This window comes from Capnocytophaga sp. oral taxon 878 (assembly GCF_002999135.1).
Lineage (GTDB): Bacteria > Bacteroidota > Bacteroidia > Flavobacteriales > Flavobacteriaceae > Capnocytophaga.
Genome location: NZ_CP027229.1, coordinates 922,744 through 1,153,429, shown reverse-complemented (window position 1 = coordinate 1,153,429; position 230,686 = coordinate 922,744). Strand labels below are relative to the sequence as shown.

Here is a 230,686-nt window from a genome sequence, read left to right as displayed (position 1 = left end):
GCTACCCAAAGGGTAGTGCAATACGCCTTTGAGCAACAGCATTTTAGTAGATTATGGGCAGGTGCATACAAGGAGAATGTAGCCTCACAGCGAGTACTTGAAAAATGCGGTTTTGATTATCAATGTACTATTGAGGACTTTTTGATGCCACTTACAGGAGAGAGGCATACGATATTGGTATATACATTAAAAAACAATTAATTGCATTGATATGCAAAGTATGTGAAAGGGTTATAGCCTTTTTGAGACTGTTGCCTAATGAGTGAAATGACTGTGAAGAGCCTATTAAAGAGATAGAACAGTTAAATAATTACCAGAGTTGGTGATTTAGTTAGTAATTAGAGAAGCCTGAAAAGCATTAATTATTGCTTTTCGGGCTTTTTTGTTATAGGAGGTATGTAGCTTTAGGGGAGTTTTTTTTAGAGAGTTATGTTTGAGAGGGAATGTTGTGGTAAAAATGCAATGTTTTGCGGGATTTGTTGCGAAAAAAATAATAATGTATTTGTGCGTGAAATGGCTGATAATCAGAAGGATGATGTTTATCCTTCGTTTATAGTTCGTTTATAGTTCGTTCTTCGTTCGTTTGAGATTTGTGGTAGTTGGGGTGAATGCAATTGATTATTAGGGGATTATGATATTGTAAGTGAAGAAAGTGTAGGTTGAAGAATTATTAATGAAAGGGGAAAAAGATTGCGTTTTTGGCAATGGGATAAAGGGTGTGGAAAAGGGGAATAAGGACAAAAAATAGTACTTAATTTGTTAGTTTGGTAAATAGGTTGTACTTTTGTGCGTTCAAAAGAAGAGATATAAATGCACGAGACACAAAATATAGAATACAAAAGCTCTTGGCGTGATGAATATTTGAAGTGGATTTGTGGATTTGCCAATGCTAATGGGGTACTATCTTTATTGGTAAAAATGATAATGGGGAAACGGTAGGAGTGCCTGATGCGAAGAAACTATTAGAGGATATTCCTAATAAGGTAAGGGATGTATTGGGTATTTTGGTTGATGTGAATATGCACGAAACTCCGCAAGGAGCTTATCTTGAAGTAGAGGTTGAACCGTATCCTAATCCGGTGAATTATAAAGGGCAATATCATTACCGCAGTGGTGCTACCAAGCAAGAATTAAAAGGAGTGGCATTGGATAAATTTTTGTTGCAAAAGCAAGGGAAACGTTGGGATAGTGTACCTATTCCTAAAGTGAAAATTAGTGATTTGAAACAAGAAACCTTAATGTTTTTCCGTGAGAGAGGTATTAGAAGCAAGCGTTTGCCAGATAGTATTTTGCCTGAAAATGCTGAACAGCTTTTAGAAAACTTAAATCTTATAGAAGAAGGCTATTTAAAACGTGCTGCAGTATTGTTATTTCACCCTAATCCGGAGAAGTTTGTTACTGGAGCTTATGTTAAAATAGGCTACTTTCAGCGAGAAGCTGAGCTGGCGTTTCAAGATGAGGTACATGGCAATCTTATTGAACAAGTAGAGAAAACAGTTGAATTGCTTTTTACGAAATATATAAAGGCTTTTATCAGTTATGAAGGTATTCATAGGGTGGAAACTTATGAGTATCCTAAAGAAGCTGTGAGAGAGGCACTGCTTAATGCTATAGCACATAAAGATTATTCAGGCTTAACCCCTATACAAATAAGAGTATATCGTGACAAATTAATGATTTGGAATGAAGGTACTTTACCTGAGAATTGGACATTAGAAAAACTTTTGGAGCCGCATTCTTCACGTCCGTACAATCCAGATATTGCGAATGCTTTTTTTAGGTGTGGTTATGTAGAATCTTGGGGGAGAGGCATCAGTATAATGGCAGAACTTTGTGAAGCAGAAGGGCTTTTGCGTCCTTCTTATACAGTAGAAGGTTCGGACTTTTGGATTGAGTTTAAAGACCTTTTTAATGAGGTCGAATTGAAGCAAAGAGGACTGAATGAAAGGCAGATAAAGGCATTGTTCTTTGTAAAAGACAATGGCAAAATTACAAATAAAGGGTATATGGAGCTCAATAAAATATCTAACAGGACAGCTACTTATGAACTGAAAGAGATGGTTGAGAAATATAATATTTTTAAAATATTAGGAGCAAGTGTGAGTAGGCATTATGTTCTAAAATAATCCTAAAAAGCCCGCAGAAAAAAGGTTATTGCCCGCAAAAAGCCCGCAAAACCTATTAAAAGCCCGCAAAAATATTTTTTATATAATGAAAAAACTTTTATTAATTACAGCTTTTGCCTTGGTAGCTACGGCTTGCCAGCAACCTAAAACAGCCGAAGGAGATAGTACACTTCAGCTTACTTATTCAAACTTGGTAGATGCACCTACCCAACAACAAGTGCGAGAAGCCCTTGTGGAGGCAGGGGTATCGGCAACTAATGTTGATGCTTTTTTGGAGAGCGTAAATCTTTTTAACCAAACTGTGGGTAATAAGGCGGGTTTGGCACCCAAAGGCTTTACTACTATTAATGGTTTGCAGCCTAAATATGATGAGGTAGCCATACAAAAAAAATGGATGGATAAGTATCAAACTTTTCAGGGGTATAATTGTAGGCTAACTTCTTTTACTTTATTACGTGATTTGGTTGGCTTTAATGCTGATACAAAGCTTAATAAAGAAGAAGATGAGGTGCTTTTTATAGATAGAGAGTCTTTAAATAATGCTCCTAAAAAGTATTTTACAGCGCAAGAAGAAAATAATTTCTTTACTCTTTTTACAGAAGTGCCTACCACTAACACTAAAGAAATGGAAGCGCACTTGCAAAGGTTACAACAGGTGTGGAAAGAGCGAGGCATAGAGTTTCGTTATAAAGGAGACCCTGCTAAAGCATCGCTTATTTCGGTAGTTTTTCACTCACAGCTTTCCCCAGAAGAAAACTTCCTTTTTGTAGGCCACGTAGGGGTATTGGTGCCCTTTGAGGGTAAGTTGCTTTTTGTTGAAAAATTAGCTTTCCAAGAGCCTTATCAAGCAATAATATTTGCCAATCGGACTGAACTTAGTGATTACTTAATGAACCGCTATGATGTGGAGTGGAATCAGCCAACGGCTATTCCGTTCATTATGGAAAATGATGCTCTGCTAGAGGGGTATAGACCTAATCCGTACAAAGAAAAAAGTAATTAAATTTTTTAGTCTGCTTTTTTTGCCGTACCTTTGCCTTGATTTTCTAACCTATTATCCTTTAACTAAGGGCTATAGTATGCTGATACCTAATACTTTTAATATAAAAGCAGAAGCTGATACCTATCTTGCTATCCGCTCGGAAAGAGAGTTGATAGAGGCTTTGAAACAGTACTCTAATCCGTTTGTGTTGGGTGGAGGAAGTAATATGCTGCTTACCACAGATGTGACACAGCCTGTTTTTCATATACTACTGAAAGGGATTACCATTGTTAAAGAAACAGATGATGAAGTATGGCTTAAGGCACAAGCTGGGGAGAATTGGCACTCTTTTGTAATGCATAGTTTAGAACAGGGGTATGGAGGATTGGAGAATTTGGCTCTTATTTACGGTAATGTGGGCACCGCACCTGTGCAGAATATAGGAGCTTATGGGGTAGAGATTAAAGATGTTATGTATAGCTGTGAGGCAATAAATGTACATACCCAAGAGAAGCGTATATTTACTACGGGTGAATGTGATTTTGCTTATCGTGAATCTGTTTTTAAAGGTAAAGAAAAGGGGAATTACATTATTACAGCAGTCACTTTTAAATTAAGCAAACATAATCACCACTTGCATACCCAATACGGTGCTATACAAGAAAAACTTGCAGAGAGAGGGATTACACAACCAACTCCTAAACAAGTGGCTGAGGTAGTGATAAGTATAAGAGAAAGCAAATTACCTAATCCTGCTGAATTAGGGAATAGTGGTAGTTTCTTTAAAAATCCTATTATACTTACAGATGAATACCAGAAGCTACAACAGCAGTACCCAGATATGCCCTCATATACTGTAGATGTTACTCATACTAAAGTGCCTGCAGGTTGGCTTATAGACCGCTGTGGCCTTAAGGGGTATAGACAAGGAGATGCAGGTGTACATACCCACCAAGCCTTGGTGCTGGTAAATTATGGTAAGGCTACAGGACAAGAAGTTTTGGCTCTTGCCTACTATGTTAAGGAAGAGGTAGCTAAAAAGTTTGGTATTACTTTAGAATTTGAAGTGAATATCTTTTAACCTCTTATTTCTTATCTGAAAAGAAGATGAATATATCAATCGTTATACCCCTGCTGAATGAACAAGAATCACTGCCAGAGCTTTATGCGTGGATAGTGAGGGTGCTAGGTGCACACCAATATTCATACGAAATTATTTTTGTAGATGATGGAAGTACTGATGGCTCATGGCAGGTAATTAGAGAGCTTGCTATAAAAGACAATAAGATACAAGGAATACGATTTTTGCGCAATTACGGCAAATCGCAAGCCTTACACGCAGGTTTTAAGCAAGCACAAGGGGATGTGGTAATAACTATGGATGCAGACTTGCAAGACAGTCCTGAAGAAATACCTGCCCTTTACCAAATGATAACTGAAGAGGGATATGATCTTGTATCGGGGTGGAAGAAGAAGCGCTATGATTCTGTTTTAGCAAAGAATTTGCCTTCAAAATTATTTAATTGGGCAGCTCGCAAAACTTCTGGACTTACTTTACATGATTTTAATTGTGGGCTTAAGGCTTATCGAAATGAGGTGGTAAAGAATATAGAAGTATCGGGGGAGATGCATCGTTATATTCCTGTACTGGCAAAGAATGCTGGATTTGGAAGGATAACAGAAAAAGTAGTGCAGCACCAAGCAAGAAAATATGGGGTAACGAAGTTTGGTATGAATAGGTTTGTTAATGGTTTTTTAGACCTTATTACTATTAGTTTCTTATCGCATTTTGGGAAGCGACCTATGCATTTTTTTGGGGCATTGGGAGTGCTGATGTTCTTTATAGGATTTTTGTTTGCTGCTTATTTGGGTATTGACAAGTTATTTATCAATCCGAATGGTAGGCTTATAGCTAATCGGCCTCAGTTTTATATTGCACTTACCACAATGGTAATAGGTACACAACTTTTTATAGCAGGCTTTTTGGGTGAGATCATTTTAAAGACAAAAAGTAATGAGGAGCGCTATAAAGTACGAGAAAGAATAGGAGATGAAGTATTGTAATTACATACAATATAATAGAGAATAGATAGTTTTCAGTTATAGTTGAAGCAAAATATAAATATAATGAATCAATTAAAGATATTTAATTCATTAACCGGAGAGAAAGAAATTTTTAAGCCTTTACACGAAAATAATGTAGGGATGTATGTATGTGGACCTACTGTGTACAGCAATGTACATTTGGGCAATGTACGTACATTTATGTCGTTTGATTTTGTATATCGTACGCTGAAATTCTTAGGGTATAAAGTGCGCTATGTGCGCAATATTACAGATGCGGGGCACCTGACTGATGATGGCGATGTGAATAATGACCGCTTTGTAAAGCAATCGCGATTGGAGAAACTTGAACCTATGGAAATAGTACAAAAATATACTGTGGATTTTCATAAGGTATTACAGATATTTAATCTTTTGCCTCCTACTATAGAGCCTACTGCAACTGGGCATATATTGGAACAGATACAGCTTACTGAAAAACTACTTGCTGATGGTTTTGCCTATGAAAGTAATGGTTCGGTATATTTTGATGTATTAGAATATAATAAACGCGGGCTTAATTACGGTGAGCTTTCGCGTAGGAATATAGAAGAACTTTTTGCTAATACCCGTGATTTGGACGGGCAAGGAGAGAAGCGTAACCCTCAGGACTTTGCACTATGGAAGAAGGCATCGCCTGCACATATTATGCGCTGGGCATCGCCTTGGGGAGATGGGTTCCCTGGTTGGCACTTAGAATGTACAGTGATGAGCACGAAGTACTTGGGCAACCAGTTTGATATTCACGGAGGTGGTATGGACTTGAAGTTTCCGCACCACGAATGTGAAATAGCACAAGGAAAGGCAGGACATGGGGAGAGCCCTGTGCGCTACTGGATGCATGCTAATATGCTTACGATGAATGGGCAACGTATGAGTAAATCGACGGGGAATTATATACTGCCTATGCAACTTATAAGCGGGGAAAATACTTTCTTTGAGAAACCTTTTGCCCCAGCTGTAATACGTTTTTGCTTTATGCAGGCTCACTATCGTAGTGTGCTTGACATTTCGAATGAGGCTATGCTTGCTGCTGAAAAAGGTTTTAATAGGCTTATGGAAGCTGTAAAAACATTGAATGAAATGTCTACTGATTTAGAGCACCCAGGTCCCCTTTCGTATGAAATTGATCAATGGAAACAAAAATGTTATGATGCCCTTTTAGACGATTTTAATTCACCTATCCTCATAGCTCATCTTTTTGAAATGGTAAAATGGATAAATAGTGATGAGAAGATTTCGGTAGGAGAGTTACGTGAATTAAAGGACTTGATGAATGCCTTTGTGTATGATGTGCTTGGCTTGCAAAATGAGCAGCAAACAAGTAATAGCAATGATAAGCTGGATGGAGTGCTGCAACTACTTATCAATATGAGGATGGAGGCTAGGGCTAATAGAGACTGGGCTTTGTCGGATAAGATTAGGGATGAGCTTTTGGCTTTGGGCATACAGCTTAAAGATGGTAAAGAAGGAACAAGCTATACAGTTAGTTAGTAAATAAGTAGATTTTTAATTGTCAATTATAATTGTTTAAGATAATGAGTAAAGGACCTATTTCTCAGTTTATTGAGAAGAATTTTTTGCACTTTAATGCAGCGGCTTTGGTAGATGCTGCTAAAGGGTATGAAACCCATATTACTGAAGGTGGGAAAATGTTAGTAGCCTTAGCGGGTGCTATGAGTACTGCCGAGTTAGGGATATCACTTGCAGAGATGATTCGTGCGGGTAAGGTAGATATCATTTCATGTACAGGGGCTAACCTTGAAGAAGATGTGATGAACCTTGTTGCACACTCACACTACAAACGTGTACCACACTACCGTGACCTTACCCCTGAACAGGAAAAAGAACTATTGGACGGACACTATAACCGTGTAACTGATACTTGTATTCCTGAAGAGGAGGCTTTTCGCCGTTTGCAAAAACACTTAGAAGAGGTGTGGCATAGGGCTGAAAGTAAAGGAGAGCGCTATTTTCCTCATGAATATTTATACCAAGTGGTGAAATCGGGGGTATTGGAGCAATATTATGAAATTGATCCTAAAAACTCTTGGATATTGGCAGCTGCTGAAAGAAATCTGCCTATAGTGTGTCCGGGATGGGAAGACTCCACTACTGGTAATATTTTTGCTTCAAACGTGATTAAGGGTAACTTAAAAGCTTCGACTGTAAAGAGTGGTATTGAGTATATGATTTATCTTACTGAGTGGTATAGAGCTAACTCGGGAGGTAAAGGAGTTGGTTTCTTCCAAATAGGAGGTGGTATAGCTGGTGATTTCCCTATTTGTGTGGTGCCTATGATGTATCAGGATTTGGAGTGGGAAGATGTGCCTTTCTGGTCATATTTCTGTCAGATTTCTGACTCGACTACTAGTTACGGATCTTATTCGGGAGCTGTGCCTAATGAGAAGATTACGTGGGGTAAACTAGATGTAGATACTCCTAAATTTATAGTAGAATCGGATGCTACAATAGTGGCTCCGCTGATTTTTGCGTATCTTTTAGATAAGTAAGCTTTTAGATAGTAGATAAAAAAGGAGGTAAAACACTTGGTGTTTTACCTCCTTTTTTTGTTTCTACCTTATGAAGAAGGCTTGCTTGGGTTGTTCTTTTCGGATAAAAATATAGCCTTGATGATAGACGCTGATATGGGCGGTTACTTTGCTGCTGGAAATAAGCTGTTGCCATAACTTTTTATTTGTCCCTTCTTGATGAATGTTGTTGATAATGAGTATGCTATCATTGTGCATATAGCTGAGGTAGGTGGTGGCTTGCTGAGTAGGGTGATTGATGAATAATAGCTGAGGTAAGGGAGTGGTAGAGAGATGGGGTGTGAGGGTGCAGTGATCCTTCGGTGGTATGAGTTTGCTTAGTGTAGGATCATCGGTAAAGATGGTTTTTATGCTAAAATAGCGGATTATTTTTAGCAGTAGTAGTTGTTGTTTTGTGGATAGGGTAGGGGTAGGGGCTATGAGCTCCTTTTTTGTTGCTAACTGCTTGTTATAAAGGCATTGGGTGACAAAAAGATATACAAAAGGAGAGTGCACGCCGTGCTGATTAGTTGATTTTAATAAGAATTGTAAATAGCTTTTGAATGACATTTTTTATTAGCAGATGAGCGGGTTATGAGTGCAAAGGTAATAAAAAATTAGGGAATTGGCAAATTTGTAAATTGGGATATAAACAGACCTACTATCCTTCGTTTATAGTTCGTTTATCCTTCGTTATTCGTTCGTTCAGGATAGGGGGAGGGTAAGGGGATGTTGGGGGGAATATTTTTTTTGTGAGAATTAAAAATAATTCGTACATTTGCCTGCTATGAACGAGATACTTGCTAAATATTTACCCGAGAACGCAGTGGCTCCTTGTTTTGAACTTATAAAAGCAAATAACATTTATTTGAGGATTGTGAATGAGCGAAAGACAAGGCATGGTGATTATCGGCAACTTCCCAATGGGCAACATCTCATCACGATGAATGCTACGGCTAATAAATATAGGTTTTTGATTACTTTTATTCACGAGGTGGCACATTTGGTGGCTTTTGAACGTTATGGGAGACTTATTAAGCCCCACGGTAATGAATGGAAATATACTTTTAGGCAGATGATGTTGCCTTTTATTGTGCCTGAGGTGTTTCCGCAACAGTTATTGGGGGTGTTACAGCGACATTTTATGAACCCAATGTCCAGCAGTGATATTGACCCTGTGCTGGCAATTGCTTTGAAGCAATACGATGCTGTTGGTAATGTGAGTTTTATATATGAAATTCCGATAGGGAGTACTTTTCGGATTAAGGATGGGCGTGTGTTCCGGAAGGGGCAAAGGCGGGTGAAGTGTTATGACTGTACGGAGCTAAGTACGGGAAAGAAATATATTTTTCAGCCTCATGCTGAGGTGGAGATTATAAAAGAGATGGTGTAGGGTAGGCGGTGAGGATACTGCTGCTGGGGAGAAGGATAACTTTTTTGTAATAAAAAAGAGCTTTATTCAAAAAAAAGGCATTATCTTTGCAGTCTCAAAAAAAATCATACTCAAAATGTACAAAATTATATTTTCGGATATTGATGGGACGCTTCTTAATGGGGAGCGGGCTTTATCTGAAAGAACTATTGAACAAGTAGGGGCCTTGAAAGAGCCTTTTATATTGGTATCGTCACGGATGCCGCGACAGATGTATCATCTACAAAAGGATTTGGGAGTGATGGGTTTGCCTCTTATTGCCTATAATGGAGGTTTGGTACTTAATGGAGATAAGGTGTTGCATTCGGCTGCTATTCCGCTTTCAATATTGGAGGAAGTGGTGGCTTTAAATGAGCAATTATTTGGTGGTGAGATACATATCAGTTTTTATTACAGAGATGAATGGTATGTGCCCCAATATGACCAATGGGCTAAGCGTGAGGAACGCAATACATTGGTATCGCCTGAAGTGCTTGCTAACGGTGAGGTGCTAACGAAATGGAAGGAGGCAGGACATGGAGCTCATAAACTGATGCTAATGGGTGAAGAGGCTCTTATTGAGCGGATGTTTGGCTTACTGAATGAGAAATACGCCAATGTGATGCAGATTTATAGGGCAAAAGAGACATATATTGAGGTATCGGACATTAGTGTATCAAAACTTACAGGAGTAAAGATAGTGCTGGATGAGATTTATCATCTTTCATTGAAAGAAGCGATAGCTTTTGGTGATAACTATAATGACCTAGAGATGCTAGAGGGTGTGGGATGTGGTGTAGCAGTAGATAATGCACGCGAAGAAGTGAAGGCTGTGGCCAACCATATAACACTGCACCATAGTAAGGATGGGGTAGCAGAGTTTTTGAGACAGATAAAGGGTGACAAACTTTAATCATTAGACTATGGTATATTTATATATTTTAATTATTGCACAGCTCATTAATGGGCTATTTTTTTGGAAAGGTTATGAGAAGGCAGGCTATAAGGCTTGGCAAGCTTTTGTGCCTTTTTATAATACAGTTATCTTTTTGCGTATCATTTCACGTCCTTGGTGGTGGGTATTTTTGTTATATCTGCCTGTAATAGGGAATATTATGATAATAGTGATGACTTATGAGTGGTTACATGTATTTAACTATCGGAAGAAGCGTTATACACTTTTATCGGTTGTTACCTTGGGCTTATTTACAGCTTATGTGATGTATTTACCTAAGACTGTATATGTGGGTAAAGATGCGGATGTTATAAGGAAAAATGTATCGTCATGGGTGAGTGCTGTGCTGTTTGCCGTAGTAGCAGCATCGGGTATTCATACCTATTTTATTCAGCCTTATATGATACCAACATCGTCATTGGAAAAGACTTTATTAGTGGGGGATTTTCTTTTTGTGAGTAAGTTTCACTATGGAGTACGTGTGCCTATGACGCCACTATCACTACCTATGGTACATGATTCTATTCCAATAATAGGAACTAAATCATACATTAAGACGCCCCAATTACCTTACTTGCGCTTACCATCATTGCAGAAAGTAGAACGCAATGATATTACAGTGTTTAACTGGCCTACGGATACAGTGCGTTTTTTCAGGGATAATTCGGGTATACACGTAGATAAACCTATTGATAAAAAATCAAACTATGTAAAGCGTACAGTGGCTATACCAGGGGACGTGTTTGAGATAAAAGATGGTGATGTGTGGATTAATGGTAAGAAAGAGATTTACCCTGTGAGAGCAAAGCTACAAACTTCGTATATAGTGATTACTAAACCAAATATATTTAGTAGCACAGAAGAGTTTAGTGCGACAATGTATCATCAGTTTGGAGTTACAGACCCTTCGTATCAAGTAGCTAAAGATACTTATATTTTTACTTCGCTTACCAATGATGTAGCTAATGCGCTGGCAGCGAATAGTAGTATAGTTTCGGTAAGCAGGAATGTAAACAATAAAGGGTATAATCCTGCGATATTTCCGCATAGTCCTGCTTTTGCTTGGAATGAGGATAATTATGGACCTATTACTATCCCGGCAAAAGGTAAGGCAGTAGATTTAACAATTGAAAACTTGCCTTTGTACAAAAGTATTATAACTACTTATGAGCATAATATGCTGGAAGTGAAAGGAACAGATATTTATATTAATGGGCAGAAAGTTACGAGCTATACATTTGCTCAGGATTATTATTGGATGATGGGTGATAATAGACATAATTCGGAAGATAGTAGGTTCTGGGGATTTGTGCCTGAAGATCATATAGTAGGTAAGCCAGTATTGGTGTGGATGAGTATAGATAAATACCAGTCCGGTTTCAATAAAATACGTTGGAAGCGATTATTTACTACCGTGAATGGAGAAGGAGAGCCTGTGTCATACGGTTGGGTAGTGTTAGTACTTTTAGGTGGCTGGGGTGTCTATAGTTTGGTGAAGAAGAAGAAAGATAATAAAGCGACTTAAAGATGATAGAACAAGTGTTATTACATCCTACCTATTTTCCTTCAATAGCCCAATTTCATTTGTTATTGAGCAATCCTTGTATATTAGAGGTATCAGATAACTACCAGAAGCAGACATTGCGTAATCGCACTTATATTTATGGTGCAAATGGCAAACAAGCCTTGAACTTGCCTATCAAACATGTAGGAGGAGATACTGGTAGGCAGTTATTTAAAGATGTGAAAGTAGAAAATCACTTTGGGTGGCAGCGACTACATTGGAAGAGTTTAGAGACAGCTTATCGTACTTCGCCTTATTTTGAGTATTATGAGGATGATTTGGTACGTGTTTTTGAGAAATCATATACTTACCTATTGGATGTGAATATAGATACTATAGAGACAGTTTTAGCTTGTATGTTGGTACATATCAATTTTGATAGAACTACTACTTATGAAGCTGAACCAAAGTGTAAGGACTATCGTTACCTTAGTAGTGCTAAGAAAGAGTATCTAGTAAGTATGCCTGCTTATCACCAAATATTTTCAGATAAGTATGGGTTTATTCCTAACTTATCTGTTTTAGATCTTCTTTTTCATGAAGGACCTGATGCAGCATCATATCTGAAACAAGTGAGTTTATAGAGTATGTGTATAAAATAAAACTGTATAAAAACACATGATAGAATGTGTTTTTATACAGTTTTATTTATGTGTTTAGTATCCTAATGTTGTAGATATATTCAAAATAGATGTTGATTTATAGTGTTTTAAAGAATACTATATCTTGAAATAGAAGTTTGGCACGATATTTTCCTTATAATAGTTGAGGAGATGTTAATAAAGAACACATTCTTAATAAATCTCTTTTAATATTGGAGTTAGTAGTAGTATTTATATGCATTGTGAAAAAGGCTCTCTAAGGAATTAGAGAGCTTTTTTATTTAATACTCAACTATCGCAAATTGGTATTTGAAAGGATCAAGGTTTGCTACTAATTCAGAAATAAGGTTATTTCCTTTTGTTAAATAGAAGTCAGAAAAGTTTGCAAATCTTTCTTGTAAAGTTCCATTAGGAAACAGTTCTGTTTGCAAGGTAGTGATACGTTCTAGTTCATTGGAGTATTTGCGTTTTTGAGCTTTTAAAAGGCGCTTTTCTAATATATCTAACCCCTTTAGCTGGCGTACTTCTTGTGCTTTTACTGCATTTAGGAAAGTAATATCAGTATGGAAAGCTAACTCATGCAAAGCAGTAAACTGTTGTTGTAACACTTCCCTTTGAGGAGAAAAATCAATAGGAAATTCACTTAGTTGTTGGGCTTTCTTATTTTTTAAATCATTAGGTGTTAAGAATAAATCATGTGTAGAGAGTTGTAATTTTTGTAATTTATCAGCTTGTAATTTTGATATAAGCATAGCTGAGTTTCGCAGCATTAACATAGGGAAAGGTACTTTTTCTGCTTTGAAAAAGCTTTTTAACTCCAACCAATAGGCTATTTCTCCTCCCCCCCCAATATAAGCTAAGTTAGGTAATATTATTTCTTGATAAAGAGGTCGTAATAATACATTAGGAGAAAATCTTTCAGGATATGTATGTAATTCTTCTAAAATACTTTCTTTTGAAAAACGAATAGTAGTGTCATGTACCTCAAAGCTATTGTCAGTACGTACTATTCGGTGTCGCCCATCTTTGGTAAGGTAAAATATATTTATCTCACGAGGATTTACTTGGATAGGGTAGTTTTTATCAATAATTTGCAGTTTATTTATTGTTTTAGTAACTTCTTTATGAGCTATACTATGTAGTAAATCATCTTCTATGTAAGAAATGAACTGTTGTTTCAAAGTTTTATCATTTCCATCAATTATTACTACTCCATATTCCTCAAAAAGAGCATTTACCAAGTAGCGAGTAGCTTCAGCTAAGTTGTTATTTTTTAGATAGCTATCATTAAAAAGAGTACGTAGGGCATCGGCATTCTTCCCTAATCCTATTGCTTTATCAAAGGTTTGGAATACAGCTTCAAGAGTATTGGTGGAAAAATTACCTATTGCTCCTTTTTGTTCACTATGCCAGCTAATTGTGCGATTACTAAGGTGGAAATGGTTAATTTCTTCAAAATCGTGATCTTCTGTAGCCATCCAATATACAGGAACAAAGTGGTAATCAGTATAGAAATCCGATAACTGTTTAGCAGTGTTAATTACTGATATAATCTTGTAAATAAAATAAAGATGACCAGTAAACAAACTTAACTGATGTCCTGTTGTAATAGTAAAGGTATTTTCCTTAGATAAAAGCTCTATGTTCTTTAACACTTTAGGTGTTGTTTTTACCTCAGCATACTGTCTTTTAAGACTTGCTACTAATGTATTGCGTTTTTGATCTGAAAAATCATATTCTTTCTCATTAATTTGCTTTTTGAATTGCAATAAGGAAGGAAAATTATTGTAAAAAGGGCACAATTTCTCCTCCTCATTTACATAATCAGTAATGAGTTTCGAGAAAAAGCGAATCTCTTTATAGGGTATATAGGTAGCAGTCATACTCCTTAATCTTCATCAATTGATGAGTCGTCAGGAATATCCAATCCTCCCACGCCTATATCATCATTTTCGTTATTCATAAAGTCATCGTCTTCGTCAAAGTTTTCCATAGTGTCTGCCAAGCGAGTACTTACTTTTACTAAATAGATAGTGTCATCAGTGCGTACTTCTAAGGCATCAACAGTTTCATTCTTTGCATTCTTAAAACGAATCACATCTGCATCAGTATACCCATCAGGGTATTTTTCAACCAGCATTGCAAGGATTTCATTGGTTAATTTGTTGTAATCAACTATAATACGCTTCATATTAATTAGTTTGTTTTTCGGCGGCTAATGTAAGGCAAATTTTATAATTACAAAATAAAAAACGTATTTTTTTTTATTTTGTACTATCTTTGCACCCCAATAACGCTTATTATACTTAAGGAAATTGATTATGAGTATACAATTATTTTATGCCGAAAACATTAGTGAAAATGCTTCAAATTACCTTTTTGGTAAAGAAGAAAGTCAGCATATTGCAAAGGTATTGCGCAAAAAAGAAGGTGATATTTTACATATCACCAATGGTAAAGGGCTTGTATTTATAGGGCAACTTTCCTTTGCTTCTCCTAAGCAATGTGAGGTTACAATTCTCAGTAATGAGTCTCTGCTACCACCTTCACCATATATACATTTAGTGGTAGCCCCTACTAAAATGAATGAACGTTATGAATGGTTTTTAGAAAAAGCTACCGAAATTGGTATCAATGAGGTAACCCCTATTATTTGTGAACATTCCGAACGTACTATTATTAAAACCGAACGTTTTGAGAAGATTATCCTTTCGGCTATGAAGCAATCGCTCCAATATTATTTACCTAAGCTAAATGCGCCTATTAACTCTAATATTTTTTTTAAGCAAATAGAAGATTCTTCTACAGCCAAGTATATTGCTCATTGTCAAGAGAACCAAAAAGTATTATTCTCACAAGCTATTAAACCTTCTCAGCAGCATATTACTGTACTTATTGGTCCGGAAGGTGATTTTTCTAGTAACGAAATAGAAAAAGCCTTATCTCTCGGATTTCAACCTATATCATTAGGAGATACCCGCTTGCGTACAGAAACAGCTGCAGTTGTAGCCTGTCATACCATTAGGGTTGTAAGTACAATGTTTTCTCCTGATAATCAATAATAGCTTTACATTGCAATAATATATCAGCGCCTATAATACCCTGTACTTCTGTAACTCCTATTTCAGCAAAAGCATTATTAATATGGCTCATATCTATCAAAAGTAAGGGGAGGTGATTAAAACCTACCTCCCCTACTTTTAAATAATTATCTTCCGAAATATGTGTATCTAAATGATTGGCACCTGCTCCTATAGCCTTTATTTCTGTTGTTTGAGTCTGTAATCTAAAATAAGATTCAAATTCTTTTCCTATACAAGTCTGTGAGGCTCCAGTATCTACAATAAACCTTCCTTTCACTTTATTTAACTTTACATCAGCTATTAAGTGTTGTGTAAGGGTAACTTCTAGTGGAATTAATTTATACCCCGCATTTTTAAGTAAGGCTCTTAATGCAGTCCCCATTTGCTTTTTACCTCGTTTACTATTTCTTTAATATTTTGTTCTTTAGCTTTAGGATAAATCAAGAGCACATCATCTCTATCCACAACAATGTAGTTCTTTAAGCCATCAATTACTACACATTTGTCTCCTTCAGTGCGAATAATGTTATTTTCAGCATCTTTTAACAGTACTCTAGCATTGATAACAGCATTTTGAAGCTCATCTTTAGGAGTTTTTTCATGCAAAGAGCCCCATGATCCTAAGTCGTTCCAATCAAAATTAGCAGGAAGTACATAAATATTGGTTGAAGGCTCTAAAATAGCATAGTCTACAGATATGTTTTCTGCTTGTGGATAAGCCTTCGCAATAAAATCTACTTCATTTTCGGTGTTATAGGTCTCATCTCCTCTTTCAAATAGCTCATACATTACCGGTTGATAGTTCTTGTAAGCTGTAAGCACAGTTTGCGTACTCCATACAAAAATACCTGCATTCCACAAAAAGTTCCCTTGTTTTAAAAACTCTTTAGCGGTAGGATAATCAGGCTTTTCACGAAACTGACTTACTTTCTTTATATCAGCTGTATTCTCTTTTTCGTACTGAATATAACCATAACCTGTGTTAGGAAATGTCGGAACAATACCCAAAGTGAGAATATTATCAGCTTTCTGTGCGGCATTAAAACAAGCAATCACATTATGCATAAATGCTTTTTCATCTTCAATCCACGCATCACTTGGGGCTACAATCATTACTGCATTAGGGTTCCGTTTGTTAATCTTCATTGCAGCGTATAGTATGCAGGGTGCAGTATTGCGCATACAAGGCTCTAAAACCAAGTTTTTCGGTAATATATTAGGAATTTGTTCTTCTACAAGATCTTTATACCGCTCGTTAGTAAGTATTAAGATATTTTCTTGCGGAATGAACTTTTGTAGGCGCGAATAAGTGCGTTGCAATAAAGTCTGTCCTGTACCTAGCATATCGTGAAATTGCTTAGGGTATTCAGTTGTACTTACAGGCCAAAAACGAGAGCCTACACCGCCTGCCATAATCACAGCAAAATAATTATTTACCATACTTGTTATATTTTATTAGTTTCTAATTTCTGTCAAAAATCAATTACATTTAAAAGACTTTTTGTCTTAATTTCTTTCTTTGCTGCTACTAGTTTGTTTTTGTTATCTATAAGCCTCTTTTCAATAGCAACAATTACAAACTTAAAAGTCTTATAAGGTTATTTATCTCTTATTAATTCCGAATTATACTTCAATTCCTTAGGATTTTCAGGATCATCAGTTACATCAAATAGCTGGTAAGTATTGCTATCCAATAGTAGCCAAGCAACAGTAGCATTCACTATTTGTGGTTGGTCAGGGTTGTCCGATACATCATTCTTTCTGTAAAGATGTATATATAGTCAAAAAGAAATGGTTTGCGAATTTATCAAACGGAAATTGAGAGTTAGAAGTGACTCTAACTCCTTTTTATAAGTATGTATATTATCAAAGAAATTCCTTATAGCATCTCGGAATTCTGTCTTGTTCCGATAGAAACCCGTATTGATTACTTTTTTTCGTAAGAATTTCCACAAGCGCTCTATTAAATTGAGGTTCGGAGAGTATGGAGGCAAGAAAATTTGCTTGATTCTATTATCTTCTACCCAGTTTTGAAGTTCTTTATTGTGATAGTAGCGAGCATTATCGGATATAATATAAATATTTTTAGCGTTTGGATGCTTTTTAAGAGCTAATTCGTAAAGTTCTTTTGTTGATTCTGCATTAACGCATTCACAATCAAGAGCTATTACATCTGTAACATCATAAGCATTAAGTAAACCATTAATATTCACTCTATCACGCCCACTAACTGTTGGTTGTTGAAACTCTTTACCTTTCTCTATCCAAGCATAAGTGGAACGGCTGTTGTGCGTAGGATGAACACCATCGGCAAAATACACCACATCCCCTTCTTCCTTTTCTTGAAGAATTTTAGAGAGTGCTTCAGCAAATAGTTTTTGTTTTAAAGGATCCGCTTCACAAGGCACTTCGGTTGTTTTCTTGTAGGAAAAACCAATTCTGTTAAGTAAATCAGCCATTCCTTGTGGAGTATAGGTAACTTCAAAAGTGTCTTTAACCCATTGAGATACTTGTTTTGCATCTGTATAAAGATGTGTGCGTAACTCTTGTTTTAAGGATTCTATTTGAAAAATATTAAGCAGACCTTGATAACCTCTATAACGATTCTCAAGGAGTTTATCTAGTCCTCCTTCAAGATATAAGGAACGATAACGATAAACAGTAGAAATGTCTATACCCAAGCAATCAGCAACAAAAATAGGAGTATTGCCCATAGAAAGCATCAAAATGCAGGTAACTCGGGCATAATCCGAGCGACCTTGCAAGTTGCGTTGGAGCTTTCTAAGTTCCTCTATTTCTGTTGGTGACACTGTTAGTTCCATAGACAATGCAAAGATAATAAATCTTTTATTTATTCGCAATCTAAATTTGTTTGACTATAAATCCCCTTCTCGTCTTTGTGATCTACTGCTATTAAAATATTATCTTTATCAATCTTATATAACGGACTATCCACTATCTCCGATGATTTTACTATCTTTTTTAACACATCCAGCTGCTCTATAAGTTGTTCTTTAGGCTTATTTTCGTCAGCTTCTACTTCTTTATAGTCAGAAATAGCAATTATTTCTCCCGATACAGCATCTAAAATCCGAATATCATCAGCATCCATCTTATTTACATACAAAGTATGATAAGTCTCAAACCTAATAGGCGACATATATCCTATCTGTATCTCATAGAACGATTTATTGTCAATAGTAAAATCATTAGTAAGCAGGCTAATACCTCTCTTCCCTCCCGAAAAGTTCGATATATACCTCTCCGCTTTTTGTGTAACCGATAAAGCTAATATCTTTTGTTCTGCCACTTCCAAGCTAATAGGCTCAGAGGCTTTCTCTTCATTATTTTGCGTAGAGAAGAAGTTACATCCACAAAGCAGTAGTCCACTTACAATTACTATTTCTTTTATAATATTCATTCTTTTACAGAATCTTTACCTTTGCTTCTTGCCCTCTATATTTTATTTAATATCAAGCACATCCTTCATACCGAATACTCCTTCTTTCCCTATAATCCATTCAGCAGCAAGCACGGCGCCAAGAGCAAACCCATTACGATTGTGCGCTGTATGTTTTATCTCAAGAGTATCTACTTCACTGTTATAGGTAATGATGTGTGTACCAGGCGTATTGCCTATCCTTTTAGCCTCAATAGGTATCTCATTTGCAGGTGCATTGCCTAGTTGCCACCCTGTGTAGTCTGTCTCAGCTATAATACCTTCTGCCAAAGTAATAGCTGTCCCACTGGGCGCATCCAATTTTTGTGTATGATGAATTTCCTCAATCCCTACCTTGTAATTATTGAATCTGCTCATCAGCTTAGCCAAAGCACTATTTAAAGCAAAAAACACATTCACTCCTATGCTAAAGTTCGATGCATATAAAAAAGCCGTTTTATGTGCCTTACAGATAGCTACAGCCTCCTCATATTGTGCCAACCAACCCGTAGTACCCGCAATTACAGGCACTTGGTGTGTAAGTGCATTACTGATATTCGCAAAAGCACTATGGGGCGTACTAAACTCTATCGCTACATCAGCCACCCTAATGTCATAAGGTGTTTGGGCATCATCTACTTTTAGTACAATCTCGTGCCCGCGTTCTGTAGCAATTTGTTCAATAATCTTGCCCATTTTCCCATATCCAAGTAAAGCAATCTTCATATAATCAATAGTTTACAATTAGTTATTAATATATTTTAGTCTAGAAGAAGTATATCCCAATCACCTCACCAGCATTTAAGTTAGCAGCTTTTTGTTTTTGTCCAATCCAGCTATAAGATAGCCAATTTCTCTTGCCTAGTTTCCCTTTTTTAGGGCGAAACCTACAAAGGCAAACCATCTCAGCACCCTCTTATTTCTTTATTTTCTTCAGTAGTCTTAGCTGATGCGTGTAGTTTCTTAGTTCATTGTTAAAAATTCCAATATGGTCAAGCCTATCAATCCTTACCTTCCCAAATGAGTGAATTATCTTATTATCCCCCAATAGTATTCCTACGTGAATAATATTCCCCTCCTCATCATCAAAAAAAGCCAAATCTCCCGCTTCACTTTCTTCCAAAAAACTCAATGCGGTACCACAAGCAGCCTGTTTTTCAGCAGTACGTGGCAAGTGTATACCATTCAGCTTAAAAACCATTTGCACCAAGCCTGCAGCATCAATGCCAAAAGGTGTTTTGCCTCCAGCTAAAAACGGAACATTTAAGTATTCTAAGGCAGTCGCTACCACCCCCAGGCTTGTAGGGCGTTGGGTCGATTGCGAAGTATGCAACAGATGGTTGTGCGAAAAGGTCGCGCCCTTCGGAATATGCAAAAAAACACCAGCCTCTGTCTTTAAACGAAGCTTCGTAAGCTGCCTATGCGCATACTTCTCCTTCTTTTTAAGGGTTTTTCGGTAGTCCTTATCCGATATTTCTGTAAACTGATTGTTTGAAATCCAGCCCTCAGTATTGTCAAAAAGCAGACGTACATAACTCCAATTCTCCTCTTTATCAATAACTTGAAGCAGTTCACCAAACAGTAACTGCGTATGCATCTCTGCACCTTCGTGGGGCTCTAATCGTACCGGGACAATGCTTAAGTGGCATATCCCATAAGGGGTATATAATATCTTCATAGTCATCACGCCCGCAAAAGTAATAAATAATTGGTAATTAGCAAATAATAATATAACATTTTTTCTTTTTCGGTCGAACTTTTTAAAACCGACTATTAATCTCCCATACTCGCAACCTCAAAGCCCATACCTCTCTCCCTCCAATCACCCCTTAATCACTCCCCATCTACCAAAAAACAATCCTACAACTTCACTATAAGATGAACGAACGAATAACGAAGGATAAACGAACTATAAACGAAGGATAGTCATCAAGCTGGTACAGCCAAGTACCTGATGCAAAATCAGCACGTCAGCTACAACACTATTCCACCACGTATGATACCCTAATAGGTCTGTAATTACTAATACTCTGAAAACTGATTTCTGTACGCTTAATCTGCTGTTTTACAGTATGCATACTAATGTGCGAAGGAGAAATTTTAACAAGTATCTCTTTAATATACTCATTCCTGATACGTGAAATAAGAGGAAACTCAGGACCCAAAACTACCACATTATTTTGAGTACTGAACAGTTCACGCAAAGCCCCAGCCAGCCAATCAGCTCCCTCATTAACTCTGTTAAATTCAGGGTGTTTTAAGCTGATTCTAATCATCTGTACAAAAGGAGGATATAAGAAGTTACGCCGCTCCTCAATTTGGTATTGGTACATCTGTTTGAAGTCATTTTTCAGTACCTGTTGTATTACCAAATGCTCTGGGTTATAAGTCTGTATAAGCACTTTCCCTTGTTTAGCACTACGCCCCGCACGCCCTGCTATCTGTAATAGTAGCTGGAAACTCCGCTCATAAGCCCTATAATCTGGAAAGTGGATAGAAGCATCAGCATTCATCACCCCTACCAAGCCCACATTAGAAAAATCCAACCCCTTAGTAATCATTTGGGTACCTACTAATATTTGAGTTTCTTGTTGCTCAAATTTAGCCAATATTTTCTCATAACCATACTTGCCATTGGTAGTATCTTGATCCATACGGTCAGTAACAGCTTGCGGCAATAACTCAGCCAGCTCCTTACTTATTTGCTCCGTACCAAAGCCCTTAGTCTTCAAATCCACACTACCACAGGCAATACAAGTTTTAGGCATAGGCGTCGTATAGCCACAGTAATGACAACGCAGCTGGTTACTACCTTGGTGAAAGGTCAAACTCACATCACAATGCGGACATTGGGGTACTGTTCCACAATGCATACACTGCACCACAGGAGCATAACCTCGCCGGTTTTGAAACAGCAATACCTGCCGCCCACTCTCCAAGGTATTGTTTATTTCCTGAATAAGCACATCCGAGAAATGCCCACTCATACGTTTCCGATGCTGCTTGTCTTTAATATCAATAATTTCAATAATAGGAAGCTGATAGTTAGCATAACGCTGCGAAAGATACACAAAACCATACTTGTCCAATTTCACATTATGCATACTTTCCAAAGAAGGAGTAGCCGAGCCTAATAAGGTTTTAGCTTTGAAGAAATTCGCAAGCATAATAGCAGTATCACGCGCTTGCAAGCGTGGTGCAGGGTCAAATTGGCGGTATGAGCTATCGTGTTCTTCATCTACTATTACCAATCCCAACTCCCTAAAAGGCAAATAAACCGATGATCGCACACCTACCACCAATTGTGCTTTTTCATTATTAGCAAGCACATTGTTCCACACCTCCACCCGTTCGTTGGTAGTATATCTGGAGTGATATACCGATAGTTGCTTGCCAAAACGCTTTTTAAGTCTATTAATAAGATGTATTGTAATACCTATTTCGGGCAATAAGTACAGCACTTGTTTGCCCTTTTTAAGGTATTCATCTATAAGTTCTATATAAATTTCAGTTTTCCCCGATGCAGTAACCCCTTGCAGGAGTACAGTATTTTTATCCTCAAACTCCTTTTTAATATCGGCAAATGCTTCTCTTTGTGCCTCACTTAGCACATTCTTATCATCAGTAGTGTTTTCGGCAAAACTCACACGGTCTTTTTGCAGGTAATATTCTTCCAATACACCTTTCTCTACCACTGCTTTTAGTACCCCTACCGATACTTTAGCATCTTCTATTAATTTATCGCTTTTTAAAGGAGATTTATCTCGGTTAAAATGGTTAAAATACGCCATTAGCAGCTGTTTTTGCTTAACAGCTTTTTCCAGCAAGGCAAAGGCTTCTTTCAGTCCAGTTTCTGTTTGGTATTGTGGTGCCAAGCGCACATATTTAATTAGCTTAGGCACATACTTCTCAAACATCTTCTCCGATACCCTTACGGCACCTTTTTCTACCAAGCTTTTTATTATTTTCAGGCTTTTCTTTTTTGGTATTATCTTGCCTACCTCACTACCTTTTAATGATGTTTTGTACTGCAAAGCCTCATACACCTGCCACTCATCATCTGTCAATAGAGCCATATCTATATTCTTTTCGGCTATCTCTATTACAGTTTCACTTTCTATCAAAAAAGCCGCAGGTAGTGCGGCTTTAAGCACTTCACCCAATGAACACATATAAAAATCTGCTATCCATTGCCAATGAGCTAATTGTGTAGAGGTAATAATAGGAGTTTCATCCAGTATATAAGCTATATCTTTGGTATCATAAGTAGGCTTATTTTCATGTACCTTATCTACTAAGCCTGTGTATACCTTAGCCTTACCAAACGGAACAGCTACGCGCATCCCTACTTGTAAAAAGTGGGCTTCTTCTTCATTAATGTTGTAAGTAAAAGGTTTGGGTAGGGGTAAAGGAAGGATAACATCTACAAAATACATCAGTCCTGCTTTTTAAGTTTTAATAACGAGGCATTTAGCTCAAACCCGAGCAGAAGAATATTCGCATTGAGCCATATATAAAGCAAAAAGATAAGTAATGCCCCTATAGAACCGTATAATTGGTTGTATTGTGAGAAGTTTTCAATGTAAATACCAAAAAAATAGGTTGTTAAACCAAAAAGTAGCACTGTAAGGAGAGAGCCAGCCGAAAAGAATTTACTTTCTCTCCCTTCCACTGTACCAAAATAGAATAATACACCCGTGCCAAAGTACGTAATCAAGGCTACAAATACAATTTTTGATATTTTAATAAGCGTTTCGTAATCAGTAATAAAATTGATTTTGTCAAGGTAAGGCACTAAGTATACTTCATAGTAGATGAAGCTAATTACCGAAAATAGTACTAATAACGACAAGATGATAGCAACCATTAGCGCATAGAGATATTGCTTAATATAAGTACGTGTAATTTGTCGGTGATATGAAAACTCAAATCCCCCAAAGATTGCCATAATACCATTAGTCATCAAAAATATGGATAGAAAAAATACTGATGATAACAATCCCCCACGCTTTTTTTCAGCAATATCAAAAAAGATATCAGAAAAGAAATCATGAGTGCCAGGGGGTAGCATATCATCAATAAAGCTCCAAAAATCTACTTGGAAATTTTCAATAGGAATATATGGGATAAGGTTCAGAATAAATAGTAAGAAAGGAAAAATAGCTAAAAAAAAACTATATGATATAGCACTCGCACGATAAGTGAGAGTGCCTTTCATAATCCCTACAATGTACAATTCCAAAAGGTCATATAATGAGAATGAATTCTTAGCTAAAGGGATTTTCTTTAAAAATCCTACGAATTGCTTGATAAAGAGGAGGTTCTGTATTCTTTCTTTAAATGTCATCTGTAGTTAGTTTTGAGAGGAAAATACCTCTGTGCTAGTTGATTTTCTTTCTTTGAATCGCTCTTTTATTTCCCCTATCAACCAATAAGGGAGTACCAAACACAAAAAGCATAATAGCCAAAACCCTATAAGGAAAATGACTACAAAAAGGAGAAAACCCAAAAATTGCTCAATGCCGAATGATAGATAATAAACGCTCATAACTTTTTTATATATTTACCAAAGTTACTATTTCAATAATATACTAAAAAAATGTTCTAAAAATGCTTGAAAATTATTGGCATATAGATGATCTTCACCTGTCATATAATCCCGAATATAAACAGGATATTCATTAGTTTCACCAGCTTCTTCAATTTTAAAGAAATAGGTCTCTTCGTCCATCTCTAAAAAAGCTAATTCATCTTTTTGGAATAGATTATTTTCCAAATTTACTTGATAAGTATAATAAATATCAATATCAGCATCCTCTTGATATTCAGGAGGAGCAATAGTTTTAAAATCAACCCCCCAAATAGTAATAAACTCATAGTTTAATAACATCTCTTTATAACTATTGGGTAAAGCAAAACCTAATTTCTTTTCTGTTTGCTCAATCCAAGTTATATTTATGAAGTCTTTAGTTCCTACAGTTATTCTGTCTTTATACTTTTCAATGATGGATTGTATCATTTTTTATAATATTATTGCCTTATTATATTTTTAATACTATCTAATTACCAGTTTATAGCTCTCTTTCCTACAGAAGTAAGATAAGCATTTGCTTTGCTGAAATGTTTATTGCCAAACCAATGGCCTTTATTAGCACTTAAAGGCGAGGGGTGTCCACTGCTAAGTATGCAGTGCTTGCTGCTATCTATCAGGCTAGCTTTTTTCTTAGCATAACCTCCCCAAAGCATAAATACTACTTGGTTACAATGCTCTGAAATAGCCTTAATTACCGCATCAGTAAAAGTTTCCCAACCCTGCCCCTGATGACTGCCAGCTTGTCCAGCATTAACAGTAAGAGTAGCGTTTAGTAACAAAACTCCTTGTGATGCCCAACGCTCCAAATTACCACTCATAGGGTAAGGAATGCCTAAATCTTGTTCTATTTCTTTAAAAATATTCACTAATGAAGGCGGGTGTATTATTCCATCATGTACCGAAAAGCATAAGCCATTAGCTTGACCAGCTCCATGGTAGGGATCTTGCCCTATAATAACTACTTTTACTTCACTTAAAGGGCAATAATCAAAAGCTGCAAATATTTCTTTCCCTTTAGGGTAACAAGTTCCTTGTGCGTATTGCTGCTTTACAAACTGAGTAAGAGCTCCAAAATAGGGCTTTTCAAACTCTTCTTTCAATATACCTTTCCAGCTGGGGTGAATGGCTACTTCCATATTAAAAATCGTTTTTTATGAGTTGTATTAACTCATCATTATTGTTGTGTTTTACAAAATTACCGTTCTTAAAGTACGATATATGTCCTGTCTCTTCCGATACTACCAAAGCAGTAGCATCTGTCTTTTCAGTAATCGATACTGCTGCACGGTGGCGCAGCCCATAGCGTTTTGGTAAGGTGTCTTCGGCAGCTACTGGTAGTATAACTCGTGTAGCAACAATAGTATTCCCTCTAATAACAATAGCACCATCATGTAACGGACTGTTTTTATAAAAAATACTTTCTATAATAGGCTCCGAAAATTCTAAGTTCATCTTATCGCCAGTAGCTGTTACAAAGTCTAATGGCATATTGTGTTCTAGCACTATCAAAGCCCCTGTATTACTACTGCCTAATTTCTCACACACACTTACCAAGCTCTCAATATTCAGTAAGATTTCTTTTTGTTTAAAAAAATGAAATACACGGTGTAGTTTATTGCGTGCTGTAATATTAGTTGATCCAATAGTAAGTAAAAACCGACGTATTTCCTGTTGAAAAACTACTATCAATGCAAAGACTCCCACACCTATAAACTGACCCAAAATACTGCTTAACAACTGCATTTGTAGGGCTTCTGTAACTTTCCATATTAGGTATATCATTACTATCCCCATAAATATATTGATAGCTACTGTTCCCCTAATAAGTCGGTACAAATAGTACAATAGGGCTGCAAATAACAGTATATCAATAGCATCAGTAATGGTAAAGTCTAAGATATCAAATAGTTTCATCGTATTTTATTATAAATAGCTATACATTCTTTAGCTTCCTTTACGTCGTGTACTCGTAAAATATGAGCTCCTTTTATCAAGGCTACTGTATGAACAGCAGTGGTAGCATTTAATGCTTCTGCCGGACTGCTATCTAGCAATTTGTATAACATCGATTTACGAGATACTCCTACCAATAGCGGGCACCCAAAAGTATGAAATAGTTCTAAGTGTTTTAGCACCTCATAATTTTGGTCTAATGTTTTTGAAAAACCAAAGCCTACATCCACTATAAAATCGTTTATACCTAATGCCAAAGCCTTAGCCTTACGCTCCGAAAAGTAGTAACGTATATCGGCAATAATATCCTTGTATTGCGTATGCTGTTGCATTGTTTGGGGGGTGCCTACTAAGTGCATCGCTATATAGGGTACTTGGTATTGTGCTACTGTGGGCAGCATTTGTTCATCTAATAGCCCTGCCGAAATATCATTAATCATACAAGCCCCCTCATCAAGTGTTTGGCGGGCTACCTCAGCTCTAAATGTATCTACTGAAATGCGTATCTCTGGGAATGTCTTTACTAAACTACGTACTACAGGTAGCACTCTATTTAGTTCTTCTTTTTCTGTTACTTCTGGTGCATTAGGCCTAGTGCTATAACCTCCCACATCAATAAAATCAGCTCCTTGCACAAGCATCTGTTCTGCACGTTGTAATACACTTGTTTCAGTAACTCTACTTCCTTCGTAAAATGAATCAGGAGTGTGATTTAGTATACCCATTACTCGAGGAGTCTCCATACTCACTAGCTCCCCTTTACAATTAATTGTCATATTTTTCTTTTCGCTTATCTAAGTTAGCAGTCAGCAATATTTACAGCTACCGCTAGCCCTCCTTCCGAGGTTTCTTTGTACTTAGAATTCATATCTTTAGCTGTCTGCCACATTGTATTGATAACCTTATCCAATGGTACTTTAGCGTTCTTAGGATCTGTTTCAATAGCCAATTCAGCAGCATTGATAGCTTTTACTGCTCCCATAGCATTGCGTTCTATACAAGGTATTTGTACCAAGCCTCCTATGGGGTCACAAGTAAGTCCCAAGTGGTGTTCCATAGCTATTTCTGCAGCTACTAACACTTGCTCTGGCGAACCTCCTAATAGCTCACATAAAGCCCCTGCAGCCATTGCCGATGATACTCCTATTTCTGCTTGGCACCCTCCCATAGCAGCCGATATTGTAGCCCCTTTTTTAAATAAGCTGCCTATTTCACCTGCTACTAATAAAAACTGCTGAATTTCTGCTTCAGTAGCTTCTTGGTTCTCAATAGTAAGGTAGTATAATAATACTGCAGGTATTACTCCTGCACTTCCATTAGTAGGGGCTGTTACTACCCGTCCTAATGAGGCATTAACCTCATTTACGGCCAATGAAAAGCAGCTTACCCATTTCAGTATCTCTCTAAACTTGATATTAGTTTTCTTGATAGAGTTTAACCAGCTGGTAGGGTTATTATAGGTTACCACTCCTATTAGGTTTTTGTGAATATCATAAGCCCTTCTACGCACGTGTAGTCCACCAGGTAATACGCCTTCAGTATGGCAGCCAATGTAAGTGCATTCCAGCATAGTATTCCATACTCGCATCAGCTCCTTCTTTATTTCATCTTCACTGCGTAAGGCTTTTTCATTTTCATATACTATTTCTGATATTTTCTTACCCTCTTTACAGCAATATCTTATCAGCTCTTCTGCCTTATCTATTGGGAAAGGGAATTTTTTAGTTTTATCATCTGTTTTTTCTTGTTTTTCTTCATTCTCCTTTACAATAAATCCACCGCCTACCGAGTAGAAGGTCGATGAGTAACTAAAATCACTTCCTTCAGCAGTAAAGGTTAGTCCATTGGCATGAAAAGGTAAAAAGTTCTTATTGAAAATAATATCCTCTTTAGGGCTAAACTTCACAATCAGTTCATTGCCCAAATACAGTTCTTGGTTGTTAGTAATAGCAGTAATAATAACGTCTAAGCTCTCAATAGGCACATATTCAGGGTCAGCACCACTAAGCCCTAACATTACTGCCAAATCAGTAGCGTGTCCCTTACCTGTAAGTGAAAGAGAACCATATAAATCAACGCGTATTTTAGTAGTTTTTTCTAAGTAATTGTACTGGCGTAGTTCTTTTACAAAAGCCTCAGCAGCTCGCCACGGTCCTAGTGTATGTGAACTAGAAGGCCCTACGCCTATTTTTAGCATATCAAAAACGCTTATTTGCTCCATTATATCTTATAACTTCAATTCAGAATTCAAAGTGCAAAAATACAAAATTATTATCAAATATACAAAAAAAATTAGCTAATAAGCATTCTACCTATTAGCTAATTTTTATTTCTTATCTATCTGCCTCCTTGTGTTGGCATAGCCATAGTGTCTAAAATTTCAATATCAAAAATAAGATCACTATTAGGCGGTATAACATCTGCAGCTCCTGCTTCACCATAACCTAAAGCCGAAGGGATAAATACTCGTATTTTATCACCTACTTTCATTGTAAGTAAGGCTTCCTTAAATCCTGGTATAAGCTGTGCCGATGGAGTGTAAGGGAAAGGTATAGGTTGATAGCCATTCTGGCGGTCACGCATAGAGTTGTATTTGTTAAATTTCTTCTCTACTTCTTTGATGTTAGAGTCAAATAAGTTACCATTACGCAAGTATCCAGCATAGTTTACCATAACAAACTCAGTATGGTTAGGTTTTTTACCAGTACCATTAGTTACTTTAAGTATTTTTACTCCTGAAGGCAAAGCTTCCGCTTTTGCTTCTTGGGCTACTATTTCTTGGGCAAGGCTTGCTACAGCAGCTTTAGCTTTTTCACCACGGCTTTCTACTTCTGTAAAATAGTCATTAAAAACCTTTACAGCATCAAATTTCTCAGCCTCTTTGCCATTAGCTATTATGGTTACTTTATTTATCTTAACTTCTTTAATAGGGCGATTTCCTGGTTGTTTTGTTTCAACAGCAGCAATAGCATCAATAACTTCCAATCCTTTCACTACCTCACCAAATACAGTGTGTTTACCGTCTAAATGTTCAGTTGGCACGTGTGTAATGAAAAACTGACTGCCATTGGTGTCAGGGCCTGAGTTCGCCATTGAAAGGATACCCTTTTTGCTGTGTTTAAGGCTCGCTACTATCTCATCTTCAAAACGATAGCCTGGGTCTCCCATACCAGTGCCGGTAGGGTCTCCTCCTTGTATCATAAAGTTTTTGATAACTCGGTGAAAGATAATGCCATTATAAAAAGGTTTGCCTTTGTATTCGGCTTTTACATAAGGGTTCTTGCCTTCAGCCAAACTCACAAAGCTCGCAACAGTTACAGGCGTCTCTTTGTAATTCAGTTTTACAACTAGGTTCCCTTTGGTAGTTTCAATATCAGCAAAAAGCCCATCTCCTAAGTCTTTATAGGCTTTCTTTTGCGAACTGCAACTAAAAAACACAAGCATTGCCGATAGCAATGCAATGAAATTCATACGTTTCATATATTCTTATTTAATTTGATACTTATTCAGGGCGCGGTAGTACTTTTTCAGGATTCTTTTCTATACCAAATACCTCTATCCTTGCTATAATAGGCTGATTGTAACCTATCTTGTCTTTATCCCCCCGATAACCGTATGCCACACTCGAAGGAAAAAAGAATACCCCACTCTCTTTCTCTTTTAGCAGTTTTAATGCCGACCGTAATCCTTGGAATACCTCTTCCTTGTCTACGTAGTATTTGTATTCTCCATTAGCTTTTTCTTGGTACAGTTCCTTCCCATTTAGGTCTTGTATGCTATAGTCGTAAGTTACTATATCGCCAAACTGTGCAGTGTAAGTAGCTTCGGGGTTTTGGTTTATGTAATAGAACTTGAATCCGTGTTGTGAGTCAATAAAAGTATGCACTGTATCTTTTTCTATAAGGGCATCAATTTCTGCCTGCTCATTAGCCAGTAACGCCTTATTTTTCTCAGCCGATTCTTTTAAAAAAGTACTAGTTTTTTTAGTAACAGGATGTCGCGCCTGTCTATCAGCGCAAGATGCCAAAACTATGCCAATAACAGTTATAAAGGCTATTTTTTTAAGTATATTCATAATGTTATAATAGTATTATCTGTCGAATTTTTTACCGAGATTTTACTCTCATTATAGTCTGCCTACCTTCCCAATTCACTATTCAGGTAAGTTCAGCCCATATCATTACCCATTTGCCCCCAAGTAGCTTCCGTTTGTCTGTTAGTTTGCTAATTAAAAAGAGTCGGTAACACTTCTCTAAAGTAGGCTACAGCCTCCTCTACGGTACCGTCATACCTACCTCCAGCAGCATTAATATGCCCCCCTCCGTTAAAGTGAGCTCGGGCTATCTGGTTCACATCTACATCCCCTTTTGAGCGTAACGACATCTTTACAAAATCTCCTTCCTCAATAAAGATAATAGCCAATTGGGCATCTTTAATCATAAGCCCGTAATTTACAAAGCCCTCGGTATCACCCTTCTGGTGGTTATGTGCTTGTAGTTCTTCTCCTGTAAGGGTAATATAAGCCGTATGGTATTGGGGCAGATACACCATATTGCGCAAGGCAATACTCAGCAGCTGCGATTTGTTGTATGACCACGTATCAAATGTATTGCTGTTAATCAAGCTATTCTCAGCTCCTTTGTCTATAAGTGCCGCTCCTATCCTAAGGGTATTGCTTGTCGTTGTTGGGTATTTAAAGTTCCCAGTATCAGTCATCAATCCAGTGTAAAGGCACGTAGCAATATCTTTATTAATAAGACTCTCTTTGCCCATAGCCTCAATCAATCTATACACCATCGCACAGGTCGAACTCGCCTTAGGGTCCGATATAGTAACCCTCGCATAATTGTCAGGTGCTTGGTGGTGGTCAATCATCACAAAAGTAGCCCCCGATGCTTCCAACAAAGGCGCAAGGCTATCCGCACGTTTCAGTGCGTTAAAATCCAAAGTGAAAATAAGCCCCGATTTCTCAAGCCTTTCCTTAGCTGCTTCAGGCGTATTGTCATAAATCAAAATATCCTTTGCCGATGGTAACCATTTCAAAAAATCAGGAAAATCATTAGCCGATACTACCTCCACATCGTAATCTAGTTGTTTTAAAAACAAGTAAAGCCCCAAGCAACTCCCAATAGCATCTCCATCAGGATTTTTATGCGGTATAATACTTATAATAGGCTGCTTCTCCAGCAGTAATTTAACAGTTTCTATATCATATATATTCATAACGCGGCAAAGGTACAAAATAATTATCAATTAGCAAGTTTTACCACTACCTCTTATTTCATACCTCTTACCTCCACCCACTCTATCCCCTATCTCCTAACTCCTCTCCCCTGATTTTTCACCCAAATCCCATTTTCCTTGCCAATCTTTCAAAATCACCTCCACCCACTCTATCCCCTATCTCCTAACTCCTCTCCCCTAATAATCAACCTATTACACCTCCACCCTCTTACCTCTTATCTCTTATCTTTTACCTACTTTAAACGAACCTATAACGAAGGATAAACGAACTATAAACGAAGGATAGCTGTTACTTCATTGATAATCAGCCGCAGCATCCCTAAATTCTACTTTTGCCAAATTCACAACCAAATCCCCAAAACATTACATTATTCTCATCGCTCTTATCTCTCGCCACCCCAACTGCATAATACTATATTTTGCCAAAAAGTACAGATAAATTGTCAATTATTAATTCTCAGTTAAAAAATATTTTGTATCTTTGCCCAGTAAATAGTCAACAAAAAAGAAGCAATAATCCTAACGAACTATGGCAAACATGGTCATAAAAGGTATGGAAAAAATAATGAAACACCACTTCTACACAAAGATTTTCTATGTATATAAGTGATAAAGGGAAATATGCTGTTATTAAAGGTGTTGATGGGAAAAGACAAGGAATTGCTATACATAGATTTTCGCCTGCTGACGCTGTTGGCTGTTTAACAACAGTAAGCAAAGACCCTAAGACAGAAGAAGTTTTATTGAAATCTATAAAATACTGGAATAATGTAAAAATAATTCTTGAAGAAAGAGAAGTGGAAGAATCTAATTGGAATGACAAAAATATAGGAGAAACAAAATGGACTGGAAAATTATAATACTTTTTTTAATAGTAACTTTTAATAGCTATAGTCAAAAGATGGAAGATTATACAATTTTTAAAGACGGAGAAGTTTATATTAACTTCCGTAGATACATACAAAGAATGATGCCTCAGATAGTTGCTGAATTAGAAAAATACAATTATAAAAAACCTACTGAGGAGCACTATAAGAAAGTAATACACTCTTTTATCAATAAAGAATTGCTACCGCAAAATATAGTGGTGCTGAATGATGATCTCAATCCATATATTGCTATTCAAGATAAGGGAATTATATATACAGATGGACATGAAGCAAAAATAGATGGGCTTATGTTATTTCATTTCAATCAGTATCTCTTCTATAAAGATCTAAAGTCCTTAGAATGGCTAAAAGATAATTATGAAGATATGTTATCAGATTTTGTAGTTACTTTTGGTATTTATAGAGATAAAACACTCCTAAAATGGTATCTTGATAGAAAAATTAATAATGAAACTGCTATACAATCGTTATTTTATTATGAGAAGAATATGCGCCAATTTATAAGAAAAGAGATGGTGTTAGCGGTCGATAAAATGTTACGAGGGACTCCTAACGAACACGATTTTGCTATTAATGCGGCGAAATACTATGTTCAAAGATATTCTCACGACTTCGATAACCCCAAGGAAATAATTGATTTCCTATTTAATTCTTCAAGAGGTTATTATATAGAAGACCCTGATGGTTACTCCAATATAAGGGCGGATAAGAGTACTTCTTCTAAAATTTTAAGTAGAATAAAATCAGGCGAAAAAATAGATGTATTAGATGATACAAGCAATTGGTATCTGATAAAAACTAAAGAAGGATTAAAAGGATATGTACACAAAAGCAGAATAAAAATTAAATAATTTATCCTAAAAACCCTTACCTTTGCAAAATAAAATATAAAACAATATATGAAATTATTACTTATTAGTTTATTTTTAATAGGGACAGTGAGTTCTTGTGAAAATGTTGTTAATAATAACACTGAAAAAGATCCACTAAATGAATCATTAAGTATCGAATCTGGTACCAAAATAAACAATCCACTAGTGAACAAAAAGTTTTATTATTTAGATAAAGAGGAGAATGGAGAATTGACGCTCTCAATATTCCCATATCTTGAAGACGATTATGATATGGCTAAAATTATTTTTACTGACTCAATGCTTATTGATGGTTGGAATATTATGGAACCCTATGAGTGGAAAATAGAAAGGGTTTCCCAACAAGATTCTCTTTTAATCTATCACTTACAAATGATGGAAAATCCAGAAACTCAAAAAACTTATAATTTTAATTATAATGAAAAAAAAGGTATTTTATATAGAAAGGATAGAGATACGACTTATATTTTAATAGATTCTTTAAAGAGTAATAGTGTGAGAAAAGTAAAAGCAGAGTGGATACTATGATTTATATCTCAGTTATGTTCTAAAAAAAATAGAATCTACATTTCTATAAAAAACCTTACCTTTACAACAAAATCAAAAAGATAGTACGGGATGTGCAAGAACTTCAAAAGCGATAATTAATGGAACAATAATTAGAGAATCCAAGGATAAAGAAGAATTAACAAATAAACTAACATTATATAAACCTGAAGGCGGAGGAGAGTATAAAGCTAAAAGTGCGCATTGTTTCTATCAATTAGCATTAGAAAAAAACGTATCAGAAGGGAAAAGAACTGAATTAGACTTTTTTGAGGATAAAATAAAAGAAGGATTAATAATATTAGATAAACTAAAGAAACTATGAAAAGAATTATAATACTATTTGTTGCAATCTCAATAATATCTTGTAAAAACAGAGTAAATTATGATAGTTCAACTTACTTAACAGAAGAAGATACAATAAGAGAACCATATAAAAGTCCTATACCTCAAAAAACTAAGTATAACCTCACAAAGTTATATTATCGTGTTCTCTTTAATGAAGATTGTAGAAGTTTTGAAATAGATACTCTTACTTATGTAGAGATTAAAGATAGTCTTTTAATAGATAAAATATCTATGGATTGGTTTCTTTTAAAAATTAATAAAATAGATACAGTTTCAGGAGTAATAAATATATACATAGGAGAAGAATCTGATTATGAAGATGACCCTATACTATATAAATTTGGTAAGATATATAGTAATAGACATATTTATTATATCAAAAGAAAAGGCAAGTATTTATCTATAACAAATGATGCAATACCAGATAATTCAGATGTTTATATTGAAAAAGAAAAAGTAAAAGATTCAGGATTAAAGTATTATACCTATGAAGATCAAGTAGATTAAAAAGAAGATTCAGAAACACAAAATTATTACATAAAAGCAGAAGCCTACGCAGGCAAGAAAGAAACGAATACTTTTGAACTTAGTTTTGAAAGTAAGCAAATTGAAGTGAGTAAAAGCCCTGTAAAAGTAGAGGTTGGAGAAAAGAATTGTAGAACGTTCTCCCGTTTCCCAAAGTCAATTAGTATGTAGCTAAATAGATACCTCAAAAAAAATATTCAGATGGTAAAGATTTATTATTTTATTTCAGCGTGTTTATTGTTGTTTTCTTGCAATAATAACAATACCCAAGTATCATCTTCTGATGATATTAGAGATACTATTTCCTCTATCAAAAGAGATACCATAGTAGAAAAAGATACAATTGCACCAATTCAAGTTCCTAAAGAAGAAACTGATGAAGCTACAAAGATGATTTTGGAATTTTATGATAAGTACATCAGGCAACGAGATAAAATACCGTGCTCTGATTTATATGAAGAAGAAAAAAAATGTGAAGATGAATTGATAAGAATTAAGAAAAATTATTTATCAAATAAATTGATAAAAAAAATAAAACCTACTGAAGATAGAGATATGGATTTTATTCTAAATGCCCAAGATATCAACCTAAAATGGTTAGACTCTCTTAAAGTAAAGAAAATAAGTTCAGAAAGATATAATGTTTATATTTTTGATTTCTTTTTTAATAGATATGATAGCGTACAATTAAAAGTAGCTAAGAAGAAGGATAAGTATATTATTGATGATATTATATTTTAAAATATTCAGATGGTAAAGATTTATTATTTTATTTCAGCGTGTTTATTGTTATTTTCTTGTAACAATAACAATACCCAAGTATCATCTTCTGATGATATTAGAGATACTATTTCCTCTATCAAAAGAGATACAATAGTAAATAAGGATACAATTGCACCAATTCAAGCTCCTAAAGAAGAAACTGATGAAGCTACAAAAATGATTTTAGAATTTTATGATAAGTACATCAGGCAACAAGATAAAATGCCTTGTCTTGATAACAGGGAGTTTTGCGAAGAAGAATTAAGGAAAATAGAAAGGGAGTTTCTATCAAGTAAATTAATACGGAAAGTAAATTCAGATGAATTAAGTGCAGATCCTATTGTAAAAGCCCAAGATGTTTTCATAGAATGGTTGGACTCTATTAAGGTAAAGAAGATAAATTCAAAAAGATATAATGTGTATCTTTTTAACTTTTATGATAACAGATATGATAGCATACAATTAAAAGTTGCTAAAAAGAAAGACAGGTACATCATTGATGATATTATATTTTAAAATATTCAGATGGTAAAGATTTATTATTTTATTTCAGTGTATTTATTGTTGTTTGCTTGTAACAATAACAACACCCAAGAAAACAACTATATTGAAAATGATATAGATACCATTGAGAAAGCAGATTATGTACAAGAAATAACCGATGAGAGGATTACAAGGGAAATAAAGGATAAGAATTATGTTATCTTTGTGGAACCAACCTTATTTTACCTTGATAGCCTAAAGAATGTGTCAAAAGATGATGATTTCTATACAACGGTAGACGATGCTACTTTTTATATGACAATGGCAAGCGATCTTGCATTAGAAAAAAGAATAGATACAATAAACATAAAAATAGGCGAAATCCTAAAAATAGGGGAAAAAATAATTCAGGTATCCAAAGACAATCCTTGGACATTGATTTTATACAAACAGGGCGGAAAGACAAAAGAGTTATATCCTATAGAAATACAAATAGATGATAAAATTATTGACATTTTTTTCAATGAATAAGTCCGTATATCCTAACACTTTAACAATCTAATAAAAAGATTGATTGAAAGAAAACCTATTTTTCCAATCTCTGTTAATATGCCATTAACTTGACACCTCAATTTATTATATTGCTACAGATTATGAAGAAGAAAAAAATATAGTATATCCTATGCACATTATAGGAAAACGTAAGCGAATAGAAAATGGAAAAACAATATTGTCAGAAGGATATCTTGAAATTAAAAACACAACAATTCTTACAAATATTTTCGTTGATAAGGAAGGGAATATCAAAGGATGGGGAAAAGGAGGAGTACAAACTATTCCATTAGAATTAATAGAATATGAATAATAAAGAAATAATATATACATTAGGAAGAGGAGGTCTAGCGTTGATTTTATTCCTTTTCACAAGTTTTTTTATAACATTTTTATTTCCTACCAAAGAAAGTTTATATCAGATAACAATGGGATTTCCATTCATCATTTTCTATTATTCACCATCATTAAAAGAATGTAGTAGTATCATTTGGGGGTGGAGAGGAGAAGCCCTATTATTGAATATATTTATTTTTTGGATAAGTTATTTTGTTATTAGTTACATAGTGAAGATATATATATCCTTGAAAGCACAGAAGATATTTAAAAAAATACTTAATATATTTATCTTACCCATATCTTTATTTTGTACAATCTCTTTATTTACATTTTTCCCTTTCCCACTACAGAACACAGTATATAATATATATATAGGATTTCCATATATATATTATAAAAATGTCTATATAGGAGAGAACTGTGGAACCCTTATAAGAGAGTGGAATTATGTAATGTTAGTAATTGATTATATACTTTTTTCAATTCTGTATTATTGTGTCTTTTTTATAGTAAATAGATTCAGAAATAACGAAAAATGAAAAAAAACAGCAAAGCCACCTGTCCCATAGGTGGTAAGGATTGCATCAACATTATCAACCACGGGCAGGTCTCTGAGATAACAAACCGCCATAACCATATCAAAACAAAAAACGGCTACAACCTTTTCTAACTTCTTTTTTGCCTCTTATCTCTTACCTAATATTTATACAAAAAAAGCTGTCTGAAAAAATCCAGACAGCCTCTTATCTCTTACTTTTTATCTCTTACCTAATTTGATAGTTTGCTAATTAGTTTAGGTATTATCTCAAAAGCATCACCTACTACCCCATAATCAGCAGCTTTAAAGAAAGGAGCTTCAGGGTCAGTATTAATAACCAACTTTACTTTAGAGGCATTTACCCCAGCCAAGTGCTGTATTGCCCCGGATATACCTAAGGCAATATATAAGTTAGGTGCTACTACTTTACCAGTTTGCCCTACGTGTTCGCTATGAGGTCTCCATCCCATATCAGCCACAGGTTTAGAGCAAGCTGTAGCAGCTCCAAGGGTATCAGCCAGTTGTTCTACTATGCCCCAATGTTCAGCGCCTTTTAGTCCTCTTCCTCCCGAAACTATAATATTAGCATCGTCCAATGATACCTTACCACTCACTTTCTCCCGTGATACAACTTGCAAATCAAAATCACTGTCGGGTAGGGTAGGGGTGAAGCTAATAACTTCAGCAGTAGTAGGGGCTTCTTTACTACCAAAAGCATTAGGAGCAATACTTAGCACCTTGTTAGCACTGTTTATCTGTTGCAGTGCAAAGGCTTTTCCCGAAAATACATTAGTTTTTACAATGAAATTATCAGCACTTTCAGGTAATGAAATCACATTAGGCACATACCCAGCTTGTAACCCTATAGCCAATAAAGGAGCTATATTCTTAGCTTCGGCTGAACCACTTAGTACTACAGTACTTGCTTGTTGCTCAATAGCCGCTTCCGCCAATAAGTGTGCTACTGCTTTTGCCGAAAAGCTTTGTAATCGCTCATCAGTTACATTTAGCACTCTATCTACTCCATAAGTACCCAATGTTTCACTATTTTCAGTATTAATAGCTACAGCTATCACCTTTCCTTTTTGTTGTTCAGCAAGGGCTTTAGCATAACTAGCCACTTCCCACGCCGATTTCTTTATAGTTCCGTTTTCAGTATCAATATATATAAGGATATTCATCTTTTCTTAATAATTAATTTGCTAATTTACTAATTACCGAAGCCAAAGTATCTAAATCATTGGCATCTATCATTTTTACAGGTTGTTTAGGAGGAAGTTTCTCAAAACCAACAATCGTGCTGTGTTGTGCACTTTCTGTAGGAGGTAGTATTGTAATAGCTTTTGTACGGGCAGCCATTAGGTTTCGCATATTGGGTATGCGTAGGTCTTTCTCTTGGGTAAGTCCTTTTTGTCCTCCTATTACCAAAGGCAAGGTTGCTGTAACGGTTTCTTTACCACCATCAATCTCACGTTCAGCAGTAACAGCATTTCCATTAATGTTTAAGGCAATACATTTGTTTATAAAAGGCAAGTTTACCAATGCCGATAAGTAGCCTCCTACCATACCTCCATTATAGTCTATAGATTCTTTCCCGCAAATAATAAGGTCATACCCTCCCTCACGTACCACTTGTGCTAGCTGGGTAGCTACAAATAGGGCATCAGTAGGTTGTGCATTAATACGGATAATTTCGTCAGCTCCTATAGCGTAAGCCTTCCGCAGTATGGGTTCAGTTTCGGCAGTACCTACATTCACAAGGGTGATAGTAGCTCCTAGCTGCTCTTTTAGCAATATAGCTTTGGTAAGGCAAAACTCATCATTAGGATTAATAATGAACTGTACCCCCGTAGGGTTAAAAGCTTTTAAGTCGTCCGTAAAATTTATTTTGGAAGTAGTGTCTGGCACACTGCTGATACATACTAATATTTTCATATTAAATAGATTATATATTAATTTTGAACCGGTAAAAGTAATATAAATTGAATTACTATGCAAACTATTTACTAAAAAAGTTATATCTTTGCGGCGTAACTATCTGAAAATCTATATATAAAGAAATGAATCCTCCTGTTGAAAATATGTCTCTTTTGGGTGAATTATTGCGCTGTCCCACAGGCGAAAAATCCATAGCTGTAGGTAATTATATGTTTGAGCAAAACTTTGAAATGATACAACAAACGCTCTCTAGCCTGTCTCTTTCTTCTCATAGTCATATCTTAGAAATTGGCTTTGGTAATGGCAAGCACTTACCCTATTTATTTGCACAAGCAGAGCATTTGCAGTATGTAGGCTTAGAAACTTCTGCAGCTATGCTTTCCGAAGCCTCTACTTATAATGCTGTAAGAGTACAATTGCAACAAGCATCTTTTCTCCAAGTAACCGCTGATAAGCTTCCTTCCTTTACCCATCTTTTTGATGTCTGTTTTATGGTAAATACCATTTATTTCATTACGAATTTGCAACAGTATCTCACACATCTGCGCTCTTTTCTTGCTCCTCAAGCTACTCTTGCCCTTACTTTTATTGATCAGGCTATCGGTCTCAAATTACCTTTTGCGCAACAAGTCTTTCACTTCTACCATCCCGATGAGGTAGTTTTATTACTCAATCAAATAGGTTTTACTTCAGTTACAGCCCAGCCTTTTCAGCAAGAAATGTGCACTGCCAAAGGCAAAAAAATAACCCGCTACTACTGGGTAGTAACGGGCGTAAATTCTATCTCATCTTCTGCACTAGCTCCAGCTCTTCCAAAGCAACCGAAGTAGTAAAAGCTCCATAGTTGATAACAGCTTTGCCTTTTTCTATTTTATCTATGCTACCTACACTACGGCTGTCTTTTATCCGTACACGGTCACCTATAGCAAGGGTACGTTGTAGTTTCTCTTTTTCGGCGCGTTCTTGTGCTATGCGCTCTTTCTTTTCTTCTTTGCGCTGCTGCCGTATTGTTTCTATTTGTTTATGTACTTCCTCTACAGTAGCTTTTTTCTCTTCTTTCTGTTTGGTGCGTTCTTCTTTAGTTACTTGCTTGCGTTTGGCATTCTCAGTTTCTATAAGTCTTAAGATTTCAGCTATAAGAGGCCTGCGTTTCCCATCATAAAAGTAACGTTCTGCCAGTTGGTCTACTCTTGTACCCAAGGTAATCATGCGTTGGCTCTGGTCATATAGCTCTTGGTAGTTTACCAGTTTACTCTTTACTTTATCATTTAGTTCTTCCAATCGCTTAGCTTCTTCACGGGCTTTTACTTCTTTATCTTTAAGGGTTTCAGCAGTCTTTTCCATACGTGACCGTTCCTTCTGTAATTTAGCAATAGTAGCATCAAAACGTACTTTACCCTTCTCTATCTTCTTTTTTGCCCTATTAATAAGGCTAAATGGTATACCATTTTTCTGTGCTACTTCAAAGGTAAATGAACTTCCTGCCTCTCCTATAATAAGCTTGTAAATAGGTTCTAAGGTCTTATCATTAAATAGCATATTGGCATTAGTGGCGTGAGGCAACTCATCGGCTAGCATTTTTAAGTTAGTGTAATGGGTTGTAATAACCCCAAACGCTTTCCTATGATAAAACTCTTCTAAAAATATTTCTGCCAAAGCTCCTCCTAATTCAGGGTCACTACCTGTACCAAACTCATCTATCAAAAACAGTGTATGGGCATTGCACTTCCGCAAAAAATAATTCATATTCTTTAGCCGGTAGCTATAAGTACTTAGGTGGTTCTCTATTGATTGGTTATCCCCTATATCTGTCAAAATACGTTCAAACAAACACATCTTTGAGCGGTGATGCACAGGCACCAGCATCCCACTCTGTAGCATTAGTTGTAGTAGTCCTATAGTTTTTAGGGTAATACTTTTTCCTCCAGCATTAGGTCCCGAAATTACAATAATGCGCTTTTCATCATTCAGTTCTATAGTCTGTGGGTAAGTAGTAACCCCTTTTTTATTGTTATTCAGCAGTAATAATGGGTGATAAGCATCACGCAATAGCAGCACCCGTTCTTCTCCTATTTCAGGAAGCAGAGCGTTCATAAGGTAAGCATACTTAGCTTTAGCGTAGATAATATCAATAGCTGTAATATACCTTTGGTAATCTTTCAATAATTCTACAAACTGACTGATAAAAGCTGTAAGTTCTCGCAGTATGCGTTGTATTTCTTCCTTCTCGTCGTACAGTAAGTTAGTAAGTTCACGGGTGTATAGCTCAGTCTGTCGCGGCTCTATATATACAATGCTACCAGTTTTAGAGCTACCCAATACTGTCCCTTGTACTTTCCTGCGATACATAGCTTTTACCGCTAGTACACGCCTATTTTCCACTACTGTTTCTCGTATATCATCCAAAAGGTCAGCAGTGTTGTATTCAGCCAAAGCACGGTTAAAACTTTCGTTTATCTTCCCCTTCAAAGCACTTATCTCCCTACGTATATTCGCCAAGGTAGCCGAAGCCTCACTCTTAATCTCACCGTATTTATCCAATACCTTGTCAATAGCATTCACCACCTCATTAGTGTATGTAATGCTATCAGCAGTTTCAAAAAGGGTAGGGTAGAGGTCTTTAAATTTCCTGAAGAAAAGAATATGTGTATTAGTAACCTCCGATATCCGGTGTATTTTCCTAATACTGCCTATCTCAAGCAAAGCATTTTCAATAGCCAATAGCTTAATTTCGTGGCTTATATTCTCGCAAAAATGTGAAGGAATAACATTATTGTTATCAAATGAAGAATTATACTCATTTGTTTGGCGCAAAGCCAATAACAAATTCTCTTTATTTTTAAAAGGCTCAATACGCAAAGCATATTTCTTGCCTAGCTCCGTAAGGCAGAGGTCTGATAGCTGAGTAAGTACCGTATAAAACTCTAAGTCTTCCAGTGTCTTTGTGTTCATTTATTCTTTTGGGAAAATCTTTTTGTGGTATATAATCATCAGCCCCACTGCAATGCATATAGCCGAGTCTGCCACGTTAAAAATAGGTTCAAAAAAACGAAAACGTTCCCCTCCCCATATAGGAACCCAGCTCGGTAAAGTAGTGTCTATAAGAGGAAAATAAAACATATCCACTACCATCCCGTGTAACAGCGTACCATACGGATTATCCGAGAAAAGAGTAGCAACATTACCAAAACTATGATCAAAAATAACACCGTAAAACACCGAGTCTATAATGTTCCCCAAAGCACCAGCCAAAATAAGCGATATACAAATAATCAATATCTTAGATTGTTGCTTCTTAACTGCCGATACCAACCAATATCCTATCCCTATCACAGCCCCAATACGGAACAATGTCAAAATAAGTTTACCGTATTTACCAGGTATTTTAGTCCCCCAAGCAGCCCCCTCATTTTCTACAAAGTGAATGTGAAACCAGCTAAAAACCTTAATAGTCTCATCGTGAATAAAGTGTGTTTTTATATATATTTTACTCCATTGGTCAATAATCAATACCAATAGGATAATGAAGGTCGCATATCTTAATTTCATAATATTTTTCTTAGTGAGCGGCTGCAAAATTACAAACTTTTTTCCAATTAACAAAAAACTATGCATTCTTTACATTTTAACCTCCCTTTCCCTCCACCCCCAAGCACCACATACCCCAACATCAATACATAATCCCACCACCCATCAACTAACCACCCCATTGAACGAATGAACCCTGAACGAACGAATAACGAAGGATAAACGAACTATAAACGAAGGATAGTCTGCAACTACAACCCTCTCCCTCCAATACCCAACTTGCCCATCTACTTATTATTTTGTACCTTTGTCCCATATTTATCCCAAACACATAACCACTTTCATAAAACAAAGAAACCCTCCCCAACATTAATAAATAACTCTTACGCTAGAATTTATGAGCCTAAGTATAAAACAACGTATTGTAGAAAAAAGAAAGCAACTCACCCAAAAAGCCACACTTGATTATTATCAAAACCTACCCTCCTGCGAAGTATTACAGTTAGTAAAATCTCAGGAGCTAACTCCCTTTTATGATTTTCTACGCAATTCTATACGATATGAACAAGCTACCCCCTATACCGATAGATTCCTATTAACCGAAAACGAAACTCATTCACACAAAAAGGACTGGATACTCACCAAAATACAAGCCATAACATCCCCACCCGATATCATTTTACTTCCTCTCCTTGATTTTGGTATAAGATTGCGTTTAACCGATGTAACATCATTTTTTAGTGCCGAAATAGCCCAATCTCAAACGCAACACTTAGGTTTTGATATAGGCTATATAAATGAAACCAAACACTACTACCACTATTTTTCCGATGAAGAACACTATCTATTTGAATATGCTCAAACTTGGTAAAATATAACGTACAAAAAAAATCCTGACCAAGTGCCTTTTAAGCCACTCAGTCAGGATTTTACTATAATCCTCATTATCATTAAAATCCTCTCAATATCTAAAAGCTCTTCACAGCCTCCACAAAGGCAATAGCATTTTCCACAGGCACATTAGGTAAAATACCATGTCCTAAGTTAGCTATATAATGCTCTTTGCCAAAAGCAGTAATCATCTCCTTTACTTTCTTCTTAATTTCAGCACGAGGAGCCAAAAGCCGTGAAGGGTCAAAGTTCCCTTGTAATACCTTTTTGTGTCCAGTAAGCTCACGAGCTATTTCAGGAGCACACGTCCAGTCTACTCCTAGCGCAGCAGCTTTGCTTGCAGCCATTTCAGGTAAGCCAAACCAGCAACCTTTAGCAAATACAATCACCCTAGTAAGAGGGGCCAAGGCTTCCACTATTTGGTTCAAATACTGCCACGAGAAGTTGCGGTAATCATCCGCCGATAGTACACCACCCCAGCTATCAAACAGCTGTACAGCATCTACACCTGCTTTTACTTTTTCTTTCAGATAAAGTATAGTCGTATCAGTAATCTTTTGCAATAGCTGGTGCGCAAGCTCTGGCTGTGTAAAGCAAAACTCTTTAGCAGTGGTATAATCACGTGATCCCGAGCCTTCCACTGTATAACATAGTATAGTCCACGGCGAACCCGCAAACCCTATAAGCGGCACACGGTTGTTAAGCATCTCTTTAGTGAGTTTTATAGCTTCCATCACATAACCCAAGCGTTCTTCTATATTAGGCACTATTACTTGTGCCACATCATTAGCAGTACGTACAGGTTTTTCTAGCCAAGGCCCTACTCCTTTTTTCATCTCAAAAGGAATATTCATAGCCTGTGGCACTACCAGTATATCCGAAAATAAGATAGCAGCATCTACACCTACTATATCCACTGGCTGCACAGTAATTTCAGCAGCCAACTCAGGCGTCTGGCAACGGGTAAAGAAGTCGTACTTATCGCGTAACGCTCTAAATTCCGGTAGGTAACGCCCTGCTTGGCGCATCATCCACACTGGCGGACGCTCAGTCACCTCACCATCAAGTACTCTTAGTAATAAATCGTTTTGTAACATCTGTTTTTGTAAAAAAGAAAGGGTGTCCAAAAAGTGACTTTCCGGACACCCTTTATTGTAAAATCAATCAAAAATTAAATACTCTTGATAATGCTTACAAAGTCCTCTGCTTTAAGGGCTGCACCCCCTATAAGTCCGCCATCTACATCTTCCTTAGCGAAGATTTCTTTTGCATTATCAGGTTTTACACTACCTCCGTACAAGATAGATACTTTATCAGCTACCTCTTTGCCGTATTTCTCAGCAATAGTCTTGCGAATAAAGTGGTGAATTTCTTGTGCTTGTTCAGGGGTAGCTGTTTCACCAGTACCTATAGCCCATACAGGCTCATAAGCTAGCACTACGTGTTGCCAAGCCTCAGCTGGTAAGTGGAATAATCCTTTCTTTATTTGGCTACCTACTACATCAAAGTGCTTGTTAGCTTTGCGCTCTGCCAATTCTTCTCCTATACAGAATACCACACGCATATTGTGTTTTAAGGCAGTATCTACTTTCTTAGCTAGGCTCTCATCTGTTTCGTTAAAATAAGCACGACGTTCAGAGTGTCCTAAGATAGTAGTCTTTACACCTATACTACCCAACATTTCAGCCGAAATTTCTCCAGTATAAGCACCATTTTCAGCAAAGTGCATATTTTGGGCAATTACTTCAATGTGGCTACCTTTTACAGCTTCTACTGCTGGTATAAGGTTTACAAAAGTAGGGGCTATCATTACTTCAGCCTCAGTTTGAGGTACTTTTTTCAAAAGGTCAGAAATAAGAGCCAACGATTTGTTAAGGTCGTTGTTCATTTTCCAGTTTCCTGCTACAATTTTTTTTCTCATATAATGATTTTTTTATATTTTTCTTGGTATTTATGGTGCAGATACAACAATAATTTAATCAACACGCTTATTTAGTTTGTTTCTAACTGATTCTCGCCGTACCTTTGCCCCGCAATTAAGGTTTTGTCTTAAATTGCTTCATGATTATTTAATTTAGAATTATTTTTCGGTAAGCGATGGGAATTGTCTTACCGATTTTTTTTTATACATTGAAACGGAAATGCATAATATCACCGTCTTTCACTATGTATTCTTTACCTTCTACACGCATTTTACCAGCTTCTTTTACTTTGGTTTCGCTGCCAAATGTTATAAAGTCATCATAAGCAATTACTTCAGCACGTATAAAACCTTTTTCAAAGTCGGTATGAATAACACCTGCAGCTTGCGGAGCTGTATCGCCCTTATGTATTGTCCAAGCACGTACTTCTTTTACTCCTGCAGTAAAATAAGTTTGTAAGTTTAGTAAGTGATAAGCAGCACGTATTAGTTTAGAAGCTCCTGGCTCATCTAGGCCTATATCTTCCAAAAACATTTGGCGCTCTTCATAGCTCTCTAACTCTGTAATATCAGCCTCAGTAGCTACAGCTAGTACAATTACTTCTGCTTCTTCATCTTTTACAGCTTCTCTCACTTGTTCTACATAAGTATTACCATTTTTAGCCGATTTTTCATCTACATTGCATACGTATAGTACAGGTTTAGTAGTAAGTAACTGGAAGCTCTCCAATAGTTCCTTTTCTTCTTCATTTACTTGTATAGCACGTGCCGATACACCAGTAAGTAGGGCATCTTTTACACGGTTTAGTAAGTCCATTTCCTTAGCAGCCTTCTTGTCGCCTGCTTTGGCAGCACGAGTTACTTTCTCTAATCGTTTTTCTACAGTTTCAAGGTCTTTTAGTTGTAGTTCTATGTCTATAGTTTCCTTATCACGTATCGGGTTCACACTCCCATCCACGTGTACGATATTGTCATTCTCAAAACAGCGTAATACGTGTATAATAGCATTACATTCACGTATATTACCCAAAAATTGGTTTCCTAAGCCTTCTCCTTTACTTGCCCCTTTTACCAATCCAGCAATATCTACAATCTCTACAGTAGCTGGTAGTACACGTTCAGGTTTCACAAGGGTTTCAAGTTTTTCCAAACGAGGGTCAGGTACATTCACTACCCCTAAGTTTGGCTCAATAGTACAAAAAGGAAAGTTTGCACTTTGTGCTTTCGCATTTGATAAACAATTAAATAAAGTCGACTTACCTACATTTGGTAGTCCTACTATTCCTGCTTTCATATATGTTTATTTCTTATTGTCTTAAAAATTAAAGTTTCACATTCATTCATAATTTGCCAATTTGCTAATTTACTAATTTGCCAATTTGCTAATTATCTTTATGTCTATTTGCTATCAGGCGTAAGCTAATCCGGTTAAACCTATATAGCAAGCACACTGCTGCTGCAGTAAGTCCTATAAGTAACCCAATCCAAATACCCATAGTCCCCAACGATGTATGAATACCTAATATGTATAGTATCGGGAAAGCTATCAGCCAATAGGATACAAAGGTTATATACATAGGCACTTTGGCATCTTGTACTCCACGCAAAGCCCCCAAAGCCGTTACCTGTAGCCCATCTGATATTTGGAAAATAGCAGCTATTAACAACAGTTTTGCTGCTTCATTTATCACTAAGGTATTTTCAGCAATTTTTTCTATATCAGTAGTATTCATATCCAGATATAAGGAAGGCACCCAATTGCGCAGCACAGCTAGCAGAATTGCAAAAAATACTTGCGTACAAAGCACTAAAAGGAATACCGAAATTGCCACCCTACGTAGGTTAGCGTAATTCCTAGCCCCTAACTGATTGCCAATACGTATCATAGCTGTAATACCCAAGCCATTAGCAACCATAAAAGTTAAGCTTGATAGGTTTAACGCTATTTGGTTAGCCGATAAGTCTTCCTTGCTAAGGGCACCACTTATCCAGATAGCTGCCGTAAAAATACCAGTCTCAAATATCATCTGCATACCCGTAGGCAAACCTATATTACTAATTTTCTTAAACATTGATTTCTGCAGATTCTTAAAGCTGATATTCATCACATATTCACGTGATTTCTGCAGGTTCTTCATCATAAAAAACAGCATTATAGGCATTATTATCCGTGATACTAAGGTGCCTATTCCAGCTCCCATTACACCTAATTTAGGGCAGCCCCAATTCCCATAGATAAATAGATAGTTTAAAAAAATGTTTACCAAGTTCGCCAATAAGGTAACATACATAGCCTGCTTAGTCATTGATAGGCCATCAGCAAATTGCTTAAAAGTACTAAATACTCCCAGCGGGATTAATGAAAAAGCTACTAAGTGGGTGTAAGGTACAGCCAAAGCTATAACATCTTCTTTCTGTCCAGTAGCACGCATTACAGGTTCTACAGTGAACATTAGTAAAAATAACACCACTCCCAGAACAGAGTTTAATACCATTCCGTGATTCATTACCTGTTGGGCGGTAGCTTTATCGCCAGCTTCGTCAGCCATTGCTACCAATGAAGTACTTGCTACCGAGAAACCTATTGCAAACGACATGGCAATAAATATAGCCGTATTACCCAAAGCCGCAGCACCCAGTTCAGTAGTACCTACTTTCCCTACCATTAGGTTGTCAATCACTCCTACAAGGGTATGCCCTAACATCCCCAGTATTATAGGGTAAGCAATTTTAAGGTTATATCTAAATTCTTTTGTATAACTTGATAAAAACATTCTTTAGTAGTTAGTAATTAGTCATATCAGTTAGTAATTAGTCGTCAGTAGTTAGTTCATTACTAACTACTGACGACTAATGGCTATAACTGTTACTGCATTACTTCTATTTCTTCAATAATATTCTTTGCTCCAGCATAAATATCTATTACCCAAAGCACATAACGAATATCCACATTAATAGTGCGTTGCAGTTGTTTATCAAAGATAACATCCCCTGCCATAGCTTCAATATTACCGTCAAAAGCAAGCCCTATAAGCTCTCCTTTGCCATTCATTACTGGCGAGCCCGAGTTACCCCCTGTAATATCATTGTTGCTCAAGAAGTTTACACGCATAGAGCCGTCTTTATCCGCATATCTACCATACTCTTTCTTTTGGTAAAGGTCAAGCATACGTTGCGGCATATCAAATTCAGCATCTCCTTTCTTGTATTTTGCTATCAAAGTATTGAAAGTAGTATAGAAATTCTTCTTAGCATCAGGGTTGCGCTTGTCTGCTTTTAATGGTTTTACAGTACCGTATGTCAAGCGTAAAGTAGAGTTAGCATCAGGATAGAGTATGTTACTTGCTTTAGAGTTACGCATACCTTGTACAAATTTCCTATAAGCCTTGCCATAAGCATCTTCTAACTTAATTTGCTCTTCCGAAGGGTTACGATAATTAGCAAAAAGAGGAATAGAAAGTGCCAAAATAGGGTCACTTGCCAAAGTTGCAATCATCTCTTCTTCAGTTTGATAGATATTGTTTTTAGGGAAAACAGCCTCTTTAGCAGTTTCTTTGCTGCGGTACATACTTTTTGCAAAAATATCTTCTACAAACTTATTGAAATCACCATTGTATTGTGCTTTAATAGCTTTTAATTCCGAAGGAACATCAGTACCTTTGTTAGCATACAGTTTTAGCATATCGGCAAGGATAGCCTTTTCTACATCCAAGTTTACTTTGTCGTATTCTGTAAGTAGGTTATCCACTCTTTTCTCTAATTCGTCATTACGCATACCACCTCTTTTAGCATCTGTTACTAAATTTACATAGCGTGTAGGTATTTTTATAAAGAAAGAAGCACGCCACAGTATACCCAAATAGTTCTCATCTGCCGATTGGGTATTAGTTTTCTCAAAGTAAGTAGCCAAAGTGTTAAGCACATCGCCATATTCAGCTTTATTCTCAGCTTTCTTTGCCCATTTAGCAAATTTTGCTTCAGCTTTACGCTTCTTATTAGCTGTTTTATGAGCGCTAAGGGCATCAATCATCCCTTGGCGGTTCTTCCAATAATTAGCAATACTTGAGTATTGTGAAGCGTATAGTAAGCGTACAGCATCATCTTTATCCATAAAACGTTTCATAGCATCCATAGCTGTTTTAGAGGCTTCTACCCACGCCGGATAAGCATACTTAACGTTTTGATCTACCCAATATGAACTTTCCCAGCGGTTAGTACGTCCTGGGTAACCCATAATCATAGCAAAATCCTTATCTTGTACGCCCTTTAGACTCACTTTTAGATAGCGTTTTGCTTTTAGCGGAATATTATTTGGAGAGTAAGACGCTGCATTCCCATCTTTGTCAGTATATACACGGAAAAGAGAAAAATCACCTGTTTGGCGGGGCCATTCCCAGTTATCAGTATCACCGCCAAATTTACCAATACTTTCAGGAGGAGTACCTACTAGGCGCACATCTTTAAAGTCTTGATATACAAAGTAATAATATTCATTTCCTTGAAAGAAAGGGCGTACCGATACTACATATTTCCCTCCCTCACTATTTTCTTTTTCTATCTTAGCCATTTCTTTATTCAAAGCCACTTCGCGTTCTTTTTCGCTCATCGTAGGGTTCACTACCGATAGCATACGCTCTGTCACATTATCCATACGCACAAAAAAGCGTACAAACGATTGTTTTGGCGATAACTCTTCAGCGTGCGAACGCGCCCAAAAACCATCTCGTAGGTGATTGTTCTCAGGAGTCGATAGCTGTGCTATGTTCCCATAACCGCAGTGGTGGTTGGTAAGTACTAAACCATCTTTTGAGATAATACTTGCTGTACAGCCTCCATTAAATTGTACTATCGCATCTTTTAAGCTATTGTTATTGATGCTATAGATTTCCTGAGCCGTAAGCTGCAAGCCCAATTTCTGCATATCCCTCTGGTTTAGGCGTTCAATGAACATCAAAAACCACATCCCTTCATTGGCTCTTGCCATAGGGACAAGCAGCAACAGAGCCAATACTGTCATACTGATTTTCTTCATAAAAAAGTGATATAATGATTTATCAAGCCGCAAAGGTACAAATAATTTACTAATTAGCAAATTTTCTTCTCCTTGTTCCTCCCTGCTTTTCCTTTATAAAAGTACTGATATTTTTCTTGCCAAATTGTAATATTAAATACGCAAATACCCCATTTCTATCCTCCAACTCCTAAAAACTAAAAATTCCTCATCCATTTTCTATTTTTATTGCCAATATTTCAAAAAATACTACCCCCAATCTTGTGGTGGCTGAAAAATACAATCCCTTAATAATCAGCCCATTTTTCTACCAACCACACCCCAACCACCTTAAAGCTATCCCTTAGGATGAACGAACCTATAACGAAGGATAAACGAACTATAAACGAAGGATAAGCATTATTTGGCTGAAAATCAATCGTTCTAATACCGATGTTTCTTTTTGCCAAAATCGCAACAAAATCCTAAAAACACTGCGTTTTTCTCAGTGCCTTAAACTGTCTGTTAGCAGCTTTTATGCTATTATTTAGGACTATAAACCCCAAAAATAGGGTCATCTATTACCATTTGGGTATAACAATCTATCCCCAACAAAAAAGCAACGGTAATTACATCAAAAAAGGAACTACTATTTTTGCACGAAAAATGCAATTCTAAGCACCTTTCTTCTTTCTTAAAGTGCCTAAATCTCCAATTTTTGTTCTTAATTCTATGTATGAAAATATCATAGGTTTGCAAGTAATCATTTCCCCATATTTCTTCCTCTGTTAATGATTTTAACCGCTCTTCCAGCCATTTAGGCAGCTTTTCAGTCTCTATAGTCTCTATAGTTTCTATCAGTTTAGAGGCTATTTCTTGTGGTATGTTACTAATTCGTATTACAACAGGTAAACAAAGAAAATCATTAATTAACTCTTCTCTCCCTTGAATAATCATATCTTCTGTATAGGTCGCCTTTGAATGATTTTTTATCAAGAACTCCTTTCCTTTTTCTGTGATAAATATTTTTTCAAAAGTGTCAGAATTCTCATACCTCCCTTCGTGACCGATGAGTCCTTCTGTTTCCATAGCTTCCAAAAGCTTAGAAATCCCCAAAAACGAGAAACAAAAATAGCATACTTCTCTCAGGAAGGACCCCCTCGTATCTCTCTTTTTAAATAAAATAGAGAGGATAAATATTCTGTAAAAAAGTTCTTCTTGGCTCATTTCTTCTTCTTCCAGTTCTTGCCATACACAGCATAATACATCGCCTCTTGGTAGTAATCCTCTTTATCTTTCAAAAAATCGTCAAGCAGCGCCTTGTTTTCAGCATTTTGCATTGTCTCTATAAGTGGTTTGAATACCACATCATCTTGCGAAGAAATCACCCCTTCATATATCACAGGCAAGGTCTCTGCGCTAAACCCATACAGCTCTATCAGCGCACTCACAAAATGCTTGTGTACCATCTGGTGCTCATCATCTACTAACTTAAAGTATTCTATCACCAGCGCGAAGTACTTCTTGTTGGTAAGTCCCAAGCCAAATACAGCATAGCTTCCTGGCATACAGCTCTTTTCACCCTCTTCCACATCGGTATACCATTCAAATTCTTTCATAGCTACCTTGGTGTATTCCTCTAATTTAGGATGCAATGCCTCATATTGCAATGCTTGTGCAAAAAAGCGATGCGTGCTTGATTTAGCAAGGCCTTTTATATCCAAAAAGAGCTTAGGAGCTTTTGAACTCAGCTTGATTTGATAACTATGAGCGAATCCTCCTTTAAGTAGCGCAATGATAAAATCCAATGCTTTGCCATAAGCCTCAGCGGTCTCTTGCTTGATTTTAAGGCTAATGGTAGCAAATACATCATTGGCATCAGCTTCCAAGCCGCTATCTTTGTAATGAATAAGGTCATCAGGTAGCTCGCCCGTACCTTTTTTAAGGTATTGCTTAGCTTTCTCCGAGCCTAGTTCATTAGCAGCTCGTTCCAAGTCTTCACAAGCAAACTTCACATCCCAACTGTATTGTTTGTATTTGATTTTCCAAAGAGCCTGCTGTACAAATAGTTTTAATTTCTCCGCATCAACTTTTTCAGGGGCAATTTCTGCCTTCAGAATGTATTCTTTATTCCATTTTTCATTCCCTTTCACTTGGTAATAAAGTGGCATAAACACCGCCTTTTTCCACTTTCCAGCCCGATGAATCAATGAACTCCGATACTCTTTAAGATACTTTTTATTCCCCATAGCCTCTATACTTTTCATATACTTTTCAGCTACTTCTATAATTTGGCTTTCAGTGTATTGAGTAAGATTTGTGTCGAATAACTTGTCTAAAAAACTAATCCATTCATTTTCTATCACCTTCCTACTACCATCAATAGTAGTTTCCTGCACATACCTATCAAAGCGCTCTTTCAGTTCTACCTTTCTAGGCTCATTCACCAAATAAAACTCCTTACTAGCGTGTCTAAAGTTTAGTACCGTCGTCAATTCGTACTGAAACTTCCCAAAATGCACCTCATCAAAGAACATTTCAGTAATTTTCTCTTGTACAATACTGAGAATTTCCTCTATTTCCTCCCCCGAGAGCCTTTCTATACCTTCTATTTTAGTAGTTACACTACCAAAACCATCTCTGTCCAAAGCCACTTCAATTCTATTATTGCTTTGCTTCACAACAATATAATCAGCCAGCCCTTCATCAAGATACCACTTCTGATAAGGAGGTTTCACAATATATTTACCAAACCCTTTTACTATCCCTTGTAGGATTTCTTCAGCATATTTTTCTGTTGTATTCATTTCTTTTATTTTAGCAAATGTACATTCTTATAAAGTTTCCTAATCTCATCTCTCACTTCCATCAGGGCAAATCCCAAAAGGTTTTGACCGCGCCACATAGCTACATTCTTCGCTTTCTCATTCTCTTTGCCTAAGCCTATCCCCCAAATAGCATCCACCGGACTTGCTTCTACCAGTATTTTATCGCCTGTAGAAAGCAAAAAGTCCATCATTTCCTTATTCTGAGTGAATTTGTAGTAATTCCCATTCAGCACAATACTATATTTAGCTTTGTCCCACACCTGAGGGTCAAAGTTGCGCACTTTCCTTCCCAAGGCTTTCATCATCTTAGGGTCAGAAGTGTTCATAATCTCCTCTCTCACCTCTTCATCTTCAAACAAACGCGCCTTTTCAGCCATCATATACTGCTCAGCGCAAGAATATTTATCACCATCTACACTAAAAGGCGAGGGCTGCCACTGCCCCAAACAAGACTCATCTATAACATTAGCATTAGGCTTCCAAAAGAAAATAAACTTCAGTTTCTTTGCCGAATTGATAAAAGTTTTTTTGGAGTATTTATAAGCACCTTTGGGCTGCCAAAGCGCAACTCCCTCGTAATAATAGTCTTCTTCATCATCTATATCCTGCTCATTCTCCTCCCATCTATTGTAATGCCAAAAACAAGGATACGGAAACAGAGCTTGGTATTCCTGCTGTTTAGCAGGGGTAAGACCCTCATACCAGTCCCAAAACTTGGATTTATAATCTTCGCCAGCGCCCATACGCCAGCCTATCGTAAATTCAGTATAAGCAGGAAATTTAATCCAAGGAGGTGTCATCATAACAATAAATAATTTATAAAATAATACGCCGCAAAATTACAAAATATTTGCTAAGTATCAAAATATCAGTTAAATATGCCATAGTCATTGTCACTTTAGTCCACTCTCACTTTAAATAACTAATTTCTAGCCTAAATATTACAATATAGCTCTTTTTCTTCCAAAAGTCACAAAAGTATTCTAACCTTATATACTTCTGATTTTCAGTTGTTTTTATTCTTCTAATACAAATTCTAACAAATAGTGATAAAAAATATATAACCAACCATTTGGTTAATACAAACGTTTAACTTACCTTTGCCCCCGAAATCAAACAACAATGAGTAACACTAAAGACACATCCACTGAAGATCGCATCAAAGCTGCTGCCCGTAAAGTCTTTCACCAGAAGGGCTATGCAGGCACTCGCACCCGTGATATTGCTGAGGAAGCAGGTATCAATCACGCAATGCTCAACTATTATTTCCGCAGCAAAGAAAAACTCTTTGGCATTGTGATGATGGAAACAATGGCACAATTCTTTAAGGGTGTTTCCGATATTTTAAACAACAAAAACACTTCTTTAGAGCAGAAAATAGAGCTAATAGTCAATAATTACACTGATTTACTCCTAGAAGAACCCGAGCTCCCTACCTTTATGTTCAACGAGGTGCGTGCTAACCCCGAGACTTTTGTTGCCAATACCCCTATCCTTCAAGCGTTAGAGCACTCAGTCTTAGCCCGCCAATACGCCGAGGCAGTAGCGCAAGGACGAATCACCGAACCCAACCTTATGCACTCCGTGCTCAACGTGATCAGTTTAGTGATATTCCCCTTCATCGCCCAGCCTATCTTTACCGCCCTGAGCAGAACCGACAAAGAGGCGTATAAATCCCTAATGCTCCAGCGAAAAACCCTTATCCCTCAATGGATTAAAGCGATATTGTTCCTCCCCTAACCCCTCCCAAGAAGGAGAATGGGGGTAAACAATATATTTTTTATCTATACCCTAACCAAATGGTTAAACACACTGTATAACGTAAACAACATCTATATATGAGATTTATAGCATTACTTTTACTCTTCCCCATCATAGGTATCGCACAAGAAACGATTACCTTGGAGGATTGTTATCACTTGGCGCGAGAGAATTATCCTACCGTCAAAAAGCTCGATTTGGTAGCCAAAACCGAAGGCTATACCCTTGCCAATGCCAATCGTGCTTACCTCCCGCAGGTCTCTATCTTGGGGCAAGCCACTTACCAGTCTGAAGTAACCGACCTCTCTAAAACCATCGCAGGGACACTCCCGTTGCCTCCTAACGTCTCTTTGCCTACGATTGACAAAGAGCAATACAAGGTCGTGGGCGAGGTAAGCCAACTGCTCTATGGAGGTGGTGCTATTCACAGTCAGAAGGCAGTCGCCAAAGCCCAGAGTGCTGTACAAGCGCAAGCTGTTGAAACACAGTTATACACCCTGAAACAACGCGTAAGCAACCTATATTTTGGGGTGTTACTTATCGATGCCCAATTATCGCAAAACCGCCTCAATATCGAAACAATAGAGTCGCAACTCCGCAAAGCAGAAGTAGCCCTGCAGAACGGAACTACCCTCCCCAGCAATGTCAATGAGCTCAAAGCCGAAATCCTCCGCGTAGCAATGCAAACCACCGAGTATGAAGCCGCCCAAGCTACCTACTTGCAAATGCTGTCTACCTTTATAGGCAAAGAGCTCACCAGCGCTTCCCAGCTCACACAGCCTGCGCCTCAATCGCAGTCTCAAAGCGTAAGTACCGATATTTTTCGCCCTGAGCTCAAAGGGTTTCAGCTACAGGAATCGTTGCTCAAAGCCCAAGAAAAACAGCTCAACAGCGAATATATGCCCAAGCTCAGTGCGTTTTTCCAAGGCGGTTACGGGCGTCCCACGCTCAATATACTCAACAACCAAGCGGATTTCTACTACATCACAGGGCTTCGTTTGCAGTGGAATCTCAGTCCACTATACAACCTGTCGAGTAAGAGACACATCTTGCGCCTCAATCGCGAAAGTATCGCAACCGACCGTCAAGCCTTTTTACTCAACACAAAACTCGAACTTACTCAGCAGTCCGAGCAGCTCAAAAAGCTACAAAAGCTGATAGAACAAGACGAAACATCGGTAACCCTGCGCCATTCCGTCGCCAAAGCAGCCGAAGTACAGTTGGACAATGGGGTCATCACCACCCACGAATACCTGCAGAAAGTCAATGCTTGGCATCTTGCACAACAAACGCTATCGCTTCACAAAATACAACTCTTGCAAGCTCAAGAGCAACAACAATTAATCATAGGAAAATGAAAAAGATAACACTCATCACCGCCCTTGCAGCCCTTATCGCCTGCAACAACAAACCTCAGTTCGATGCTTCTGGCAACTTCACTGCCGATGAAGTAATTGTTTCCGCCCAGCAAACAGGGCAACTCATCGCCTACGAGGTAGAAGAAGGCAAGACCCTCACCGAAGGACAAAAGGTGGGGCAAATAAATGTCGAAGTCCTCAAGCTCCAAAAAGAGCAGGTCGAGGCTACCATTTCTTCCCTCAAAGAGAAGACCCTAAACCCTGCCAACCAAGTAGCACTCATTCGTAGCCAATACGAGGTACAGAAAGTACAACTCGAACAGCAGGAGCGCGAGCTTACCCGTGTGCGACGACTCGTGGCGGGAGGCGCTGCTACCCAAAAGCAATTGGATGACCTCACCGCTTTAGTCGACCAGCTCCGCAAGCAACTTGCCGTCACTCAAAACCAACTCAAGGTCAGTCTCACCAATATCAACACCCAGAACCGCAATGTGCTCAGCCAAGAAGCTCCCTTGCAAAAGAATGCTCAGGCTGTTCAAGAGCAAATCAACCAAGGAGAAATCATCAACCCCATAGCAGGAACAGTACTCGTCAATTACGCCCTCAAAGGGGAAATGCAGACTTTTGGAAAGCCTCTCTATAAAATCGCTAATACCGATATCCTGACCCTAAAAGCCTACATCACTGGCGACCAGCTGACCCAAATCAAGTTAGGACAGCAAGTTACCGTGCGCACCGATGCCGGCAAAGGCGAATATCGCACCTATCAAGGTGAAATCACACACATATCCAATAAAGCTGAGTTTACCCCTAAAACCATACAAACCAAATCCGAACGTGCCAACCTCGTTTATACTATCAAGGTTAAAGTAAAAAACGACGGCTATCTCAAAATAGGAATGTACGGTGAAGTGGTGTTCAAATAACCTTTAATCACGGACACAAACTACAAATTCCCTTACTAAAAATAGCTAAAATTACATTTTTCGCAACGTTTTATAAAGAACATTACGAATATTTCAGTAAGTACTATGTGGGAGATTAGTGGGAGGAACGTGGGAGGAATGTGGGAGCTACAAAACAAAAAATCAAATATCAAATTCGCAATAAAAACTTAAAAACATTGACAATAACGCAAAACAATATATAAAAAGTTAATAAAGATAATAGTCTCTATCAATTTTATATTCCTTAAAATATCCAATGTATAGTTTTGAGTCTTATACTTTAGTTGCCAAATATTAAAATTTTTATGATTTTTTCTTGTTTGTTAATAAATAATTTGTACTTTTGTCTCGAATATATATCCATATTCAAAATAAAATAAACCAAAATAATTAATTAAACAATTAAAATTGAAAGTTATGGCACAAGTAAAAGACAATGACCTAACAGAAGGATTATCAGGTAAATTCGGAAAGAAAATCGTATTCCGTCAAGTAAATGGAGTAACCATTGCTGCGCAAGCTCCTAAGCAAAAAGCAAAGTTCACTGAAAAGCAAGAAAACCAAAACAAACGCTTTTCCGAAGCTTCTACCTATGCTAAAAATGCACTTTTAGACCCTACGTTAAAAGCCTTTTATGAAGCTGAAGCCAGAAAGAAAAAAGGTGTAAGCTCTCGAAATGTAGCTATGTCCGACTATCTCAAACCGCCTACTATCGAAAGTATAGACGCTTCAGCCTATACAGGAAGAGAATCTGGCGAGAAAATTATCATCGTGGCAGATGATAAATTTAAAATCAACAGCCTGAAGGTAAGAATTACTAGCAGTGATGAAAACACAATTGAGGAAGGCACCGCCTCCTTAGCACAAGGCAAGTGGGTATACCAAACCACCGCCACCAATGCAAGTCTTACTGGCGATAAAATAACCGTCATCGCCACCGACCGACCTGGTAACATCACTACTAAAGAGATTACCTTGTAATAATCAAAAAGGCTGTTTAAGGATTTTACCCCCTAAACAGCCTTTGTTATCTAAAAAATATCCTAATGAAAAAACGACTTTTATACCTAAGTATTGCGTTTTTATGTACCGCCATACTCGCACTTATTATAGTAGCAATGCGCTCACTATACCCCGATTATTGCCTCTCAGCCCTTGGAATAATCCTATCCCAAGTCGTTTTTATCATAACTTATATCATATTTCCGCTATTTTTCATCTATTTAATAATAGCCGAAACCAACCTTAATTTTATGTACCAACACAGCCTTAGAAAGAGGCAACGTAAGCGCACAAACAGCTTCAACCTATCGCTCATCACCTTAGCACTCGTGCTCCTCAGCCTTCTCGCCCGCCTCTTCCTCTAAGATTAATAACACATAAATCGAATTAGTAACAATTATAAAAAAAATATGATACGTAATTATTTTTACCTTGTAGTGGGAGTACTTTGCTTACTCTCTGCCGTTACTCACGAAATGAACGGCTTCACAACCCTTTTCCCTGCCTTGTCAAACACCAACATCGATGCTGAAAGCAAGGTAACATTCAATTATCTTTGGCATATCATAGCTACCGAAAACGTGGTAATGGGTATTGCTTTAGTGTTAATGGCACTGCGCAAAAACGACAATGCAGGCAAGTATATTACTCAGTTTGTAATGGCTTTATTAGCAGTGCGTTGGGCAAGTATTGCTTTTAGTACCCTAACAAGCGATGGAGGTAACCTTACCAAAATACTTCCTGAAAGTGTTATAATGTGGCTACTTATATTCCTATTGTGGTTAGGTACAAGAAGAAAAGAGAAAAAATAAAGGGAAAATCAGTGTCCATTTGCCTTTGAAAAGAGGTTAATCACAACCACCCCAGCGATGATAAGCAGGGAACCCAATACAAAAGGCAGGTCTATTTTGTTCTTAAAAACAAGAATACTCACAATAGCTGTCAGTACAATCCCCACCCCCGACCAGATAGCGTAGGCTACCCCCAGCGGAATATTCTTGAGGGCTAAGGATAAAAAATAAAAACAAACACCATAAGACAACAGCGATCCTACGGCAAACAACCACTTGGTAAACCCTTCCGATTTACCTAAAAGAGCGGTGGCTAAGACCTCTAAAACAATCGCTAATGTGAGGTATAGGTAATGCATATAAGTATAGTATCTAATTCTGTGGCAAAAATATAACAATTTTACTGAAAATGAAATTAAAACTCATAGAAGACATAAAGCTCACTAAAGAGCTCGTAGACCGAGAACACTTTTTCTCTGTGGGCTATTGCGAAGCAATCGAAACCCATTTGATGAAAGTACTTGTAAGTTGGGTAGCAGGCTATGAACGCTATTACCGGATAAGTGCCGAAGATTACGCTTTGTTCGAAAAAGACCGTCCTGCATTCTACGAATTGTACAAAAACGAGCTCGGTGAGGATAACGAATGCTTTACTCAGAAGTTTATGGGGGCGCAAGCTCTACGCGATTATGACGGTCGTAAGAACTTTCAGATGTGTTACCCCTCAAAGGAAATGAACCCTTTTGGGCATTATGCCTATTGCAACGGAGTACTATATGCTCAAATTCTTTGGGACAAAGGCACTGTATATGTACCCCCTTATCAGAAAGTAAAAACCGCCAACGGCGAGTGGGACTATCCCTTGAGAAAAGATTGTTATATAGAAAAAGACCCCGAAGGCAAAGACCTCTGCTTTTGCCTTGATATAGAAAACCGAAAGTAACCTCATAATTAGTAAATATGTTTGATATAGAAGAATGTAGAATAACCCTTCTCACAGAGTACACATACGAAGTAGCTTACTTAGGAGGGCGTATGTTGTTAAGATATGAAACACAGCCTCCACACGGAGATGAGATTTGCTCAGTATATTTCCCTGAGTCAAACAACGAATTACCCTATTGGTGCTATCTGAGAAATATCAAGCAAATAAGTATAGATAAATCGACCGAAAGTTTCTTTATATCAATAGAAGCCGTGAAACCTCATCAATGGTCAGGCGTTGTAACCCTAATTATTGATCCTAAACACAGTAGATTTGCTTGTTTAGATGACTGGTATCCTTCTGTCAAAGCGGAAGAAAATAAGATTTGTTTTTATAATAGTTACACAGGAAAAGAATATATTTTAGATGATTTCCAACTGCTTAAATGGCAATCATTTTAAGAAAATAACCCCTGCTGGCGCGAGCCTGTGGCTCGTGCCTATCAAAAAAAGAGCTTGTAGCTCATTGGCAAAATCGACAAATTGACAAATCAGAAAAATGAATAATATTACCCAGCAATTGGGCTAGCTGTACTAAAATACTTCCTGAAAGTATTATAATGTGGGTACTTATACTTCTATTGTGGTTAGGTACAAGAAGAAAAGAGAAAAATAAAACCTTTATACTATGATTTACATTGAACAATTTCAAACCCTTACTTCTATTCCTGAAAAACTCAACAGTGGGGATAAACTTATGACTCTTACCGAGGAAGGACTCTCGGTAAAGAACACAAAAACAGGTAAAGAATACTTTATCAAAGGGGATGTGCTCCATTACGAAGAATCTCTAAATCACACCTACCTATGGTGTGCCTTATACAATGAGAATGAGACTTTTACTCTTATGGCTATTGATGAAAATGGCAAAACTATAGCCTCATTGGGATGGAAGACCCTTTTGGTGCAGCGAGTTTATGGCTTACCCATCTGCCTAAAGAAAATGAAGTAACTATTTCCTTATTAGATGGTGCAGGTTGGTCAGAAAGTTACTATATTGCTTTAGAAGGTAATCAACTGAAAATCTATCAAAAACTGCCTGATAGCTACATATATATGTTTCCTCTTGGCAATCGTTCCCTTCTTACTAACTTTGATGACAGACTGATGTTAGCTTCCTATCCCGATTTTGAGATACTAAAAGAAAAACAACTCTCTGATACTGACGGTGAGGGTATACTTAATATATGGCAAGTAGACGAGCATTTTGGTATTTTCTCCAGTACACAAGGAATATGGTATGCCTTTAGTTTAGATACCCTTGAGATTATTAGTGAATGCGTGATAAAAGGTTATGAGCCTATTATAGAGGGAGAATACTATTACTCACACATTGCAGCTCTTATTCCAACACCTGATAAGTTCCTTTTCGAGCATTGGAGTTACCAAGATAAAAAAGAAGAAAGCCAATGGTTTGCTGTGGATAAAGCTTATTTATCTACCCTTATCCAAAAATACCTAAACTAATTGCTAGCGCGAGCTTGTGGCTCGTGCCTACTCCCTGCTGGAGCGAGCCTATGACTCCCTTGCTAGCGCGAGCTTGTAGCTCGTGCCTACCAAGAATAGAGCTTGTAGCTCATAACCAAATTGGAAAATCAGAAAAATGACAAGTATAAATATCCATAACCTCAGCAAGTCCTACGGCGATACCTACGCCGTGCAACACCTTTCCTTAGAAGTCAAAAAAGGTGAACTCTTTGGACTCATCGGTCCCGATGGGGCAGGCAAAACCACCGTCTTTCGGATGCTCACCACCCTCCTCTTGCCTGATGAGGGCACTGCAAGCATCGAGGGTTGGGATATCGTTAAGGATTATAAAGAAATCCGTAAGCACGTGGGCTATATGCCTGGGCGCTTCTCTCTGTACCAAGATCTTACTGTTGAGGAAAACCTCTCCTTCTTCGCTACCGTTTTTGGTACGACTATTTCTGAGAATTACGACCTTATCAAGGATATTTACGATCAGATAAAGCCGTTTAGCAACCGTCGCGCGGGCAAGCTCTCAGGCGGAATGAAGCAGAAATTAGCCCTATGTTGCGCCCTCATTCACAAGCCCAAAGTCCTTTTGTTAGACGAGCCCACCACGGGGGTAGATGTGGTTTCGCGCAAAGAGTTCTGGGAGATGCTGAAGAAACTAAAGGAGCAAGGCATCAGCATACTCGTTTCTACCCCTTATATGGACGAAGCCAGCTTGTGCGACCGCATAGCCTTAATACAATCAGGCAAGGTGCTTTCCACCAGCACCCCCGAGCAAATCATAGCCCAGTACCCCACTGCACTCTATGCTATCAAGGCTCCCGACCTGTACGCACTGCTGAAGCACCTGCGTGAGCACCCCAACATTGATAGCTATTACCCCTTTGGTGAGTACCTACACGTTACTCTCAAAGAAAACACCCACATTCCCATATTCGAGCAACAGCTGAAAACTACCTTCCCCCACCTCGAATGGAAAGCCATTACCCCCACCATCGAGGATAGTTTTATTCGCCTAATGGAAGAAAATTAAAGTATAATAATTCAATAAATAAACACCCCTAAGAAGTAATTCAAATCGCTTTTGCGGTATGTGCTTCCCTCTCCTTGGGAGAGGGGGCAGGGGGAGAGGAACACTATGAACGCAATCCACTGTCATAACCTTACCAAACAATTCGGTGATTTCAAAGCCGTGAACAACATTTCCCTTACCGTTGAAAAAGGCGAAATCTTCGGCTTCCTCGGTGCCAACGGCGCGGGGAAAACCACCGCTATACGCATCTTCTGCGGACTCTCCTACCCTACTTCGGGCGAGGCTACCGTAGCAGGCTTCGATGTCTATCGAGAGCAAGAGCAGATAAAAAAGCACATCGGCTATATGAGTCAGAAGTTTTCGTTGTATGACAACCTCACCGTGCAGGAAAACATCACCTTCTACGGAGGCGTTTATGGCTTGAGTCGCAAGGAAATCAAAACCCGCAGTACCGACCTTATCACCAAGCTTGGCTTGGAGGCAGAAGCCAACAAACTCGTAGGTTCGCTACCACTGGGCTGGAAGCAGAAACTTGCTTTCTCGGTAGCTATCTTCCACCATCCCGAAATTGTCTTCCTCGACGAGCCTACTGGTGGTGTAGACCCGATAACGCGCCGTCAGTTTTGGGATATGATATACGAAGCCTCCGCGCAGGGCATCACTGTATTCGTTACCACCCACTATATGGATGAAGCCGAGTATTGCCACCGCATCAGCATAATGGTAGACGGCAAAGTGGAAGCAATGGATACACCCACCAACCTTAAATCACAGTTTAACACCCATTCAATGGACGAGGTGTTCTACCAACTCGCCCGTAAAGCAAAACGTTCAGCAGACTAAACAATGAAACAGCTCATCGCCTTTATACGCAAGGAATTCTATCACGTATTCCGCGACCGTCGTACACTACTCATACTCTTTGGTATCCCCATAGCGCAGATTATCCTTTTCGGTCAAGCCCTCAGCAGCGAGGTCAAGAATATTGGTATCGCTGTATTAGATGAGGCTAACAATACCTATAGCCAAGAAATTACACACCGCTTGCAGGCAAGTCCGTATTTTAAGCTAAAAGACCCTCTGTTCCATTACAATCAAGTAGAAGACCAATTCAAGCGTGGCACCATAAAAGCGGCGCTCATCTTCCCTCCCGATTTCGGCAAAGACCTCTACACCCCCAGTGGTACCTCGCTACAACTCATCACCGATGGCAGCGACCCCAATACGGCTAAAACGGTGCAAAACTACTTCTCGGCTATGGTAGCGAGCTACCAGCAAGAGCTGAACCCTGCTGTGCAACTACCTTACCAGATAACCGTTGAAAACCGAATGCTGTACAACAAGGAGCAGAATGGCTCTATGAACTTCGTTCCTGGGGTGATTGCACTCGTCTTTATGATAGTGAGCACTGCCCTCACCTCGGTAGCGGTGGTGCGCGAAAAAGAGTTAGGCACTATGGAAATCCTCTTGGTATCGCCTTTCAAACCTATAATGATACTCATTGCCAAAGCCGTGCCTTACCTTATTCTCTCGCTCATCAACTTCACCGTGATACTCCTGCTATCGGTCTATATGCTCGATGTCCCGATACGTGGCAATTTGCTGTTGCTGTACGCCGAAAGCACTTTGTTTATCATCATCTGTTTGTCGTTGGGGCTACTCATATCCACCGTTACTGCTTCACAGCAAACGGCTATGCTCATCGCTATGATGGGAATGATGCTCCCTACGGCTTTCTTTACCGGCTTTATGTTCCCCATAGAGAATATGCCTCTTATCTTTCAGGGAATATCCAAAGTCTTCCCCTCAAGTTACTACTACGCTATCGTGAAGAAAGTAATGCTCAAGGGATTAGATTTCACTTACGTATGGAAAGAAACGCTGATATTAATAGCAATGGCGGTAATTTTCTTAAGCCTTGCAATGAAGAAGTTTAAGATTAGATTACAATAAAGAAGAAATGAAAACCTTATCATTTATACTCCAAAAAGAATTTAAGCAGATATTCCGAGATAAGACGATCTTGGCAATGATGCTTGTGGCACCTATGATGCAACTGATTATACTGCCTTTGGTTGCCAATTTCGACGTGAAGAATATCAACCTTGTGTATATCGACCACGACCAGAGTCCATATTCGCACGAGCTCATACAGAAGATTACTGCGTCAGGGTACTTTAAGCTCGTAGACGCTCCTTTCTCTTATAACGAAGGTATCGCCCTGATAGAAGACGGCAAAGCTGATGTAGTTTTGGAAGTCCCCGAAGGTTTTGAGCGCAACCTCGTACGCGAAGGAAAGCAACCTCTCGGTGTCTCTATCGATGCCATTAACGGGAGTAAGTCGTCGTTAGGAGGGGCGTATTTGCTTTCGGTGATACGCGACTTCAACACTCAGCTCGATATAAATGTAAAAGCACCCCAACGCATAGGCAATGTAGCCAAACTCAACGTGGAGAGTACCCATTGGTACAATCCCTATATGCAATACACGCGCTATATTGTTCCAGGCATTTTAGCTATATTACTCACCATTATCGGGGGCTTTCTTTCAGCTCTCAATGTAGTTAAAGAAAAGGAAATAGGCACTATCGAGCAGATTAATGTAACGCCTATTAAGAAGTGGCAGTTTATATTGGGCAAGCTCATACCCTTTTTGGTAGTAGGGATCATTCTTTTTACCTTGGGACTCACCGTGATGTATATAGTATACGGCATCTTCCCCGCAGGGAATCTACTCACCTTATACGCCTTTGCGATAATGTACCTCATCGCAATTCTCGGCTTCGGACTGCTCGTCTCCACTTATGCTAATTCGCAGTTGCAGGCTATGTTTATCGCCTATTTCTTTATAATGATCTTCCTACTGATGAGCGGTTTTCTCACCAGCGTAGATAGTATGCCTGCGTGGAGTAAGCAGGTGAGTAATGCCATTCCGATAACCCATTTTGTGAATGCGATGCGCCTTATTGTGCTGAAAGGCAGTAGTTTTGGACAATTACATATAGAGTTCTTGTATTTGGTAGGCTTTGCAATACTGCTGAACAGCTGGGCAATTTGGAACTATAAGAAAACGAGTTAGTATACACTTATTAATCATTTAGTGATTGAAAAAGAGAGAGGCTGCCTGATAAGGCAGCCTCTTTGTTATTGTTATGTAATAGGATGATAGTTATCCGCTATTTCTTTTTGATGATAAATACAGGACAGATTCCATAGGAAAGGATTTTATTTGGTGCAAAGAGAGCATATTCTAACTGTGGATGGGTATATACATCGTATTCGCCACAATTTTCTAAGATACCTCCGTACATACGAAAGTAGCTGGTTTTATCTTTCATTATATTTTCATCATCATATATACTTTCTTCGTTCTTAAGACCAAAAGTTTTTCCGTTTACTTGTAGTTTGAAGAATAAAATTCCTTTTTCCCAAGTACTAAGATGAGATATGGAACCGCCCCCTATGGTAGAACCTCTATGACTACCTCTTTCTTCTACTTTAAAATATTCAGGGATAAACTTATCACGTTTTTTACTTTCCTCTTTAGGTATAAACTCCCGTTCTCTTCGTAAAAAGATACCTATACTTTTTCCTTCTTGTATTTTCTTTTCAGAATACTTCTCGCTTATTCCATATTTTAACTCTTTCCAATCAAAATAGTCGACTTTTGTAGGAAAGTAGCTCCACTTATTATCTTTGAAGAAGAAAAATGTATTATTTATGATATTATAATAAGGGGATTGGTCTTTTATCTCTTCTAAGTAAAAGTTTTCTTGAGTTTCGATATTCCACTGCTCGGAATGAGGAACTAATTCCATTTCTTTAAAAGATTTATCACCATCTATTGCCCAAGAGGAATAACGTTTTCCTTTGAAATCTATCAGATAATCGCCGTAAAACTTGTCTAAAGGATGTTCTGTACCGTCTAATTGCTTGGTTTCGATTTTATCAATAACATTTCCTTTTTGGTCATATTTTAAGTAGCCTATAGGGTTATCATCTTCTATAATAAGTTCATTTTTCTGATTGATAAAAGCATATTCTATCTTTTTATTTTTTCCTTCGGGAAGCATTACCATTGTATTCCCTTGGTAGGAAATAGGATTTTGATTGATATCTACATATTTTTGATACTTAGAGGGTGAGGTTTTATCGGGAGTATTTTTATCAACAGCATTGTTAGTAGAACATCCTATTAGGGAATGGGATGCCAAAAGTGCTATAAATATACCCTTAACAATTAAAAAGCCTATTTTTGACATAATTTTTACTTTTTAGGTTTTGAAATTACTCATTCCACTTTCTAGCATTGATGCTATCCAGTAACGGTTGGAAAGCATCGGCAAGGTCGAACTGAGTGCCTATGGCATCAAAAATGGCATCTTGGGTGAGTACCCATTGCGGTACCTCGTCTGGAATTTTGCCGTCATTGCTATCGAAATAGTCTTCACGCCATTGAGGGCTGTCGTAATATGCTTCCAGAGCCTCATACTCGGGTTGTATGGCTTTCCATTCTTCTAAAAGGGTTTCGGCATTGGTAAGGATTGCCTCTAATCGTAAGAGGATATCGTTCATTTTGTGGATGTTTTCGTATCGGGTATTCATTTGAAATATTTTTTATTAGAGAGCAAAGGTAAGAAATAATTTGTGATTTGCAAGTTAGTTGTTAGGTTTTTGGGGGTGCGGAATAGGAGGGGAGAGGAAGGGGAAGTTTATCAACTATCCTTCGTTTATAGTTCGTTTATCCTTCGTTATTCGTTCGTTCAGGGTAGGGGGTGGAGTAGGGGAGGGTGTGTTTTTGTTTTGGGGCGGATGGAAGGATGATAGAGATAGGGGAAGCTGGGGGTAAAAAATGTAGGAAGGGTATTGTTATTTTGAAAAAAAATTGTACCTTTGCAGCACTTATGAATTAAAATTATGAATGATAATTTTTCGGCTCGTGTGAAGCGAGTTATCACATATAGCAAAGAAGAAGCTGTTAGGTTGGGGCAATCGACAGTGGGGACTGAGCATTTCATTTTGGCGATCATTCAGGAGAATGAGGGGAAGGCTATTGAAATTTTGCAAAGTTTGAACACTGATATGGATAGGCTAAGGCAGCATATTCATACACTGACATCGGCGCGAGGGCTGAATCCGCCTAACTTTAATACGATTCATTTTACGGTGCAGGCAGAAAGGGCTTTGCAGGCTACTTATCTTGAGGCGAAACGTACCCAAACCAATACTATTAATACGGGGCATTTGTTGCTGAGTATCCTCAGGAATGAGAATGATCCTACTACAAAGGTTTTTGCTAAATTGGGGGTGAATTATGAGTTGGTAAAGAGTAAGTTTGACATAGAAAAAGGGGATACCCTTAGCATTACCGTGCCTAATGGAGATGGTACGGTTACTATGCCTCCTAAAGCTGAGGAAGAGTACACACGAGATTACCGCTTGCCACACGAAACGCGTACTTATAGAAACCCACAGAATAACCCTACGGCACCTAAGAAACTGACGGTATTGGAGAGTTTTGGTCGTGATTTGACGACTTTGGCTGAAGAAGGAAAACTTGACCCTGTGATAGGGAGAGAGAAGGAAATAGAGCGAGTATCGCAGATATTGGGAAGAAGGAAGAAGAATAACCCGCTGCTGATAGGAGAGCCAGGGGTAGGGAAGAGTGCTATAGCAGAAGGATTGGCTTTGCGCATTATAAAGAGAAAAGTGGCACGGGGTTTGTTCAACAAACGTGTTATCTCACTTGATTTGGCATCATTGGTGGCAGGTACGAAATATAGAGGTCAGTTTGAAGAACGGCTAAAGGCAATAATGAATGAACTTGAAAAGAATAGAGATATTATTCTTTTTATAGATGAAATACACACATTGGTAGGAGCAGGAGGAGGTACCGGTAGCTTGGATGCATCGAATATGTTTAAACCAGCCTTGGCAAGGGGAGAGATACAATGCATAGGGGCTACGACACTTGACGAATACCGCCAATCGATAGAAAAAGATGGTGCTTTGGAACGCAGGTTCCAGAAGGTGTTGGTAGAGCCCACGAATGTGGAAGAGACAATTCAGATTTTGCGTAATATAAAAGGGAAATATGAGCAGCATCACAATGTTATTTATACCGATGAAGCTATAGAGGCTTGTGTAAAGCTTACTAATAGATATCTTACAGATAGATATTTGCCTGATAAAGCGATAGATGCATTAGATGAAGCAGGCTCACGCATTCATATTACTGAGGTGAAGGTGCCTAAGTATATTACTGAAGTGGAAGAACGCTTAGACAAGGCGATGCAAGCTAAAAACGAAGCAGTATCAAAGCATTTTTTTGAAGATGCTGCGAGTTATAGAAATAACCAAAAACTGATAGAGAACTCACTTATTGAACTGAATAAACGTTGGGAAGAAGAAACTAAGAACAGCCGCTGTACAGTTACAGAAGCTCATATAGCTGATGTGGTATCGATGATGAGTGGAGTACCTATGAATAGGATAGCCCAAACAGAGATGAATAAACTCTCAAACCTATCGGATACGATGAAAGCAAAAATCATTGGTCAGGATGAGGCAGTAGAGAAAGTAGTGAAGGCTATAAAGCGTAATAGAACGGGGCTAAAAGACCCTAATAAGCCTATAGGCTCATTCATATTTCTAGGTCCTACAGGGGTAGGAAAAACCCAACTGGCAAAGATACTTTCTAAAGAGTTGTTTGACTCTGAAGATACGATGGTACGCATAGATATGAGTGAGTATATGGAGAAATTCTCTACAACTAGGCTAATAGGGGCACCTCCGGGTTATATAGGTTACGAAGAAGGAGGGCAGCTTACTGAGAAAGTGCGTAGGAAGCCTTATTCGGTAGTGCTTTTGGATGAGATAGAGAAGGCGCACCCTGATGTGTTCAATATGCTATTACAAGTACTAGATGATGGTTTTTTGACCGATAGTTTAGGAAGGAAGATAGATTTTAGAAATACTATTATCATTATGACTTCCAATATTGGAGCACGACAAGTGAAGGAGTTTGGACAGGGTGTAGGCTTTGGAACATCGGCACGTATGGCGCAGACAGAATCTAATGAGAAATCAATCGTAGAGAATGCACTTAAGAAAGTATTTGCACCGGAGTTTTTGAATCGTATAGATGATGTGATAACCTTTAATTCACTTAGTAAAGAGAATATATTTAAGATTATTGATTTGGAACTAAGCAAGCTTTATTCACGTGTGAATGATTTGGGGTATGGATTGCAATTAAGCCAAAAAGCTAAAGATTTTCTAGCAGAAAAAGGTTATGACAAGCAATATGGAGCCCGCCCACTGAAACGAGCTATACAGAAGTATGTGGAAGACATACTAGCTGAAGAAATAGTATCAGACCAAGTACACCAAGGAGATAACATAGAGTTTGAACTAGATGAACGCTCAGAGCGATTGTTCATAAAAGAAAAAGAAAGAATATTTATTTAATCCTATAATTTATGTATGTAATAAGATTTTTAAGCCTGTTTGCATTATTATTTTGCTTTACGGCTTTTGCGCAGCAACCCACAACAAGTAAAAAGAAAGCCAAGACGGCTACTGAAAAAATAGTATCTAATAAATCAACTGCTAAAAAAACATACGCACCACCTAAGAAAAAGAAGACTGTAGCATCGGCAAGCAAGAAGAAAACAGTTACACCTTCAAAAAAACGCAAGGTAGCTACACATCGCCCATACGCTAAGAAGAGAACAGTAGCATCAGCTAAAAAAAGAAATAAGAAAACTACTAAAGCCCCAGTACAATATGCTGAGAATACAGCTACAACAGCTGAAGATTTAGAAGAAGATTTGGAAGATGATGACTTGATGGAAGAGCCAGAAGCTTTAGATGCAGAGGCAGATATAGCTATTACAACCTTATCGGAAGCTAAAGAAGCTACAACACAGCAAAAACTATTGTTAGACACAGCATTTTCGTATTTAGGAACTCCATATCGTCATGGAGGTGTTACGCGCAAAGGAATGGATTGTTCAGGCTTTGTAAGTACTGCATTTAAATCAATTGATATACCTCTTTCACGTTCATCACAAGAGATGGTAACCCAAGGGAAGAAGATAAAGTTAGAGAACGTAAAAGTAGGTGATTTGTTATTTTTTAAGACCTTACGCAATAAGAAACGCATTTCACACGTAGGTATGGTAGTAGATGTAGAAGGAGGGGAAGTGAAGTTTATCCACGCTTCATCAAAGCGTGGAGTAGTAATATCATCAATGAGTGATGCGTATTACAAGAAAGCTTTCCGCATAGCTAAGCGCGTGATGTGAGATATGTAAATTTACCCATATTAACAATTTTAGTTGGAATTATAGGAGGTATCGCTATTACAAATATAGCGATGCTTCCTTTTGTTTTTATTTTAGCTATATGTGGAGGACTGTTGTTGAGCTTGGCATTACACCAATGGATGTTTCATAACAGATATAGCTTTAGGTATGGATTGCTGCTGCATAGTTTTTTAGCTTCGGTAGCTATAGGAATGCTTTTGGTAGCAGTGCACACACCTGCTAATGCCCCACAACACTATACCCATCAACTTACAACTAAACAAAGCTATGTGTTACAAGGGCGTGTGTTAAAACAAGTTTCTAAAACTTCATTTGGGGATACATTTAGAGTACAATTACTTGCTGCTGATAATAAAAAAGTGAGTGGAGATATATTATGTTTTTTTCCACGAAGTAAGGATAGTGTAAAAGTAAATAGCTTACACTATAAGGATGAAATTTTCTTTCTAGGCGAAGTGAAGCCTATAGCTCCTCCACAACCTTATCAGTTTGACTATAAACAGTATATGGAACGACAAGGTGTGTATGGTCGTACTGTAGCTAAAGGATTTATTATTAGAAAGAAAGGAGAGGGAAAGGGGTATGTTCAGCAAATACGAGGGTATTTTAGTAAACTTATTGAGGCTAATTTTGAAAAAGAAACATCTCAATTATTACAAACCTTATTACTAAGTAAACGCACTGATTTGAGTAACGAACTCCTACAAAGTTATATAGATGCTGGAGCAGTTCATATTTTAGCTATATCAGGCTTACATGTGGGAATTATTACGATGATATTACTATTTCTTATTCAAAGGTTGCCTAACAGTAGTAAAGGTTACCAATGGTTGAGATATATCATTTTGCTTGTAGGTTTGTGGAGTTTTACCCTAATAGCAGGTAGTACACCTTCGGTATTGCGAGCGACAGTTATGTTTAGCTTTATAGGTTTGTACTTTTTGTCACGTAACCCACAAGGGAGATTTGACGCTCTTATTGTATCTATGCTTGTATTACTGCTTATCAATCCATTTTATTTGTATGAAGTAGGATTTCAGCTTAGTTATGCAGCAGTATTTTCAATATTGACTTTTTACCCAGCTATTATGAAGTGGTGGTATCCAGAGAATAAATTTTTGCGGTGGGTATGGCAACTGTTAGTAGTAGGTTTTACAGCTCAGATAGCTGTAGTACCTATTAGCTTGTACTATTTTCATCAGTTTTCAGGTTTATTTTTTGTGTCTAACTTATTAGTAGTACCTTTATTGCAGCCAGTACTTATTCTTAGTATTATAGCTTTGTTATTAGGAGCTTTATTAGGTTATGTACCTTCTTTATTAGTTATGATAATCAGAGATTTTGTAGCTATAATGAATACTTTGATAAGGAGTATAGCAGGGCAGGAAGATTTTATTTTGCGAAATATACCTTTTAATACACTTTTATTGTTAGCAAGTTTACTACTAGTTGCAGCTCTTGTGTATTGGAGACATTTTCGTAGTTATAGGTCAGTAGTATTGATATTGCTTAGTATATTGCTACTACAAGGAGTGTTGTTCTATAATAAATACCAGTTAACTACTACTGATGAGATGCTCATATTTACTAGGTTTAATGAAAAAACAATAGTGATTAGACAAGGTAACAGGTTAGATGTATTTCAATCAGATACTTTAGAATTGAATTCTATGGTTCAGAATTATATTAAAAAGATAGGGGTAAATGATATTAGGATAAAGAAGTTTCCTAATGTATTATGTTATAACAAAAAAAATTACTTGCTTATAGATAGTTTGGGAATATACCCAATCTCAAAGCAAGTAGTGATTGATAGTGTTATTTTCTTACAACAGACGCCTAAAATCAATTTAGATAGAATGAAGCAGAATTTATCGCTGCGGTATTAATGATAGCCCAATATACAATAAAATAATTAGAGGAATAGCTATGAACTTACATATAATTATTAGTACTATACTAAGAGCTAAGAAAATATATTTTAAGACGTTATTCTTAAAACTATAATCTTTAAATTTTAGGGCAAATAAAGGTAAATTTGCATTCAGCATATAAGTACTGAGTAAGGTAATACTTAATAAAAACCACTTATTGTACAAAACAGTATTGAGCCACTCGTTAGGTTGGTAATATAAAATAAGTGGAATAGAAAGTATAAGAAGCGTATTAGCGGGAGTAGGCAACCCTATAAAACCAGAAGTTTGACGGGTATCTATATTGAAGTTAGCTAATCTATACCCAGAACTTAAAGTGATAAGAAAGCCAGCATAAGGCAAGAGAGTAGTCCATTGAGCTTCAATATTTATAACACTTCCTTTAAGTAACTGGTACATCACAATACCAGGTACTACGCCTGAGGTTACCATATCAGCAAGAGAATCCAATTGTAAACCAATATCTGATTTTACATTTAGTAATCGGGCAAAAAATCCGTCAAAAAAATCAAAAAAAATGCCTATAGCTACCCATAAGGCAGCTATAGTTGGATAATCCTGTACTGCATATACTATTGCTATACAGCCACAAAAAAGATTGCCTAAGGTAATAATATTAGGTATATATTTCTTCATAATTATTTACAATCAGCGTCTAAATAGTCTGGAAGGTAGGTGTTATCTTTTTTAGCATCACAATCAGGGTAGGAGATGATACCATATTGGTCACGTTCAATTTCATTGATAGAAGGTTTACCATCATGGTCGTGATCAGCACGTTTTGTTGAGATTAGGTTTACAGTAAAAATAAGTGGAGAATAAGCAGGAATTTTGCTTTGTACATTGTTAAAATAACCTAACCCTGAAGGTATAAAAAAGACACCTATACCACCATCTGTAGGTATTGTATAGGTACCATCATTATTAGGGATTAGTTGGTTACTTGATGATGATTTAAGCAGAGCAATTCCTTCACGAAAACCTTTGATAACTCCTGCTTGTCTTGAGTTGGTAATATTACCAATAAGATCAAACCAATAACCTGTAGTTTGAGTAGAACTTTTATCAAAAACACTTAAATCCAATAGCTGACCTTTGTAATTCACATATACTGAGTCTGCTATAGTAGTGGTAGTGCCTGTACCTTCTTGCAAAATCATATAATATAAAGTATGCCGTACTCGCTTATTGTTAGCATCATACACATCCAATTCCATTTGTTTTAAGTTAGAATTTGCAAATATTGATTCAGTTGTATTGCTAGTAGTAGCAAATGTAACAGTTTCTGAAATTGTAGTTGTAGGTGTAAAAGTGTAGGTATGTGTTTTAAGAAAGTTTTCAATAGCTACTTTGTTTTCATTCCATACCTCAGTTACATCACGAGGAGGGGTTGTAGTACTATTATTATCATTTTTCTTACATGAGGTTGCAAGTAGTAAGGTTATTGCACCAATAATGAATATGGTTTTCTTCATTGTTTATAATATTGTTTTTGTTTTAAATTTTGCAAAATTGCAATTAATTGTTAATTTTGCGCTTATTACTCTTGTTTTAAATGCTAAAGTTATGCGAATTGATAAATATTTATGGTGTGTGCGCTATTTCAAAACACGCAATTTGGCTACCGAAGCCTGTAAAAAAGGACATATTAAAGTAAATGGTGAGGCTGTGAAACCTTCCCGTGAGGTATACAAAACAGATACCATTATTGTTCGTAAGAACCAAATTAATTACGAACTTTTAGTACTTGATATTCCTGAAAGTCGTGTAGGAGCTAAATTAGTAGATCTTTATAGACAAGATAAAACTCCTGCTGAGGCTTTTGAACAAGCTGAACTACAAAGATTAGCACAAGATTATTACCGAGAAAAAGGTGAAGGCCGACCTACTAAAAAAGACCGTCGTGCTATTGATAATCTCCTTAACGACTTTCAGGAAGACACCCCTGACGAACTGCTATAAGGGGTCTTTTCCCTTATAACAATGCGGGATATTTACTAGGGTTTACTTCGTGCATAATGCTATATATCTTCTCAATAATACTATCAGCATTAGGTTTTGAAAAATAATCACCATCAGTAGCATAGGCAGGTCGGTGGTTACCTGCTGCCAATGTTTGTGGAGCACTATCCAAATACTGATAAGCATTTTGTTCTTCTACTATCTTCTGCAAAATATATGCCGAAGTTGCTCCTGGCATATCTTCATCTACTACCAAAAGTCTATTTGTTTTAGCTATACTCTTCACAATGTCATGATTAACATCAAAAGGAGCTAAACTTTGAGCATCAATAATTTCAATATCAATACCTAAAGCAGCCAATTCGTCTGCTACTTCACATACAATACGCAATGTCGATCCGTATGATACCACAGTTATATCTTTCCCTTCACGCAAAGTTTCTACCACTCCTATTGGTGTTTTGAATTCGGTAAGGTTTGTAGGCATAGTCTCTTTTAACCTATAACCATTCAAGCATTCAACCACTACAGCTGGTTGGTCACTTTCCAAAAGGGTGTTGTAAAAACCTGCTGCTTTGGTCATATTTCGCGGAGTAAGAATACAAATACCTCTTAAGGAGTGTAATAATACCCCCATAGGAGAGCCTGCATGCCATATTCCTTCCAAACGATGTCCACGAGTTCTTACTATCAGAGGGGCTGATTGTCGCCCAAAAGTCCGATAATGCAAGGTAGCCAAATCATCACTAAGGGTTTGTAAGCCGTAAAGGATATAGTCTAAATATTGTATTTCAGCTATAGGTCGCAAGCCACGCATTGCCATACCAATACCTTGTCCTATGATAGTAGTTTCTCTGATACCAGTATCTGATACTTTAGTAACTCCGTATTTTTTCTGTAAGCCTTCTAAGCCTTGATTTACATCCCCTATATTTCCTACATCTTCTCCAAAAATAAGCACATTAGGATATTTACCAAGTAGGGCATCAAAGTTTTCTCTCAGTACTACTCGCCCATCTACTTGTTCTGCTTCAGCAGCATATTCAGGAAGAACTTCTTTAATATGCATTGGGCTGTGAGCACTTTCTGTATACACATATTTGCTGTATTTAGGCTCATTTACTTTCAGATAGTCAGTTACCCAAGTACGTAAGGCTTCTACGTTATATCCTTCTTTCAAAAAGCTGCGTAAGGCTTTACGTGCTACATTCATTATTGCTTTCCGTGATAGGGTGGCTATAGCTGCTATTTCATCAGCAAAACCACTGTTAGGAACAATACTATTTAGCATATTTATTAGCTCAGAACGTTCATTTTCAAAAGGCCTCATATAGGCTTCCCACGCTTTTTTCTTACCATCGCGTACGCGTTTTTTAGCAGCTTCATCTATTGCCGAAAGTTCTTCCTCAGTAGCATAACCTTCTCCTATAATCCACTCACGCATTTTAGCTATACAATCAAAGTCGTGTTCCCATTGTAATCGCTCAGGACTTTTATATCGTTCGTGTGAGCCCGATGTAGAGTGCCCTTGAGGTTGGGTAAGTTCAGTAACGTGTACCAATACAGGCACGTGTTCCTCACGGGCTATTTTAGCTGCTTTTTGATATACCTTGTATAAGGCAGGGTAATCCCAACCTTTTACCACAAATATCTCAAAGCCTTTATGTTTTGCATCACGCTGAAAGCCTTTCATCACTTCCGAAATGCTTTCTTTGGTAGTATGATACTCTTTAGGTACCGAAATACCATACTCATCATCCCAAACCGACATTACCATTGGTACTTGTAACACACCAGCAGCGTTTAAGGTTTCAAAAAAGTGTCCTTCACTGGTACTAGCATTACCTATAGTACCCCAAGCTACTTCATTGCCGTGGTTTGAAAATCCTTCTGCTTGAGCATTAGGTAGTTCTCTGTATACTTTTGAGGCTTGTGCCAATCCTAAAAGGCGAGGCATTTGTCCTGCGGTACATGATATATCACTACTGCTGTTTTTTTGTTTCAGCAAGTCTTTCCATTCGCCGTTTTCATCTAAGCTATGGGTGGAAAAGTGTCCGCCCATTTGTCTACCAGCACTAGTTGGATCTGCTTCTATATCAGCGTGTGCGTATAATCCAGCAAAAAAATTCTCTACCGTATGTACTCCCAGCGCCATCATCAGCGTTTGGTCACGGTAATAACCACTACGGAAGTCACCATCAGCAAAAGCCCTTGCCATAGCTACTTGTGGCACTTCTTTGCCATCGCCAAAAATACCAAATTTAGCTTTACCAGTAAGCACTTCACGCCTACCCATCAAACTACATTCTCTACTTTCTACCGAAATCCGGTAATCGTTTAAAATATCTTCTTTTTTCATCAGTATACAACTTTTGTTGGTTGATAAATAACACGGCAAATATACAACATTTTTTATAACCAGCCAACATTATTCCATTTTATTTTTTACTTTTGCTTTCTGAATCAAAAAATATCACATAATGAAGCTCATTTGTATAGGCAAAAATTATGCCACTAAAAAAGAAGAAACAACGCAAAAACCAGCTAATTTCGTCGTTTTTACCAAACCTGATACCGCTATTCACAACCCCGAATTACCGTATTATATACCAGAGTTCACCCGTGAATTGTCCTATGAAGCCGAACTTATCATAAAAATTAACCAAAATGCTAAATGTGTTGCCGAAAAATTTGCTCATAAGTATTATGATGAAATAGGCTTAGGTATCGATTTTACTGCTTGTGATTTACAGCAACAGCTCATAGCCAAAGGTTTGTCATGGGAACTTTCTAAAGCCTTTGATGGCTCTGCCGTTGTAGGGAAATTCTTGAAGAAGGAAACCTTGGGTGATTTGCATTCTCTGTCTTTTCATCTGCAAAATAATGATCAAACAGTACAACAAGGTAACAGCTCTCTTATGTATTGGCATTTTGATGCTATCATTGCCGAAGTAACTAAGTATTTCACACTGCGCAAAGGCGACCTTATTTTTACCGGTTCCCCTGTAGCAGCCGTTCCCGCTGCACCCAACGATGTTTTAGAAGGATTTTTAGGTAATGAAAGTTGTTTTAAGCTGAAAATTAAGTAACCTTACAACTTGTATAAAACAAAAATCTCACACAGTTTAATGTAAATTGTGTGAGATTTTTGTTTGTAATATTTTAAAATATTAAATGAGCATATTTCTTCCAGCTTTCTGCCCTCCGGTAGTTTTCAGCACATCCAAAAGGTACATATATTACTTGTATTCTATCGTCATTATACCCAAAATCACCCTCTAATACTGGGGGAGTACTGCCTTTGAAAACAAGTTTCATAGGGCAATTTTTGCCAAAAATATATTCACCTATAAATTGTAACTTCTCAGGGAAAGCAAAATCTTTTAATGAGTCACAGCCATCAAATGCATATTTGCCAATAGTATCAAGGTTTTCAGCAAACTCTATCCTGCTCAGTTTGTTACAGTCATAAAACACGTCTTTACCTATACTTGTAATTTTGGTTAGCACAGGGTCCGAAGGCATATCAATTATAGTTGCTTCAGTATTAAACCATTTCATAAGTGTTTTTCCATCAGGACTCACTACATAATATTGTGATGCTGTAGCCGATTGGTTTGAGAACGAAGTGTTTGTAGCCTTATCCCTAGCTGATTCCGAAGTATAACTCTCTTTATTTTCAGTGGTTTCTTGTTCAGTTTTAGTCTTTTCAGCAGTAGGAGCAGCAAAAGGATCCTTGTTAAATACAGACGAACCAAAAGGTGCTACTTTCTTAGGATTTTCACCATATTTATTATCCCCCACAGTACCTTCTACAAAAATCAGTACAATAGGATTGTAAATAGGAATCAGAGCCATCCAACCAGGTTGGTCCATATCATGGCATCGCTTTGCTCCTTGCAAGATTATAATTATTAAAATAAATATGTTTAGAGCAGAGTTTGTAAGGAACGAAAAAAAATAAAAAAACTCAGTAAAAAAATGCATGCTAATAAAGCAAAAGTAGCATATTAGCAAAGTAAGCCCATATTCAAAGCGCCTAATACGTCCTTGTGGTGAAAAAACATTCTTGAACATACCTAAGGTTTCATTTTTTCCAATAATTCACAAGCTCTCTTATTAAAGTTTTTGCACGCTTTTTCTACCCAAAAAGTAGCACGAGCAAATGATTTATCTACTCCTTTACCTTGCTGATAGCAAAGTCCTAACAGTAGTTGGGCTTCTTTATCTCCTTGGTTAGCAGCCTTTTCGTACCACACCACAGCCTTTTCGTATGATTGTGATACCCCTTTACCTTGGAAGTAACAAGTAGCCAAGTCGCGTTGTGCATCTATATCTCCTTGTGCAGCAGCCTTTTCAAACCACATTACAGCATCATTGTCCGATTGTGTAACCCCCTGTCCACGCCAGTACGCATACCCTAAAAGGCTTTGCGCTTCCGCATGTTGTTGGTCTGCAGCCTTTTGCCACCATTCCACAGCTTTACTATCCGATTGCGGAACTCCTTGTCCTTTGTAGTAGCAGATGCCCATTTTAGTTTGACCTTCTGCAAATCCTTGGTTGGCTGCGCGTTCAAACCACTCGGCGGCTTTCTTATATGATTGTTCAGCTCCTTGGCCTTTATAATAAAAAATTCCCAATCTCGTTTGTGAGCGCGGGTCACCTTGGTTAGCAGCCTTCTCATACCAATATACAGCCTTTTGGTATGATTGAGCTACACCTGTGCCTCGTTCGTAATTGATTGCCAAAAGCTGTTGCGATATAACATCGCCTTTACTCGCCTTCACAACCAATGATTGTATATCGTCTCGTTGAGCATAACCCAAAACGCACGATAAAAAGCACAAAAGTAATGTAAATTTCTTCATTTTATAAAAGCTAATAACTATCTAACTAGCAATTTATAAAGCATAAATTACTATAAATATTGAGTTGTTATTGTTGTAGGGGGCAAAGATATAACAAATATTTATAATACACAAGAAAAAAATGATATTTTTAATTATTCGCCATTATTCCTGCATTATTCATTACTCACTCACCCCCCTCCACCTCATAACTACTAATGCCTATCCCAAAAAAACTAATTTCTCCTAGCTAAAATAATCTTTTTTCTCATTTTTATTGCCAATATTTCAAAAATTGTTAGCCCTGTATCACTTTTTTCATAAAATTACAAACTATTGATAATCAGATTTTTTTATTTCCATCCTCACCCTAGCCACCTCCCAGCTATTCCTTAGTTTGAACGAACCTATAACGAAGGATAAACGAACTATAAACGAAGGATACTCCTTACTTCACTGATAACCAGCTCTATTAGTATAAAACAACGTTTTTGAAAACAATAAACATATTGTATGTAAATTAAATGTTAAATAATTGCTAAAACAGTAGATTTTTAACATTTTAAGACATTAGGGTAGTACGATGTCTAAAAAACTTTTGTTTTACAATAGTTTTAAAGTTAAATTTTTGTTAAATATATTTTTAGATATTGTTTGTTTAAAATATTTTTTATTACCTTTGCGGTGTGATAAAGAAATAAAAAGAAATTTATTACCTATTTAAACAAACAAAAATTAAAACGTTATGAAGAACCAATTTAAAACACTATTATTGGCAGTAGCAGTCCTTGCTTTTACCCACTGCCAGCGTGAGGAGCTAACTGAACCTCTTGCCCCCCGAAACAACTGCTTCAACCAATGAGCCTGTGAGCTTTACCGAAGCCAAGACCCTTTTTGAAGCAACCCAAGCCCAAAGCCACAAAGGCAGTGCTGCTGCACGAGGCATAACCCCTGAGCTTAGTTTGCAGCCCCATTGGGAGTATTTTAAGCAGACCCAAACACCCGACCGAGAGGCATACTCTAAAGTACCTGTTACTGTTGGCAGTGGTGAGTTAGATACTCAGATGTTGTTCATCAATAAAGTAGGGTATACTGAGCACTACCTCTTCATTACCCAAGTAGATAGCCTAACCCCTGATAGGCGTATTGTAGATGCTGACTTCTATTTGTTAAGTCCTACAGGTATTTTTATAAGTGCTTATCGTATGAAAGATGGACGTATTACACACCAGTTAGTACCTAAAGAAAGAGGATTTTACCAATTAGTGATAGAAGAGCATCGGGCGTTTCATAGGAAGAAAAAGCCCGTATTGTTTTTAAAGATAGATGATGGAGGTTGGGGCTGTACAGAATGTAGTGATGATGACGAAAAAGAAGTGAGATTAGGTGTGATAAATACTGATAAAAACAATGTTGGTAAAGAGAAAGGAGGCTTCCGTAATGATTTTGAATTAGAAGAAGTTGTAGTAACAGGAAAAAGAGAGCGTAAAACAGAATATCCTTATTATCAAGACCCCTATAAAAGTTTTCATAAATACGATAACTCCAATTCCAATTATAATGAATATGATAATGGAGATTTAGGGATTGCCATTACAGGAGGAGAGAATAATTCGCCTAAGCCTGAAGAGAAAATAAAAGATACTCTTACAAACCCTTGTGCCCTCGCTGTATTAGATGAGATTCGTATTACTTTAAATGATGATATAGCACATTTGATTAGAGATGTTTTTGGTAGTAGTGAAGGTTTTAATATTATAGTTTATAATAAGCCTTTTGCTGGTACAGAACATGAAAAAGAAACTGCTTATTCAAAAACTCCTAGTGCTAGTAAATACCATCTAAAAGGGGAAATATATTTAAGTGATGAGATGTTAGCTACAGCTACAAAAGAGTATATTTTAGCAACTCTCTATCACGAAATGTTGCATATTTATCTTAATTCTCAAAAACAATTATTAGGTGAAGCTGAATTTTACCGTCAGTACCCTTCAGTGAAAAAGAAATATTTGTCTATAGGAAATGGACAGCAGTTTAAAGTATATAATTTTATACAAACAGATAATCACGATAGATTTGTAACATTTGTGGAAAAGTTAGCACAAACAATTACTAATTATAATCCTAACATTCCGTTAGCTACTGCACGAGCTATGGCGAAAGTAGGTATAGTGGAGGAGTCTTCTCTTTCTAATGATGAAAAGCTTCTTGATCAAGGACAAAGATTAGGAACTGATAAAACGGGAAATAGTTGCAAACCAAAACCATAACAACAAATGAAACACCTACTTTACATCTTACTTTTCTGTTCTTGTGTCCTCAAAGCACAAGAACAGAAATATATACTATTAGATAGTATTACGGCATATTACAAAGTAAAGCAGTACACTTTAGATACTTCGCCTTATGGAGTGAAAAGCACTATTGAGATATATAATGTATTTTCAAAATTCTATGGAAAAGAAGCAGGATTAGATTATATAGTGCTCATCTCAGTTACTCCTGATTTTGATAATGGAACTAACTGGGAAGAAGTGAATCTTGAAAAGTTTGAAAATAGTTTATTCAATGCTAAAGATTTATTTAAAGATATTCATAATCTTGTTTTAGATGGTAGCACCCGTAAAATACCCAGCAATATTAATGCTTGGAAAGTATATCCAAAATTGGTAAAGAAGGAAGGTAATAAGTATTATGCAGCTAAAAATACTTGGATAGAGTCTTTTTATTGTATGGAAGCTCCTCAAGAAATTGTCGCATCAGGAGGTTATGTTATAAATACACAACAACCTATTTTGTCAGCCGAAAAACTAAAAAAACTCTATGAAAAGAATTTTTCTACTAATGGGCTGTCTCCATTTGAGTTATTAGGTAGGTGTGAGATGAGTGTAGTGCCATTGTATTTAGAACATATTTACCTTACAAATGTAGAAGAAAAAGGGAAAGATACTATTTACAGTTTTTATCAGTTAACAGGACACGAGAATAGACATATTTATCGCTTTGCTTATATCAAAAATAAAGGTATTGTAGCTGGTGGTTATGATGATTTTTTTCACCGCCAAAGGTATTATGGCAAATGGGGAGCTAAAGAATACACTCCGCTAAAACTTAATGAGCTTCTTTGGGCTGAAGAACTGAAAAAAGAATGGGAAACAAAAACTGATAAACAATAAATTTAAGTAGGACTGTAAATTCGTATTATCTGTTTAATATTTTATCTACTGATTATCAAATATTAAAGAAAGTTACTAAAAACTTTTTTTGAAAAAAGTGTCAAAAAAATTTGCAGGTTTCAAAAAAAGCAGTACCTTTGCACCCGATTTCAAAAGTAAGGGTTCTTAGCTCAGCTGGTTCAGAGCATCTGCCTTACAAGCAGAGGGTCACTGGTTCGAATCCAGTAGGACCCACTTACTAAACAAAACTTATTGGGGTTCTTAGCTCAGCTGGTTCAGAGCATCTGCCTTACAAGCAGAGGGTCACTGGTTCGAATCCAGTAGAGCCCACTTAATTTTGGATTTTATTGTTGTTTTCATAATTGAAAGGATTCTTAGCTCAGCTGGTTCAGAGCATCTGCCTTACAAGCAGAGGGTCACTGGTTCGAATCCAGTAGAGTCCACTCCCTAAAGGCTATTTGTCAGTAATGATAAATAGCCTTTTCCCTTTTTGTACCCCAATTCACCAGCCTCTCCCTCTTCCTAATAACCCCTAAAATAACCTCCTCACTCTCCCTAATTCTCCATCTAAGCCTAAAGCAAATACTATTATTAAAATCCTCATTATCAGTCTAAAATGAATAACATTATTTTTTTTTAAACATTCTTCATTGCTATTTAATAATTATTGTGTACTTTTGCGAGATTTTTATTGATAAACAAAAATATTATGTTAGGATTACAAACTTCTATGGGTATTGCTACCAGTACAGCCGATACCACCCCCTTAGTACAAGAAAAAACTCTTTCTGTAATGGATATGATTATCAATGGGGGTACAGGTAACATTATTATTATAGGCGTCCTATTTCTGATGCTCGCCGTTGCCCTATTCATCTACTTTGAACGCCTCTTCGCTATCAAAGCCGCTTCACACGTCGATAAAACTTTTATGTATAAAATACGCGATAGTATCGCTTCGGGTAAATTAGATGCTGCCAAAATGCTTTGCCTACAAACCAATTCTCCCGTAGCTCGACTTATCGAAAAAGGCGTTTCTCGCATAGGCAAACCCCTCGAAGATATCAATAAAGCCATTGAAAATGCAGGAACTTTGGAAGTTTATAAACTCGAAAAAAATACAGCTATCCTAGCCACCATAGCAGGTGCCGGACCTATGATCGGATTTTTAGGCACGGTTGTTGGTATGATTATGTCGTTCCACGAAATGGCTTCAGCAGGTGGCCAAGCCGAAATGGGCGCACTCGCAGGTGGTATCTATACCGCTATGGCTACTACCGTTGCAGGGCTTATAGTCGGCATCGTTGCCTACGTAGGCTATAACCACTTAGTAGTTAAAACCGATAAAATCGTACACCTAATGGAAGCCAATGCTGTCGAGTTCCTCGACCTTTTGAACGAACCCCTATAACACCTTAATCACAAATAACTATGAAATTAAAAGGAAGAAATAAGGTGAATCCGGAGTTCAGTATGTCGTCAATGACCGATATAGTGTTCCTGTTGCTCGTTTTCTTTATGATAACCTCCAACAGCCCCAATGCACTCGATTTGATTTTGCCCAAAGCAAAAGGCAAATCTACCAATACCCAAAATGTATCGGTAAGCATAGATAAAAACTTGAATTTCTTTATCGACAAACGACCCATACAAATAGATAACCTAGATGCCGAACTCAAAGCCGCTCTCACAGGAGTCGAAAACCCCACAATAATTCTCCGTGTCGAAGAGAGCGTCCCTATTGAAAATGCCGTAACCGTAATGGATGTCGCTAACCAAAACCACTATAAAGTCATCCTAGCCGTACGTCCTAAATAAAAAAACTAATGAGCTTATTTGATACTGTATACGAACGAAAATCATTAGCACTCACCACCGTAGTGATGTGCCTAATCGTATTCTTGATGTTTCTTGCCGGAATGAAATACCTCGATCCTATGCCCGAAAGTGGGGTAGAGGTAGCCTATGGCGTCGATATGGTAGGTATGGGCGAACGTACCACTCCCCCCTCAGCAGCACAACAAACACAAGAAACACCACCACAACAGGAATCAACCCCCGAACAAAGCACTTCCCCCGATGTCAAAGATAACCTCTTAGCTCAAGATAACGACGAAGAGGTAGCAGTCCCCGAAGTACCTAAAAAAGAAGAAAAAAAGAAAGAAACTCCTAAAAAAGAAACCTCAAAACCCGCTCCTAAACCTTCTCAAGAAACCTTAGGCGCCCTAGATAATATTTTTGGGGCTGCCAAAGCAGGAGGTACCAATACAGCAGGCCAAGGTGATGGCAATACCCCTGGTTACCAAGGGCAAATCGATGGTAGCCAGTACGCCAATAACTATTACGGATCAGGCGGCGGAGGTAACTCTGGTAAAGGATGGGGCTTAAGCGGTCGCAGTATTGCTACACAAGGTAGGGTCTTCCAAGATTGTAATGAAGAAGGACTCGTAGTGGTGCAAATAGAAGTCGATCGCAGTGGTAAAGTTGTCAAAGCTACCCCTGGTGTTAAAGGTACTACCAACTCCGCTCAGTGCTTGCTCGATGCAGCACGCAAAACAGCCTACAAATACAGCTGGAACCCCGATGATAATGCTCCTGTACGCCAAATAGGTTTTATTATTGTTAACTTTAAGTTAGGAGAAAAAGATAAATAATGAACTATCAAGAAACTGTTGCGTGGATGTTTGCCCAATTGCCTATGTTCCAAACTCAAGGCAGAAGCGCACTGAACAATAAATTAGATAAAACAATAGCCTTTGCCCAGCATTTGGGTAACCCCGAACAAAAAATAAGAACAGTACACATAGCTGGTACCAATGGCAAAGGTTCTTCCAGCAGTATGATAGCCTCTGTATTACAAGAGGCTGGTTATAAGGTAGGTCTCTATACTTCACCACACCTCAAAGACTTCCGTGAGCGTATCAAAATCAATGGAGAACAGATTCCCCAAAGTTATGTCGTGAACTTTATCGCCCATAACCAATCTTTCCTACAAGCTCACCAACTCTCATTCTTCGAGATGACTGTAGGTATGGCTTTCTCCTATTTCTTTGATGAAAAAGTTGATATCGCAGTAATCGAAGTTGGTTTAGGAGGCCGTTTTGATTCTACCAATATCATTATTCCCGAAGTATCACTCATCACCAATATTTCTAAAGACCATACCGATATTTTAGGCGATACCCTTGCCAAAATAGCTTTTGAAAAAGCAGGAATTATCAAGCACCAAGTACCAGTGGTAATTAGTGAATACAATCCCGAAACAGCTCCAGTATTCACCCAGCGTGCCAAAGAAGAGCAAGCCCCTATTATCTTTGCCAATACTATCGAAACAGATTTAACTACTGATTTGCAAGGTATTTACCAAAAAAAGAACATCAAGGGGGTTATAGCTGTCTTAGAGTTGCTTATTCATAAAGGTTGGGACATTTCTCCCGAAAATATCACTAATGGGTTACAACACGTAGTGCGCAATACCCATCTTGAAGGGCGTTGGCAAACCCTCAGTACCCAGCCTACAGTAGTATGTGATACAGGCCATAATGTAGGCGGACTTACCTATGTAATGCAACAGCTCGCCAAGCAAAACTATACTCATCTACATATAGTAGTAGGTTTTGTTAAAGAAAAAGATGTCAATGGAGTGTTAGAACTCTTCCCCAAAGAGGCTACTTACTATTTCTGTAGCCCTCATATAGCACGTGGGCTCAGCGTCGATACTCTTAAAGAAATAGCCACTGCCAAAGGACTTAAAGGTGAGGCTTATCCCTCCGTGCAGCAAGCCTTACAAGCTGCCAAGGCTCAAGCCCTCCCTACCGATTTTATTTTTGTAGGAGGTAGTACCTTCGTAGTTGCCGAAGTGGTATAATCAAAAAGTTTAAATTTTGCGGCGTAAGCCGCTTTTTTTGTTATGATTCCATTATTGTTTGAAAATTTAAGTATTGAAAACCAACCCGTCTCAATGCCCCTACCCAATGGCATCACCCTTACTATTAAGCGTGAGGATAAGAACCACCGCTTCGTATCGGGTAACAAATTACGCAAACTTAAGTATAACATTGCACAAGCCTTAACCGAGGGTAAAGATACCATACTTACTTTTGGCGGAGCCTACTCCAACCATATCGCAGCTACAGCTGCAGCAGGTCAAGCTATGGGGTTAAAAACCATAGGAGTGATTCGTGGCGACGAATTAGCTACAAAAATCGATGTTAATCCCACGTTAAAGTTTGCTAAAATGTGCGGAATGGACTTTTTATTCGTTTCACGCTCCGATTACAGATATAAGCATACCCCTGAGTTTTTAGAAGATTTGCAAAAACGTTATGGTTCAAGTGTTTATATAGCTCCAGAGGGGGGTACCAATACCTTAGCAGTAAAGGGTTGTGAAGAGATTCTTACCCCCAATGATGCTGTTTTTGATGTCATCTGTACCGCCGTGGGTACGGGAGGTACCATCTCAGGTCTTATCAATGCCAGTGCTCCTCACCAAACTGTAATCGGTTTTCCAGCACTTAAGGGGGAGTTTCTTAACAAAGTTATTAACAACTATACCAATAAAACCAATTGGCACCTTGTTCACGACTATCATTTTGGTGGATATGCTAAAGTAAATGAGGATTTAGTGACTTTTTTAAATGTTTTTAACAAAAACACTCATATACCGTTGGATCCTATATACGTTGGTAAGATGATTTTTGCTATCTTTGCACTCGCTAACAAAGGATATTTTGAGCCTAATACCAAAATATTAGCCATCCATACCGGAGGGCTACAAGGTATAGAAGGCTTTAACAAGGAACGAATTAAAAAACATAAAAGTATATTGGATTATGAAGAGAAGATTTAGTTTACTATTACTATATCTCCTTATTTTATCGTCTTGCTCAGACAAGTACTATAAAAACGCTAAAAACCCTCACACTGTAGTTCATAAGGGGCAACGTACTATTGTCGAAACACATAAACCATCTCATGCTGAGCTAGCCCAGCGTACCAAAGCGCTGTTGGAGGCCAAAATGAATCAAAAAGATTTCACCGAGGACGATTTTCACGAAATACCTCCTGCCAAGCAGGTAACCACAGCTGTAACCCAAAAGTATATTGAGGATTACAAGGATATTGCTATGGTTGAAATGCAACGCTATAACATCCCTGCAAGTATCACTTTAGCACAAGGTATCTTGGAAAGTGGTTCGGGGCAAGGTAGGTTGGCTCGTTATGGTAATAACCACTTTGGTATCAAATGCCACGCTACTTGGAATGGCAAAACTATCACTCATGATGATGATGAGAAAAGTGAGTGCTTCCGTCGCTATAAGTATGCTTACGAATCTTTTGAAGATCATTCACAATTTCTTACCAAGCGTGGTAGGTATAGTTCTTTGTTTGAACTTGACCCTACCGACTATGAAAGTTGGGCTCATGGACTTAAAAAAGCTGGCTACGCTACCGATCCTGCTTACGCCAAAAAGTTAATAGCGCTTATCAAAAAATTCAACCTACATCAGTATGACAATCAGGTTATTGCTATGAAAGGCAATACTATTGATATGCCTATGGGTACCGATATTATATCTACTCCTGTACCTAAAAAAGAAACTACTCCAGTAGTAGCCGAAAATCAGTCAGCTGTTGTTAAGGAAAAAGTAACAATTAAAGAAACTCCCAAAAAAGAAACTTCTAAAACAGTAGCAGTTGCCAAAAAGGAAACACCTAAACCTGCTGCTAAAAAGGTAGAAACTCCTGCTGTTGTTAAGGAATCTCCTATTAAAAAGGAAGCTGTAGCCGAGTATTATCAAGTGCAAACAGGTGATACACTTTATAAAATAGCTCGTGAGCAACAAGTGTCTGTACAGCAACTTATGAAGCTCAATAATTTTGATGATATTAGCAGTAGTAGTTTGCGTGTGGGGCAACAAATACGTGTAAATTAATGAGCTTTGCCGAACTTAAAACCTATATACATCAGCAGCTCAGCACATTGTATGAAAGTACTGAGATACAGTCTTTTTACTTTATGTTGCTGGAACATTATGGGCATTACAGTAAGGCAACAGTATTAGTACAACCTGAAAATAACCTGCCTGAAGAGGTAGAACAAAATATTACAAAATCGATAAGTGCATTACAATCGGATTTGCCTATACAATACTTGTTGGGCGAGACCGAGTTCTGTACTTATCGTTTTTTTGTAGATGAAAATGTACTTATTCCCCGTCCTGAAACTGAAGAATTAGTTGATTGGGTTTATAATGAGTACAAAACACATCATAATAGTCTGAAAATATTGGATATAGGCACAGGTAGTGGGGCTATCGCTATTACACTTAAAAAGCTTTTACCTCAAGCTGAAGTCACTGCTATTGATGTCTCAGCAGGAGCTCTTGCTATAGCCCAACGTAATGCTAAGGCTAATGAAGCTGAGGTTAATTTTCTTCAGCAAGATATATTAACCACATCTTCTCTTACCCAAAAATACGATGTTATAATCTCCAATCCTCCCTATGTACGTTTCACCGAAAAAGCCGAAATGCATCCTAATGTATTGCGTTATGAGCCTCATTTAGCTTTGTTTGTTCCCGATGAAAACCCTCTGCTTTTCTACCGTAAAATAACCGAATTAGCTGCTACTTCTCTTGTACATAATGGTAACCTTTTTTTTGAAATTAATCAGTATCTTGCAAAAGAAACAGAAACCTTAGTACGCCAAGAAGGTTTTACTCAGGTTATTTTAAAACAGGATCTTTCAGGTAACGATAGGATGTTGTGTTGTAAAAAGTAATCTGCTTATTACAAACTTTAAGGTGTCATTTTGCTTACTATCTTCATATTTTATTAGGATCAGTTTATAGCCTGTTTTATTTTATCTTCTATATTTTTACTCAAAAAAATATTTCTTCATAAAATATTGTTTATCAGTATTTTATATATTTTGTAAAAGAAATATTTTTTTTAATATTTTGTCAGTTCAAAAAAAAATCGTAACATTGCGCCAATTTTTAAGAGTATAGGGCGTTCAGTATTAATAAGTTTCATCCTTCCCAATAAAAACACTCTACAAAAAACGTCCTTTGTTTTGGTTGGGAATACAAATTTTAACATCAGCAAATGGCTGAAAACACACAAACACAAGAAGAGTTCCTTAAAAATTTTGATTGGAACAAATACCAAGAAGGTATTGACAGCGTACAAGAAGACCAATTAAAAAACTTCGAAGAATTGGTTAAAAACAATTTCGTTGATACTCAAGACAACGAAGTAGTAGAAGGAGTAGTAACTCGCATTACCGACAGAGAAGCTATTATTGACATTAACGCCAAATCAGAAGGTGTTATCTCTCTTAACGAGTTTCGTTACAATCCAAACCTTAAAGTAGGTGACAAAGTTGAAGTACTTATCGACATCCGTGAAGATAAAAACGGTCAATTAGTACTTTCTCACCGCAAAGCACGTACGCTTAAAGCATGGGATCGTATTAATTTGGCTCACGAAAATGGTGAAATCGTAAATGGTTTCGTAAAAAGTCGTACCAAAGGCGGTATGATTGTAGATGTATTTGGAATTGAAGCATTCTTACCAGGTTCTCAAATAGATGTGAAACCTATTCGTGATTACGAACAATTTGTGAACAAAACTATGGAGTTCAAGATTGTGAAAGTGAACCACGAGTTCAAAAACGTTGTAGTTTCACACAAAGCTCTTATCGAGGCTGATATCGAAGAACAGAAAAAAGAAATTATCAGTCAGCTTGAAAAAGGACAAGTACTTGAAGGAGTTGTTAAAAACATCACTTCTTATGGAGTATTTGTTGATCTTGGCGGCGTAGATGGATTGATTCATATTACCGACCTTTCTTGGGCTCGTATTAACCACCCGGGAGAAGTAGTTTCTGTAGATCAAAAATTGAATGTAGTTATTCTTGATTTTGATGATAACAAATCACGTATTCAATTAGGTTTAAAACAACTTAGCAAACATCCTTGGGAAGCTCTTGCTGGCGACCTTAAAGTTGGTGATAAAGTAAAAGGTAAAGTAGTAGTTATTGCTGATTACGGTGCTTTTGTTGAAATCGCTGATGGCGTAGAAGGTCTTATCCACGTTTCTGAAATGTCTTGGAGTACTCACTTGCGTTCAGCTCAAGACTTTGTTAAGTTAGGTGACGAAGTAGAGGCTGTAGTTCTAACCCTTGATCGCAATGACCGTAAGATGTCATTAGGTATCAAACAACTTACTCCAGACCCTTGGATTAACATCACTGAAAAATACCCTGTAGGTTCTAAACACACAGGTACTGTTCGTAACTTTACTAACTTTGGTGTATTTGTTGAACTTGAAGAAGGTATTGATGGACTTATCCACATTACCGACCTTTCTTGGACTAAGAAGATTAAACACCCATCAGAGTTTGTAAATACTGGTGATAAGATTGAAGTAGTAGTTCTTGAGCTAGATGCTGAAGGACACAAGTTATCATTAGGTCACAAACAAACTACCCCTAACCCTTGGGATAAATACGAAGCCGAATTCGCTGTAGGAACTGTTCACACAGCTACTATTGCTAAGATGGTAGATAAAGGAGCTACAGTACCTTTCAATGAAGATATTTTAGCATTTGTTCCTACTCGCCACTTAGAGAAAGAAGATGGTAAAAAATTAGGTAAGGGTGATACTGCCGAGTTTAAAGTGATTGAATTCAATAAAGAATTCAAACGTGTTGTAGCTTCTCACACAGCTATTTTTAAAGAAGAAGAAGAAAAAATAGCTAAAGAAGCTGCTACAAGTACAGCTACTCCTGCAGTAGAAAAATCAACTCTTGGTGATCTTGAAGTATTACAAGAGTTGAAAGACAAAATGGAAAAATAGAAGTAATTTAGTTTTTTTCATAATTTTTTGTTTTAATGAGGAAAAGTCGTTGCTGGGAAGTAACGACTTTTTTCTTATTAATTAATTTGGATTAATCAGAGGCGTAATAATTTTCAATTTCAAGATAGAAAGATATACTTTTGTAATAAGTTTTATTCAGCAACATCTTGCACAAGATAAATCTTAGAATCTCCTACCGAAAAAAGTCTAAAAAAATCCTTTTAAAACTATTTATTTTTGATTGTTACATTATGAAAACTTCATTGATTTGGTAGGTGATATTTTTGTTATTACGTAAGTCGGGATAAGCAGCATTAACAAGCAAAGCAGAAGTACGCAAATGTTCAGTAATACTATCCACAAAGGGTTAAAGGCTATGGGTACTTCAGTTACGTAATAGGTAGCAGGGTCTAATTTTATAAGACTGTATTGCTGTTGTAACCAAAGCAGTAGAAAACCAAGAGCATTACCCCATAAAAGACCTAAACCTATGATGTAAGTAGCATTGTAAAGAAATATTTTTCGTATACTGCGGTCAGAAGCTCCTAAGCTCTTAAGAGTACCTATTAGCGGTGTTTTTTCTAATATAAGTACAAGTATAGCAGTAATCATATTGAATCCTCCTACTATTATCATTATACCTATAATGAGGTAAATATTAAAATCAAACATACTTAACCATTCAAAAATAAAAGGAAATTTTTGAATAATAGTTTGTGAATCAAGAAATGACCCCACTTGGCTATATACTTGTTTACCTACTTCTTCTATTTGGTTAAAATCCTTGATAAATAGCTCAAAGTTACCTACTTCATTAGGTTGCCACTTGTTAATCTTCTGTATGTGACGGATGTCTGTAAAAATGTATGAAGCATCAAACTCTTGAAAACCGCTGTTATAAAGTCCTACTATTTTAAAACTACGTTGGTTAGGGGCTTGAGCTGCTTCATCTTTTAAAAATATTGCCTGACATCGGTCGCCAAGTTTAAGATGTAGTCTATTAGCTAAGTAAGTAGACATTAATATCTCATCTGTAACCTCATCACTTGTAACATTAGGGGTACGCCCTTGGGTAATAAAATCTAGGAAAGGAGCCCAATTATAGTCCTTACCAACCCCTTTAGCAAGGATAGACTCATAAGTATTTTCAGTACGTATGATACCGCCTTTAGTAGCTACAGCTTGTATGTGAGTTACCTCTGGGACTGCCTTAAAGGAAGGGTAAAAATCCTGCTCAGTAGAAACAGGCAATGTAGCTACTTCTGAGATATTACTATCAAAACTGTAGATTTGTGCATGTCCGTGAAACACTACTAGCTTCTCACGAATTTTTTGTTGCAGCCCAGTCCCAGTTGCTATGGCAATAAGCATCATTACCATTCCTATCGCAATAGCAGCTATAGCCATTTTGATAATTGGTGAAGAAATCGTACCTTTGTCCCCTTTACTAAAGATAACTCTTTTCGCTATGAAATATTCAACATTCAAAACATTTAATCCTTTTAGAGGTGCCAAAGTTACACTTTTTTTCTTATGTACCCTCATTTCTTGTAAAAATAATGGCCAAACCCTTACTAATGATCCTGTACAAAACGCTGATAAACAGCTTAAAGAGCTGATAGTGGGAGCAAACAGGATGTATGCTTACATTGATGATTTGCATGGAAAAAATATAGGAATTGTTACTAACCAAACTGGAATAGTAAAAACAGCTAAACATACTTATGTACATTTGGTAGATACCTTACTTAGTCGAAAAATAAAGGTTACTAAAGTATTTGCCCCTGAGCATGGCTTTAGAGGGCAGGCCGATGCAGGAGAAGTTGTGAAAGATGGAAAAGATCCAAAAACAGGCTTACCTATTATATCTCTTTATGGTAAAAATAAAAAACCTACGCCCGAACAGCTCAAAGGGCTTGATCTTGTTCTTTTTGATTTGCAAGATGTAGGAGCTCGTTTTTACACCTATATTTCTACCTTGCACTATGTAATGGAAGCTTGTGCTGAGGAGAATATTCCTATTATTGTGCTAGATAGACCCAACCCCAATGCTCATTATATCGATGGCCCAGTATTACAGCCTGCCTTTAAGAGTTTTATAGGTATGCATCCTGTACCAGTAGTATATGGTATGACTATAGGTGAGTATGCCCAGATGATTAATGGTGAAAAATGGCTGCAAGCAGGTATTACAGCCTCTCTTAAAGTAGTTAAACTTGCTTATTATACCCACCAGACCCCTTATAGTTTGCCAGTTAAGCCTTCTCCCAATCTGCCTAATGATATATCGGTGAATTTGTATCCTAGTATGTGCTTTTTTGAAGGAACAAATGTTAGTATGGGGCGTGGTACCGAGAAACAGTTCCAAGTGTATGGAGCTCCATATTTTAACAAAACAACATTTAGTTTTACCCCACACCCTAATGCTGGAGATAAGAATCCTAAGTTTAATGGAAAGCTTTGTTACGGTGAAGATCTTACCAAAACGCCACGTCTTTCACAGCTTAACCTCAGTTGGTTACAAAAAGCATTTGAACAAAGTAAAGCTGTGAAAACAGCCTTTTTCACTTCTTCATTCAATAAAATAGCCGGTAATGATATACTAAAAAAGCAAATTACCACTGGAAAATCAGAAGCCGAAATAAGGCAAAGTTGGCAGAAAGATCTTGATAAGTTTAAAGAAATAAGAAAGAAATACCTATTGTATCCTTAACCCTTGTCCATTTGCACAATGTGTGGCTGGAAAGAACCTATCATATCTATCAAATTTAGAGTGTCAATTAGAAGTAATAGATTCTTTTGTAAGCTGCCTTACAAAATACATTTTAAAAGAAGTTTGATTATCAATGAAATAAACGCCTTCTACCGAAAATCTTTCTCACTATCCACCGCAACCCTATATATAGGGCAGTAATGGGCGAGAATATCCAAGCGAGTATAGTGCGAATATGTATTTTCTCGTCCATCCTATCAAAAAAGCGGATAAACAATATGAAAATGAAAAACAGCGGAAGCAACAAAACATATAGCATATCCTTTATGTGAGAGGAAAATTTCTTTTTCATACAGAAGTGAATATTTTGATGACAAAAATAATATGAGATTAGAAAATTAGCAAATTTGTGAATTAGAAAATGAGTAAACTTGTTGTGAGAGGTTGCTGTATGACTTATAAAAAAGCTGCTAAGCGCGATGCTTAGCAGCTTTTTTAGTATCATTTATTGATAAATTGGCTCATTGCCAAATTGCCAAATTGATTACTTGTCCATTCGCACGATGCGTGGCTGGAAAGTACCGATGATATCTACTAAATCGCTTTGGGAAGCCATTACGGTTTCTATGTTTTTATACGCCATAGGAGCTTCTTCGGCATTACCCCCGATGAGGGTGATATCCTTGGCTTTGAGGGCTTTTTTGATATCAGAGTTGGTAAAGCGGTTCTTGCTCTCATTGCGCGAGAAAGCGCGTCCTGCCCCGTGTGAAGCTGAATCGAAACTCTCGGTATTGCCTTTGCCTCGCACGATGTAACCGGCATCGGTCATCGAGGCAGGGATAATACCCAATACCCCTTCTCCTGCTGGGGTCGCTCCTTTGCGGTGTACTACTACCTCCTTGCCATCGTGAATTTCTTTCCACGCAAAATTGTGGTGGTTCTCGATGCGCGCCCTCAATCGTCCGCCTACAGCCTTTATCAATCGGCGGTGGATATCGTCGTGGCAGGCAGATGCGTAATCACCTGCGAGGTTCATAGCCGTCCAATACTCTAACCCTAAGTGGGTCGAGAGGTCAAGCCACGCAAATTGTTGGGCTTCCTTCGGGAGCGGACACTGTTCGGCTGCCACACGCACATAATACTGGGCAATTTCAGCACCAAAGCCACGCGAACCGCTATGCGAAAGTATACCGAGATATTTTCCTTTGGGTAGCCCTATTTGAGGGTCGTCTGCCAAGAGTTCTACCTCGCCAAATTCTACAAAGTGATTGCCACTGCCCGAAGTACCCATCTGCTTGATTGCCTTATCCTTCAATCGCTTGAGGATAGGAATTAGCGAAAAAGTATCGCGGTCAAAAATCTCGTGGTCTACGTGTGACTTGTGGGTTTCGTACATACCAAACTTCGTATGCTCCACAAGGGCTTTTTCGTACTTATCACGTGCGCCCGAAAGGTAGGATACAGGGATATCCAAGATACTGAGGCACATACGGCAACCGATGTCCAAACCCACTCCATAAGGAATGACTGCATTCTCCACTGCTAGTACGCCCCCTATGGGCAAACCATAGCCACTATGGGCATCAGGCATCAGCGCACCCCCTACCGAAATAGGAAGTTTGAGAGCCGTATAGAGTTGCGTTTTTGCCTCTTCGGTGATATCGTCGCCAAAGATATGATAAGGCGCACGGGTAGCGTTGAGCTGTCGTTTTTCGGTTTTAGTAGACGAAAGCAGCACTTCGGCTATCTGACCAAAAGTAAGATGACCTTCGTACTGCGCAGGATTTTTTAATATATCTTCGAGTACGGATTTTACATACGCCAAGTTTTTAGTAGCGTAATTGCGTTTCATCACTTCCAACGCTACATTAATAGATTGATTATTCGGGAAACCTAACTTGAGGAGGTCTTTCCCTTTGAGTTTTAAATTTGCCATTTTTGTTTAGGTGTTAGGTTTTCACAATTGAAAACTGTATTGCAATACCTTCGTTTCATCGGTGAAAGGTGTTTTTCTATAGAAAGCAATAGCATCTTCATTGTCATCTTGTTCTGTACCAACAAAGATGTCCTGAAAATCGTTTTGCTTTGCATAGGCCATCAAATAGTTGATTAGCTGTTTGCCTATGCCTTGATTTTGGAAACACGCTTTCACTCCTAAATCGTGAAGGTATAGAGAAGGCTTTTCTACTTCATAACTATCAAGTATATAAGCTGTTAAACCTCCTACTACTTGATTTTCTATTTTGGCTACTACTGCCAAAAAGTTTGTGTTTTTCAATAAATGATGTAGCTTCTCGTCCGTAGGATAACGATAGTCTACCCACTGAAAAACTTCTTCAAAAACATCTAAAAGACCTTTGAAATCATTGATGTTAGTGGTAACGAGCTGTATGTTTACATTTTTTGTGTTCATTTTTACTAATTAGATAGATAAGGAAGCACGATTTGCTGAATATCACTCAAAAAGGCTTCTCTATTCTCTTTAAATTTTTGTTTTCGTTTAAAAATATCGACGATAGTGCCAGAAAACTCATACCAAATATCACCATTGCCTTTGATATCACCTATACGCTGGGTATTATCATCAGGATAGAAAGAGATAGGTTCCTTATAAGAGGCTTTTTTGATATTTGCTGTGAAATAAATTTCATCAGCGCTGCCATAAGCACCTTTTTGAATAGAAATCATTTGCAGGTTTTGTTCCACTACTCGGTAAAAATGTAGTGCTTTTTTCTTAAAGCCTAAGGGTTTTAGTATTTGATAGAGTTCTTTTACCATCTCGTCGAACTCAATTTGTGTAGCTGTTTTTTCTTTCATAGTAGATTTGTTAAAGGTGAGTGTTGCACTCATTGGCTAATTTTCAAATTTATTGATCGCTTCTTCAAGGGTGTCAAATTCTGTGATTACGCCCCACAGATTTGCCCTTTCATCGGTGTGATACACTTGGTATTTGCCATTATCTGTGCACTTGATAACGGTTTCATAAGGAGCATCGGGGTGATCGCTAAACCAATTGACTTTAAGATTGAAAGCACTCCACAAAAAGAAACTAGCAAAACTATACTTTGTTTGTTGATAAGAGGTTCTTTGGAGTGTATTATCCCAATAATAGACCTTATCGGCAAATTCGTTTTCATTCTTTACAAAGCCATAAAAGCCACCAGTCCCATCATTAGCGATAGGAAAAAAATCATTAGGACATAGAGGTTCTTGAAAGACATAATACTCACTTTTAGGTGATATAGCATAGAGTTCGGCATAACCAAAAGTACCTCCCCCGAACTTCTGTTGAAATTCCTTAAAAACAATAGGCAGCGTGGCAGCTATGTGTTTTTCTATCACTTCTATCTCTTGAAAAGTTGCCAAGGGTTCTTCTTCACGAAATAGAAAAAAGTTAGGCTTTTTAGCCATTTGCAACTGTAAAAAATATATCAAGGCTCTTGCACTCATTGTACTAATTTTAATTTTTCTTTTCTTTCTCTCCATTTTGGATAATCAAAGACAAAAGTGTATTGCTCTCCCACTTCTTTCTCTAAAAGTTCTGCCGAGGTGAGTACGCGGTTTACGAAAATATACTCACTTATGGTATCTTTGAAATCGGATTCAGGAGGGTAATTATCATTGAAAATCTCTTGATACAAGTGGTTGAGTTCCTCTAACTCTTCCTTTAGATACGGATTGATATCCAAATCCGCAATCTCCACATTGCGAGGAGTAGGATTCTTCACGTTTTCCTCTATCCAAATAGGGGAACAAAAGAACTCAAATTTGTATTTAAATTCAAACTTTTTCATAGAATTATAGTCAAACAAATTTAGATTGCGAATAAATAAAAGATTTATTATCTTTGCATTGTCTATGGAACTAACAGTGTCACCAACAGAAATAGAGGAACTTAGAAAGCTCCAACGCAACTTGCAAGGTCGCTCGGATTATGCCCGAGTTACCTGCATTTTGATGCTTTCTATGGGCAATACTCCTATTTTTGTTGCTGATTGCTTGGGTATAGACATTTCTACTGTTTATCGTTATCGTTCCTTATATCTTGAAGGAGGACTAGATAAACTCCTTGAGAATCGTTATAGAGGTTATCAAGGTCTGCTTAATATTTTTCAAATAGAATCCTTAAAACAAGAGTTACGCACACATCTTTATACAGATGCAAAACAAGTATCTCAATGGGTTAAAGACACTTTTGAAGTTACCTATACTCCACAAGGAATGGCTGATTTACTTAACAGAATTGGTTTTTCCTACAAGAAAACAACCGAAGTGCCTTGTGAAGCGGATCCTTTAAAACAAAAACTATTTGCTGAAGCACTCTCTAAAATTCTTCAAGAAAAGGAAGAAGGGGATGTGGTGTATTTTGCCGATGGTGTTCATCCTACGCACAACAGCCGTTCCACTTATGCTTGGATAGAGAAAGGTAAAGAGTTTCAACAACCAACAGTTAGTGGGCGTGATAGAGTGAATATTAATGGTTTACTTAATGCTTATGATGTTACAGATGTAATAGCTCTTGATTGTGAATGCGTTAATGCAGAATCAACAAAAGAACTTTACGAATTAGCTCTTAAAAAGCATCCAAACGCTAAAAATATTTATATTATATCCGATAATGCTCGCTACTATCACAATAAAGAACTTCAAAACTGGGTAGAAGATAATAGAATCAAGCAAATTTTCTTGCCTCCATACTCTCCGAACCTCAATTTAATAGAGCGCTTGTGGAAATTCTTACGAAAAAAAGTAATCAATACGGGTTTCTATCGGAACAAGACAGAATTCCGAGATGCTATAAGGAATTTCTTTGATAATATACATACTTATAAAAAGGAGTTAGAGTCACTTCTAACTCTCAATTTCCGTTTGATAAATTCGCAAACCATTTCTTTTTGACTATAATTTGTCAATTTACTAAATTACCAATCGGCAACGACTGACTTGAACTTCTTTCTTTTCCTTTTATCGGGGATACCCGTATCGCTGTTCCATCGCTGTACGAATTTCTCAAAAGAATCGTAGGCTATTATATAGGGCGAAGGCTCTGGTAGGGATTCCTTAGGAATGGCAGTACCTATCCGCTCCAAGCGTTCGGCAAAGAGCAACAAGGCTTTATGACTCACCCTACGCACATCACTGAGCACTTCCTTCTCACCATCTCCCATCAGCTGAAGGCGCGCCTCCATTAGCGATTCCATCGTTGGCTTTTCAGTACTTTTATATAATAGTTCCACGAAAGTATAATGTCCGTCGCCCTCATAGTTATCAGTCCTCAATAGCCATACCGCACCATACTGACCTCCCAACAAGGGTACGCTCAGCACTTCATAAGGCACAAAAAGGAAATCGGTTACCTTTTGCCAATGTTCGCGTGCAGGCACTGCTGTATTGGCAGTGGCAAGGCGAGAGAGCAGTCGTACTACTTGCTGTTGTCGCTTTGCATAGCTCATCTGGGGGGTATCAGTACCAAACTGCTGTAGCCACTTTTTAGAAACTCCTTTTTGGACTAACTGTTGCAGGGGAGCTACCTCCTCGGGGCGCAACCACCCATACTGCCACAAAATAGCAAGGCGAAGGGTCAAAAATATTTCCTTCTCCAAGGTAGTGCGCACAGCTTCCTTGCGAAAAGTGTCTATAAGGGAGCGTATTTCAGCTTCTGTAGCGCCGTAGTGATAAGCATCTTCTACTATGCTATCCAACTCATTAGCGAGATCGCTTTCAAAAATATGAACGCCGTGAATAAGGTTGTTTTTCATTGCGAATTAATTTGTCAATTGATAATGAGACAAGCAGTGCATTATCTTAGCGATGTTATAAGCATCGTCTTTGCCGCGGTGGTGGGTTCCTACAAGGGGTAGCTTGAGATAGTTCAGTGCCTGATGCATTCCCAATCGCTTGGGGTGCTGGGTTACCTCTTGGAAAAGTTCCTTTACATTGATATGCTCACTGCGCATTGGGTAAGGCAGTTTTCTAAGTGCACATTGCTTTTGGAGCATATTTTTGTCGTAATTGCCATAACTCGCCCAAGTGTACTGATAGGCTTGGTATTCCTTTTTAAGGATTTGCAAGGCTTCTTCAAAACTTACGCCTTCCCGCGCCACCAGTTCGGGGGTAAGGGTGGTAAGTTGGGTACAAAAAGGACTTATTTTGGAATGTGTAGGTTTTACCAAAATGCCTCTGTTATCGCTGATCTCACCTGTAAGGGTATCGAGCAGGCAAATGCCAATTTCTATAATTTCACTGACTTCTCCTTTGGGGGGTATTCCCTCCCAACAAGTCGCTTCTAAGTCTATAATAATGATTTTGTTTGTCATTCTTTTAATTTTTTAATGAAACTCATACTATATCACTTTCAAAAATACGAATACCGTGAATATTTCTTTTTATGATAGAATGAATGTATTAATTGATAATACCCTTTACATATTTTTTCCATTGCTCTGGGTTATGTACCTTTTGTAGCAATTGTTTTACATAAGGCTGAATTTGTTGTTGAGCTTTCTCGCCTGCTTCTTCTGAAATCTCTTCTTTAGTAGATTGATAATACAACAGTGGCCAGAGAAGTTGTTCAGCAGTTTCATCATAACCGTGCAAACGATGCGTAAAATAACCTTCGGCATCCCCTGCTTCATACAGTTGTATTAAAGTCTTAAAACCTTCATCTATGCCCCACGCACAAAGCAATTTGGCAGCACAAAGCTCAATAAAGACATCTTCGTGAGTAAGCAATTTCTTAAGACCTTCAATGCGTTCTTGTGAAATATCCTCAGGTTCGAGATCTTCAGGAATGGTAGTATAAGTAACTCCTTGAGGGATACTACATAAAAGTTCTTGTATCTGTTCTTCCATAACTTTATTTTTTAATGTGGAAAAATATAATTGCCGTGGAGTTCATCTATCCACATGACTTCTCCTTCTTCAAAACAAATTTCTACCTCCAAAGGAAATTCACTATCCTCTCTATCCCAATTAGTAAAAGCTCCTACATAAACAATGTTTTTAGAGGTCTTACACTGACTGGGGATAGCTACAAATTCAAAATCAAGCTCAAAATGGTGTGTATTCTTTCGCTCCAGCTCTCCTTCGTTAACCAACTCTTCGTAAAAGTTCCGCAATTGCTCTTTCAGTTGTTCCCGATAGGAATTGTGATAAAAGAACTGTTCAAAGGCAACTTCTTGCTTAGGCGAAAAGAAACCTGCTTCTCCTGTTTCATTATATATCCATATAGGCAGTGTTGCACCCAAACTCGGAATCAATATATCACTAATTGTAGAGGATATACCCTCTTCTTTTTCAAAAATAATTGTTCTGATCATATTGCTTTTAGTTTTTACTCAATTTCGCCAAATTGACTCATCACCTCATTGACTCATCACCTCATTGTCCTTAATGAAACAGCTCTTATCTTCTGTGGGGCAATAGTAGAGCAGGAGCTTTTCGCCTTCTTCCAAAAGAAAGGTAATCTCACTATTTCCAGCTACTTCTTGGGCAAAAATAGCGCTAATGTGTTTGCCTTTGAGTTGCCAAACCTCAGTAAGGTCATCAAAACGATAATCATCATCGTCCTCATCTACTTCATACTCATTCCAACACTCACAAAAAGAAATGCCCACATCTAAAAAGAAATGAAAAATAGGTTGTCCTTCTGCTTTTAAATAGACGATTAAAACACCTCCATCATCAGGATTTATACATACCTTGAGTTGCTCTATGGGCAAACCATTGAGTATGCTAAGGTTGAAATGGGTATCTTGGTACATTCTTCCTGGTGCCCAAAAAATATGTTCATCTTCAGGGTTATATCCACTGAAAAAATGTTCAAAATATCCCTTTGTTCTTCCCTCTGCATATAGTTGTATCAATGCTTTATCCCCCTCTTCTACTGCCCACGCAGAGAGTAATTTAGCAGTAGATAGCTGTATAAAGGCATCTTTGTGAGTAAGTAACTTACGCAAGCCGTCAATGCGCTCTTGTGGCACATCTTCAAGGTGAAGTTCTTTAGGAACGGTAGTATAAGTAACCTCTTGAGGGATACTATATAAGAGTTCTTGTATGTATTCTTCCATTGTTAATTGTCTATTATCAATTTATTCATTTCCCTCTTTGCTTCTGCACGTTCCTTTTTATAGCTTTTTTCTACATAAGTGCTTTTAAAATCGGTACCTTTGAAAGTGCGTACAGGGTTGCCACGCTGCACTTGGGTGTGGTTACTCCAATGACTCTGTGCTTGCTCCGCGAGTTGCTGAAGCTCCATTTCGGCAAGTTTTTCTTTAAGGCGGGCAAGGGCGAGTTTCTTATTGTCGAGTTGCGAACGCGAGTCCTGTGCCAATACGCTGATACCCGTAGGCAGGTGGGTGGCGCGCACTGCCGAATTTACCTTGTTCACATTCTGTCCGCCATTGCCTTGCGAACGAGTGGTTTGGAACTGTACATCGCGCTCCGAGAAAGACTGGCGTTGCAGTTGGTCGAGCTCAAAAACGCCTATATACCAATTGCTGCGCTGGTGAAACTTGCGAAAAGTGCTCTTGCCTACCCAGCAGACTGTACCGAGCCAAGTTTTCAAAAACGATGCTAACTCCTTGCCTTTGAGTTGCAGGGTAACTGATTTTACAGTGAGATTGGCATCGCCTTCCTCACGACTGAGAATGGTATAGCTGATGCCTGCTTGGGTAGCTTCTTGCAGGAAAGTCTTGAGTACTTTCGCCACTACCCATTGGCATTCTAAGGGACCGCGTCCTGCGGTGATTTGTATGATTTTTTCTTGCATTTTTTTCTTTGGTTTTTTGTAAATCGGACGAGTCGGACGGGGCGGACTGGTCGGATTGGGATTAAAGATTGACCTCCAAAAGCATATCTGCGATTTCCATTGCTGAGGTTTGATACTTAAGGGCTGTGATTTCTTTCAGCGGGGTGCGCTTGTACTTTTCCTTAGGCATATAGCGCTTTTGGTATTGCCTCCACGAATAATTGCGTCCATAGATTTTGCTATGGATAATCCCCCAGTTCTTATAGTCATCTATGATTTTATCAAGCTCGGCGAGTTCTCGTTCTATAGCTATATCTACCGGACGGTAGTGGGTGATCATATTAGGCTTTACGCGCAGCTCAAAACGCCACGCCTCGGTAAACTCGTAATGGATTTCAAAACGGTCTTTTTGCCGATTGAAACACTCTATTTTTGCAAAATAGGCGCGTTCTTTTTGGGTGAACTTCCCCCTTTCAAGGGCTCTTTCCCATTCCCATTGATTAAAAGAGTATAATTCCTGTTTGCGAGCTATGTAAACACGCTTGCCACGGCGCTTTTTCTTCTTCTGGAACTTACGTGTATCGGCGTATTGATAGGTGTTGATTTTCTCCAAAAGTGTCGCGAAAAATTCAGCTTGCTTGCCTTGTCGCACATCTTCCCTTAGTACAAAGAAACGCACATAGCCCTTTTGGTAAGGTTTTTCAAGTGGTACAAGCGGCAGTTCACGGCGTTGTTTAAAAAGTGCTTTTTGGCGTTTGATACACGTGCGCAAAAACTTCTCGTGGTCTTCTCGAGCAATGTGCTTGCGAGAACGCAAATTGCGGAGGCGAGAAACGCCTTCGGGGGTAATATATAGATTTCCCATTTCAATTTTTTATTAATAATTTATAAATTGCTTCGGGAAAATCCTCATAACATATATTTTTTAAGCCTTGTACTCTATGTGTTAAGATAGCAGTATAGCAAATAAAAAAAGCCCGAAGCATTTCGCTTCGGGCTTTCTAATATTTATACACCTATACTATGATATATCAAGCTAAAACGCCGCGAAGCGTTACCTTTTGCAACAAAGGTAATACAATTGCGATATGTAACTTGATGTAGGTCATTTTTTTTCTCTGTATTAAATATTTTTTGTTAAACAATTAAACTTGAACTTGTTTTCAAAAATACTGAAAACAATATACCAACTCTATTTTCGGGGGCAAAATTACAACTATTTTTTTAATCTGCAAATTTTTACTACAAAAAATTAAAATCTTACCCCAACACCCAACTGTATCTGTTGAGTTGTAGCCTTCTCGGTTAGAGCACTGTTAATATCAGTATACCCCCAAACATACCTGCCGTATGCAAATAGTGGCCCTAAATTAACTTCAGCCCCCGCTAAAAGAGAAAAATCAGTCCCTTTGAATAACTTTTTACCATTCTCCCAAGTACTGTCTTCACTGTTAGCTAAAAAACTAAACTGCGGACCTGCGTGTAGTGAAATGAAACCACCAGGGTTATATTTTAATAATACCGGAACACTCACATAATTCAGTGTTTTTTTCTTATTAAACTTCTCTTTCCAAACAGCCTGATAATTGTCTTTTAATTCAGTATTTGTCTGGCTGAAAAGCACTTCACCTTGCACACCCCAACGATCACTAAAATCAAATTCAGCAAAACCACCTAACTGGTATCCTAATTTGAATCCTTGATTATAGGCAGCACCATCTATCTTGCCCAAGTTAGCTCCAGCCTTTGCTCCTAAGTGAAACTCCTGAGCTTTTGCAGAGGTAGTAAATAGTATTAATGCACCAAACGCTAATGTAATTAAAGTCTTTTTCATACGATATTTGTTTAAATTAATTACCTTAAGTATCCCAAATAGCGTGCCACTTTTTTTCTTTCAAGAATTTAGAAGTTAAAAAATCAAATAGAAAACAACTCATATTTCCTAAAAATAACCAGCCTCCTAATTAATGAAAAAAAGCGACAATTTTAGTTTAATATATAACCTACAATCAGTGTAAGATCAGTGTAGAAAAGTCAGTTTTCTGGCGCAGCTGAATATGTGATGTAGGATAAATCTAGCTAGCATAAGTTACCTCTTCTTATCTCTTATCTGTCTCTATCTTTTAATCAGAGTAGCTGTATAGCCAATGAACTGTTACAATTAAAAGTGTAACGAAAATAGACATATTAGCCTCTTTATACTTAATTATTATCGCTACTACATCCGTTAAAAACCAAAAAAATATTGTTAATTATCAATTATTTTGTAATTTTGTACCGTAATCAATTAAATTAACACACCAATGATTATACACCATTTAGGCGAAGAGCCCTCCGTATTAAACCGATTTATTGCCGAATTGCGAGATGTAAATATCCAAAAAGATAGAATGCGATTCCGCAAAAACTTAGAACGCATAGGCGAAGTATTATGCTATGAAATGAGTAAGTTTCTGCATTACAAAACAGAAATAATTACTACCCCTTTAGGCGAAAAAAAAGTACAACTTCCTAAAGATGAAATTGTTATATGTTCCATCCTAAGGGCAGGATTAGCACTCCATCAAGGACTGATAAACTTTTTTGACGGTGCAGATAATGCCTTTATTTCCGCTTATCGTAAGCACACCTCTGAAACTGATTTTGATATAATGGTAGAGTACCTTGCTTCACCTTCCTTAGAAGGCAAAATCCTTTTTCTAGCAGACCCTATGTTGGCTACAGGGCGTTCATTTGCCAATGTATATAACGCCTTGGCTCCACTTGGTAAGCCTAAAGAAATACACCTATTTGCAGTGATTGGAGCCCAACAAGGTATTGAATATTTAGAAGATAAATTTCCAGAAACTACACACCTTTGGATTGCTACTATTGATCCTCATCTTAATGAGTATGGCTATATTGTACCTGGATTGGGCGATGCAGGTGATTTAGCTTTTGGTGATAAAATGTAGCCCTAAAACTACAGCAGGTAAAGCTAACAATACCCAAAGTATAGTCTCTTTTAGCCACCATATTCGTATTTTTTCGGCATAAAGCGCAAATAAGATAGCAATAGGGGCAAAACAGTAGATAATTTCTTTAGAAAAAAATACAACAATTACACTTACCCATAAAAACTGTACCACTACCAGTGAACTGATGCTGTGGTACTTACTCCTAAAATAATACACTGCTAGTGATACCACCAATAACAGCCCAAAGCTGATAAGTGATACAAGAAAAGGTAAAGAGTAGGAGGGAAGGGTAAGTAGCCTACTAATGTCTAAAACAAAAGTGCTATAATAATTATAGTAGGGAAATGGAAGGGCTAATAATAGCAAAACAGCCCCCAGTAGTATAGCTATTATTAAAATAGCCAATATAGGGATGAACCAAAACCTTCGCTTTTGGGCACCATAAAAAAGAAGAGAAATCCAGATATTTAGTAAAAAAACAAGCGCCCAAGGGTGCAATAATCCCGCACAAACTATTAGTAAGGAGGTATCGAACAGTTTCTGAGCGATACCTTCTCCTGTTTTAAGAGTAAGAGCACGCCAGATAGCAGCAATAATAAACAAATTAGCCCCTACCACCTGCATCTGGTGAAAAAGAGAAGGAAATAGTACTATAAAAATACTAAAAAAAGCAATGGAATAGCAGTTTTTAGTTTCAGTAAGCTCATTCCACCTATCTATTTGATGCAGGAATAACAGAGATAGACATAGTAATACAAATGTAATGATCCAATCAGTAAAAGGGAGTCCTACACCCAATGTAATTGGTATATTATCATACAGATATAAATATAACCCATCACCTATCAGCAGTGCCATGAGCACGATGATAAAAGTGATGGGTTTTGTATTTTCAAAACGTTCTGAAAGCATTAGTTGCTGATGGTTAAAATATTTCCTGATACTGATACACTGTAGTTAAGCAAAGGGTATACATTGGGCAAAGAAGTGCTGATGGCAGCCCCATTTACTAAGTTATAAACAGTATGGTCACAAGGGCATTGCACAAAAATATAATCATGAGTGTAAGGGTCTTGGCAAGCTTCAAAGGTGTTATTATTTCTTTTAGCACAGCTCAAACGTTGGCAGGTATTAACTGCGTGATTGGGGCAAGCAGCTTCCCAAGCGTAGTAAGTACTACCCGTGTAGGTAACAAAGAAGCCTTTAATACCTCCGTAGGGTACAAACACCGTATTCATAGGTATTTTGAGTGAGTTATAGGCAGCCAAATTCATATTGATAGCATAAGTGAATCGTAATTCACCTAAATTAGGGTTGCGCAATACTTGATCTTTTTCACAAGCTAATAACCCTATTAAGATTATATATATGAAAAGTTTCTTCAATGACTTATTATTTTCTACCTAAAAGATGTATCCTACTCCTACTGAAATAGTTCTGTTTTTAAAATCGTAATCGGTGCTGAAATGGGTGTTATATAATGACGAATCACTCTCAAAAATACTGGTAAGCCCTTGTAGGTAACGCAGTTCAAATACCCAGCCAGAATCGGTAGTGTAGCCTATACCTGCCGTCATTCCTAAATCGACCATATCTAAAGCATCGGGCTTCACACGGGTTACAGGATCGGTACCATCAAAATAGAAGTTAGGCTTATCAATGCGATATTCCAACTGAGGGCCTACGTGTAGGTTTATACCTCTGCCCACATTGAAGCGAGCCAACACAGGAGCAGACAAATAATCAAGTGAGAGCTTTGCCTTTCCGTAGGTGTTAGATTGTATATTAGCCCCACGGCGGTTATAGATGCCTTCTATTTGTAAGGAGAATAGCTTTGAGAGAGGGAATTCCAACGTTATCCCTGCGTAATAGCCGTGGTAAGGCCTAATACTAGCATCGCTGCTCATTTCTCCTTTTAGGTTGGCGTAATTATACCCAGCTTTTAGGCCGATGTACTGCGCTTTGGCGTTGCAAAATGCCAATAGGCACATTGTTAATAATACTATTTTCTTCATTGTTTTATATTTTCTTAGTACTAATAATCTTCACGGGGCAGGCTTTTTGAGCTTTCTCACAATCGTCAAAAATGCTATCATCATAGCTTTTAAGGGTAAAGAAGCCTTTCTTTTCGGTAGATTTGAGCAGTACGCTCTTACCGTCTTTTTTTGACATTTGGAATTGTTCTGGAGCCATCTCGACACAATAATTACAGCCTATACACTTTTCTCTTTGTAATGTTACAATTACCATAAGTTCCTCAGTTAATAATTTAAGCTAACTCTAAGGCTGCTATTTCTGTTTTCTCTCCATTGGTTGTTTCACAAACTATAGAGATATAATCAAAGCCATTTCTTTTTACTTCTTCCCAAGTGATAGTATTGCCATTGATAAGAGTTACATTATCATTGGCATCTACATAGTCTTCCTTTTCTTCTTCATAATCAATAGAGTAACCGAATTTTATATGAACTTTGCAAGGAGCTATATTATATTTGGTGAGGGTGCGTGCTTGTACATCTTCCGGGTTGAACTCATCACAAAACATACCATTATAACCGTGCTGATAACCATCGAAAAGTAATATTTCTTCGGCAGAAGCGATGTCCTTAGCTACTATTTTGCAAGGAATACAAGTGTCTTCTTGGGTGTAATTATCTACAATGAAAGGTTGTTTTTTACCCTCTAATTCATACAAATCGCCGTAGTAATATATTTCAAAAAGGGTATTGCCTTGTTTTGATTTTATATCGACAGATAAATAATCGTCATTTTTTACATTATAAACGTTCTGTGTTAAATAAGTAGGTAACTTTTCCATTGTGAATTATTTAGTTGTTCTTTACTATTTTATAAAGCTTATCGGATAGGCGTACCCTGAAATCGGTTTTGATGGTACAAGAATCACCTTTTTTAGCACGCTCGGCAGGTACATCATTTACCATCATATTTGTTAGTTCAAGCTCTTGTACTCCTGTAGAAGGTCCTGTAATGAGCAATTTATCACCTACTTTGATATCAAAAGCCTCAATAGCAAACTCGGCTATACCAGTTTTGGGGAAATAATGTTTTCCTTGCCCTATGTAAACCTTTTTTTGAGTGGCATTGGAGCCAGGATTCTCACTCCATTCGCCTAACTTTTGTCCTAAGTAATAGCCACCCCAGAAGCCACGGTTGTAGACTGTTTTGAGGGTTTCCATCCACTGCTCTACCTTATCTTTGGAATAGGTGCCTTCATAATAAGCATCGATGGCTTGGCGGTAGGTACGTATTACTGTAGCTACGTACTCGGGAGCGCGCCCACGTCCTTCTATTTTTAGCACTTTGGCTCCTGTATCAATTACTTGATCAAGGAAATCGATAGTGCAGAGGTCTTTGGGCGACATCATATATTCGTTATCAATTTCTATTTCAAAACCGCTTTCTTGGTCGATTACGGTGTATTTTTTACGGCAGTTTTGCTTGCAAGCGCCTCTGTTGGCTGAGGAGTTATGAGAGTGCAAGCTGAGGTAGCATTTGCCAGATACTGCCATACAGAGGGCTCCGTGCCCGAATATTTCTATTTCGACTAAGTTACCAGAAGGTCCTTTAATCTGTTCTTTTTCAATTTGTTCGCAAATCTTTTTTATTTGTCGCAAACTAAGTTCGCGGCTCATTACCATTGTATCGGCAAACATAGCGTAGAAGCGTACAGTTTCGATATTAGTAATGTTGATTTGGGTAGAGATATGCACTTCCATTCCTATTTGACGGGCGTAGGCTATTACAGCCTGATCCATAGCTATCACAGCTGTAAGACCTGCTTTTTTGGCGGCATCTAACAATGTTTTGATGATAGAAAGGTCGTGGTCGTAAATAATAGTATTAAGAGTGAGGTAGGTGCGTATGCCTTTGGGTGCGCAGCGGCGTGCTATTTCATCGAGGTCGGCAATGGTAAAGTTGATACTTGCCCTAGCGCGCATATTAAGCTGATCGACACCGAAATATACTGAATCGGCACCATTATCTATTGCCGCTTGTAGCGACTCAAAATTACCTGCTGGTGCCATTAGTTCGATTTTTCCTGAATGCGTCATTATATATAGTGATTAAGGGCGCAAAGGTACAAATAATTTGCTAATTAGCAAAATTGTTGGTTAGTACTGGGCTTATCTAACTCCGAAATAGTATTCCAATACTTTGATTTTAAAAATGTAATTGTATTTGGCTTTTACATAGTCGTTTTGGGCGTTTTCATACTGGTATTTGGCTTGGCTAAAATCAAAGGTATTCATAAGGCCTACATTATGGCGCTCTTGGGCGTAGGAGAAGGCTTGTTGCTTGGCTTGGGCTGTTTTTTCGGTAGCCTCATAGAGTTTTTTGGCGTTGGCGGCATCGTTATAGGCCTGATAAATATTTTTTTGAGTGGTAAGTTCGGTTTGTTCTTTAGCAAATTCGGCTTTCATCACGTTTAGGCGTTGGGTTTTTACCTCATTGGAGATAGCAAAGCCGTTAAAGATAGGGATGTTAAGAGAAAAACCAGCATTCATACCCTTATTGTCGTTGATTTGTTGCCAAAAATCGGTTGTGGATTGTAAGAAATTGTTGTTGTTATTTTTGCTCCACCGTGAGTTGTAGCCCCATTGGAAAGATAGGCGAGGTGAATAGGATGATTGTGCTATTTTTAATGCGTTTTTAGCTAAAAGCACTGTATTTTCGGCTATTTTCACGTCGCTCATTGTTTCTTTGGCGCGCTGATAGATGGTTTCGGGGGTTTCGGTGAGTATTTTGTCTGAAGGTTGTTCAAATTGAGCATCGTCAATATCAAAATCTTCGTAGTTTTTTAGCAAAAGTATTTGGGCTAATCCCATTCGTGCTATAAAAAGGGCGCTTTCGGTAGCGATAATTTGCTGTTCTTGGGTGAGCAGTTGTGATTCGGCTTCATAAATATCGCCTTTGGGGAGTGAGCCGCTGGCAATAAGCTCGCGGGTGCGTTCTAAATTTTCTTTTGATATTTGTAGTTGGGTTTTTAGGTTTTTTATTTGCTCTTTATTGCTCAGTACATCGCCGTAGGCTTTGATAATCATCAAGATGATGTCGTCTTTCATCTTATCGAGCTTGTAGTGAGAAGCGATGACGTTGAGTTCGGCTTGTTTTAGTTTGCGCCAGTTTTGTAGTCCTTCAAAGAGAGAGACGCTGGCACCTATGCCTCCTGAGGCAGATTGGAAGATGGTGTTTTCATACTGGTTGGTTACGGGGTTGATGTTTTTACCTGTGTTGAAATTATAGGCTACGTTACCATTAACAGAGGGCAAAAAGTTCATTTTAGCCTTTATTTTGTTGATATTGGCAGCTTGTAGGTCGATTTCAGACTCTTTGATAGACAGGTTGTTGGCCTTAGCGTACTGGATACAGTCGTTAAGAGTCCATAATTTTTGCCCGATAGCAGTAAGAGGGGCGAGGCATAGTAAAAGGAATAGTTTTTTCATCATTTTATATATTCGATAGGTTTAGCTTTTTTGCAGACAATTACAGCTGTATGCTCATTATTATCATCATCTTTTCCTATGAACAATAGGGTGAGAATGTTATCTTCGATTACGAAAGTGTTGTTCAAGTCGCTTTCTTCTTTGCGGATAATGTGGTTGTCTTTTACGGTGTAAAAATCTTTATTGGTGTTGAGTATCACGCAGTTACCATTGTACATTTTGTAGTAATTTTCAATGATTTCATTTTCGGTAAAGATGAAAGTACTTTGCTTATCACAATCGGATAGTTCAATTTCTAAACTGTCCAATCGTTGAGAAATTATTGTCCACGTTCCGATAAGATCGGTATGGCGAGTACTTTTGGTTTTTTCTTGCGAAAAAATGTTTATAGTATTGAAAAACAGCAGTATATACAATATGAGTTTGCGCATAGTGTATTGTATTAGTTGAATTGTGAATGCAAAGGTACAAAATAATTATAAAAAAACAAGTTTTTTTAGCTAAGATCTAAGAGAAAAAAGTTGAAAGAGGAATGAGAAAAATGTAATGTTTGGGGGATTTTGTTGCGAATTTGGCAAAAAGAAATTAGGGGGAGAAAGAGACTGATAGCCAGTAAACTAACGCTTATCCTTCGTTTATAGTTCGTTTATCCTTCGTTCATCCTAGGCTATATCTCTATGGTAGTTGGTGTAAGGCTGGAAGCTGATAAGTGCTGATTATCAGGTAAAAGATAAGGGATAAGGAGTGAGATGATGGAGGTGAGAGATTTTGAAAGATTCGTAATAAAAATGGAAAAATGATGCGGATTATGTATTTTATGTGTGAGGAAGGAGGGTAGGGGAGTGGGAGTGAGGTGATAGTTAATTTTAGGCTGTTCATTGTTAATTGAAAAAACTTTTGTACCTTTGCCGCATAATTTATTATTCTGAGAAGAAGATGAAAGTAGCCGTTGTGATGGGTAGCAAGAGTGACTTACCTGTGATGCAAGAAGCGATAGATTTCCTCAAAGCGCTTGATATTGAGGTTTTTGTAGATATAGTATCGGCACACCGTACGCCTGAAAAGCTGATGGATTTTGGGCAGAATGCCCATAAGCGAGGGATAGCAGTTATAGTAGCAGGAGCTGGTGGGGCAGCCCATCTGCCAGGGATGCTTGCGGCTATGACGCCTCTGCCAGTGATAGGGGTGCCTGTAAAGAGTCGCAACTCGATAGATGGGTGGGACTCTATACTCTCAATTTTGCAGATGCCAAGTGGGGTACCGGTGGCTACTGTAGCCCTAAATGGGGGTAAGAATGCGGGTATTTTGGCGGCGCAGATTTTGGGTAGCTATGATGCTTCGGTTCAGCAAAAAATTATTGATTATAAAGAGAATTTAAAACAAGCGGTGCTTACAGCTGCCGCAACCCTAAATACCAATGAATAACAACCCTAACGAAGGCTCACGCCTATTGATATTAGATTTTGGGTCGCAGTACACCCAACTTATAGCACGCCGAGTGCGAGAACTGAATGTATATTGCGAAATACACCCCTATAACCACTTGCCAGCAGACCTTGAGAGCTTTCAGGCAGTAATTTTGTCGGGCTCACCTTATTCGGTACGTAGTGAAGAGGCTTTGCATCCTGATTTATCGGCTATTAAAGGCAAGAAGCCGCTTTTGGCAGTGTGCTATGGAGCGCAGTATTTGGCGCATTTTGGAGGTGGTGAAGTAGCGCCTTCTAACATACGAGAGTACGGGCGGGCACATTTATCATACATCAACCCAGAAAATGACCCCTTATTTGAAGGGATAGAAGAGGGAAGCCAAGTGTGGATGAGCCATAGTGATACTATAAAACAATTGCCTACAGGAGGAGTTTGCTTGGCAAGTACCCACGATGTAGCTAATGCAGCTTATAGGATAGCGGGAGAAGAAACGTATGCTATTCAGTTTCACCCAGAAGTATATCACTCTACCGATGGTACGAAACTTTTGGCAAACTTTTTGTTTAAGATAGCACGTATCAGTGCCAATTGGACGCCTGATAACTTTGTAGAACAAACGATAGTACAGCTACGTGAGCAGGTAGGCAAAGAAAAGGTGATATTAGGCTTATCGGGAGGGGTAGACTCGACGGTGGCAGCCGTATTACTGCACAGAGCTATAGGCAAGCAACTGCACTGCATATTTGTAAATAACGGTTTACTACGCAAAAACGAGTTTGTGAGTGTGTTACAGCAGTATGAAGGTATGGGACTGAATGTGAAGGGTGTGGATGCATCGGAACGCTTTCTGACAGCCTTGGCAGGAAAAACAGACCCTGAGGATAAACGCAAGACTATAGGACGTGTGTTTGTAGAAGTATTTGACGATGAATCACACAAGGTAACCGATGCTAAGTGGTTGGCACAAGGGACTATTTATCCTGATGTGATAGAATCATTATCGGTAAAAGGGCCTTCGGCAACCATTAAATCACATCATAATGTGGGAGGACTGCCCGATTATATGAAACTGAAAGTTGTAGAGCCTTTGCGAATGCTGTTTAAAGACGAGGTGCGTAGGGTAGGAAAAAGCCTTGGTATTAGTGATGAACTATTAGGAAGGCACCCATTCCCAGGTCCGGGTTTGGCTATCCGTATTTTGGGTGATGTGACAGCAGAGAAAGTAGCGGTATTACAAGAGGTAGATGCTATCTTCATCAATGCATTGAAAGAACATAACCTATACAATAAAGTATGGCAAGCAGGAGCTATTTTGTTGCCTATTAATAGTGTAGGAGTAATGGGAGATGAGCGTACTTATGAACGAGTAGTAGCCTTGCGCGCTGTAGAAAGTGTAGATGGTATGACTGCTGACTGGGTGGATTTGCCTTATAAATTTCTGCAAAAAGTATCAAATGATATAATCAATAAAGTGAAAGGGGTGAACCGCGTGGTGTATGACATCAGTAGTAAACCGCCAGCCACTATTGAATGGGAATAAAACACAACTAACAAATAACGATAAATAATTAACATAATTCATCATTAGCTTATATGAAACGTTTTTTAACACTAACCTTCCTGCTATCACTAACCATTGCTGCTGCACAACAAAAACATACAGCGAGCAATTATGAAAGTATTGAGAGTATTGCTAAAACTTATAGGTTTTCGCCAGCTGATATTATAAAAGTGAACCCAGGATTAAAAGAAGGGATACAGAAAGGAGTAACCATTAATATTCCGGTGAGCAAGGTGAAACACTACAGCACACAACGTCCTGTAGGATTTACCTCACATGTGGTACAGCCTAAGGAAACCTTTTTTGGGTTGGCACAAAAGTATAGCATATCAATAGATGACTTGAAGCGTTATAACTTAGAACTTTATACCAGAGAGCTGCAAGAGAATGAGCGGGTTACAATTCCGTTATTCAATAAAACGCCTGATATGGTACAAAAAGGCATTCAAGGACAAAAACGCTATGTGGTAAAACCCCAAGAAACCCTTTGGAAAATAGCTAAGAACCACAATGTAAGTGTAGAAGAGTTGGAGCGTATGAATAAAAAAGAAAAAGGCTTTAACCCTAATAACTTGAAAGAGGGTCAGGAGATATGGATACCAGCTAATGCTGTGGATACTACTGAACCACAAGTACAAGAGCCTGAACGCCCTAATACTAATAAAGATTTGGTGCTTTATTTTGTAGAAAAAGGAGAAGGATTTTATAGTTTGGAGCGCAAGTTTGGCTTATCGGAAGCTGAAATAGTAAAGCTAAACCCAGCAATGAAAGATGGCTTAAAAACAGATGCCCAAATATGGATACCTAAGGAGAATTATGATAGATATAGAAATTCGGCTTTTGCTAATGTAAGTCATAGCTTTGAGAACTCGAATAATTCATTACGCACAGCTTCATCACCTACTAATGTGAGGGAAATATCGTATATTTTACCTTTTAAAGTAGCTGATATTACAGGGAATGATAAAATGGCAGCCCTTCGTACCCGACTTACTGATAATAAAATAACCCCTGTGGCTACTGATTTTTATTCAGGAGCGTTGATAGCTTTAGATTCACTACAAAAAATGGGGTATAAGTTTAAAGTAAATGTATTTGATAGTGAAGGAGACTTGAAGAAGATAGCTGCAAACCCAGCAGTACAGAGCTCACAAGTAGTAATAGGACCTTTTGCTAATAAGGCTTTTAATACTTTAGCCCCAATGCTAAACAGCAATACAGCTATTTTGGCACCACTATCTAACAAAAACATATCACTGAACCCTAATGTGTACCAAACACTTCCTACAGATGAGGTACAACAAGCACAGATGATAGCTTATCTTACTCGTAACTATGGTGATGCTAATGTACTTATTTTGGCAGATAGCAAAAATGCTTCATTGAGAGAGCGTTTAGAACGAGTGCTTCCTAATGCAAAAGTAGTAACAGAAATGTCGGCTACAGGCTTTTCTAATGCTTTGACTTATGGTAAGGAAAATGTGGTGATATTGCAATCAAATGATATTAGTTATGTATCATTGGCAGTACGCTTATTGCATAATGCACTGAAAGTGAAGAAGAATAACACAACTCCTAAAATTACACTTACTACTGTAGAGAGAGGTACGGTTTTTGATTCAAATAGCTTGTCTAACAACCAGCTTTCAGATTTGCGTTTTACTTATCCTACCATAAACAAATACTCTAACGGTAATGATACTTTTTCAAGCAGATATTTGAAAACATACGGTATTTTGCCTAATAAGTACGCTATTCGTGGTTTTGACCTTACAATGGATACTATATTACGCTTAGGAGTAGCTGGTAATTTGGATAGTGCTAATAGTAAAATAGGTGAGACCTCTTTTTTAGAAAATAAGTTTGCTTACTTAAAGAATTCATATAAGGGTGGTGGCTATGAAAACCAAGGGGTGTATATAGTGCAATACGACAATATGGAGATTAAAACACTTGATAATTAGTAATTACTCTGTTAAAGATAAAAGAGTTTTGGTTTTATAGTTGATAGTGTTTTAGGAATATTTGCAATGTAAACTAACTATTGAAGAGCTATAAAGTATTTTGAGAGATTTTTTGAGGGTTAGTGTATATAAACTTATCCTAATAGAAGAAGTCTTGATAGAAAAAGGGCTGTTATAAAAATAATTAGATAGTGAATAAAGAAGAATTAAAAGAGAAACAGAAATATTTAGACCTTATCAGTCATTACCAATTTGAAAAAACAGATGAGGATGAAGAGTTTTTGTATTACTTAGAAGAACTGCTTCCTGAGGAAGTAGATACTGATTATTTAGAGCCTTTATTCAGTTTGTTGGGCAACAATCCTGATATTAATTTTGGCAGTCCGGGTAATATAGTACACTATTTAGAGAAATTTGAAGAGGATATTTATATTCCTTTATTGTATAAGACCTTAGATGAACACCCTACACAGCACCTTGTATGGATGCTAAATCGTTATTTAAATGCTGTAGAAGGTGAAAAATGGGAGGAGGGTATTATTTGCTTGAGAAAACTATCAGCAAGATCTGAGGTAAATAGTCCGCTGAAAGAGGTTGTGGATCACTTTTTGGCATATCAGACAGAGGAGCAGTTAAATTAAGAGTATTTATTTGGGAGTGTTATTATAGACTGATATGTTATTTCACTAACTATCTTTTGTTCATCTGCTAAGCTCTTTTGAAGATATGTAAAAGAGATGTGAAAATTGTTCAGACAATGAAAAAAAAGTCTGTGTATCTTATATAGTATTTCTTGTTGATTTGGTTAGATAAAAGTTATATTTTAGGTGACTGAATCAACAATTAAAAAAAAATATTTTCCTGATAACTATGAAAAATAATCTTTTAATATTATTCTTATTAATAGCTACTACTGCTGCGGCTCAAGAAATGTTGCCTCTTTCACTACGCCAGAAAGAGGAATTAAAGAGCAATTCATGGGTGAGAGAAACGCCTTTTGAGCAAGTAATAGTAAAAGAGGTAGGGAACCGCATTAGTGCTTTTAGCGTGAACCCTAAGAATAGCAATGAGTTTATGGTAGCCCCTCAAAATGGAGGCTTGTGGCTAACTCAAAATGGAGGAGAGACTTATGAACAGCTATGTGTTATCTTGCCTACCCAAAGTATAACGGCTTTGGCAGCTGATTGGCAATCAGGCACAATAGCTGTTGGGACTTCTTATGGTGTATTTATATCTAATGACAAGGGTAAGACAACTGAGTTTAGAGGTCTAACAAATATGCAAGGTATTAATAGTTTGTATATCAACCCTTCCAACCCGCAGGAACTTGTAGCAGGGGTATTAGGTAACCCGTATAAAGCAGATGAAAAACGTGGTGTTTTTAGAACATCAGATGGGGGAAAGAGTTGGCAACAAAAACAGTTTATAAGTACCCGTACTGGTATTGCACAACTTGTAGCCTCACCTGATCATAGTGTACTTTTGGCAGTAGCTTGGGAAGTGAATAGCACATTGTGGAATAGTGAACCTTATGGCAGTAATAGCGCTATTTATAAAAGTACAGATAAGGGTAATACTTGGACAAAAATTAGTACTAATGGCTTCTTACGAGGAAATATAGGACGTATAGGTATTACTGTTTTTGATGCTAAAACTTATTATGCAGTAGTGGATAACCGCAATACTAAAAGGAAAGAGACTAGTAATAGTCCGCTAAAAACCTCTCGTATTCATCTTTCAGCTCAAGATTTTGATAATATGAGCAAAAGTGATTTTTTAGCATTGGACAACAATCGGCTTGATATATTTTTGCATAATATAGGACAAGATGAGAAATATACAGCTCAAAACCTCAAAGATATGATAGTGGCAGAGGTAACTTCGCCGGCGAAATTACTTAGCTATTTAGGAGCAAGTACCCAAGAGGTAGTAGGAGCTGAGGTATATTTAACTACCGATGGTGGTAATACTTGGCAGAAAACGAATGCACAGCCTCTAAATGATGTGTATTACCAGAATGGCGAGCGTTTTGGAGGAATTAGTGTAGACCCTACAAATAAAAGTCACTTATTTGTGGCAGGTTATCCTTTGTTGGAATCACAAGATGGAGGTAAAACTTGGCATAGCAAGCAACCAGTCTCGTTACAAAGTGGCTATGAACAGCTTTATCAGCAACAAAGAACACTTTTTTGTACTACTTTAAATGGGCTGCAACTCTCTTATGATAATGGTAGGAGTTTTGCTCTTAAAAATGTGCCTCAAGCAATGGCCTTTAGTCAACTAGCATACGATAGCTCTCATAAAATTCCTTATTATGTGAGTGAGCAAGCAGTGTTAGCACAGAGAAATAGTCATTGGAATACTTTTAAAAAGTCAATACACTCTCTTTCATTTGGTAACGACAGCTACGCAGCTACTTCTTATGGTAGTTTCTTTACTTTTTTACCTGATAGAGACCAACTTTTTCCTTTAGGGAGTGTATATTATAGTGAGAACAAAGCTCCTTTACGTTTTGGTGAGAAGGCTCCTCTGCTTATTTCTCCTCAAAACAAAGATATTATCTATATAGGTAGTAATAAGCTACATATCTCTATGGATAAAGGACGCAATTGGCGTACTATTTCTGATGATGTAACCAATGGAAATAAACAAGGTAATAAGGCCTATGGTACCATTTCCGCTATAGCTGAGTCGCCATTTATGTTTGGCTTGCTCTATACAGGTAGTGATGATGGTATGGTATATACTACCGATAACGGAGGTGTATCATGGAAGCAAATATACAACGCCTTCCCTAGGGCTCTTAAGGTCAATAATTTAATCGCTTCCAAACACAAACGCAACCGCGTATTTACAACCCTTGTTAATACTGATAATACTACTAATGAACCGTTTGCTTTTGTAAGTAATGATAATGGTAAAAGCTGGACAGATATACGCTCTAACCTGCCTGATACCAATGTAAATGTACTCCGTGAAGATCCTAAAAACGACCAATTATTGTATATAGGTACAGATAGTGGGCTCTATATTTCTTTTAACTTAGGAGAGAGTTGGCAACCTTTTAGTAAAGGATTACCTGAAACAAGTATAGCAGATATTACAATTGATGAAGCAACAGGAGATATGACCATAGCTACCTCGGGTAGAGGTATCTATCGCACTTCAGTAAAGATGATGCAAGAGTTGCGCGCCGCTATTACTACACAGGCTTTTTATCCACTTGAAACGCCTATTACGATGCCTTATTCATCACAATGGGGTAATGCCGCCAATGAATGGGAAGCTCCTTTAAAACCTAATGTATATTTTTATGCTTTCGCTTCCGAAGAAGGTACCGAAATTCCAGTAAAAATAATGAAAGGCAAAGTAACCTTACAAAGTTTTACCTACAAAACTAATAAAGGTTTTAATTACATTCCTTATGATTTAACTGTATCAGCCGAAGGTAAAGTAGCCTATGAAAAGAGTCTGCAAAAGATATTCTTACCCACAGCTACTGATGGTAATATCTATCTCCCTAAAGGCAAATATATCGTAATATTCACAATGCCCGATGGCTTTGAAGAAGAAAGAACTCTTGATATTTATTAAAAATAGAAATTACAAAACTAAAAACTTTGCTAAACCTTTTTCAGGTTTAGCAAAGTTTTTTTATGCTCAAATTCAATGATAAGAAGGCTACACATTGAACGAACGAATAACGAAGGATAAACGAACTATAAACGAAGGATAGTTGGTAATCAGTATGACAGCAAAAACACATCCTCTAAAAAAATAATTATTCATTGCTAATTAAAAAATGTTTTGTACTTTTGTCCCATCAATCAAAAAAATAAGCAAAACAATGAGAAAAACAGTAAAAAACACACTGCTATTTTCCTCCGTACTGCTAATGGTATCCTGCGGTGGAAATAACAAAAAACCAGAAAATACAATGACAGAAAATGCCAATGCCGACAAAGGGATCGTACTTGCCGATATGGATACAACCGTACGCCCACAAGATGATTTCTATAACTACGTAAATGGTTCTTGGGTTAAAACAGCCAAAATCCCAGCCGATAAACCTACTTGGGGGTCTTTCCATATCCTACGTGAGCAAACCGACGAAAACTGCTTACTCATCTTGGATAACCTCCTCAAAGAAAGCTTCGCACAAGGTAGTGAAGGACAAAAAATAAAAGACCTCTACGAATCTTTTATCGATTGGAAAAAACGCGATGCCGAAGGTCTTAAACCTATTGAAAACTACCTTACCAAAATAGAAGCCATCAAAAACCTCACCGATCTTCAAAAATACTTGGAAGAAGCCACCACTCAAGGTGAAAACCCTATCTGCGGATGGGGCGTATATGCCGATATGAAAGATTCTAATATGAACACCGTTTACCTCGGTAACTTCAGTATCGGTATGGGGCGCGATTACTACCAAAAAGATAGCAAAGAAAATACCGAAGCATTGAACAAATACCAACAGTACGTAGCAGCTATCTTCAAAATACTTAAAGATGAAAAAGCTGAAGAAAAAGCTCAGCAAATAGTTGATTTTGAGCGAAAAGTAGCTAAATTAATGCTCACCAATGAAGAAGATCGCGACCCTAATCTTAGCTATAACCCTCAAACAATGACCGAGCTTAGCAAGTTAGTGAAAAACCTAAACTTGCCACAGTTCCTTAAAAATGTAGGTGTTAATACCGATAAAGTAGTCATTTCCGAAATCCGCTTATATAAGCAATATGACCAGCTCATTACCGAAAAAACCTTGCCTCTTATCAAAGATTACCTACGTTACCAGTTAGTAGCCGATAACGCTAGCAATCTTACTAAAGAATTAGACGAACTATCTTTTAACTTCTATAGCAAAGAGTTGCAAGGACAACAAGAGCAACGCCCAATGAACAAACGCGCCCTAAGCGTTATTAATGGTATTTTAGGCGAAGCATTCGGTAAGTTATATGTAGAAAAATACTTTCCAGCCAAAGCTAAGGAAGAAATGGTCACTTTAGTAGATTATCTCAAAAAAAGCTTCGCACAACACATCAAAGAAGTAGCTTGGATGTCCGATGTTACTAAAGAAAAAGCCCTAGCCAAACTCAACAAATTTACCGTAAAAGTAGGCTACCCCGATAAATGGGAAGACTATTCTAAACTTACTATCGAACCAGCAGCCCAATCTGTATACTTTGCCAACTTGCAACGTGTAAGCCAGTGGGCTTATCAAAAAAGTTTAGAAAAAGTAGGCAAACCTGTTGATAAAACCAAATGGGGTATGTCACCTCAAACAGTGAATGCATATTACAATCCACTATACAATGAAATCGTATTCCCTGCAGCTATTTTGCAGCCTCCTTTCTTTAACTTCGAAGCCGACCCAGCAGTGAACTTTGGGGGTATTGGAGCTGTAATAGGACACGAAATGACTCACGGATTTGATGATAGCGGAGCTGAGTTTGACGGCGATGGAAACTTGCAAAATTGGTGGACTCCAGCCGATAAAGAGAACTTCCAAAAAGCTACAAAAGCCCTTGCCGAACAATATGATAAGTATGAGCCTGTAAAAGGTATCTTCGTAAATGGAACTTTTACCAGTGGCGAAAACATAGCCGACCTTGGTGGTGTGAACATCGCTTTCGATGCTTTACAAATGTACCTTAAGGACAAAGGTAATGTAGATAAGATAAGCGGCTTTACTCAAGACCAACGTTTCTTTATCTCTTGGGGTACTGTATGGCGCACACTTTCCAGAGAGCAATATCTCACCAATCAAGTAAAAACAGACCCTCACAGCCCAGGATATTTCCGTTCATTTGGGCCACTTGTCAATGTTGATGCTTGGTACAAAGCCTTTGATGTAAAAGAAGGTGATAAACTTTATAAAAAACCTGAAGATCGCATTAAGATTTGGTAAGTAAGCACTGCACTAATGGTAACTCCTACTAGTCCGTGCATACCAACACTTTGCCCAGTAACATATAAATTCTTAATGTGAGTTTGTGGCATAAAAACGCTTTCCATTATATGGTTAGCGTTTTTTTTGTAGCCATACAACGCCCCCGTAGGGCTACCTATATAATCCCGATAGGTAAGCGGGGTTGAAGTGTAGTAATCAGTAATACAGCTTTTCAAGGAAGGGAACTGCTGGGCTACAACATCCAGCAAATCCATAGCGCGCTGCCTTTTGAAGAGTTCATAATGCGAGCCCCTGCCATTACCTTCTGTATTGGTAGTAAAACTATCTTGCCAGCGATGTAGTTCATCAACATTCATATAGGTAAGCAGCGTAATGTTATCAGTATAAACTCCTCCATCTTTAGGCGGATTCATAGATAACATATATGATAATGGAAAATCATTAGTAGGGTACCATCCCGATTGATATACACTTTGGTTATCCTTAAACCAATATATATTATAAGGCAGATAAGCAAATTTGTTAGGTTTTAGTATTAGGTGTAATGAAAAGGGAGCTACTGTAGGTTGTAGTTTCTGCACGCGTTTATAAAAAGAAGGCTTAAAAGGTGCTTTTCCTGTAATGTTTAGCAGTTGTTTTATATCTATAGCCGAAATGATTTGTTTTGCCTTAAAAACGCCTCCTTGTTTGCTAATTACAGTGTTTATTGTATTTCCATCAGTGTATTCAAAAGCAGCTACTTCTGTTTGGTTGAAGAGGTCTGCACCGTATTGGCGGAGTTTTTCAATGAGCAAGTCAGTAATTTGGCTACCCCCTTGTGTAAGTCGCCACGCACTTTCTATATACGAATTAACAGTGAGGGCATGTACGTATAAAGGTGTCTGTTCGTCAGTACCTCCATATAGGAAGTTAGAGCCTAATAGCACTGCTTTGAGTCGTTCATTATTGGTAATACTGTTAAGGAAGTCTAATAGTTTTAAGGAGAGTGTATGTACATCGTAATTGGCTACAGCTTGTTTATGACGGTAAAGTGGAAACTTATCACAAATAGATTGCATTGTGTGTGCATATTCTTCTAAGGCTTTCTTTTCATTAGGGAAATAGGTGAGGAGTTGTTGTACAAAGTTCTCATACCCCTGAGCGTGAGGATACATTACATTAGGAGTATCGCCAAAACAAATACGGTCATAACCATTTATATCAAGACGTTCTACCGAAAGACAATCAGCAATACCTACATCTTTAAAATACTCATATAGTACCTCTCCTTCTGCTAGGCTTCCTATGTAATGCACTCCTGTATCAAACAGCGTATTTTTACGTATAAAAGTCTGCAAATTACCTCCGTATTGTTGGTTTTTCTCCAATACACATACGCTCTTTCCTGCTTTTGCCAATAGCAAAGCCGAAAAGAGCCCCGAGAGTCCGCTACCTATTACAAGAACGTCGTATTCCTTCATTGTTTATATTCCAAAACTCATCAAAAACTTATCAATATACAGTTCCTTCTCTTTTGATTTGTATTGCTGTATAAAGCGAGGATGTTCTAACACTACCATTTCACCAAATAAACCAGCTTCTTTATTTAATTTCTGCAAAAAAGTAGCATTCTTTTTACCTAATACAAATACCTTTTGGCTATCTACTCCTAAGGCAATATGCTTCTTTAAGGTCTCTATCATATAGTCTTTTACACACCTAAAGAGTGCCTCATCATCGTAATAATTAGCATTAACCCATTTGCCATCTTTGCTTTTGCGTACTATAGCCAAAGGAAAAGGAGAGTTGATATAAAAATCACTGTAGAATTTACCTACCCCACCATATTGCTGTATCATATCATACATAAATACTGATGATACCTCGTGCGTATATGCCGACTTCATTCCAATACCACACTCACTTTCCAATCGCTTAGTATCAGTAAAAGGAACCCCTGTAACCCCAGCACCATGTCTGCTAGGGTTGATGCCTATAATAAATTTCCGCTCGCAATTATCGTTGTAGAATTTGTGATAAAAAGCCTTCATCACCTCCATTGTTTCAGGATTATCCATATAAGGATTAAGCACATCAAAATCTTTAGGCAAGGATTTGTTGTACTCTAAATCGGTATTAAATTGGATAATTCTATCAGCAAAAGTATTATTCATTAGGCTTGTTTCACGAATTTTACTGCCACCCATTTATTGCGTTCCAAGTTTTCTATATATTGCAACCCGTATGCTTCTGCTTTTTCACGAATAAGAGGTATGTCTTCCTTGTAAAAACCACTCAATAGCAGCTTACCTCCTGCTTTAAGGGCAGGCACATACTGAGGTATATCGTTCAGCAAAATATTACGATTGATATTAGCAATAATAACATCAAACTCTTTTTCATTAGCCAATGAATCTGCATTGCCTAATTGTACCCTAATGTGTTCACAGCCATTGCGTTGTACGTTTTCAGTTGAGTTTTCTACACACCATTCATCCACATCAATAGCAAGCACTTCCTTAGCCCCACGTTTGGCTGCCATAATAGCAAGCACACTTGTACCACAACCCATATCAAGTACTTTCTTGCCTTTAAGTTCTTCTTTTAACAGAAATTGCAACATCATATAAGTCGTTTCGTGATGCCCAGTCCCGAAACTCATTTTAGGGTCTATAACTATTTCGTAAGGCGTATGTGCCTCAGGGTGGAAGGTAGCCCGCACGGTACATTCATTTTCTATTGTAATAGGCTCAAAATGTTTTTCCCATTCCTCATTCCAATTCACCTGTTCAATCGTTTGGTGCGTATAAGTAATCACGAACTCATCGCTCTTAAGTATCTGTATGTCAGAGAGTATATTAGCATTCCAAAGGGGTTCTTGTATGTAGGCTTGTAGTCCGTTGTCTGTATCTACAAAGCTCTCAAAACCTACTTCAGCAAGTTCTGCTACCAATATTTCAGAAGCTACGCCCATAGGCGCAATCGTAAAAGTATATTCTATATAATTCATAAAAAACAGTTTATTCGAGCGCAAAAGTACAAATAATTTGTCAAGTTAGCAAATCAACAAAATACTAACACACCATTCGATTTTTACCCCCAAACACTACATATCTTCTTATCAAACTATCATAATCAACACACCAAAACCAAATACTATTCCACCTACTCACTAAAAAATAAAAAAATATCATCTTTTTCTCATTTTTATTGCTAATATTTCAAAAATACCCAACCCCCAACCTTCCCTCCCTCTAAAAATATAATACCTTAATAATCATTCTATTACAGTTTCACCCTTACCCCAAGAAGCTTATAGCTATCCCTTAGGATGAACGAACCTATAACGAAGGATAAACGAACTATAAACGAAGGATAAACATTACTTTTCTGATAATCAGCCTCTTCCTTCCTCAACCTTCTTTTTGCGAAATTCGCAACAAAATCTCCCAAACACTACATTTTCTTCAAAACTCCTATATCCCCCAAAAATCCCCCAAACCCATTTCCTCTCCAATCTCCAACAACAAACACTAATTCCTAAAACTTGATATTTGATAATAAATTCGTACATTTGCGCCCTAAATAATTCACTATGACGGAACACGAATTGCTAAAAGCACGCTGGGATCAGGTCGTACAACGCCTCTCTAAGCAGTTTGCCGAAGGCGAAACCTTAGGGGTAGATGCAATCATATATCTCGTTGGCGTTCAGGAGTTAGGACAGTTAGGTCGCTCCTATGCCAAAGATGAAAAAGTCGATCTTATGCATATTGGCATCTGCAAATTATTGGAGCCTTTTGGCTATTACCAATATCAGTTCACCGACCCCGACGGATGGCCTCACTACCGCTTGGTGCAAGAACTTCCCGACCTAAAACCTGGTGAACAAACCATACTGATGAAAAAAGCTATTGTGCAATATTTCTTGGAAAGAGATTTCTTTTCTAACATTTAACGCTTAATACCTAACACCTAAAAATGAAAAAAGTAGCATTTTATACCTTGGGGTGCAAACTCAACTTTTCCGAAACCTCTACCATTGCACGTAGCTTCGAAGAAGAAGGCTACCAGCGTGTAGATTTTGACGACCCCGCCGATATATATGTAATCAACACTTGCTCCGTAACCGAAAATGCCGATAAGCAATTTAAGCAAATCGTACGCAAAGCACTGAAAACTAACCCTAAAGCATTCTTAGCTGCTGTTGGATGTTATGCCCAGCTCAAGCCCGAAGAGCTCGCCTCTGTTGATGGAGTCGATTTAGTATTAGGAGCCAAAGAAAAGTTCAATATCACCCAGTATATCGATGATCTTACCAAAAATAACGAAGGCGTAGTACACTCCTGCGAGATTTCCGAAACCGATTTCTATGTAGGTAGCTACTCTATTGGCGATCGCACACGCGCTTTCCTAAAAGTGCAAGACGGCTGTGATTATAAGTGCACCTACTGCACTATCCCAATGGCTCGCGGTATTTCACGCAGTGATACTATTGAAAATATATTAAATAACGCCAAAAAAATCTCAGATAAAGGCATCAAAGAAATAGTACTTACAGGCGTAAATATAGGCGATTACGGCAAAGGTGAATTCGGCAACAAAAAGCACGAACACACCTTTCTAGAACTCGTACAAGCACTCGATAAGGTCGAAGGCATAGAACGCCTCCGCATCTCATCTATTGAGCCCAACCTTATTAAGGACGAAACAATCGACTTTATAGCACAATCCAAAACCTTTGTACCCCACTTTCATATCCCCCTACAGAGTGGTAGCAATGAAATCCTTAAAAAGATGAAACGCCGCTACCTGCGCGAGCTCTATGTCAGTAGGGTAGCCAAAATACGTGAAGTAATGCCCGATGCCTGCATAGGGGTCGATGTCATTGTAGGTTTCCCTGGCGAAACCGATGAGCATTTCCTCGAAACCTATTACTTCCTCAATGATTTGGATATCTCATACCTACACGTATTTACCTATTCCGAGCGTGATAATACCGAGGCAGTACTTATGGAAGGGGTAGTCCCCGATGCTGTCCGAGCCAAACGCAGCAAAATGCTACGCGGACTCTCAGCCAAAAAGCGCAACGCCTTTTATACCAGTCAGCTCGACAAAGAAAAAACCGTACTTTTTGAAAGTGATAACAAGCAAGGATACATACACGGCTTTACCGAGAACTATGTAAAAGTAAAAGCCCCTTGGGATCCTGCTTTAGTAAATACCCTCCACAAAGTAAAACTCACCAAAATAGATGTAGACGGAATGGTACGCTTTGAGTTTGTATAAGTAGAACAAAGAAACTTAAAAATATATAACAATAATGATACACTATAAAACAGAATTAATGTTAGAATTTCCTGGGTTTGTACTCTTTGATCCAGTAGTACTACAAGAGTTCCTACTCGAAAAAGGTATAGAAGATGACGATTTACTGAAATACTTCATCAATAACCCTGCAATAGGTGACGAAAGTATCCAACGAGGAATATTACTACCTATCTATAATATAGAACCTTTGGATTATGAAATACTTATAAATACAACTACTAAAAGTGAAATCCCTACCGAATGGGTAGTTTTTAAAAATGAAGTCTCATTACCTCTACAAGTAAAAAGCGGAAGGTTAGCTGTAGAAGATATCTATATGATAATGAGTTGGGATTACGAAAGTAATTATTCCGATTTTGCTACAGGAAAAAGTCTAAATCCTCAACCTAATGTAGAAGGAGAAGAACTAAATGCAGATACAGGAGATAGATTTGATATTCCAGCAGGTAATTACGGGGTAAAAGTATTAGGCTTTTTAGATGTAAATGAGCCTGATATTTTTGAGAGTAAGTGTGGCTATGAATTGTTTTTTGAAAAGATGGATACTTTACCTATAATTCCTGAAAATATAGATGTAGATAAGTTGGATTATAAAGTAAAAGTAATATCTGAAAGATGAAAATCCTTTTAACAATTACCCTATTTCTACTCCTTTTTTCTTGTGATAATTCTGTTATTAGCTTTAAAAAGGCTTGTAATGCCGATACTGCAAAGCAAACAGTAACCCAGTTGGAAGAAGTAAAGGCTAAAATAGAACAAATACAAAGCATAGCAGGTGAAAATCGCACTTATTGGGTGCAAGATAGTATCCAAAAGGACAATAAAACGTATTATCGCTGCCAGCTACTCAGCCGTTTGCCCTATACCGATGTGCATATCTACACTTTTGTAATCCCTAAAGAAGATTGTAAGCAGGTATTTGTACAGCAAAAAGACGGTAACTGGAAACCCTACACCGAGATAGAACAACAAACAAAACAGCTAAAAGCTGCCCAAAAACAATTTCCTACTTTTTTTAAGCAGTTCACAGCCAATATGGCATTCAGGCAACAACACATAGATGAGCCTCTACTGCGTTTTTCAGTAGAAAAAGACGGCAGTGTATTACTTACCGAAGAAGAAATCATAACAGATGATATTCATAATCTACAGACCTATACATTCACTTATTACCCTCATAACGTGTGTTGTAAGAACACCGAAAGCGGCGTTGTTTATGTATTTGTGCCAGTAGCCGATAGTTGGAAACTTACAGAAATTTGGAAATAAAAATAAAAACTTAAAAATGGAAGATTTTATCAAAGTATTATCAGAGATTGACCAAATTTACCTTTGGGACTTAATAGGTACAGCAGTATTTGGCGTTTCAGGCGTATTAGTAGGCTTAGAACGCCGTATGGATGTATTCGGTATGCTCATTTTAGCCTTCGTAACAGGAGTAGGAGGGGGCACCCTACGTGATATTATGATAGGCAGCATACCCGTATTTTGGATGAATAACCTTACCTACATCTTGATGATAGTCATCAGTGTAGTAATAACCGTTATCTTCAAAAAACAATTCACCGAGCATTGGAGCAAATCACTAATACTCTTTGATACCATTGGGTTAGGAGTATTCACCATCATAGGGATTGAAAAAGCCCTACGCTTTGGCTTGTCACCTACCATAGCCATAATTTTAGGCACTATGACAGGTAGCTTCGGAGGCGTAATTCGTGATATATTGGCTAACAAGTTGCCCGCCGTTTTCCATAAAGAAATTTACGCAACAGCTTGTATTGCTGGCGGAACCGTTTACTTTCTAATTAATAGCTTTGTCGAGCATAACTTAGTGATATTCATTACTATAATGGTAGTAATAGCAGTCCGATTGCTATCCCTTAAATATCGTTGGGAACTGCCCAAATTTTAAATCAGGTAATTGTAAATTAAAAAATAATTTGTACTTTTGCCCCCTGAAAAGAACTGAAATTACACCGTGAAAACCTCCTATTTTAAACAAGCATTTATCATCATAATATTAGCAACTCTTTTATTTGTAGCATTCAAAGAGTATTTGCCTCCACGCATTTTTCCAGAAAGCGCTCCCACAACCAATGTGGTTATGGATAGCTTAATGATAGAAGCCATAGGAGGTGCTAAAATCGACTCAGTTTTACATCAAGCCAATGATTCATTAGTCGATATTAAGAAACCAAAGAAAACAGAACAGTATCTGTTAGGGTTCTTTAAAAAACTAAAAAACTTAGAAACTACTCAAAAAGGAAAAATACGCATAGGTTACTATGGCGATTCAATGACCGATGGCGACCTTATAGTACAAGATTTAAGAGCCCTATTCCAACAGGCTTATGGCGGTAACGGTATTGGCTTTTTGCCTATAGCGTCCGAGTCTGCCAAGTCCAGAGGTAGCGTAACACATACCTATTCCAACACTTGGCGTACCCAGTCCTACGTGAATGTAAAACGCCCCAAACGCCCTTTTGGCGTTAGCGGACAGGTGTTCTTTACACAAGGTAATGGTACTTGGTTGCAGTACAAATCATCACAACAGGCACATATTAATGAGCTTTATGCTCCTGCTTTATATTATGGTAAATCAGGTAATAAGGAAGCTACTGTTGAAATCAGTTACGATACTGTAAAAGTAGTAAAAACCCTCAATACCGATAAGCTCCTTAATGTATTGCCTCTCACCGATGGTCAAACTACCAAATCAGTACGCCTTACCTTTTACAATACCGATTCTATCCCTTTTTATGGGGTTAGTTCAACCCAAAAAGAAGGTGTATACGTCGATAACTTTTCTAGTAGAGGTAATTCTGGCTTACCCTTATCACTTTTCAATGCCGAGCTAATGAACCACTTTGATGAGTCTTTAGGCGGGTATGATCTTATTGTACTACACTTTGGGGCAAATGTATTGAACTATGGCACGTTAGATTATTCTTGGTATGAGCGTGGTATGAGCCGTGTAGTGAATCAGTTAAGAGCTTGTTTCCCTAATACCTCTATACTCATTATCTCAACAGCCGATAAATCAACTAAGGTTGATATGGAAATGAAAACCGATAAAGCAGTAGTACCTTTGGCAAATGCACAACAGCGTTATGCCAGCAGTACCCATTCTGGCTTTATCAATCTTTACGAGTTGATGGGTGGGCAAGGTAGTATGAAACAATGGGTAGAAGCCAATCCATCTTTAGCTAGTAAGGATTATACCCACTTTAATGCACGTGGTGCTAAGAAAGTAGCTCACCTAATTTACAACAAACTAATGAAAGAATACGAACACTATAAACAACAATAACAATGAAAAGTTTTTTTATAACAAGAAGAATGATAGCGGTTATGCTGTTTATGCTTACGCTCTCGGTATATTTTAGCGTGAACTACACTACTGCTATAAATATGCCTAAGACTTCAGCAGCTAAAGCCAATAAAAGAGTTCCACTTGAATATAACAACTTTTACAATGCCTCAGCTCTTAATCCTTTCTTTGAAAAACTGGTAGCTTTAGATACCTTTCACGACCGCAAAATTAACATAGTACACATTGGCGACTCCCATATCCAAGCCGATGTAATGACAAATGTAATGAGGGTACGCCTCCAAGAAGTATTTGGTAATGCTGGTTTGGGGTTAGTGTTCCCTTATTCACTTATCAAAACTAACGGAGGTAAGAATGTAAGTTTCACTTCCAATATTGCTTGGAATGGTGAAAAGAACTCCGATTTATCAGGTATTAGTGGTTATGCACTTTCTACTAATAAGAAGAATTTTGTAATAGAGCTGAATCTGAAAAATAAAGATTACGCTTTCAATACCCTTAAAATTATTACCCCCGATAACCAACGTCTTTTTGAGCTGGCTACCAATGTAGGAAAGATAACTACACTCACTCCTTCCGCTCCTAAAAGTATTTCACATAAGGTAACGAAAGGCGAAACCCTATATGCCATATCTCGGAAATATCATATTACTGTAGCCCAAGTACAAAAAGCAAATGGCTTAAGGTCAAATAATATACGTATAGGGCAGGTGCTGCATATCCCAACTAAAGGAAAAACCACACCTCCCGATACTAAAGTAGATATGAGCAACGCAACTATCTTAAATGGCAACTCCCTTTATAGCTATTACGCTTATGATAGTTTAGATGTATCTGATAAAATATACCTTACTCCCAATGCCCAAAGTACCTCATTTACTTTGAATGGTATAGTGTTGGAAAACAATCATAATGGAATTATTTATCACACCATAGGTGTTAATGGTGCTCATTTTTCCGATTATAATAAGTCATCTCGTTTCTTTGAGCAGATAAAAGCCTTATCTCCCGATTTGATAGTTATTTCATTAGGTACTAACGAAACCTTTGGCAGAATGTCAGCAGAGCGTTATGATGCCGAAGTTACTAAGTTCATTGAGACTATTCGCAGTAGCTATGGTCAATGCCCTATACTGCTTACTACCCCGCCACCTTCACTCTATAAAAAGAAAAATCCAAACCCTTTGTGTATGGAGTATGCCAATACCCTTATTGATAATTCTGTAAAGGCTAATTATGGAGTATTTGATTTATATAGGGCTTTAGGTGGCAATGAAGCTATGACTCGTTTCATTCAAGAAAAACTCATTGCAGATGATCGTGTACACTACACCCGCGATGGCTATTTAGAGCAAGGCTCTCTTTTTTACGATGCTTTAATGAGCAACTATAAGAATTATAAACAACAAATCAAATTTCCTTTAAAACCTTACTTAAATTGAACACATCAGCCTTAGTACAGTGGATTACTGATAACTTCACTTTTAACCCCCAACACCCGATGCTATTTAATAGCAGTCTGTTTTTGTCGTTATTTTTAGCTTTTTATTTTGTATATATATTTACCCGTAACCACGCTACTTTTCGTACCGTATATGTTACATTATTTTCACTATTTTTCTACTATAAGGCAGGTGGTAATTACTTTGTACTGCTTATTATATCTTCATTATTAGATTATTACTTTGCCAACCGAATATATAAAAGTCAAAACCAAGGTTGGCGTAAGTTTTTCTTAGCCGTAAGTATGGTTACCAATCTAGGTATATTAGGCTATTTTAAGTACACCAACTTTCTTATTGATAGCTTTAATGCTATTTTGCAAAGTAACTTTGCCCTACAGGATATCTTCTTACCGGTAGGTATTTCATTCTATACCTTCCAAACAATGAGCTATACTATAGATATATACCGCCGTGAGATAGAACCTGCTAAAAGCTTTTTAGATTTCACTTTCTTTGTCTGCTTCTTCCCTCAGTTGGTAGCAGGGCCTATTGTACGAGCTAAAGACTTTATCCCGCAGATATATAAAAAAATAACCCTTACTAAAGAGGATGCCTCAATGGCTTTATTTCTCATTATTGGCGGACTACTTAAAAAGGCTGTTATTTCCGATTACATATCACTTAATTTTGTAGATAGGGTATTTGATGCTCCTAATAGTTATAGTGCTTTTGAGAACCTAATGGCGGTATATGGCTATACCCTGCAAATATATTGTGACTTTTCTGGCTATTCCGATATGGCAATAGGTTTAGCCTTACTAATGGGCTTTACCCTGCCTATTAACTTCCGTACACCTTACCAATCACAGAATATTACTGAGTTTTGGCGCAGGTGGCACATCTCACTTTCTACTTGGCTGAAAGATTACCTATACATATCAGTAGGGGGAAATAGGAAAGGTACTTTTTGGGGTTATTTTTTTCCTGTTGTATTCTTTGCAGCAACTTTATTTTGGGGATACAAAATGTATGCTACCACACCTTTACCACTATATATTAGTTTAGGAGCCTTAGTAGTGTTTGTACTCTCTATAATTGTTGCTAAGAATAAAGTAAAGTCATTGAGAAGTGGCTTTAATCAAATGACTACTATGCTATTAGGAGGATTGTGGCATGGGGCAAATCTTCGCTTTATTGTTTGGGGAGCTTTACACGGGCTGGCACTCGCTGTACATAAAACCTTTGTAGAACTTTTCCCTACTAAAGACCCTGAGAAGAAAACGATTTGGCGCAGTATTGGCAGTTTGGTGGCAATACTTATTACTTTTCATTTTGTGGCTTTCTGCTGGATATTCTTCCGCTCGCGTGATTTTGATATAGCTCTAAATATAATCAATAATATTTATGAGCTTACTTTTAATTTTGAACAATGGAAAACTATTATTGAAGGGTATCGTAATGTATTTATACTAATAGCTATTGGTTATATATGGCACTTCTTCCCTAAAAATATGAATGAGCAACTCAAAAACTTGTTTGATAGTATGCCAATAGTGTTCAAGGCTACAATTATAGCTCTTACTTTTTGGGTGGTATACGCTACGGCTTCTAGTGATGCCCAGCCATTTATATATTTCCAATTCTAATATGAATCTTATTACCCTACAAACTATAGATTCGACTAATAGATATCTTAAAGATCTTATTCGCACTGAGCGCTCTTTACCTAATTATCTTACTGTATTTACTCCACAGCAAACGGCAGGTGTAGGGCAATATGGAGCTAAGTGGCAAAGTGAGCCTTATATGAACCTCACTTTTAGTACGCTTTTTATACCCTCTAATCTAACTGTAGATAGGGCTTTTTTGCTAAATATGTTAGTGCCTATTACTGTGCTTAAAACTTTAAAATCTTATCAAGATACGGCTGATATACATATTAAATGGCCTAATGATATTCTTGTTGCTAATAAAAAAGTAGGGGGTATTCTTATTGAAAATGTATTGCAAGGGCAACAGCTTTTAAAAAGTGTAATAGGTATAGGTTTAAATGTGAACCAAACAAACTTTGAAGGGTTACCCAAAGCTTCATCACTTAAAGTGTTATGGAATAAAGAGATTGAGGTAGAACAGCTTCTTAAGGCTATCGTACTGAACTTAGAGAAAGAGTTATCTACGTTATCTACAACTTCGTTTGAGGCTATATATCCTATTTACAAAGAAAATTTATACAGAATAGAAAAAGTATCTACTTTTCGTTTGCCTAATGGTACTCTTTTTATGGGGATTATTAAGGGGGTAACTTCCTATGGTGAACTTGTAGTAGAAACTGAAAGTAGTACCCAGCAGTTTTCAGTTAAAGAGGTAGAATTGTTGTATTAATCATAAATAAACAAGTTTCAGGGGGCAGGTAGTAAAACTTACTACTTGCCCCCTGAAACTTTTAATATTTTAAGCCTAATTTATAGTGTCATACTCAATGATAAAAACTTCTTCATTATCATGTTTTAGGTTATAAACTTCACGTCCTAATTTTTCTTTGCCTTCTTCAGTATAAAGAGCTTCCAACTCTTTTTTATCTTTTTCAATTTCACGTTGTAAGAACTGTCGTTGTTTATTAAGCTTGTCTCTTTCCTTGTTTAGCTCGTAATGAGTTAATAGAGAAGTTGAATCAAAAAAGGACATCCATATTACAAAAAGAGCTAGGATAGCTAAGTATAACTTATAGCCTTTTAGTACTGAAAGATATGCAAGTAATTTCTTCATTATCGGTGAAAAATACGGTTGTGAACAAGGGTTTTGAGTATATCAATAGCTACGGTATTGCGGCGGTTATTGGGGATAATAATATCAGCGAACTCTTTAGTAGGTTCAATAAACTGAAGGTGCATAGGTTTGAGTGTATTCTGGTAGCGGTTTAGTACTTCTTCTATATCTCTGCCGCGTTCAGTGATATCGCGTTTGATACGGCGTATGAGTCTTTCGTCGGAATCGGCGTGAACGAATATTTTAATATCAAAAAGCTCACGTATATCGGGATGTGAGAAGATAAGAATCCCTTCGACAATTACTACCTTAGTGGGTTTTAGGCGTATGGTTTCGGCAGTGCGATTATGCTCTACAAATGAGTAAGTAGGGCTATCAATTTCATTACCTGCTTTGAGTGCCAATAGATGACTTTTTAATAGGTCGAAATCAATAGAGTTTGGATGGTCAAAATTAATTTTTGTACGTTGTTCAAAGCTGAGGTGACTCAAGTCTTTGTAATATGAATCTTGTGAAATAACGGTTACCTCTTCGCCCGAAAGCTCTTTAATAATCTGATTTACAACAGTGGTTTTACCACAGCCTGTTCCTCCTGTAATTCCTATGATAAGCATTTTTTATCTAATTTTCGGCAAAGGTACAAATAATTGGGGAATAAGCAAACAGACGGACTTATTTCGTGATAGGTTAATTTTTAAAATTGCTAACTGCTAAAGGGCTTACTGCACTATCTAAAACTATATCTGTATTATGTGTGATAGCTGCAAAACTTTCGGGATGTGGTGGGAAGAAAGAGAGTCCTATTTTGAGTGTTGTGGGCTTGCATTGTGCTAAAAAGCGGTCGTAATAGCCACCGCCATAGCCTATGCGGTTACCTGTGCTATCATAAGCTAATAGGGGGACAAAAATAACGTCTATTTTCTCATCGGGAATAATTACCTCTTCGCTAGGTTCGGGTACTCCCCAAGTGTTGGTTTGCAGCTTACTATCACTGGTGAGTAGTACCGAAGTAAGGCTTTTACTTTCGGGGTGCATTACAGGTACTACTATCGTTTTGTGTTGCTCTTTTAATGCTGCTATAAGGTGATGAGTATTAATTTCGTGTAGTTTTTCAATAGGTAGGAAGATGTGATAAGTGCTGTATTCCCAGATAGGTAACTGTTGTAGGTTATCGACTATTTTTTTGCTCATAGCCTCGCGCTCTTGTTCGGAAAGAGCAGAGCGCAGCTGCTTGTAGTAGTTTCTGAGTTCTTTTTTGGTCATTTTAGCAAGCATTCATTTAGTTGGACTATATTTCCGTTGAAAATGTTAAGGTCAATCTTTACTTTAGCCCCTGCGGTAATACCATTTTCGGTGAATTGCCACATTTGCCACTTAAAAACTGATGTAGGGGCTGATACATTATTGTAGTTGGCTACCCAAAGTGGGTATTGCTTAAAGGTAGGATATAAATAATCTTCATAGAAGCTGATATAAGTGTAGAGTATGGGCTTGCGTTTGTAGTGTTTTTCTACTATATCTAACCATTTTTGTATATCGGCAATGAATTGTTCTTTACTTTTGGTTTTGGGCAGTTGTTCTACATCTATGATAGGGACAAGGTCGCCTTTTTCTAACTTAGCGTTCTTCAGGTATGAATTGGCTTGAAGTATAGGGTCTTCGTCGGGGCGGTAGTAATGGTAAGCCCCGCGTACTAATTGGTGGTTTTTGGCTTCTTCAAAAAAGTGAGCAAAATTCTTATCGGTAGCTTCATTGCCCATTGTGGCACGAAAGACTGCAAATTGGATAGGGTAACGTGCGTTTTTATGGCGTATATAGAGGCTATCCCATAGTATTTCTTCGCGTTCTTGGTAGTGAGAGAGGTCTATTCCAAATATTTTGTCGTAATGTAGGCCTATAATGCGCTCGATGCGCTGATTTTCGTAAGTAGAATTGGTTTTTACTCTTAGTTTGTTCAGTATTTTTTGGTAAATAGCAGGGTAGTATGTTCTGATATACACACCACCGCTTATTCCTCCTACTATTAGGAGTAGGAAGAGCACTATAAAGAAGTTCCTGACAGGATGTTTTTTCTTTGTATTGTTATTGTGAATGGTAGTATTTTTTCTTCTTCTTTTTCTCAATTTCGGTGTTAGTTTTTAGGAATCTGACGTGTTTTTCTGTCAAATGTTTCGTACAGATTACACTGATAACACGGGGTTTATAACAGAGAGTATTGTGTTATCAGTGTTATCTGTGAAAGGTTCTTTATTTTATAGGGGTTGTAGGTAAGGTTACTTCACCTGGTTCTTTCCATAGGCCGTCTTTAATAGCACGTTTTTTAGCTGCTTCGGCACGCTTATCGCTATCGGGGTGTGAACTCATCATTTTTTGGAAGTTACTTTGTTTTTCGCCAGATGAAAGCAGCGCCAACTTTTTAAATGCGGTATATACAGCTACTACATCATAGCCGTGTTTTTTCATAAAGTTGTATGAGTATTCATCGGCTTGAGATTCTTGTTTTTTGCTGTGTTTAGCATCGAGCATTGCGTTGGCCATTTCGCCCAATTCAGTTTCGCTAAGCTTGCGTACGACGCCTGAGGCTGCTGCTCCGGCTTCTTGTACAGCGGCACGAGTGTAAGCAGCTTTGATAGCATCTTTAGTATCCTCATTCTTTACGTGTCCTATTTCGTGACCTATGATAGCGAGCAATTCATTATCGGTCATTAAGTCCATAAGAGATGAAAATACACGTACGCTACCATCGGCACAAGCGAAGGCGTTAATATCGACTACTTCGTACACTTTGTAGTTTAGTTCCATACCGTCCTCATTCTTGTGTTTATCGAACAAGCGATGTAGGCGTTTGGTATAGGCACTTTTTTTATCGGCAACAGGGTTATGCGCATCCATCCAGTCCACAGACTCTTTAGAGAGTTTTTTAGCGTCTTCATTGCTAAAAGTGAGGGCTTGAGCGCCTTTGGATACAGCATTGACAGCCTTACCTAAGTTGATTTTTTGTGCTTGTACAGCACCCAATGTAGCTACACTAAGTGCAGCTGTTAAGATGATTTTTTTCATTTGAAATCCTTTTATTTTAATGCTGCAAAGGTACGAATTAATTATAAAATAACAAGTACAATGTATATTTTTTTGGCTTGCCAGAGTGACAAAAGGCAATTGAGAATTGAAGCTTATATTTCTATTTGGGAAGGAGATTGATGAAAATGCAATGTTTTGCGGGAATCATTGCTAAATGTTTAAAATGCAGCATAAGGAGAAAACGACTGATTATCAGCTATGTTATGCTTATGGTTCGTTTATAGTTCGTTTATCCTTCGTTATTAGTTCGTTTATCCTGTATGGTTTCTTAGGGTAGAGTTGGGTGATGATAAATTAGAAATATATTGATTATAAGGAGATTGTAAAATTTGAATTGAAAAGAGATAGAAGTTGCAAAAATTAAAGATTTATTGTTAAAAAGGGGAAAAGGTTGTATTTTTTGCAATATCAAATAAAGAGAAATAGAATAAGCAGGAAGGAGATAGGCTGGAGAGCGGTTGTGAAAGCCTTTAAAAAATGTTAATTATTAATTGTTAATTGTAAATTATTTTGTACTTTTGCCGTCGGAATAAAAGTGTAATAGAACTCATTATGAATATACTCCTCAAATCAGCGCAAATTATTGATAATGAAAGTGTTTATCATAACACTGTGAAAGATATTCTGATTTCCGACGGGAAAATAACCCAAATAGCCGATACCTTAACCGCCCAAAATACTGATAAGGTTATTGAAAAAGCTTATGTATCACAAGGGTGGACGGATAGCAGTGTTTGCTTTGGCGAACCAGGGTATGAGGAACGCGAAACCCTTGCCAACGGAATGCGTACCGCCCAGCATAGCGGCTTTACTCACGTGCTTATCAATCCTCTTACTCACCCTGTGAACGATACTAAGGCAGGGGTACAGTACTTGCAGGAAGCTACACGCCATTTTGCTGCTACAGCACACCCGATAGGCGCACTTACCGAAGGAGGCAAAGGAGAACATCTTGCAGAACTATATGATATGCAGCAGGGTGGGGCTGTAGCTTTTGGTGATTATAAAAAGCCAATAGGCAATAGTAATTTGCTTAAAATAGCCTTGCAATACACACAGCCTTTTGGTGGGATTGTTCTTTCTTTCCCTAATGATACCAAAATTATGGGTAAAGGCGTAGTAAATGAACATACCGAAGGTACCCGCTTGGGCTTGAAAGGTATCCCAGCCCTTGCAGAAGAACTTATCGTAGCGCGTGATTTGGCGATATTGGAGTATACAGGGGGTAAATTGCACATTCCTACTATTTCTACGGCACAATCGGTAGCCCTAATAGCTGAGGCCAAAGCCAAAGGCTTGGATGTAACTTGTAGTGTAGCTATAGCTAACTTGCATTTTACCGATGAGGTGCTCGAAACTTTTAATACCAACTATAAAGTATTGCCTCCGCTACGCGATACCGATAATGTGTTGGCACTACGCCAAGCCTTAGAGGGAGGAATTATTGATTTTGTTACTTCTGATCATAATCCGCTAGATATAGAGCTTAAATTCAAAGAGTTTGACTTGGCTGATTTTGGTACTATAGGATTGGAAAACGTTTGGGGCGTATTGAGCCAGTATGTTTCGACAGAAAAAGCAGTACAGTTGCTCACAGGAGCCCGTAAGCGTTTTGGTATTCCTACTCATCCTATAGCAGAAGGAGCTATAGCCGATCTTACCCTTTTCAGCCCAGAAGGTAGCTTTCTATTTAAGGAAACCGATATTCTTTCGTCCTCAAAAAATAGTGCTTTTATAGGAGCAACAATGAAAGGTAAAGTAATAGGTGTAATAGCCAATAAACAACTGATTTTAAATAATTAAGAATAAAGATTATGAATGCCAACAAAAAACTACCTTTAGAGTATGTTATTAGGTATCCCGAATTGAGAAATAAGCGATCACCCGTAATATTTATGATACATGGCTATGGCAGTAATGAAGAGGATCTGTTCTCTTTTGCCGATGCTTTACCCAGTGAGTACACTATCATATCATTTCGGGCGCCTTATCATCTTGCCTCATTTGGATATGCGTGGTATATGATTAATTTTGATACCAATACCCCTGTTAGTGATAATGAGCAAGCTATAGCAGCCCGTGATTTGATAATGCAAAGCATAGATGAGGCTTGTACCTTGTATGATTTGGATACTAAAAACATTACGATTTTAGGCTTTAGTCAGGGTAGTATACTTGGTATGGCAGTTGCCTTGTCCTATCCTAAAAAAATACGTAATGTAATAGCCCTTAGCGGTTATCTAAATAAGGATATACTAAAAGAAGGTTATGAGAGAGAAAACCATACTTTTACTCATTTTTATGTGTCACACGGTGCAAGTGACCAAGTAATACCTGTAGAATGGGCGCGCCAAACCCCTAATTTTCTAAAAGCATTAGGCGTAAAATACAAGTATGAAGAGTTTCCTGTAGGACACGGGGTATCACCACAAAACTTTTATTCATTCCGTGATTGGCTTACTAAATAAATTAAAAAACATAGATAAAGAGCGCTTAAAAAACCAATATGAAGTTTTTAAGAAGAAAGCTTATATCATTATTTATGGCACCAATACTCCTTTAGGGAAGTTGTTTGATATTATCTTGTTACAGCTAATAATTATTAGCGTACTAATGGTAATGTTAGAGACGGTAGAGGGGGTGAATCAGCGTATTCACGGGTTACTTGTATTTATGGAGTGGGTAATAACCATTTTCTTTACAATGGAATACATACTCCGGATTATTACCAACAGGCATCCTTATCGCTACATCTTCAGCCTATATGGTATTATCGATTTGATAGCTTTATTACCTATGTACTTATCCTTTATAACTCCTAGTACAAAAGCTATCTCGGTAGTGCGAGCATTACGATTGTTACGAGTGTTCCGGATATTGGATTTGGTTAGCTTTATGAACCAAGGTAAGGAGCTAAAAAATGCTTTGTATAACAGTCGGAATAAAATTATTATTTTTACCTACTTTGTATTGGTAATATGCGTTTTATTAGGTTCGGTGATGTATGTAGTAGAAAGCAGTGAAAGCGGTTTTACCAGTATACCGCGCAGTATTTATTGGTGTATTGTAACAATGACTACAGTAGGTTATGGTGATATAGCCCCCCAAACGGCATTAGGACAGATAATATCTGCATTTATTATGATATTGGGTTACGGAATTATAGCAGTACCTACAGGTATTGTAACAGCTGAATATACACGAATGAAAACACAACGCCGCATCTGTAGGCATTGTAACTACCAAAATCAGCCTGAATCGAGATACTGTAGCCAGTGTGGTAATGAACTGAAAGAACCGATAACTAATGCAAGTGAAAAGTAAGAAAACCCTTATTACAGTGGTGGGACCTACAGCCATAGGAAAGACCCGAATGGCAATAGATTTGGCTCGGCACTTTGGTACAGAAATCATTTCATGTGACTCACGCCAGTTTTACAAAGAAATGACTATAGGAACGGCAGTGCCTACTCCTACAGAGCTTGCAATGGCAAAACATCATTTTATTCAGCATAAATCGGTTACAGAAGTTTATACAGTAGGTGATTTTGAACGAGATGCTTTGCTATTACTTAATAAGCTTTTTACTCAACAAGATGTGGTAGTAATGGTGGGGGGGAGTGGTTTATATGTTAATGCTGTATTGTATGGTTTGGATGATTTTCCTGAAGTGCCAGAGGCAATACGCCAGCAGCTAAACGCAGAGTATGAAACCGAAGGAATAGTTTCTTTACAAGCAAAGTTACAACAGTTAGACCCACAGCAATACGCCCAAATGGATATTAATAACCCTCAGCGTATGATACGCGCTCTGGAAGTGTGTTTGGCTAGCGGACAGCCTTATTCTTCTTTTCTTAAGAAAAAGGATATAAACCGAGATTTCAATAGCATTATAATTGGGCTTACAGCCGATCGTGAGGTTGTGTACCAGCGCATCAATGATAGGGTAGAGCAGATGCTGGAAAGCGGCTTACTGATAGAAGCACAAAACCTTTTTCCATATCGCGATCTGAATGCCTTACAAACAGTAGGTTATCAAGAATTATTTGCCTTTTTTGAGAGGAAAATGAGCCTTGCAGAGGCTGTAGAAGAGATTAAGAAAAATACTCGTAGATTTGCCAAGCGACAGTATACTTGGTTTAATAAAAATAAAGAAATACAATGGTTTAGCTACACTACTGAGGTAGCCCAACTATTAAAAAATAGTACTATTTATGGAAAGCATTTTTAAACATTGTCCAAATTGTACCTCTACAAATATTGAGTTCCCCAATAATGTGCGTTTTTTATGTCACGATTGTGGTTTTACTTATTTTCATAATATAGCAGCCGCAGTAGCTGTAGTATTTCGTTATCAGGATAAGATACTTTTTACAGTCCGTAATATGGAACCCGATAAAGGTAAACTTGATCTTCCAGGGGGCTTTATTGATCCTGAAGAAACAGCACAGGAAGCGGCCTGCCGTGAAGTAAAAGAAGAGATGGGTATGGATATTAAGCCTGATCAGTTGCGCTTTATTACTACCTATCCTAATAACTATTTGTACAAAAATGTACCTTATCGCACTATGGATATTTTCTTTGAGTGTGAGCTGCAAGAAGAACAAGTACATATAGTAGCCCCTGATGAAATTAAGGCACTACAATGGTATCCTTTGTGTGAAATACCTCAAGAAAGAATAGGGTTTGTATCGGTACGAACAGTGATAAGGCAGTTAAAACAAAAATAAAATGTATTCAACAGAGCATTACAGAGAGGCGTTTTTAGAGTTTTTAAACGCTGAAATAAACGTGAAAGAACCTCGTAATTTATACGAACCTATACAATATATATTGCAGATAGGAGGCAAACGCTTACGCCCTATCCTTACCCTGATAGCTGCAGATCTTTTTAGTGGTGATTATCATAAGGCTTTAAATGCAGCTGCTGCGGTAGAGGTATTTCATAACTTTTCACTTATTCATGATGATATTATGGATAAAGCCCCACTAAGGCGAGGAAAAGCTACTGTACACCAAAAATGGAACTTAAATATAGGCATTCTCTCTGGAGATGCAATGTTAGTAAAAGCCTATCAGCTGTTGGATAGCTATCCTGCCGAAATATTTACACCTCTTACCCAACTTCTTTCTCGTACTGCTCTGCAAGTATGTGAGGGACAACAGTGGGATATGGATTTTGAAACTGAAACAGAGGTGCCTATAGATACTTATCTTCAAATGATACGTTACAAAACAGCTGTATTAGTAGGAGCTGCTTTGCAAATGGGAGCTATAGTAGTAGGAGCTTCACGTAATGACCAAGAGTTATTGTACAATTTTGGTGAAAAAATAGGCTTAGCTTTTCAGTTGCAAGATGATTATTTAGATACTTTTGGCGATTATACTTTTGGAAAGCGTATAGGAGGCGATATTATTGAGAATAAGAAAACTATACTCTACTTAAAAGCCTTAGCCTTAGCCAATACACAACAGCACCAAGCACTTAAACAGTATTACACTACTACTGAAGATAACGAAATAAAAATAGCATCTGTTAAAGCTCTTTTTGAGGCTACAGGAGCTGCTCAATCAGTACGAAAAGAAATAGAAAAAATTACTGATGAAGCGCTTGAACTATTATCCAAACTTACTATTACTGAAGAAAAACATCAGTATTTAAGAGATTTTGCAGTAGGACTAATGGGAAGAAAAGTATAGTAGTGTAATAGCTATAGTCTATTTAAATTAGCAGCTTGTTGCTTAAGCTAAATACGTTACTATAGTGAAAAAAACTGTACAAAAATTTGCAAATCAAAAATATTTTGTATCTTTGCCCCCACATTTCAGTATCTCATTGATAACCAAACTTTCATCTTAACACATCTTTATTACAGAGAAACAACTACCTCCTTTACTGAAATAAAACATTTTACTTTAACAACTATTTTCACAAAATGTCCACCTTTACAGACTTAAAATCTAAAAAACTTCCTGAGCTTCAGGAAATTGCTAAACAGCTGAATATACCCAAGTACCGCTATCTTAAAAAACCAGATCTTATTACTCAAATTCTTGATTTGCAAGAAAAAAAGAGTAGTGAAACTCTTCAAAAAGGAGTGGTAATTTCTACAAAAACCAAAACTGAAGTAAAAGTAAAATCAAAACCAAATCCTAAAACAGAAAATACTGCTGAGCCTAAAAAGAGAGAACGTAAAAAGAAAACAGAAATAGTATCTAAAAAAGTAGGTAGTTCAGCTCACGAAAGTCTTCCTAAAACAGAGGTACTACCTACTACAACTTCTCCTCAAGAAGATATTAAAACAGAGACTAAATCATCTTTTCAGAAGAAAAATAATTCTCAATCTACCCCTTTTAATCCTTCTAATAATAATGGACCTAAGAATAATAACAATTCTTATAGTAACTATGTAATTGATCCTGATAACTTTGATAAAGAAAAGAAAAATCGTTATCGTGCTCCTGACTTTGAATTTGATAGTGTAGTTGATTGTGAAGGGGTACTTGATATTTCTGCTGAAGGTTATGGCTTTTTGCGTTCATCTGATTATAATTATTTAGCCTCCCCTGATGATATATACGTATCTCCGTCACAAATCCGTTTGTTTGGCTTGCAAACAGGTGATACAGTACACGGTGAAGTACGCCCCCCTAAGGAAGGCGAAAAATACTATCCATTGCTAAAAGTTATCAAAATTAATGGGCTTGATCCTCAAGTGGTGCGTGATAGGGTATTGTTTGAACATCTTACTCCTATTTTTCCTAATGAAAAGTTTAAATTAGCCGAAAAAGGTTGTACTATTTCTACTCGTCTTATTGATCTTTTTGCTCCTATAGGTAAAGGGCAACGTGCTATGATAGTAGCACAACCCAAAACAGGTAAAACTACTCTCTTAAAAGAAGTAGCCAATGCTATTAGCAAAAACCACCCCGAAGTATACTTAATGGTACTGCTTATTGATGAGCGTCCAGAAGAGGTTACAGATATGCAACGCAGTGTGCGAGGGGAAATTATTTCATCTACTTTTGATAAAGAAGCAGCAGAACATGTTAAAATAGCCAATATAGTATTGGAAAAAGCCAAACGTTTGGTAGAATGTGGTCATGATGTAGTCATTTTGCTAGATTCTATTACTCGCTTAGCTCGAGCTTATAATACAGTACAACCTACATCAGGTAAGATACTTACAGGTGGGGTAGATGCTAATGCTTTGCATCGTCCTAAGCGCTTTTTTGGAGCAGCACGTAACATAGAAAACGGAGGCTCTCTCTCCATTATAGCAACAGCTTTAACTGAAACAGGTTCAAAAATGGATGAGGTGATTTTTGAAGAGTTTAAAGGTACTGGTAACATGGAGTTACAGTTAGACCGTCGTATTTCTAACCGCCGTATTTTCCCTGCTATTGATCTAATGGCATCTTCTACCCGTCGTGACGACCTTCTTTTAGATGAAAATACACTCAATCGCACTTGGGTATTACGTAAGTATTTAGCTGAAATGAATCCTATTGAGGCTATGGAATTTATGGAAAAACAGATAAAACAAACTCGTGATAACGAAGAGTTTTTAGCAACAATGAATAATTAGACTTTGCTGAAAAACAGTTGTTTATATATTTTACAGAAAAATATTTAAAAAAAAGTTTGCAAAAAATTTGCAGATAATAAAAATAGTTGTACTTTTGCAACCGCAATACTGAAATAAATAATAGTATAGCACTTGGAGAGATGGCAGAGCGGTTTAATGCGGCGGTCTTGAAAACCGTTGAGGGTAACACCTCCGGGGGTTCGAATCCCTCTCTCTCCGCAAAATAAGAGGACTAAAATAGAAATTATCTATTTTAGTCCTTTTTTTGTTTCTTTAATTCTTTTTACTACCTTTGCAACTTAAAAGAAAGTGCACTATGTTGGAACATACATTTTCATATTATAAAAAAGGAGATAATAAAAATAAAGCAATAGTTTTTCTACATGGCTTTTTGGAAGATGCTACTATTTGGGAGTCTATAACCAAAGTTTTAGCAACTCATTATTATTGCTTAGCAATAGACCTTTTAGGTCATGGCAAAACACCTTGTATAGCGAAAGTGCATACTATGGAGCTTATGGCTTCACAACTAATGATAATTTTACAAAAAGAAGATATATCACATTGTACTCTTATAGGTCACTCAATGGGAGGTTATGTAGCTTTGGCTTTTGCTGAGCAACATCCTGAAATGGTAGATGGATTGGTATTGATGAACTCAACTCCTTTACCCGATTCTGAAGAAAAGAAAACCAATAGAGACCGAGTGCTAAAGGTAATTGATAAGGACAAAGAGCTTTTTGTTCGTACTGCAGTAACCAATTTATTTGCAGAAAAGAATAGAATACTTTTTAAAGAAGCTCTTGAAAAACTGATTACAATAGGTATTACAACCCTTAACGAAGGAATTAAAGCAGCTGCTATGGGAATGAAAGGACGTCCTGATCGCACTGCTATATTTGAGAAATTATTAGCTAAAAAACATATTATTATTGGAGAAAATGATGCTCTTATCAGTCCTGATTATTTAATTAATTTAGCCAATAGGGTAGGGGGTACATATACACTCCTTTCAGGTGGACACTTATCTTACATTGAGAATGAACAAGCAACTATTGATGCTTTAGAGCAGTTTATGGAACAAATATGAAACATTTATTAATTATTTCTTTATTATTTATTATAGCTTGTAACAACTCTAATAAGCAGGAATCTACTCAAAAAACTACTGCTACTATTACAACTACTACAGTTGTTGATACTGCGAAAACGGTACAGAAAGATACAGTACTTGATACAGATATACCTGGTGAAAGACTTACTACTGATACAGCTATCCCATTTCTTTTTGAGTATGAAAAGCGTCATAAAGAACGCTTTGTGCGCATTATTACTGAATATGGTAATATTGATATAGAACTTTTTAAAGAAACTCCTTATCATAGAGCTAATTTTATTTTCCTTGCCAAACAACATTATTTTGATGGTACTATCTTTCATCGTGTAGTGAAAGACTTTGTGATACAGGGGGGTAATTCTGATACTTGGGAAGTGAGTAAAAGGCGTGGCCGTATAGGTACTTATCTATTACCTCCCGATACTAAAAAAGGATTTAAACACCATCGTGGTATAGTTTCTATGCCTAGTAGTGATATTGATAATCCATACCAATTTGCATCTCCTTATGAATTTTTTATAGTAGTACAAAAACCAGGAGCTTATCATTTAGATGGGGGCTATACAGCTTTTGGTAAAGTGATAGCAGGGATGGAGGTTGCCGATAAAATAAACCAAGTGGAAACTGAAGGCAAAGATGATTGGCCTAAGAAAGATATTAAAATGAAAGTAGTAATTCTTGATAAATAACCTATGAAATATTATATTATAGCTGGTGAAGCTTCTGGTGATTTACACGCTTCTAACCTAATGAAAGCTTTAAAAGAAAAAGACCCACAAGCTATTTTTCGCTTTTGGGGTGGTGACCAAATGCAAGCAGTAGGAGGTACACTAGTAAAACATTACCGTGATCTTGCTTTTATGGGGTTTTGGGAAGTGCTTACTAATTTGCGTACTATACTAAAAAACATTAGCTTTTGCAAGAAAGATATTACTGCTTTTCAGCCTGATTTGATTGTTTTTATTGATTATCCAGGGTTTAATATGCGTATAGCTCAATGGGCTAAAAAACAAGGTTTTGCTACCCATTATTATATATCACCACAAATATGGGCGTGGAAAGAAAACCGGATCAAAGCTATTAAGCGTGATGTAGATGCAATGTATGTAATCCTTCCATTTGAAAAGGATTTTTATGAGAAAAAGCATCATTATAAAGTCCATTTCGTAGGGCACCCCTTGCTAGACGCTATAGCCCAGCGTAAAGAGGTAAATGAAGCTGCCTTTAGGACTGAAAATAACTTAGATAATCGTCCTATTATAGCGTTATTACCAGGTAGCCGTAAGCAGGAAATTAGCAAAATGTTAAAAATAATGCTATCAATAGTTAATGATTATCATCAATATCAATTTGTAATTGCAGGAGCTCCTTCTATTGAATTTGATTTTTATCAGAAGTTTATCAAAGATGAAAATGTACATTTTGTAAGTAACAAAACCTATGACTTGTTATCGGTAGCTTATGCAGCCTTAGTAACTAGTGGTACAGCAACCCTTGAAACAGCCTTGCTGAATGTACCCGAAGTAGTATGTTATAAAGGGAATTGGATTTCATATCATATAGCTAAAAGCATTATTAAACTTAAATATATTTCATTAGTGAACCTTATAATGGATAAGCCAGTAGTGAAAGAGCTTATACAAGGAGAACTCACCAAAGCAAATTTAGAAAAAGAATTGAATAAAATTTCAACATATGCACATCGCTATGAAGTTTTTAAAGATTATGTGTTTTTGCGTGAAAAATTGGGTGGAGAAGGAGCAAGTAACAGAACTGCAGAACTTATATTGAAAAAATGAAATTAAAGGAATACTTGCAAGAAATGAAGGCTTCTGATAAATTGATACTGCTTACCTTATTACTATTTGTATTCACAAAATTACTTGTTTATACGGGAAATGTGCAAGAGCAACAACTCAATCAGTGGTTATGTGTGCCTTCTAACATATATATGTTATGGCAACGTCCTTGGGTGCTTTTCTCATATGCTTTTTATCATATAAGTTTTGAGCACTTATTAGGTAATATGCTTTTTCTATTTCTTATAGGACGCATTTTTTTTCGTATTTACAAATTGAAAGACTTTTTATTAGTCTATTTTTTAGGGCTATTAGTAGGAGCTTTTACTTTTTTACTAATAAGTTATCTTTTTCCAGAATGGGTTAATAATACAATGCTTTTAGGAGCTTCGGCTGCTATAATGGCTCTCTTTTCCTTTCTAGTAACTTTAATGCCTAACTATGGGGTATATTTATTTACTTATAGAGTAAAAATTTTATATGTGTTGTTGTTTGTTTTTTTGATTGATTTGATTAATTTTTCATCTAATTCAGGAGGTAAAATAGCACATTTAGGAGGGGTATCAACAGGTGTTATTGTAGGTTTATTGTATAAGTATTTATTTGCATTTCAAAAAAGAAAAAAACAGGATTCAAATGTGATTCCAAAAGACTCTCAATCTCATTTTGAAGAAGAACAAAGGATAAAACAACATAAAGTTAAACAGCTGTTAGATAAAATATCTGCAAGTGGCTACGCAAGTCTTACAGATGTAGAAAAGAAGTATCTTTTTGAAGTTAGTAAGGAAATTTAACACTTAGCAAGGGTAAAGGGTTAAATTTTTGTTAATATTGTGTTTTGATAAATAATTAATTTGTACTAATAAAATGTTTTTGTACCTTTGCACTAAGTTGAATGAAAATGATTGAATGATGAAAAGAAGACTATCCTTTTTTGTGATTTTGATAATCACAGCTATTTCTTGTAAAGAGAAAGGAACTGATGCTACTATTTTAAGAGGTTTTTTTCCTAATGCTCAGGATGCATCAGTTGTTCTATATCTAAATGATACTCCTATTGATACCACTTATTTAAATAAAGATAAAAACTTTATTTTTCATTTAGACATAACTGAAAGTAAGCTTTTTAACTTTGAAACAGAAGGTAAATTTCAATATGTATTCTTAGAGCCTAATGATAGCTTAGTAGTATATGCTAATGCTTTTAGGTTTGACCAAAGTATCTCTTTTTCGGGTAAAGGTTCAGCTATTAACAACTTTGTAGTAGCACAGGCTAATGATAGTAATGAAGATATTATGAAAGCTTATTTTTTATTGCCACCCTCACGTTATAAACAAAAAATGGACTCAATTTATAATGAACGAAAAAATGAGTATGATACTTTTCTAAAAAGAAATCCTAACCTATCGGAAAAAGCCAAGAAGCTAGCCTTGGTAAGTATTACATTCCCTATATACAAGGAAATGGAAATTTACCCTTTTGTATACCAAGGTAAAGGGACTACTCCTATTACAGAGCAATTACCTCCTGATTTTTATGATTATCGGAATAATATCAATTATAATGATGCTTTTTTAGAGTATTTTCGTCCTTATTACCAATATATGGTAATGTATATTAATAATTTAGCTTTTACAAAATATACTTATGATAAGCATACACTTGTAGATGTTAGCAGAGAGTTAGGATTTCACCTTGAGAAAATAAAGATTATCGATAGTCTATTTACTAAAGGTAGCTTGCGTGATAATTTGTATCGCAATGCAGCTTATGCTTATATATTTAATATTCAGGAGCATATTGATTATAAAGACTACTTTGATAAGTTTGCTAAATACAATAAAAATAATGAGCATAAAACTGAGCTTGATAGGGTATTTAATAATGTGATAGCCTTGCAAGCAGGTAAAGTACCACCTGATTTTGATCTTATTAATGCCAAAGGCGAGTTTACTAAATTCTCTCAAATACAAAAGCATGAAGTAACTATATATTATTTTTGGTCTGTGAATCAAAGAGAAATTTCTAACCTTATTTTTGACAGGATAACACAGCTAAAATCGTTATATCCCAATGTAAAATTTGTAGGTATTGATATTGGACAAGATAAAAATGAATGGCGTAAAAAAATATCTGAAATTCAATCAACAGATCAATATCACTCTATTAATTTTATGGATTTATCACAAAAATTTCTAATTAATAATATTAATAAATCATTAATTATAGATAAAAATGGTCGTATTATTTCAGCTTTTGAAGATATTTTCAGTCCTAATTTAGAAAAATTATTACTTTTAAAAGAATCATAACAAATCTATGTCAGATCAAATTACAACTCTTATTATGTATTGTATTCCTGCTCTTATTGTAGGATCAGTAGCCTTTTATTTTTTTAAGATACACATACAAAATGAAGATCGCAAGCGTCTTTTCCTCCTTCATAAAGAAAACCAGAAGTTTTCTTTACCTATACGTTTGCAAGCTTACGAACGTATGACTCTCTTTTTGGAACGTATTACTCCTCAACAACTTTTTTTACGTATACCACCACGTAATTTAAGTAAAAAAGAATATGAAATGGTATTAGTCAATTCTATTGATGAAGAATTTGAGCATAATTTAGCACAACAAATATATTTAACACCTAAATTATGGAATATTATACGTACAGCTAAGGCAGCAACTATACAAATGATACGTAAAGTAGCCTATAATGATGAGGTCAAAGATGCTGAAGGAATGGCTCAAGCTATATTTACAGAGTTTGTTGATAAATCAACACCTACTGCCAATGCTTTAAGCCACTTAAAAGATGAAGTACGACAAATATTAGCATAAACAGTTTTCATATAATAGCACATTAACAAGTTTTTGTAAATTTGTTAATGTGCTAATTTTTTGTACCTTTGCCCAAAATTAATAGATACCAAGAAAAATGGATGTAGAAAATTTCGCTATAATATCAACAAGTAATGAAGAACCTTCTATTGACCGAAAACCTCAATGGATACGTGTAAAACTACCAACAGGCAAAAAATATACAGAACTACGAAATGTAGTTGATAGATATAACCTTCATACTATTTGCACTTCAGGAAGTTGCCCTAATATGGGAGAATGTTGGGGGGAAGGAACGGCTACTTTTATGATTTTAGGCAATATTTGTACTCGATCTTGCGGATTTTGTGGTGTTAAAACAGGCCGCCCAGACTCTCTTGATTGGGAAGAACCGGAAAAAGTAGCTCGCTCTATTAAACTAATGGGTATCAAACATGCTGTACTTACTTCTGTAGATCGTGATGACCTTAAAGATATGGGGAGTATTATTTGGGCTGAAACAGTTCGTGCTGTAAGGCGTATGAATCCACAAACTACAATGGAAACTCTTATACCTGACTTTCAAGGGGTAGAACGTAATCTTAATAGACTGCTACAAGCAGCTCCTGAAATTATATCACATAATATGGAAACAGTACGCCGTCTTACTCGTGAGGTACGTATACAAGCCAAATATGATCGTAGCTTGCAGGTTTTGAAGTTTTTAAAAGAGAATGGAGCTAATCGTACTAAATCAGGGATAATGTTGGGTTTAGGAGAAACTGAAGAAGAGGTGATTGAAACCTTACATGACTTAAAAGAAGCCAAAGTAGATATAGTAACTATAGGTCAATATTTACAACCTACTAAACAACACCTACCAGTAAAGAAGTTTATTACTCCTGAACAATTCAATAAGTATAAAGAAATAGGAATGGAAATTGGTTTTCGTCATGTAGAAAGTGGAGCTTTAGTAAGATCTTCATACCGAGCGCAAAAGCACCTATTATAGTCATTTAAAATCAATAAAAAAAAGCTACCTAAATAAAGATAGCTTTTTTATTTATTGATATTATTTTTTAATTATAATTCATTTCTGTAAATAGCATGTTTTAATAAGAACTCTAACAATAATAATATAGCAGTTATAATAACTAAGTTTCTAAATTTTTCATCAATTTCTGTGTATTTAAACTCTTCAATTTTACTGGTTTCTAATTTATTAATTTCATTATAAATCTGTTCTAACTTTTGATTGTTAGTAGCCCTAAAATAACGTCCTTTGGTAGTTTGGGCAATTTTCTTCATTAGGGGTTCATCAATTTCTACTTGTTGCATACGATACATTATGCTACCATCTGCATTAAGGGCATAAGGAGAAAGCGCCATGCCATTACTACCAATACCTACAGTATATACCTTAATACCATACTCTGCTGCTAATTCAGCAGCTGTTTGAGGGTCTACAAAGCCTGTGTTATTAACACCATCAGTAAGGAGAATAATAACACGGCTTTTAGCTTTACTTTCCTTTAATCTATTTACAGCTGTAGTTAGTCCCATACCAATAGCAGTTCCATCTTCTATTTGTCCATAATTAAGTTCTGAAAGACTGTTTAGGATAATGCTTTTATCGCTAGTTACAGGTGTTTTTGTATAACTTTCTCCAGCATAAATTACTAAACCAATACGATCATTAGACCGGTCTTTTACAAATTGTGATGCTACTTTTTTAAGAGCTTCAAACCTATTAGGTTTCAAATCCTGAGATAACATACTTGCTGATACATCAATAGCCATTACAATATCAATTCCTTCAGTTACCTTAGTTTTAGCATTTTCCGAATGTGTTTGTGGTCTTGCTAAAGCTATTATCAGTAAGGTAACAGCTATTATTCTTAAAGTGAATAGTGTGTGATATAAATAATCCATCCATGAGCTACTATTTTTAAAGGCTATGGTTGATGAAAATATAGTATTAGGCATTGATTTCTTATTCCAATAGATATACCATATTATCATAAAAGGGATAAGCAATAATAACCAAAAGAACTCCGGATTAGCAAAAGTAATATCTTTAAACATCTGGCTGAATAGATTTAACAATTAATGATTAATTTTTGAAAGTAATGGAGTTTACTATTCTTTTTGTAAGCTCATCAGCATTTATATCGTTAATATGAGTAATAAGTAGCTGTTGCAGTGCATTATTCTCAGTAAAGCTATATAACTCGTATGAGGCATTCATAGGTCTTCCTACTTCATCAGGAATAGTCATTTTTCCATATACCTTTATACCTTTTATTCCTGAAGGGGTAGTGTATTCCTCTTGTAAGGTAGTAATATTCTTAGCACCTGCTTTATCTAACTCACTAAGCATTATTTCATTTACTTTTTGTGGGTCTAATAGTAGCTCATTCTGATTATCATCCATACCTGCTCTAAATGAAAAAATATTGGTAAGTATATATAGTTCCGAGTTCAAACTACCCATATAGAAACTATATTGGTTATTTATTAATGATTTATATTCAGCAATATCTACAATTTGTCTACGGGTGAGTGCTTTAGGTGTAGTAAGTTCAGTAATAGGATAGCCATAATCACTAGTAATCCACTTACCTTCATTTAGTTCTGATATATATGGGTTAAATAACCAGTTTTTTAAAGAACGATAACCAAAATATAATCCAACACCTGATAAGAATATGAAAAGTCCTACTCCAGCAGCTATCCGTATTAATAACCGTTTACGTTTTTGACGTTTTAGTCTTATTTGTTGCAAATAAGCCTGTTCATCAAGTTGTTGTTCAGATGGTATCTCAGGAATAGCTTCTTTTGTTTTTATTACTACATTCTCAATAGTTTCTCGGTCATATTCTGCATTATTGTCCGATGGTTTATTTTTGGCAAACTTAACCAAGTCAGCATTTTGGAGTACCCTTTTTAAGTTATTGATGGTTTCTTCCGTAAGGTTTAGCTTTCCTTCTTCTTGTAGCACATTAATTTTGTCTAATAACTCATCAGTAGTACTTTCTTTAGCCAAGATATGTACTTCATCTTCTAAATAAACTTTTACGATGTCAGTAAGTCGTGTGTAATACTCTTTATGTTGTGATTGGATAAGATATTTAGAGTTTTGAAGGTCTTTTAAATCTTGGATAGCTCTATCAAAAGGAGGTAGTTGTTTGCGTTGCCAAGGGAAAGTAATTTTCTTTTTCCGAATCACTAAAAAGTAAAAAAGAAAAGCAGCTAAGATGAATAGCCAAATACCTATACCTAGCCATACCCAAAAGTAAGACTTTGCAGGGGCAGGAACTTCTTGTATAGGTTTAATGTCATACAGAGGTTGTTTTAGGGTATCGATAGCGATGTTATGTACTTCTATATGGAGCGAATCAGTAAAATAGTCCTGGTTACCAATTCGTATTTTTTGAGGAGGTATAGCATATTTACCTTCATCAAACTGAGTTAGGTAGTACTCTTTTACTAATTCATAACTAGCAGAAGCATTAAGAGTATCAGCAGGGCGTGTTTTTACCATTTCCAATGCTCCAAAGGTTTGTCCTTCAGGAAATTGCACAGCAGCATCAGCAGGAGCTTTTACCGCTATTTTATACTGTATTTGCTCGCCTATTTTGATGTTATTAGTATTTGCCTCTACTTTTACCTCTTGGCCATAAAGACTAGGAAATACTAATAAAGATATATAGTATAATATTCGTTTCATCTTATTTTTACCTATTCTTAAAGTATCCCAATAATTTTTGGGTATAGCTTTCATCACTTCTACAACTCACTACACCTGCTCCCGATTTTTTCCACAAAGTCTCAAAGTACCCTACTGTTTCTTGATATTGTTTTGAATATTCTTTGCGCACTGTTGCCGATGTTGTATTTACCCGCATTAAAGAACCTGTTTCTGCATCTTTTACTATTATATAGCCCAAGTTAGGTAACTCAGTTTCTTTCCGATCATAAATGCGGATGCCCGTAATATCATGTTTTTTAGCAGCTATCTGTATAGGCTTTTCATACCCTTTATCCATAAAATCCGATAGCATAAAAACAATAGCTTTTTTCTTCATTACACGGCTGAGAAATTCAAAAGCCTCACCTATATTTGTCTTGAAACTCTTGGGCTGAAACTCAATTAGCTCTCTAATAATACGCAATACGTGTGATTTCCCTTTTTTAGGAGGAATATAAAGCTCTATTTGATCAGAAAAGAGTATTAATCCTGTCTTATCATTATTCTGTAGGGCAGCAAAAGCTAAAGTAGCTGCTATTTCTGTAATTACTTCACTTTTAAACTGCTGATTGGTACCAAAAAGCTCACTACCACTTACATCAATCATTAGTATAAGAGTAAGTTCGCGCTCTTCTTCAAATACTTTTACAAAAGGTTCGTTATAGCGTGCTGTTACATTCCAGTCAATATTGCGAATATCATCGCCAAATTGGTACGGACGCACCTCACTAAAGGTCATCCCACGTCCTTTAAAAGTAGAGTGATACTCCCCTCCAAAAATATTATCGGAAAGTTTACGTGTTTTAATCTCTATCTTGCGTACTTTTTTAAGTAATTCCTTAGTATCCAATTTAACAATAAGTAATTAAAATTAATAATGAGCAGTAAGCTATTGTTTTATGATTTTCAATGTGTTCAAAGTAATTCATAAATACACTAGCACAATCATTCCCTTAAGTGCTTAAAGAGTCAGATTTAGGTTTGCTCACTTTTAGCACTTTTAGTATTGCTTGGTAACTCCAAATACCACAATCTTCGGGCAGAGTTCATTATGGTACTTCAATAGTATTTACTATTTTCTGAATCATCTCTACAGAAGTTATATTCTCTGCCTCAGCTTCATAGGTAATACCTATACGATGGCGCAATACATCATAAACTACAGCACGTACATCTTCAGGAATTACATAACCTCTACGTTTAATAAAGGCATAACACTTAGCAGCCATAGCCAAGTTAATACTACCACGAGGTGAAGCTCCAAAGTTTATAAGTGGTTTCAAATCAGCCAAGTTGTACTTTTCAGGATAACGAGTTGCAAAAATAATATCCAATATATATTTTTCAATCTTTTCATCCATATATACTTCACGTACAGCCTCTTGTGCTCTAAGTATTTGCTCCAAACTTACTGTTTGGTTCACTACTGCATAGCTATTGCTAAGGTTATCCCGCATAATACGTTGTTCTTCATCTAGTTTAGGATAATCAATAACAGTTTTTAGCATAAAGCGGTCTACTTGTGCTTCAGGTAGGGGGTAGGTGCCCTCTTGCTCTACGGGGTTCTGGGTAGCCATTACCATAAAAGGAGCATCAAGTTTAAAGGTCGAGTCACCAATGGTTACTTGTCGCTCTTGCATAGCCTCCAATAAAGCCGATTGCACTTTAGCTGGCGCACGGTTTATCTCATCGGCCAAAACAAAGTTAGCAAAGATAGGTCCTTTTTTTATAGAAAACTCATTTTGCTTGATGTTATACGTCATAGTACCTATCACATCAGCAGGCAGTAGGTCTGGTGTAAACTGAATCCTACTGAATGAACCGTGTACCGATTTGGCAAGGGTGTTGATAGAAAGTGTTTTTGCCAAACCTGGTACTCCTTCCAAAAGAATGTGCCCTTTGCCTAGCAATCCTATCAATAGGGCGTTCACCATATGTTTTTGCCCTACAATTACTTTGTTCATTTCAGATGTAAGAGCATCAATAAAAATACTCTCCCGCTCTATTTTTTCGTTTATCTGACTGATATCCACAGAAGTTCTTTGTTCCATATATTATAAATTATTAGCGTTAATACTTTGTACAAATACTGTGCCGTTATGGGGGCAAAGTTACAGCTTTTTTTACTGTTTCTCAAATTTTTTATAAGGGCTATCTGTTATTATTTATATTTGAGCTCACCATCAGCGTTATTTAGGTCATAACTTTGGTTGGTGATAGTAACACAACACGTTTCTCTTATGATATGTTTTTTTAGATTGTTTTACTAGCAGGCATATCCTGATTGTTATCTTTAAAGTTTGTGGTATAAAACAAAATAACGCAGAGCTTTTACCCTGCGTTATTCCGAACATAAATTTTAATACAAAATGAAACAAATTCTCGTGATCACGACAGGATTCGAACCTGTGACCGTCTGCTTAGAAGGCAGATGCTCTATCCAGCTGAGCTACGTGACCATTCCCCAAAAAAAATATTTCAGAAATGCCTCATACTTAGGAGCATTTATGAAATATCTTTTTATCTTGTCGGGGCGGCAGGATTCGAACCTGCGACCTCCTGGTCCCAAACCAGGCGCGATGACCGGACTACGCTACGCCCCGAATTATCAGTTATTCAATGCTGCGGAGAGACTGGGACTCGAACCCAGGCGACGGTTACCCGCCGACAGATTAGCAATCTGCTCCGTTACCACTCCGGCACCTCTCCTTAGTATTTTAGCAAACTCCTTATCTTCTCATTTGCGGGTGCAAAGGTATAGCAACTTTTTCAATCTTCCAAATTTTTTACTAACTTTTTTATATTTTTTTTTAATGTTTTTATTAACTCATTGAAAATCAATAACCTTAAAAATTCAATTTTTCTTCAATTTCTCTTGATATAGTCTTAGCTAATGAAATTATTTGCTTATCGTATGTATTTCCATCTTCCAAAATCCGACTTAAATGATATCTTAATTTCATCAAAACCTCACTACCCGTAGCACTACACTCTACACTTTCTTGTAGCATTATCGATGCCTCAATGTCTCCTTTGTGCCTCAAAATTTCTATAAGGTTAGCTACTTCTTTATATAAGCTCATCACTATTTTTAAAATCTCTTTTCTCTCTTTAATTCTTCCAAATCAATAAATCAAAAAAACAAATCAAACAAATTATTTGCTTGATTTGTTTTTTCTATTCTGATGATTTTTTACAGCTTAACATTAGTCAGCTACCTGTCAATCTCTTATTTATTAGGAATATTCTTTAGTATTGCTAATAAAAACTTCCAGAATTTTTGTACTGAAGCAATATTTACCCTTTCAGCAGGTGAGTGTGCTCCTTTAATTGTAGGCCCAAAGCTCACCATTTCCATTTTAGGATAATGAGTACCTAATAAGCCGCACTCTAAGCCTGCGTGGCATGCTACTACATTAGGGGTACTGCCAAACAGCTCCTCGTATTGTCCCTTTACAATAGCCAATATCTCAGCATCTACCTTAGGCTCCCATCCTGGGTAACTACCTGTATATTCCACTTCAAAACCTGCCAATTCAAATGCCGCTCTAAGGGTATTAGCCAAATCAAATTTAGATGTTTCCGAAGCCGAGCGGGTAAGGCAATATACGCTCACCTCTCCGTCTTTTAGCTGTACACGGGCTACGTTATTGCTCGTCTCTACAAGGTCTTCCATAGTCTGGCTCATTTTGTATACCCCATTGTAAGCCGCATACAAAGCGCGTAGTATATCAGCTTGCTCCTCTTCTTCCATCACCATTTCAGGTACAGGTGTTGTTTCTAACAGCACTGTAAGGCTTGGTTCAGTTCCAGCAAATTCGTGTTTTAAATGTTTTGTAAGGGTAGCTATCTCTGCTTTAAAAGCAGCTTCATCACCTTTGCCTACGGTAACTACAGCCACACTCTCTCGGGGTATTGCATTGCGCAATCCGCCTCCATCTATTTGTGCTATATGCAAACCGAATTTCTCAGTACAAGCAAACAGTAATCTGTTCATCAGTTTATTAGCATTGGCATAGCCTTTATGTATGTCGGTACCACTATGTCCTCCGTGCAACCCTTTTATGGTAAGAGTAAAAGCTACCGAATCTTTTGGCGTAGGCACAAGGTCATATTCTCTAAAAGCCGATACATCCACACCCCCAGCACATCCTATATCTATTTCATCATCTTCTTCGGTATCCAAGTTCAGTAGGTAAGCCCCAGTAAGTAAGCCTCCTTTTAGTTCTTTAGCACCGGTCATTCCTGTTTCTTCATCTATCGTGAAAAGGGCTTCAATAGCTGGGTGTGGTATATCTTTACTTTGCAAGAGGCTCATTATGGCCGCGACCCCTATACCGTTATCAGCTCCAAGAGTCGTGCCATCAGCACATACCCACTCGCCATCTACTAGCATTTTAATACCTTCAGTAGCAAAGTCAAACACCGTATCATTATTTTTTTGGTGTACCATATCCAAATGCGACTGTAATACTACCGTTTTCCGACTTTCCATCCCTGCCGAAGCCGGTTTCTTAATAATTACATTGCCCGCTTCGTCTTGATAGGTATCAAGACCCAAACTTTTCCCAAAGTTCACCATAAAGGCAATTACTTTCTCTTCTTTCTTTGAGGGGCGAGGCACGGCATTAAGGCTCGCAAAGTTCGCCCATAACTGTTTTGGTTCTAATTCTGATATTTTCATTATATATAACTTTTAGTTGTTAGCTTTTTCTCATCAGCTTTTTTCAGGCACAAAGGTATTAAAAAAATATCAATTAGCAAGTAACTATTAACAATTTTCTATCCCTGCTCTCCCTCTCTTTAGCAAAGAATATAAGCATCCCCCACCCAATACCTCCCAAATAATAAGCCTCTTAAATACCAATTCTCTTTTTTGCCGAAAACAACTTTTTTTCCAATTTTTATTACCAATCTTTCAAAAATTGATACCCCTTATCTCACTTTTAGCATAAAAATATAATCCATTAGTAATCAGTTTTTTTGACAACCAACATACCTCACTCTCTTACCTCTTACCTCTTATCTTTTACCTACTTTAAACGAACTTATAACGAAGGATAAACGAACTCTAAACGAACTGTAAACCTATATTACTGAATTTCAGCCTCTTTCTTCCCAACTCTTTTTTTGCATAATTCGCAACAAAATATCCAAAACACTAAAAATAAAGTAAAAAACTTCTTTGCCCCCATAGCAGCTATCCAAAATAATATCTACGCCCACCCATTAGCATTTCCTTTGGTAGTTTTGCCAGTACAAAAGAAATGAAAAGGGCTGAATCTTACAAATGATTCAGCCCTAATTTTATACCCAATTTTTTATACGTAAAAATACACTTTTAAATTTTAAGAACAATTCGCCATCCTACATAGCTACCACATCCCCCCTTTATCCACTATTTTGGCTACAGTTATCACATCCTCAAATAACCCTATAAAATACCATCTTCTACTTGTTCCAATATATAGCTCCACCAAGTATTTTCAAGCAAACACTCTTTGTCTATTTTTAAAAAATGATTTCTTATCACCTTCATTTTTTCAGATCGCAAAGCATCACTATACTCTTCCTCAAAACTGAAAGTTTCATTAAAAAATAATAAGCAATCAATAAATTGTTTTAAGGAAGAATTTATAAAAAGAATAGAGTCCGAAAGGGAGTAAACAGAATTGTTTTTACAGCTAATACCCACTTTATCCTCGTAATCAAGTCCTATAATATAAAAATCATTTTCTATATGAATAGGAAGTTCAAAGCAGAAACCTATAAATGTAAGGTCTAAAAAATCCTTTACAGTATTTTCTATCTCTACAATATTCATTTTAATCAGTATTTAGTATCTTCGGTGTATAAAAGGATATTCAAAATTATTACTGTCTGGTAAAAATCAAAAAATCATAAAAGGTACTGCTCAATCCCTGAAAACACAAGTAAAAGGTTTTTGTCCTTCCCTAAACTTCACGTTATAACGGCAGTTAGCACAGATATCATCTAAACCTTTTTCAAACTTCATATCTAAATGCTCAATGTTTTCAGGCGTATATTTCTTAGGGTTTTTCTTAAAGGTGGATAACAAATGCTGTGTGCCTTCACGCATAGCGGCATTGCTACTTAAAGCACCTTTTTCTATTTTTCGGAAAAAGTTGATAAAGTTAGAAAGTGCAGTATTTGCCCACTATTTTATAAATTAAAAACATACTTAAGCAAGCTAAATATTGGTACTGTTAATACTAATACAATAAAAATATAAATAAAGTAAAAATTATTTTTATTAAACTGTTTCCGCATATAGTATTTTAAAAGATAAAATAATAAAAGATTAATAACTATAAAAACTATAAAAAATCCTATTATCCTCATAATCCCATCAGTAGTATAAAAATACTCTTGGAATTCATCGGGATTTAGAAAAAAATCTTTTATAAAGTTACTATTAAACATTATAGATCGAATAAGAATCAACCAAAACCTTATGCAAAATTTTGTTAGAAATATAACAAATAATATGTTTTTTAAAAATTTCATTTTAATATGATTTTTTCATCAAAGCAGAACTCAGTAGCAAAAGGTTTATATCCATAAAAATGCTGTAATATGAACCAGTCAAGAAAAAACTGTTGCCTATGTTCAAAAATATCATTAGCATCCAATCCAAAGTGATCATAAAGATAGTATCGAAGTGTGAGTTCTCCTGTATCCTTATTATAATCTTGAATATATATTTTATATGTCCAAACGGTGTGCATTAATAAGGTTAATGCAGTATTACTTGTTCCAAATGTAATAACTTTTACTTCATATTGCCCTTTAGCACTTTTAAATATATCATAAAGAGGTCCTGATATATCATCAGATATTCTATAACTATTTATATCTGTATTAGCTTTTTCTTTTGTGATGTAATTCCTTATGTGATGTTTTGTTGTTTTTATAAATTCTTTTAGGTTATCTTGTTCTTTAGCTTTTTTTAATAACCCATCAGGAAGTTTTATAATTTCATATTTTTCATTGTTAATAGAAAAAGTTTTATGAGAAATCTCTCTGTTTTTTAGAAATAAATCAGGACGGTTTCTAAAAGTATAGGCTGCTTCTATATAGTTCTCGAGTATCTCATTCTTATCATCTATAAATTTAGAGCCTTCGGAGAATGCTTTAGTAAGTATGTTGTTTGTTTTTTTAGAGAGGTCTTCAGCAAGGTTTGCTATTTGTTTTCCAGTTTTTCCTAAGTTATCTAACTGAGTGTTTATAGAATGGAGGTCTAACTGTTTTTTAGTTTCAATAAAAAAGGCTTTGGTTTTGTTAGCATCAGGAATAACAGCTACTAAGTGCTCATCAGAAGCTACATTGTCTAATTTTTTTTCTAAATATTTTATCTCACCATCATCTGCCTTTTTAGATACAACTCCTATCCCCTAATCTCTATCTCCTATCCCCTAATCTCTATCCCCTATCTCCTAACTCCTACTCCCTAACTCCTATCCCCTAACTCCTAACTCCTACTCTCTATCCTCTATCTCCTAACTCCTATTCCCTAATCTCTATCTCCTATCCCCTAATTAGAACCAATAACCAATATTCAGCAGCCATACCGCTTGCCTAATTTCAGGTGAATAGGTACATTTCAACTCTACAGGCCCCACAATACTATCAATACAGTAGCCTATACCATACCCCGAATAGTCAGGATACTTATGCCATTTAAAACTCTCAAAAAGATTGTTGTCAGCTTTTGCTATATTAGCCAATAGTAACAGGTGTTGTTTCTTAAAAGTGTTTATATCAACCACCAATTCCGATTTCAGATAGTTTTTAGCACCAAAACTAAGGAAGTCATACCCGTAAAAACTACTGTAGTTATCAAAAATGTTCTTGTTATATCCCCCAAAGAAAAAGTCAAGTGAATTAACATCCGAGTGTCCTATTGTTACCCCTCCTTCCAGCCCTACACGTGCCGATATTCTATCGTGAAGCGGAAAGGCGAAAGCCAATTCAGTTTTACCAGTAATAAACTTGTTCAGATTATAGCCAGAGGCAAAGGCATAAAGGTTAAAATGTGATTTTAGCAGCATACCACGTGTCGGGTAGAAAGAGTTGTCAAAACTATCGTACTTAATGTAAGAATACAAACTCCCAAAGTGGGTGTTTTCTTTGTAGGATACCAGGCTGTTAGGCGCACTATACACTTGTTCAGCTTCAAAGCGTATCTTCCTGTGTTCTAAGCCCAAACCAAACACAAAACCATTGCCCAAAAGGGTTTGTAAGTAAGCTTGGTTCACAAGGTCGTAAGCATCCACATCCATACGGTTCAAAGCCGAGCCCTCAATAGTGTTGTAAGCAAGCCTACGAGTATTCAGCTTCCTACTGAACTGCATAAAGCGTGAAGTAAATCCATAACTAATATAAAAACCCTTATCTACAAAATAATCAAAACGGTACCGCGGGTTGTCGCCAATAATAACGTCCAATGAAAGAAAGTCACTATTTTGCAAAAAGTAATTACGGGTATAGTTCATCATAAAACTTGTTTTAAGCAAGTTATCGTAATGCACCCCGAATTTTAGGTAAGTGCGTTGTGGGTTCTCCCTCAAGAAAAAGTCAATATGCTCACCCTCATCAGTATGGCGTATTTGGTGGTTTATAGAGTGGAAGTTGTTGGTAGCCATTAGGTTTGCAAGCCCCTCATTCAGCTGGTCGAATGATATTTTACGGTCAAGATATTTTAAGTGTAACTTACCGCGTAAGTAACTGCGCGTAAAGTGTTCATTCCCGTGAAAATGCACATCTTTTAGGTAAATAGAGTCTATTTTTTCTACCTTCTCGTGTCTTTCAGTTTGCTTTTGCTGGGCAGCAATAGCTCTTAGCCGAGGCAAAAATAATGAAGCAGCAACCCTCCCGTTATTAATTATTGTCTCACCTTTGTCAAATGAAATAACGTTAAAACCATCAATATTTGGTTTGATATAAATATCCGTATCTTTTATCTTGCGTGGCATATTATCTGCCATAGGAAAGGTAGTAATTTGCGAAAAAATACTCAATACCGAACTGATGTCTTCTTTCTTCGATAACGGACTCTGTACATCTACCCCAATAATAATATCCATTCCTTTCTTTTTAATCTCATCTATGGGGTAGTTATCAGCTATCCCCCCATCAGTAAGGAATTTTCCGTCTATTTCTACTAGGTCAAATAAAGAAGGGAATGAACCACTAGCCTGAATGGCTTGGGGCAAAAAGCCACTGTCCAGTACTACTCCCTTTCCCGTTTCAATATCTGTAGCTACACAAAGAAAAGGAATAGGAAGTTGTGAGAAGTAATAAGTTTCACTTACAGGGTATAATAGCTTAACAAATTCGTTATACACATTTTGCCCTTTAGAAACGGCACGGGGTAACCCCACTTTAAAATCATTAAAAGGCAGGGCTATGGCATAGCGGTCGTACAAATATCGTTCGTGTAATGATTTGGCACTCCTAGAAGTTTTATCTTGTAGTAGTTTGTCAAAGTCCATTTGCCTGAATATGGAGTCCAGTTCATTAGCCGAATAGCCCGCGGCATACATAGCTCCTACCATAGCTCCCATACTCGTACCGCCAATATAGTCTATACGTACGCCAGCCTCTTCCAATACTTTAAGCACTCCTATGTGTGCCAAGCCTTTAGCGCCACCTCCGCTCAGTACCAAGCCTACTTTAATGTCATCTTTCGTAGCACTATTAGTTTGGGCTATACTGCTCAATCCAAAGCCAATAACTAATAAAAAAGTTGTGAATAATCGCATAAATAAAGAATTAAGAATTAAGAATTAAGAATTAGTAAAAAGGATCTATAGTATTGCAAATAAGAGTGTTGGCAAGTAAAAGTTGGTTTTCTGGGCTAATGAGGTGTCTCTCACTTTCATCAGCTATAAGCTCATCCGTTTGGGCTATAAGGGCATACAAATACTCTCCAAACGAGTGAATATAACAGCAAATTCGAAGCTGTGTGTTCTGGGTTAGCCTACCCGAAATAGCACGTAAGTTACGTAACAGGGCTATGATGCCAAAAGTGTCAGAGGTACAGCTTACTAAAATACGTAGCCGTTCATCTGGTACAAACTTACTTATAAATTCTTCTTTTGAAATCTCGTCCAAAAGCACTTCAGCAGCTATGTAAATAGGCTCTGTATGGCTAAGTTGCAGTGCTTCTAGCATAGCCTCTGTAGTTTTTACCACTATAAGCTTCTCATCAGCATCTATAAGGCGTAATAGGGGTATTTGCTCTAAATACCCTATGGGCTTATAGCCACGTTCATAAGGCGATATGCCTGCTATAGGTTCATTAGTCTCTTTCATAATGAGGAGTTTAGCAATAAATAGTTTAACAACTATGTTTCACTACGGAACAACTATTTGTATACTTTATCAAAACACCTCACCTTTGCAGCGGGAATTTCCAATAGTTCGTTCTTTGATATATTGTTTTATTTTTCAGGCTCCCATAGGTTGCGCGGGGGTAGTTGGTCTTTATGATTGCCAAAAGGAAAAAAGTCCCACTCTTTACGAGTGTATTGCTCTGGCAAAGTCTCTTGTAACAGATAGCTATGATATAGTTTGTTAAAATGTTCTTGTTCCTTTTGGGCTTTCTCAGCTATTTGCCTTTGTAAGTTGCGGTTTTTTAGCATTGTTTTTAAGCCTCCTTGTTTTTGTACTTGTTCCAGTAGTATGAGGGCTTTTTTATATAGCTCATAGCTAAGGGTTTCAATGGCATACACTCCATTCATAGCACTTGCCTTACGGGTAGCAGCCAGCTGCCTTATAGTGTTTACCTGTTCTTTTTCTGTAGTAAGATTATTCTTCTTGAAAAAAAGAGGTTGTTTGGGTAGCAAATAGTCTGCTCCTCCCAATATAGCTGCCTCATATCCTAACTGTACATAGTGTTCATTATAAGTAGATTTAAATAAGGATAGCCCTCTGTTAGATATCTCTGCTATCAAGTAGAAGGGTAGGGCAGGAGTTTGTTCTGCCAGTAGCCTACGTAAGGCACGTAGTTTGGCTATCTCCAAAAGAAGTGTACTGCCTATACCTACTTTCAGTGTTATAGGTTTTGTAGTAAGGCTATTTTCTTGTAGTTTAGCTATCCCAAAAGCCAGTTGTTGTACTACAGAGGCTCCTGCATTTTGATAGTTTGTAGTATCAACAGTAAGGGTATCTGCCAATAAGTAGGGTAGGGAAGAGGGAAGCCATTGAAGTACCGTTTCTTTGGTCAGATTAGGGTGTAGGGTAAGTACAAAAAAGCGCACCGAGAGGCTTTGCCACCACTCAATGCGCTTTAAGGTTTGCTCCTTATCCGATACAAAAAGAGATACAGCTACCTCAGTAGTAGTTGTTATAGTATAAGGACTTTTAACATTCTCTTCTGTGTAAAAAGGGAGGATAGGAATATCACCTGCTAAGGTTATTAATGATTCGTAGTCTTTACCTTGCAGCTGAAATTGTAGTTGTTGTTTCCATTGTTTTGCAGCTATATCCATTATCTTTTTACTCAGGCTTAGGCTCTTCTCTCCTAGTTAATAATTATCCTTTTGCTTTTTCGTTAGGGCGTAGTATCATACGGTATGACTGGTCCTTACTGATGTAATACCCCACCCAGTTATACAAAGCTCTCATCTTATTACGGAAGTTCACTAACGACATAATATGAACAAAAGCCCATATAGCCCATGCTATAAATCCTTTAAGAAAAATATTTTTAGGCAAATCAGCAACAGCTTGGTTGCGTCCAATAATTGCCATTGATCCTTTATCTACATAACTAAAAGGCGTAGGGTTTATAAAATCTTTATTGAAATTCTTCCCTAAGTTGCTAGCCTGTTGTATAGCTACCTGTGCAAGCTGAGGGTGTCCTTCAGGAAAATGTGGGTCAGTAGTCATAATACTTGAGTCCCCAATAGCGTAGATGTTATCAAAACCTTCTGTCTTGTTATAAGCATCTGTTTTCATACGTCTACCACGCCCTAAGTGCTGTTTGTCATCAATACCTTTAAAAGTTTTAGCCGAAATACCAGCAGCCCATATTAGGTTTCTAGCATCAAGTATAGTCCCATCCGATAGGTGTACCTCATCATTAACAAAGTCAGTTACCAATACACCTAATTTGAGTTTTACACCTTTTTTAAGCAAAGATTTTTCAGTATAAGCTTGTGTTTTTTTACTCATAGGGCTTAGTACAGCTTCTTGTCCATCTATCAGGTAAATATCTCCCAAATCTTCATAAGTAAGTTCAGGATAATCTTTGCGCATAATGTTCTGTTTCATTTCAGCAAATATTCCCGATAACTCTACCCCAGTAGGCCCTGCACCTGCAATAGCAAAAGATAGTAACTTGCGGCGTAATTCTTTATCTTGAGTCCGAGTAGCACGCTCTAAGCGCGTATATACTAAGTTTCTCAGCATAAGGGCATCACCTACAGTTTTCATAGGCATAGCTTTCTCTTCTACATTCTTGTTACCAAAAAAATTAGATTCAGCTCCTGTAGCCATTACCAATATGTCGTACTCTAATTCTCCATTGCTTAAAATGAGCTTGTTTTCAGCAGGTATTACTTCTTGTAAGGTAGCCATTCTAAAACGTGCATTTTTATACTTACGGAACAAACGCCTAAATGGGTATGAAATAGACGAAGGCTCCATAAAACCTGCTGCTAGCTGGTATAGTAACGGTGGAAAGAAATTATAGTTATTCATATCCACCAGTGTAATTTGGTATTTTCCATAGCGGTTCAATTCTTTTACTAGCTCTAGGCCAGCAAAGCCACCACCTACAATTACAATGTGTTTTTTGTTTTTCATAATGATTATTTTATTAGCAAAGTCTATTATTTGCTAATGAATAGAGTGATTATAGAGTTTTATTTTCTTTATCAGTAGTTTCTTCTTCTGTAGGGAAAATGGTTAGTTTAGGTTCTTTAAAAGTATCTTTGTTAGATAAGCTACGTTCTAATGATAATAATAGGCTTGGTAAAAGTAATAAGTTAGTCATCATAGCAAAAAGCAAGGTAGCCGATATAAGCCCTCCAAGTGCTTTCGTGCCTCCAAAGCTGGATAATAGGAATACCGAGAAACCACATAAAAGAACAATAGAGGTATAGAACATACTTACACCTGTTTCCCGCAAAGCAGCATATACCGATTTGCTTATTTTCCAGTTACGTGCTACTAGTTCCATACGGTACTTAGCCAAGAAATGAATAGTATCATCAACCGAAATACCAAAAGCTATACTAAATACAAGTATCGTTGAAGGTTTCAGCGGAATACCAAAATACCCCATTAGCCCTGCTGTAATAAGTAGTGGTAATAAGTTAGGTATAAGTGACACTACTATCATCTTGAATGAACGGAACATATAAGCCATAATAATTGCAATAAGTAAAATAGCCAAAGCTAATGACCAAATGAGGTTGGTAGCTAAATAATTAGTACCTTTAGTGAACAAATAGGCTTTACCGGTAATCTTTACTTCATATTTATCACTGGGGAATAGCTTCTGAGCCTTGTTATAGATATTTTCTTCTATCTGTTGCATCTTCTCTGTGCCTATGTCTTTCATAAAGGTAGTAATACGTGCTGTTTGTCCTAATGAATCTACATAAGCAGATAGCATATTAGCATTGCCTTTAGAGTTTTTTACGTATGAAAGTATGAAGTTCTGTTCTTGCGTAGTCGGTAAAGCGTAGTACTGCGGATTTCCGTTGTAATACGCTTGTTTAGCGTATTTTACTAAATTTACTAATGATAAAGGTTTAGATATTTCAGGTATTTCTTCAATATGCGTACAGAGTTCATCAATACGCTTCAAGTTAGCTAATTTGGTAACGCCATTCTTTTGCTTTGTGTTAATGGTAATTTCTAAAGGCATAATACCTCCATAATTCTTCTCAAAGAAGGTAATGTCGTCAAAAAAAGCTGCCGATTTAGGCATATCTTCAATTAAGCTACCCGAAATTTTTATTTGATAAATACCTATGATGCTTGCTATAAGTAATGCAATAGCAGTACAGAAAACTGCTATACGATGGTGTTTTACAGTATTCTCAATGAATTTGATAAGTCCGCCCATCCAGTTACGCTTCAAGTGTCTTAGGTGTTTTTCCTGTGGTATGTGCATATAACTGTAGATGATAGGAATCACCAACAGTGAGATGAAGAAGATAGAAACCACATTTATAGAGGCTATCACCCCAAACTGTTTAAGTAAAGTGCTTTCTGTGAAGATAAAAGTAGCAAAACCAATAGCTGTAGTAAGGTTAGTAAGTAGGGTAACATTACCTACGTTGCGTATAACCCTAATCAGTGATTTAGCTTGATTTCCGTGCTTGTTAATTTCTTGTTGGTATTTATTGATTAGGAATACACAGTTCGGTATCCCAATTACAATCACCAAAGGAGGAATAAGCCCTGTAAGTATAGTAATTTCGTAACCAAAAAGTCCCAAAAAGCCAAATACCCACATTACCGCAATAGATACTACACCTATTGAGATAAACATAGCCCTAAAGGAACGGAAAAAGAAAAAGAAAATAGCCGAGGTAGAAAGTAAAGCTGCTAAGATGAATAACCCTATTTCATCCATTATATTTTGAGCACTTAGCGTACGAATATAAGGCATTCCAGAGGTATGGACTTTTAGTCCTGTTTCAGTTTCAAACTTATTAATTATAGGAATGAAATCATTCAGTATAAAATCCTTCCGAGCTTGTGTATTTACAATTTTTTTGTTCATATACACAGCTGTTTGCAAGGTGTGGTTTTGCTTGTTATAAATAAGTCCTTCGTAAAAAGGTAGTTTACCCGATAGTATTTGTTTAAGGCTATCAGCTTGAGCTTGATTTCTTACTTCTCCTTCAATAAATTTGTGGGTAATAAAGCGTTGCTCAGTAGTGTCTTTCACCAAAATAGGAAGGTTATTGATAGAGATAACTGCATCTATTTGTTTGTATTGCTTAAGTTCATCACTAAGTGCAATCCATTTATTTAGTATTTGAGGAGTGTATATTTTAGGGTCATCCAATGCCATTAAGATAAGGTTCCCTTCTTCACCAAATTTAGTAAGGAAGTGTTTGTATTCTATATTTACAGGATGGTCATCGGGCAGCATATTTGCTTCAGTGAAGGTAAAATGCACATTTTTCCATTGGGTAGCCAAGCCACCAGTAATAGCTACTATAAGTAGTAAAAAAGTAATTCGGTTTCTCAAAAGTAAGCCAGCAATTGTACCCCAAAAGTTAGCTTTTATCCATTTAAACATCTTCTGTATTCTTCTTTTTTGAATTAATGTTGCAAAAGTAGTAAATAATTACAAATTAACAATTAGGAATTAACAATTTTAACAAGAAATAGAAAGAGTTTTATACTTAGAAGTTATAAGTAATAGCAGTGTTTATATTACCAAGCGTTTTCTACAAAAATAATCGAAATCTATCGTAACTATCAATTTAGAAACTATACTTTTTATAGATTTTTTTGAAACAAAAACGACTTCCTTCATATAAATAATAGAAAATATAACAATTACACTTGTACAGTATTAGTATTTAAATTCAAAAACAGCTGTTATAAAATAGTTAATTGCTAATAACCAATTTGCTAATTTGCTAATTATTACTACCTTTGCGCCCTTAATAATTAAAAAATAAATCATTAATGAAAAAGATTTTTATCACTATTTCCTTGGCAATAAGCTCATTAATGGCTATAGCTCAGGATGCAACACCCAATCGGTACACCGCTCATAACAAAGGGAAGTTTTTCTTTTATTGGGGAGGGAACAGAGGTTACTACTCTAACTCTGATATCACTTTTACTGGTGATAATTACAACTTCACTATTAAGGATGTAGCTGCGATAGACCGTCCTAAAGGTTGGCATATCGACTATATCAACCCTTTGCGTATGACTATCCCACAAACTAACTGTCACGTAGGGTATTACATTTCTGACCATTATACTATTTCAGCTGGAGTAGACCACATGAAATATATTATGAAAAATAACCAAACAGTGAAAATGAATGGTTATATCAATAACTCAGGGACATCTCATGATGGTATTTACAATGATGTTGATAAAGTTCTTACTGAAGACTTCCTTACTTTTGAACATACCGATGGACTGAACTATGTAGTAGTTGAAGGAGCTCGCGTTGATGATGTTTCTCGTTTTTTAGGTATTCGTAATACCGATGTATTACAAGTAAATCTTACTGAAGGACTTGGTTTTGGAGTGCTCTATCCAAGATCTAACACTAAACTAATGAATAAAGAACGTTATGATGAGTTTCACATAGCAGGTATAGGAGTAAATGCAAAAGCAGGTTTACATCTCACTCTCTTCAAGTATTTTCTTATCATAGGTGAACTTAAAGGAGGGTACATCAATATGTATGATGTACGTACTACTTATGATATAGCCGATAAGGCCAAACATGATTTCTTCTTCTTTGAAACTGTATTAGGTATTGGTGGAACATTTAGGTTTTAATTCCAACTAATAAAATAAAAAAAGCTGACTGAGATTCATTTCTCAGTCAGCTTTTTTATTTACTTCTTTCCCTAATTAAGCGTAGAACAACTGTGTTAGCACCGAGTTGGCAAGAATAATTACAATACTTGTCCATACAAACGATACTGTACTAGCTTTTCCTACATCTAGTGCGCCCCCTTTCATATAATAACCATGATAAGAAGGTATAGTAGCTAAGAAAAATGCAAATACAGCTGTCTTAGTAAAAGCATATACCATACTATAAGGTTTAAAATCGTACTGAACTCCTTGTACAAACTCACTTGAGGTTGTATAACCACTCATAACAGCCGATGCCCACCCCCCTAATACACCTAAATACATTCCTAAGGCAATTAAAAAAGGCATTAGCATTAAGGCAACTATTTTTGGAAATACTAAGTAGTTCACCGAGTTTACCCCCATAATATCAAGAGCATCAATCTGTTCAGTTACACGCATAGTCCCTATGCTTGAGGTAATAAACGACCCTATTTTTCCCGCTAAAATAATAGCTGTAAAGGTAGGAGCAAACTCCAATACTATCGATTGGCGTGTAGCAAAACCTATCAGGTATTTAGGTATAAAAGGGTTATCAATATTCAAGGCCGTTTGTACAGCTACTACCCCCCCTACAAAAAAGGATATAAAAGCTACAATACCTATTGATCCAAAAATAAGGTCATCTATCTCACGCAAAATTAGGTCTTTGGTTATTGACCATCGTGTACGCTTACGAAAGATGTCATAAAGCATTATAAAATAGCCTCCTACGGCTGCAACGTGTTTCATAGGCTCAAAAAAGAGTTTAATTAGTGTTTAAAGTGGCGTACCCCAGTGAATACCATTCCCATTTGGTGTGCATCACAATAGTCAATGCTAGCTTGGTCTTTGATAGAGCCCCCTGGCTGTATTACCGAGCGGATACCTTCATTATGAGCAATCTCCACACAATCAGGGAAAGGGAAGAAAGCATCACTTGCCATAACAGCATCATTTAGGTCAAAGTGAAATTCTTTAGCCTTTTCAATAGCTTGTTTTAAAGCATCTACACGGCTAGTTTGTCCTGTGCCACTTGCTATAAGTTGCTTGTTTTTAGCCAATACAATAGTGTTTGATTTTGTGCTCTTACATATTTTAGAAGCAAAGAAAAGGTCTTCTAACGCTTCAGCCGATGGTCTTACCGATGTTACATATTGCACATCAGCAAGACTATCTGTTTTCAAGTCTTTTTCTTGTAACAGATAACCATTTAGGCATGAACGAACACTAACAGCTGGCATTTGGGCTTTCTTCTGTACTAAAATAATCCTATTTTTCTTCTGTTCTAGTATTTTTAAAGCCTCATCGCTGTATGAAGGTGCAATAATTACCTCAAAAAATAAAGGATGAATAGTTTCTGCTGTAGCCGAATCTATTTTAGTATTAGAAATAAGTATACCACCAAAAGCCGATACAGGATCTCCAGCAAGAGCATCTTTATATGCCTCAAGTATTGTTTTTCTAGTGGCTACTCCACAAGCATTGTTATGTTTCAGTATGGCAAAAGTAGGGTCATCATTAGCAAATTCAGCCATAAGGTTCACTGCTGCATCTACATCCAGTAAGTTGTTATATGATAGCTCTTTACCGTGTAATTTGTCAAAAAGAGCCTCAAAATCACCATAGAACTCGCCTTTCTGGTGAGGGTTTTCACCATAACGTAAAACTTGCCCATTACGCTCATTAATAGCCAATGAAGCAATAGATTCCGCTTGGTTAAAATAGTTAAAGATAGCTGTATCATAGTGTGATGATACTTGAAAAGCTTTAGCAGCAAAAGTACGGCGTTCTTCTACTGTACTACTACCGTGTTGTTCGTTTAAAATATGAAGTAGGTCAGCATACTGGTCTACTGATGCCACACAAAGCACATCTTTAAAGTTTTTAGCAGCTGCACGAATAAGAGAAATTCCTCCAATATCTATTTTTTCTATAATATCTTGCTCAGGAGCCCCACTAGCAACAGTTTTTTCAAAAGGATATAAATCCACAATCACAATATCTATTTGCGGAATACCGTATTGCTTCATTTCTGTTATATCCTGTGCATTGTCTTGGCGGTTCAAAATACCACCAAAAATCTTAGGGTGTAAGGTCTTTACTCTACCACCAAAAATAGAAGGATAGTCAGTAATCGTTTCTACCGGAATAACTTCCACTCCTAATTTTTTGATAAAATTCTCAGTACCACCAGTAGAGTAGATAGTGATACCCAAAGTTTTCATTCGGTGAATGATAGGTTCTAGTCCTGTTTTGTCAAAAACAGAAATTAAGGCTGATTTGGCTTGTTTTGAAGTACTCATTTCTTGAAATGATGATAATTTAAATTTTTCGGCAAAATTACGAATAAAAAGCAAAACTACAAAAAATAATGTAATTAGCTCATACAAAGAGGATTAATTTTTTGACAGGAAGATAAGAGAAGACAGAGTCTTAGATGTTTTAGATAGGTTTTTTCAAAATTAGGTTTCTAAATCGTTACCTACCATACTGAAAAATATTTTTTATTAATAGGTTATATTTCAGTGTTTTACACCTTTTTTCATATTGTACAGTAACTTGATAAAAAGTACTTTCGCAAATTAAAAAATTAGAGTATGAAAAAAGTAAAACGCTCAACCTTTAAGGTATTGTTTTGCCTTAAAAAGAATGCCCCAAAGAAGAACGGTAAGGTTGCTATTATGGGGCGTATTACCATTGACAATCAGGTAGCTCAGTTTAGTACCAAACTTGAAATCCTTCCACAGAAATGGGATTTGAAGTACGGAAGGGTAACAGGTAAAACAGAAGAAGCTACCCAACTTAATCGCAAGCTGGAAGAGATTCGCTCACGTATTATTACTCATTACAAGGAACTGATGAAGTACGAGGGAGTGGTTACTGCTCAGAAGCTAAAAGCTACTTTTCTAGGCATAGGAGTAATGGAAGATTCCTTGCTAAAAGTCTATGAGAATTTCAAAGAAGGCTTTGCCTTGATGGTAGAAAAAGGTGTTAGAAGTTACAGCACTCTTAACAAATATGAGAATGTATATACTCATTTGAGCGAGTTTATCCAGTATAAATACCGCAGAAGTGATATTTCTTTCAAAGAGCTTACAGAAGACTTTATCAACGATTTTGATTTCTATCTTAGAGTTAATAAAAGTCTTACTCACAACACAATATGGGTTTATATGATGCCCCTTTGTAAAATGGTAGAAATAGCCATAGACAAAGGAATTATCTATCGCAATCCTTTTAAGAATTATATAAGTTCTATGGAGGAGAAAGATAGAGGCTATTTGCTTAGAGAGGAAGTAGAAACTCTTTTACAATATCACCCTAAGAGTGCTTCTGCTGAATTAGTACGAGACCTATTTGTTTTTAGTTGCTTTACAGGCTTCTCTTATATTGATATCAAACAACTTAAAAGAAGCCACTTACAATCGTTCTTTGACGGCAACAAATGGCTTATCAAACGCCGTCAGAAATCTGATGTGCCCTGTAATGTACGTCTGTTGGATATAGCCGAGAAAATTATTGAAAAATATGAAGGTACGACTCGTACAGAGGCATTGTTTCCTACACCCTCCAACACTAATTGCAATCTCTTAATCAGAAAGATGATGAAAGATTGTAACATCATTCGTGAAAAACCCATTTCATTTCACTGGGCACGCCATACCTTTGGTACTCTGTTCTTAACAGAAGGGGTTCCCTTGGAAAGTGTTAGCAAGATGATGGGACATAAGAATATCAAAACTACCCAGATTTATGCTAAAATCACCAATGAGAAAATCAGCAAGGATATGGAAATTGCTGCCGAACGATTAAAGAATTTAAAGATAGGATAGCTTCTCAGTGTCTTTTAAAAATTAGAAATCCATTGATAATATTTCAAAAAGAGATGTGTCAATGGATTTTTTTGTTGCCTTACAAAAAGCTATCTCACAAAGATAAGAGTGTTATTAAGACTTACCTATTTTCCCTGTTTTAAACACTTAAGGCACGTAATGGCGGTTCGTTGTTCGAGTGCAAAGGTATTTCTGTGTTCTTAACGCTTCTTGCAAGGTCAAGCCCGATGGGTTTTCAAAAAATCTCCAGCCCTTGTCCGTTGTCCTGCGGGTAGTATTTTTTTTGAAAAACCTTGTAGAAGCTAAACACAGACCTTTTATGGCACTCGAAACGAAACCAGCTCATTCCGACCTTTAAGCGAATAAAAAAAATGTCAAATATGAGAAAAATGCCGCTTCTTACAGATTGTTTTTTGAAACGAATACCGCTTTTCCTCCCATTGTCGAATAAAAATTTCAAACTATGTAGCTACCTAATTACGTTTTTACCTTCGTACATACTTGCTTGCTTTGATGCGTGAATGCAAAGTAATGTACAAATATACATATAGCTTTACATAGAATTGTAAATAACTCTGTAAGTAAGTGATTAAATATATTGCTAATATGCCCTAAATCACTTTATGAGCTTGTAGTATTTATCTTCTTTTCTTATGGTTAATTAAAATTTGACCTTTAGGGAGAATCTTCTGTTCACCGGAACAGAGCAAGTTGTGTTTTGAGGCACGCATTAGGCGTGTAGGCACCTCAAAACCACTTGCCCTTGCAGGGAGCTTAAAACACACTCCGAAGTCGTGGTTTTTTACTTTTATATTTTTATTGTATTTCTAATGTAATAAAATTTTAATAATATATCCGATACATTACCAATTCTAATCACTATCTTTTTCAGCATTTACTAAGGTTGCGTTGATAAAGAATGCTCCTTTGGTAGCAATAGTCTGTTCGGGGGCTATAGGTTTTACAGGGGCAATGGCAGTATACCCACTTTCGGAAGCTCCTTTTACTACCTCCACTTTCTCAAAAGAGGTTTCTTTATCCGAAGTTTGGGTTACCAGAAAAATGTAGGATTTACCAGCATCCTCTACGATAGCCTCGTTAGGTACAGCAGGGGTCGTTTGTTTGTCAAGACTGATAACCCCTGTTACATTCATTCCATTGATGAGCCCTTGTTTGTCACCCTCTACGTGGCAATGTACAATGATACTTTTGCTTTCGTTTTCAAACGAAGCCGCAATGTTATACACTTGGGCATCATATTCGCGAGAGGTGTTATTGGTAGGGTTGAAGTGCACTTGTTGTCCTACCTTAATGTAAGGCAAGTCTCGCTCATACACTTGCAAGTGCAGGTGCAGCGAACTGTTGTCGATGATTTCCACAATAGGGGTGGAGGCATCTACATAAGCCCCTTTGTTAGTATATACCGCACTGATATTCCCACTAATAGGAGCCACTATCGCCAAAGTAGATTGCATTCCCTTATCGGTGAGTGTTTGAGGGTTTAAGCCCATTAGGCGTATTTGTTCTTCAAGTGAAGCTTTTTCGGTACGGAGGGTGCGTAGCTGAGTAGTAGCGGCTTGTAGGTTCTTACCAGTACCAGCATTACCTTCATAGAGGGTTTGCTGACGGTCAAGTTCTTGTTTAGCAAGTTCTATCTGACTATTAACGGTGAGCAAGCGCTGTTGTTGTTGCAAGAATTCTGGGTTAGAAACAGTAGCGATTACTTGCCCTTTTTGCACATAACTGCCTATCTCTACCTTTACGCTCTTGATAATCCCCGCATATACAGTCGATACCTTCGCCTGATGGTCGGCAGGCACGCTCAGTATTCCATTGGCTTTGAGGGTAGCGGCAAGAGCTTTTTCTTCTATATGTCCCAAACGAATATCTACAGTTTGGATTTGAGCTTGGGTAAGGGTGGTGAGGTTGCCTCCTTCTTCGTGGTGTTCTTCGCGCTCTTCGAGCTTTTGATTATTGGTAGTTGTAGGAGTGCCATTGCAGGCTGATAGACTAATTCCTATAAGGATAAAAGCGATTTTTATACTATATTTTTTCATTTGTTTTACTGGTTTAAAAGGGATTGTATTTCTATTACTTTTTGATTAAGCGCCTCGATACTCTCAAGGTATGCTAAGCGGGTATCTACGGCTGTCTGTAGGGTGTAAAGGTACTCCACATAGCTTATTTCACCTGCGCTATACCCTAACTGATTGGCTCGGATAATGCGCTCGGCTTCGGGTAGAGCTTCTTGTTTGTAAAACTGATATTTTTGCAAATTCAGTTGGTATTCCTCTTGCAGATTTATCCATTGAGTTTTAAGCTGTTTTTCTGTTTGTTGGGCTTCTTCTATAGCTGCTTCTTTCTGATATTTATAAGCTTTCACCTTGGCACGGGTAGCGGTAAAAATAGGAACTGAAAGCCCTATGGTGGCAAAGTGAAAACGTTTACTTCTATCAGTATAGGTCTCTACCCCTCCAATGGTTTGCATTCCTATAAGAGACTGATTGGTATAGCCCAATGTAAGGTCGGGCAGGGCTTGGGCACGCTCTAGACGTTTGTTGTGCTCAGCTATGTTTGCTTCTTGATAGCTGAGTTGTACCAAAGGGTGCTGAGAGAGTTGTACATCCGAAGGCTCACTGAGTAACAAAGGCTCATACACGGGCGACTTGGTAATGGTAAATGCTTCTTCTGTTTGCATTAACGTACGCAAGTTGCGATAGGTAGCTTGTTGTATAGTTTTGTTCTGTTGAAGTAACAAACTTATTTCTCCTTTCTTCACTTGGGCAGTGTTAATATCTATCTTCTTGGTATCCCCTGCTTTATAGCGTACTTCAGCAATGCGAATAAAATTATTGTAGAGACTATCAAGCTGCAAGAGCTGTTCCTCTTTAAAAGTCAAATATTGCAATTGCTGATATGCGTTGCGCACTTGCCGCTTCAGTTCATTCTGCTGAAGGGCTAATTGCCCTTGTTGTAATTGTGTCTCTGCTTGATAGAGCTTTTTGCGAGCAGCAAATACTGTAGGCAAAGGAATAGATTGTGATACACCTACTGAAAGGTCTTTTTCAGCACTGCTGTACTGCCCGTATTGCCCTGTAAAGTCTGTTTTAGCCAATTCAAAAGAGGTTCGCTCTTTAGCACTTGCTCCTTGTAGCTTGAGTTGTGCTGCCTTAATCACTCCATTGTTCTTAAGGGCTATTTGCTCTATTTCTTGTAGCGAGTAAGACTGCTGAGCGTGTAGCGCTATAGGACTGATAAGCAATAGGACTATCGTGAGTACTTTAGCTGAAGGACGGCGCCAAGAAAAGGTACTATTGAAAGCGATGTAAAGCAACGGAAGCACGAAGAGGGTGAGGAAGGTAGCCGATACTAACCCCCCAATAACCACTGTAGCTAAGGGGCGTTGTACTTCTGCTCCTGCTCCTTGACTGAGTGCCATAGGTAGGAAACCTAAGCTCGCCACCATAGCCGTCATTAGCACAGGGCGTAAACGCATTTCGGTACCCGTAATCACGCGATGCAAAAGGTTGGTCATTCCTTCTTTTTTCAGCTGGTTGAAAGTGCCAATAAGCACTATACCGTTGAGCACTGCTACCCCAAAGAGCGCGATAAAACCAATACCCGCACTAATACTAAAAGGCATTCCCCGAAGAAGCAAGGCAAATACGCCCCCAATGGCACTCATCGGGATAGCGCTAAAGATGAGCAATGATTGTTTTATAGAGTGGAAAGCAAGGTATAACAAGAAAAATATTAAAAGTAGGGCTACAGGCACGGCTATGAGCAGTCGGTCGGTGGCTTGTTGTAGGTTCTCAAACTGACCGCCATAGGTAAAGTAATAGCCCGTAGGGAGCTTTACGCCCTTTAATTTTTGTTCTATATCACTCACCACACTCTGCACATCGCGCCCTTGCACGTTGAAGCCAATGACGATACGGCGCTTGCCTGCTTCACGGCTTACTTGTGCGGGGCCTAATTCATATTTGATAGTGGCCAATTGGCTCATCGGCACCTGCCCATTTTCGGTAGCTACCATCATATGCTGTACATCGTCAATTCCGGTACGATGGAGGCTATCGAGGCGCACCACAAGGTCGAACCTTCGTTCGTTCTCGAAGACAACCCCAGCCTTCTTACCAGCAAAGGCGGTACTGAGTACCTCATTGACCTCTTGCACCGAAAGTCCGTAGTTGGCCAAGCGTACCCGATCGTAAGTAACATTGATTTGCGGAAGTCCGCTTACTTTTTCGACCTGTGGGGCGGTAGCACCTTCTGTTTTCTGGATAAGTTGGCTTACTCTTTGGGCGTAGTGGGCGAGGGTATCCATGTTTTCTCCAAAGATTTTTATCGTTACATCCTGTCTGACACCTGTCATCAATTCGTTGAAATGCATTTGTATAGGCTGGCTTTTCTCAAAGAAAACCCCAGGAATATCCTTGAGCCGCTCAATGATGGCATCTCCTAATTCCTCATAGGAGCGACCACTTTTCCATTGGTCTTGGCTCTTGAGTACGATCACAATATCGGAGGCTTCCAGCGGCATAGGGTCGGTAGGTATTTCGGCAGAACCTGTTTTGCCTATCACCATTTTCACCTCGTCGAACTCACGAATCAGGCGAGAGGCCTGCATGGAAGTCTCCAAGCTCTGCTTCAGGGAAGTGCCCGGTGGCAGAATACATTCAAAAACAAAATCGCCTTCTTGTAGTTGTGGAATAAACTCACCTCCCATACGGCTGAAAATGCCTACCGCAAGAACGAACAGTACCACGGTACTGCCTATTATCCATCCCCTAAGGCGGATAGAACGGACAAAGAGCGGTTGGTAGTGACGGTAGAGCCAGCTTATCATTCGCTCGGCAAAACTGCGCTTGTCACTTACTGTTTTAGGTAGGAGCAAAGCGCTCATGGCAGGGATATAAGTCAGGGAAAGGATCAGGGCACCCAAAATAGCAAAGACGACGGTTTGTGCCATAGGGCGGAACATCTTGCCCTCTACTCCTACCAAGGTAAGAATGGGAATATACACCATCAGGATGATAATCTCTCCGAAGGCGGCACTACTGCGTATTTTGGAAGCGGAATGGAATACCTCCTCATCCATTTGTGTTTGGGTAAGTCGTTGGTGGTTCTTTCGGATCGCCAAGTGGTGCATCACTGCTTCTACCACGATAACCGATCCATCTACGATAATTCCGAAATCTATCGCTCCCAAGCTCATCAGGTTGGCACTTACTCCAAAGAGGTTCATCATTCCTAAGGCAAAGAGCAAGGAGAGCGGAATGGCTGTGGCAACAATCAGTCCGGCACGCAGGTTCCCTAAGAAAAGTACTAAGATGAAGATGACAATCAGCGCCCCCTCTAAGAGGTTTTTCTCTACTGTATGGATGGCGCGTTGTACCAAGTCCGTGCGGTCTAAGAATGGCTCTATCACTACATCTTCAGGTAGGGATTGCTGTATGGTGGGCAGTTTTTCTTTGATACGACTGACTACCTCGTGGCTGTTTTCGCCCTTGAGCATCATCACTACCCCACCTACGGCATCCACCTCGCCATTATAGCTAAGGGCACCATAGCGGAGGGCACTGCCCAAGCGTACCTCGGCTACATGCTTGATAAAGAGGGGAGGGGTGTGCTTGCCTACGGCTATATTGCCTATGTCTTCAAGGGAGCGAGCCATGCCTATTCCTCGGATAAAGTAGGCATTGGGGCGCTTGTCGATATAGGCACCTCCTGTATTTTGGTTGTTCTGCTCCAAAGCAGTGAAAATATCACTGACACTCACCCCCATGGCACGGAGGCGATCGGGGTCTATAACCACCTCATACTGTTTGAGTTCGCCTCCAAAGCTGTTGATTTCGGCTATTCCTTTGGTACCATAGAGTTGGCGAGCCACGATCCAGTCCTGCATGGTGCGGAGGTCTTTGGCGGAATATTTGTTTTTGCTCTGTTCCGTAGGGCGAATGATATACTGATATACCTCCCCCAGTCCGGTACTCACGGGTGAGAGTTCGGGCGAGCCTATGCCTTGAGGGATTTGCTCCTGTGCCTCCTTGAGCTTTTCATTGACTAGCTGGCGGGCAAAGTAGATGTCCATATCCTCGCTAAAGACGGCTGTGATGACCGAGAGACCAAAGCGGGAAATACTGCGTGTTTCCTCCAGCCCAGGAATATTGGCGATGGCTTGCTCAATAGGAAAAGTAACCAGTTGCTCTACCTCTTGTGAGGCCAAAGTAGGGGTAGAGGTGATGATTTGTACTTGGTTGTTAGTAATATCTGGAACGGCATCAATGGGGAGCCTTGTAGCACTCCATACGCCCCAAAAAATAAGCATAAGGGTCATGAATCCTACAAATAGCTTATTTTTGATGCTAAATAGTATGATTTTGTCTAACATTTCTAATAAGAATTAATGATTAGTTAATGACTAATGATGGGTGAGATGACTAATGAACAATCACTTGAGATGAAGAAAGAAAAGACTATATCTTGGGAGGAGTCCAGATATTCCCATAGCAGTTCGAAGACCATACGGTCAGGGGATAGCTATAGGAGGGAATGGTTGCGGTGGCTTGAGCAATGGTTAAGGCCTCATAAGTAGTGGGCGTGCTGATTACCATTTGGCAGCAAGTGCAAATGCAGAAAGATGAACAGCTATCCAAATGAAAATGAGAGTGTTCCCCAGTTGGGGCTGTTACAAATTCATAAGAAGCTGAAGACTCCTCACCTTCAAGCATATCCGTACAAGGCAGCCCAGTGAGTGCCAACAGATATAAGCTAAGTATGAAGGTGAAAAATCTCATATTGGGAGCAAAGATACATTTTTTTTCAATCTGACAAAATTTTTTGATTTTGTCGCATTCTACTACATAATTAAAAATAACACATCTGACACATTACCAGCTCCACGCAGACGTGCGTTGCTGCACGTCTGCGGGTGCAAAGGTAAATTTTTTTGGTTATATTGTCAAGATGTTGTACCTTTTCACCTAGAAGTTACTGAGAAAATAGGTATAATCAAATGAAATAAGAGCTATTACTAAATCATTACCTAATCTTCTTGTAATTCCTGTATCTTCTTTATTTAAAATAGATTATAAAAGTAGTTTCAATTTTGGGGCAAAAGTACAAATAAAAAATTAATTAGCAAGTTTTTTTACTTCTCACCACTATTACTATTTTTCTTCCTGTCTAATCCTTGTCTTCTAATCTCAACCCTCCAAACAGAAAATTTTTCTGTTAAAGCTATCTTGGAGCTACCTTAGAGCTACCTTGGAGGAACCTTAGAGCTTAAGTAAAGAATCTCTGAACTCTCAATTTCTGCTAAATAAACAAAAAGCAGAAAAAAATCTATTTTCACAATAAAAAACAGAAAAATGTGTAATTTCCTTTTTTCTTATCTTTAACCTAATAACCAATCTCTAAAAATAAATGTTAATAGTTACTTGTTAATTGCAAAAAAGTTTGTACTTTTGCCAAAAATTTGTTGAAGATGGTTCAAACCAAATATATATTTGTTACAGGAGGTGTAACTTCCTCTCTCGGCAAAGGCATCATAGCTGCCTCATTAGCCAAGCTCTTACAAGCACGCGGCTATAGGGTTACTATTCAAAAATTCGACCCTTATATTAATGTAGATCCAGGCACCCTTAACCCTTATGAACATGGCGAATGCTATGTAACTGAAGATGGAGCCGAAACTGATCTTGATTTAGGACATTATGAGCGCTTCCTCAACGTACCTACATCTCAGGCTAATAATGTTACCACTGGGCGTATTTATCAAAGTGTGATTGAAAAAGAACGCCGTGGTGAGTTCCTAGGCAAAACAGTACAGGTAATTCCTCATATTACCAACGAAATAAAAGAACGTATACAGCTGTTAGGTAACACCGGTGATTATGATATTGTCATTACTGAAATAGGTGGTACCGTAGGCGATATTGAGTCTCTCCCATATATTGAATCTGTCAGACAGTTATTGTGGGATTTAGGTGAACATAATGCGATTGTAATACACCTCACTCTTGTACCTTACTTAGCAGCAGCAGGCGAACTGAAAACTAAACCTACCCAGCACAGTGTTAAAACCCTAATGGAAAGCGGTATACAAGCCGATATATTAGTGTGCCGTACCGAACATGAACTTTCAGACGATCTTCGCTATAAATTAGCCCTCTTCTGCAATGTTAAACGTGAGGCTGTTATCCAATCCATCGATGTATCTACCATTTATGACGTCCCTAATGTAATGCTTCTTGAGGGACTTGATAAAGTAGCCCTCAAAAAGTTAGATCTCCCCTATAAAAACGAACCCGACCTCACTCAGTGGAATGCCTTCTTACAACGATACAAAAATCCTAAACATCGCATCAAAATAGGCTTAGTAGGTAAGTATGTTGAGTTGCAAGACTCTTATAAGTCTATATTAGAAGCTTTTATACATGCAGGTGCTGCTAATGAGGTGCGTGTAGATGTTGAAAGTATCCACTCAGAACATATCAATGAAGAAAATATAGAAGCTAAATTAGCTCACTTAGATGCCATATTAGTAGCACCTGGTTTTGGTGGTCGCGGTATCGAAGGAAAAATTAAAGCTATTGAGTATGTACGCAAACACAATATTCCTTTCTTAGGTATTTGTTTAGGTATGCAAATGGCAGTTATTGAGTTTGCACGCCATCTAGCAGGTATGCAAGGAGCTAATTCTACCGAAATGGAACCCAATACTCCTTACCCCGTAATCAACCTGATGGAAAGTCAAAAAGAAGTTACCCAAAAAGGAGGAACTATGCGCTTAGGAGCTTGGGACTGTGAGCTTATGAAAGGTAGTAAAATATTTGACGCTTATGGTAAAACTCATATTTCTGAACGCCACCGTCATCGTTATGAGTTCAATAATGAGTATAAAGAACAGTTAGAACAAGCAGGCTTGCAATGCACAGGTATCAACCCCGATACAGGTTTAGTTGAAGTAGTCGAACTCCCTAACCATCCTTGGTTTGTAGGTGTACAATATCACCCCGAATATAAAAGTACCGTTGCCAACCCTCACCCTTTATTTGTAGCTTTTGTCAAAGCAGCCTTACAAAATAAATTAAAAAAGAACTAAAATCTTATAAATAAACATAGGTTTAAAAAACAGAATTATAATTAATTATATGGAAGAAAAGAAATTTGATGCTAAAACAATTATAGGCTTTGTACTTATATTCTTTTTACTATTATGGGTAATGGAGAACAATAAGCCCTCTCAGGAAGAATTAGCTAAACGCAAAGCCGCCCAAGAACAAGCTGAAGCTCAAGCCAAACAACAACAAAATACAGCTACTACAGCTCAAGCATTCCAACAAATACCTACCGATTCAGTAGCATTAGCTCAATATAAAGCTACTTTAGGCGCATTTGCTTATTCAGCATCATTGCCATCAGCTAAAGATGAGCTTACAATAATTGAGAACAAAGATGTTAAAATTACTATTAGTAATAAAGGAGGAGAACTGAAAGAAGTATTGCTAAAACATTTCCAAACCTATGATACTTTACCCGTATACCTTGTAAAAGATAGTAATGCACTCTTTGGTATTGATTTTACAACTGCACAAGGACAAAAATTGAATACACGTAACTTGTTCTTTCAGCCCGAATTGAAAAATGAAGGAGGTAAACAAGTAGTGTCAATGAAGCTTAAGACTTCCGAAAATGTCTACTTAGAATATCTTTATACCCTTCCTGCCGAAGGTTATATGCTTGATATGGCAATACGTAGTCAGGGACTTTCTGGCGTACTCAATACCAATCAACCTCTTACAATCGATTGGGGTGTAAAAGCACGCCGTATGGAAAAAAGCGTTACTTATGAAAACCGCTATACTCAAGCCTCTATACTATTTGGAGATGATAAAGTACAACGCCTAAGTCAAGGTGGTAATGATGGAGGCAAAGAAGAGCAAGTGCGCTGGGTAGCTTATAAGCAACATCTTTTCTCCTCTATACTTATTAATGATGCTCCTTTTGAAAAAGGCGACTTCTTGTCCTACAATATCGCTACCAATGAGGGTAAAGACGTTAAATTCACTAAAAATATTAAGTCTACTTTCCCTCTTAAAACCAAAGGAGGAGAATTAAGTGAGTCCTTGCACTTCTATTTTGGTCCAAGTGATTACAATATTCTAAAGCAGTATGATGATAAATATCAGCTTACCGAATCTATTCCACTCGGTTGGGGTATTTTTGGCTGGCTTAATAAGTGGTTATTCATACCATTGTACAACTTCTTAGCACAATATTTTTCAGTAGGATTGGTAATTATCTTAATGACTATTATAGTACGTTTACTCTTATCACCTATTGTATATAAGTCATATCTATCACAGGCTAAAATGAAAGTATTGCGCCCAGAAATTGAAGAAATCAATAAGAAATATGAAGAGCCTATGAAACGTCAGCAAGAAACTATGGCATTATACAGCAAAGCGGGGGTAAACCCTTTAAGTGGCTGTATACCTGCTTTGTTACAGCTGCCTGTATTCTTGGCATTGTTCAACTTCTTTCCAGCCGAGTTTGGATTAAGACAGAAGAGCTTCCTTTGGGCAGATGACCTTTCATCTTATGATGCAGTCCTACAGTTGCCTTTCTCTATTCCTTTCTATGGTAGCCATGTAAGTTTGTTCCCATTCTTAGCTTCAGTAGCTATTCTCATCTATTCATTGATGACAATGGCACAAACTGTACAGCCTCAACAGCCTGGTATGCCTAGTATGAAGTTCCTCATTTACTTATCTCCCGTGATGATGTTGTTCTTCTTTAATAACTATGCCAGTGGACTTAGTTTGTATTACTTTATATCAAACTTGCTTACCATATTTATTATGTTAGCTATTAAGTATTGGATTATTGATGAAAAGAAGATACATGCACAAATACAAGAAAATAAGAAAAAACCGAAAAAAGAAAGTAAGTTCCAAGCCAAAATGCGTGAAATGATGGAGCAAGCTGAAGCTCAACGTAAAATGCAACAATCTCAGCAAAGGAAAAAATAAAAAAAAACTTAAAATTATTTTTGTGTAATTCATAAAAGTTGTTTACCTTTGCCCTGTTAAAAAAATAATAAAAAATCATTTATCAAACAAAAATGAGAACAGATATTAAAAAAGAAGTTTCATCGATTGCTCATCACCCTGCTGGGGCTGTTGAAGAAACTCGTTTTGAGAAAATAGATAATCTTGTTTTCTCAAATTCCGTAACCGCTTCTGTTAGTGTCGCTCATGAAATTGCTAATCTTATCAGAAGAAAACAATCAGAGGGTAAAACTTGTGTGTTGGGCTTAGCCACAGGTTCTTCACCAGTTAAAGTGTATGATGAGTTAGTACGTATGCACAAAGAAGAAGGTCTTAGCTTTAAAAATGTTATTACCTTTAACTTAGATGAGTACTACCCAATGGAAAAGCAAGATTTGCAAAGCTATTGGTACTTTATGCACGAGCATTTGTTCAACCATATTGATATTCCAAAAGAAAATATCAATATACCTAACGGAACAGTGTCTCATGATGAACTTGATGCTTACTGCGCTTCTTATGACAAGAAAATTGAAGAATGCGGAGGTATTGATTTCCAACTTTTAGGTATTGGTAGGACAGGACACATAGGTTTTAATGAGCCAGGTTCTAACCGAAACTCAGGTACACGTAACATTACCCTTGATCATATCACTCGTTCCGATGCAGCTGAAGCATTTCATGGAATCGACAATGTACCTCGCCAAGCTATTACTATGGGTATCCGTACTGTAATGAAAGCACGTCGTATTGTATTGCTTGCTTGGGGTAGTAGCAAAGCTTCAATTGTTGCTAAAGCTGTTGAAGGTGAGGTAACTTCCGAAGTACCTTCAAGTTATTTACAATTACACGAAAATACTACTTTTGTATTAGATGAAGAAGCTTCTGCTCTCCTAACCCGCATTAATACCCCTTGGTTGGTGAAAGATGTGAAATGGAATGAAGACCTTAAAGCTAAAGCTATCGTATGGCTATGTGAGCACCTTGGCAAAACTATTCTTAAACTTACCGATTCTGATTATAATGAAAATGGTATGTCTAAACTCCTTGCCGAATCAGGTCCTGCTTATGATTTGAATATTGCAATGTTTAACCGTTTGCAACACACCATTACTGGCTGGCCAGGAGGTAAACCTAATGCTGATGATACTAATCGTCCAGAGCGCGAGAAACCTCATAAAAAACGTATTATTATCTTTAGTCCACACCCTGATGATGATGTAATCTCAATGGGAGGTACTTTTGATCGTCTAGTATCACAAGGTCATGAAGTACATATTGCTTACCAAACTTCAGGTAACTTTGCTGTATCCGATCACGAAGCGCTCAAGTTTGCAGAAGTATTCAAAGATATAGTAAAAGAAAATAAAGCTGAGGTAGCAGTACTTGATGAAATAATTAGCAATATTACTAATAAAAAATCAAATGAAATTGATAGCTTATTAGTACGCCAATTAAAAGGCAATATTCGTCGCCATGAATCATTGGCAGCTACTCGTTATGAAGGCGTGCCTGATAATCGTGTACACTTCCTTAACTTACCTTTTTATGAAACAGGTGGCGTGAAAAAGAATCCTATAGGTGAAGCTGATATCAAAATTATTATGGATTTGATTGAAGAGGTAAAACCACATCAAATTTATGCTGCAGGTGACCTAGCCGACCCTCATGGTACTCACAAAGTATGCTTGGATGCTATCTTTGCTGCTGTGAAAAACTTGAAAGAAAAGGATTATATGAAAGACTGCTGGTTGTGGTTATATCGTGGTGCTTGGCACGAATGGGATATTCATGAAATTGAAATGGCAGTTCCTATGAGTCCAGCACAAGTACTTAAAAAACGTCAAGCTATCTTCTTCCACCAATCACAAAAAGACGGTGCAATGTTCCAGGGTGATGACTTGCGTGAGTTCTGGCAACGTGCTGAAGCTCGCAATAGCGAAACAGCACGCCGTTATCGCAATTTAGGTTTGGCAGACTATGCTGCTATTGAGGCATTCAAAAGATACTTCTTTTAGTCTCTCAACTCTTTGAAAGAGGATAATAATAAAAGTTCTAAGCCAATCAGCTTAGAACTTTTTTTGCTAGTTTAAAAAAATATTTGTACTTTTGCAATCTAAAAAAAAAGGTAATGTTTCACAAAGAAGGATTTAAAATTATTCTCATTACGCTATTTGTGGTAATAGGTATATCGCTTATAGCTCATTATTTTATTGATATAGTATGGCTTAAAAAAGCTATACAACTACTATCTATTGTGTTTCTAATAGCTGTTTTGCAGTTCTTTAGGAACCCTAAACGTAAAACTCCTAAAAATGACCATCACATTATTGCTCCTGTTGATGGTAAGGTAGTAGTGATAGAGGAAGTGTTTGAAAAAGAATATTTTAATGATAAATGCTTACAGATATCTATCTTTATGTCTCCTTTAAATGTACACGTTACACGTTATGCTTTAGGAGGTAAGGTTGTATATAGTCAGTACCATCCTGGTAAGTATTTAGTAGCATGGCATCCCAAAGCCTCAGAAGAAAATGAGCGTACTACAATAGTTGTAGATAACCCAGTTTTTGGCAAGGTATTGTATAGGCAAATAGCAGGAGCATTAGCAAAACGTATTGTGAATTACGCTAAAGTAGGAGATACAGCAATACAAGGTGAAGATGCAGGTTTTATAAAATTTGGCTCACGTGTAGATGTTTACTTACCTTTAGGAACAAAAGTAAATGTACAGCTCAACCAGATAGTAAAAGGAGGTATTGATGTAATTGCTGAAAAGTAAAAGAAATGCGAAAAATTCTATTACTGATAGCTTTAAGTATAAGTGGGTATGTAACAGCACAAATAGATAGTTTAAGACATATTCCTATAGATACTTTAGCTCTAATGTACACTAAGGATACACTAACAATAGTAGCTGTAGGAGATGTAATGATAGGTTCAGGGTTTCCTGAAGGTTATTTGCCTAAAGATGATGCTGTTGATAGTTTTAAATATGTAAAGCCTTATCTAAAAGGTGATATAGTATTTGGTAATTTAGAAGGAGCAATATTAGATAGTGGTAGTTCTGATAAATGTAAAAAAGCTGCAGAAGGTACTTGTTATGCTTTTCGTATGCCCAATCGTTATGGGAAAATTATCAAAGATGCAGGCTTTAACTTAATGAGTACAGCCAATAATCATGCTAATGATTTTGGAGAAAAAGGACGAAAAAATACTGCTAAAATATTAGATGAAGTAGGTATTTATCACGCAGGACCTATAGAAAACAAATCAGTTATCTTTGAAAAAGATGGTATAAAGTATGGCTTTTGTGCTTTTTCACCTAATAGTAATATGCTATCAGTAAACAATATAGAACAAGCAACTGATTTAGTAAAGGAGTTGCGCCCTCAGGTAGATATACTTATTGTTTCATTTCACGGAGGGGCAGAGGGTTCTAAAAATACACGTGTACCTAGGGCTAATGAGTTCTTTTATGGAGAGAACAGAGGTAATGTGTATGAATTTGCACACTCAGTAATAGATGCAGGTGCTGATATTGTATTAGGTCATGGTCCTCATGTAACACGTGCAGTAGAATTATATAATGGGAAATTTATAACTTATAGTATGGGTAATTTCAATACTTATGGTAGGTTTAACCTACAAGGAGCAAATGGAATAGCCCCTTTGTTTGATATTAAAATAGACCGAAAAGGTAACTTTTTGTATGCAAATGTCATTTCGGTAAAACAAACAAAAGCTAATGGCTTAGAACTTGATACTAATTGTAAGGTATTTAGTGAGATAAAATATCTTACAGAGTTAGATTTTCCTGAAACACCTTTACTTTTTGAAGATAATCAAATAAAAATTAAGGAGTAAAGTAATAAAGTATAATAGATTAAAATTATCATTAAACATTAAATTTAAATATAGAGCAAATGGGAAGAGCATTTGAATTTAGAAAAGCCCGTAAATTTAAACGTTGGGCTGCAATGGCAAAAACATTTACCCGTATAGGGAAAGATATCGTAATGGCAGTGAAAGAAGGAGGACCTCACCCTGAAAGTAATTCTCGCCTACGTGCTGTAATACAGAACGCCAAAGCTGCCAATATGCCCAAAGAAAATATTGAGCGCGCAATTAAAAAAGCAAGTGAAAAGGATACAGCTAACTATAAGGAAGTACTTTTTGAAGGATACGCCCCTCATGGTATAGCACTACTTATTGAAACAGCTACCGATAATAATAATCGTACAGTAGCCAATATTCGCAGTTATTTTAACAAATGTAATGGTACTTTAGGTACTTCAGGCTCAGTAGAATTTATGTTTGACCATACTTGTAACTTTCGTATCAATGCTAATGGTATTGACCCAGAGGAGTTAGAGCTTGAAATGATAGATTTTGGAGCTGAGGAAGTGTTTGTAGATGAAGATGGTATCCTTATCTATGCACCTTTTGAAAGCTTTGGTGCAATACAAAAAGAATTAGAAGGTCGTGGTATAGAAATTTTATCATCAGGATTTGAACGTATTCCGCAAGTAACTAAAGAGCTAACTCCTGAAGAACAAGCTGATGTAGAAAAGCTTCTTGAGAAAATAGAAGAGGACGATGACGTCCAGAATGTTTATCATACTATGAAAGAAACGGAATAATGAATACCCTTATTATTGATCCTTATTTCACCCTTATAGCAGCTACTATAGTACTACTTGTAGGGCGGCTTTTAGTACATAAAGTGAAGTTTTTAAAAGACTTCAATATACCTGAACCCGTTGCTGGCGGCTTGCTGGCAGCGGTTTTTATGTGCCTTTTATATGCCTATAATAAAACTTCATTAGAGTTTGATAAAGGCTTACGTGATGCTTTTATGCTTTTCTTCTTTTCATCTATAGGTTTAAGTGCCGACTTTTCTAGACTAAAAGCAGGAGGTAAAGGACTTGTTATTTTTTTAGGAGTAGTAGCCTTATTTATTATAGTACAGAATACCGTAGGTATAGGATTAGCTACTGCTTTAGGTGAAAATCCTATTGTAGGGCTTATAACAGGTTCTATAACACTTACTGGTGGGCACGGAACTGCTGGTGCTTGGGGTAAAATATTAGAAGGGCAAAAGTATGCTATTAAAGGGGCTACTGATATAGGTATGGCTTCAGCTACTTTTGGACTTATACTTGGTGGCCTTATAGGTGGCCCTGTAGCGCGTAAGCTGGTAAACAAGTTGGGCAGGAAACCTGTTGTTGAACCCCAACAAGCAGATAATGCTGGTGATACTACTGTTCAAATATTTGAAAAAGCTGATAAGCAACGCCTTATTACAGCTAAATCGGCAATAGAAACAATGGCTTTATTTGCTGCTTGTCTTTCTTTTTCGGCTATAATGACTTCTCCACAAGTTACGGCTTACTTGCCTGAAAAATTTACAATACCTCAGTTTGTATGGGCACTATTCTTCGGTGTTTTGTTACGTAATATTCTTACTAAGGGCTTTAGCGTAAATGTGTTTGATCGTGCTATTGATGTGTTTGGTAATGCCTCATTGAATTTGTTTTTGGGGATTGCCCTCTTAAATCTTAAATTGTGGGATTTACTAAATTTAGCTCTCCCAATGCTTATTATTTTGGCAGCACAAACTTTTGTAATGTGTACTTATGCTTATTTTGTTACTTTCCGTTTGATGGGTAGTAATTATGATGCGGCTGTACTATCTGCTGGACATTGTGGTTTTGGTATGGGAGCTACCCCTACAGCTATAGCCAATATGCAGTCGGTTACGGAGCGTTTTGGACCTTCGCATAAAGCCTTTTTGATTGTACCAATGGTAGGGGCTTTCTTTATAGATTTTATTAATGCCTTTATTTTGACCACATTTATAAGTTTCTTATAGTGATGAATAATTAGTGTAATTATGGAAGATAAACTAATTGAGGCTTTTGGGCAGTGTGTGAGAAGTAGTAGAGATACGTCTTTAGATATGCTTATAGCATTTAGAAATGATCCTAAAACTATTAAAAATCCTGATGAGGAGCAAAAGGCTCTTGTAGAGTTATTGCAATTATTGGATGATGAGGCTTTTATGAAACTGCAAAAAGGACTAAAGTACTGTGTTGAGCTTTCTCTTTTTAAGTTTATCAATCTGTTGGAAAATGGTAAAGGCAATATGAGTTTTGAGCTTTCTGTTGAAAATGGTGTCCAAAAAACATTGTTGATAAGTAAAGAGATTGATAATGATTTGATTCACAGGATTTGGGATTGGTTAGAGTAAAAAATAGTGGAAAATTTACTTTTTTTAGAAACATTGAAGAATTTGGATTGGAATGTTTGCTTAGAAAAACAACCCAATGTGTACTGTATAGTAGATTTGGCTAATGGAAGAATCCGAGATACTACGGAAGAATTTCGGGAGTTTATTAGTTCATTTAGTGTGTGTAGTAACAAAGAGGATACTATATGGTTTTTATCAGTTAGAGACTACCAAAATAGGGAGGATGACTGTTTTGCTTGGAATGAATTTGAACGACAGAGCTTAGAGTTTTCGGAAAATGATGATGAAAGGCATAACGTGACTGAGTTTTGGGAAGCTCATTTGCCTTTTCTTATGTCGGTTAAAAATGGTTATGAATATGTAGCTATAGGGATTGCTAAACATAATTTTGGTAATATTTATCGTGGGTATGAGCCTATGTATGAGGAGCCTATACTGATTGCAAATTCCTTTTCTGAGTTTAAAAGACAATATATTTTGTCGATTAATAAGTAATTGGCATCAATGCTGTTGAGATTTTATATTTCGACAGCATATTTTTTTTGTCTGCTTAGAAGTTATTCTTCATTTGTCCTTTTCTTGGTGATATATTTAGGCAGAGAATCGCACTAACTATCCTTCGTTTATAGTTCGTTTATCCTTCGTTATTCGTTCGTTCATCTTATATTGTAGAGTTACTAAGGGTGTATTTGAGCTATGGTTATGCTAAGTTGTGGTTGCTTGCTGCTTGTATTCATCTTTTGCTTGAAGTGGGGTAGGGGAGTTATAGATGTGGGGAGAAGATGAATGATGGGCTGATGTGTGAAAATTTGCCCCTAAAAATGAGGTTGTGTTTGATGTATAAATAGGGCTTGGTGGGTAGTGTTTGGAGAGAGTTTTTTTGAAGTGAGAATAAAAAAAATGTGATTTTATTTCGCTATTACAATTATCTTTTGTAATTTTACGCCCTAATTTTAACTAATTACTAAATATTTGTATGGATAAAATGATGTTATATCTGCCGTTAGCCCTTGCTATTCTGGGGCTTATCTTTATGATTACAAAGGCTTTATGGGTGAACAAACAGACTACTGGTACTGACAGAATGCAAAGCATTTCAAAAAGTATTAAGGAAGGTGCGATGGCATTTTTGAATGCTGAATATCGTATTTTGGGGCTGTTTGTGATTATTGCTTCCATTGCCTTATTCATCGTTTCTCGTATGGTAGAAACTTCTCACTGGCTCATTGTTGTGGCATTTGTGTTTGGAGCTCTTTTTTCTGCCTTAGCGGGAAATATAGGTATGCGTATTGCTACTAATGCGAACGTACGCACTACCGAAGCAGCTCGTACGAGCTTACCTAAAGCTTTGAAGGTATCGTTTGGTGGTGGTACTGTTATGGGCTTGGGTGTTGCAGGTTTGGCTGTTTTAGGCTTGAGCTTGTTTTTTATTCTTTTCTTAAACACCTTTGTATTGGGTAACAAGCCGTTTTATGATGAAATGACCCTTGTGCTTGAGGCCTTAGCAGGTTTCTCATTGGGGGCTGAATCAATTGCGTTGTTTGCTCGTGTAGGTGGTGGTATTTATACCAAAGCTGCTGACGTAGGTGCTGACCTTGTAGGTAAGGTGGAAGCTGGTATTCCTGAGGATGACCCTCGTAACCCTGCTACTATTGCTGATAACGTAGGTGATAACGTGGGTGATGTGGCTGGTATGGGTGCTGACTTGTTTGGTTCATACGTGGCTACAGTACTTGCTTCAATGGTACTTGGTAACTATGTTATTAAGGATATTGCTACTGCTAATGGTGCTGAATTTACTGATGCTTTTGGTGGTTTAGGTCCTATTTTATTACCTTTGGTGATTGCTGGTGTAGGTATTGTTGCATCAATTATAGGTACTTTCTTTGTAGGTATCAAGAACAATGAGGCTAAAGAAAAACAAGTACAGGGTACCCTTAACGTAGGTAACTATGTGGCTTTAGGGCTTACTTTGGTAGCTTGCTATTTCCTTATTCAATATATGTTGCCTGAAACTATTCAAATGAGTTTCTTTGGTGAAGGAGTAAAAACTATTGCGAGCATTAATGTGTTCTATGCTACTATTGTAGGATTGGCAGTAGGGTTGCTTATTTCGGCTATTACTGAACATTTTACTGCTTTGGGTAGAAAGCCAGTTCTTAATATAGTTCGGAACTCATCAACAGGTGCAGCAACTAATATTATTGCAGGTTTAGCTACAGGTATGAAATCGACTTTTGGTTCGGTATTACTATTTGCAGTAGCTATTTGGGGTTCTTATTCATTAGCAGGTTTTTATGGTGTTGCAATTGCTGCTTCGGCTATGATGGCAACTACTGCTATGCAGTTGGCTATTGATGCTTTTGGTCCTATAGCTGATAATGCTGGTGGTGTAGCTGAAATGAGTGAATTACCAAAAGAAGTACGTCAGCGTACAGATATTTTAGACTCTGTAGGTAATACTACAGCAGCTGTAGGTAAAGGTTTTGCTATTGCTTCGGCAGCACTTACAGCTTTGGCATTGTTTGCTGCTTATGTTACATTTACAGGTATTGATGGTATCAATATATTTAAAGCAGATGTATTGGCAGCCTTGTTTATAGGAGGTATGATTCCAGTAATATTCTCGGCTTTGGCTATGCAATCAGTAGGTAAAGCTGCTATGGATATGGTGAATGAAGTACGTAGACAGTTCCGTGAGATACCTGGTATTATGGAAGGGAAAGGTACTCCGGAATATGGTAAATGTGTGGCAATCTCAACCAAAGCAGCTTTGCGTGAGATGATGTTGCCAGGTGCTATTACTATTATTACCCCTATTATTATTGGATTTGTGATGGGAGCAGAAGCCTTAGGAGCTTATATGGCTGGTGTAGCTGTATCAGGAGTAGTTTGGGCTATATTTCAAAACAATGCTGGTGGAGCTTGGGACAATGCTAAGAAGTCATTTGAAGCAGGTGTAGAAATTAATGGACAGATGACTTATAAAGGTTCTGATGCTCATAAAGCTGCCGTAACAGGTGATACTGTGGGTGATCCATTTAAAGATACTTCAGGACCTTCAATGAATATTCTTATTAAATTGACTTGCTTGGTAGGTTTGGTAATCGCTCCTATCTTGGGAGGACATACTACTAGCGCAAGCACTACGCCAGCGGAAGCAGAACTTAAGCAAGGAGGAGTTGTAGAAATGGTTGAGATACAAGATATTGCTACTCCTATAGCTGATGGTGTGCTTAATGCTGATGGGAACTTTGAATATAATGTAGGTGAGATTGCTGATTTACAATTAAGTAATGCTATTTTAAAAGTGGGAGAAAATTCATCAGAGCGTAATATTGTACGCTTATTAAGTGACCCTACTTTCACTGCAGATCAGTTTAAAAATACTTGGGTTACTTTGGATAGAACTTATTTCAAATCAGGAAGTGATGAACTTACTGAAGGTTCAGAACAACAATTAAAGAATATTGTAACTATTTTGAAAGCTTACCCTAAAGCGGCTATTCGTTTAGGTGGTTATACTGATAATACAGGTAGTGCTGAAGGTAATTTGAAACTTTCTCAGCAACGTGCTGATTCAGTAATGAAAAAACTTATTGAGCTTGGTGCCAATAAAGAACAGCTAAGTGCTGAAGGTTATGGAGCTAATCACTTTTTGTGTGAAGCAAATGATACACCTGAGTGCAAAGCTAAAAATAGACGTATTGATGTACGTTTAACTGCTAAATAATAATATTTTAGTTACTAATATAACCTCAAAAAGGGGTGTTGGGGGAATATTTTCCTCCCAGCACCCTTTTTATAATCCATAATCCATAAACTATGAAATTACCGATATTATCAGCTGTATTGCTTATAGCAATTAGCTGTAACACTTCAAAAGATAATGAAATGATAGATAATAGTGAACAAAACCCTTTGTTAGAAGTAAGTAAATTACCTTATGGTGCTCCTGATTTTTCAAAGATTAAGGATGAACATTATCGTCCTGCTTTGTTGAAAGATATGGCATTACAAAATGAGCGTATTAATGCAATAGTAGAAAATTCAGAAGATCCTACTTTTGAGAATACAATAGTAGCTTTAGAGAAGAGTGGGGTAGAGTTGGAACGTACTTCAGCAGTATATCATGCTCTTACTGAAGCTCATACAAATGATACCTTAAAACTACTACAAAAAGAGCTTTCACCTAAGTTTTCAGAACATATCGATGGTATTCACCTTAATGAAAAGCTGTTTGAACGTATTAAGAAATTATATAATAAGCGTGAAAGTTTGCATTTGGATCCTGAATCATTAAAACTATTGGAGAACTATTATGATGATTTTATAATAGCAGGAGCAAACCTCTCTGCAGCTGATAAAGAGATTTTAAAGCGATACAATAGTGAGTTAGCTTCATTAGAGACTAATTTTAACCAGACTCTTTTAGAGGGAACATTAGCAGCAGCACCAACTATTAATGGAGAGAAGGTGGCTATTGTGAATACTACTCAGCAGCCTATGCTTAGTAATTTAGCTGATCGTAATGCTCGTAAACAACTTTTTGAAGCTGCTTGGTATCGTACTGAAGGAAGTGATTATAATACCAATGATATTCTTACACGTATAGCATTACTTCGTGCTAAGAAATCAGAACTTTTAGGGTTTAAGAACTATGCTGAATGGAGCTTACAACGTACTATGGTTAAGAATCCAACTGCTATTTATCAGTTTTTCAAAGATTTGGTGCCTGCTTCAGTAGAAAAGGCTAAGGCTGAAGCTAAAGAAATACAAGCACAAATAGCTAAAACAGGAGGTAGTTTTGTTTTAGAACCTTATGATTGGAATTTCTATGCTGAACAAGTACGTAAAGCTAAATATGATCTTGATGAGAATAAAATCAAGCCTTATTTTGAGTTGAAGACTGTCTTAGAAAAAGGAGTGTTTTATGCAGCTACCAAACTTTATGGTATTACTTTTAAAGAGCGTAATGATATACCTGTATATCATCCTGATGTGCTAGTATATGAGCTTTTTGAAGAAGATGGTAGTCCGCTAGGGCTTTTCTATGGTGACTTCTATGCTCGTGAAAGCAAACGAGGAGGGGCATGGATGAGTAATTTTGTGAATCAATCTAAACTACTGGGTACAAAACCAGTTATTTATAATGTATGTAATTATGTGAAAACAGCCCAAGGAAAGCCTACTTTCCTTACCTATGATGAGGTTACTACTCTTTTCCATGAGTTTGGTCATGCTCTGCACGGTTTCTTTGCTAATCAGCAGTATGCTAGTTTATCAGGTACAGCTGTAGCACGTGATTTTGTAGAGTTACCTTCACAGTTCAATGAATATTGGGCTCTATATCCTGATATATTAAAGAATTATGCTATACATTATGAAACTAAGCAGCTCATACCTCAAACTCTTATTGATAAAATAAAAAAAGCAAGTACCTTCAATGAGGGCTATGCTTTCACTGAGGTATTAGCAGCAGCTAATTTAGATCTTCAGTGGCATACTATCCCTTCTGATACACTTATAACCAATGTAAGTGATTTTGAAAAAACAGCCCTACAAAAGACAGGTTTATGGATGAAAGAGGTACCTCCACGTTATCGTTCTTCTTATTTTGTACATATTTTTGGAGGAGGCTATGGAGCAGGCTATTATTCTTACCAATGGACAGAAATGCTTTGCCACGATGCCTACCAATGGTTTGAAGAAAATGGTGGACTTACTCGTGCCAATGGGCAGCGTTTCCGAGAGCTTATCCTATCTAAAGGTAACACTATGGATTATGAGCAGATGTATCTTAATTTTAGAGGTAAAGCTCCTTCTATAGAATCTTTATTGAAAGCAAGAGGTTTAAAATACGAATAAAAAGTATAAAGGCTTCTCCTTAAAAACTTTAGAGAAAGGGGCTGAAATCTTTTATAGATTCAGCCCTAACTTTATATCTTATTTTAAAGTTTACTTAGTAAAGTAACCAAGAAATCTCTATTACAAATTAATGAAACCTTGTTTCTAACTTGATATATTCCAAAAACTCCTTTCTTACTTCAGGATCTTTAAATTTTCCGCCAAATTCAGCAGTAACAGTACTACTGTCAATATCCTCAATGCCGCGTGAGTTTACACATAGGTGTTTTGCATCAATAATACAAGCTACATCTTCAGTGCCAAGAGCACGTTGCATCTCTTGTACTATTTGCATAGTTAAGCGCTCTTGTACTTGAGGGCGTTTAGCATAATATTCTACAATACGGTTCATTTTTGATAAACCTAATACCTTACCATTAGATATATATCCCACATGAGCACGTCCTACAATGGGTAGCAAGTGATGCTCGCAGGTAGAGTATACCACTATATTTTTTTCTACCAGCATTTCACCATAACGGTATGAATTATTAAAGGTAGACATTGAAGGTTTACGTTCAGGTGATAAACCTCCAAAAATCTCTTTTACAAACATTTTTGCTACACGTTTAGGAGTTCCTTTTAGGCTGTCATCAGTTAAATCCATACCCAAAGTGTGGAGTATAGCACGTACATGTTGTTCAATATCAGCTATTTTTTCAGCATCACTCATTATAAAAGCATCTGCTCTTAGAGGTGTTATTGCCGAAGTAGCAATATGGTTTTCACCTAATATATCGTCTTCTTGATTTTTATTCATCTTATTTTAATCTTTATTGAGGGGGCAAAGGTACGAATTATTACTCAAAAGATAAAACTTTTTTGTATTTAGCGTCTTCATTTGTAATAGCTAAGCGTATTACTTCCTCCATATCAGTCACATAGTGAAAGGTTAATCCTTTAAGATAATCTTGCTTAATTTCCAAAATATCCTTTTCATTATCCTTACACAATATATATTCTTTAATACCAGCTCGTTTTCCTGCCAATATTTTTTCTTTAAGCCCTCCTACAGGTAATACTTTGCCACGTAAGGTAATTTCCCCTGTCATAGCCAAGTGTTTTTTTACACGCTTTTGAGTGAATATCGACATTAATGAGGTGAGCATAGCTATTCCTGCACTAGGTCCATCTTTAGGGGTAGCCCCTTCAGGCACATGTATATGCACATCGTAGTTGTCAAATAGCTTATTATTAAGATTGTAGCGCTCAGCATTAGCTTTTAAGTATTCCCATGCTATGGTAGCCGATTCTTTCATAACCTGCCCCAAATTACCTGTAATATTTAGTGTTCCTTTTCCTTTAGATAAAGCCGACTCTATAAAAAGTATATCACCTCCTACACTTGTCCAAGCCAAACCCGTAACTACACCTGCTACTTCATTATTTTCATATTTATCTCGTTCTAAGCGGGCAGGACCTAATATTTTCTCTATAGTCTCTATGTTTAGTTTAGGGTCATACTCTTCTTCAGTAGCTAAGTTTTTAGCCCCGTAACGCACTATTTTTGCTATTTGCTTTTCCAATGAACGCACTCCCGACTCACGTGTATATCCCTCTACTACACGCTCTATCTCCTTCTTACCAAGTTGAATATCTGCTGATTTCATTCCATGCTCTTTCAGCTGTTTAGGTATCAAATGGCGTTTGGCTATTTCTGTTTTTTCTTCAATAGTATAGCCCGAAACATTAATAATCTCCATACGGTCAAGCAAAGCTGGCTGTATAGTCGATAGGTCATTAGCTGTAGCAATAAACATCACTTTTGATAGGTCATATCCCATCTCTAAAAAGTTGTCATAAAACTCTTTATTCTGTTCTGGGTCAAGCACCTCAAGCATAGCTGCCGAAGGGTCTCCTTGGTAACTGTTATTACCTAATTTATCTATTTCATCTAGCACAAATACAGGGTTAGAAGTCTTTACTTTCTTCAGCTGTTGCAATATACGTCCAGGCATTGCACCTATATAGGTCTTTCGGTGTCCTCGTATCTCCGCCTCATCGTGTAATCCTCCAAGCGACATTCGTACGTATTCTCTATTTAACGCTTTAGCTATCGAACGCCCCAAAGATGTCTTACCAACCCCTGGAGGACCATAAAAACACAATATAGGCGATTTCATATCATTGCGCAATTTCAATACCGCCAAATACTCAATAATACGACGTTTTACCTCTTCCAACCCATAATGCTCCTTATCTAAAATCTTTTGAGCCCTTTTCAGGTCAAAATTATCTTTAGAATATTCATTCCAAGGCAGCTCCAATAGCACATCTAAGTAATTCCGTTGGATACCATAATCAGGACTATTAGGATTCGTACGTTGCAGTTTATTTAGTTCTTTTTCAAAGAGTTCCTTTATTTTCTTATCCCATTTTTTCTTCTTAGCTCGCTCCTTAAGCTGCTCTATTTCTTGCTCGTATGATACTCCTCCCAATTCTTCTTGAATAGTACGCATCTGCTGATGCAAAAAGTATTCTCGTTGCTGTTTATCAATATCAATACGAGTTTTAGACTGAACTTCATTGCGTAAAGTAAGCCTTTGCAAGTCTATATTCAGATATTTCAAGATAGAAGTAGCTCTTTCTTTCAGTTCATCAATCTCCAATACAGCTTGCTTCTCAAGCACAGTAGCATTCATATTTGATGCAATGAAATTGATAAGGAACGAAGTGCTTTCTATATTCTTAATAGCAAAAGCTGCTTCCGATGGTATATTAGGATTAGCTTGTATAATCTTGATAGCCAAGTCTTTTACCTCTTCAATAGTAGCCTCAAAAACCTTATCATTAGGCTCTGGCTTCACATCCGATACCTCTCTGATAGCCGCTCTCAAGTAAGGCTTTTCTTCAACAATACCCTCTATAAGAAAACGCTTTTTACCCTGAATAATAACAGTTACACTACCATCAGGCATTTTCAGCACTCTCAATATCGTAGCCACAGTACCCAGCCTATACACATCTTTCCCTTCAGGCACTTCAGTATCCTCATTCAGCTGTGCTACAACTCCAATAGTACGAGTTGTTTCATACGCATCATTAATTAAACGGATAGAAGCATCTCTTCCTGCCGAAATAGGAACAATCACCCCAGGAAAAAGAACCGTATTTTTCAAAGGTAAAATAGGCAACACTTGTGGCGTTTCCTCACGAGCTATCTCCTGCTCATCTTCATCAGTAAGTAGCGGAATAAAATCAGTATTATCGTCTATATGTTCAGCCATAAGGCTGTCAAAATTTCCTATTGTCATTTCCATATGCTTGAAATATGTCATTTTGTCAGTAGTAACCTTGTCTGTCTCCAGAAAAACTTACAAGGCAATACTACCCATCTTTTGTTATCTTATTGAATTATAATGATTTACTAAGTATTGTATTACCAATACCCTTATATACTGCAATACCTGTGCCATAATAAAATGAAAAAGCCGCTTAGCATCAGCCAAGCAGCTTTAATCATTAATAGCTCAATCACACGAAATGCTCCTTTATCTCTATACACAAATAAACTCTATTGAAACCACCTTTCAGTCTTCTTATAGGCTGAACGAACGAATAACGAAGGATAAACGAAGGATAGTCAGTAGGCTGTAGCTGCTGGGTATCTCTCAAAATATAGTTAGCCACCCAAGTATGTCTCAAAAGTATAAATCTATCCAATATAACATTTTCTATTTTCGCCTGAAAAACAGAAAACTCCCCAACTCCAATTTCGTGCTTTTGCTTTAAATTATTAATAAAGATCTTCTACCGACCAGTATCTCTCTCCTGTGTCGTAATTCACAGTCAAAATACGGGCTTTAGGGTCTCTCCCCAACACCTTAGCTACAGCAGCCAACGATGCCCCTGTCGAAATTCCTCCTAAAATACCCTCCTCTCTGGCCAATCTACGAGCATAATCAAAAGCTTCATCTTTGCTTATTAAAAGTATCTCATCAATTAGCTTAACATTGTAGTTCGTAGGCACAAAACCAGCCCCTATCCCTTGCAAAGGGTGCGGACCTGCTTTACCTCCACTAAGTACTGGCGATAGCTCTGGTTCTACAGCTATTGTTTTAAGGTTAGGAAAATGTTGTTTCAATATTTTTGAAATTCCAGATATGTGTCCTCCAGTACCTACTCCTGTTACAAAATAGTCAAACCCTTCAGGGAACGATTTTAAAATCTCCAAAGCAGTAGTGCGTTCGTGTACAGCAGGGTTAGCAGGGTTCTCAAACTGCTGTGGCACCCAGTAATTAGCCTTACCTTCAGCAATTTCAAGCGCTTTAGCTATAGCACCACCAGTACCTTTTTCTTTAGGCGTAAGCACTACTTCTGCCCCATAAGCAGCTACCAGTTTCCTGCGCTCAATACTCATCGATTCTGGCATAACTACAATTAGCTTATAGCCTTTCACAGCCGCCACCAATGCCAATCCCACTCCTGTATTGCCCGAGGTAGGCTCCACTATCACCGTGTCTTTGTTTAAGATACCTTTATTTTCAGCATCCTCAATCATTGCAAGTGCAATACGGTCTTTAATACTACCACCCGGATTCAAGCGCTCCAGTTTGATAAATACGTTGGCATCTTTGCCAAACAATCTGTTAATTTTCACCTCGGGCGTATTCCCGATTACTTCTAGAACATTTTTGTACGACATATAATTAATTAATTTAGTTACTAAATCACAAAATTGATAGGCTCTTCATACATCATATTATCTTTCACTATTATCTGGCTTTTATGAAAAACCTTTGTAAAAGGCTCAATACTATTAGTAAGCCACACATTTCCTCCAATAATACTATCGTGTCCTATCACAGTTTCACCACCCAGTATAGTAGCCCCCGAGTATATAACCACATTATCCTCAATAGTAGGGTGTCGCTTAGTATGCGCTTTATCTACCGAAACTGATAAAGCTCCCAGCGTAACCCCCTGATATAATTTCACATAGTCACCTATCACAGTAGTTTCACCTATTACTATTCCAGTGCCGTGGTCAATCATAAACGGTACACCAATCCTTGCCCCTGGGTGTATATCAATTCCAGTTTTACTATGGGCATATTCAGTCAGTATACGGGGTAGGAGGGGGATACCTCGTTCCCATAGCTCGTGAGCAATGCGGTATACCATTATAGCAAAAAAACCAGGGTAAGTACTTTGCACCTCACGTAATGAAGCCGCAGCAGGGTCGCTATCAATAATATACTGTGCATCTTGCTTTAATTTATTGTAGATAGCTGGCAAAATGCAATCGTAATAACTACCTACTTCTTGTTTCTTTTTCTCTTCCGATAAAAAATCAGCTACTATATTAGTGAAATCATATCGCAATTCCTCATATTGGGCTTCTATATTAGCTTTTGATAAGCAAGTTCGTTTGTCTATCAAAAAAAAGAACTGAAAAAGCTCTTCTACAAAGCTTGTAATTCGCTTTTTACCAATATGATGCTTTACCTCTTTACTCTCTTGATAAAGTTCCTCTATCAATAATTTTGCACAATCCATAATAATAATATAAAAAAATGCCCCCACTAACTTTTTATAAAGCAGTGGGGGCAGTTGTTATTCTCTTCCTATAAATATATACTTTTTAAGAAATAACAAGCCTTGCACTGCTTGTGCCAAGCGTGCAACACATCATCATCATTATTTCAAAAGTATATTGTCTCATTAGTTGTTTATTCTATTTTCACGATGCAAAGGTAAGAATATTTTTCTAATTACCAAATAAAAAGAAAAATATTTTTTGTTTTTTTATATTTTGGAAGAAAGAAGCGTGTTTAATCTTTGTAGAGTTTCTTCTTTTCCTATCACCTCAATAATGTCAAATACATGCGGACCTTTTAGCTCTCCTACTAAGGCCAATCGCAAAGGAGGCATTACCTGTCCAAATCCCAACGATTTAGCTTCCATATATCTCTTTACAGCCTCTTCCAATGTTGCAGCAGTAAAATCAGTAGTATTAGCAATTACATCAGCTATCTCTTTCACAATAGTAGGTGTTTGTTCCTTCCATTGTTTCTTAATAGCTTTCTCATCGTATTGGGCAGGCGCTTCAAAAAAGAACTTACTTAACTCCCAAAAATCACTCACAAAAGTAGCTCTTTCTTTCATTAGTCCTACTACTTTCTCTACAGTTGCTGCTGGCACATTAACACCTCTCTCTATAAGCTCTTTCCTGAAAGGCTCTGCCAATACAGTATTAGGCTTCATCTGCAAATACTGATGGTTAAACCACTTTATCTTTTCAGGGTCAAACCTAGCTCCTGCCTTATGTACCTTTTCTAGGTCAAATAACTCGATAAGTTGCTCCATACTGAAAATTTCCTCATCAGTACCTGGGTTCCATCCTAGCAAAGCTAAAAAGTTAATAAGGGCTTCAGGAAAATACCCCTCACCACTAAAGCCTTTTAAAGTCTCACCATTCTCTGTCCAATCCATAGGAAATACAGGGAAACCTAACTTAATACCGTCTCTCTTGCTCAGTTTGCCATTGCCCACAGGTTTTAGTATCAGCGGCAAATGTGCAAAAGCAGGCGCTTGCCAACCAAAAGCACGATATAGTAATAAGTGTAATGCCATTGAGGGTAACCATTCTTCACCTCGTATCACGTGTGTGATTTCCATAAGGTGGTCATCTACTATATTAGCCAAGTGATAAGTAGGCATTCCATCACTTTTGAATAATACCTTATCATCAAGGGTACTAGTATCAATAGTAACCTCACCTCTAATCATATCATTCATTTTAAGCACTTCAGTATGAGGCATTTTAAATCTAATTACATACTCATCACCACGTGTTAGTCGTGCTTTCACTTCCTCTTCCGAAAGTGATAATGAATTCTGCAATCCATCACGTGTAGCCCAATTATATATAAAAGTCTCTCCTTTAGCCTCTGCCTCAGCACGTGCTGCATCAAGAGCTTCAGCACTATCAAAAGCATAATACGCCCAGCCATTACCAATAAGCTCATCAGCATATTGGCGATACAAAGGCTTGCGTTCACTCTGGCGGTAAGGGGCGTGTTTGCCTCCTTCTATACCTACTCCTTCATCATAAGTAAGTCCCAACCAGTTTAATGAGTTAATAATATACTGCTCAGCACCTTCCACATACCTGTTTTGGTCAGTATCCTCTATTCTAAGCAAAAACTCTCCTTTGTGTTTCTTAGCAAATAAATAATTAAATAACGCAGTACGTACACCTCCTATGTGTAGTGCCCCTGTCGGACTTGGGGCAAATCTAACTCTTACCATCTTTATATTATAATATTTTTAAATCCTTAATAACTTTGAATGCTATATTCACCTGTGTCTCAGGCATCACTATTGTAAATTCATTTGTAGTCGAAATCACTTCATTCAGTGTAACTCCCTCCCACGCCAAACGCTGAAATATAAAATAATAAATACCAGGAACCGATACGTTTTCTTCAGGTAGCTTTACACTTATCGCTCCCAATTTATCAAATTTGTACAAATTACGTTCCTTCTTAAAAATACTCTCTACCAAAGGCTCCTTATGGCTGCTAATAATCAAATTTGTCTCATTAACTCCACGTGTAGTAGCATAAAATACATCTTTGCTATTCTGTAACTTCTGCAGTAACTCCGCTTGGCAATTCATCAGCGTTTCCGATACTAAAAAAGTATAATCCGTAAGGTCTCCCCGAACAGTAATCTCCCCTATATTCTTCAGTATCTTAACAATCTTATGTGTTGACCTAAATTCCATATCTGCCGACAATCGTTTCAGAGCCATTACAATAGCCCCATTACGCACCTCCCTATCCTCGCGCTGTTCATTACTCAAAACATTAGCTTCTATCAAATCCTTCCGGATAATACGCGCTAGCGAAGTTAAGTTAATAATCCCTTCAGAAAGAGCTGTCTGCAAAAAGGGTTTGCTCTTAATATAATGCTCCACGGCGGCTGCTATAGTCTTCATTTCTGCAAAATTTATAAAACAGGCACAAAGGTACTAAAAATAATTTATCTAAGCACAAAAACCATAATTTTTTAACATTTCCTATGAATAGCAAACAAATTAATTTCGTCCCTCTTTCTAAACCAAAACACCAAAACAATCTACAAGATTACGCAAAAATTAAAACGGATAAAAAGCATCTTCAATATAGTTTATCGTGAACTCCACATTGTTTTTCACAATCGAAACAATATCAAACTGCACCTCCCTATCCAAATCCATCTTCTCAACATAAAAGTTAGCAGCCTTCACCAAAAGTTCCACCTTCTGCTTATTCACAAACGATTCAGGTTCTCCATAGGCACTACTCGTACGAGTCTTAACCTCCACTATATGCACCACCTCATCTTTCAGCGTAATTACATCAATTTCAGCATGTCCAAACCTAAAATTGCGCTCCAAGATAGTATGACCTTCCCCCAAAAGAAAATTCACAGCATCTTCCTCACCCTCTTTTCCAAAATCGTTATGTACAGCCATGATACCATTTTTTAAAAACAGCTACAAAAGTACAAAATAATTTACAAATAACAATAAACAATTAAAATACATCCATTCCAAGCCTATCCAAAGCCATATCTATATCAAAGTACCAAAAAACTTAATTACACATACCTTCTACTTCCAATAAAAAATCAGTGTGATATTACAGTAAGATCAATTTAGCCTGAACGAACGAATAACGAAGGATAAACGAACTATAAACGAAGGATAGTTGGCGAGCTCCCCCAGCTAAGTAGGTAGCGAAGAATACACTCTATTTAGGTACAAAATTATACTTTCTCCCTTCTAATGTCTGAAAGCTAACGCCCAAAAACTAACAAAAAAAAATTTGTTATTTTATAATTGTTTTGTACCTTTGTACTCACAAAATTCACAGAAATGATAGATTACTATAAAACATTAGGCATAAATAAAGATGCTACCCCCGACGACATCAAAAAAGCCTACCGCAAGTTGGCGCGCAAATATCACCCCGATATGAACCCCAACGACAAAACAGCTGAACAAAAGTTTAAAGAAATCAACGAAGCCAACGAAGTACTCTCAAACCCCGAAAACCGAGCTAAATACGATAAATACGGCGAACATTGGCAATACGGCGAACAGTACGAACAAGCCCAACAACAAAACCAATACTCAGGCTTCCAAGACTTCAATAACTTTAATAACGGCAACTTCTCCGAGCAAGATTACTCCGATTTCTTTAAAGATATGTTTGGCGGACGCGCTTCAGGCTTCGGTCGTGGCTATGGCAGCGCAGCAGGAAAGTTTAAAGGACAAGACATCTACGCCGAATTATCTCTGCCCTTGCGCGAAGTAGCCACAGCACAACAACGCACCTTTAACGTAAATGGTAATAACATACGCATTACCGTCCCCGCAGGCGCCTATGAAGGATTGCAAATCAAGCTCAAAGGCTACGGACACCAAGGTCACAACGGCGGCCCTCACGGCGATTTATACATTACCTTCCATATCCAGCCCGACGCCACCTTCCAGCGCACCGATAATGATTTGCACACCACCGTACATATCAGCCTCTATACCGCTATGCTCGGCGGCGAAGTGCAAATAGACACCCTTAGCGGTAAAGTTAAAATGAAAGTAGCCCCCGAAACCCAAAACGGCACTATCGTACGCCTCAAAGGCAAAGGACTACCAGCATACAAGCAAGAAAACCTCCACGGCGATTTATTTGTAACCTATCAGGTTGATTTGCCTAAAAACCTTACCCCTAAACAAAAAGAATTATTTGAACAGCTTAAAAATTCGTAAAAACTATGGAAGAAAGAATTTCAAAAGAAGATATTATCCGCCTCTATAACATCGAAATCACATTCTTCGATGATTTAGCCTCCAGCGGACTTATACAAACTGAGGTAATTAACAACACTACCTACCTCCATTATGATCAGCTCTCAGCCTTTGAGCGCTTTACCAATTGGCATTATGACCTTGATGTTAATATGGCAGGACTAGAAATTATTCATCGCCTATTACAACAAATCCAAGAACTCAAAACACAACTTTAAGCTCAATTACTCCTTACACAAACCTCAAATATTAGAAATAAAAAAATCCTAAGCACTACTGCTTAGGATTTTTTTAACGCACAACACTACTAAGATTATAGGCTTATCGCAATCGGTCAGCTGATTTTACAAGCTTCTCGTCCCGCTTTATGGCTTTATTAGCCGAAAACAAAAAAACGATAGATAACACGGGTACGAAAACCCCAACACCTTTCTCAGAAAGGAAACCTTCTCCAGATGTAGTTAGCATTCGATATACAAATATTCCTAGTAAAGTAAAATTTATAGCTATGTTCAGCCAATTTAACCACATCTGAACATTTCTTGCTTTATATCTAAATATAGCGTAAATAGCCAGCACTGCCGAAGCACATAAAAGAGCCATTCTAAGCCAATCTAAGTTAATAATTACTGCCAAAATAGCCACTATAGCAGCACCTGCCATATACACAGTTTGTATTCTTTGAATCATATTTTATTTTAATTTGTCAAAACCATTACCATATACACCCATTACGTTGGTTTTTGTTACAAACGCAGCTGGGTCAATACTGCGTACCAAGCGGAAAATTGAAGTAGCTTCATTTCTGCGAGCAATAACAATCACTATCTTTTGTGATGATTTTGAGTACCATCCCAAACCATCAATGATAGTACAACCTCTCTTTAATTCACTATTAATATGGTTGGCAATCTCATCATAGTTTTTAGAGAAAATAAACAACTGTACCGATTGTCGTGCACCATTAATTACTATCTCTACCATTTGCCACATTAGTGGTAATAATATAAGTCCATAAATAGTTTTCTCTAAAGTATCATCTTTATGTTCTAAAATAAAGAATGATGATAGTACAATACACACATCCACTACTAATAAGATTCTTGCAATGCTAATGCTCCAATATTTAGTAATTACAAAACCTATAATATCAGTACCACCAGTACTACCATTAGCTGAATATACTAGTCCTAAACCAGTACCACAAAGCAATCCTCCCATTATAACATTTAAAAAATCATCTCTCAAAGGAGGGTGCTCAATAAAGTAAGGCATAAGGTACTCTTTCCCTGCCCATATTAGTGTTGATAAGATAGAAATCGAGATAAGAGTACGGTAAGTAAATTGCCTACTCATTGCTTTAAAGCCTAATACTAAAAGGCAGAAGTTTATAATCCAATAAGTGATAGCTAAATTTGCTCCTAATTTATAGTTCAAAATTAGACAGATACCTGCCAAGCCTCCTGTTACTATCTCATTAGGCATTATAAATCCGGTAATACCTACCGCATAAGAGATAAGCCCCAACACTATAATGAGGTAATCTTTTATGTAAAAAGATTTTAAATATTTAATAGTTTTGCTGTCGGATATTGACATAGTTACAATAATTTTTGTGAATGATTAATATTAATTTTGTTTCTTTTTTTGACGGCGCAAAGGTAATGCTTTTCAGTAAATTACCAAATAAAAAAGGTATTTTTTTGTAAAATCTTTTCCCTATTGCAAACTTTCTTTAATCCTCCTGATAGCTTCCCTTAATTCTTTTTCACTTGCTGCATACGAAATACGAATACAGTTACCATCACCAAAAGCCTCACCAGTAACTGTTGCTACTTGTGCTTTTTCTAGCAAATATAAAGAAAAATCCGAAGCATTGTTTATAGTATGTCCTCTTAAAGTTTTACCAAAAAATGCTGATACATTTGGGAATACATAAAAAGCTCCTTCAGGCACATTCAATTGTAAGCCATCAATCTCTCCTAATAATTGCAATACCAAATCTCTACGTTTTTTAAACTCGTCTATCATATATTGTATTTCACTTTTAGGAGCTTTTAAGGCAGCAATAGCAGCACGTTGTGCTATAGCATTAGTGCCGCTAGTCATTTGTCCTTGTACTTTATTACAAGCTTTGGCTATCCATTCAGGGGCTGCCAAATAACCAATACGCCAACCAGTCATAGCAAAAGCTTTTGAAAGCCCATTGATAGTGATCGTACGTTCATACATCCCTTCTATGGCAGCAAAACTACAATAAGATTCATTTGTGAAATTAATATATTCATATATTTCATCTGATAAAATAAAAATATTAGGGTGTTTTTTAAGTACTTCGGCAAGGGCTTCTAGCTCCTGCTTACTGTATACTGAACCACTTGGGTTATTAGGTGAGTTAAACCACACCATCTTTGTTTTGGAGGTAATAGCAGCTTCCAGTTGGGCTGGAGTCATTTTAAAGTCATTTTCGATGGTAGCCAATACTTCTACAGGTACACCGCCCGCCAATTTAGCTATTTCTTTATAACTCACCCAGTAGGGAGCAGGGAAAATTACTTCATCACCAGGGTTTATCATTGCCAAAGCTGCATTTGCCAAACATTGTTTAGCCCCTGTTGATACTACTATTTGTGACGGTTTATAGGTAAGTCCATTATCACGTTGCAACTTCTGGCATACAGCTTCTCTCAGGTCCAAATATCCTTCTACAGGTGTGTATTTGCTGTAGTTTTGGTCTATGGCTGCTTTAGCAGCTTCTTTAATAAAGTCTGGGATATTAAAATCAGGCTCACCTAAGCTGAGTCCAATAATATCTTTACCCTCAGCTTTTAGTTCACGTGTTTTTGCCGCCATAGCAAGGGTAGCTGATGCTTCCATAGCGTTAATACGCTCTGATAAATAGTTTTTCATATTGATTTAAATATTTTATTTTATTCTGTAAATAGGGTATGAGAACAAAAGTCGCGCATCTTCCTCTTTATACTCTTCTTTTAACTCATCTATAAGTCGTTGCTGAATAATAATATCAAAAAAGTTCCAGTTAAAAAATGAATCTGGGGCTTGGGGTTCTAAAGTCTGTAATAAGTATTGCTTAGCTGGTTGTGCTATTTTTATAATATAATCACCTTTCAAAAAGTGCTTCTTTACCTCGAAAACGGCTACTTTAGTGTCATAATGTAAGTAATGTCCTTCAAACGGAATAGCAACTGTTTTAAAGCTATCTATTCCATAGCTACTTACAGTCATTGTAGTATCCTTATCTAAGGTAGTCATTTCTACATTATTAGCTTTTAGTCTATCTATTACTTTGTCCCATATTTGTGGTACTATATAGCTCTCAGGAACACTCACTTTATCAGCAACTTTTAACTTATTATAGTAAGTTCTTTGTTTTACAATAGGCTTATTATGATCTAAGTGCACAATCTCAGTAATGGTATCTATTTCAAAAGTATGAAGATCAACGGTTGTTTGTTGGGTCGAATCTATTTCCCAACGTATAGGGTATTCTTTTAGAGAGGTTAAAGCCTCTGCTTGCTTTATTTTTAGCTGTTTAATATAAGCATTATTGGCATTAGCTACCTCTACTATAGCTTTCATCATCTCATAATTAGCCTCCACCAACTGTTTATAAGGCTTTTGATGATAAGAATGTGTATTTATACGTATAGCCATACAATTCCACAAGCTAGCATAACCTACAGTACTCCTCGGCGTATCGGTAGTAGGTATTAGTAAAGGTCGCCAAAAGGGTTTGGGCAGGCTATCATTCTTAAATTGTTCTTGTCGTTTTAAAAGAGTATCGGTTACGCGTGGTATCAGCACCTCATCAATATATCCTCCCAAAAAACTTCCTTGCTGTTCTTTCTGTAATGTGCTATAGGTTAGTGAATGTGCAAAATCCTTTTCTTTTTTGCTTGTAAACCCATTTTCAATAAAAATATCGGGTTGTACTTCCTGAAATATCTTAACAAATGAAAAAGTATTCTCTACATCACCCTTTATCAAGTCGCTGTTTAGGTCGTAATCAGCTTCACTGTAGTTTCTTGCTCTAAGCTTTCCACTTATGTTATATACAGGTATTGTTACTACTATTACATTATCAGGCACTCTAATTTTTTTCTGTGCCAAATTTCTAAACAATACCATCGTAGCATCTACCCCCTCAATACCAAGTCCATCCGTAGCGTTATTAATAAGAATAATAGTTCTATCCTTCCGGTATTTAGCAAGGTTAAACTCTGCATCCGGACTGTAAATTACCAAGTGTAGAGGCTTGCCACTATCGGTTTTGCCCATTGTTTTGAATGAAATAGAGGCAAACTCTTTTGCCAAATCCTTGTAGTAATCAATCACCTCCTCATATTCCGAACTTTTCTCTCCATCCGATTTTTCAAATGGTGTCCTGAAAATATTATCAGCTGTCGAAAAGAATGGAGTTTCACATCCCACCATCACTACAATCAATAAAGCGTATATAAAGTATTTCATTTTCATTATTAATTCTTATATGCCAATTATTAATTGTTAATTGATTTGATACCTTTTTCAAACAAACTTACTTTATATCCCAGTTCTCTCGCATCATTAGCACTATAAGATACACAAAAATCACCTGCCAAACCACAAAACACAAGCTCTTTTACACCTCTATCTTGTAAAAATCCATGCAATCCAGTGTTCCCTTGCTTATTATTATCAAAAAAAGCACTGTAACTATCCACTTCAGGATTCATACCTTTTCTAAAAATGGCCGATATAGGTCGAATATCCAAATCTTTGTGCAACTCAGCACCAAAAGTACCCTGTACACAATGGTCAGTCCATAGTATTTGGTCAATGCCATTAAGTTTAATCACTTCAAAAGGCTTTTTACCACAATGATTGCTAGCAAAACTCTTATGATTAGCAGGATGCCAATCCTGTGTAGCCACAATAAGGTCATAACCATTTCTCATTTCAGCATTGATAAACGGAATAATAACATCACCCTCAGGTACTGGTAACGCCCCTGTAGGCATAAAATCATTTTGTACATCTACAATCACAAGTGCTTTCATAATATCTTTTCTTATCAAAATTATCAAATAGAAAAACTCAATCCTCTCCCTTCCTTCTCCCAAAGCTTTTTAAAATCAGCTTAATACTATCCCCAACCTACAAGCAAGGATGAACGAACGAATAACGAAGGATAAACGAAGGATAGCTGTAAACTTTCACACCCATCCTAAATCCTGCCGCAAAAATACAGCTTTTTTCAATATTATTACTATCTTTGCCGCAAAAATATTTTAAATATGCATTTTTTATCTATTGATTTAGAAGAATACGCTAATCAACATACTGATAATGAGCCTCTTTTGTTGCAAGAACTCACCCGCCGCACCCACCTATCAGTACTCCAACCACGTATGCTTAGCGGGCACTTGCAAGGGCGATTTTTAAGCCTCCTCTCTAAATTAGTACGCCCCAAAACAATCTTAGAAATAGGCACCTATACCGGCTATGCAACCCTCTGTTTAGCCGAAGGTTTAGCCCCCAACGGCACCCTTCACACTATTGATGTAAAAGAAGAACTTATCGATTTGCAAACCGAGTTTTTTAACCGCAGCGGTTACGGTAGCCAAATAGTACAACATCTGGGCAAAGCAGCCGATATTATCCCCACCCTATCATCAACTTTTGATCTTGTTTTTATCGATGCCGATAAACAAAACTATGCCCTTTATTTCGATTTAGTGATCCAAAAAATGAACCCAGGAGGCATCATCCTTTCCGATAATGTACTCTGGAGCGGCAAGGTAGCAGAAGAGGTAAAACCATCCGACAAGCACACCCAAGCCCTAATGGCATACAACCAAAAAATAAAAGACGACCCCCGTGTGGAGACCGTCCTACTACCCATACGCGATGGCATTACCGTATGTCGCGTAAAATAAAATAATTCATTTTCAGAAAAATAATGTATATTTGCACCCTATTTTATAAACAAAGTCAAAAACAATGAAAAGAACGTATGCAGGCATTCCCGAAGAGAATGCTACTCTTGAAAACTCAAAAGTAACCTTAGTAACCGTACCTTACGACGGAACTTCCACTTGGGGTAAAGGAGCCGATAAAGGACCTGAACTCTTCTTAGACGCTTCCGAAAATATGGAACTTTACGACATCGAAACCGATACCGAGCCTTACCTCAATGGAGTATATTTAGCAGGTGAAGTAACCGAAAATAGTTCGCCTGAGGCAATGACCGAAGCAGTTTACCAAACCACTAAAGAACTACTCAAACACGAAGATAAACTCTTTACCCTTTTTGGAGGTGAGCACTCTGTATCCATAGGCTCCATTCGTGCAGTAGGAGAGAAGTATGAAAAGCTAACCGTATTGCAATTAGATGCCCATACCGATTTGCGTCCAGAATTTCACGGCTCTACCTCCAATCACGCTTGTGCTGTTTTTGAGGCAAACCAAAAACACAAACTAGTACAAGTAGGGATACGCTCAATGGATGCCGAAGAAAAACAATACCTCCCCAAAGGACGTGTATTCTTCGCTCACGAGATAGCCAAAGCTAAAGAAAAGAAATGGATTAACGATGTGCTAGACAAAGTATCGGGTAACGTATACATCACTATTGATTTGGATGCCTTTGATCCTGCCATAGCACCCTCAACAGGTACCCCCGAGCCAGGAGGATTACAATGGTATCCCACCCTTAAGCTATTGCGCAAAGTATTTAAGAAGTGTAATGTAGTAGCCTTTGATATAGTAGAATTAATGGATAGCCCCCAAGCAAAACCAACGGCTTTCTTGGCAGCTAAGTTATATTATAAAATGTTAGCTTACTACTTTAAATATCAGAAGAAGAAGGCGTAAAACCTATCAAATATGATTTTAAACCATTCGGTATAGCGGTGCGGATGTGCCGCTATATCTTTTTTTATATTTTCAGGAAGCTCCCAACACCAATCACCTACTTCATCAGGATTGATATTGGGGGCTTCGTTATAATAGCCAATAAGAATATGGTCGAGCTCGTGTTCAGTAAGTCCGTTATCAAAAGGAGCTTTGTAGATGAAGGTTTGCACATCGGTAAGATCAGTTACAAAGCCCATTTCTTCTTGCAAGCGGCGTTTGCCTGCCTCCACAGTAGTTTCGCCCTCTCTGGGGTGACTGCAGCAGGTATTGGTCCATAAATTAGGTGAATGGTACTTTCCGGCAGCACGTTGTTGCAGCATAAGTTCTCCTTTATCATTTAGTATAAATACTGAGAATGCCCTATGTAGCACAGCCTTTTGGTGTGCTTCTAATTTGCCCATAAGCCCTATAGGGTTATCCTGTTCATCAACTAATATTACTTGCTCTTCCATAGTTTTAGGTAAGCTAAAAAGCTTTATTTTACTTGAGTTACTTCTACTTTATCACCTTTTTCAATACCCCACTTATCAGCCAATCCTCCATTAATTTCCAGCACATACATAGCAGGAGCTTCGGAAGGGAGAGAGGTTTCATCATAAGGACGTGCATTTTTAGCTATACTTACTACTTTTTTATCTTTGTTTAAATAGATAATATCCAAAGGAATTTCGGTGTTTTTCATATAGAAAGAGCGAGGAGCTTCTTCGGGGAAGATAAACCACATTCCTTGTAGTTCTCCCATTTGTGAGCGGTACATTAAGCCTAATGAACGTTCCATATCGTTTCTTGCAAACTCTACTTCAATAGTTTTGATAAGGCTATCATTCTTAAATAAAGAAAGGTCGCCATCACGACTAAACTCTATTTCTTGAGGGGTAATTTCTACTTCTTGTATGTAATTATTAGTTTTTTCATTACTGAAAAAGCGAGGTAGTACCAAAGCAATAGCAGCTAAGGCTACTAAGGCTAATGCTACTGTTACAAAGTGTTTTCTGAAAAAGTTCATTTTTTGCTAAATTTGAATTATGAATTAATTTTGTCTTTTTTGAAAAGAAATCTACAATTGTTTGTTATAGGCACAATTGATATTTGCCTTCTGCCATTGTTAGTTTAGTATATAGAAGGTTTTGTTACTAAGCAAAGAGGCTTTTTTTAGAAGACCTCATTATGGTTGTATTGTTACGATTTTACCTTCTTTCCAGATTACTACTTTCTGTTTGTTCTTGCGTTTTTCAGCTATCATTCGCTCATAAGCAAGTGATAAACCTTTTAAAAGTTTTTCTCGAAATAGCTGTTTTTCTGTATTTCTATCTTTCATAGCTGTTTTTAATTTTATTATAAGTATCTATGTCATAGCATACAAGCTCTTCCTCTTTATATTTTTCTGCTATAAGAACACAAACTCCGCTTGAATTATCATAAATCTGACAAATATCTACAATATCTATATAGAGATTAAACAGATTAATGATACCATTATAATATCTTCTTTCAATAGTTTCAATGGGAATGTTATGTCCTCCCTCTGCGACTCGTTGGGCAACACGTTCTTTAGCCATTGTTACATTCCGCAACCAAAAGAACAATAATGTAACCTCATAGCCATTGGCTTGTGCTTCTATTATTTTTTGTTTGTAACTTTTAGTAGCTAAGGTTGTTTCAAAGGCAAAATCAACTCCTTGGTGGAGTAGTTCATCCATACGGGTGAGCATAATTCTACCAGCTTGTACAGCTACAGTTTCAGGCTGAAAAGGCGATAGTCCTTTTGCTATTTCATCGGCATTGATAAATTCTCTACAATTTAGCACTTCAGGCAAAATGGTAAATGAAGCCGTAGTTTTACCTGCTCCGTTACAACCCGCTATAATGTACAGCTTTTTCATTTAATCCTTAACGATTAACTCCTTTTTTCTAAACAATAAATAAAAGCCAGCTATAATGAACGGGATGCTAAGCCATTGGCCTGTGGAAAGTAAACCTAAGGTGTTTTCAAAGCCTCCTTGACTTTCTTTTACAAACTCGACTAGAAAACGGATACTCCATAAAGCTACTAAGAAGATACCAAAGATGAAGTAAGGCTGTTGTTTTTTATCGGTTTTCCAATACACATACCACAATACCCAGAAAAGGCAGAAATAGCCAAAAGCTTCGTATAGCTGAGCTGGGTGCTGGTAGGGGATAGAGGCTAGTACATCGGTGTAGCGAGGATCGTGAACTATGAGTTTGTAAGCGGCTTGAGGGTCGGTTTGTTCCGTAATTTCCATAGCCTTACGTGCTGATAGGGCTCCACCTTGTACGAATTTCACTCCAAGAGGGTAGGAGTTACTTGCTATTTTGCCATTAATTTCGGAATTAAAGAAGTTACCAAAACGTACAAACATTCCGCCTATGGTGATAGGAATGACTACACGATCCAATATCCAAGAGAGGCTAATATCTTTGTATTTGCGTACATACAATATCATTGCGATGATGATACCTATAGCAGCCCCGTGACTTGCTAAGCCTGAAAAGCCTGTAAGTTCCCAGCCCCCGCCTGGTTTTTCTTTTATAGGGAGGAAGATTTCCAAAAGGTGGTCTTTAAAATAGTCCCAGTTATAGAAGAAGCAGTCGCCTAAACGGGCCCCTACTAAAGTAGCTACGGCTGTGTATACAAACAGAGTATCGAGCTGTGCTACGGTTTTACCTTCGTTGAGGTATATTTTTTTAGTGAGAAACCAACCTAAGCTAAAAGCAATTATAAACATTAAGCTATAATAGCGCAATTGAAAATCGCCAATGCCTAAAAAGGGAATGGGGATGGTGGCGAGTATTTCGTTAGAGTTCCATATAAAATTCAAAGTAATCATACGTGATAGTTTTGAAGTGCAAAAGTACAACTTTTTATGGAACCTACAAGTTTTTTTGGTTACTAATGTATTTATTAATATCTTTGTGCCCTTAAAAATCATAGACTTATGCGGATTATTTCTGGAAAGAACAAGGGCAAGCAACTTATTGCACCTGCTAAACTGCCTGTACGCCCTACTACTGACTTCGCCAAAGAAGCCCTCTTCAATATTCTTAACAACTACTATTATTTTGATGAACTTGTGGTATTAGACCTTTTTGCTGGTACGGGGAATATCAGTTATGAGTTTGCCAGTAGAGGGTGCCCCTCGGTAGTGGCTATTGATAGTCATAACGGCTGTGTGCAGTTCATAAGCAAAACGGCACGTGAACTGGACTATAATATTACAGCTCTGAAAGGTGATGTGTATGAATACCTTAAACGTACTACACAGCCTTTTGATCTTATTTTTGCTGACCCTCCGTACGACTTTCCTATAGAGAAATTTAGGCTTATAGCGGAGCTTGTTTTTGCCAACAATCTTCTTGCTGAGAATGGTACTCTTATTATAGAACATTCATCTAGAACAGACTTATCGGAGTTGCCACATTTTTCGGAAGCTAAAAAGTATGGGGGCTGTGTGTTCAGTATGTTTGAAAATTAGTAGATTAGCAAATGAACGGATTGTGGTTCATTTGCTAATTTTATTTATGTATATATTGAAATGTTATGGGTAGAGAGAGGTGTTTTTTGAGCTGGCTTGATAGCGTATGAGTTACAACTCTGTGAGTGAGGAAAAAACGCTCATAGCAATAATAAATAAGGATAAAATTATTAAAATATGTTTTATAAGACAAAGATTTCATTGAATATGCAAGGGATGGTTATTTTTGATCCTCTTGTTTTAGATAATTTTGTGCAATCAAAAGGTATAAAAGATGCGAACCTTTTGGATTATTTTATTCAGAACCCTGAGGTAGGTAATGCAGCTATAAATGAAGGAGTTATATTGCCTATTTACACTATTGAGATTTGGGATTATAAAATAATTGTTAATTTGGGAGAGGAGAGTGCAATAGCCCCTGAATGGAAACTTTTTAAAACCTTGTTATCATTTCCTTTTAGAGTAGAGAGTGAAAATGTTATAATAAGTGATATTTATGCTATAATGAATTGGAAACCGGATTATTATTTGAACTTCCCGCCTAAAGAAGAACGAATAGGTGTGGATGATAATTTTACAATTCCTAAAGGAAATTATTCGGTTGATATTTTAGGTTTTAGAGATAGTTTGAATGCTGATGTTGATAATAGAGAATGTGGATATGAATTCTTTTTCAAGAAAGTTTTGGACTTACCATTGATAGAGAACTTAAATATTGATGATATTAATTTTAAAGTTGATGGTACATCGGAGGGCTCATGGTAATGTATGGGTTTGGGTACTAAAAATATAATGCCAAGAAGTGCTTTTTTTGCGGATATAGATGGATTAAAAGGAATAGTGTCTTTTTTCTTAATTAGGTAATACAAGGATTTATATCTGAATGATGTTGGGTATAAAGTAGCTAAAGAATACAGTAGGAGGTAGCAAAGAGATAAGAGGGATGAGGAAAATGTAGTTTTTGGGTGGTTTTGTTGCGATTTTTTCAAAGAGAAGGTTTGGTTGTGAAATAGCTGATAATCAGATTTTTGACGCTTATCCTTCGTTTATAGTTCGTTTATAGTTCGTTATAGGTTCGTTTAAAGTAGGTGAAAGATAAGAGGTAAGAGGTAAGAGTGTGGGGTATGTTAGTTGCCAAAAAGTCTGATTATTAATGGATTATATTTTTTTCCAAAAAGTGATATAGGGGGTGGCAATTTTTGAGAGATTGGTAATAAAAATGAGAAAAGAATGAGAATTTTTTAGTTTAGGGGGTAGCTGTTGGTTAAAGATTGCTATCTGACAATAATAGAAAAAGTTATGGATGAAAAAGTTAAAGTTTGTTTACAAGTTGAAATTCCTCGTTTGAGTGAGGATGTGGATATAGATTCTGTGCGAGAGGGATTAAATGAGTATGTAAAAACTGTTATTTCGGGGATTAATGTTGCAGATTTAGGGGATTGGAGGCTTTTGATAAGGGTAACTTTACGCTCTACTAATGGAATAGGCATCTTTAAACGAGCAATGCGCTACCCTTCGGATAAAGAATTTGAGTTTTCTATTTCTGTTACCATACCTAATGAAAAGGAGGCTTCGTATGGGGTTTCTAAAAAAGTAGAAGAGGCGTTTTATGTGCCACTGAATGATAAGAACTTTTATATATTAGAGCGTAATTTTGAGAACTATAGCAATCTGTACGAATATATATTGGAGAGTAGTAAGCTTGCCATTCATTTGGCTTTTACAAAAGGCATTAGTTGTAATGGGAAAAAGATTATATTTTTGAATGATGTTACATATAAGAAATAAAATAGGTAAAGAATATAGCCTATTATATGATAAAGGGTATAGGAATGAAATTGTAGAAGAAGGTTTATTGTTTTCATCTTTAACCTGTAGCCATCCAGAAGTAGGGCTTATCTTTAATTTTTCAATAGAGAAAGGTGTTTTATCAATAGCAGTTACAACAAAAGAACTATTAGAGAAAAAGGTTTCCTTTGACTTTTTCTATATTTTAAAAGTTCTATATCCAGAGAGAAGATTTGAAGAAATAAAAGAACTTTCTTATCAAGAGGAAGTAGCAGCAAATTTGCTAAAAGTAGAGGAACTATTTAGTGAAAAACAAATTTGTAATACTATAGAGAAACTTACTTCTGCAATAAAGCAATATTCAAAAGAGCGATTCACATAGGTGAGGAGGAACAAGATAGACAATAGTTGAAAAAAGTAAGAGAAATAAAACAATATTCAAAAAATAGTGATCAATGATTGATTTGTTTGATTTGATAGAAAAACGTCATTTTCTGACATATAATGATTGTTATATGGGAAGAGAAGAAATGCTTGCTTATCTGGCTGAGAATCATATAAAATATGATATAGAAAGTACTTATGAGTTGGATTTGCAATGTGTTTTCGTTTGTATAAACAAGCATTCAAGAATACAAATCTTATTTTATGGCGATACTGTTTCAAATATCTTTCTTGAGATGTATGATACCTTTTATTTTTTTAAAGAACATAAAGTAAAGAATAATGGCATAGATGCTTTTATAAAGGAATTGGAAAAGTGTAAGATAGAATGGAGATTTAAAGAAACAATGAGTGATAAAATCATACTATTGGAGGTTGGTGCGTTAGTATTTCATTTTAATTACGATGTATGTTCCTATCTGTATAAAATTAGTTATAAGGAATAGGGGAGTATATTAATATAATGAGTAAATTAACAAAACAAGAACGGAGATATAGGCATCAGGTAAAATCATAGATTTAAGCTAACAAAACAAGAACTTAACTCTAAAATCCAAAAACATTTAGCAGTAGAATATACAATTAAAACATAGACTATGATTCATATTGAAAAAGGGAAGATTGATACATTTCAAGTGGGAGATTTTTCTGATATAACAAAACTAGAAAGTAAAGCTTTTACATTTTTCTTTGAAATAGAAAACAAACGTATTCAAACTATTTCTGTTCGTGATGTAAAAGAGATTGAAGTATATGGAAAAGTGGTTACAGTAGCTACTCTTGATACCATTACACAAGAAAAGCCTATTATAGATGGAGACTTCTATATTTATCCTAACTTACAGCTGTCGTTGTACATTGATTTTAAAAATAAAATCTTTGCACAAGTATTAGTTTTTGATAGTTCGTTAGTAGATTTATATGTTCCAAAAGAAAATAAACTGATAGAGGATAGCTTGCTGAGGTGTTCTAACGTCTTGGAATTGAAGCCTTTTAAAGCTGTTAATCAATATGTGTTTGATACTACTATAGAGAGTTTTAAAAAGGAATATAACCTTACCTCGACGCCTATTGAAGGAATAGGAGGAAAGAAGATATTGGAAAGTGCTTCTTTATTGTTTGAATTTTACAATCAGGTGCTTTGTAGCATATATGTAAAAACACCTCACTTATTTGATAAAATACTTGTAAAGGATTATGATTTGAATACTCAAGAAGATATAAAAAGACTTATAAGCACTGAAAAAGTATTATATCACGCTCATTGGATAGTACTCCCTGATTTAGGAATTAGTATTGAAGGAGATAATCTAACAAAGTTGTGTTTTTACAATGAATATGTAGCTTCTTTTTGGGGAAATATACACCGACCTATTACAAGTTGGTAATGTATCAAGAAAATCTTTAGTACATTCAAAATATTGTACTTTAAAGAGAAGCATTTTTAAAATCCTTATTGATAAGGTACGAGCTACAAGCTCATTATAGTAAAATACGAATGTTATAAAATATAAAAATAGAAGATAAACTGTCTGACGAGAGTCTAATAGAGCTAAAAAATAAGAGAAAGATAAATATCATATTTTTATTCCAACACTTAAAAGTTTTTTTAATACTAATAAATAATATTGCATAAAACATTATGAACAAATTGATTAGAATAATAGCTGTAATTACATTTTTCTGTGTATTTTCTTGTAAAGTAGTATCCAAAGATTTTTTCTGCTTTGGAACAGAAGAGTACAAACAAAAAGAAAAAAAGAATAGGATAAATACAGATGAGGCTGCAGATCTTTTTGCAAAATACTTTTTTGAGAAACATACTGAAAAGAATAAGATCAAAGTTAATTTGAATATCATCTATGATGGATATTATATATTTTCAGCAAGCACAATTTTGTATAATCATAAAACAGGAGAATACTTTCTGAATAATACTTATTGGGTTAATGGACAAACAGGAGAGATTATTAAACCTAATAAGAAAAAGTTGGATATAATTCTATCATTACCTTTAAAAGAGGTTTTTGATAAAGAGTTTACAAATAAATCTTAATACAATAGTTTTATTTTGGTAGATGCTCTGTTTTTGTATGGGTTTGTGTTTGTTCTGGTAAGTAATATGCGTTTTAGTACATTACTCAAAACACAGAAGTATAGGTAAGTATAATAAAAAAGTTCAACAAAAGTATGGAAATAAAAGAAAATTTTTCAGAGTCAATATATGAAGATTTTAGTTCGTATTCAAAAGAAATAGAAGAAAAAACCTCAGAAATACCCGAAAATGATTTACTTTTTTGGGGTAGTTGGTTTTGTGAGGTTTTATATCAAAGGTGTAAAAATCATATTCAAGTTTTTTTGACCGATGAAGAGGTTTCATTGATTAATGAAATCATAAGTTACTTGTGGAATCTTGTTGATGAGAAGGAACAAATTGATATGAGTAAAATTAATTTGTGGAGAGAGAAACTCTATGAGATAGATGAAACATATTATTTCGATGAAACAGATTGTCATCAAAAAGAAATGTTTGAGTTAATAGTTTCTTTAGATGAAATTTTAATCTATTGTCAGTCAGGTGAAAGAGGATTTGAATTTAGAGTTTCTCAATCAATTATAAATGTAATTGATATAATGTTACAAGATGAAGATAAGGATATTTTATCAAAAGAAGGATTTCAAGATGCTTTGGTTCAAAATGAAATTAAAGCTCAATTTGAAATGATATCTTTACTTAAAGAGAAAAAATTAACAAGTGAGTTTAAACATTGGTTACGATAAATTAGCTATGAATCAGAAATTTGTAATTGACATTAATATTGAGAAAGAGGAATGTGATATAGTTCCTTTTGTTTCCTACGAAGTTGTTAAATATATTTGGGGATATATAGAAGAAAAGTTCTTAGTTCCTGAAAAAATATGGATAAATGATAAATTCACGTATCATTTTTCAATTGTTATTGAAAAAATGGAAGAAGAAGATGTTTTTTTTCAAGAAAATTGTTTTAATACAGAAAAAACAAAATACCTTACTCCGAAATTTTCTACTTCCAAAGAAAGTAGATACACAACCCTTTTTATTACCTCGGGAGAACTTAGTAAAGATATGGATATAAGGATTTTTTCTTGTATGCTTTATAATGTTCTGTCGTCTATTGTTTTAACCTATACCCAAAAACTCTCTATAGATGATTTTGTAAGAGAAAGAGAGTATTTGGATTTTAATTTTATAAGTACATTCCCGTATCCTGCGAGTATAGAAAGTAGCAAATATATTATAGAATAATATAATGTTCCTTTATGTGAACAATACCCCAAGGAGTCGCCCCTGCTTAGGTGCGCAAAAAAATTTACAAAAGTAAAAGCTAAACATTATTAAATATGAATCAGAAATTTGAAATTGATTTTTATGTCTGGAAAAAGGATTTAGGAGATACTCCTAAAATCTCATATAAACTTATTGAGTATGTATGGAATTACATAGAAGAAAAATTCTTAGTTCCTAAAAAAATATGGGTAAATGATAAATATACTTATATTTTTGGGCTATGGTTAAGAAAAAAGAAACCAGAACAACTATATTTTCAGGAAAACATTTTTAATACAGAGGATACGAAATATACTGTTCTTAAGTTTAGGGCTGCTGTTAATTCAATGAAACAAACTTCTTTGTATGTTACCTCTACATTAATTGATGGACAAACACCCCCTAATGTATGTGCTTCAATGATATATGATGTTTTTGCTTTAATAATTCTTCTTTATACTAAAAAACTTACCCCAGAGGATTTTATAAAAGAAAAAGAAGGATTGGATGAAACTATTATTAATAGTTTTCCCTTTCCAGCTTCTGTAGAAGAGTCTAACTTGATAGTTATTGAGGAGGGTGAAAAGGTTGTGTATGTAAAATAAGAAGGCAAGCAGTAAGAACTTATTACTTGGCTGTTTGAAGACTTTGTACTTGTAGCCAGAATAGTAGATGAACAGAGGTACAGTGGGAATTTCTTGGCTTTTGGGCAAGGATGAGATTCTGGAGACTATAATGGCAAAATTTGAAGAGTTTCTAAGGTATGAGAAAACAACAATGGTGAGACATTCTTTTCACACAAGTTTTCTTTACTTGCTGTACAGAAAAGACTTTACCTCTTTGGAAAAATATTTTGATAATGAGGATAGTATTTACGTTCGATTATTAGTGAATATTGAAAAATCGAATCAAGAGTTAATGCCTTTATTGATAGAGGCTTGCGACAATCATCTTATTCGCTCCTCGGCAATGAGCAACAAAGTGATTGATACTGAATTTTGCTGTTTAGACTTATATCCTTACGAGATATTTTGTTACTTATTAGTAAGAGAAAAAATGGGCTTTGAAACCCCTGTAATTCCTCATAAATTAATGGAGACACTGGTAGCGACAGCGGATTTGTCATTGGCTACTTATGCGCCTGAAGATGATGTTTTGTACCAAAAGATTCTCTCACGCTTGGAAAGGGGGACACACACATAAACTATGTAATTAAACTTATTGCCTTGCCAATACCAAATGCTAAAGTGCGAGCTTATGGCTCGCACTTTATTTTTGCACAGAGGGTAATTTGAAGTGTAGTAAATATTCCTTTATATGGGGAGGAATTCTTTTGCTTTCTCTTGCCTTTTGTATGGTTTTATTCTGTACCCAAGGTGAGAGTTTTTTGTTTTCGATATATGGGATGGTTGCTTCGTACTGCTTGGCTAAAGCGGTAGCAAAGTACCAAGCTATCATCATATTAATATAATACTGATTGGACTGGATATGTGCTACCCAAGATAAGTGTTCGGGTTTAAACTCGGTGTCTAAATAATTGGAAAGCAGCAATCCTATAGCGTATCGCACGGTGTAGGTTTGGGTGCTTTGTAGCCATTTTTTGATGTATAGAAGTGTTTCGGTAGGGTATTTTAGGAGTATTTTGGGGGCGAAAGTATCGCAAGTAGCCCAGTTATCGATGTGAGGTAAAAAGTCTTGGATGAGTTGTATAACTTCTTCAAAATTTTTGTTTTGCTCGATAATAAAGCCGTGTAGGTTGTTTTCTTCATAGTAGTAGTGTGGTAGTGCTTGGAGGAATGCTTTGGCGGTTTGGGGTTCTGTTTTGGCTATTTCCTTAGCTAATGAGCGTAGGGCAGGGGTGCGGACTCCGATAATACGGTCTTTATGGACTGTGGGTATGAGAGCGGAGTTAAAATCACGGTAGGGGAGGTCGGCTAAGGCTAAAAGGCGGTCTGTTATGTTCATAATAATGAATGATTAGAGTTGCAAAGGTAGAAAAATAATTGATAAGTAGCAATTCATATTAAAAAATAAGGGGGGAGAGGGAATGAGAAAAATGTAATGTTTTGATGATTTTGTTGCGAAATTGTTAAAGGGGTTGTTTGGGGGTAAATCGGCTGATATTCAGCAAAGTAATGCTTATACTTCGTTTATAGTTCGTTTATCCTTCGTTATAGGTTCGTTCATCCTATAAGATTCCTATACTGAAGATTGGGGTAGGGTAGGGGAGTAATGTGTTGTATTAGAATGGTTTGTGTTATTGCGGTAGAGGAATGACAAGAGGAAAGTGAAGGAGGTGTGGTGTTGAAGGATTGCTAATGAATTAATATGTTTTAAGAGTTAATTATTAGTGATAGGAGGGAGGGGGAAGCGAGAGGGGCGGGGAGTAGGAGAAGGAGGATACTTAATAAAATGTGAAAAAAATGTTTGAGATTCTATTGTTAATTAATAAATATTTGTATCTTTGCAGCTTGAAAAATATTATTTACAACATAATGAAAAAACTATTTATCCTATCATTAGCCACTTTAGGCTTTATAGCTTGTTCAAAACGAGCTGATTACATTGTGCTGTCGGGTAAAATAGACGGCTATAACGGAGTCCCTATTAAGGTTATAGGGGGAGATTTAAACGTAGATTTAAAGGTGAAACCTGATGGGACTTTTCGTGATACTTTAAGAGTAGCTACCAACTACTATTACTATTCAATCACGAACCCTATGTACGGTATTAACCTACCGGTTTACTTGGAAAAAGGGGGGCAAGTGAATGTAGATATCGACCTTACTGGCAAAGGTGTTAATACTACTTTTGGAGGAGATAATACTGCTATCAATAATTATTTGCAAAAGAAGGAGGTAATCCATCTGGATGCTCAAGAGAGTTTGACAACTCTTTTCTCTAAAAATCCTGAGGAGTTTAGACAAGATGTAGTAGCTTTAAGCAAACAGTTTTTGGACTTATTGAATAGTGAAAAAGAACTCTCAAAGGGGTTTGTTACTATGGAAATTAAGTCGATAAACTATGAAATGCTTTATATTAAGAGTTTGTATGAAGGCGCTCATAAGCAATTGAAGAAAGAGGAAGTTAAGCTGCCTAAAGAAATGGCGGATGAACTTAAGAGGCTTAATAAAGACTTATCACAAGATTTTGAGATACATAGGTATTATAAAGAATTGCTAATGGATGATTTGTACAATAAGTATGAGGCTTCGGTAGAAAAGAATTTAGATCCTTGGGATAATATTGTTAAACATATTGATTCATTAAAATCGGAAAATATTAGGGGCGGGCTTTCACGTTCATTAATTTCGGCAATATCGGTAATTAATACACCTGAGACAAATGACCAACTTATTAAGATCGTAAGAAAAAATGTGAAGGATGCTGCAGGTAAGGAAGACTTAGAAAAACGCTTGGCAGTAATTGAAAGACTAAAAGAAGGGAAAGAATTTCCTAGCTTTGAAGGAGAAGATATGCAAGGTAATACTGTTACTTACGAGAACTTAAAAGGGAAATTGACATATATAGATATATGGGCAACCTGGTGTACCCCTTGTAGAGGAGAAATGCCAGCTTTGCAGGCTTTGGAAGAGGAGTATAAAGATAAGAATATTACTTTTGTAAGCTTATCAATAGATACAGATAAAGCAGCTTGGAAAGGCTTTGTAGAGGGAGAGAAATTAGGAGGAGTACAGCTTTATCTAAAAGGTGATGCACCTGCTCTTTTTGAAAAATATGACATAACAGGTATTCCTCGTTTTATTTTGGTTGATAAAGAAGGTAAGATAATTAACATAAATGCGCCACGCCCTTCAGACTCTAAGATCAAAGAACTTATCAACGCACATTTATAGAAATAACTATTTATTATAAAGGAGGGTATCAGGGATTACTTGATACCCTCTTGATTTATTATGCAGGAAAAACTAAGATTTCAGGAATACGACCTACCCAACGGTTTGCACGTTATACTACACCAAAATAATGATGCCCCTGTGGTAGCCATAGGAGTTATGTACCATGTAGGGGCTAAAGATGAAGAGCCTACCCGTACGGGATTTGCTCATTTTTTTGAACATTTGCTTTTTGAAGGGACTAAAAATATAGAGCGAGGCAAGTGGTTTGATATAGTATCGGCTAATGGAGGCCATAATAATGCCTTCACAACACACGATAAAACCTATTATTACGAGGTGTTCCCCTCAAATAATTTAGAATTAGGATTGTGGATGGAAGCGGAGCGTATGCTTCACCCTGTGATTAATGAAATAGGGGTATCGACACAAAACTCGGTAGTGAAAGAAGAGAAGAGCCAACGCATAGATAATGCGCCTTACGGAAGGGTAATGTACCGAGATGCTATTAATCCGTATCTGTTTAAGAAACATCCTTACTCGGGTACAGTTATAGGCAAAATAGAGCATTTAGATGCTGCTACTTTGGAAGAGTTTATTGCCTTCAAACAGAAATATTACAATCCTAATAATGCAGTACTAGTAGTAGCAGGTGATATTGAACTTGGAAAGACCAAAGAGTGGATAAATAGATATTTTGCAAGCATTCCTAACACAGGCAAGGCAATAGAGCGCACAAGGATAGAAGAAGCACCTATTAGAGAGACAATTAAAGCAACAGAATACGATGCTAATATACAAATTCCGCTTAAATTATATGCTTATCGCACCCCAGCAATGGCGGATAAAGACTCATACGCGCTTGATTTTCTTTCGACCCTTCTGACAGATGGGAAGAGCGCTAGGCTTTACAAAAAGATGATAGATGAGCATCAAACAGCTTTGCAAGTATTGGCATTTTCGGACGCACAGGAAGATTATGGTGTGTACATTATGGGAGCATTACCTATGGATGGGGTAAGCCTTGAAACATTAGCCCAAGAAATGGATGAAGAAATAGAGCGTCTGCAAACAGAGTTGATAAGTGAACGCGAGTACGAGAAGCTACAGAACCAAATAGAAGCAAACTTTGTGAGCCAACTGACTAGTATGGAAAGCATAGCCCTTTCATTGGCAGATAACTACACTTTTTTTAAAGATGCTGATATTATAAACAAGGCTATTGATATTTACAAGAATATTAGCAGGGAAGATATTCGTGTGGCTGCACAAAAATACTTGGATAAGAACAGCCGCTTGGAATTGGATTACTTACCTATGGAAATTAGTAATTAGCTATTACTTGAAAAAGGTTATAGGAACAGGAGGTTTTTCTGTTTCGGTATAAATAGACAATATTGAGTGTTTTTAGAAATTGAATTTAATTACAGAAGGTAGAATAAAAGATGAAACAACCTTTATCGGGGGCAGCACCTTTAATTAATTTAGGTACCCCCATAACCCATATATTACCCAATGGACTTACACTACTTATAGTAGAAAACCACCGGTTGCCACAAGTAACTTTACGATTATTACTAGACGACCAGCCTACTCTTGAAGGAGATAAAAAAGGAGTATACGACTTACTATCACTATTGGTAGGTAATGGATCGGCCAATGTGAGCAAAGA

General features: G+C 37.1%; 222 protein-coding genes, 7 tRNA genes and 1 pseudogene (2 of these 230 running past the window's edge). 120 read left to right on the top strand and 110 right to left on the bottom strand.

Features of this window, described 5'->3' with window-relative positions; translation table 11 throughout:
• The 8 genes from C4H12_RS05310 to C4H12_RS05280 all read left to right on the top strand — a co-directional run.
• Window positions 1-201 carry the 3' end of a GNAT family N-acetyltransferase gene (locus tag C4H12_RS05310; protein ID WP_106098009.1) on the top strand. The gene continues 324 nt to the left of window position 1, outside the view, so 201 of the gene's 525 nt are visible here — the last part of the coding sequence; its start codon lies beyond the left edge, outside the window; its stop codon occupies window positions 199-201.
• Window positions 202-810: 609 nt separating this feature from the next.
• Window positions 811-939 (top strand): helix-turn-helix domain-containing protein, encoded by a 129-nt coding sequence (locus C4H12_RS13830; protein WP_254424817.1) that lies wholly within the window; start codon window positions 811-813, stop codon window positions 937-939.
• A gap of 2 nt (window positions 940-941) precedes the next feature.
• On the top strand, window positions 942-2,126 hold the full coding sequence (locus tag C4H12_RS05305; RefSeq protein ID WP_254424816.1) for an ATP-binding protein: 1,185 nt from the start codon (window positions 942-944) through the stop codon (window positions 2,124-2,126).
• An 85-nt stretch (window positions 2,127-2,211) separates the two neighbouring features.
• A complete protein-coding gene (locus C4H12_RS05300; protein WP_106098008.1) occupies window positions 2,212-3,129 on the top strand; it encodes a DUF4300 family protein in 918 nt (305 codons plus the stop codon).
• A gap of 76 nt (window positions 3,130-3,205) precedes the next feature.
• Entirely contained in the window at window positions 3,206-4,189 is a 984-nt protein-coding gene (murB, locus tag C4H12_RS05295; protein ID WP_106098007.1) for a UDP-N-acetylmuramate dehydrogenase, read from the top strand.
• Between the two features lie 26 nt (window positions 4,190-4,215).
• Entirely contained in the window at window positions 4,216-5,172 is a 957-nt protein-coding gene (locus tag C4H12_RS05290) for a glycosyltransferase family 2 protein (protein WP_106098006.1), read from the top strand.
• Between the two features lie 60 nt (window positions 5,173-5,232).
• The gene (gene cysS, locus C4H12_RS05285) at window positions 5,233-6,705 is read left to right on the top strand and encodes a cysteine--tRNA ligase (protein WP_106099436.1); all 1,473 of its coding nucleotides are present in this window, start codon (window positions 5,233-5,235) and stop codon (window positions 6,703-6,705) included.
• Window positions 6,706-6,749: 44 nt separating this feature from the next.
• The gene (locus C4H12_RS05280) at window positions 6,750-7,724 is read left to right on the top strand and encodes a deoxyhypusine synthase family protein (protein ID WP_106098005.1); all 975 of its coding nucleotides are present in this window, start codon (window positions 6,750-6,752) and stop codon (window positions 7,722-7,724) included.
• Between the two features lie 63 nt (window positions 7,725-7,787).
• Here C4H12_RS05280 and C4H12_RS05275 read toward each other — a convergent pair whose 3' ends face one another.
• Window positions 7,788-8,312, bottom strand: coding sequence for a hypothetical protein (locus C4H12_RS05275; RefSeq protein WP_106098004.1), 525 nt, complete (start codon window positions 8,310-8,312; stop codon window positions 7,788-7,790).
• A 217-nt stretch (window positions 8,313-8,529) separates the two neighbouring features.
• On the opposite strand from C4H12_RS05275, the gene C4H12_RS05270 reads away from it, so the two are divergent.
• The 4 genes from C4H12_RS05270 (at window position 8,530) to C4H12_RS05255 (ending at window position 12,256) form a co-directional block, all read left to right on the top strand.
• Window positions 8,530-9,135: a SprT-like domain-containing protein gene (locus C4H12_RS05270; RefSeq protein ID WP_106098003.1), complete on the top strand. Its 606-nt coding sequence runs from the start codon at window positions 8,530-8,532 to the stop codon at window positions 9,133-9,135.
• A 115-nt stretch (window positions 9,136-9,250) separates the two neighbouring features.
• Window positions 9,251-10,066 (top strand): HAD family hydrolase, encoded by an 816-nt coding sequence (locus C4H12_RS05265; protein WP_106098002.1) that lies wholly within the window; start codon window positions 9,251-9,253, stop codon window positions 10,064-10,066.
• Window positions 10,067-10,076: 10 nt separating this feature from the next.
• Window positions 10,077-11,633: a signal peptidase I gene (gene lepB / locus C4H12_RS05260; RefSeq protein ID WP_106098001.1), complete on the top strand. Its 1,557-nt coding sequence runs from the start codon at window positions 10,077-10,079 to the stop codon at window positions 11,631-11,633.
• A 2-nt stretch (window positions 11,634-11,635) separates the two neighbouring features.
• Complete coding sequence (locus C4H12_RS05255; protein WP_106098000.1) at window positions 11,636-12,256, top strand: WbqC family protein; 621 nt, start codon at window positions 11,636-11,638, stop codon at window positions 12,254-12,256.
• A gap of 299 nt (window positions 12,257-12,555) precedes the next feature.
• On the opposite strand, the gene bshC is transcribed toward C4H12_RS05255, so the two are convergent.
• Both bshC and C4H12_RS05245 read right to left on the bottom strand, forming a co-directional pair.
• Complete coding sequence (gene bshC / locus C4H12_RS05250; RefSeq protein ID WP_106097999.1) at window positions 12,556-14,157, bottom strand: bacillithiol biosynthesis cysteine-adding enzyme BshC; 1,602 nt, start codon at window positions 14,155-14,157, stop codon at window positions 12,556-12,558.
• Between the two features lie 5 nt (window positions 14,158-14,162).
• Window positions 14,163-14,465, bottom strand: a complete 303-nt coding sequence (locus C4H12_RS05245) for a hypothetical protein (RefSeq protein WP_106097998.1) — start codon at window positions 14,463-14,465, stop codon at window positions 14,163-14,165.
• Between the two features lie 130 nt (window positions 14,466-14,595).
• Between C4H12_RS05245 and C4H12_RS05240 the strand changes: the two genes are divergently transcribed.
• Entirely contained in the window at window positions 14,596-15,336 is a 741-nt protein-coding gene (locus tag C4H12_RS05240) for a 16S rRNA (uracil(1498)-N(3))-methyltransferase (RefSeq protein WP_106099435.1), read from the top strand.
• Here C4H12_RS05240 and C4H12_RS05235 read toward each other — a convergent pair.
• From C4H12_RS05235 to C4H12_RS05155, 17 genes are all read right to left on the bottom strand, one after another.
• Window positions 15,296-15,739 carry a retropepsin-like aspartic protease gene (locus C4H12_RS05235; protein ID WP_106097997.1) on the bottom strand — a complete coding sequence of 148 codons (444 nt, stop codon included), beginning with the start codon at window positions 15,737-15,739 and terminating at the stop codon, window positions 15,296-15,298. The genes C4H12_RS05240 and C4H12_RS05235 overlap by 41 nt on opposite strands.
• Window positions 15,724-16,797 carry a mannose-1-phosphate guanylyltransferase gene (locus C4H12_RS05230; protein ID WP_106097996.1) on the bottom strand — a complete coding sequence of 358 codons (1,074 nt, stop codon included), beginning with the start codon at window positions 16,795-16,797 and terminating at the stop codon, window positions 15,724-15,726. The genes C4H12_RS05235 and C4H12_RS05230 overlap by 16 nt, the downstream gene beginning before the upstream one ends.
• Window positions 16,798-16,955: 158 nt before the next feature.
• Window positions 16,956-17,078: a hypothetical protein gene (locus tag C4H12_RS13945; protein WP_256387552.1), complete on the bottom strand. Its 123-nt coding sequence runs from the start codon at window positions 17,076-17,078 to the stop codon at window positions 16,956-16,958.
• A 60-nt stretch (window positions 17,079-17,138) separates the two neighbouring features.
• Window positions 17,139-18,179 carry an IS630 family transposase gene (locus C4H12_RS05225; protein ID WP_106097921.1) on the bottom strand — a complete coding sequence of 347 codons (1,041 nt, stop codon included), beginning with the start codon at window positions 18,177-18,179 and terminating at the stop codon, window positions 17,139-17,141.
• 29 nt (window positions 18,180-18,208) lie between these two features.
• Entirely contained in the window at window positions 18,209-18,778 is a 570-nt protein-coding gene (locus tag C4H12_RS05220; protein WP_106097995.1) for a hypothetical protein, read from the bottom strand.
• Between the two features lie 42 nt (window positions 18,779-18,820).
• The gene (dapB, locus tag C4H12_RS05215) at window positions 18,821-19,522 is read right to left on the bottom strand and encodes a 4-hydroxy-tetrahydrodipicolinate reductase (RefSeq protein ID WP_106097994.1); all 702 of its coding nucleotides are present in this window, start codon (window positions 19,520-19,522) and stop codon (window positions 18,821-18,823) included.
• A gap of 190 nt (window positions 19,523-19,712) precedes the next feature.
• Window positions 19,713-20,480, bottom strand: a complete 768-nt coding sequence (locus C4H12_RS05210) for a C40 family peptidase (protein ID WP_106097993.1) — start codon at window positions 20,478-20,480, stop codon at window positions 19,713-19,715.
• Window positions 20,481-20,778: 298 nt separating this feature from the next.
• Window positions 20,779-23,232 (bottom strand): primosomal protein N', encoded by a 2,454-nt coding sequence (gene priA, locus C4H12_RS05205; RefSeq protein WP_106097992.1) that lies wholly within the window; start codon window positions 23,230-23,232, stop codon window positions 20,779-20,781.
• Window positions 23,232-24,143 carry a YihY/virulence factor BrkB family protein gene (locus C4H12_RS05200; protein WP_106097991.1) on the bottom strand — a complete coding sequence of 304 codons (912 nt, stop codon included), beginning with the start codon at window positions 24,141-24,143 and terminating at the stop codon, window positions 23,232-23,234. Before C4H12_RS05200 ends, priA begins: the two co-directional genes overlap by 1 nt.
• Before the next feature lie 228 nt (window positions 24,144-24,371).
• Window positions 24,372-24,815 carry an SMI1/KNR4 family protein gene (locus tag C4H12_RS05190; protein WP_106097989.1) on the bottom strand — a complete coding sequence of 148 codons (444 nt, stop codon included), beginning with the start codon at window positions 24,813-24,815 and terminating at the stop codon, window positions 24,372-24,374.
• 44 nt (window positions 24,816-24,859) lie between these two features.
• On the bottom strand, window positions 24,860-25,525 hold the full coding sequence (ung, locus tag C4H12_RS05185; RefSeq protein WP_106097988.1) for a uracil-DNA glycosylase: 666 nt from the start codon (window positions 25,523-25,525) through the stop codon (window positions 24,860-24,862).
• A 1-nt stretch (window position 25,526) separates the two neighbouring features.
• Window positions 25,527-26,303, bottom strand: a complete 777-nt coding sequence (cdaA, locus tag C4H12_RS05180; protein WP_106097987.1) for a diadenylate cyclase CdaA — start codon at window positions 26,301-26,303, stop codon at window positions 25,527-25,529.
• Window positions 26,300-27,118 (bottom strand): dihydropteroate synthase, encoded by an 819-nt coding sequence (gene folP, locus C4H12_RS05175; protein ID WP_106097986.1) that lies wholly within the window; start codon window positions 27,116-27,118, stop codon window positions 26,300-26,302. Before folP ends, cdaA begins: the two co-directional genes overlap by 4 nt.
• A 23-nt stretch (window positions 27,119-27,141) precedes the next feature.
• Entirely contained in the window at window positions 27,142-28,563 is a 1,422-nt protein-coding gene (locus C4H12_RS05170; RefSeq protein ID WP_106097985.1) for an L-serine ammonia-lyase, read from the bottom strand.
• Window positions 28,564-28,679: 116 nt separating this feature from the next.
• Window positions 28,680-29,822, bottom strand: coding sequence for a peptidylprolyl isomerase (locus C4H12_RS05165; protein WP_106097984.1), 1,143 nt, complete (start codon window positions 29,820-29,822; stop codon window positions 28,680-28,682).
• A 22-nt stretch (window positions 29,823-29,844) separates the two neighbouring features.
• The gene (gene gldI / locus C4H12_RS05160; protein ID WP_106097983.1) at window positions 29,845-30,417 is read right to left on the bottom strand and encodes a gliding motility-associated peptidyl-prolyl isomerase GldI; all 573 of its coding nucleotides are present in this window, start codon (window positions 30,415-30,417) and stop codon (window positions 29,845-29,847) included.
• A gap of 149 nt (window positions 30,418-30,566) precedes the next feature.
• Window positions 30,567-31,565 carry a bifunctional oligoribonuclease/PAP phosphatase NrnA gene (locus C4H12_RS05155; protein WP_106097982.1) on the bottom strand — a complete coding sequence of 333 codons (999 nt, stop codon included), beginning with the start codon at window positions 31,563-31,565 and terminating at the stop codon, window positions 30,567-30,569.
• Window positions 31,566-32,182: 617 nt separating this feature from the next.
• Between C4H12_RS05155 and C4H12_RS05150 the strand changes: the two genes are divergently transcribed.
• The 9 genes from C4H12_RS05150 to C4H12_RS13940 all read left to right on the top strand — a co-directional run bounded on the left by C4H12_RS05150 (window position 32,183) and on the right by C4H12_RS13940 (window position 37,573).
• Complete coding sequence (locus C4H12_RS05150; protein ID WP_106097981.1) at window positions 32,183-32,446, top strand: hypothetical protein; 264 nt, start codon at window positions 32,183-32,185, stop codon at window positions 32,444-32,446.
• Complete coding sequence (locus C4H12_RS05145; RefSeq protein WP_106097980.1) at window positions 32,428-33,327, top strand: SH3 domain-containing protein; 900 nt, start codon at window positions 32,428-32,430, stop codon at window positions 33,325-33,327. The genes C4H12_RS05150 and C4H12_RS05145 overlap by 19 nt, the downstream gene beginning before the upstream one ends.
• Window positions 33,328-33,375: 48 nt before the next feature.
• Window positions 33,376-33,876 (top strand): hypothetical protein, encoded by a 501-nt coding sequence (locus C4H12_RS05140; RefSeq protein WP_106097979.1) that lies wholly within the window; start codon window positions 33,376-33,378, stop codon window positions 33,874-33,876.
• Window positions 33,877-34,215: 339 nt separating this feature from the next.
• Window positions 34,216-34,749 (top strand): hypothetical protein, encoded by a 534-nt coding sequence (locus C4H12_RS05135; protein WP_088593065.1) that lies wholly within the window; start codon window positions 34,216-34,218, stop codon window positions 34,747-34,749.
• A gap of 219 nt (window positions 34,750-34,968) precedes the next feature.
• Window positions 34,969-35,508 carry a DUF3828 domain-containing protein gene (locus C4H12_RS05130; RefSeq protein ID WP_106097978.1) on the top strand — a complete coding sequence of 180 codons (540 nt, stop codon included), beginning with the start codon at window positions 34,969-34,971 and terminating at the stop codon, window positions 35,506-35,508.
• Between the two features lie 9 nt (window positions 35,509-35,517).
• The gene (locus tag C4H12_RS05125) at window positions 35,518-36,045 is read left to right on the top strand and encodes a DUF3828 domain-containing protein (RefSeq protein ID WP_106097977.1); all 528 of its coding nucleotides are present in this window, start codon (window positions 35,518-35,520) and stop codon (window positions 36,043-36,045) included.
• Between the two features lie 9 nt (window positions 36,046-36,054).
• Window positions 36,055-36,543, top strand: coding sequence for a hypothetical protein (locus C4H12_RS05120; protein ID WP_106097976.1), 489 nt, complete (start codon window positions 36,055-36,057; stop codon window positions 36,541-36,543).
• A gap of 151 nt (window positions 36,544-36,694) precedes the next feature.
• Window positions 36,695-36,877, top strand: a complete 183-nt coding sequence (locus C4H12_RS05115; RefSeq protein ID WP_106097975.1) for a hypothetical protein — start codon at window positions 36,695-36,697, stop codon at window positions 36,875-36,877.
• A gap of 561 nt (window positions 36,878-37,438) precedes the next feature.
• On the top strand, window positions 37,439-37,573 hold the full coding sequence (locus C4H12_RS13940) for a hypothetical protein (protein WP_256387551.1): 135 nt from the start codon (window positions 37,439-37,441) through the stop codon (window positions 37,571-37,573).
• 98 nt (window positions 37,574-37,671) lie between these two features.
• Here C4H12_RS13940 and C4H12_RS05100 read toward each other — a convergent pair whose 3' ends face one another.
• Together C4H12_RS05100 and C4H12_RS05095 are read right to left on the bottom strand one after the other, a co-directional pair.
• Window positions 37,672-38,622, bottom strand: coding sequence for an electron transfer flavoprotein subunit alpha/FixB family protein (locus tag C4H12_RS05100; protein ID WP_106097973.1), 951 nt, complete (start codon window positions 38,620-38,622; stop codon window positions 37,672-37,674).
• A gap of 13 nt (window positions 38,623-38,635) precedes the next feature.
• A complete protein-coding gene (locus tag C4H12_RS05095; RefSeq protein WP_106097972.1) occupies window positions 38,636-39,376 on the bottom strand; it encodes an electron transfer flavoprotein subunit beta/FixA family protein in 741 nt (246 codons plus the stop codon).
• Window positions 39,377-39,501: 125 nt separating this feature from the next.
• Here C4H12_RS05095 and C4H12_RS05090 point away from each other — a divergent pair, with 125 nt between their 5' ends.
• Window positions 39,502-40,209: a trans-aconitate 2-methyltransferase gene (locus C4H12_RS05090; protein ID WP_106097971.1), complete on the top strand. Its 708-nt coding sequence runs from the start codon at window positions 39,502-39,504 to the stop codon at window positions 40,207-40,209.
• On the opposite strand, the gene C4H12_RS05085 is transcribed toward C4H12_RS05090, so the two are convergent.
• Together C4H12_RS05085 and C4H12_RS05080 are read right to left on the bottom strand one after the other, a co-directional pair.
• The gene (locus tag C4H12_RS05085) at window positions 40,160-42,331 is read right to left on the bottom strand and encodes a DNA mismatch repair protein MutS (protein WP_106097970.1); all 2,172 of its coding nucleotides are present in this window, start codon (window positions 42,329-42,331) and stop codon (window positions 40,160-40,162) included. The two genes, C4H12_RS05090 and C4H12_RS05085, sit on opposite strands and share 50 nt — an antisense overlap.
• On the bottom strand, window positions 42,332-42,928 hold the full coding sequence (locus tag C4H12_RS05080; RefSeq protein ID WP_106099434.1) for a lipoprotein signal peptidase: 597 nt from the start codon (window positions 42,926-42,928) through the stop codon (window positions 42,332-42,334). It abuts the gene before it with no gap.
• A gap of 376 nt (window positions 42,929-43,304) precedes the next feature.
• Here C4H12_RS05080 and C4H12_RS05075 point away from each other — a divergent pair, with 376 nt between their 5' ends.
• Window positions 43,305-43,778 carry a hypothetical protein gene (locus C4H12_RS05075; protein ID WP_106097969.1) on the top strand — a complete coding sequence of 158 codons (474 nt, stop codon included), beginning with the start codon at window positions 43,305-43,307 and terminating at the stop codon, window positions 43,776-43,778.
• A 97-nt stretch (window positions 43,779-43,875) separates the two neighbouring features.
• Here the strand turns inward: C4H12_RS05075 and hemE are convergent, their stop codons facing one another.
• From hemE to C4H12_RS05035, 8 genes are all read right to left on the bottom strand, one after another.
• The gene (hemE, locus tag C4H12_RS05070; RefSeq protein WP_106097968.1) at window positions 43,876-44,895 is read right to left on the bottom strand and encodes a uroporphyrinogen decarboxylase; all 1,020 of its coding nucleotides are present in this window, start codon (window positions 44,893-44,895) and stop codon (window positions 43,876-43,878) included.
• Window positions 44,896-44,969: 74 nt separating this feature from the next.
• On the bottom strand, window positions 44,970-45,719 hold the full coding sequence (tpiA, locus tag C4H12_RS05065) for a triose-phosphate isomerase (RefSeq protein WP_106097967.1): 750 nt from the start codon (window positions 45,717-45,719) through the stop codon (window positions 44,970-44,972).
• Between the two features lie 202 nt (window positions 45,720-45,921).
• A complete protein-coding gene (gene ychF / locus C4H12_RS05060) occupies window positions 45,922-47,013 on the bottom strand; it encodes a redox-regulated ATPase YchF (RefSeq protein ID WP_106097966.1) in 1,092 nt (363 codons plus the stop codon).
• An 88-nt stretch (window positions 47,014-47,101) separates the two neighbouring features.
• The gene (locus C4H12_RS05055) at window positions 47,102-48,493 is read right to left on the bottom strand and encodes an MATE family efflux transporter (protein ID WP_106097965.1); all 1,392 of its coding nucleotides are present in this window, start codon (window positions 48,491-48,493) and stop codon (window positions 47,102-47,104) included.
• A gap of 92 nt (window positions 48,494-48,585) precedes the next feature.
• Window positions 48,586-50,751 (bottom strand): S46 family peptidase, encoded by a 2,166-nt coding sequence (locus tag C4H12_RS05050; RefSeq protein ID WP_106097964.1) that lies wholly within the window; start codon window positions 50,749-50,751, stop codon window positions 48,586-48,588.
• Window positions 50,752-51,252: 501 nt separating this feature from the next.
• Entirely contained in the window at window positions 51,253-51,798 is a 546-nt protein-coding gene (locus C4H12_RS05045) for a hypothetical protein (RefSeq protein WP_129588208.1), read from the bottom strand.
• A gap of 134 nt (window positions 51,799-51,932) precedes the next feature.
• On the bottom strand, window positions 51,933-53,516 hold the full coding sequence (locus tag C4H12_RS05040; protein WP_106097962.1) for a DUF6138 family protein: 1,584 nt from the start codon (window positions 53,514-53,516) through the stop codon (window positions 51,933-51,935).
• 5 nt (window positions 53,517-53,521) lie between these two features.
• A complete protein-coding gene (locus C4H12_RS05035; protein ID WP_174688418.1) occupies window positions 53,522-54,340 on the bottom strand; it encodes an NADAR family protein in 819 nt (272 codons plus the stop codon).
• A 319-nt stretch (window positions 54,341-54,659) separates the two neighbouring features.
• On the opposite strand from C4H12_RS05035, the gene C4H12_RS05030 reads away from it, so the two are divergent.
• From C4H12_RS05030 to C4H12_RS05005, 6 genes are all read left to right on the top strand, one after another.
• A complete protein-coding gene (locus C4H12_RS05030) occupies window positions 54,660-55,277 on the top strand; it encodes a TetR/AcrR family transcriptional regulator (protein WP_106097960.1) in 618 nt (205 codons plus the stop codon).
• Between the two features lie 98 nt (window positions 55,278-55,375).
• Window positions 55,376-56,656: a TolC family protein gene (locus C4H12_RS05025; RefSeq protein ID WP_106097959.1), complete on the top strand. Its 1,281-nt coding sequence runs from the start codon at window positions 55,376-55,378 to the stop codon at window positions 56,654-56,656.
• Window positions 56,653-57,582 carry an HlyD family secretion protein gene (locus C4H12_RS05020; protein ID WP_106097958.1) on the top strand — a complete coding sequence of 310 codons (930 nt, stop codon included), beginning with the start codon at window positions 56,653-56,655 and terminating at the stop codon, window positions 57,580-57,582. The genes C4H12_RS05025 and C4H12_RS05020 overlap by 4 nt, the downstream gene beginning before the upstream one ends.
• Window positions 57,583-58,020: 438 nt before the next feature.
• Entirely contained in the window at window positions 58,021-58,584 is a 564-nt protein-coding gene (locus tag C4H12_RS05015; RefSeq protein ID WP_106097957.1) for a hypothetical protein, read from the top strand.
• Window positions 58,585-58,649: 65 nt separating this feature from the next.
• Entirely contained in the window at window positions 58,650-58,970 is a 321-nt protein-coding gene (locus C4H12_RS05010) for a hypothetical protein (RefSeq protein WP_106097956.1), read from the top strand.
• 45 nt (window positions 58,971-59,015) lie between these two features.
• Window positions 59,016-59,417, top strand: coding sequence for a hypothetical protein (locus tag C4H12_RS05005; RefSeq protein ID WP_106097955.1), 402 nt, complete (start codon window positions 59,016-59,018; stop codon window positions 59,415-59,417).
• Window positions 59,418-59,425: 8 nt separating this feature from the next.
• Here C4H12_RS05005 and C4H12_RS05000 read toward each other — a convergent pair whose 3' ends face one another.
• Window positions 59,426-59,755, bottom strand: a complete 330-nt coding sequence (locus C4H12_RS05000; protein WP_009410711.1) for a multidrug efflux SMR transporter — start codon at window positions 59,753-59,755, stop codon at window positions 59,426-59,428.
• Window positions 59,756-59,805: 50 nt separating this feature from the next.
• Here C4H12_RS05000 and C4H12_RS04995 point away from each other — a divergent pair, with 50 nt between their 5' ends.
• The 8 genes from C4H12_RS04995 to C4H12_RS04965 all read left to right on the top strand — a co-directional run bounded on the left by C4H12_RS04995 (window position 59,806) and on the right by C4H12_RS04965 (window position 65,968).
• Window positions 59,806-60,339: a hypothetical protein gene (locus C4H12_RS04995; RefSeq protein ID WP_106097954.1), complete on the top strand. Its 534-nt coding sequence runs from the start codon at window positions 59,806-59,808 to the stop codon at window positions 60,337-60,339.
• Between the two features lie 17 nt (window positions 60,340-60,356).
• Entirely contained in the window at window positions 60,357-60,782 is a 426-nt protein-coding gene (locus C4H12_RS04990) for a hypothetical protein (protein ID WP_106097953.1), read from the top strand.
• Between the two features lie 226 nt (window positions 60,783-61,008).
• A complete protein-coding gene (locus tag C4H12_RS13820; protein ID WP_254424815.1) occupies window positions 61,009-61,332 on the top strand; it encodes a hypothetical protein in 324 nt (107 codons plus the stop codon).
• Window positions 61,269-61,847, top strand: coding sequence for a hypothetical protein (locus C4H12_RS04985; RefSeq protein WP_254424814.1), 579 nt, complete (start codon window positions 61,269-61,271; stop codon window positions 61,845-61,847). The genes C4H12_RS13820 and C4H12_RS04985 overlap by 64 nt, the downstream gene beginning before the upstream one ends.
• A 136-nt stretch (window positions 61,848-61,983) precedes the next feature.
• Entirely contained in the window at window positions 61,984-62,889 is a 906-nt protein-coding gene (locus C4H12_RS04980) for an ABC transporter ATP-binding protein (protein WP_106097952.1), read from the top strand.
• Window positions 62,890-62,994: 105 nt separating this feature from the next.
• Complete coding sequence (locus tag C4H12_RS04975) at window positions 62,995-63,732, top strand: ABC transporter ATP-binding protein (RefSeq protein ID WP_106097951.1); 738 nt, start codon at window positions 62,995-62,997, stop codon at window positions 63,730-63,732.
• A 3-nt stretch (window positions 63,733-63,735) separates the two neighbouring features.
• Window positions 63,736-64,842, top strand: coding sequence for an ABC transporter permease (locus C4H12_RS04970; RefSeq protein ID WP_106097950.1), 1,107 nt, complete (start codon window positions 63,736-63,738; stop codon window positions 64,840-64,842).
• Window positions 64,843-64,849: 7 nt separating this feature from the next.
• Window positions 64,850-65,968 carry an ABC transporter permease gene (locus C4H12_RS04965; protein WP_106097949.1) on the top strand — a complete coding sequence of 373 codons (1,119 nt, stop codon included), beginning with the start codon at window positions 64,850-64,852 and terminating at the stop codon, window positions 65,966-65,968.
• A 97-nt stretch (window positions 65,969-66,065) separates the two neighbouring features.
• On the opposite strand, the gene C4H12_RS04960 is transcribed toward C4H12_RS04965, so the two are convergent.
• A complete protein-coding gene (locus C4H12_RS04960) occupies window positions 66,066-67,151 on the bottom strand; it encodes a hypothetical protein (RefSeq protein ID WP_106097948.1) in 1,086 nt (361 codons plus the stop codon).
• A 25-nt stretch (window positions 67,152-67,176) separates the two neighbouring features.
• Complete coding sequence (locus C4H12_RS04955; RefSeq protein WP_106097947.1) at window positions 67,177-67,494, bottom strand: DUF4298 domain-containing protein; 318 nt, start codon at window positions 67,492-67,494, stop codon at window positions 67,177-67,179.
• A gap of 312 nt (window positions 67,495-67,806) precedes the next feature.
• On the opposite strand from C4H12_RS04955, the gene C4H12_RS04945 reads away from it, so the two are divergent.
• The 3 genes from C4H12_RS04945 to C4H12_RS04935 all read left to right on the top strand — a co-directional run bounded on the left by C4H12_RS04945 (window position 67,807) and on the right by C4H12_RS04935 (window position 73,108).
• The gene (locus tag C4H12_RS04945) at window positions 67,807-70,359 is read left to right on the top strand and encodes an ATP-dependent Clp protease ATP-binding subunit (protein ID WP_106097945.1); all 2,553 of its coding nucleotides are present in this window, start codon (window positions 67,807-67,809) and stop codon (window positions 70,357-70,359) included.
• Window positions 70,360-70,370: 11 nt separating this feature from the next.
• A complete protein-coding gene (locus C4H12_RS04940; RefSeq protein WP_106097944.1) occupies window positions 70,371-71,198 on the top strand; it encodes a C40 family peptidase in 828 nt (275 codons plus the stop codon).
• Between the two features lie 71 nt (window positions 71,199-71,269).
• Window positions 71,270-73,108, top strand: coding sequence for a ComEC/Rec2 family competence protein (locus C4H12_RS04935; protein WP_254424813.1), 1,839 nt, complete (start codon window positions 71,270-71,272; stop codon window positions 73,106-73,108).
• Here C4H12_RS04935 and C4H12_RS04930 read toward each other — a convergent pair.
• Both C4H12_RS04930 and C4H12_RS04925 read right to left on the bottom strand, forming a co-directional pair.
• Window positions 73,091-73,789, bottom strand: coding sequence for a phosphatidylcholine/phosphatidylserine synthase (locus tag C4H12_RS04930; protein ID WP_106097942.1), 699 nt, complete (start codon window positions 73,787-73,789; stop codon window positions 73,091-73,093). The genes C4H12_RS04935 and C4H12_RS04930 overlap by 18 nt on opposite strands.
• A 2-nt stretch (window positions 73,790-73,791) precedes the next feature.
• On the bottom strand, window positions 73,792-74,628 hold the full coding sequence (locus tag C4H12_RS04925; protein WP_106097941.1) for an FKBP-type peptidyl-prolyl cis-trans isomerase: 837 nt from the start codon (window positions 74,626-74,628) through the stop codon (window positions 73,792-73,794).
• A gap of 91 nt (window positions 74,629-74,719) precedes the next feature.
• Here C4H12_RS04925 and C4H12_RS04920 point away from each other — a divergent pair, with 91 nt between their 5' ends.
• A complete protein-coding gene (locus C4H12_RS04920) occupies window positions 74,720-75,115 on the top strand; it encodes an RNA-binding S4 domain-containing protein (protein WP_106099433.1) in 396 nt (131 codons plus the stop codon).
• A gap of 13 nt (window positions 75,116-75,128) precedes the next feature.
• Here C4H12_RS04920 and C4H12_RS04915 read toward each other — a convergent pair whose 3' ends face one another.
• On the bottom strand, window positions 75,129-77,474 hold the full coding sequence (locus C4H12_RS04915; RefSeq protein ID WP_106097940.1) for a thiamine pyrophosphate-dependent enzyme: 2,346 nt from the start codon (window positions 77,472-77,474) through the stop codon (window positions 75,129-75,131).
• Window positions 77,475-77,595: 121 nt separating this feature from the next.
• On the opposite strand from C4H12_RS04915, the gene C4H12_RS04910 reads away from it, so the two are divergent.
• Window positions 77,596-78,204, top strand: a complete 609-nt coding sequence (locus tag C4H12_RS04910; RefSeq protein ID WP_106097939.1) for a fumarylacetoacetate hydrolase family protein — start codon at window positions 77,596-77,598, stop codon at window positions 78,202-78,204.
• 73 nt (window positions 78,205-78,277) lie between these two features.
• Here the strand turns inward: C4H12_RS04910 and C4H12_RS04905 are convergent, their stop codons facing one another.
• Both C4H12_RS04905 and C4H12_RS04900 read right to left on the bottom strand, forming a co-directional pair.
• Complete coding sequence (locus C4H12_RS04905) at window positions 78,278-79,192, bottom strand: DUF805 domain-containing protein (RefSeq protein ID WP_106097938.1); 915 nt, start codon at window positions 79,190-79,192, stop codon at window positions 78,278-78,280.
• A 2-nt stretch (window positions 79,193-79,194) separates the two neighbouring features.
• Window positions 79,195-79,983 (bottom strand): tetratricopeptide repeat protein, encoded by a 789-nt coding sequence (locus C4H12_RS04900; RefSeq protein ID WP_106097937.1) that lies wholly within the window; start codon window positions 79,981-79,983, stop codon window positions 79,195-79,197.
• Window positions 79,984-80,792: 809 nt separating this feature from the next.
• Here C4H12_RS04900 and C4H12_RS04895 point away from each other — a divergent pair.
• The 13 genes from C4H12_RS04895 to rpsA all read left to right on the top strand — a co-directional run bounded on the left by C4H12_RS04895 (window position 80,793) and on the right by rpsA (window position 92,003).
• The gene (locus C4H12_RS04895; protein WP_106097936.1) at window positions 80,793-82,232 is read left to right on the top strand and encodes a hypothetical protein; all 1,440 of its coding nucleotides are present in this window, start codon (window positions 80,793-80,795) and stop codon (window positions 82,230-82,232) included.
• A gap of 6 nt (window positions 82,233-82,238) precedes the next feature.
• A complete protein-coding gene (locus C4H12_RS04890; RefSeq protein ID WP_106097935.1) occupies window positions 82,239-83,138 on the top strand; it encodes a hypothetical protein in 900 nt (299 codons plus the stop codon).
• 159 nt (window positions 83,139-83,297) lie between these two features.
• A tRNA-Val gene (locus C4H12_RS04885) sits at window positions 83,298-83,372 on the top strand.
• A gap of 21 nt (window positions 83,373-83,393) precedes the next feature.
• Window positions 83,394-83,468 (top strand) — tRNA-Val (locus C4H12_RS04880).
• A 38-nt stretch (window positions 83,469-83,506) separates the two neighbouring features.
• Window positions 83,507-83,581, top strand: a tRNA-Val gene (locus C4H12_RS04875).
• 266 nt (window positions 83,582-83,847) lie between these two features.
• Window positions 83,848-84,549 (top strand): MotA/TolQ/ExbB proton channel family protein, encoded by a 702-nt coding sequence (locus tag C4H12_RS04870; RefSeq protein WP_106097934.1) that lies wholly within the window; start codon window positions 83,848-83,850, stop codon window positions 84,547-84,549.
• Window positions 84,550-84,569: 20 nt separating this feature from the next.
• On the top strand, window positions 84,570-84,956 hold the full coding sequence (locus C4H12_RS04865; protein ID WP_106097933.1) for a biopolymer transporter ExbD: 387 nt from the start codon (window positions 84,570-84,572) through the stop codon (window positions 84,954-84,956).
• A gap of 8 nt (window positions 84,957-84,964) precedes the next feature.
• Window positions 84,965-85,792 carry an energy transducer TonB gene (locus C4H12_RS04860; protein WP_106097932.1) on the top strand — a complete coding sequence of 276 codons (828 nt, stop codon included), beginning with the start codon at window positions 84,965-84,967 and terminating at the stop codon, window positions 85,790-85,792.
• Window positions 85,792-87,006, top strand: coding sequence for a folylpolyglutamate synthase/dihydrofolate synthase family protein (locus tag C4H12_RS04855; RefSeq protein ID WP_106097931.1), 1,215 nt, complete (start codon window positions 85,792-85,794; stop codon window positions 87,004-87,006). The genes C4H12_RS04860 and C4H12_RS04855 overlap by 1 nt, the downstream gene beginning before the upstream one ends.
• 42 nt (window positions 87,007-87,048) lie before the next feature.
• Window positions 87,049-87,987 (top strand): 1-aminocyclopropane-1-carboxylate deaminase/D-cysteine desulfhydrase, encoded by a 939-nt coding sequence (locus C4H12_RS04850; protein WP_106097930.1) that lies wholly within the window; start codon window positions 87,049-87,051, stop codon window positions 87,985-87,987.
• Window positions 87,971-89,074: a glucosaminidase domain-containing protein gene (locus tag C4H12_RS04845; protein ID WP_106097929.1), complete on the top strand. Its 1,104-nt coding sequence runs from the start codon at window positions 87,971-87,973 to the stop codon at window positions 89,072-89,074. Before C4H12_RS04850 ends, C4H12_RS04845 begins: the two co-directional genes overlap by 17 nt.
• A complete protein-coding gene (gene prmC, locus C4H12_RS04840; protein ID WP_106097928.1) occupies window positions 89,074-89,922 on the top strand; it encodes a peptide chain release factor N(5)-glutamine methyltransferase in 849 nt (282 codons plus the stop codon). Before C4H12_RS04845 ends, prmC begins: the two co-directional genes overlap by 1 nt.
• A 326-nt stretch (window positions 89,923-90,248) precedes the next feature.
• Window positions 90,249-92,003 (top strand): 30S ribosomal protein S1, encoded by a 1,755-nt coding sequence (rpsA, locus tag C4H12_RS04835; protein ID WP_106097927.1) that lies wholly within the window; start codon window positions 90,249-90,251, stop codon window positions 92,001-92,003.
• 249 nt (window positions 92,004-92,252) lie between these two features.
• Here the strand turns inward: rpsA and C4H12_RS04830 are convergent, their stop codons facing one another.
• A complete protein-coding gene (locus C4H12_RS04830; RefSeq protein ID WP_106099432.1) occupies window positions 92,253-93,410 on the bottom strand; it encodes an FtsX-like permease family protein in 1,158 nt (385 codons plus the stop codon).
• Window positions 93,411-93,471: 61 nt separating this feature from the next.
• Between C4H12_RS04830 and C4H12_RS04825 the strand changes: the two genes are divergently transcribed.
• Window positions 93,472-94,716, top strand: coding sequence for an exo-beta-N-acetylmuramidase NamZ domain-containing protein (locus tag C4H12_RS04825; protein WP_106097926.1), 1,245 nt, complete (start codon window positions 93,472-93,474; stop codon window positions 94,714-94,716).
• 544 nt (window positions 94,717-95,260) lie between these two features.
• Here C4H12_RS04825 and C4H12_RS04820 read toward each other — a convergent pair.
• The 5 genes from C4H12_RS04820 to C4H12_RS04800 are packed head-to-tail and all read right to left on the bottom strand — an operon-like array spanning window position 95,261 to window position 98,510.
• Window positions 95,261-96,652, bottom strand: coding sequence for an RtcB family protein (locus C4H12_RS04820; RefSeq protein WP_106097925.1), 1,392 nt, complete (start codon window positions 96,650-96,652; stop codon window positions 95,261-95,263).
• Between the two features lie 21 nt (window positions 96,653-96,673).
• Window positions 96,674-97,129 carry a GNAT family N-acetyltransferase gene (locus C4H12_RS04815; protein WP_106097924.1) on the bottom strand — a complete coding sequence of 152 codons (456 nt, stop codon included), beginning with the start codon at window positions 97,127-97,129 and terminating at the stop codon, window positions 96,674-96,676.
• 5 nt (window positions 97,130-97,134) lie between these two features.
• Window positions 97,135-97,566: a DUF4304 domain-containing protein gene (locus C4H12_RS04810; protein ID WP_254424812.1), complete on the bottom strand. Its 432-nt coding sequence runs from the start codon at window positions 97,564-97,566 to the stop codon at window positions 97,135-97,137.
• Between the two features lie 3 nt (window positions 97,567-97,569).
• Window positions 97,570-98,166 carry an Imm59 family immunity protein gene (locus C4H12_RS04805; protein ID WP_164997590.1) on the bottom strand — a complete coding sequence of 199 codons (597 nt, stop codon included), beginning with the start codon at window positions 98,164-98,166 and terminating at the stop codon, window positions 97,570-97,572.
• The gene (locus C4H12_RS04800; protein WP_106097922.1) at window positions 98,163-98,510 is read right to left on the bottom strand and encodes a hypothetical protein; all 348 of its coding nucleotides are present in this window, start codon (window positions 98,508-98,510) and stop codon (window positions 98,163-98,165) included. Before C4H12_RS04800 ends, C4H12_RS04805 begins: the two co-directional genes overlap by 4 nt.
• Before the next feature lie 64 nt (window positions 98,511-98,574).
• Here C4H12_RS04800 and C4H12_RS04795 point away from each other — a divergent pair, with 64 nt between their 5' ends.
• A complete protein-coding gene (locus C4H12_RS04795) occupies window positions 98,575-99,615 on the top strand; it encodes an IS630 family transposase (RefSeq protein WP_106097921.1) in 1,041 nt (346 codons plus the stop codon).
• 23 nt (window positions 99,616-99,638) lie between these two features.
• Here the strand turns inward: C4H12_RS04795 and C4H12_RS04790 are convergent, their stop codons facing one another.
• The 8 genes from C4H12_RS04790 to C4H12_RS04750 all read right to left on the bottom strand — a co-directional run bounded on the left by C4H12_RS04790 (window position 99,639) and on the right by C4H12_RS04750 (window position 105,299).
• The gene (locus C4H12_RS04790; RefSeq protein ID WP_106097920.1) at window positions 99,639-100,475 is read right to left on the bottom strand and encodes a hypothetical protein; all 837 of its coding nucleotides are present in this window, start codon (window positions 100,473-100,475) and stop codon (window positions 99,639-99,641) included.
• A gap of 6 nt (window positions 100,476-100,481) precedes the next feature.
• Window positions 100,482-101,033, bottom strand: coding sequence for a 3'-5' exonuclease (locus C4H12_RS04785; protein ID WP_106097919.1), 552 nt, complete (start codon window positions 101,031-101,033; stop codon window positions 100,482-100,484).
• 88 nt (window positions 101,034-101,121) lie between these two features.
• Window positions 101,122-101,568: a hypothetical protein gene (locus C4H12_RS04780; protein ID WP_106097918.1), complete on the bottom strand. Its 447-nt coding sequence runs from the start codon at window positions 101,566-101,568 to the stop codon at window positions 101,122-101,124.
• A gap of 11 nt (window positions 101,569-101,579) precedes the next feature.
• Window positions 101,580-102,035: a hypothetical protein gene (locus tag C4H12_RS04775; RefSeq protein WP_106097917.1), complete on the bottom strand. Its 456-nt coding sequence runs from the start codon at window positions 102,033-102,035 to the stop codon at window positions 101,580-101,582.
• Between the two features lie 45 nt (window positions 102,036-102,080).
• Entirely contained in the window at window positions 102,081-102,785 is a 705-nt protein-coding gene (locus C4H12_RS13815) for a hypothetical protein (RefSeq protein ID WP_254424811.1), read from the bottom strand.
• A gap of 2 nt (window positions 102,786-102,787) precedes the next feature.
• Window positions 102,788-103,486, bottom strand: a complete 699-nt coding sequence (gene prfH / locus C4H12_RS04760; RefSeq protein WP_106097916.1) for a peptide chain release factor H — start codon at window positions 103,484-103,486, stop codon at window positions 102,788-102,790.
• Between the two features lie 61 nt (window positions 103,487-103,547).
• Window positions 103,548-104,330 carry a hypothetical protein gene (locus C4H12_RS04755; protein ID WP_106097915.1) on the bottom strand — a complete coding sequence of 261 codons (783 nt, stop codon included), beginning with the start codon at window positions 104,328-104,330 and terminating at the stop codon, window positions 103,548-103,550.
• Window positions 104,331-104,717: 387 nt separating this feature from the next.
• Complete coding sequence (locus C4H12_RS04750; RefSeq protein ID WP_106097914.1) at window positions 104,718-105,299, bottom strand: porin family protein; 582 nt, start codon at window positions 105,297-105,299, stop codon at window positions 104,718-104,720.
• A 469-nt stretch (window positions 105,300-105,768) separates the two neighbouring features.
• On the opposite strand from C4H12_RS04750, the gene upp reads away from it, so the two are divergent.
• A complete protein-coding gene (gene upp / locus C4H12_RS04745) occupies window positions 105,769-106,419 on the top strand; it encodes a uracil phosphoribosyltransferase (RefSeq protein ID WP_106097913.1) in 651 nt (216 codons plus the stop codon).
• Here the strand turns inward: upp and C4H12_RS04740 are convergent.
• The 8 genes from C4H12_RS04740 to C4H12_RS04705 all read right to left on the bottom strand — a co-directional run bounded on the left by C4H12_RS04740 (window position 106,396) and on the right by C4H12_RS04705 (window position 112,318).
• Window positions 106,396-107,334: a hypothetical protein gene (locus C4H12_RS04740; RefSeq protein ID WP_106097912.1), complete on the bottom strand. Its 939-nt coding sequence runs from the start codon at window positions 107,332-107,334 to the stop codon at window positions 106,396-106,398. The two genes, upp and C4H12_RS04740, sit on opposite strands and share 24 nt — an antisense overlap.
• On the bottom strand, window positions 107,334-107,807 hold the full coding sequence (locus C4H12_RS04735; protein ID WP_106097911.1) for a hypothetical protein: 474 nt from the start codon (window positions 107,805-107,807) through the stop codon (window positions 107,334-107,336). Before C4H12_RS04735 ends, C4H12_RS04740 begins: the two co-directional genes overlap by 1 nt.
• An 18-nt stretch (window positions 107,808-107,825) precedes the next feature.
• Entirely contained in the window at window positions 107,826-108,437 is a 612-nt protein-coding gene (locus tag C4H12_RS04730) for a porin family protein (RefSeq protein ID WP_106097910.1), read from the bottom strand.
• Between the two features lie 4 nt (window positions 108,438-108,441).
• The gene (locus C4H12_RS04725) at window positions 108,442-108,672 is read right to left on the bottom strand and encodes a ferredoxin (RefSeq protein ID WP_106097909.1); all 231 of its coding nucleotides are present in this window, start codon (window positions 108,670-108,672) and stop codon (window positions 108,442-108,444) included.
• A gap of 19 nt (window positions 108,673-108,691) precedes the next feature.
• Window positions 108,692-109,240, bottom strand: coding sequence for a hypothetical protein (locus tag C4H12_RS04720; protein ID WP_106097908.1), 549 nt, complete (start codon window positions 109,238-109,240; stop codon window positions 108,692-108,694).
• Between the two features lie 10 nt (window positions 109,241-109,250).
• On the bottom strand, window positions 109,251-110,495 hold the full coding sequence (locus C4H12_RS04715) for a peptidase U32 family protein (protein ID WP_106097907.1): 1,245 nt from the start codon (window positions 110,493-110,495) through the stop codon (window positions 109,251-109,253).
• Window positions 110,496-110,567: 72 nt separating this feature from the next.
• A complete protein-coding gene (locus C4H12_RS04710) occupies window positions 110,568-111,890 on the bottom strand; it encodes a TolC family protein (protein ID WP_106097906.1) in 1,323 nt (440 codons plus the stop codon).
• The gene (locus tag C4H12_RS04705) at window positions 111,887-112,318 is read right to left on the bottom strand and encodes a lipocalin family protein (protein WP_106097905.1); all 432 of its coding nucleotides are present in this window, start codon (window positions 112,316-112,318) and stop codon (window positions 111,887-111,889) included. The genes C4H12_RS04710 and C4H12_RS04705 overlap by 4 nt, the downstream gene beginning before the upstream one ends.
• 505 nt (window positions 112,319-112,823) lie before the next feature.
• On the opposite strand from C4H12_RS04705, the gene purE reads away from it, so the two are divergent.
• From purE to C4H12_RS04675, 6 genes are all read left to right on the top strand, one after another.
• Complete coding sequence (gene purE, locus C4H12_RS04700) at window positions 112,824-113,312, top strand: 5-(carboxyamino)imidazole ribonucleotide mutase (RefSeq protein ID WP_106097904.1); 489 nt, start codon at window positions 112,824-112,826, stop codon at window positions 113,310-113,312.
• Window positions 113,305-114,855: a glutamine-hydrolyzing GMP synthase gene (guaA, locus tag C4H12_RS04695; RefSeq protein ID WP_106097903.1), complete on the top strand. Its 1,551-nt coding sequence runs from the start codon at window positions 113,305-113,307 to the stop codon at window positions 114,853-114,855. Before purE ends, guaA begins: the two co-directional genes overlap by 8 nt.
• Window positions 114,856-114,908: 53 nt before the next feature.
• Window positions 114,909-116,840, top strand: coding sequence for a LysM peptidoglycan-binding domain-containing protein (locus C4H12_RS04690; protein WP_106097902.1), 1,932 nt, complete (start codon window positions 114,909-114,911; stop codon window positions 116,838-116,840).
• 191 nt (window positions 116,841-117,031) lie between these two features.
• Window positions 117,032-117,481 carry a hypothetical protein gene (locus tag C4H12_RS04685; RefSeq protein ID WP_106097901.1) on the top strand — a complete coding sequence of 150 codons (450 nt, stop codon included), beginning with the start codon at window positions 117,032-117,034 and terminating at the stop codon, window positions 117,479-117,481.
• 229 nt (window positions 117,482-117,710) lie between these two features.
• Window positions 117,711-120,434: a hypothetical protein gene (locus tag C4H12_RS04680; RefSeq protein ID WP_106097900.1), complete on the top strand. Its 2,724-nt coding sequence runs from the start codon at window positions 117,711-117,713 to the stop codon at window positions 120,432-120,434.
• A gap of 253 nt (window positions 120,435-120,687) precedes the next feature.
• A complete protein-coding gene (locus C4H12_RS04675) occupies window positions 120,688-122,751 on the top strand; it encodes a M13 family metallopeptidase (protein ID WP_106097899.1) in 2,064 nt (687 codons plus the stop codon).
• Here the strand turns inward: C4H12_RS04675 and C4H12_RS04670 are convergent.
• Genes C4H12_RS04670 through prmA form a run of 3 tightly spaced genes read right to left on the bottom strand, consistent with a single transcriptional unit; the run spans window position 122,715 to window position 125,743 of the window.
• A complete protein-coding gene (locus C4H12_RS04670; protein WP_106097898.1) occupies window positions 122,715-124,214 on the bottom strand; it encodes an NAD(P)/FAD-dependent oxidoreductase in 1,500 nt (499 codons plus the stop codon). The genes C4H12_RS04675 and C4H12_RS04670 overlap by 37 nt on opposite strands.
• 3 nt (window positions 124,215-124,217) lie before the next feature.
• Window positions 124,218-124,907, bottom strand: coding sequence for an SMUG2 DNA glycosylase family protein (locus C4H12_RS04665; RefSeq protein ID WP_106099429.1), 690 nt, complete (start codon window positions 124,905-124,907; stop codon window positions 124,218-124,220).
• Window positions 124,907-125,743: a 50S ribosomal protein L11 methyltransferase gene (prmA, locus tag C4H12_RS04660; protein ID WP_106097897.1), complete on the bottom strand. Its 837-nt coding sequence runs from the start codon at window positions 125,741-125,743 to the stop codon at window positions 124,907-124,909. Before prmA ends, C4H12_RS04665 begins: the two co-directional genes overlap by 1 nt.
• Before the next feature lie 585 nt (window positions 125,744-126,328).
• Here prmA and C4H12_RS04650 point away from each other — a divergent pair.
• From C4H12_RS04650 to C4H12_RS04610, 9 genes and pseudogenes are all read left to right on the top strand, one after another.
• On the top strand, window positions 126,329-126,691 hold the full coding sequence (locus C4H12_RS04650) for a hypothetical protein (RefSeq protein ID WP_106097895.1): 363 nt from the start codon (window positions 126,329-126,331) through the stop codon (window positions 126,689-126,691).
• A 23-nt stretch (window positions 126,692-126,714) separates the two neighbouring features.
• Window positions 126,715-128,022, top strand: a complete 1,308-nt coding sequence (mtaB, locus tag C4H12_RS04645) for a tRNA (N(6)-L-threonylcarbamoyladenosine(37)-C(2))-methylthiotransferase MtaB (RefSeq protein WP_106097894.1) — start codon at window positions 126,715-126,717, stop codon at window positions 128,020-128,022.
• Window positions 128,023-128,056: 34 nt separating this feature from the next.
• Window positions 128,057-128,683, top strand: a complete 627-nt coding sequence (locus C4H12_RS04640) for a hypothetical protein (RefSeq protein WP_106097893.1) — start codon at window positions 128,057-128,059, stop codon at window positions 128,681-128,683.
• Entirely contained in the window at window positions 128,680-129,333 is a 654-nt protein-coding gene (locus tag C4H12_RS04635; RefSeq protein ID WP_106097892.1) for a DUF4348 domain-containing protein, read from the top strand. Before C4H12_RS04640 ends, C4H12_RS04635 begins: the two co-directional genes overlap by 4 nt.
• Before the next feature lie 16 nt (window positions 129,334-129,349).
• Window positions 129,350-129,979, top strand: coding sequence for a trimeric intracellular cation channel family protein (locus C4H12_RS04630; protein ID WP_106097891.1), 630 nt, complete (start codon window positions 129,350-129,352; stop codon window positions 129,977-129,979).
• Window positions 129,980-130,045: 66 nt separating this feature from the next.
• Window positions 130,046-131,368 (top strand): annotated as a pseudogene (locus tag C4H12_RS04625) (GDSL-type esterase/lipase family protein); the annotation flags it as partial.
• Between the two features lie 11 nt (window positions 131,369-131,379).
• On the top strand, window positions 131,380-132,840 hold the full coding sequence (locus tag C4H12_RS04620) for a LysM peptidoglycan-binding domain-containing protein (RefSeq protein ID WP_371514486.1): 1,461 nt from the start codon (window positions 131,380-131,382) through the stop codon (window positions 132,838-132,840).
• Window positions 132,837-134,489: an MBOAT family protein gene (locus C4H12_RS04615; protein ID WP_254424810.1), complete on the top strand. Its 1,653-nt coding sequence runs from the start codon at window positions 132,837-132,839 to the stop codon at window positions 134,487-134,489. The genes C4H12_RS04620 and C4H12_RS04615 overlap by 4 nt, the downstream gene beginning before the upstream one ends.
• A gap of 1 nt (window position 134,490) precedes the next feature.
• A complete protein-coding gene (locus C4H12_RS04610; RefSeq protein ID WP_106097888.1) occupies window positions 134,491-135,225 on the top strand; it encodes a biotin--[acetyl-CoA-carboxylase] ligase in 735 nt (244 codons plus the stop codon).
• A gap of 75 nt (window positions 135,226-135,300) precedes the next feature.
• Here the strand turns inward: C4H12_RS04610 and C4H12_RS04605 are convergent, their stop codons facing one another.
• From C4H12_RS04605 to C4H12_RS04585, 5 genes are all read right to left on the bottom strand, one after another.
• The gene (locus C4H12_RS04605) at window positions 135,301-135,609 is read right to left on the bottom strand and encodes a septum formation initiator family protein (protein WP_106097887.1); all 309 of its coding nucleotides are present in this window, start codon (window positions 135,607-135,609) and stop codon (window positions 135,301-135,303) included.
• Window positions 135,609-136,223, bottom strand: a complete 615-nt coding sequence (udk, locus tag C4H12_RS04600; RefSeq protein ID WP_106097886.1) for a uridine kinase — start codon at window positions 136,221-136,223, stop codon at window positions 135,609-135,611. The genes C4H12_RS04605 and udk overlap by 1 nt, the downstream gene beginning before the upstream one ends.
• 73 nt (window positions 136,224-136,296) lie before the next feature.
• Entirely contained in the window at window positions 136,297-136,872 is a 576-nt protein-coding gene (locus tag C4H12_RS04595; protein WP_106097885.1) for a 5-formyltetrahydrofolate cyclo-ligase, read from the bottom strand.
• The gene (locus tag C4H12_RS04590) at window positions 136,869-137,732 is read right to left on the bottom strand and encodes a GH25 family lysozyme (RefSeq protein WP_106097884.1); all 864 of its coding nucleotides are present in this window, start codon (window positions 137,730-137,732) and stop codon (window positions 136,869-136,871) included. The genes C4H12_RS04595 and C4H12_RS04590 overlap by 4 nt, the downstream gene beginning before the upstream one ends.
• Before the next feature lie 124 nt (window positions 137,733-137,856).
• Window positions 137,857-138,669 carry a M48 family metallopeptidase gene (locus C4H12_RS04585; RefSeq protein ID WP_106097883.1) on the bottom strand — a complete coding sequence of 271 codons (813 nt, stop codon included), beginning with the start codon at window positions 138,667-138,669 and terminating at the stop codon, window positions 137,857-137,859.
• A 573-nt stretch (window positions 138,670-139,242) separates the two neighbouring features.
• On the opposite strand from C4H12_RS04585, the gene C4H12_RS04580 reads away from it, so the two are divergent.
• From C4H12_RS04580 to lipA, 15 genes are all read left to right on the top strand, one after another.
• Window positions 139,243-140,493, top strand: a complete 1,251-nt coding sequence (locus tag C4H12_RS04580; RefSeq protein WP_106097882.1) for a dihydroorotase family protein — start codon at window positions 139,243-139,245, stop codon at window positions 140,491-140,493.
• Between the two features lie 11 nt (window positions 140,494-140,504).
• Entirely contained in the window at window positions 140,505-141,158 is a 654-nt protein-coding gene (locus C4H12_RS04575; RefSeq protein ID WP_106097881.1) for an alpha/beta hydrolase, read from the top strand.
• Between the two features lie 10 nt (window positions 141,159-141,168).
• Complete coding sequence (locus tag C4H12_RS04570; protein ID WP_106099427.1) at window positions 141,169-142,014, top strand: ion transporter; 846 nt, start codon at window positions 141,169-141,171, stop codon at window positions 142,012-142,014.
• Window positions 142,004-142,921, top strand: coding sequence for a tRNA (adenosine(37)-N6)-dimethylallyltransferase MiaA (gene miaA / locus C4H12_RS04565; RefSeq protein ID WP_106099426.1), 918 nt, complete (start codon window positions 142,004-142,006; stop codon window positions 142,919-142,921). The genes C4H12_RS04570 and miaA overlap by 11 nt, the downstream gene beginning before the upstream one ends.
• On the top strand, window positions 142,905-143,420 hold the full coding sequence (locus tag C4H12_RS04560; protein ID WP_106097880.1) for an NUDIX domain-containing protein: 516 nt from the start codon (window positions 142,905-142,907) through the stop codon (window positions 143,418-143,420). The genes miaA and C4H12_RS04560 overlap by 17 nt, the downstream gene beginning before the upstream one ends.
• 1 nt (window position 143,421) lies before the next feature.
• A complete protein-coding gene (locus tag C4H12_RS04555) occupies window positions 143,422-144,390 on the top strand; it encodes a polyprenyl synthetase family protein (protein ID WP_106097879.1) in 969 nt (322 codons plus the stop codon).
• A gap of 236 nt (window positions 144,391-144,626) precedes the next feature.
• Entirely contained in the window at window positions 144,627-146,279 is a 1,653-nt protein-coding gene (gene rho / locus C4H12_RS04550) for a transcription termination factor Rho (RefSeq protein ID WP_106097878.1), read from the top strand.
• A 134-nt stretch (window positions 146,280-146,413) separates the two neighbouring features.
• Window positions 146,414-146,498, top strand: a tRNA-Ser gene (locus C4H12_RS04545).
• 97 nt (window positions 146,499-146,595) lie between these two features.
• Entirely contained in the window at window positions 146,596-147,369 is a 774-nt protein-coding gene (locus tag C4H12_RS04540; protein WP_254424809.1) for an alpha/beta fold hydrolase, read from the top strand.
• Window positions 147,366-148,085, top strand: a complete 720-nt coding sequence (locus tag C4H12_RS04535) for a peptidylprolyl isomerase (protein WP_106097877.1) — start codon at window positions 147,366-147,368, stop codon at window positions 148,083-148,085. Before C4H12_RS04540 ends, C4H12_RS04535 begins: the two co-directional genes overlap by 4 nt.
• A 3-nt stretch (window positions 148,086-148,088) precedes the next feature.
• On the top strand, window positions 148,089-149,195 hold the full coding sequence (gene lpxB / locus C4H12_RS04530) for a lipid-A-disaccharide synthase (protein ID WP_106097876.1): 1,107 nt from the start codon (window positions 148,089-148,091) through the stop codon (window positions 149,193-149,195).
• Complete coding sequence (locus tag C4H12_RS04525) at window positions 149,192-149,989, top strand: rhomboid family intramembrane serine protease (RefSeq protein WP_106097875.1); 798 nt, start codon at window positions 149,192-149,194, stop codon at window positions 149,987-149,989. Before lpxB ends, C4H12_RS04525 begins: the two co-directional genes overlap by 4 nt.
• A 118-nt stretch (window positions 149,990-150,107) precedes the next feature.
• Window positions 150,108-151,508 carry a thioredoxin-like domain-containing protein gene (locus C4H12_RS04520; RefSeq protein ID WP_106097874.1) on the top strand — a complete coding sequence of 467 codons (1,401 nt, stop codon included), beginning with the start codon at window positions 150,108-150,110 and terminating at the stop codon, window positions 151,506-151,508.
• 7 nt (window positions 151,509-151,515) lie between these two features.
• Window positions 151,516-152,037: a hypothetical protein gene (locus C4H12_RS04515; protein WP_106097873.1), complete on the top strand. Its 522-nt coding sequence runs from the start codon at window positions 151,516-151,518 to the stop codon at window positions 152,035-152,037.
• 97 nt (window positions 152,038-152,134) lie between these two features.
• Window positions 152,135-153,028, top strand: coding sequence for a lipoyl synthase (gene lipA / locus C4H12_RS04510; RefSeq protein ID WP_106097872.1), 894 nt, complete (start codon window positions 152,135-152,137; stop codon window positions 153,026-153,028).
• A 71-nt stretch (window positions 153,029-153,099) separates the two neighbouring features.
• On the opposite strand, the gene C4H12_RS04505 is transcribed toward lipA, so the two are convergent.
• The 17 genes from C4H12_RS04505 to C4H12_RS04420 form a co-directional block, all read right to left on the bottom strand.
• Complete coding sequence (locus C4H12_RS04505; RefSeq protein ID WP_106097871.1) at window positions 153,100-154,101, bottom strand: VWA domain-containing protein; 1,002 nt, start codon at window positions 154,099-154,101, stop codon at window positions 153,100-153,102.
• A gap of 28 nt (window positions 154,102-154,129) precedes the next feature.
• Window positions 154,130-155,746, bottom strand: a complete 1,617-nt coding sequence (locus C4H12_RS04500) for a BatD family protein (protein WP_106099424.1) — start codon at window positions 155,744-155,746, stop codon at window positions 154,130-154,132.
• A 7-nt stretch (window positions 155,747-155,753) separates the two neighbouring features.
• Entirely contained in the window at window positions 155,754-156,617 is an 864-nt protein-coding gene (locus C4H12_RS04495) for a DUF58 domain-containing protein (RefSeq protein ID WP_106097870.1), read from the bottom strand.
• A gap of 199 nt (window positions 156,618-156,816) precedes the next feature.
• Window positions 156,817-157,818, bottom strand: coding sequence for a MoxR family ATPase (locus tag C4H12_RS04490; protein WP_106097869.1), 1,002 nt, complete (start codon window positions 157,816-157,818; stop codon window positions 156,817-156,819).
• Between the two features lie 334 nt (window positions 157,819-158,152).
• Window positions 158,153-158,226, bottom strand: a tRNA-Arg gene (locus tag C4H12_RS04485).
• A 69-nt stretch (window positions 158,227-158,295) separates the two neighbouring features.
• Window positions 158,296-158,370 (bottom strand) — tRNA-Pro (locus C4H12_RS04480).
• Window positions 158,371-158,392: 22 nt separating this feature from the next.
• Window positions 158,393-158,476: transfer RNA gene (locus tag C4H12_RS04475), tRNA-Ser, on the bottom strand.
• A gap of 137 nt (window positions 158,477-158,613) precedes the next feature.
• Window positions 158,614-158,850, bottom strand: a complete 237-nt coding sequence (locus C4H12_RS04470; RefSeq protein ID WP_106097868.1) for a hypothetical protein — start codon at window positions 158,848-158,850, stop codon at window positions 158,614-158,616.
• Between the two features lie 146 nt (window positions 158,851-158,996).
• Window positions 158,997-160,451: an aminoacyl-histidine dipeptidase gene (locus tag C4H12_RS04465; RefSeq protein WP_106097867.1), complete on the bottom strand. Its 1,455-nt coding sequence runs from the start codon at window positions 160,449-160,451 to the stop codon at window positions 158,997-158,999.
• A 750-nt stretch (window positions 160,452-161,201) separates the two neighbouring features.
• Window positions 161,202-161,591: an immunity protein gene (locus tag C4H12_RS04460; RefSeq protein ID WP_106097866.1), complete on the bottom strand. Its 390-nt coding sequence runs from the start codon at window positions 161,589-161,591 to the stop codon at window positions 161,202-161,204.
• A 90-nt stretch (window positions 161,592-161,681) separates the two neighbouring features.
• Window positions 161,682-161,867 (bottom strand): hypothetical protein, encoded by a 186-nt coding sequence (locus C4H12_RS04455; RefSeq protein WP_106097865.1) that lies wholly within the window; start codon window positions 161,865-161,867, stop codon window positions 161,682-161,684.
• Window positions 161,868-162,291: 424 nt separating this feature from the next.
• Window positions 162,292-162,516: a DUF3289 family protein gene (locus tag C4H12_RS04445; RefSeq protein WP_106097863.1), complete on the bottom strand. Its 225-nt coding sequence runs from the start codon at window positions 162,514-162,516 to the stop codon at window positions 162,292-162,294.
• Between the two features lie 810 nt (window positions 162,517-163,326).
• Window positions 163,327-165,552 carry a patatin-like phospholipase family protein gene (locus C4H12_RS04440; protein ID WP_106097862.1) on the bottom strand — a complete coding sequence of 742 codons (2,226 nt, stop codon included), beginning with the start codon at window positions 165,550-165,552 and terminating at the stop codon, window positions 163,327-163,329.
• Between the two features lie 31 nt (window positions 165,553-165,583).
• Window positions 165,584-166,105 (bottom strand): hypothetical protein, encoded by a 522-nt coding sequence (locus C4H12_RS04435; RefSeq protein WP_106097861.1) that lies wholly within the window; start codon window positions 166,103-166,105, stop codon window positions 165,584-165,586.
• A 128-nt stretch (window positions 166,106-166,233) separates the two neighbouring features.
• Complete coding sequence (locus C4H12_RS04430; protein WP_106097860.1) at window positions 166,234-167,283, bottom strand: methylmalonyl-CoA mutase family protein; 1,050 nt, start codon at window positions 167,281-167,283, stop codon at window positions 166,234-166,236.
• Between the two features lie 43 nt (window positions 167,284-167,326).
• Entirely contained in the window at window positions 167,327-168,601 is a 1,275-nt protein-coding gene (locus C4H12_RS04425; protein WP_106097859.1) for an NAD(P)/FAD-dependent oxidoreductase, read from the bottom strand.
• A gap of 49 nt (window positions 168,602-168,650) precedes the next feature.
• Window positions 168,651-171,059 (bottom strand): RND family transporter, encoded by a 2,409-nt coding sequence (locus C4H12_RS04420; protein ID WP_106097858.1) that lies wholly within the window; start codon window positions 171,057-171,059, stop codon window positions 168,651-168,653.
• A 395-nt stretch (window positions 171,060-171,454) separates the two neighbouring features.
• Here C4H12_RS04420 and C4H12_RS04415 point away from each other — a divergent pair, with 395 nt between their 5' ends.
• Window positions 171,455-172,291, top strand: a complete 837-nt coding sequence (locus C4H12_RS04415) for a hypothetical protein (RefSeq protein WP_106097857.1) — start codon at window positions 171,455-171,457, stop codon at window positions 172,289-172,291.
• A 75-nt stretch (window positions 172,292-172,366) separates the two neighbouring features.
• On the opposite strand, the gene C4H12_RS04410 is transcribed toward C4H12_RS04415, so the two are convergent.
• Window positions 172,367-173,104, bottom strand: coding sequence for an ABC transporter permease (locus C4H12_RS04410; protein WP_106097856.1), 738 nt, complete (start codon window positions 173,102-173,104; stop codon window positions 172,367-172,369).
• Between the two features lie 20 nt (window positions 173,105-173,124).
• On the bottom strand, window positions 173,125-174,657 hold the full coding sequence (purH, locus tag C4H12_RS04405; protein ID WP_106097855.1) for a bifunctional phosphoribosylaminoimidazolecarboxamide formyltransferase/IMP cyclohydrolase: 1,533 nt from the start codon (window positions 174,655-174,657) through the stop codon (window positions 173,125-173,127).
• 294 nt (window positions 174,658-174,951) lie between these two features.
• On the opposite strand from purH, the gene C4H12_RS04400 reads away from it, so the two are divergent.
• Window positions 174,952-176,187 carry a site-specific integrase gene (locus tag C4H12_RS04400; protein WP_095898438.1) on the top strand — a complete coding sequence of 412 codons (1,236 nt, stop codon included), beginning with the start codon at window positions 174,952-174,954 and terminating at the stop codon, window positions 176,185-176,187.
• Window positions 176,188-177,059: 872 nt separating this feature from the next.
• Here the strand turns inward: C4H12_RS04400 and C4H12_RS04390 are convergent.
• The 3 genes from C4H12_RS04390 to C4H12_RS04380 form a co-directional block, all read right to left on the bottom strand.
• Window positions 177,060-178,244, bottom strand: coding sequence for an efflux RND transporter periplasmic adaptor subunit (locus tag C4H12_RS04390; RefSeq protein WP_106097854.1), 1,185 nt, complete (start codon window positions 178,242-178,244; stop codon window positions 177,060-177,062).
• A 5-nt stretch (window positions 178,245-178,249) separates the two neighbouring features.
• Window positions 178,250-182,581, bottom strand: a complete 4,332-nt coding sequence (locus C4H12_RS04385) for a CusA/CzcA family heavy metal efflux RND transporter (protein WP_106097853.1) — start codon at window positions 182,579-182,581, stop codon at window positions 178,250-178,252.
• Window positions 182,582-182,666: 85 nt separating this feature from the next.
• Entirely contained in the window at window positions 182,667-182,987 is a 321-nt protein-coding gene (locus C4H12_RS04380; RefSeq protein WP_106097852.1) for a DUF6660 family protein, read from the bottom strand.
• A gap of 689 nt (window positions 182,988-183,676) precedes the next feature.
• On the opposite strand from C4H12_RS04380, the gene C4H12_RS04370 reads away from it, so the two are divergent.
• From C4H12_RS04370 to C4H12_RS04320, 11 genes are all read left to right on the top strand, one after another.
• Complete coding sequence (locus C4H12_RS04370) at window positions 183,677-185,296, top strand: CTP synthase (RefSeq protein WP_106097851.1); 1,620 nt, start codon at window positions 183,677-183,679, stop codon at window positions 185,294-185,296.
• 49 nt (window positions 185,297-185,345) lie between these two features.
• The gene (yidC, locus tag C4H12_RS04365; protein WP_106097850.1) at window positions 185,346-187,226 is read left to right on the top strand and encodes a membrane protein insertase YidC; all 1,881 of its coding nucleotides are present in this window, start codon (window positions 185,346-185,348) and stop codon (window positions 187,224-187,226) included.
• Between the two features lie 92 nt (window positions 187,227-187,318).
• Window positions 187,319-189,262 carry a glucosamine-6-phosphate deaminase gene (nagB, locus tag C4H12_RS04360; RefSeq protein ID WP_106097849.1) on the top strand — a complete coding sequence of 648 codons (1,944 nt, stop codon included), beginning with the start codon at window positions 187,319-187,321 and terminating at the stop codon, window positions 189,260-189,262.
• Window positions 189,263-189,375: 113 nt separating this feature from the next.
• The gene (locus C4H12_RS04355) at window positions 189,376-190,026 is read left to right on the top strand and encodes a phosphatidylserine decarboxylase family protein (RefSeq protein WP_106097848.1); all 651 of its coding nucleotides are present in this window, start codon (window positions 189,376-189,378) and stop codon (window positions 190,024-190,026) included.
• A 5-nt stretch (window positions 190,027-190,031) separates the two neighbouring features.
• On the top strand, window positions 190,032-191,111 hold the full coding sequence (locus C4H12_RS04350) for a CapA family protein (RefSeq protein ID WP_106097847.1): 1,080 nt from the start codon (window positions 190,032-190,034) through the stop codon (window positions 191,109-191,111).
• Window positions 191,112-191,170: 59 nt separating this feature from the next.
• Window positions 191,171-191,887: a YebC/PmpR family DNA-binding transcriptional regulator gene (locus C4H12_RS04345; RefSeq protein ID WP_106097846.1), complete on the top strand. Its 717-nt coding sequence runs from the start codon at window positions 191,171-191,173 to the stop codon at window positions 191,885-191,887.
• Window positions 191,887-193,119, top strand: coding sequence for a sodium/glutamate symporter (gene gltS, locus C4H12_RS04340; RefSeq protein WP_106097845.1), 1,233 nt, complete (start codon window positions 191,887-191,889; stop codon window positions 193,117-193,119). The genes C4H12_RS04345 and gltS overlap by 1 nt, the downstream gene beginning before the upstream one ends.
• 21 nt (window positions 193,120-193,140) lie before the next feature.
• On the top strand, window positions 193,141-193,497 hold the full coding sequence (locus C4H12_RS04335) for a hypothetical protein (RefSeq protein ID WP_106097844.1): 357 nt from the start codon (window positions 193,141-193,143) through the stop codon (window positions 193,495-193,497).
• A gap of 6 nt (window positions 193,498-193,503) precedes the next feature.
• Entirely contained in the window at window positions 193,504-193,992 is a 489-nt protein-coding gene (locus tag C4H12_RS04330; protein ID WP_106097843.1) for an SMI1/KNR4 family protein, read from the top strand.
• A 481-nt stretch (window positions 193,993-194,473) separates the two neighbouring features.
• Window positions 194,474-197,230 (top strand): sodium-translocating pyrophosphatase, encoded by a 2,757-nt coding sequence (locus C4H12_RS04325; RefSeq protein ID WP_106097842.1) that lies wholly within the window; start codon window positions 194,474-194,476, stop codon window positions 197,228-197,230.
• 92 nt (window positions 197,231-197,322) lie between these two features.
• Window positions 197,323-199,365 (top strand): M3 family metallopeptidase, encoded by a 2,043-nt coding sequence (locus C4H12_RS04320; protein ID WP_106097841.1) that lies wholly within the window; start codon window positions 197,323-197,325, stop codon window positions 199,363-199,365.
• 127 nt (window positions 199,366-199,492) lie between these two features.
• Here the strand turns inward: C4H12_RS04320 and folE are convergent, their stop codons facing one another.
• The 7 genes from folE to C4H12_RS04285 form a co-directional block, all read right to left on the bottom strand.
• Window positions 199,493-200,164: a GTP cyclohydrolase I FolE gene (gene folE / locus C4H12_RS04315; RefSeq protein WP_106097840.1), complete on the bottom strand. Its 672-nt coding sequence runs from the start codon at window positions 200,162-200,164 to the stop codon at window positions 199,493-199,495.
• A gap of 40 nt (window positions 200,165-200,204) precedes the next feature.
• Window positions 200,205-202,658, bottom strand: a complete 2,454-nt coding sequence (gene lon / locus C4H12_RS04310) for an endopeptidase La (protein ID WP_106099423.1) — start codon at window positions 202,656-202,658, stop codon at window positions 200,205-200,207.
• 482 nt (window positions 202,659-203,140) lie between these two features.
• Entirely contained in the window at window positions 203,141-204,049 is a 909-nt protein-coding gene (cysK, locus tag C4H12_RS04305; RefSeq protein WP_106097839.1) for a cysteine synthase A, read from the bottom strand.
• A gap of 20 nt (window positions 204,050-204,069) precedes the next feature.
• Complete coding sequence (locus tag C4H12_RS04300) at window positions 204,070-204,903, bottom strand: serine O-acetyltransferase (RefSeq protein ID WP_371514484.1); 834 nt, start codon at window positions 204,901-204,903, stop codon at window positions 204,070-204,072.
• A gap of 249 nt (window positions 204,904-205,152) precedes the next feature.
• Window positions 205,153-206,658, bottom strand: a complete 1,506-nt coding sequence (gene gltX, locus C4H12_RS04295) for a glutamate--tRNA ligase (protein ID WP_106097838.1) — start codon at window positions 206,656-206,658, stop codon at window positions 205,153-205,155.
• A gap of 7 nt (window positions 206,659-206,665) precedes the next feature.
• Window positions 206,666-207,349 (bottom strand): aspartate kinase, encoded by a 684-nt coding sequence (locus tag C4H12_RS04290; protein WP_106097837.1) that lies wholly within the window; start codon window positions 207,347-207,349, stop codon window positions 206,666-206,668.
• A gap of 159 nt (window positions 207,350-207,508) precedes the next feature.
• Window positions 207,509-207,868 carry a YraN family protein gene (locus C4H12_RS04285; protein ID WP_106097836.1) on the bottom strand — a complete coding sequence of 120 codons (360 nt, stop codon included), beginning with the start codon at window positions 207,866-207,868 and terminating at the stop codon, window positions 207,509-207,511.
• 402 nt (window positions 207,869-208,270) lie between these two features.
• Here C4H12_RS04285 and C4H12_RS04280 point away from each other — a divergent pair, with 402 nt between their 5' ends.
• Together C4H12_RS04280 and C4H12_RS04275 are read left to right on the top strand one after the other, a co-directional pair.
• Complete coding sequence (locus tag C4H12_RS04280) at window positions 208,271-209,167, top strand: DnaJ C-terminal domain-containing protein (protein ID WP_106097835.1); 897 nt, start codon at window positions 208,271-208,273, stop codon at window positions 209,165-209,167.
• A 5-nt stretch (window positions 209,168-209,172) separates the two neighbouring features.
• On the top strand, window positions 209,173-209,424 hold the full coding sequence (locus C4H12_RS04275) for a chaperone modulator CbpM (RefSeq protein WP_106097834.1): 252 nt from the start codon (window positions 209,173-209,175) through the stop codon (window positions 209,422-209,424).
• A gap of 103 nt (window positions 209,425-209,527) precedes the next feature.
• On the opposite strand, the gene C4H12_RS04270 is transcribed toward C4H12_RS04275, so the two are convergent.
• The 5 genes from C4H12_RS04270 to pncA form a co-directional block, all read right to left on the bottom strand.
• Window positions 209,528-209,896 (bottom strand): DUF4293 domain-containing protein, encoded by a 369-nt coding sequence (locus C4H12_RS04270; RefSeq protein WP_106097833.1) that lies wholly within the window; start codon window positions 209,894-209,896, stop codon window positions 209,528-209,530.
• Window positions 209,897-209,899: 3 nt separating this feature from the next.
• A complete protein-coding gene (locus C4H12_RS04265; protein ID WP_106097832.1) occupies window positions 209,900-210,805 on the bottom strand; it encodes a YitT family protein in 906 nt (301 codons plus the stop codon).
• A 120-nt stretch (window positions 210,806-210,925) separates the two neighbouring features.
• Window positions 210,926-212,116, bottom strand: coding sequence for a pyridoxal phosphate-dependent aminotransferase (locus C4H12_RS04260; protein ID WP_106097831.1), 1,191 nt, complete (start codon window positions 212,114-212,116; stop codon window positions 210,926-210,928).
• A gap of 15 nt (window positions 212,117-212,131) precedes the next feature.
• Window positions 212,132-213,697: a peptidase M14 gene (locus C4H12_RS04255; protein ID WP_254424807.1), complete on the bottom strand. Its 1,566-nt coding sequence runs from the start codon at window positions 213,695-213,697 to the stop codon at window positions 212,132-212,134.
• A 29-nt stretch (window positions 213,698-213,726) separates the two neighbouring features.
• Entirely contained in the window at window positions 213,727-214,266 is a 540-nt protein-coding gene (pncA, locus tag C4H12_RS04250) for a bifunctional nicotinamidase/pyrazinamidase (RefSeq protein ID WP_106099421.1), read from the bottom strand.
• A 237-nt stretch (window positions 214,267-214,503) separates the two neighbouring features.
• On the opposite strand from pncA, the gene C4H12_RS04245 reads away from it, so the two are divergent.
• Both C4H12_RS04245 and speB read left to right on the top strand, forming a co-directional pair.
• Window positions 214,504-215,145, top strand: a complete 642-nt coding sequence (locus tag C4H12_RS04245) for an O-methyltransferase (protein ID WP_106097829.1) — start codon at window positions 214,504-214,506, stop codon at window positions 215,143-215,145.
• A gap of 64 nt (window positions 215,146-215,209) precedes the next feature.
• Window positions 215,210-216,082 (top strand): agmatinase, encoded by an 873-nt coding sequence (gene speB / locus C4H12_RS04240; protein WP_106097828.1) that lies wholly within the window; start codon window positions 215,210-215,212, stop codon window positions 216,080-216,082.
• Here speB and idi read toward each other — a convergent pair.
• From idi to lgt, 5 genes are all read right to left on the bottom strand, one after another.
• Window positions 216,064-216,576, bottom strand: coding sequence for an isopentenyl-diphosphate Delta-isomerase (gene idi, locus C4H12_RS04235; RefSeq protein ID WP_106097827.1), 513 nt, complete (start codon window positions 216,574-216,576; stop codon window positions 216,064-216,066). The two genes, speB and idi, sit on opposite strands and share 19 nt — an antisense overlap.
• 23 nt (window positions 216,577-216,599) lie before the next feature.
• On the bottom strand, window positions 216,600-217,130 hold the full coding sequence (locus tag C4H12_RS04230) for a DUF192 domain-containing protein (RefSeq protein ID WP_106097826.1): 531 nt from the start codon (window positions 217,128-217,130) through the stop codon (window positions 216,600-216,602).
• Window positions 217,131-217,289: 159 nt separating this feature from the next.
• Entirely contained in the window at window positions 217,290-217,442 is a 153-nt protein-coding gene (locus C4H12_RS13685) for a hypothetical protein (protein ID WP_164997589.1), read from the bottom strand.
• Entirely contained in the window at window positions 217,432-218,007 is a 576-nt protein-coding gene (locus C4H12_RS04225; RefSeq protein WP_106097825.1) for a zeta toxin family protein, read from the bottom strand. Before C4H12_RS04225 ends, C4H12_RS13685 begins: the two co-directional genes overlap by 11 nt.
• Window positions 218,008-218,973 carry a prolipoprotein diacylglyceryl transferase gene (gene lgt / locus C4H12_RS04220; protein ID WP_106099420.1) on the bottom strand — a complete coding sequence of 322 codons (966 nt, stop codon included), beginning with the start codon at window positions 218,971-218,973 and terminating at the stop codon, window positions 218,008-218,010.
• A 108-nt stretch (window positions 218,974-219,081) separates the two neighbouring features.
• On the opposite strand from lgt, the gene C4H12_RS04215 reads away from it, so the two are divergent.
• The 11 genes from C4H12_RS04215 (at window position 219,082) to C4H12_RS04165 (ending at window position 226,360) form a co-directional block, all read left to right on the top strand.
• Window positions 219,082-219,618, top strand: coding sequence for an RsmD family RNA methyltransferase (locus C4H12_RS04215; protein ID WP_106097824.1), 537 nt, complete (start codon window positions 219,082-219,084; stop codon window positions 219,616-219,618).
• Between the two features lie 177 nt (window positions 219,619-219,795).
• Window positions 219,796-220,383, top strand: coding sequence for a hypothetical protein (locus C4H12_RS04210; protein ID WP_106097823.1), 588 nt, complete (start codon window positions 219,796-219,798; stop codon window positions 220,381-220,383).
• A gap of 534 nt (window positions 220,384-220,917) precedes the next feature.
• Window positions 220,918-221,406, top strand: coding sequence for an Imm9 family immunity protein (gene imm9 / locus C4H12_RS04205; protein WP_106097822.1), 489 nt, complete (start codon window positions 220,918-220,920; stop codon window positions 221,404-221,406).
• Complete coding sequence (locus C4H12_RS04200; protein ID WP_106097821.1) at window positions 221,384-221,788, top strand: hypothetical protein; 405 nt, start codon at window positions 221,384-221,386, stop codon at window positions 221,786-221,788. Before imm9 ends, C4H12_RS04200 begins: the two co-directional genes overlap by 23 nt.
• Window positions 221,789-221,861: 73 nt before the next feature.
• Entirely contained in the window at window positions 221,862-222,296 is a 435-nt protein-coding gene (locus C4H12_RS04195; protein WP_106097820.1) for a hypothetical protein, read from the top strand.
• Between the two features lie 150 nt (window positions 222,297-222,446).
• Window positions 222,447-223,238, top strand: coding sequence for a hypothetical protein (locus C4H12_RS04190; protein WP_106097819.1), 792 nt, complete (start codon window positions 222,447-222,449; stop codon window positions 223,236-223,238).
• A 254-nt stretch (window positions 223,239-223,492) separates the two neighbouring features.
• The gene (locus tag C4H12_RS04185; protein ID WP_106097818.1) at window positions 223,493-223,906 is read left to right on the top strand and encodes a hypothetical protein; all 414 of its coding nucleotides are present in this window, start codon (window positions 223,493-223,495) and stop codon (window positions 223,904-223,906) included.
• Between the two features lie 134 nt (window positions 223,907-224,040).
• Window positions 224,041-224,631 carry a hypothetical protein gene (locus tag C4H12_RS13750; protein ID WP_174688416.1) on the top strand — a complete coding sequence of 197 codons (591 nt, stop codon included), beginning with the start codon at window positions 224,041-224,043 and terminating at the stop codon, window positions 224,629-224,631.
• 7 nt (window positions 224,632-224,638) lie between these two features.
• Window positions 224,639-225,136, top strand: a complete 498-nt coding sequence (locus tag C4H12_RS04175) for a hypothetical protein (RefSeq protein WP_129588206.1) — start codon at window positions 224,639-224,641, stop codon at window positions 225,134-225,136.
• A 95-nt stretch (window positions 225,137-225,231) separates the two neighbouring features.
• Window positions 225,232-225,762: a hypothetical protein gene (locus C4H12_RS04170; protein ID WP_106097816.1), complete on the top strand. Its 531-nt coding sequence runs from the start codon at window positions 225,232-225,234 to the stop codon at window positions 225,760-225,762.
• 130 nt (window positions 225,763-225,892) lie between these two features.
• The gene (locus C4H12_RS04165; protein ID WP_129588205.1) at window positions 225,893-226,360 is read left to right on the top strand and encodes a hypothetical protein; all 468 of its coding nucleotides are present in this window, start codon (window positions 225,893-225,895) and stop codon (window positions 226,358-226,360) included.
• 66 nt (window positions 226,361-226,426) lie between these two features.
• Here the strand turns inward: C4H12_RS04165 and C4H12_RS04160 are convergent, their stop codons facing one another.
• Window positions 226,427-227,122, bottom strand: a complete 696-nt coding sequence (locus tag C4H12_RS04160; protein ID WP_106097814.1) for a DNA alkylation repair protein — start codon at window positions 227,120-227,122, stop codon at window positions 226,427-226,429.
• Window positions 227,123-227,652: 530 nt separating this feature from the next.
• Between C4H12_RS04160 and C4H12_RS04155 the strand changes: the two genes are divergently transcribed.
• The 3 genes from C4H12_RS04155 to C4H12_RS04145 all read left to right on the top strand — a co-directional run.
• Entirely contained in the window at window positions 227,653-229,014 is a 1,362-nt protein-coding gene (locus C4H12_RS04155; RefSeq protein ID WP_106097813.1) for a TlpA disulfide reductase family protein, read from the top strand.
• 60 nt (window positions 229,015-229,074) lie between these two features.
• On the top strand, window positions 229,075-230,349 hold the full coding sequence (locus C4H12_RS04150) for a pitrilysin family protein (RefSeq protein WP_106097812.1): 1,275 nt from the start codon (window positions 229,075-229,077) through the stop codon (window positions 230,347-230,349).
• Between the two features lie 110 nt (window positions 230,350-230,459).
• Window positions 230,460-230,686, top strand: the 5' end (the start) of a protein-coding gene (locus tag C4H12_RS04145; protein ID WP_106097811.1) for a pitrilysin family protein. Its footprint extends 1,129 nt past the window's final position; the window shows 227 of its 1,356 coding nt (coding positions 1-227); its start codon is at window positions 230,460-230,462; its stop codon lies beyond the right edge, outside the window.

Excerpts from the sequence above, each read along its gene's own strand:
- C4H12_RS13830 (WP_254424817.1), top strand. The coding sequence starts at position 811 with ATGCACGAGACACAAAATATAGAATACAAAAGCTCTTGGCGTGATGAA.
- C4H12_RS05300 (WP_106098008.1), top strand. The coding sequence starts at position 2,212 with ATGAAAAAACTTTTATTAATTACAGCTTTTGCCTTGGTAGCTACGGCT.
- murB (WP_106098007.1), top strand. The coding sequence starts at position 3,206 with ATGCTGATACCTAATACTTTTAATATAAAAGCAGAAGCTGATACCTAT.
- C4H12_RS05290 (WP_106098006.1), top strand. The coding sequence starts at position 4,216 with ATGAATATATCAATCGTTATACCCCTGCTGAATGAACAAGAATCACTG.
- C4H12_RS05280 (WP_106098005.1), top strand. The coding sequence starts at position 6,750 with ATGAGTAAAGGACCTATTTCTCAGTTTATTGAGAAGAATTTTTTGCAC.
- C4H12_RS05275 (WP_106098004.1), bottom strand. The coding sequence starts at position 8,312 with ATGTCATTCAAAAGCTATTTACAATTCTTATTAAAATCAACTAATCAG.
- C4H12_RS05270 (WP_106098003.1), top strand. The coding sequence starts at position 8,530 with ATGAACGAGATACTTGCTAAATATTTACCCGAGAACGCAGTGGCTCCT.
- C4H12_RS05265 (WP_106098002.1), top strand. The coding sequence starts at position 9,251 with ATGTACAAAATTATATTTTCGGATATTGATGGGACGCTTCTTAATGGG.
- lepB (WP_106098001.1), top strand. The coding sequence starts at position 10,077 with ATGGTATATTTATATATTTTAATTATTGCACAGCTCATTAATGGGCTA.
- C4H12_RS05255 (WP_106098000.1), top strand. The coding sequence starts at position 11,636 with ATGATAGAACAAGTGTTATTACATCCTACCTATTTTCCTTCAATAGCC.
- bshC (WP_106097999.1), bottom strand. The coding sequence starts at position 14,157 with ATGACTGCTACCTATATACCCTATAAAGAGATTCGCTTTTTCTCGAAA.
- C4H12_RS05245 (WP_106097998.1), bottom strand. The coding sequence starts at position 14,465 with ATGAAGCGTATTATAGTTGATTACAACAAATTAACCAATGAAATCCTT.
- C4H12_RS05240 (WP_106099435.1), top strand. The coding sequence starts at position 14,596 with ATGAGTATACAATTATTTTATGCCGAAAACATTAGTGAAAATGCTTCA.
- C4H12_RS05235 (WP_106097997.1), bottom strand. The coding sequence starts at position 15,739 with ATGGGGACTGCATTAAGAGCCTTACTTAAAAATGCGGGGTATAAATTA.
- C4H12_RS05230 (WP_106097996.1), bottom strand. The coding sequence starts at position 16,797 with ATGGTAAATAATTATTTTGCTGTGATTATGGCAGGCGGTGTAGGCTCT.
- C4H12_RS05225 (WP_106097921.1), bottom strand. The coding sequence starts at position 18,179 with ATGGAACTAACAGTGTCACCAACAGAAATAGAGGAACTTAGAAAGCTC.
- C4H12_RS05220 (WP_106097995.1), bottom strand. The coding sequence starts at position 18,778 with ATGAATATTATAAAAGAAATAGTAATTGTAAGTGGACTACTGCTTTGT.
- dapB (WP_106097994.1), bottom strand. The coding sequence starts at position 19,522 with ATGAAGATTGCTTTACTTGGATATGGGAAAATGGGCAAGATTATTGAA.
- C4H12_RS05210 (WP_106097993.1), bottom strand. The coding sequence starts at position 20,480 with ATGACTATGAAGATATTATATACCCCTTATGGGATATGCCACTTAAGC.
- priA (WP_106097992.1), bottom strand. The coding sequence starts at position 23,232 with ATGTATTTTGTAGATGTTATCCTTCCTTTACCCCTACCCAAACCTTTT.
- C4H12_RS05200 (WP_106097991.1), bottom strand. The coding sequence starts at position 24,143 with ATGACATTTAAAGAAAGAATACAGAACCTCCTCTTTATCAAGCAATTC.
- C4H12_RS05190 (WP_106097989.1), bottom strand. The coding sequence starts at position 24,815 with ATGATACAATCCATCATTGAAAAGTATAAAGACAGAATAACTGTAGGA.
- ung (WP_106097988.1), bottom strand. The coding sequence starts at position 25,525 with ATGGAAGTAGCCATTCACCCCAGCTGGAAAGGTATATTGAAAGAAGAG.
- cdaA (WP_106097987.1), bottom strand. The coding sequence starts at position 26,303 with ATGAAACTATTTGATATCTTAGACTTTACCATTACTGATGCTATTGAT.
- folP (WP_106097986.1), bottom strand. The coding sequence starts at position 27,118 with ATGACAATTAATTGTAAAGGGGAGCTAGTGAGTATGGAGACTCCTCGA.
- C4H12_RS05170 (WP_106097985.1), bottom strand. The coding sequence starts at position 28,563 with ATGGAGCAAATAAGCGTTTTTGATATGCTAAAAATAGGCGTAGGGCCT.
- C4H12_RS05165 (WP_106097984.1), bottom strand. The coding sequence starts at position 29,822 with ATGAAACGTATGAATTTCATTGCATTGCTATCGGCAATGCTTGTGTTT.
- gldI (WP_106097983.1), bottom strand. The coding sequence starts at position 30,417 with ATGAATATACTTAAAAAAATAGCCTTTATAACTGTTATTGGCATAGTT.
- C4H12_RS05155 (WP_106097982.1), bottom strand. The coding sequence starts at position 31,565 with ATGAATATATATGATATAGAAACTGTTAAATTACTGCTGGAGAAGCAG.
- C4H12_RS05150 (WP_106097981.1), top strand. The coding sequence starts at position 32,183 with ATGTATATAAGTGATAAAGGGAAATATGCTGTTATTAAAGGTGTTGAT.
- C4H12_RS05145 (WP_106097980.1), top strand. The coding sequence starts at position 32,428 with ATGGACTGGAAAATTATAATACTTTTTTTAATAGTAACTTTTAATAGC.
- C4H12_RS05140 (WP_106097979.1), top strand. The coding sequence starts at position 33,376 with ATGAAATTATTACTTATTAGTTTATTTTTAATAGGGACAGTGAGTTCT.
- C4H12_RS05135 (WP_088593065.1), top strand. The coding sequence starts at position 34,216 with ATGAAAAGAATTATAATACTATTTGTTGCAATCTCAATAATATCTTGT.
- C4H12_RS05130 (WP_106097978.1), top strand. The coding sequence starts at position 34,969 with ATGGTAAAGATTTATTATTTTATTTCAGCGTGTTTATTGTTGTTTTCT.
- C4H12_RS05125 (WP_106097977.1), top strand. The coding sequence starts at position 35,518 with ATGGTAAAGATTTATTATTTTATTTCAGCGTGTTTATTGTTATTTTCT.
- C4H12_RS05120 (WP_106097976.1), top strand. The coding sequence starts at position 36,055 with ATGGTAAAGATTTATTATTTTATTTCAGTGTATTTATTGTTGTTTGCT.
- C4H12_RS05115 (WP_106097975.1), top strand. The coding sequence starts at position 36,695 with ATGCACATTATAGGAAAACGTAAGCGAATAGAAAATGGAAAAACAATA.
- C4H12_RS13940 (WP_256387551.1), top strand. The coding sequence starts at position 37,439 with ATGAAAAAAAACAGCAAAGCCACCTGTCCCATAGGTGGTAAGGATTGC.
- C4H12_RS05100 (WP_106097973.1), bottom strand. The coding sequence starts at position 38,622 with ATGAATATCCTTATATATATTGATACTGAAAACGGAACTATAAAGAAA.
- C4H12_RS05095 (WP_106097972.1), bottom strand. The coding sequence starts at position 39,376 with ATGAAAATATTAGTATGTATCAGCAGTGTGCCAGACACTACTTCCAAA.
- C4H12_RS05090 (WP_106097971.1), top strand. The coding sequence starts at position 39,502 with ATGAATCCTCCTGTTGAAAATATGTCTCTTTTGGGTGAATTATTGCGC.
- C4H12_RS05085 (WP_106097970.1), bottom strand. The coding sequence starts at position 42,331 with ATGAACACAAAGACACTGGAAGACTTAGAGTTTTATACGGTACTTACT.
- C4H12_RS05080 (WP_106099434.1), bottom strand. The coding sequence starts at position 42,928 with ATGAAATTAAGATATGCGACCTTCATTATCCTATTGGTATTGATTATT.
- C4H12_RS05075 (WP_106097969.1), top strand. The coding sequence starts at position 43,305 with ATGAGCCTAAGTATAAAACAACGTATTGTAGAAAAAAGAAAGCAACTC.
- hemE (WP_106097968.1), bottom strand. The coding sequence starts at position 44,895 with ATGTTACAAAACGATTTATTACTAAGAGTACTTGATGGTGAGGTGACT.
- tpiA (WP_106097967.1), bottom strand. The coding sequence starts at position 45,719 with ATGAGAAAAAAAATTGTAGCAGGAAACTGGAAAATGAACAACGACCTT.
- ychF (WP_106097966.1), bottom strand. The coding sequence starts at position 47,013 with ATGAAAGCAGGAATAGTAGGACTACCAAATGTAGGTAAGTCGACTTTA.
- C4H12_RS05055 (WP_106097965.1), bottom strand. The coding sequence starts at position 48,493 with ATGTTTTTATCAAGTTATACAAAAGAATTTAGATATAACCTTAAAATT.
- C4H12_RS05050 (WP_106097964.1), bottom strand. The coding sequence starts at position 50,751 with ATGAAGAAAATCAGTATGACAGTATTGGCTCTGTTGCTGCTTGTCCCT.
- C4H12_RS05045 (WP_129588208.1), bottom strand. The coding sequence starts at position 51,798 with ATGGAAACAGAAGGACTCATCGGTCACGAAGGGAGGTATGAGAATTCT.
- C4H12_RS05040 (WP_106097962.1), bottom strand. The coding sequence starts at position 53,516 with ATGAATACAACAGAAAAATATGCTGAAGAAATCCTACAAGGGATAGTA.
- C4H12_RS05035 (WP_174688418.1), bottom strand. The coding sequence starts at position 54,340 with ATGATGACACCTCCTTGGATTAAATTTCCTGCTTATACTGAATTTACG.
- C4H12_RS05030 (WP_106097960.1), top strand. The coding sequence starts at position 54,660 with ATGAGTAACACTAAAGACACATCCACTGAAGATCGCATCAAAGCTGCT.
- C4H12_RS05025 (WP_106097959.1), top strand. The coding sequence starts at position 55,376 with ATGAGATTTATAGCATTACTTTTACTCTTCCCCATCATAGGTATCGCA.
- C4H12_RS05020 (WP_106097958.1), top strand. The coding sequence starts at position 56,653 with ATGAAAAAGATAACACTCATCACCGCCCTTGCAGCCCTTATCGCCTGC.
- C4H12_RS05015 (WP_106097957.1), top strand. The coding sequence starts at position 58,021 with ATGGCACAAGTAAAAGACAATGACCTAACAGAAGGATTATCAGGTAAA.
- C4H12_RS05010 (WP_106097956.1), top strand. The coding sequence starts at position 58,650 with ATGAAAAAACGACTTTTATACCTAAGTATTGCGTTTTTATGTACCGCC.
- C4H12_RS05005 (WP_106097955.1), top strand. The coding sequence starts at position 59,016 with ATGATACGTAATTATTTTTACCTTGTAGTGGGAGTACTTTGCTTACTC.
- C4H12_RS05000 (WP_009410711.1), bottom strand. The coding sequence starts at position 59,755 with ATGCATTACCTATACCTCACATTAGCGATTGTTTTAGAGGTCTTAGCC.
- C4H12_RS04995 (WP_106097954.1), top strand. The coding sequence starts at position 59,806 with ATGAAATTAAAACTCATAGAAGACATAAAGCTCACTAAAGAGCTCGTA.
- C4H12_RS04990 (WP_106097953.1), top strand. The coding sequence starts at position 60,357 with ATGTTTGATATAGAAGAATGTAGAATAACCCTTCTCACAGAGTACACA.
- C4H12_RS13820 (WP_254424815.1), top strand. The coding sequence starts at position 61,009 with ATGATTTACATTGAACAATTTCAAACCCTTACTTCTATTCCTGAAAAA.
- C4H12_RS04985 (WP_254424814.1), top strand. The coding sequence starts at position 61,269 with ATGGAAGACCCTTTTGGTGCAGCGAGTTTATGGCTTACCCATCTGCCT.
- C4H12_RS04980 (WP_106097952.1), top strand. The coding sequence starts at position 61,984 with ATGACAAGTATAAATATCCATAACCTCAGCAAGTCCTACGGCGATACC.
- C4H12_RS04975 (WP_106097951.1), top strand. The coding sequence starts at position 62,995 with ATGAACGCAATCCACTGTCATAACCTTACCAAACAATTCGGTGATTTC.
- C4H12_RS04970 (WP_106097950.1), top strand. The coding sequence starts at position 63,736 with ATGAAACAGCTCATCGCCTTTATACGCAAGGAATTCTATCACGTATTC.
- C4H12_RS04965 (WP_106097949.1), top strand. The coding sequence starts at position 64,850 with ATGAAAACCTTATCATTTATACTCCAAAAAGAATTTAAGCAGATATTC.
- C4H12_RS04960 (WP_106097948.1), bottom strand. The coding sequence starts at position 67,151 with ATGTCAAAAATAGGCTTTTTAATTGTTAAGGGTATATTTATAGCACTT.
- C4H12_RS04955 (WP_106097947.1), bottom strand. The coding sequence starts at position 67,494 with ATGAATACCCGATACGAAAACATCCACAAAATGAACGATATCCTCTTA.
- C4H12_RS04945 (WP_106097945.1), top strand. The coding sequence starts at position 67,807 with ATGAATGATAATTTTTCGGCTCGTGTGAAGCGAGTTATCACATATAGC.
- C4H12_RS04940 (WP_106097944.1), top strand. The coding sequence starts at position 70,371 with ATGTATGTAATAAGATTTTTAAGCCTGTTTGCATTATTATTTTGCTTT.
- C4H12_RS04935 (WP_254424813.1), top strand. The coding sequence starts at position 71,270 with ATGCTTCCTTTTGTTTTTATTTTAGCTATATGTGGAGGACTGTTGTTG.
- C4H12_RS04930 (WP_106097942.1), bottom strand. The coding sequence starts at position 73,789 with ATGAAGAAATATATACCTAATATTATTACCTTAGGCAATCTTTTTTGT.
- C4H12_RS04925 (WP_106097941.1), bottom strand. The coding sequence starts at position 74,628 with ATGAAGAAAACCATATTCATTATTGGTGCAATAACCTTACTACTTGCA.
- C4H12_RS04920 (WP_106099433.1), top strand. The coding sequence starts at position 74,720 with ATGCGAATTGATAAATATTTATGGTGTGTGCGCTATTTCAAAACACGC.
- C4H12_RS04915 (WP_106097940.1), bottom strand. The coding sequence starts at position 77,474 with ATGAAAAAAGAAGATATTTTAAACGATTACCGGATTTCGGTAGAAAGT.
- C4H12_RS04910 (WP_106097939.1), top strand. The coding sequence starts at position 77,596 with ATGAAGCTCATTTGTATAGGCAAAAATTATGCCACTAAAAAAGAAGAA.
- C4H12_RS04905 (WP_106097938.1), bottom strand. The coding sequence starts at position 79,192 with ATGTTCAAGAATGTTTTTTCACCACAAGGACGTATTAGGCGCTTTGAA.
- C4H12_RS04900 (WP_106097937.1), bottom strand. The coding sequence starts at position 79,983 with ATGAAGAAATTTACATTACTTTTGTGCTTTTTATCGTGCGTTTTGGGT.
- C4H12_RS04890 (WP_106097935.1), top strand. The coding sequence starts at position 82,239 with ATGAAACACCTACTTTACATCTTACTTTTCTGTTCTTGTGTCCTCAAA.
- C4H12_RS04870 (WP_106097934.1), top strand. The coding sequence starts at position 83,848 with ATGTTAGGATTACAAACTTCTATGGGTATTGCTACCAGTACAGCCGAT.
- C4H12_RS04865 (WP_106097933.1), top strand. The coding sequence starts at position 84,570 with ATGAAATTAAAAGGAAGAAATAAGGTGAATCCGGAGTTCAGTATGTCG.
- C4H12_RS04860 (WP_106097932.1), top strand. The coding sequence starts at position 84,965 with ATGAGCTTATTTGATACTGTATACGAACGAAAATCATTAGCACTCACC.
- C4H12_RS04855 (WP_106097931.1), top strand. The coding sequence starts at position 85,792 with ATGAACTATCAAGAAACTGTTGCGTGGATGTTTGCCCAATTGCCTATG.
- C4H12_RS04850 (WP_106097930.1), top strand. The coding sequence starts at position 87,049 with ATGATTCCATTATTGTTTGAAAATTTAAGTATTGAAAACCAACCCGTC.
- C4H12_RS04845 (WP_106097929.1), top strand. The coding sequence starts at position 87,971 with ATGAAGAGAAGATTTAGTTTACTATTACTATATCTCCTTATTTTATCG.
- prmC (WP_106097928.1), top strand. The coding sequence starts at position 89,074 with ATGAGCTTTGCCGAACTTAAAACCTATATACATCAGCAGCTCAGCACA.
- rpsA (WP_106097927.1), top strand. The coding sequence starts at position 90,249 with ATGGCTGAAAACACACAAACACAAGAAGAGTTCCTTAAAAATTTTGAT.
- C4H12_RS04830 (WP_106099432.1), bottom strand. The coding sequence starts at position 93,410 with ATGGCTATAGCTGCTATTGCGATAGGAATGGTAATGATGCTTATTGCC.
- C4H12_RS04825 (WP_106097926.1), top strand. The coding sequence starts at position 93,472 with ATGAAATATTCAACATTCAAAACATTTAATCCTTTTAGAGGTGCCAAA.
- C4H12_RS04820 (WP_106097925.1), bottom strand. The coding sequence starts at position 96,652 with ATGGCAAATTTAAAACTCAAAGGGAAAGACCTCCTCAAGTTAGGTTTC.
- C4H12_RS04815 (WP_106097924.1), bottom strand. The coding sequence starts at position 97,129 with ATGAACACAAAAAATGTAAACATACAGCTCGTTACCACTAACATCAAT.
- C4H12_RS04810 (WP_254424812.1), bottom strand. The coding sequence starts at position 97,566 with ATGAGTGCAACACTCACCTTTAACAAATCTACTATGAAAGAAAAAACA.
- C4H12_RS04805 (WP_164997590.1), bottom strand. The coding sequence starts at position 98,166 with ATGAGTGCAAGAGCCTTGATATATTTTTTACAGTTGCAAATGGCTAAA.
- C4H12_RS04800 (WP_106097922.1), bottom strand. The coding sequence starts at position 98,510 with ATGAAAAAGTTTGAATTTAAATACAAATTTGAGTTCTTTTGTTCCCCT.
- C4H12_RS04795 (WP_106097921.1), top strand. The coding sequence starts at position 98,575 with ATGGAACTAACAGTGTCACCAACAGAAATAGAGGAACTTAGAAAGCTC.
- C4H12_RS04790 (WP_106097920.1), bottom strand. The coding sequence starts at position 100,475 with ATGAAAAACAACCTTATTCACGGCGTTCATATTTTTGAAAGCGATCTC.
- C4H12_RS04785 (WP_106097919.1), bottom strand. The coding sequence starts at position 101,033 with ATGACAAACAAAATCATTATTATAGACTTAGAAGCGACTTGTTGGGAG.
- C4H12_RS04780 (WP_106097918.1), bottom strand. The coding sequence starts at position 101,568 with ATGGAAGAACAGATACAAGAACTTTTATGTAGTATCCCTCAAGGAGTT.
- C4H12_RS04775 (WP_106097917.1), bottom strand. The coding sequence starts at position 102,035 with ATGATCAGAACAATTATTTTTGAAAAAGAAGAGGGTATATCCTCTACA.
- C4H12_RS13815 (WP_254424811.1), bottom strand. The coding sequence starts at position 102,785 with ATGGAAGAATACATACAAGAACTCTTATATAGTATCCCTCAAGAGGTT.
- prfH (WP_106097916.1), bottom strand. The coding sequence starts at position 103,486 with ATGCAAGAAAAAATCATACAAATCACCGCAGGACGCGGTCCCTTAGAA.
- C4H12_RS04755 (WP_106097915.1), bottom strand. The coding sequence starts at position 104,330 with ATGGGAAATCTATATATTACCCCCGAAGGCGTTTCTCGCCTCCGCAAT.
- C4H12_RS04750 (WP_106097914.1), bottom strand. The coding sequence starts at position 105,299 with ATGAAAAAGACTTTAATTACATTAGCGTTTGGTGCATTAATACTATTT.
- upp (WP_106097913.1), top strand. The coding sequence starts at position 105,769 with ATGATTATACACCATTTAGGCGAAGAGCCCTCCGTATTAAACCGATTT.
- C4H12_RS04740 (WP_106097912.1), bottom strand. The coding sequence starts at position 107,334 with ATGCTTTCAGAACGTTTTGAAAATACAAAACCCATCACTTTTATCATC.
- C4H12_RS04730 (WP_106097910.1), bottom strand. The coding sequence starts at position 108,437 with ATGAAGAAAATAGTATTATTAACAATGTGCCTATTGGCATTTTGCAAC.
- C4H12_RS04725 (WP_106097909.1), bottom strand. The coding sequence starts at position 108,672 with ATGGTAATTGTAACATTACAAAGAGAAAAGTGTATAGGCTGTAATTAT.
- C4H12_RS04720 (WP_106097908.1), bottom strand. The coding sequence starts at position 109,240 with ATGGAAAAGTTACCTACTTATTTAACACAGAACGTTTATAATGTAAAA.
- C4H12_RS04715 (WP_106097907.1), bottom strand. The coding sequence starts at position 110,495 with ATGACGCATTCAGGAAAAATCGAACTAATGGCACCAGCAGGTAATTTT.
- C4H12_RS04710 (WP_106097906.1), bottom strand. The coding sequence starts at position 111,890 with ATGATGAAAAAACTATTCCTTTTACTATGCCTCGCCCCTCTTACTGCT.
- C4H12_RS04705 (WP_106097905.1), bottom strand. The coding sequence starts at position 112,318 with ATGCGCAAACTCATATTGTATATACTGCTGTTTTTCAATACTATAAAC.
- purE (WP_106097904.1), top strand. The coding sequence starts at position 112,824 with ATGAAAGTAGCCGTTGTGATGGGTAGCAAGAGTGACTTACCTGTGATG.
- guaA (WP_106097903.1), top strand. The coding sequence starts at position 113,305 with ATGAATAACAACCCTAACGAAGGCTCACGCCTATTGATATTAGATTTT.
- C4H12_RS04690 (WP_106097902.1), top strand. The coding sequence starts at position 114,909 with ATGAAACGTTTTTTAACACTAACCTTCCTGCTATCACTAACCATTGCT.
- C4H12_RS04680 (WP_106097900.1), top strand. The coding sequence starts at position 117,711 with ATGAAAAATAATCTTTTAATATTATTCTTATTAATAGCTACTACTGCT.
- C4H12_RS04675 (WP_106097899.1), top strand. The coding sequence starts at position 120,688 with ATGAGAAAAACAGTAAAAAACACACTGCTATTTTCCTCCGTACTGCTA.
- C4H12_RS04670 (WP_106097898.1), bottom strand. The coding sequence starts at position 124,214 with ATGAAGGAATACGACGTTCTTGTAATAGGTAGCGGACTCTCGGGGCTC.
- C4H12_RS04665 (WP_106099429.1), bottom strand. The coding sequence starts at position 124,907 with ATGAATAATACTTTTGCTGATAGAATTATCCAATTTAATACCGATTTA.
- prmA (WP_106097897.1), bottom strand. The coding sequence starts at position 125,743 with ATGAATTATATAGAATATACTTTTACGATTGCGCCTATGGGCGTAGCT.
- C4H12_RS04650 (WP_106097895.1), top strand. The coding sequence starts at position 126,329 with ATGACGGAACACGAATTGCTAAAAGCACGCTGGGATCAGGTCGTACAA.
- mtaB (WP_106097894.1), top strand. The coding sequence starts at position 126,715 with ATGAAAAAAGTAGCATTTTATACCTTGGGGTGCAAACTCAACTTTTCC.
- C4H12_RS04640 (WP_106097893.1), top strand. The coding sequence starts at position 128,057 with ATGATACACTATAAAACAGAATTAATGTTAGAATTTCCTGGGTTTGTA.
- C4H12_RS04635 (WP_106097892.1), top strand. The coding sequence starts at position 128,680 with ATGAAAATCCTTTTAACAATTACCCTATTTCTACTCCTTTTTTCTTGT.
- C4H12_RS04630 (WP_106097891.1), top strand. The coding sequence starts at position 129,350 with ATGGAAGATTTTATCAAAGTATTATCAGAGATTGACCAAATTTACCTT.
- C4H12_RS04620 (WP_371514486.1), top strand. The coding sequence starts at position 131,380 with ATGAAAAGTTTTTTTATAACAAGAAGAATGATAGCGGTTATGCTGTTT.
- C4H12_RS04610 (WP_106097888.1), top strand. The coding sequence starts at position 134,491 with ATGAATCTTATTACCCTACAAACTATAGATTCGACTAATAGATATCTT.
- C4H12_RS04605 (WP_106097887.1), bottom strand. The coding sequence starts at position 135,609 with ATGAAGAAATTACTTGCATATCTTTCAGTACTAAAAGGCTATAAGTTA.
- udk (WP_106097886.1), bottom strand. The coding sequence starts at position 136,223 with ATGCTTATCATAGGAATTACAGGAGGAACAGGCTGTGGTAAAACCACT.
- C4H12_RS04595 (WP_106097885.1), bottom strand. The coding sequence starts at position 136,872 with ATGACCAAAAAAGAACTCAGAAACTACTACAAGCAGCTGCGCTCTGCT.
- C4H12_RS04585 (WP_106097883.1), bottom strand. The coding sequence starts at position 138,669 with ATGAAAAAAATCATCTTAACAGCTGCACTTAGTGTAGCTACATTGGGT.
- C4H12_RS04580 (WP_106097882.1), top strand. The coding sequence starts at position 139,243 with ATGAATATACTCCTCAAATCAGCGCAAATTATTGATAATGAAAGTGTT.
- C4H12_RS04575 (WP_106097881.1), top strand. The coding sequence starts at position 140,505 with ATGAATGCCAACAAAAAACTACCTTTAGAGTATGTTATTAGGTATCCC.
- C4H12_RS04560 (WP_106097880.1), top strand. The coding sequence starts at position 142,905 with ATGGAAAGCATTTTTAAACATTGTCCAAATTGTACCTCTACAAATATT.
- C4H12_RS04555 (WP_106097879.1), top strand. The coding sequence starts at position 143,422 with ATGTATTCAACAGAGCATTACAGAGAGGCGTTTTTAGAGTTTTTAAAC.
- rho (WP_106097878.1), top strand. The coding sequence starts at position 144,627 with ATGTCCACCTTTACAGACTTAAAATCTAAAAAACTTCCTGAGCTTCAG.
- C4H12_RS04540 (WP_254424809.1), top strand. The coding sequence starts at position 146,596 with ATGTTGGAACATACATTTTCATATTATAAAAAAGGAGATAATAAAAAT.
- C4H12_RS04535 (WP_106097877.1), top strand. The coding sequence starts at position 147,366 with ATGAAACATTTATTAATTATTTCTTTATTATTTATTATAGCTTGTAAC.
- lpxB (WP_106097876.1), top strand. The coding sequence starts at position 148,089 with ATGAAATATTATATTATAGCTGGTGAAGCTTCTGGTGATTTACACGCT.
- C4H12_RS04525 (WP_106097875.1), top strand. The coding sequence starts at position 149,192 with ATGAAATTAAAGGAATACTTGCAAGAAATGAAGGCTTCTGATAAATTG.
- C4H12_RS04520 (WP_106097874.1), top strand. The coding sequence starts at position 150,108 with ATGAAAAGAAGACTATCCTTTTTTGTGATTTTGATAATCACAGCTATT.
- C4H12_RS04515 (WP_106097873.1), top strand. The coding sequence starts at position 151,516 with ATGTCAGATCAAATTACAACTCTTATTATGTATTGTATTCCTGCTCTT.
- lipA (WP_106097872.1), top strand. The coding sequence starts at position 152,135 with ATGGATGTAGAAAATTTCGCTATAATATCAACAAGTAATGAAGAACCT.
- C4H12_RS04505 (WP_106097871.1), bottom strand. The coding sequence starts at position 154,101 with ATGTTTAAAGATATTACTTTTGCTAATCCGGAGTTCTTTTGGTTATTA.
- C4H12_RS04500 (WP_106099424.1), bottom strand. The coding sequence starts at position 155,746 with ATGAAACGAATATTATACTATATATCTTTATTAGTATTTCCTAGTCTT.
- C4H12_RS04490 (WP_106097869.1), bottom strand. The coding sequence starts at position 157,818 with ATGGAACAAAGAACTTCTGTGGATATCAGTCAGATAAACGAAAAAATA.
- C4H12_RS04470 (WP_106097868.1), bottom strand. The coding sequence starts at position 158,850 with ATGAGCTTATATAAAGAAGTAGCTAACCTTATAGAAATTTTGAGGCAC.
- C4H12_RS04465 (WP_106097867.1), bottom strand. The coding sequence starts at position 160,451 with ATGAAAATATCAGAATTAGAACCAAAACAGTTATGGGCGAACTTTGCG.
- C4H12_RS04460 (WP_106097866.1), bottom strand. The coding sequence starts at position 161,591 with ATGAATATTGTAGAGATAGAAAATACTGTAAAGGATTTTTTAGACCTT.
- C4H12_RS04455 (WP_106097865.1), bottom strand. The coding sequence starts at position 161,867 with ATGCGTGAAGGCACACAGCATTTGTTATCCACCTTTAAGAAAAACCCT.
- C4H12_RS04445 (WP_106097863.1), bottom strand. The coding sequence starts at position 162,516 with ATGCACACCGTTTGGACATATAAAATATATATTCAAGATTATAATAAG.
- C4H12_RS04440 (WP_106097862.1), bottom strand. The coding sequence starts at position 165,552 with ATGCGATTATTCACAACTTTTTTATTAGTTATTGGCTTTGGATTGAGC.
- C4H12_RS04435 (WP_106097861.1), bottom strand. The coding sequence starts at position 166,105 with ATGAAAGAGACTAATGAACCTATAGCAGGCATATCGCCTTATGAACGT.
- C4H12_RS04430 (WP_106097860.1), bottom strand. The coding sequence starts at position 167,283 with ATGGATATAGCTGCAAAACAATGGAAACAACAACTACAATTTCAGCTG.
- C4H12_RS04425 (WP_106097859.1), bottom strand. The coding sequence starts at position 168,601 with ATGAAAAACAAAAAACACATTGTAATTGTAGGTGGTGGCTTTGCTGGC.
- C4H12_RS04420 (WP_106097858.1), bottom strand. The coding sequence starts at position 171,059 with ATGTTTAAATGGATAAAAGCTAACTTTTGGGGTACAATTGCTGGCTTA.
- C4H12_RS04415 (WP_106097857.1), top strand. The coding sequence starts at position 171,455 with ATGAAAAAGATTTTTATCACTATTTCCTTGGCAATAAGCTCATTAATG.
- C4H12_RS04410 (WP_106097856.1), bottom strand. The coding sequence starts at position 173,104 with ATGAAACACGTTGCAGCCGTAGGAGGCTATTTTATAATGCTTTATGAC.
- purH (WP_106097855.1), bottom strand. The coding sequence starts at position 174,657 with ATGAGTACTTCAAAACAAGCCAAATCAGCCTTAATTTCTGTTTTTGAC.
- C4H12_RS04400 (WP_095898438.1), top strand. The coding sequence starts at position 174,952 with ATGAAAAAAGTAAAACGCTCAACCTTTAAGGTATTGTTTTGCCTTAAA.
- C4H12_RS04390 (WP_106097854.1), bottom strand. The coding sequence starts at position 178,244 with ATGAAAAAATATAGTATAAAAATCGCTTTTATCCTTATAGGAATTAGT.
- C4H12_RS04385 (WP_106097853.1), bottom strand. The coding sequence starts at position 182,581 with ATGTTAGACAAAATCATACTATTTAGCATCAAAAATAAGCTATTTGTA.
- C4H12_RS04380 (WP_106097852.1), bottom strand. The coding sequence starts at position 182,987 with ATGAGATTTTTCACCTTCATACTTAGCTTATATCTGTTGGCACTCACT.
- C4H12_RS04370 (WP_106097851.1), top strand. The coding sequence starts at position 183,677 with ATGGTTCAAACCAAATATATATTTGTTACAGGAGGTGTAACTTCCTCT.
- yidC (WP_106097850.1), top strand. The coding sequence starts at position 185,346 with ATGGAAGAAAAGAAATTTGATGCTAAAACAATTATAGGCTTTGTACTT.
- nagB (WP_106097849.1), top strand. The coding sequence starts at position 187,319 with ATGAGAACAGATATTAAAAAAGAAGTTTCATCGATTGCTCATCACCCT.
- C4H12_RS04355 (WP_106097848.1), top strand. The coding sequence starts at position 189,376 with ATGTTTCACAAAGAAGGATTTAAAATTATTCTCATTACGCTATTTGTG.
- C4H12_RS04350 (WP_106097847.1), top strand. The coding sequence starts at position 190,032 with ATGCGAAAAATTCTATTACTGATAGCTTTAAGTATAAGTGGGTATGTA.
- C4H12_RS04345 (WP_106097846.1), top strand. The coding sequence starts at position 191,171 with ATGGGAAGAGCATTTGAATTTAGAAAAGCCCGTAAATTTAAACGTTGG.
- gltS (WP_106097845.1), top strand. The coding sequence starts at position 191,887 with ATGAATACCCTTATTATTGATCCTTATTTCACCCTTATAGCAGCTACT.
- C4H12_RS04335 (WP_106097844.1), top strand. The coding sequence starts at position 193,141 with ATGGAAGATAAACTAATTGAGGCTTTTGGGCAGTGTGTGAGAAGTAGT.
- C4H12_RS04325 (WP_106097842.1), top strand. The coding sequence starts at position 194,474 with ATGGATAAAATGATGTTATATCTGCCGTTAGCCCTTGCTATTCTGGGG.
- C4H12_RS04320 (WP_106097841.1), top strand. The coding sequence starts at position 197,323 with ATGAAATTACCGATATTATCAGCTGTATTGCTTATAGCAATTAGCTGT.
- folE (WP_106097840.1), bottom strand. The coding sequence starts at position 200,164 with ATGAATAAAAATCAAGAAGACGATATATTAGGTGAAAACCATATTGCT.
- lon (WP_106099423.1), bottom strand. The coding sequence starts at position 202,658 with ATGACAATAGGAAATTTTGACAGCCTTATGGCTGAACATATAGACGAT.
- cysK (WP_106097839.1), bottom strand. The coding sequence starts at position 204,049 with ATGTCGTACAAAAATGTTCTAGAAGTAATCGGGAATACGCCCGAGGTG.
- C4H12_RS04300 (WP_371514484.1), bottom strand. The coding sequence starts at position 204,903 with ATGGATTGTGCAAAATTATTGATAGAGGAACTTTATCAAGAGAGTAAA.
- gltX (WP_106097838.1), bottom strand. The coding sequence starts at position 206,658 with ATGGTAAGAGTTAGATTTGCCCCAAGTCCGACAGGGGCACTACACATA.
- C4H12_RS04290 (WP_106097837.1), bottom strand. The coding sequence starts at position 207,349 with ATGAAGACTATAGCAGCCGCCGTGGAGCATTATATTAAGAGCAAACCC.
- C4H12_RS04285 (WP_106097836.1), bottom strand. The coding sequence starts at position 207,868 with ATGGCTGTACATAACGATTTTGGAAAAGAGGGTGAGGAAGATGCTGTG.
- C4H12_RS04280 (WP_106097835.1), top strand. The coding sequence starts at position 208,271 with ATGATAGATTACTATAAAACATTAGGCATAAATAAAGATGCTACCCCC.
- C4H12_RS04275 (WP_106097834.1), top strand. The coding sequence starts at position 209,173 with ATGGAAGAAAGAATTTCAAAAGAAGATATTATCCGCCTCTATAACATC.
- C4H12_RS04270 (WP_106097833.1), bottom strand. The coding sequence starts at position 209,896 with ATGATTCAAAGAATACAAACTGTGTATATGGCAGGTGCTGCTATAGTG.
- C4H12_RS04265 (WP_106097832.1), bottom strand. The coding sequence starts at position 210,805 with ATGTCAATATCCGACAGCAAAACTATTAAATATTTAAAATCTTTTTAC.
- C4H12_RS04260 (WP_106097831.1), bottom strand. The coding sequence starts at position 212,116 with ATGAAAAACTATTTATCAGAGCGTATTAACGCTATGGAAGCATCAGCT.
- C4H12_RS04255 (WP_254424807.1), bottom strand. The coding sequence starts at position 213,697 with ATGAAATACTTTATATACGCTTTATTGATTGTAGTGATGGTGGGATGT.
- pncA (WP_106099421.1), bottom strand. The coding sequence starts at position 214,266 with ATGAAAGCACTTGTGATTGTAGATGTACAAAATGATTTTATGCCTACA.
- C4H12_RS04245 (WP_106097829.1), top strand. The coding sequence starts at position 214,504 with ATGCATTTTTTATCTATTGATTTAGAAGAATACGCTAATCAACATACT.
- speB (WP_106097828.1), top strand. The coding sequence starts at position 215,210 with ATGAAAAGAACGTATGCAGGCATTCCCGAAGAGAATGCTACTCTTGAA.
- idi (WP_106097827.1), bottom strand. The coding sequence starts at position 216,576 with ATGGAAGAGCAAGTAATATTAGTTGATGAACAGGATAACCCTATAGGG.
- C4H12_RS04230 (WP_106097826.1), bottom strand. The coding sequence starts at position 217,130 with ATGAACTTTTTCAGAAAACACTTTGTAACAGTAGCATTAGCCTTAGTA.
- C4H12_RS13685 (WP_164997589.1), bottom strand. The coding sequence starts at position 217,442 with ATGAAAGATAGAAATACAGAAAAACAGCTATTTCGAGAAAAACTTTTA.
- C4H12_RS04225 (WP_106097825.1), bottom strand. The coding sequence starts at position 218,007 with ATGAAAAAGCTGTACATTATAGCGGGTTGTAACGGAGCAGGTAAAACT.
- lgt (WP_106099420.1), bottom strand. The coding sequence starts at position 218,973 with ATGATTACTTTGAATTTTATATGGAACTCTAACGAAATACTCGCCACC.
- C4H12_RS04215 (WP_106097824.1), top strand. The coding sequence starts at position 219,082 with ATGCGGATTATTTCTGGAAAGAACAAGGGCAAGCAACTTATTGCACCT.
- C4H12_RS04210 (WP_106097823.1), top strand. The coding sequence starts at position 219,796 with ATGTTTTATAAGACAAAGATTTCATTGAATATGCAAGGGATGGTTATT.
- imm9 (WP_106097822.1), top strand. The coding sequence starts at position 220,918 with ATGGATGAAAAAGTTAAAGTTTGTTTACAAGTTGAAATTCCTCGTTTG.
- C4H12_RS04200 (WP_106097821.1), top strand. The coding sequence starts at position 221,384 with ATGATGTTACATATAAGAAATAAAATAGGTAAAGAATATAGCCTATTA.
- C4H12_RS04195 (WP_106097820.1), top strand. The coding sequence starts at position 221,862 with ATGATTGATTTGTTTGATTTGATAGAAAAACGTCATTTTCTGACATAT.
- C4H12_RS04190 (WP_106097819.1), top strand. The coding sequence starts at position 222,447 with ATGATTCATATTGAAAAAGGGAAGATTGATACATTTCAAGTGGGAGAT.
- C4H12_RS04185 (WP_106097818.1), top strand. The coding sequence starts at position 223,493 with ATGAACAAATTGATTAGAATAATAGCTGTAATTACATTTTTCTGTGTA.
- C4H12_RS13750 (WP_174688416.1), top strand. The coding sequence starts at position 224,041 with ATGGAAATAAAAGAAAATTTTTCAGAGTCAATATATGAAGATTTTAGT.
- C4H12_RS04175 (WP_129588206.1), top strand. The coding sequence starts at position 224,639 with ATGAATCAGAAATTTGTAATTGACATTAATATTGAGAAAGAGGAATGT.
- C4H12_RS04170 (WP_106097816.1), top strand. The coding sequence starts at position 225,232 with ATGAATCAGAAATTTGAAATTGATTTTTATGTCTGGAAAAAGGATTTA.
- C4H12_RS04165 (WP_129588205.1), top strand. The coding sequence starts at position 225,893 with ATGGCAAAATTTGAAGAGTTTCTAAGGTATGAGAAAACAACAATGGTG.
- C4H12_RS04160 (WP_106097814.1), bottom strand. The coding sequence starts at position 227,122 with ATGAACATAACAGACCGCCTTTTAGCCTTAGCCGACCTCCCCTACCGT.
- C4H12_RS04155 (WP_106097813.1), top strand. The coding sequence starts at position 227,653 with ATGAAAAAACTATTTATCCTATCATTAGCCACTTTAGGCTTTATAGCT.
- C4H12_RS04150 (WP_106097812.1), top strand. The coding sequence starts at position 229,075 with ATGCAGGAAAAACTAAGATTTCAGGAATACGACCTACCCAACGGTTTG.